The sequence below is a fragment of the Microbacterium sp. Root180 genome (assembly GCF_001428485.1).
Taxonomy (GTDB): Bacteria; Actinomycetota; Actinomycetes; order Actinomycetales; family Microbacteriaceae; genus Microbacterium.
Genome location: NZ_LMHS01000003.1, coordinates 1,156,175 through 1,382,242 on the forward strand (window position 1 = coordinate 1,156,175; position 226,068 = coordinate 1,382,242).

The 226,068-nt window shown below is 69.7% G+C and carries 224 protein-coding genes and 4 tRNA genes (1 of these 228 running past the window's edge); 98 read left to right on the forward strand and 130 right to left on the reverse strand.

What is annotated here, in order from left to right; translation table 11 throughout:
* On the reverse strand, window positions 1-379 hold the 5' portion of the coding sequence (locus ASD93_RS12880; RefSeq protein WP_056123230.1) for an ABC transporter ATP-binding protein. It extends 653 nt beyond the left edge of the window; the window shows 379 of its 1,032 coding nt (coding positions 1-379); the start codon lies at window positions 377-379; the stop codon falls past the left edge of the window.
* Between the two features lie 122 nt (window positions 380-501).
* On the opposite strand from ASD93_RS12880, the gene ASD93_RS12885 reads away from it, so the two are divergent.
* Together ASD93_RS12885 and ASD93_RS12890 are read left to right on the forward strand one after the other, a co-directional pair.
* Window positions 502-1,260 carry a FadR/GntR family transcriptional regulator gene (locus tag ASD93_RS12885; RefSeq protein ID WP_056123232.1) on the forward strand — a complete coding sequence of 253 codons (759 nt, stop codon included), beginning with the start codon at window positions 502-504 and terminating at the stop codon, window positions 1,258-1,260.
* Window positions 1,257-1,997 carry a hypothetical protein gene (locus ASD93_RS12890; protein ID WP_056123234.1) on the forward strand — a complete coding sequence of 247 codons (741 nt, stop codon included), beginning with the start codon at window positions 1,257-1,259 and terminating at the stop codon, window positions 1,995-1,997. Before ASD93_RS12885 ends, ASD93_RS12890 begins: the two co-directional genes overlap by 4 nt.
* Before the next feature lie 5 nt (window positions 1,998-2,002).
* Here the strand turns inward: ASD93_RS12890 and ASD93_RS12895 are convergent, their stop codons facing one another.
* Together ASD93_RS12895 and dcd are read right to left on the reverse strand one after the other, a co-directional pair.
* The gene (locus tag ASD93_RS12895; protein WP_157536955.1) at window positions 2,003-2,848 is read right to left on the reverse strand and encodes a hypothetical protein; all 846 of its coding nucleotides are present in this window, start codon (window positions 2,846-2,848) and stop codon (window positions 2,003-2,005) included.
* 321 nt (window positions 2,849-3,169) lie between these two features.
* Window positions 3,170-3,775, reverse strand: coding sequence for a dCTP deaminase (dcd, locus tag ASD93_RS12900; RefSeq protein ID WP_056123238.1), 606 nt, complete (start codon window positions 3,773-3,775; stop codon window positions 3,170-3,172).
* Between the two features lie 229 nt (window positions 3,776-4,004).
* Between dcd and ASD93_RS16265 the strand changes: the two genes are divergently transcribed.
* The 4 genes from ASD93_RS16265 (at window position 4,005) to ASD93_RS12920 (ending at window position 6,186) form a co-directional block, all read left to right on the forward strand.
* Complete coding sequence (locus ASD93_RS16265; protein ID WP_056123240.1) at window positions 4,005-4,658, forward strand: DUF222 domain-containing protein; 654 nt, start codon at window positions 4,005-4,007, stop codon at window positions 4,656-4,658.
* Entirely contained in the window at window positions 4,625-5,437 is an 813-nt protein-coding gene (locus tag ASD93_RS16270) for an HNH endonuclease signature motif containing protein (protein ID WP_056123244.1), read from the forward strand. The genes ASD93_RS16265 and ASD93_RS16270 overlap by 34 nt, the downstream gene beginning before the upstream one ends.
* Before the next feature lie 190 nt (window positions 5,438-5,627).
* Window positions 5,628-5,701, forward strand: a tRNA-Gly gene (locus ASD93_RS12915).
* Between the two features lie 116 nt (window positions 5,702-5,817).
* On the forward strand, window positions 5,818-6,186 hold the full coding sequence (locus ASD93_RS12920) for a YciI family protein (RefSeq protein WP_056123246.1): 369 nt from the start codon (window positions 5,818-5,820) through the stop codon (window positions 6,184-6,186).
* Window positions 6,187-6,221: 35 nt separating this feature from the next.
* Here ASD93_RS12920 and ASD93_RS12925 read toward each other — a convergent pair whose 3' ends face one another.
* From ASD93_RS12925 to ASD93_RS12935, 3 genes are all read right to left on the reverse strand, one after another.
* On the reverse strand, window positions 6,222-6,794 hold the full coding sequence (locus ASD93_RS12925) for a YdeI/OmpD-associated family protein (protein ID WP_056123248.1): 573 nt from the start codon (window positions 6,792-6,794) through the stop codon (window positions 6,222-6,224).
* A gap of 64 nt (window positions 6,795-6,858) precedes the next feature.
* Window positions 6,859-7,743, reverse strand: coding sequence for an EamA family transporter (locus ASD93_RS12930; protein WP_056123250.1), 885 nt, complete (start codon window positions 7,741-7,743; stop codon window positions 6,859-6,861).
* A complete protein-coding gene (locus ASD93_RS12935; RefSeq protein ID WP_235566957.1) occupies window positions 7,740-8,975 on the reverse strand; it encodes a serine hydrolase domain-containing protein in 1,236 nt (411 codons plus the stop codon). The genes ASD93_RS12930 and ASD93_RS12935 overlap by 4 nt, the downstream gene beginning before the upstream one ends.
* 110 nt (window positions 8,976-9,085) lie before the next feature.
* Here ASD93_RS12935 and ASD93_RS12940 point away from each other — a divergent pair, with 110 nt between their 5' ends.
* Both ASD93_RS12940 and ASD93_RS12945 read left to right on the forward strand, forming a co-directional pair.
* The gene (locus ASD93_RS12940) at window positions 9,086-9,394 is read left to right on the forward strand and encodes a DUF2470 domain-containing protein (protein ID WP_056123256.1); all 309 of its coding nucleotides are present in this window, start codon (window positions 9,086-9,088) and stop codon (window positions 9,392-9,394) included.
* Window positions 9,395-9,443: 49 nt separating this feature from the next.
* The gene (locus ASD93_RS12945) at window positions 9,444-10,097 is read left to right on the forward strand and encodes a heme oxygenase (biliverdin-producing) (protein WP_056123259.1); all 654 of its coding nucleotides are present in this window, start codon (window positions 9,444-9,446) and stop codon (window positions 10,095-10,097) included.
* 9 nt (window positions 10,098-10,106) lie between these two features.
* On the opposite strand, the gene ASD93_RS12950 is transcribed toward ASD93_RS12945, so the two are convergent.
* Window positions 10,107-11,474: an ATP-dependent DNA helicase gene (locus ASD93_RS12950; protein ID WP_056123261.1), complete on the reverse strand. Its 1,368-nt coding sequence runs from the start codon at window positions 11,472-11,474 to the stop codon at window positions 10,107-10,109.
* 109 nt (window positions 11,475-11,583) lie between these two features.
* Here ASD93_RS12950 and ASD93_RS12955 point away from each other — a divergent pair, with 109 nt between their 5' ends.
* Complete coding sequence (locus tag ASD93_RS12955; protein WP_056123263.1) at window positions 11,584-12,645, forward strand: hypothetical protein; 1,062 nt, start codon at window positions 11,584-11,586, stop codon at window positions 12,643-12,645.
* Window positions 12,646-12,648: 3 nt separating this feature from the next.
* On the opposite strand, the gene ASD93_RS12960 is transcribed toward ASD93_RS12955, so the two are convergent.
* From ASD93_RS12960 to ASD93_RS12970, 3 genes are all read right to left on the reverse strand, one after another.
* Window positions 12,649-14,628, reverse strand: a complete 1,980-nt coding sequence (locus tag ASD93_RS12960) for a cytochrome c oxidase assembly protein (protein ID WP_056123265.1) — start codon at window positions 14,626-14,628, stop codon at window positions 12,649-12,651.
* A gap of 131 nt (window positions 14,629-14,759) precedes the next feature.
* On the reverse strand, window positions 14,760-15,047 hold the full coding sequence (locus ASD93_RS12965; RefSeq protein ID WP_056123266.1) for an HU family DNA-binding protein: 288 nt from the start codon (window positions 15,045-15,047) through the stop codon (window positions 14,760-14,762).
* Window positions 15,048-15,283: 236 nt separating this feature from the next.
* A complete protein-coding gene (locus tag ASD93_RS12970) occupies window positions 15,284-15,874 on the reverse strand; it encodes a TetR/AcrR family transcriptional regulator (protein WP_056124514.1) in 591 nt (196 codons plus the stop codon).
* Between the two features lie 141 nt (window positions 15,875-16,015).
* On the opposite strand from ASD93_RS12970, the gene ASD93_RS12975 reads away from it, so the two are divergent.
* Entirely contained in the window at window positions 16,016-16,852 is an 837-nt protein-coding gene (locus ASD93_RS12975) for an alpha/beta hydrolase (RefSeq protein ID WP_056123267.1), read from the forward strand.
* A gap of 278 nt (window positions 16,853-17,130) precedes the next feature.
* Here ASD93_RS12975 and rpsN read toward each other — a convergent pair whose 3' ends face one another.
* From rpsN to ASD93_RS12995, 4 genes are all read right to left on the reverse strand, one after another.
* Entirely contained in the window at window positions 17,131-17,436 is a 306-nt protein-coding gene (gene rpsN, locus ASD93_RS12980; RefSeq protein WP_056123270.1) for a 30S ribosomal protein S14, read from the reverse strand.
* Between the two features lie 3 nt (window positions 17,437-17,439).
* Complete coding sequence (rpmG, locus tag ASD93_RS12985) at window positions 17,440-17,610, reverse strand: 50S ribosomal protein L33 (RefSeq protein ID WP_005051772.1); 171 nt, start codon at window positions 17,608-17,610, stop codon at window positions 17,440-17,442.
* Window positions 17,610-17,846 (reverse strand): 50S ribosomal protein L28, encoded by a 237-nt coding sequence (rpmB, locus tag ASD93_RS12990; protein WP_019180468.1) that lies wholly within the window; start codon window positions 17,844-17,846, stop codon window positions 17,610-17,612. Before rpmB ends, rpmG begins: the two co-directional genes overlap by 1 nt.
* A 155-nt stretch (window positions 17,847-18,001) precedes the next feature.
* Window positions 18,002-18,703: a DNA-3-methyladenine glycosylase gene (locus ASD93_RS12995; protein ID WP_056123272.1), complete on the reverse strand. Its 702-nt coding sequence runs from the start codon at window positions 18,701-18,703 to the stop codon at window positions 18,002-18,004.
* A gap of 76 nt (window positions 18,704-18,779) precedes the next feature.
* On the opposite strand from ASD93_RS12995, the gene ASD93_RS13000 reads away from it, so the two are divergent.
* Window positions 18,780-20,423: an MFS transporter gene (locus tag ASD93_RS13000; protein ID WP_056123275.1), complete on the forward strand. Its 1,644-nt coding sequence runs from the start codon at window positions 18,780-18,782 to the stop codon at window positions 20,421-20,423.
* Here ASD93_RS13000 and ASD93_RS13005 read toward each other — a convergent pair.
* Genes ASD93_RS13005 through ASD93_RS13045 form a run of 9 tightly spaced genes read right to left on the reverse strand, consistent with a single transcriptional unit; the run spans window position 20,405 to window position 28,761 of the window.
* The gene (locus tag ASD93_RS13005; protein WP_056123282.1) at window positions 20,405-21,817 is read right to left on the reverse strand and encodes a hypothetical protein; all 1,413 of its coding nucleotides are present in this window, start codon (window positions 21,815-21,817) and stop codon (window positions 20,405-20,407) included. The two genes, ASD93_RS13000 and ASD93_RS13005, sit on opposite strands and share 19 nt — an antisense overlap.
* Window positions 21,807-22,598, reverse strand: coding sequence for a TIGR03943 family putative permease subunit (locus tag ASD93_RS13010; RefSeq protein ID WP_082569320.1), 792 nt, complete (start codon window positions 22,596-22,598; stop codon window positions 21,807-21,809). Before ASD93_RS13010 ends, ASD93_RS13005 begins: the two co-directional genes overlap by 11 nt.
* A complete protein-coding gene (locus tag ASD93_RS13015) occupies window positions 22,591-23,613 on the reverse strand; it encodes a permease (RefSeq protein ID WP_056123284.1) in 1,023 nt (340 codons plus the stop codon). Before ASD93_RS13015 ends, ASD93_RS13010 begins: the two co-directional genes overlap by 8 nt.
* Window positions 23,600-24,010 carry a Fur family transcriptional regulator gene (locus ASD93_RS13020; RefSeq protein WP_056123285.1) on the reverse strand — a complete coding sequence of 137 codons (411 nt, stop codon included), beginning with the start codon at window positions 24,008-24,010 and terminating at the stop codon, window positions 23,600-23,602. Before ASD93_RS13020 ends, ASD93_RS13015 begins: the two co-directional genes overlap by 14 nt.
* Before the next feature lie 56 nt (window positions 24,011-24,066).
* A complete protein-coding gene (locus ASD93_RS13025; protein WP_056123292.1) occupies window positions 24,067-24,936 on the reverse strand; it encodes a metal ABC transporter permease in 870 nt (289 codons plus the stop codon).
* Entirely contained in the window at window positions 24,933-25,748 is an 816-nt protein-coding gene (locus ASD93_RS13030) for a metal ABC transporter ATP-binding protein (RefSeq protein ID WP_056123294.1), read from the reverse strand. Before ASD93_RS13030 ends, ASD93_RS13025 begins: the two co-directional genes overlap by 4 nt.
* Window positions 25,745-26,758, reverse strand: a complete 1,014-nt coding sequence (locus ASD93_RS13035) for a metal ABC transporter solute-binding protein, Zn/Mn family (protein WP_056123295.1) — start codon at window positions 26,756-26,758, stop codon at window positions 25,745-25,747. The genes ASD93_RS13030 and ASD93_RS13035 overlap by 4 nt, the downstream gene beginning before the upstream one ends.
* A 48-nt stretch (window positions 26,759-26,806) precedes the next feature.
* Window positions 26,807-27,304 carry a DUF427 domain-containing protein gene (locus tag ASD93_RS13040; protein ID WP_056123299.1) on the reverse strand — a complete coding sequence of 166 codons (498 nt, stop codon included), beginning with the start codon at window positions 27,302-27,304 and terminating at the stop codon, window positions 26,807-26,809.
* A gap of 38 nt (window positions 27,305-27,342) precedes the next feature.
* Window positions 27,343-28,761 carry a dihydrolipoyl dehydrogenase family protein gene (locus ASD93_RS13045; protein WP_056124522.1) on the reverse strand — a complete coding sequence of 473 codons (1,419 nt, stop codon included), beginning with the start codon at window positions 28,759-28,761 and terminating at the stop codon, window positions 27,343-27,345.
* A gap of 160 nt (window positions 28,762-28,921) precedes the next feature.
* Here ASD93_RS13045 and ASD93_RS13050 point away from each other — a divergent pair, with 160 nt between their 5' ends.
* From ASD93_RS13050 to ASD93_RS13065, 4 genes are read left to right on the forward strand one after another with little or no spacing between them, the layout of a single operon-like run.
* Complete coding sequence (locus tag ASD93_RS13050; protein ID WP_056123301.1) at window positions 28,922-29,746, forward strand: ABC transporter ATP-binding protein; 825 nt, start codon at window positions 28,922-28,924, stop codon at window positions 29,744-29,746.
* Window positions 29,743-30,417 (forward strand): ABC transporter permease, encoded by a 675-nt coding sequence (locus ASD93_RS13055; RefSeq protein ID WP_056123305.1) that lies wholly within the window; start codon window positions 29,743-29,745, stop codon window positions 30,415-30,417. Before ASD93_RS13050 ends, ASD93_RS13055 begins: the two co-directional genes overlap by 4 nt.
* Window positions 30,414-31,145 carry an ABC transporter permease gene (locus ASD93_RS13060; RefSeq protein ID WP_056123308.1) on the forward strand — a complete coding sequence of 244 codons (732 nt, stop codon included), beginning with the start codon at window positions 30,414-30,416 and terminating at the stop codon, window positions 31,143-31,145. The genes ASD93_RS13055 and ASD93_RS13060 overlap by 4 nt, the downstream gene beginning before the upstream one ends.
* Window positions 31,146-31,173: 28 nt before the next feature.
* Window positions 31,174-32,088, forward strand: coding sequence for an ABC transporter substrate-binding protein (locus ASD93_RS13065; RefSeq protein WP_056123313.1), 915 nt, complete (start codon window positions 31,174-31,176; stop codon window positions 32,086-32,088).
* Window positions 32,089-32,145: 57 nt separating this feature from the next.
* Here ASD93_RS13065 and ASD93_RS13070 read toward each other — a convergent pair whose 3' ends face one another.
* From ASD93_RS13070 to hisC, 5 genes are all read right to left on the reverse strand, one after another.
* A complete protein-coding gene (locus tag ASD93_RS13070; RefSeq protein WP_157536957.1) occupies window positions 32,146-33,384 on the reverse strand; it encodes an MFS transporter in 1,239 nt (412 codons plus the stop codon).
* 119 nt (window positions 33,385-33,503) lie between these two features.
* Entirely contained in the window at window positions 33,504-34,865 is a 1,362-nt protein-coding gene (locus ASD93_RS13075) for a dihydrolipoamide acetyltransferase family protein (protein ID WP_056123316.1), read from the reverse strand.
* 91 nt (window positions 34,866-34,956) lie between these two features.
* A complete protein-coding gene (locus ASD93_RS13080) occupies window positions 34,957-35,922 on the reverse strand; it encodes an alpha-ketoacid dehydrogenase subunit beta (protein ID WP_056124529.1) in 966 nt (321 codons plus the stop codon).
* A 56-nt stretch (window positions 35,923-35,978) separates the two neighbouring features.
* Entirely contained in the window at window positions 35,979-37,109 is a 1,131-nt protein-coding gene (locus ASD93_RS13085; protein WP_056123319.1) for a thiamine pyrophosphate-dependent enzyme, read from the reverse strand.
* On the reverse strand, window positions 37,106-38,227 hold the full coding sequence (gene hisC / locus ASD93_RS13090; protein ID WP_056123322.1) for a histidinol-phosphate transaminase: 1,122 nt from the start codon (window positions 38,225-38,227) through the stop codon (window positions 37,106-37,108). Before hisC ends, ASD93_RS13085 begins: the two co-directional genes overlap by 4 nt.
* Window positions 38,228-38,336: 109 nt before the next feature.
* Between hisC and ASD93_RS13095 the strand changes: the two genes are divergently transcribed.
* Window positions 38,337-38,729: a phage holin family protein gene (locus ASD93_RS13095; RefSeq protein WP_056123325.1), complete on the forward strand. Its 393-nt coding sequence runs from the start codon at window positions 38,337-38,339 to the stop codon at window positions 38,727-38,729.
* 4 nt (window positions 38,730-38,733) lie between these two features.
* On the opposite strand, the gene ASD93_RS13100 is transcribed toward ASD93_RS13095, so the two are convergent.
* The 3 genes from ASD93_RS13100 to ASD93_RS13110 form a co-directional block, all read right to left on the reverse strand.
* Window positions 38,734-40,074, reverse strand: a complete 1,341-nt coding sequence (locus ASD93_RS13100) for a hypothetical protein (protein WP_056123328.1) — start codon at window positions 40,072-40,074, stop codon at window positions 38,734-38,736.
* Entirely contained in the window at window positions 40,074-40,355 is a 282-nt protein-coding gene (locus ASD93_RS13105; protein ID WP_056123331.1) for a hypothetical protein, read from the reverse strand. The genes ASD93_RS13100 and ASD93_RS13105 overlap by 1 nt, the downstream gene beginning before the upstream one ends.
* Window positions 40,356-40,494: 139 nt before the next feature.
* Window positions 40,495-43,752 (reverse strand): ExeM/NucH family extracellular endonuclease, encoded by a 3,258-nt coding sequence (locus tag ASD93_RS13110; RefSeq protein WP_056123334.1) that lies wholly within the window; start codon window positions 43,750-43,752, stop codon window positions 40,495-40,497.
* 174 nt (window positions 43,753-43,926) lie between these two features.
* Between ASD93_RS13110 and ASD93_RS13115 the strand changes: the two genes are divergently transcribed.
* Together ASD93_RS13115 and purB are read left to right on the forward strand one after the other, a co-directional pair.
* The gene (locus ASD93_RS13115) at window positions 43,927-44,433 is read left to right on the forward strand and encodes a low molecular weight protein-tyrosine-phosphatase (protein WP_056123337.1); all 507 of its coding nucleotides are present in this window, start codon (window positions 43,927-43,929) and stop codon (window positions 44,431-44,433) included.
* Window positions 44,434-44,468: 35 nt separating this feature from the next.
* Window positions 44,469-45,866: an adenylosuccinate lyase gene (gene purB / locus ASD93_RS13120; protein ID WP_200950685.1), complete on the forward strand. Its 1,398-nt coding sequence runs from the start codon at window positions 44,469-44,471 to the stop codon at window positions 45,864-45,866.
* Between the two features lie 33 nt (window positions 45,867-45,899).
* Here the strand turns inward: purB and ASD93_RS13125 are convergent, their stop codons facing one another.
* From ASD93_RS13125 to ASD93_RS13135, 3 genes are all read right to left on the reverse strand, one after another.
* A complete protein-coding gene (locus ASD93_RS13125; RefSeq protein WP_056123344.1) occupies window positions 45,900-46,229 on the reverse strand; it encodes a hypothetical protein in 330 nt (109 codons plus the stop codon).
* The gene (locus ASD93_RS13130; protein WP_200950687.1) at window positions 46,226-46,939 is read right to left on the reverse strand and encodes an acyl-CoA synthetase; all 714 of its coding nucleotides are present in this window, start codon (window positions 46,937-46,939) and stop codon (window positions 46,226-46,228) included. The genes ASD93_RS13125 and ASD93_RS13130 overlap by 4 nt, the downstream gene beginning before the upstream one ends.
* A gap of 228 nt (window positions 46,940-47,167) precedes the next feature.
* Window positions 47,168-48,547: a pyridoxal phosphate-dependent decarboxylase family protein gene (locus ASD93_RS13135; protein ID WP_056123349.1), complete on the reverse strand. Its 1,380-nt coding sequence runs from the start codon at window positions 48,545-48,547 to the stop codon at window positions 47,168-47,170.
* Between the two features lie 353 nt (window positions 48,548-48,900).
* On the opposite strand from ASD93_RS13135, the gene ASD93_RS13145 reads away from it, so the two are divergent.
* Window positions 48,901-50,025 carry a sugar-transfer associated ATP-grasp domain-containing protein gene (locus tag ASD93_RS13145; protein WP_056123356.1) on the forward strand — a complete coding sequence of 375 codons (1,125 nt, stop codon included), beginning with the start codon at window positions 48,901-48,903 and terminating at the stop codon, window positions 50,023-50,025.
* A 22-nt stretch (window positions 50,026-50,047) separates the two neighbouring features.
* Window positions 50,048-51,064 (forward strand): sugar-transfer associated ATP-grasp domain-containing protein, encoded by a 1,017-nt coding sequence (locus ASD93_RS13150; RefSeq protein WP_056123361.1) that lies wholly within the window; start codon window positions 50,048-50,050, stop codon window positions 51,062-51,064.
* Window positions 51,065-51,128: 64 nt separating this feature from the next.
* Here the strand turns inward: ASD93_RS13150 and ASD93_RS13155 are convergent, their stop codons facing one another.
* Window positions 51,129-51,506 (reverse strand): PPOX class F420-dependent oxidoreductase, encoded by a 378-nt coding sequence (locus ASD93_RS13155; RefSeq protein ID WP_056123363.1) that lies wholly within the window; start codon window positions 51,504-51,506, stop codon window positions 51,129-51,131.
* Between the two features lie 133 nt (window positions 51,507-51,639).
* Between ASD93_RS13155 and ASD93_RS13160 the strand changes: the two genes are divergently transcribed.
* The 3 genes from ASD93_RS13160 to ASD93_RS13165 all read left to right on the forward strand — a co-directional run bounded on the left by ASD93_RS13160 (window position 51,640) and on the right by ASD93_RS13165 (window position 54,150).
* The gene (locus tag ASD93_RS13160; RefSeq protein ID WP_056123366.1) at window positions 51,640-52,080 is read left to right on the forward strand and encodes an iron chaperone; all 441 of its coding nucleotides are present in this window, start codon (window positions 51,640-51,642) and stop codon (window positions 52,078-52,080) included.
* Window positions 52,081-52,234: 154 nt separating this feature from the next.
* Entirely contained in the window at window positions 52,235-52,408 is a 174-nt protein-coding gene (locus tag ASD93_RS15770; RefSeq protein WP_082569322.1) for a CsbD family protein, read from the forward strand.
* Between the two features lie 182 nt (window positions 52,409-52,590).
* Entirely contained in the window at window positions 52,591-54,150 is a 1,560-nt protein-coding gene (locus tag ASD93_RS13165; RefSeq protein WP_056123369.1) for a LuxR C-terminal-related transcriptional regulator, read from the forward strand.
* Between the two features lie 47 nt (window positions 54,151-54,197).
* On the opposite strand, the gene ASD93_RS13170 is transcribed toward ASD93_RS13165, so the two are convergent.
* The 7 genes from ASD93_RS13170 to ASD93_RS13200 all read right to left on the reverse strand — a co-directional run bounded on the left by ASD93_RS13170 (window position 54,198) and on the right by ASD93_RS13200 (window position 62,917).
* On the reverse strand, window positions 54,198-54,686 hold the full coding sequence (locus ASD93_RS13170) for a helix-turn-helix domain-containing protein (protein WP_056123373.1): 489 nt from the start codon (window positions 54,684-54,686) through the stop codon (window positions 54,198-54,200).
* Between the two features lie 187 nt (window positions 54,687-54,873).
* A complete protein-coding gene (locus ASD93_RS13175; protein WP_056123376.1) occupies window positions 54,874-56,670 on the reverse strand; it encodes a sigma-70 family RNA polymerase sigma factor in 1,797 nt (598 codons plus the stop codon).
* A 535-nt stretch (window positions 56,671-57,205) separates the two neighbouring features.
* Window positions 57,206-58,687: a Rib/alpha-like domain-containing protein gene (locus tag ASD93_RS13180; RefSeq protein WP_157536958.1), complete on the reverse strand. Its 1,482-nt coding sequence runs from the start codon at window positions 58,685-58,687 to the stop codon at window positions 57,206-57,208.
* Window positions 58,688-58,846: 159 nt separating this feature from the next.
* Entirely contained in the window at window positions 58,847-59,449 is a 603-nt protein-coding gene (locus ASD93_RS13185) for an RNA polymerase sigma factor (RefSeq protein WP_056123382.1), read from the reverse strand.
* Window positions 59,450-59,927: 478 nt separating this feature from the next.
* Window positions 59,928-60,437, reverse strand: coding sequence for a septum formation family protein (locus ASD93_RS16005; RefSeq protein ID WP_056123384.1), 510 nt, complete (start codon window positions 60,435-60,437; stop codon window positions 59,928-59,930).
* 493 nt (window positions 60,438-60,930) lie between these two features.
* A complete protein-coding gene (locus ASD93_RS16190) occupies window positions 60,931-61,464 on the reverse strand; it encodes a collagen-like protein (RefSeq protein WP_235566958.1) in 534 nt (177 codons plus the stop codon).
* Between the two features lie 805 nt (window positions 61,465-62,269).
* Window positions 62,270-62,917, reverse strand: a complete 648-nt coding sequence (locus ASD93_RS13200; protein WP_056123390.1) for a 2OG-Fe(II) oxygenase — start codon at window positions 62,915-62,917, stop codon at window positions 62,270-62,272.
* A gap of 101 nt (window positions 62,918-63,018) precedes the next feature.
* On the opposite strand from ASD93_RS13200, the gene ASD93_RS13205 reads away from it, so the two are divergent.
* Both ASD93_RS13205 and ASD93_RS13210 read left to right on the forward strand, forming a co-directional pair.
* The gene (locus tag ASD93_RS13205; protein WP_056123394.1) at window positions 63,019-64,239 is read left to right on the forward strand and encodes a hypothetical protein; all 1,221 of its coding nucleotides are present in this window, start codon (window positions 63,019-63,021) and stop codon (window positions 64,237-64,239) included.
* A gap of 109 nt (window positions 64,240-64,348) precedes the next feature.
* Window positions 64,349-64,714 carry a hypothetical protein gene (locus ASD93_RS13210; RefSeq protein ID WP_056123398.1) on the forward strand — a complete coding sequence of 122 codons (366 nt, stop codon included), beginning with the start codon at window positions 64,349-64,351 and terminating at the stop codon, window positions 64,712-64,714.
* A gap of 414 nt (window positions 64,715-65,128) precedes the next feature.
* Here ASD93_RS13210 and ASD93_RS13220 read toward each other — a convergent pair whose 3' ends face one another.
* Both ASD93_RS13220 and ASD93_RS13225 read right to left on the reverse strand, forming a co-directional pair.
* A complete protein-coding gene (locus ASD93_RS13220) occupies window positions 65,129-65,824 on the reverse strand; it encodes an ABC transporter ATP-binding protein (protein WP_056123404.1) in 696 nt (231 codons plus the stop codon).
* On the reverse strand, window positions 65,821-66,891 hold the full coding sequence (locus tag ASD93_RS13225; RefSeq protein WP_056123407.1) for an FtsX-like permease family protein: 1,071 nt from the start codon (window positions 66,889-66,891) through the stop codon (window positions 65,821-65,823). The genes ASD93_RS13220 and ASD93_RS13225 overlap by 4 nt, the downstream gene beginning before the upstream one ends.
* A gap of 163 nt (window positions 66,892-67,054) precedes the next feature.
* Here ASD93_RS13225 and ASD93_RS13230 point away from each other — a divergent pair, with 163 nt between their 5' ends.
* Together ASD93_RS13230 and ASD93_RS13235 are read left to right on the forward strand one after the other, a co-directional pair.
* Window positions 67,055-68,242 (forward strand): sensor histidine kinase, encoded by a 1,188-nt coding sequence (locus tag ASD93_RS13230; protein WP_056123410.1) that lies wholly within the window; start codon window positions 67,055-67,057, stop codon window positions 68,240-68,242.
* Window positions 68,239-68,865 carry a response regulator gene (locus tag ASD93_RS13235; protein ID WP_056123414.1) on the forward strand — a complete coding sequence of 209 codons (627 nt, stop codon included), beginning with the start codon at window positions 68,239-68,241 and terminating at the stop codon, window positions 68,863-68,865. The genes ASD93_RS13230 and ASD93_RS13235 overlap by 4 nt, the downstream gene beginning before the upstream one ends.
* Before the next feature lie 44 nt (window positions 68,866-68,909).
* On the opposite strand, the gene dnaB is transcribed toward ASD93_RS13235, so the two are convergent.
* The gene (gene dnaB / locus ASD93_RS13240; RefSeq protein WP_056123417.1) at window positions 68,910-70,286 is read right to left on the reverse strand and encodes a replicative DNA helicase; all 1,377 of its coding nucleotides are present in this window, start codon (window positions 70,284-70,286) and stop codon (window positions 68,910-68,912) included.
* Between the two features lie 568 nt (window positions 70,287-70,854).
* Here dnaB and ASD93_RS13245 point away from each other — a divergent pair.
* Window positions 70,855-71,787 carry a hypothetical protein gene (locus tag ASD93_RS13245; RefSeq protein WP_235566959.1) on the forward strand — a complete coding sequence of 311 codons (933 nt, stop codon included), beginning with the start codon at window positions 70,855-70,857 and terminating at the stop codon, window positions 71,785-71,787.
* A 93-nt stretch (window positions 71,788-71,880) separates the two neighbouring features.
* Window positions 71,881-73,332 carry a chaplin family protein gene (locus tag ASD93_RS16275; protein ID WP_056123418.1) on the forward strand — a complete coding sequence of 484 codons (1,452 nt, stop codon included), beginning with the start codon at window positions 71,881-71,883 and terminating at the stop codon, window positions 73,330-73,332.
* Between the two features lie 208 nt (window positions 73,333-73,540).
* Here the strand turns inward: ASD93_RS16275 and rplI are convergent, their stop codons facing one another.
* From rplI to ASD93_RS13280, 6 genes are all read right to left on the reverse strand, one after another.
* Window positions 73,541-73,993, reverse strand: a complete 453-nt coding sequence (gene rplI, locus ASD93_RS13255) for a 50S ribosomal protein L9 (RefSeq protein WP_056123421.1) — start codon at window positions 73,991-73,993, stop codon at window positions 73,541-73,543.
* Window positions 73,994-74,003: 10 nt separating this feature from the next.
* Window positions 74,004-74,258: a 30S ribosomal protein S18 gene (gene rpsR, locus ASD93_RS13260; protein WP_045301896.1), complete on the reverse strand. Its 255-nt coding sequence runs from the start codon at window positions 74,256-74,258 to the stop codon at window positions 74,004-74,006.
* 56 nt (window positions 74,259-74,314) lie between these two features.
* Window positions 74,315-74,833 (reverse strand): single-stranded DNA-binding protein, encoded by a 519-nt coding sequence (locus ASD93_RS13265; protein ID WP_056123424.1) that lies wholly within the window; start codon window positions 74,831-74,833, stop codon window positions 74,315-74,317.
* A gap of 5 nt (window positions 74,834-74,838) precedes the next feature.
* The gene (gene rpsF, locus ASD93_RS13270) at window positions 74,839-75,222 is read right to left on the reverse strand and encodes a 30S ribosomal protein S6 (RefSeq protein WP_056123427.1); all 384 of its coding nucleotides are present in this window, start codon (window positions 75,220-75,222) and stop codon (window positions 74,839-74,841) included.
* Between the two features lie 234 nt (window positions 75,223-75,456).
* Window positions 75,457-76,611: a CaiB/BaiF CoA transferase family protein gene (locus ASD93_RS13275; RefSeq protein WP_200950689.1), complete on the reverse strand. Its 1,155-nt coding sequence runs from the start codon at window positions 76,609-76,611 to the stop codon at window positions 75,457-75,459.
* A complete protein-coding gene (locus tag ASD93_RS13280; RefSeq protein ID WP_056123430.1) occupies window positions 76,608-77,801 on the reverse strand; it encodes an acyl-CoA dehydrogenase family protein in 1,194 nt (397 codons plus the stop codon). Before ASD93_RS13280 ends, ASD93_RS13275 begins: the two co-directional genes overlap by 4 nt.
* Window positions 77,802-77,971: 170 nt before the next feature.
* Between ASD93_RS13280 and ASD93_RS13285 the strand changes: the two genes are divergently transcribed.
* Complete coding sequence (locus ASD93_RS13285) at window positions 77,972-79,177, forward strand: hypothetical protein (RefSeq protein WP_056123434.1); 1,206 nt, start codon at window positions 77,972-77,974, stop codon at window positions 79,175-79,177.
* 4 nt (window positions 79,178-79,181) lie between these two features.
* Here the strand turns inward: ASD93_RS13285 and ASD93_RS13290 are convergent, their stop codons facing one another.
* The 6 genes from ASD93_RS13290 to ASD93_RS13315 form a co-directional block, all read right to left on the reverse strand.
* Window positions 79,182-80,843 carry an ABC transporter ATP-binding protein gene (locus ASD93_RS13290; protein WP_056123438.1) on the reverse strand — a complete coding sequence of 554 codons (1,662 nt, stop codon included), beginning with the start codon at window positions 80,841-80,843 and terminating at the stop codon, window positions 79,182-79,184.
* On the reverse strand, window positions 80,843-81,838 hold the full coding sequence (locus ASD93_RS13295; protein ID WP_056123441.1) for an ABC transporter permease: 996 nt from the start codon (window positions 81,836-81,838) through the stop codon (window positions 80,843-80,845). Before ASD93_RS13295 ends, ASD93_RS13290 begins: the two co-directional genes overlap by 1 nt.
* 1 nt (window position 81,839) lies before the next feature.
* On the reverse strand, window positions 81,840-82,973 hold the full coding sequence (locus tag ASD93_RS13300; RefSeq protein ID WP_056123443.1) for an ABC transporter permease: 1,134 nt from the start codon (window positions 82,971-82,973) through the stop codon (window positions 81,840-81,842).
* A gap of 94 nt (window positions 82,974-83,067) precedes the next feature.
* The gene (locus ASD93_RS13305; protein ID WP_056123446.1) at window positions 83,068-84,702 is read right to left on the reverse strand and encodes an ABC transporter substrate-binding protein; all 1,635 of its coding nucleotides are present in this window, start codon (window positions 84,700-84,702) and stop codon (window positions 83,068-83,070) included.
* A 242-nt stretch (window positions 84,703-84,944) separates the two neighbouring features.
* Window positions 84,945-86,372, reverse strand: coding sequence for a CCA tRNA nucleotidyltransferase (locus tag ASD93_RS13310; protein WP_056123449.1), 1,428 nt, complete (start codon window positions 86,370-86,372; stop codon window positions 84,945-84,947).
* A 119-nt stretch (window positions 86,373-86,491) separates the two neighbouring features.
* On the reverse strand, window positions 86,492-88,009 hold the full coding sequence (locus tag ASD93_RS13315; RefSeq protein WP_056123454.1) for a methyltransferase: 1,518 nt from the start codon (window positions 88,007-88,009) through the stop codon (window positions 86,492-86,494).
* A gap of 118 nt (window positions 88,010-88,127) precedes the next feature.
* Here ASD93_RS13315 and ASD93_RS13320 point away from each other — a divergent pair, with 118 nt between their 5' ends.
* The 5 genes from ASD93_RS13320 (at window position 88,128) to ASD93_RS13340 (ending at window position 94,031) form a co-directional block, all read left to right on the forward strand.
* The gene (locus tag ASD93_RS13320; RefSeq protein WP_056123458.1) at window positions 88,128-90,299 is read left to right on the forward strand and encodes a DUF6049 family protein; all 2,172 of its coding nucleotides are present in this window, start codon (window positions 88,128-88,130) and stop codon (window positions 90,297-90,299) included.
* Window positions 90,296-91,912: a murein biosynthesis integral membrane protein MurJ gene (murJ, locus tag ASD93_RS13325; RefSeq protein WP_056123460.1), complete on the forward strand. Its 1,617-nt coding sequence runs from the start codon at window positions 90,296-90,298 to the stop codon at window positions 91,910-91,912. Before ASD93_RS13320 ends, murJ begins: the two co-directional genes overlap by 4 nt.
* A 112-nt stretch (window positions 91,913-92,024) precedes the next feature.
* The gene (gene trxB, locus ASD93_RS13330) at window positions 92,025-93,011 is read left to right on the forward strand and encodes a thioredoxin-disulfide reductase (protein WP_056123463.1); all 987 of its coding nucleotides are present in this window, start codon (window positions 92,025-92,027) and stop codon (window positions 93,009-93,011) included.
* A 77-nt stretch (window positions 93,012-93,088) separates the two neighbouring features.
* Window positions 93,089-93,412, forward strand: a complete 324-nt coding sequence (gene trxA, locus ASD93_RS13335; RefSeq protein ID WP_056123466.1) for a thioredoxin — start codon at window positions 93,089-93,091, stop codon at window positions 93,410-93,412.
* A 202-nt stretch (window positions 93,413-93,614) separates the two neighbouring features.
* Window positions 93,615-94,031, forward strand: coding sequence for a YciI family protein (locus ASD93_RS13340; protein WP_056123469.1), 417 nt, complete (start codon window positions 93,615-93,617; stop codon window positions 94,029-94,031).
* A gap of 13 nt (window positions 94,032-94,044) precedes the next feature.
* Here the strand turns inward: ASD93_RS13340 and ASD93_RS13345 are convergent, their stop codons facing one another.
* Entirely contained in the window at window positions 94,045-94,392 is a 348-nt protein-coding gene (locus tag ASD93_RS13345) for a hypothetical protein (RefSeq protein WP_056123472.1), read from the reverse strand.
* A 71-nt stretch (window positions 94,393-94,463) separates the two neighbouring features.
* Between ASD93_RS13345 and ASD93_RS13350 the strand changes: the two genes are divergently transcribed.
* Window positions 94,464-95,726: an RNA polymerase sigma factor gene (locus ASD93_RS13350; RefSeq protein WP_056123476.1), complete on the forward strand. Its 1,263-nt coding sequence runs from the start codon at window positions 94,464-94,466 to the stop codon at window positions 95,724-95,726.
* Here ASD93_RS13350 and ASD93_RS13355 read toward each other — a convergent pair.
* The 9 genes from ASD93_RS13355 to rpmH all read right to left on the reverse strand — a co-directional run bounded on the left by ASD93_RS13355 (window position 95,718) and on the right by rpmH (window position 102,534).
* Window positions 95,718-96,689 carry a ParB/RepB/Spo0J family partition protein gene (locus tag ASD93_RS13355; RefSeq protein WP_056123479.1) on the reverse strand — a complete coding sequence of 324 codons (972 nt, stop codon included), beginning with the start codon at window positions 96,687-96,689 and terminating at the stop codon, window positions 95,718-95,720. The genes ASD93_RS13350 and ASD93_RS13355 overlap by 9 nt on opposite strands.
* Window positions 96,689-97,642 (reverse strand): ParA family protein, encoded by a 954-nt coding sequence (locus ASD93_RS13360; protein WP_056123482.1) that lies wholly within the window; start codon window positions 97,640-97,642, stop codon window positions 96,689-96,691. Before ASD93_RS13360 ends, ASD93_RS13355 begins: the two co-directional genes overlap by 1 nt.
* 384 nt (window positions 97,643-98,026) lie before the next feature.
* Window positions 98,027-98,365, reverse strand: coding sequence for a GIY-YIG nuclease family protein (locus ASD93_RS13365; RefSeq protein WP_056123485.1), 339 nt, complete (start codon window positions 98,363-98,365; stop codon window positions 98,027-98,029).
* A 1,000-nt stretch (window positions 98,366-99,365) separates the two neighbouring features.
* Window positions 99,366-99,992: a 16S rRNA (guanine(527)-N(7))-methyltransferase RsmG gene (gene rsmG, locus ASD93_RS13370; protein WP_056123487.1), complete on the reverse strand. Its 627-nt coding sequence runs from the start codon at window positions 99,990-99,992 to the stop codon at window positions 99,366-99,368.
* Window positions 99,993-100,016: 24 nt separating this feature from the next.
* Entirely contained in the window at window positions 100,017-100,535 is a 519-nt protein-coding gene (locus ASD93_RS13375) for a protein jag (RefSeq protein ID WP_056123490.1), read from the reverse strand.
* A gap of 35 nt (window positions 100,536-100,570) precedes the next feature.
* On the reverse strand, window positions 100,571-101,689 hold the full coding sequence (gene yidC / locus ASD93_RS13380) for a membrane protein insertase YidC (protein WP_056123493.1): 1,119 nt from the start codon (window positions 101,687-101,689) through the stop codon (window positions 100,571-100,573).
* A gap of 8 nt (window positions 101,690-101,697) precedes the next feature.
* The gene (gene yidD, locus ASD93_RS13385) at window positions 101,698-102,054 is read right to left on the reverse strand and encodes a membrane protein insertion efficiency factor YidD (protein ID WP_056123497.1); all 357 of its coding nucleotides are present in this window, start codon (window positions 102,052-102,054) and stop codon (window positions 101,698-101,700) included.
* Window positions 102,051-102,386, reverse strand: coding sequence for a ribonuclease P protein component (rnpA, locus tag ASD93_RS13390; protein ID WP_056123499.1), 336 nt, complete (start codon window positions 102,384-102,386; stop codon window positions 102,051-102,053). The genes yidD and rnpA overlap by 4 nt, the downstream gene beginning before the upstream one ends.
* Before the next feature lie 10 nt (window positions 102,387-102,396).
* Window positions 102,397-102,534 carry a 50S ribosomal protein L34 gene (rpmH, locus tag ASD93_RS13395; RefSeq protein ID WP_056123502.1) on the reverse strand — a complete coding sequence of 46 codons (138 nt, stop codon included), beginning with the start codon at window positions 102,532-102,534 and terminating at the stop codon, window positions 102,397-102,399.
* Window positions 102,535-102,845: 311 nt separating this feature from the next.
* Here rpmH and dnaA point away from each other — a divergent pair, with 311 nt between their 5' ends.
* From dnaA to ASD93_RS13430, 7 genes are all read left to right on the forward strand, one after another.
* Window positions 102,846-104,282, forward strand: coding sequence for a chromosomal replication initiator protein DnaA (gene dnaA / locus ASD93_RS13400; RefSeq protein WP_056123507.1), 1,437 nt, complete (start codon window positions 102,846-102,848; stop codon window positions 104,280-104,282).
* A gap of 429 nt (window positions 104,283-104,711) precedes the next feature.
* Window positions 104,712-105,863: a DNA polymerase III subunit beta gene (gene dnaN, locus ASD93_RS13405; RefSeq protein ID WP_056123511.1), complete on the forward strand. Its 1,152-nt coding sequence runs from the start codon at window positions 104,712-104,714 to the stop codon at window positions 105,861-105,863.
* A 28-nt stretch (window positions 105,864-105,891) separates the two neighbouring features.
* The gene (recF, locus tag ASD93_RS13410) at window positions 105,892-107,082 is read left to right on the forward strand and encodes a DNA replication/repair protein RecF (protein WP_056123513.1); all 1,191 of its coding nucleotides are present in this window, start codon (window positions 105,892-105,894) and stop codon (window positions 107,080-107,082) included.
* Complete coding sequence (locus ASD93_RS13415) at window positions 107,075-107,608, forward strand: DUF721 domain-containing protein (protein WP_056123515.1); 534 nt, start codon at window positions 107,075-107,077, stop codon at window positions 107,606-107,608. Before recF ends, ASD93_RS13415 begins: the two co-directional genes overlap by 8 nt.
* Before the next feature lie 122 nt (window positions 107,609-107,730).
* Complete coding sequence (gene gyrB, locus ASD93_RS13420; protein ID WP_056123517.1) at window positions 107,731-109,767, forward strand: DNA topoisomerase (ATP-hydrolyzing) subunit B; 2,037 nt, start codon at window positions 107,731-107,733, stop codon at window positions 109,765-109,767.
* A gap of 31 nt (window positions 109,768-109,798) precedes the next feature.
* Window positions 109,799-112,396: a DNA gyrase subunit A gene (gyrA, locus tag ASD93_RS13425; RefSeq protein ID WP_056123520.1), complete on the forward strand. Its 2,598-nt coding sequence runs from the start codon at window positions 109,799-109,801 to the stop codon at window positions 112,394-112,396.
* A complete protein-coding gene (locus ASD93_RS13430) occupies window positions 112,393-112,797 on the forward strand; it encodes a DUF3566 domain-containing protein (RefSeq protein ID WP_056123523.1) in 405 nt (134 codons plus the stop codon). Before gyrA ends, ASD93_RS13430 begins: the two co-directional genes overlap by 4 nt.
* A gap of 28 nt (window positions 112,798-112,825) precedes the next feature.
* On the opposite strand, the gene ASD93_RS13435 is transcribed toward ASD93_RS13430, so the two are convergent.
* Window positions 112,826-113,539: a VIT family protein gene (locus tag ASD93_RS13435; RefSeq protein WP_056123526.1), complete on the reverse strand. Its 714-nt coding sequence runs from the start codon at window positions 113,537-113,539 to the stop codon at window positions 112,826-112,828.
* Window positions 113,540-113,691: 152 nt separating this feature from the next.
* Here ASD93_RS13435 and ASD93_RS13440 point away from each other — a divergent pair.
* The 4 genes from ASD93_RS13440 (at window position 113,692) to ASD93_RS13455 (ending at window position 115,612) form a co-directional block, all read left to right on the forward strand.
* Window positions 113,692-113,765 (forward strand) — tRNA-Ile (locus ASD93_RS13440).
* A gap of 14 nt (window positions 113,766-113,779) precedes the next feature.
* Window positions 113,780-113,852 (forward strand) — tRNA-Ala (locus ASD93_RS13445).
* A gap of 509 nt (window positions 113,853-114,361) precedes the next feature.
* Complete coding sequence (locus ASD93_RS13450) at window positions 114,362-115,081, forward strand: Pr6Pr family membrane protein (RefSeq protein ID WP_157536959.1); 720 nt, start codon at window positions 114,362-114,364, stop codon at window positions 115,079-115,081.
* 105 nt (window positions 115,082-115,186) lie between these two features.
* Window positions 115,187-115,612: an NUDIX hydrolase gene (locus ASD93_RS13455; RefSeq protein ID WP_056123532.1), complete on the forward strand. Its 426-nt coding sequence runs from the start codon at window positions 115,187-115,189 to the stop codon at window positions 115,610-115,612.
* An 11-nt stretch (window positions 115,613-115,623) separates the two neighbouring features.
* Here ASD93_RS13455 and ASD93_RS13460 read toward each other — a convergent pair whose 3' ends face one another.
* Complete coding sequence (locus tag ASD93_RS13460) at window positions 115,624-116,106, reverse strand: aminoacyl-tRNA deacylase (protein ID WP_414843705.1); 483 nt, start codon at window positions 116,104-116,106, stop codon at window positions 115,624-115,626.
* 2 nt (window positions 116,107-116,108) lie between these two features.
* Window positions 116,109-116,624, reverse strand: a complete 516-nt coding sequence (locus tag ASD93_RS13465; RefSeq protein ID WP_056123534.1) for a hypothetical protein — start codon at window positions 116,622-116,624, stop codon at window positions 116,109-116,111.
* 99 nt (window positions 116,625-116,723) lie between these two features.
* Between ASD93_RS13465 and ASD93_RS13470 the strand changes: the two genes are divergently transcribed.
* Window positions 116,724-117,296: a peptidylprolyl isomerase gene (locus ASD93_RS13470; RefSeq protein WP_056123536.1), complete on the forward strand. Its 573-nt coding sequence runs from the start codon at window positions 116,724-116,726 to the stop codon at window positions 117,294-117,296.
* A gap of 14 nt (window positions 117,297-117,310) precedes the next feature.
* Window positions 117,311-118,201, forward strand: coding sequence for a rhomboid family intramembrane serine protease (locus ASD93_RS13475; RefSeq protein WP_056123540.1), 891 nt, complete (start codon window positions 117,311-117,313; stop codon window positions 118,199-118,201).
* A gap of 138 nt (window positions 118,202-118,339) precedes the next feature.
* Here the strand turns inward: ASD93_RS13475 and ASD93_RS13480 are convergent, their stop codons facing one another.
* On the reverse strand, window positions 118,340-118,579 hold the full coding sequence (locus ASD93_RS13480; protein ID WP_056123543.1) for a cell division protein CrgA: 240 nt from the start codon (window positions 118,577-118,579) through the stop codon (window positions 118,340-118,342).
* Window positions 118,580-118,633: 54 nt separating this feature from the next.
* On the opposite strand from ASD93_RS13480, the gene ASD93_RS13485 reads away from it, so the two are divergent.
* From ASD93_RS13485 to ASD93_RS13490, 3 genes are read left to right on the forward strand one after another with little or no spacing between them, the layout of a single operon-like run.
* Complete coding sequence (locus ASD93_RS13485; RefSeq protein WP_082569330.1) at window positions 118,634-119,407, forward strand: class E sortase; 774 nt, start codon at window positions 118,634-118,636, stop codon at window positions 119,405-119,407.
* On the forward strand, window positions 119,407-119,562 hold the full coding sequence (locus ASD93_RS16045; RefSeq protein ID WP_200950691.1) for a hypothetical protein: 156 nt from the start codon (window positions 119,407-119,409) through the stop codon (window positions 119,560-119,562). Before ASD93_RS13485 ends, ASD93_RS16045 begins: the two co-directional genes overlap by 1 nt.
* A gap of 10 nt (window positions 119,563-119,572) precedes the next feature.
* Window positions 119,573-120,202 carry an anthranilate synthase component II gene (locus ASD93_RS13490; RefSeq protein WP_056123549.1) on the forward strand — a complete coding sequence of 210 codons (630 nt, stop codon included), beginning with the start codon at window positions 119,573-119,575 and terminating at the stop codon, window positions 120,200-120,202.
* A 9-nt stretch (window positions 120,203-120,211) separates the two neighbouring features.
* On the opposite strand, the gene pknB is transcribed toward ASD93_RS13490, so the two are convergent.
* From pknB to ASD93_RS13525, 7 genes are all read right to left on the reverse strand, one after another.
* Window positions 120,212-121,906, reverse strand: a complete 1,695-nt coding sequence (gene pknB / locus ASD93_RS13495; protein ID WP_082569331.1) for a Stk1 family PASTA domain-containing Ser/Thr kinase — start codon at window positions 121,904-121,906, stop codon at window positions 120,212-120,214.
* A 110-nt stretch (window positions 121,907-122,016) separates the two neighbouring features.
* On the reverse strand, window positions 122,017-123,702 hold the full coding sequence (locus tag ASD93_RS13500) for a serine/threonine-protein kinase (protein ID WP_056123552.1): 1,686 nt from the start codon (window positions 123,700-123,702) through the stop codon (window positions 122,017-122,019).
* Entirely contained in the window at window positions 123,699-125,162 is a 1,464-nt protein-coding gene (locus ASD93_RS13505; RefSeq protein ID WP_056123555.1) for a peptidoglycan D,D-transpeptidase FtsI family protein, read from the reverse strand. Before ASD93_RS13505 ends, ASD93_RS13500 begins: the two co-directional genes overlap by 4 nt.
* Window positions 125,159-126,559 carry an FtsW/RodA/SpoVE family cell cycle protein gene (locus ASD93_RS13510; protein ID WP_056123558.1) on the reverse strand — a complete coding sequence of 467 codons (1,401 nt, stop codon included), beginning with the start codon at window positions 126,557-126,559 and terminating at the stop codon, window positions 125,159-125,161. Before ASD93_RS13510 ends, ASD93_RS13505 begins: the two co-directional genes overlap by 4 nt.
* Window positions 126,556-127,794: a PP2C family protein-serine/threonine phosphatase gene (locus ASD93_RS13515; protein ID WP_056123562.1), complete on the reverse strand. Its 1,239-nt coding sequence runs from the start codon at window positions 127,792-127,794 to the stop codon at window positions 126,556-126,558. The genes ASD93_RS13510 and ASD93_RS13515 overlap by 4 nt, the downstream gene beginning before the upstream one ends.
* Window positions 127,795-127,812: 18 nt before the next feature.
* Window positions 127,813-128,355 carry an FHA domain-containing protein gene (locus tag ASD93_RS13520; RefSeq protein WP_056123565.1) on the reverse strand — a complete coding sequence of 181 codons (543 nt, stop codon included), beginning with the start codon at window positions 128,353-128,355 and terminating at the stop codon, window positions 127,813-127,815.
* Window positions 128,352-129,098 carry an FhaA domain-containing protein gene (locus ASD93_RS13525; protein ID WP_056123569.1) on the reverse strand — a complete coding sequence of 249 codons (747 nt, stop codon included), beginning with the start codon at window positions 129,096-129,098 and terminating at the stop codon, window positions 128,352-128,354. Before ASD93_RS13525 ends, ASD93_RS13520 begins: the two co-directional genes overlap by 4 nt.
* Before the next feature lie 242 nt (window positions 129,099-129,340).
* On the opposite strand from ASD93_RS13525, the gene ASD93_RS13530 reads away from it, so the two are divergent.
* Window positions 129,341-129,424, forward strand: a tRNA-Leu gene (locus ASD93_RS13530).
* A 292-nt stretch (window positions 129,425-129,716) separates the two neighbouring features.
* Window positions 129,717-130,169 carry a hypothetical protein gene (locus ASD93_RS13535; RefSeq protein ID WP_157536960.1) on the forward strand — a complete coding sequence of 151 codons (453 nt, stop codon included), beginning with the start codon at window positions 129,717-129,719 and terminating at the stop codon, window positions 130,167-130,169.
* A 37-nt stretch (window positions 130,170-130,206) separates the two neighbouring features.
* On the opposite strand, the gene ASD93_RS13540 is transcribed toward ASD93_RS13535, so the two are convergent.
* From ASD93_RS13540 to ASD93_RS16280, 3 genes are read right to left on the reverse strand one after another with little or no spacing between them, the layout of a single operon-like run.
* Window positions 130,207-130,764 carry a dihydrofolate reductase family protein gene (locus ASD93_RS13540; RefSeq protein ID WP_056123574.1) on the reverse strand — a complete coding sequence of 186 codons (558 nt, stop codon included), beginning with the start codon at window positions 130,762-130,764 and terminating at the stop codon, window positions 130,207-130,209.
* A gap of 15 nt (window positions 130,765-130,779) precedes the next feature.
* Window positions 130,780-131,271 (reverse strand): GNAT family N-acetyltransferase, encoded by a 492-nt coding sequence (locus ASD93_RS13545; protein WP_082569332.1) that lies wholly within the window; start codon window positions 131,269-131,271, stop codon window positions 130,780-130,782.
* A 49-nt stretch (window positions 131,272-131,320) separates the two neighbouring features.
* A complete protein-coding gene (locus ASD93_RS16280; RefSeq protein WP_056123577.1) occupies window positions 131,321-131,959 on the reverse strand; it encodes a GntR family transcriptional regulator in 639 nt (212 codons plus the stop codon).
* Between the two features lie 365 nt (window positions 131,960-132,324).
* Between ASD93_RS16280 and ASD93_RS13555 the strand changes: the two genes are divergently transcribed.
* On the forward strand, window positions 132,325-132,531 hold the full coding sequence (locus tag ASD93_RS13555; RefSeq protein WP_056123580.1) for a cold-shock protein: 207 nt from the start codon (window positions 132,325-132,327) through the stop codon (window positions 132,529-132,531).
* A 127-nt stretch (window positions 132,532-132,658) separates the two neighbouring features.
* Here the strand turns inward: ASD93_RS13555 and ASD93_RS13560 are convergent, their stop codons facing one another.
* The 5 genes from ASD93_RS13560 to ASD93_RS13580 form a co-directional block, all read right to left on the reverse strand.
* Window positions 132,659-134,734, reverse strand: coding sequence for a bifunctional lysylphosphatidylglycerol flippase/synthetase MprF (locus ASD93_RS13560; protein WP_056123583.1), 2,076 nt, complete (start codon window positions 134,732-134,734; stop codon window positions 132,659-132,661).
* A gap of 26 nt (window positions 134,735-134,760) precedes the next feature.
* Window positions 134,761-136,026, reverse strand: a complete 1,266-nt coding sequence (locus tag ASD93_RS13565) for a hypothetical protein (RefSeq protein WP_056123585.1) — start codon at window positions 136,024-136,026, stop codon at window positions 134,761-134,763.
* The gene (locus tag ASD93_RS13570; protein WP_056123587.1) at window positions 136,019-136,702 is read right to left on the reverse strand and encodes an HAD hydrolase-like protein; all 684 of its coding nucleotides are present in this window, start codon (window positions 136,700-136,702) and stop codon (window positions 136,019-136,021) included. Before ASD93_RS13570 ends, ASD93_RS13565 begins: the two co-directional genes overlap by 8 nt.
* Window positions 136,703-136,982: 280 nt before the next feature.
* Entirely contained in the window at window positions 136,983-137,678 is a 696-nt protein-coding gene (gene nucS, locus ASD93_RS13575) for an endonuclease NucS (protein ID WP_056123591.1), read from the reverse strand.
* 20 nt (window positions 137,679-137,698) lie between these two features.
* Complete coding sequence (locus ASD93_RS13580) at window positions 137,699-138,928, reverse strand: MFS transporter (protein ID WP_200950694.1); 1,230 nt, start codon at window positions 138,926-138,928, stop codon at window positions 137,699-137,701.
* Window positions 138,929-139,007: 79 nt separating this feature from the next.
* Between ASD93_RS13580 and ASD93_RS13585 the strand changes: the two genes are divergently transcribed.
* Window positions 139,008-140,063, forward strand: coding sequence for a LacI family DNA-binding transcriptional regulator (locus ASD93_RS13585; RefSeq protein ID WP_056123595.1), 1,056 nt, complete (start codon window positions 139,008-139,010; stop codon window positions 140,061-140,063).
* Here ASD93_RS13585 and ASD93_RS13590 read toward each other — a convergent pair.
* A complete protein-coding gene (locus tag ASD93_RS13590) occupies window positions 140,060-141,652 on the reverse strand; it encodes a hypothetical protein (protein ID WP_235566960.1) in 1,593 nt (530 codons plus the stop codon). The two genes, ASD93_RS13585 and ASD93_RS13590, sit on opposite strands and share 4 nt — an antisense overlap.
* 121 nt (window positions 141,653-141,773) lie before the next feature.
* Here ASD93_RS13590 and ASD93_RS13595 point away from each other — a divergent pair, with 121 nt between their 5' ends.
* Genes ASD93_RS13595 through mnhG form a run of 6 tightly spaced genes read left to right on the forward strand, consistent with a single transcriptional unit; the run spans window position 141,774 to window position 148,068 of the window.
* A complete protein-coding gene (locus tag ASD93_RS13595) occupies window positions 141,774-144,701 on the forward strand; it encodes a Na+/H+ antiporter subunit A (protein WP_056123598.1) in 2,928 nt (975 codons plus the stop codon).
* A complete protein-coding gene (locus ASD93_RS13600; protein ID WP_056123601.1) occupies window positions 144,698-145,246 on the forward strand; it encodes a Na(+)/H(+) antiporter subunit C in 549 nt (182 codons plus the stop codon). The genes ASD93_RS13595 and ASD93_RS13600 overlap by 4 nt, the downstream gene beginning before the upstream one ends.
* The gene (locus ASD93_RS13605; protein WP_056123603.1) at window positions 145,243-146,838 is read left to right on the forward strand and encodes a Na+/H+ antiporter subunit D; all 1,596 of its coding nucleotides are present in this window, start codon (window positions 145,243-145,245) and stop codon (window positions 146,836-146,838) included. The genes ASD93_RS13600 and ASD93_RS13605 overlap by 4 nt, the downstream gene beginning before the upstream one ends.
* Window positions 146,835-147,443 carry a Na+/H+ antiporter subunit E gene (locus ASD93_RS13610; RefSeq protein ID WP_056123607.1) on the forward strand — a complete coding sequence of 203 codons (609 nt, stop codon included), beginning with the start codon at window positions 146,835-146,837 and terminating at the stop codon, window positions 147,441-147,443. Before ASD93_RS13605 ends, ASD93_RS13610 begins: the two co-directional genes overlap by 4 nt.
* On the forward strand, window positions 147,440-147,709 hold the full coding sequence (locus ASD93_RS13615) for a monovalent cation/H+ antiporter complex subunit F (RefSeq protein WP_056123610.1): 270 nt from the start codon (window positions 147,440-147,442) through the stop codon (window positions 147,707-147,709). Before ASD93_RS13610 ends, ASD93_RS13615 begins: the two co-directional genes overlap by 4 nt.
* A complete protein-coding gene (gene mnhG / locus ASD93_RS13620) occupies window positions 147,706-148,068 on the forward strand; it encodes a monovalent cation/H(+) antiporter subunit G (protein ID WP_056123613.1) in 363 nt (120 codons plus the stop codon). Before ASD93_RS13615 ends, mnhG begins: the two co-directional genes overlap by 4 nt.
* A gap of 41 nt (window positions 148,069-148,109) precedes the next feature.
* Here mnhG and ASD93_RS13625 read toward each other — a convergent pair whose 3' ends face one another.
* Window positions 148,110-150,734 carry a penicillin acylase family protein gene (locus tag ASD93_RS13625; protein ID WP_082569333.1) on the reverse strand — a complete coding sequence of 875 codons (2,625 nt, stop codon included), beginning with the start codon at window positions 150,732-150,734 and terminating at the stop codon, window positions 148,110-148,112.
* Window positions 150,735-151,150: 416 nt separating this feature from the next.
* On the opposite strand from ASD93_RS13625, the gene ASD93_RS13630 reads away from it, so the two are divergent.
* Window positions 151,151-151,342 carry a hypothetical protein gene (locus ASD93_RS13630; RefSeq protein ID WP_056123616.1) on the forward strand — a complete coding sequence of 64 codons (192 nt, stop codon included), beginning with the start codon at window positions 151,151-151,153 and terminating at the stop codon, window positions 151,340-151,342.
* A gap of 38 nt (window positions 151,343-151,380) precedes the next feature.
* Here ASD93_RS13630 and argG read toward each other — a convergent pair whose 3' ends face one another.
* Window positions 151,381-152,823 (reverse strand): argininosuccinate synthase, encoded by a 1,443-nt coding sequence (gene argG / locus ASD93_RS13635; protein WP_056123618.1) that lies wholly within the window; start codon window positions 152,821-152,823, stop codon window positions 151,381-151,383.
* Between the two features lie 150 nt (window positions 152,824-152,973).
* On the opposite strand from argG, the gene ASD93_RS13640 reads away from it, so the two are divergent.
* Window positions 152,974-154,272 (forward strand): DUF1214 domain-containing protein, encoded by a 1,299-nt coding sequence (locus tag ASD93_RS13640; protein WP_082569334.1) that lies wholly within the window; start codon window positions 152,974-152,976, stop codon window positions 154,270-154,272.
* A 41-nt stretch (window positions 154,273-154,313) separates the two neighbouring features.
* Here ASD93_RS13640 and ASD93_RS13645 read toward each other — a convergent pair whose 3' ends face one another.
* On the reverse strand, window positions 154,314-155,084 hold the full coding sequence (locus ASD93_RS13645) for a Pr6Pr family membrane protein (RefSeq protein WP_235566961.1): 771 nt from the start codon (window positions 155,082-155,084) through the stop codon (window positions 154,314-154,316).
* 59 nt (window positions 155,085-155,143) lie between these two features.
* The gene (locus ASD93_RS13650) at window positions 155,144-155,419 is read right to left on the reverse strand and encodes a hypothetical protein (protein WP_056123621.1); all 276 of its coding nucleotides are present in this window, start codon (window positions 155,417-155,419) and stop codon (window positions 155,144-155,146) included.
* A gap of 84 nt (window positions 155,420-155,503) precedes the next feature.
* On the opposite strand from ASD93_RS13650, the gene ASD93_RS13655 reads away from it, so the two are divergent.
* Both ASD93_RS13655 and ASD93_RS13660 read left to right on the forward strand, forming a co-directional pair.
* Window positions 155,504-156,790, forward strand: a complete 1,287-nt coding sequence (locus tag ASD93_RS13655; RefSeq protein WP_056123625.1) for an adenylosuccinate synthase — start codon at window positions 155,504-155,506, stop codon at window positions 156,788-156,790.
* A 3-nt stretch (window positions 156,791-156,793) separates the two neighbouring features.
* On the forward strand, window positions 156,794-157,954 hold the full coding sequence (locus ASD93_RS13660; protein ID WP_056123627.1) for a lactonase family protein: 1,161 nt from the start codon (window positions 156,794-156,796) through the stop codon (window positions 157,952-157,954).
* A 164-nt stretch (window positions 157,955-158,118) separates the two neighbouring features.
* On the opposite strand, the gene ASD93_RS13665 is transcribed toward ASD93_RS13660, so the two are convergent.
* Window positions 158,119-159,327 carry an AI-2E family transporter gene (locus ASD93_RS13665; protein ID WP_056123630.1) on the reverse strand — a complete coding sequence of 403 codons (1,209 nt, stop codon included), beginning with the start codon at window positions 159,325-159,327 and terminating at the stop codon, window positions 158,119-158,121.
* A gap of 131 nt (window positions 159,328-159,458) precedes the next feature.
* On the opposite strand from ASD93_RS13665, the gene ASD93_RS13670 reads away from it, so the two are divergent.
* Window positions 159,459-159,752: a chorismate mutase gene (locus ASD93_RS13670; protein WP_056123633.1), complete on the forward strand. Its 294-nt coding sequence runs from the start codon at window positions 159,459-159,461 to the stop codon at window positions 159,750-159,752.
* Window positions 159,753-159,812: 60 nt separating this feature from the next.
* Here the strand turns inward: ASD93_RS13670 and ASD93_RS13675 are convergent, their stop codons facing one another.
* The 3 genes from ASD93_RS13675 to ASD93_RS13685 are packed head-to-tail and all read right to left on the reverse strand — an operon-like array spanning window position 159,813 to window position 161,799.
* Complete coding sequence (locus ASD93_RS13675; RefSeq protein WP_056123637.1) at window positions 159,813-160,499, reverse strand: hypothetical protein; 687 nt, start codon at window positions 160,497-160,499, stop codon at window positions 159,813-159,815.
* Entirely contained in the window at window positions 160,496-161,410 is a 915-nt protein-coding gene (locus ASD93_RS13680) for an ABC transporter ATP-binding protein (protein WP_056123640.1), read from the reverse strand. Before ASD93_RS13680 ends, ASD93_RS13675 begins: the two co-directional genes overlap by 4 nt.
* Complete coding sequence (locus ASD93_RS13685; protein ID WP_056123643.1) at window positions 161,407-161,799, reverse strand: GntR family transcriptional regulator; 393 nt, start codon at window positions 161,797-161,799, stop codon at window positions 161,407-161,409. The genes ASD93_RS13680 and ASD93_RS13685 overlap by 4 nt, the downstream gene beginning before the upstream one ends.
* Window positions 161,800-161,854: 55 nt before the next feature.
* Between ASD93_RS13685 and ASD93_RS13690 the strand changes: the two genes are divergently transcribed.
* Window positions 161,855-162,772, forward strand: coding sequence for a patatin-like phospholipase family protein (locus ASD93_RS13690; protein WP_082569335.1), 918 nt, complete (start codon window positions 161,855-161,857; stop codon window positions 162,770-162,772).
* Window positions 162,769-163,824 (forward strand): 1-acyl-sn-glycerol-3-phosphate acyltransferase, encoded by a 1,056-nt coding sequence (locus tag ASD93_RS13695; RefSeq protein ID WP_056123649.1) that lies wholly within the window; start codon window positions 162,769-162,771, stop codon window positions 163,822-163,824. Before ASD93_RS13690 ends, ASD93_RS13695 begins: the two co-directional genes overlap by 4 nt.
* A gap of 10 nt (window positions 163,825-163,834) precedes the next feature.
* Here ASD93_RS13695 and ASD93_RS13700 read toward each other — a convergent pair whose 3' ends face one another.
* The 5 genes from ASD93_RS13700 to ASD93_RS13715 all read right to left on the reverse strand — a co-directional run bounded on the left by ASD93_RS13700 (window position 163,835) and on the right by ASD93_RS13715 (window position 169,190).
* A complete protein-coding gene (locus ASD93_RS13700) occupies window positions 163,835-164,734 on the reverse strand; it encodes a hypothetical protein (RefSeq protein WP_056123651.1) in 900 nt (299 codons plus the stop codon).
* 66 nt (window positions 164,735-164,800) lie between these two features.
* Window positions 164,801-165,604, reverse strand: a complete 804-nt coding sequence (locus ASD93_RS13705; protein WP_056123654.1) for a hypothetical protein — start codon at window positions 165,602-165,604, stop codon at window positions 164,801-164,803.
* A gap of 154 nt (window positions 165,605-165,758) precedes the next feature.
* Complete coding sequence (locus ASD93_RS16050) at window positions 165,759-165,896, reverse strand: hypothetical protein (protein WP_200950697.1); 138 nt, start codon at window positions 165,894-165,896, stop codon at window positions 165,759-165,761.
* Window positions 165,897-165,989: 93 nt separating this feature from the next.
* Window positions 165,990-168,323: a phosphoribosylformylglycinamidine synthase subunit PurL gene (gene purL / locus ASD93_RS13710; RefSeq protein WP_056123656.1), complete on the reverse strand. Its 2,334-nt coding sequence runs from the start codon at window positions 168,321-168,323 to the stop codon at window positions 165,990-165,992.
* Window positions 168,324-168,491: 168 nt separating this feature from the next.
* Window positions 168,492-169,190, reverse strand: a complete 699-nt coding sequence (locus ASD93_RS13715) for an alpha/beta fold hydrolase (protein WP_056123658.1) — start codon at window positions 169,188-169,190, stop codon at window positions 168,492-168,494.
* 135 nt (window positions 169,191-169,325) lie between these two features.
* On the opposite strand from ASD93_RS13715, the gene ASD93_RS13720 reads away from it, so the two are divergent.
* The 3 genes from ASD93_RS13720 to ASD93_RS13730 are packed head-to-tail and all read left to right on the forward strand — an operon-like array spanning window position 169,326 to window position 171,575.
* The gene (locus ASD93_RS13720; protein ID WP_056123660.1) at window positions 169,326-169,718 is read left to right on the forward strand and encodes an ArsR/SmtB family transcription factor; all 393 of its coding nucleotides are present in this window, start codon (window positions 169,326-169,328) and stop codon (window positions 169,716-169,718) included.
* A 1-nt stretch (window position 169,719) separates the two neighbouring features.
* Window positions 169,720-170,700: an SRPBCC family protein gene (locus tag ASD93_RS13725; RefSeq protein WP_056123663.1), complete on the forward strand. Its 981-nt coding sequence runs from the start codon at window positions 169,720-169,722 to the stop codon at window positions 170,698-170,700.
* Entirely contained in the window at window positions 170,697-171,575 is an 879-nt protein-coding gene (locus ASD93_RS13730) for an alpha/beta fold hydrolase (RefSeq protein WP_056123665.1), read from the forward strand. Before ASD93_RS13725 ends, ASD93_RS13730 begins: the two co-directional genes overlap by 4 nt.
* A gap of 18 nt (window positions 171,576-171,593) precedes the next feature.
* On the opposite strand, the gene ASD93_RS13735 is transcribed toward ASD93_RS13730, so the two are convergent.
* Both ASD93_RS13735 and ASD93_RS13740 read right to left on the reverse strand, forming a co-directional pair.
* Window positions 171,594-172,664, reverse strand: coding sequence for a fatty acid desaturase family protein (locus ASD93_RS13735; RefSeq protein WP_157536961.1), 1,071 nt, complete (start codon window positions 172,662-172,664; stop codon window positions 171,594-171,596).
* Window positions 172,665-172,880: 216 nt separating this feature from the next.
* On the reverse strand, window positions 172,881-173,552 hold the full coding sequence (locus ASD93_RS13740; protein ID WP_056123668.1) for a GAP family protein: 672 nt from the start codon (window positions 173,550-173,552) through the stop codon (window positions 172,881-172,883).
* 141 nt (window positions 173,553-173,693) lie between these two features.
* Here ASD93_RS13740 and ASD93_RS13745 point away from each other — a divergent pair, with 141 nt between their 5' ends.
* Both ASD93_RS13745 and ASD93_RS13750 read left to right on the forward strand, forming a co-directional pair.
* The gene (locus tag ASD93_RS13745) at window positions 173,694-174,593 is read left to right on the forward strand and encodes a TerC family protein (protein ID WP_056124557.1); all 900 of its coding nucleotides are present in this window, start codon (window positions 173,694-173,696) and stop codon (window positions 174,591-174,593) included.
* Window positions 174,594-174,639: 46 nt separating this feature from the next.
* Entirely contained in the window at window positions 174,640-175,200 is a 561-nt protein-coding gene (locus ASD93_RS13750) for a hypothetical protein (RefSeq protein ID WP_056123671.1), read from the forward strand.
* A 29-nt stretch (window positions 175,201-175,229) separates the two neighbouring features.
* Here the strand turns inward: ASD93_RS13750 and ASD93_RS13755 are convergent, their stop codons facing one another.
* The 14 genes from ASD93_RS13755 to ASD93_RS13810 form a co-directional block, all read right to left on the reverse strand.
* Window positions 175,230-175,910, reverse strand: a complete 681-nt coding sequence (locus ASD93_RS13755; protein WP_056123673.1) for a response regulator — start codon at window positions 175,908-175,910, stop codon at window positions 175,230-175,232.
* The gene (locus ASD93_RS13760) at window positions 175,907-178,426 is read right to left on the reverse strand and encodes a DUF4118 domain-containing protein (RefSeq protein ID WP_056123676.1); all 2,520 of its coding nucleotides are present in this window, start codon (window positions 178,424-178,426) and stop codon (window positions 175,907-175,909) included. Before ASD93_RS13760 ends, ASD93_RS13755 begins: the two co-directional genes overlap by 4 nt.
* Window positions 178,427-178,485: 59 nt before the next feature.
* Entirely contained in the window at window positions 178,486-179,100 is a 615-nt protein-coding gene (gene kdpC, locus ASD93_RS13765) for a potassium-transporting ATPase subunit KdpC (protein WP_056123679.1), read from the reverse strand.
* 18 nt (window positions 179,101-179,118) lie between these two features.
* Window positions 179,119-181,287, reverse strand: coding sequence for a potassium-transporting ATPase subunit KdpB (gene kdpB, locus ASD93_RS13770; protein WP_056123682.1), 2,169 nt, complete (start codon window positions 181,285-181,287; stop codon window positions 179,119-179,121).
* Window position 181,288: 1 nt separating this feature from the next.
* The gene (gene kdpA, locus ASD93_RS13775; protein WP_056123685.1) at window positions 181,289-182,971 is read right to left on the reverse strand and encodes a potassium-transporting ATPase subunit KdpA; all 1,683 of its coding nucleotides are present in this window, start codon (window positions 182,969-182,971) and stop codon (window positions 181,289-181,291) included.
* The gene (locus tag ASD93_RS15960) at window positions 182,971-183,060 is read right to left on the reverse strand and encodes a potassium-transporting ATPase subunit F (protein ID WP_157536962.1); all 90 of its coding nucleotides are present in this window, start codon (window positions 183,058-183,060) and stop codon (window positions 182,971-182,973) included. Before ASD93_RS15960 ends, kdpA begins: the two co-directional genes overlap by 1 nt.
* A complete protein-coding gene (locus tag ASD93_RS16285) occupies window positions 183,057-183,185 on the reverse strand; it encodes a hypothetical protein (protein WP_268777963.1) in 129 nt (42 codons plus the stop codon). Before ASD93_RS16285 ends, ASD93_RS15960 begins: the two co-directional genes overlap by 4 nt.
* Before the next feature lie 166 nt (window positions 183,186-183,351).
* Complete coding sequence (locus ASD93_RS13780) at window positions 183,352-183,537, reverse strand: hypothetical protein (protein WP_235566962.1); 186 nt, start codon at window positions 183,535-183,537, stop codon at window positions 183,352-183,354.
* 77 nt (window positions 183,538-183,614) lie between these two features.
* Window positions 183,615-184,058: a Fe-S cluster assembly sulfur transfer protein SufU gene (sufU, locus tag ASD93_RS13785; protein WP_056123691.1), complete on the reverse strand. Its 444-nt coding sequence runs from the start codon at window positions 184,056-184,058 to the stop codon at window positions 183,615-183,617.
* Entirely contained in the window at window positions 184,055-185,338 is a 1,284-nt protein-coding gene (locus ASD93_RS13790; RefSeq protein ID WP_056123694.1) for a SufS family cysteine desulfurase, read from the reverse strand. Before ASD93_RS13790 ends, sufU begins: the two co-directional genes overlap by 4 nt.
* Before the next feature lie 60 nt (window positions 185,339-185,398).
* Window positions 185,399-187,534 carry an APC family permease gene (locus ASD93_RS13795; protein ID WP_056123698.1) on the reverse strand — a complete coding sequence of 712 codons (2,136 nt, stop codon included), beginning with the start codon at window positions 187,532-187,534 and terminating at the stop codon, window positions 185,399-185,401.
* A 125-nt stretch (window positions 187,535-187,659) separates the two neighbouring features.
* Window positions 187,660-188,880, reverse strand: a complete 1,221-nt coding sequence (locus tag ASD93_RS13800) for an amidohydrolase (RefSeq protein WP_056123701.1) — start codon at window positions 188,878-188,880, stop codon at window positions 187,660-187,662.
* 134 nt (window positions 188,881-189,014) lie between these two features.
* Window positions 189,015-190,034 (reverse strand): LacI family DNA-binding transcriptional regulator, encoded by a 1,020-nt coding sequence (locus ASD93_RS13805; protein ID WP_056123704.1) that lies wholly within the window; start codon window positions 190,032-190,034, stop codon window positions 189,015-189,017.
* 41 nt (window positions 190,035-190,075) lie between these two features.
* A complete protein-coding gene (locus ASD93_RS13810; RefSeq protein WP_056123706.1) occupies window positions 190,076-191,758 on the reverse strand; it encodes a glycoside hydrolase family 13 protein in 1,683 nt (560 codons plus the stop codon).
* Window positions 191,759-191,956: 198 nt separating this feature from the next.
* Here ASD93_RS13810 and ASD93_RS13815 point away from each other — a divergent pair, with 198 nt between their 5' ends.
* From ASD93_RS13815 to ASD93_RS13825, 3 genes are all read left to right on the forward strand, one after another.
* Window positions 191,957-192,418 carry a hypothetical protein gene (locus ASD93_RS13815; RefSeq protein ID WP_200950699.1) on the forward strand — a complete coding sequence of 154 codons (462 nt, stop codon included), beginning with the start codon at window positions 191,957-191,959 and terminating at the stop codon, window positions 192,416-192,418.
* Window positions 192,415-194,328: a M64 family metallopeptidase gene (locus ASD93_RS13820; RefSeq protein ID WP_056123713.1), complete on the forward strand. Its 1,914-nt coding sequence runs from the start codon at window positions 192,415-192,417 to the stop codon at window positions 194,326-194,328. Before ASD93_RS13815 ends, ASD93_RS13820 begins: the two co-directional genes overlap by 4 nt.
* A gap of 80 nt (window positions 194,329-194,408) precedes the next feature.
* Window positions 194,409-194,927 (forward strand): adenine phosphoribosyltransferase, encoded by a 519-nt coding sequence (locus tag ASD93_RS13825; RefSeq protein WP_056124559.1) that lies wholly within the window; start codon window positions 194,409-194,411, stop codon window positions 194,925-194,927.
* Between the two features lie 97 nt (window positions 194,928-195,024).
* On the opposite strand, the gene ASD93_RS13830 is transcribed toward ASD93_RS13825, so the two are convergent.
* A complete protein-coding gene (locus ASD93_RS13830; RefSeq protein WP_200950701.1) occupies window positions 195,025-195,981 on the reverse strand; it encodes a 2-hydroxyacid dehydrogenase in 957 nt (318 codons plus the stop codon).
* Between the two features lie 103 nt (window positions 195,982-196,084).
* Between ASD93_RS13830 and ASD93_RS13835 the strand changes: the two genes are divergently transcribed.
* Window positions 196,085-196,513 (forward strand): DUF1761 domain-containing protein, encoded by a 429-nt coding sequence (locus ASD93_RS13835; RefSeq protein WP_056123716.1) that lies wholly within the window; start codon window positions 196,085-196,087, stop codon window positions 196,511-196,513.
* A 21-nt stretch (window positions 196,514-196,534) separates the two neighbouring features.
* On the opposite strand, the gene purQ is transcribed toward ASD93_RS13835, so the two are convergent.
* Window positions 196,535-197,242 (reverse strand): phosphoribosylformylglycinamidine synthase subunit PurQ, encoded by a 708-nt coding sequence (purQ, locus tag ASD93_RS13840; protein WP_056123719.1) that lies wholly within the window; start codon window positions 197,240-197,242, stop codon window positions 196,535-196,537.
* Window positions 197,239-197,487, reverse strand: a complete 249-nt coding sequence (gene purS / locus ASD93_RS13845) for a phosphoribosylformylglycinamidine synthase subunit PurS (protein WP_056123722.1) — start codon at window positions 197,485-197,487, stop codon at window positions 197,239-197,241. Before purS ends, purQ begins: the two co-directional genes overlap by 4 nt.
* A 330-nt stretch (window positions 197,488-197,817) precedes the next feature.
* On the opposite strand from purS, the gene ASD93_RS13850 reads away from it, so the two are divergent.
* From ASD93_RS13850 to ASD93_RS13870, 5 genes are all read left to right on the forward strand, one after another.
* A complete protein-coding gene (locus ASD93_RS13850; protein WP_056123725.1) occupies window positions 197,818-199,092 on the forward strand; it encodes an ABC transporter substrate-binding protein in 1,275 nt (424 codons plus the stop codon).
* 127 nt (window positions 199,093-199,219) lie between these two features.
* Window positions 199,220-200,242, forward strand: a complete 1,023-nt coding sequence (locus ASD93_RS13855) for a carbohydrate ABC transporter permease (protein ID WP_056124566.1) — start codon at window positions 199,220-199,222, stop codon at window positions 200,240-200,242.
* Window positions 200,239-201,156, forward strand: coding sequence for a carbohydrate ABC transporter permease (locus ASD93_RS13860; protein WP_056123728.1), 918 nt, complete (start codon window positions 200,239-200,241; stop codon window positions 201,154-201,156). Before ASD93_RS13855 ends, ASD93_RS13860 begins: the two co-directional genes overlap by 4 nt.
* Before the next feature lie 54 nt (window positions 201,157-201,210).
* Entirely contained in the window at window positions 201,211-202,680 is a 1,470-nt protein-coding gene (locus ASD93_RS13865; RefSeq protein WP_056123731.1) for a glycoside hydrolase family 1 protein, read from the forward strand.
* Between the two features lie 40 nt (window positions 202,681-202,720).
* Window positions 202,721-203,734, forward strand: coding sequence for a LacI family DNA-binding transcriptional regulator (locus tag ASD93_RS13870; protein ID WP_056123733.1), 1,014 nt, complete (start codon window positions 202,721-202,723; stop codon window positions 203,732-203,734).
* 28 nt (window positions 203,735-203,762) lie between these two features.
* On the opposite strand, the gene ASD93_RS13875 is transcribed toward ASD93_RS13870, so the two are convergent.
* Window positions 203,763-204,632, reverse strand: a complete 870-nt coding sequence (locus ASD93_RS13875) for a VOC family protein (RefSeq protein WP_056123736.1) — start codon at window positions 204,630-204,632, stop codon at window positions 203,763-203,765.
* 134 nt (window positions 204,633-204,766) lie between these two features.
* On the opposite strand from ASD93_RS13875, the gene ASD93_RS13880 reads away from it, so the two are divergent.
* Entirely contained in the window at window positions 204,767-205,576 is an 810-nt protein-coding gene (locus ASD93_RS13880) for an ABC transporter ATP-binding protein (RefSeq protein ID WP_414843706.1), read from the forward strand.
* Window positions 205,558-207,132: a hypothetical protein gene (locus ASD93_RS13885; protein WP_056123739.1), complete on the forward strand. Its 1,575-nt coding sequence runs from the start codon at window positions 205,558-205,560 to the stop codon at window positions 207,130-207,132. The genes ASD93_RS13880 and ASD93_RS13885 overlap by 19 nt, the downstream gene beginning before the upstream one ends.
* Window positions 207,133-207,152: 20 nt before the next feature.
* Here ASD93_RS13885 and ASD93_RS13890 read toward each other — a convergent pair whose 3' ends face one another.
* The 4 genes from ASD93_RS13890 to ASD93_RS13905 all read right to left on the reverse strand — a co-directional run bounded on the left by ASD93_RS13890 (window position 207,153) and on the right by ASD93_RS13905 (window position 209,750).
* Complete coding sequence (locus ASD93_RS13890; protein ID WP_056123742.1) at window positions 207,153-208,106, reverse strand: phosphoribosylaminoimidazolesuccinocarboxamide synthase; 954 nt, start codon at window positions 208,104-208,106, stop codon at window positions 207,153-207,155.
* A 20-nt stretch (window positions 208,107-208,126) separates the two neighbouring features.
* On the reverse strand, window positions 208,127-208,465 hold the full coding sequence (locus ASD93_RS13895) for a hypothetical protein (RefSeq protein WP_056123743.1): 339 nt from the start codon (window positions 208,463-208,465) through the stop codon (window positions 208,127-208,129).
* Between the two features lie 62 nt (window positions 208,466-208,527).
* Window positions 208,528-209,172 (reverse strand): RNA polymerase sigma factor, encoded by a 645-nt coding sequence (locus ASD93_RS13900; protein ID WP_056123747.1) that lies wholly within the window; start codon window positions 209,170-209,172, stop codon window positions 208,528-208,530.
* Window positions 209,172-209,750, reverse strand: coding sequence for a hypothetical protein (locus ASD93_RS13905; RefSeq protein ID WP_157536963.1), 579 nt, complete (start codon window positions 209,748-209,750; stop codon window positions 209,172-209,174). Before ASD93_RS13905 ends, ASD93_RS13900 begins: the two co-directional genes overlap by 1 nt.
* A 145-nt stretch (window positions 209,751-209,895) precedes the next feature.
* Here ASD93_RS13905 and ASD93_RS13910 point away from each other — a divergent pair, with 145 nt between their 5' ends.
* Both ASD93_RS13910 and ASD93_RS13915 read left to right on the forward strand, forming a co-directional pair.
* Entirely contained in the window at window positions 209,896-210,516 is a 621-nt protein-coding gene (locus tag ASD93_RS13910) for a PadR family transcriptional regulator (protein ID WP_056123751.1), read from the forward strand.
* A gap of 137 nt (window positions 210,517-210,653) precedes the next feature.
* Window positions 210,654-212,084: a DHA2 family efflux MFS transporter permease subunit gene (locus tag ASD93_RS13915; RefSeq protein WP_414843717.1), complete on the forward strand. Its 1,431-nt coding sequence runs from the start codon at window positions 210,654-210,656 to the stop codon at window positions 212,082-212,084.
* Window positions 212,085-212,161: 77 nt separating this feature from the next.
* Here the strand turns inward: ASD93_RS13915 and purD are convergent, their stop codons facing one another.
* Window positions 212,162-213,433, reverse strand: a complete 1,272-nt coding sequence (gene purD, locus ASD93_RS13920; protein ID WP_056123754.1) for a phosphoribosylamine--glycine ligase — start codon at window positions 213,431-213,433, stop codon at window positions 212,162-212,164.
* A 242-nt stretch (window positions 213,434-213,675) separates the two neighbouring features.
* Between purD and ASD93_RS13925 the strand changes: the two genes are divergently transcribed.
* Together ASD93_RS13925 and ASD93_RS13930 are read left to right on the forward strand one after the other, a co-directional pair.
* The gene (locus ASD93_RS13925; protein ID WP_056123756.1) at window positions 213,676-214,041 is read left to right on the forward strand and encodes a sterol carrier family protein; all 366 of its coding nucleotides are present in this window, start codon (window positions 213,676-213,678) and stop codon (window positions 214,039-214,041) included.
* A 68-nt stretch (window positions 214,042-214,109) separates the two neighbouring features.
* On the forward strand, window positions 214,110-214,436 hold the full coding sequence (locus tag ASD93_RS13930) for a hypothetical protein (protein WP_056123759.1): 327 nt from the start codon (window positions 214,110-214,112) through the stop codon (window positions 214,434-214,436).
* Between the two features lie 2 nt (window positions 214,437-214,438).
* On the opposite strand, the gene ASD93_RS13935 is transcribed toward ASD93_RS13930, so the two are convergent.
* Complete coding sequence (locus tag ASD93_RS13935) at window positions 214,439-215,050, reverse strand: hypothetical protein (RefSeq protein WP_056123762.1); 612 nt, start codon at window positions 215,048-215,050, stop codon at window positions 214,439-214,441.
* Between the two features lie 95 nt (window positions 215,051-215,145).
* On the opposite strand from ASD93_RS13935, the gene purM reads away from it, so the two are divergent.
* The 3 genes from purM to ASD93_RS13950 are packed head-to-tail and all read left to right on the forward strand — an operon-like array spanning window position 215,146 to window position 218,987.
* Window positions 215,146-216,294, forward strand: coding sequence for a phosphoribosylformylglycinamidine cyclo-ligase (gene purM, locus ASD93_RS13940; protein WP_056123765.1), 1,149 nt, complete (start codon window positions 215,146-215,148; stop codon window positions 216,292-216,294).
* A 6-nt stretch (window positions 216,295-216,300) separates the two neighbouring features.
* Window positions 216,301-217,761: an amidophosphoribosyltransferase gene (gene purF / locus ASD93_RS13945; protein ID WP_056123768.1), complete on the forward strand. Its 1,461-nt coding sequence runs from the start codon at window positions 216,301-216,303 to the stop codon at window positions 217,759-217,761.
* A complete protein-coding gene (locus tag ASD93_RS13950) occupies window positions 217,758-218,987 on the forward strand; it encodes a CynX/NimT family MFS transporter (RefSeq protein WP_056123770.1) in 1,230 nt (409 codons plus the stop codon). Before purF ends, ASD93_RS13950 begins: the two co-directional genes overlap by 4 nt.
* Before the next feature lie 38 nt (window positions 218,988-219,025).
* Here ASD93_RS13950 and ASD93_RS15790 read toward each other — a convergent pair whose 3' ends face one another.
* Entirely contained in the window at window positions 219,026-219,202 is a 177-nt protein-coding gene (locus ASD93_RS15790) for a DUF3073 family protein (RefSeq protein WP_082569340.1), read from the reverse strand.
* Between the two features lie 158 nt (window positions 219,203-219,360).
* Here ASD93_RS15790 and ASD93_RS13955 point away from each other — a divergent pair, with 158 nt between their 5' ends.
* Window positions 219,361-219,900: a universal stress protein gene (locus ASD93_RS13955; protein WP_082569341.1), complete on the forward strand. Its 540-nt coding sequence runs from the start codon at window positions 219,361-219,363 to the stop codon at window positions 219,898-219,900.
* A 99-nt stretch (window positions 219,901-219,999) separates the two neighbouring features.
* On the opposite strand, the gene ASD93_RS13960 is transcribed toward ASD93_RS13955, so the two are convergent.
* Both ASD93_RS13960 and ASD93_RS13965 read right to left on the reverse strand, forming a co-directional pair.
* Window positions 220,000-220,608: a PadR family transcriptional regulator gene (locus ASD93_RS13960; RefSeq protein ID WP_056123773.1), complete on the reverse strand. Its 609-nt coding sequence runs from the start codon at window positions 220,606-220,608 to the stop codon at window positions 220,000-220,002.
* A complete protein-coding gene (locus ASD93_RS13965) occupies window positions 220,605-221,498 on the reverse strand; it encodes a DUF4097 family beta strand repeat-containing protein (protein ID WP_056123776.1) in 894 nt (297 codons plus the stop codon). The genes ASD93_RS13960 and ASD93_RS13965 overlap by 4 nt, the downstream gene beginning before the upstream one ends.
* A gap of 136 nt (window positions 221,499-221,634) precedes the next feature.
* On the opposite strand from ASD93_RS13965, the gene ASD93_RS13970 reads away from it, so the two are divergent.
* Complete coding sequence (locus ASD93_RS13970) at window positions 221,635-222,414, forward strand: MerR family transcriptional regulator (RefSeq protein WP_056123782.1); 780 nt, start codon at window positions 221,635-221,637, stop codon at window positions 222,412-222,414.
* Between the two features lie 78 nt (window positions 222,415-222,492).
* Here the strand turns inward: ASD93_RS13970 and ASD93_RS16055 are convergent, their stop codons facing one another.
* On the reverse strand, window positions 222,493-222,657 hold the full coding sequence (locus ASD93_RS16055; protein ID WP_200950703.1) for a hypothetical protein: 165 nt from the start codon (window positions 222,655-222,657) through the stop codon (window positions 222,493-222,495).
* 255 nt (window positions 222,658-222,912) lie between these two features.
* Between ASD93_RS16055 and ASD93_RS13975 the strand changes: the two genes are divergently transcribed.
* The 4 genes from ASD93_RS13975 (at window position 222,913) to ASD93_RS15965 (ending at window position 226,060) form a co-directional block, all read left to right on the forward strand.
* The gene (locus ASD93_RS13975) at window positions 222,913-223,182 is read left to right on the forward strand and encodes a Rho termination factor N-terminal domain-containing protein (RefSeq protein WP_056123785.1); all 270 of its coding nucleotides are present in this window, start codon (window positions 222,913-222,915) and stop codon (window positions 223,180-223,182) included.
* Between the two features lie 22 nt (window positions 223,183-223,204).
* A complete protein-coding gene (locus tag ASD93_RS13980) occupies window positions 223,205-224,176 on the forward strand; it encodes a DNA topoisomerase IB (RefSeq protein WP_056123788.1) in 972 nt (323 codons plus the stop codon).
* A gap of 389 nt (window positions 224,177-224,565) precedes the next feature.
* The gene (locus ASD93_RS13985; protein WP_157536964.1) at window positions 224,566-225,537 is read left to right on the forward strand and encodes a DUF2599 domain-containing protein; all 972 of its coding nucleotides are present in this window, start codon (window positions 224,566-224,568) and stop codon (window positions 225,535-225,537) included.
* 199 nt (window positions 225,538-225,736) lie between these two features.
* Entirely contained in the window at window positions 225,737-226,060 is a 324-nt protein-coding gene (locus ASD93_RS15965; RefSeq protein WP_157536965.1) for a hypothetical protein, read from the forward strand.
* Window positions 226,061-226,068 lie beyond the last annotated feature (8 nt).

The following is a 226,068-nucleotide window of genomic DNA, read 5'->3' on the forward strand; positions in this document are numbered from 1 at the left end:
GGTGCACCGCCTCGAGCGCCGCCATCGCGCGCCTCCGCCGCTCGGTGCGTCCGACGCCGCGGACGCGCAGTCCGTAGGCGACGTTCTCGAGCACTGACATGTGCGGGAAGAGCGCGTAGTCCTGGAAGACCGTGTTGACGTCCCGGTCGAAGGGCGCCTTGTTCGTGACGTCCTGGCCGAAGAGCTCGATCGTGCCGTTCGTCGGCTGCTCGAACCCGGCGATGAGCCGCAGCACCGTGGTCTTGCCCGAACCCGACGGGCCGAGCATGGAGAAGAACTCACCCGCGCCGATCTCGAGGTCGACGTGATCGACCGCCGTGACGGCGCCGAACTCCTTCGTGAGTCCGGTCAGCCGGATGGCGGGCTGCAGCTCGGTCATTGACCTCTCCTTCGATGTCGATGCAACTAAATCATATGGATCCATATGTCAAAAGATCACCCCGCGTGTTACGGTCATGTCACGGTTGGAGAGGACGGGCTTTTCGCACCGGGAAGGACCTGATGCCGCACGCCACAGGACGCGTCGACGCGGCGCGCGCGGTCGTCTTCTCGCCGCTGGACGGCACGGGCCGCGCGGAGCTCGTCGAGCAGCGACTGACCGACGCGATCGTGAGCGGAGTCCTCCACGACGGCGAGCGCCTGCCGAACGAATCCGACCTGTCCAAGAGCCTGGGCGTCGCCCTCGTGACGGCGCGGGAAGCGCTCGAGGGCCTGCGCGACAAGGGCTTCGTCCTCACGCGCCGCGGCCGCGATGGCGGCAGCTTCGTCACCTACGACCGTGAGACGGCGGCGCGGATGGTGTCGCTGCGCCTGCGTGACACGAGCCGCATCGAGTTGCGCGACCTCGCCCTGCACGTGTCCGCGATCGCCGGCGCCGCCGCGGAGACGGCCGCGAGCCGGGCGAGCGAGGACGATGTCGAGAGCCTCACGCGGCTGGCCGCCGGTGCCGACCTCGCGACCGCAGGAGGCGCGCGGCGTGCCGTCAGCCGGTTCCAGCTCGAGGTCGCCGCCGTCAGCCAGTCGCCCCGCCTCGTGCACGAGGAGATGCGCCTGCAGAGCGAGGCCGCTCCGCTGCTCTGGATGTGCCTGCGTGAACAGGAGTACCGTGACCGCAGCGCTTTCGCGCGCACCCGGGTCATCGCCGCCATCCAGGACGTTGCACCGGAGGCTGCCCGCGCAGCGACGATCGCGCACATCGACGGCGCGTTCGAGTGGCTGATCGACGAACGAGCACGTATCGACGCGGGAGGCTCACCATGACCACGACCACGACCCGGTCGCACGTCGACGTCGTCGCACACGTCGCCGCGACGATCGACGGCATCTTCGCCATGATCGACGCCTGGCGGGACCGACTCGAAGCAGAGCTGACGGATGCCGCGCTCACGGCCGCCCAGATCGATCCGCTCGTCGAGACTTTCGCGGTACCGGCCGTGTCGGGAGAGACCCTGCTCACGGGTGCCGGGTTCGTGGCGACACCCGGCGTGCTGGACGACGCGGAGTGGCACCTTGCCTGGTGGCTGGGCGGGACCGGCAGGGAGCTGCGCCGCCTGGCGACGATCGACGACCCGTCGCACGAGCAGTTCCGCGACTACACCACGCTGGAATGGTGGCGAGTGCCCACGGCGACGGGCGGCAGGCACCTCACCGGTCCGTACGTGGACTACCTGTGCACCGACGACTACACCGTCACCGTCACGACGCCGGTGCGAGTCGGCGGCCGGATCATCGGGGTGGTGGGCGCCGACGCTCTGGTGGACCGGCTGGAGCGGGAGCTGCTGCCCGCGATGCGCGCCGGCGCGACACCCGCGACGCTGGTGAACACGTCGGGCCGGGTCGTGACGTCGACGGATGCCCGCCGCGAACCGGGCTCCATCCTGCGCACCGAGGGACTCGTCGACGCCATCCGGCGTGCTGCCGTGGATCCGGTCCCCATCGCCGGTGGCGCCGTGCTCGCCTGCGGAGACACGTCGCTGGCGCTGCTCGTCGGAGTCTGAGCGGGCTACGGCGACCGCGTGAAGACGCGGACCTCGTCGCCCTCGACCGTGACGCGCACACCGGTGCCGATGGGGAAGCGGTCGCGGAGCGCGGCGGGCGATCGCTCGGTGACGGTGAAGGACGCCGTCGGCGCAAAGGCGCTGGCCCCGCACCCCGTGGTGAGGATCTCGTTCGCCGCCGCGGAGCCGTCCTCGCTCTCGCCACGCACCACGAACACGCAGACGATCTCGGAGTCGGGGCTTCCCCACGCGTTGGGCACCACCAGCACCCGCGTGCCCTCGAACACCTCGAAGACGCGTGCGCCCTCCTGCGGGTCCCCGAACATGTTCGTCGGCCATTCGGTGATCTCGACCTCGGGAAGCACCGCCACCGGAATGCCGCCGAACGATGACGTCGCCATCGTGATCCCTGCGCCCACCACGAGGGCGAGAGCGACGGATGCCGCCCACACCCAGATCGTGCGGCGCGACAGGGTCCCACGGGCGACCGTGGTGTCCGCGAGCGGCTCCGCGTCGTCCGGCGGCCGTGCACCGTCCGGCGGCCGTGCACCGTCCGGCTCCTGTGCACCGTCCGTCCCCGCGTGCCGACCAGCCTCCGCCAGAGGTGGGGACGTCGGGAACGGCGCCTGGTCGCGCGGCTCCACATTCCACGTTTCGTCGGCCCGGACGGGGGGATGCTCGTCCTCGGGCGTCGAGGCAGTCGGGGGCGCGGCATCCGGTATCGGCGGCACCGTCTCGAGCTCGCGCAGCCGCGCCTGCGCGACGGGATCGAGGTGGATATCGGCGTCGGGTCCGTACGCGCGCTCGCGCAGAGCGCGGAGCTCATCGTTGCCGCGGACGTCCATCTTCACACCCCCACGTGTGGTGCCGACAGCCCCCGAGCGAGCTGGGCGGTCATCGTCAACTCACCGTCTGGTACAGCATCCTCCGTCGAAAAAAACGATAGTCGACGTGGGGCGCGCAGATCCCTATACTGCGAAATGCAGTAGCCATCGGGTTGATCGCGGCCGCATCGTGTGGGGACACGGGCCGCGGACTGGGGTAAGCGCGACCGGTGGTCGCCTTGCGCCTGATGATGCTGGGGCAGCCATCGGGGTGGCTCCGCCACCTCGGCGGAGCCGCCCCGATCGCCTCCCCGCCGTATTCCGCCGCGCAGCGCTCACCCGCCGAGCTCACCCGCCGAGCGAACCGGCTTCGGTGGATCCCACGTCGGTGCGGTGGAAGTTCTGGAACGAGCGGGATGCCGTCGGCCCGCGCTGCCCTTGGTAGCGGTTCCCGTACGGCCCGCTGCCGTAGGGATTCTCGGCGGGCGACGTGAGCCGGAAGTAGCAGACCTGGCCGATCTTCATGCCCGGCCACAGCTTGATCGGCAGCGTCGCGACGTTGGACAGCTCCAGCGTCACGTGGCCCGAGAAGCCCGGGTCGATGAAGCCGGCGGTGGAGTGGGTCAGCAGGCCCAGGCGACCGAGCGACGACTTGCCCTCGAGACGCGCGGCGACGTCATCGGGCAGGGTGATCTGCTCGAACGTCGACCCGAGCGCGAACTCCCCCGGGTGCAGAATGAACGGCTCCGTCGGGTCGACCTCGATGAGGCGTGTCAGCTCGGGCTGGTCCTCTGCCGGATCGATGAACGGGTACTTGTGGTTGTCGAACAGCCGGAAGTAGCGGTCGAGCCGCACGTCGACGCTCGACGGCTGCACCATCGCGGGGTCCCAGGGATCGAGTCCGATGCGGCCCGCGTCGATTTCGAGCCGGATGTCGCGGTCACTGAGCAGCACGGGGCCAGCCTACTGGGGGGGCGCGGGCGTTCCGGGCGGATGACGGAAGCCGTGTGGGACCGGAACACGACTCCCGCCGTTCCGGAGTCACTTTCTCCGCGATCCGGCGACGCTTCCTCCCCAGGTCGATGTTTCCGCCTCCTCCACAGGAGTGCCGGTAGCGTGACTTTTGACAGGTGACCTGGGCTTTTCTGTCGCCGATGTCGGTGGCTCTCGGCAAGCTGGAGTCATGTCCACCGCAGCCACGATCGACGAACGCGAGCTCGCTGTGCTCGACTCGCTGGTCACGAGCATCGCCGAGACGCGCACCGCGATCGCGGCGCTGCACGCGCTGGAGCTGACGTTCCTCGCGGCGGCCGAGGCGCTGGCCGAGGAGCAGACCGCGCGGCTCACCTCGGGCGACAGCCGGGCACGTGAGATGCCACGCCGCTCGATCGCCGCCGAGATCGGCACCGCCACCCGCACCAGCGACCGCACCGTGCAACGGCGCATGGGGGAAGCATCGGTGCTGACCGGCGACTTCCCCCTCACCGTCCGGGCGCTGGGCGCCGGGCGCATCGACCGGGCCCACGTGGGCGTGATCCTCGAGACCGGCGCGATGATGACCGATGCCGCGGCCCGCGCCGACTTCGAAGCGGCCGCCGTCGCGCTGGCCGAGCGGGAAACCCCCGGCAGGCTGCGACCGCTGCTGCGCACCCTCGCCGCCCGACTCCACCCCACCTCCATCGACGTGCGCCACGCCGCCGCCAGCACCCGGCGCGGGGTATGGGTGGTCGATCTCGACGACGGCATGGCGCAACTGATCGCCACCCTCCCCGCCGCGACGCCAGCACCCGGCGCGGGGTATGGGTGGTCGATCTCGACGACGGCATGGCGCAACTGATCGCCACCCTCCCCGCCGCGATCGCCCACGCCATCCGCGATCGACTCACCCGGTTCGCGCACACCGTGGTCGACGCGCGCCCGGCGCCCGGGAATCCCGGCGCGGCAACGAGCGGGGACGATCACCGCACCGTCGAAGCCGATCACCGCACGATCGAACAGGTCCGCGCCGATGTGCTCGCCGATCTGCTGCTCGCGGCCGATCCGACCGCCGTGCCGCGCTCCCCCGATCCCATCACCGGCACTGTGCAGGTCGTCGTCCCAGTACTGACACTGCTCGGCGACCGCGACGGGACCGCCCGCCCCGTCGAGCGCGCTGGCCCCGCCGGCCACGCCGGTCCCGCCGAGCTCGTCGGCAAGGCACCGATCGACACGGCAACGGCACGACACCTCGCCGGCACCGCAGCAGGCTGGGACCGCATCCTCACCCACCCCGTCACCGGCACCGTCCTCGCCGTCGACCGCTACCGGCCCAACGAACAGCAGCGCCGCCACCTGCGCGCCCGCGACAAACGATGCCGATTCCCCGGCTGCCGGATGCCAGTGCACCGCTGCGACATCGATCACACCACCGATGCGGCGCTCGGCGGCGCCACCTCGACGTGCAACCTCGCCCACCTCTGCCGCCGGCACCACTCCCTCAAGCACGCCACCGACTGGACAGTCACGCAACGGTCTGACGGGACCCTCGAATGGACCAGCCCCACTGGCCGAGTCCATCTCGACGAACCGCCCAGCAGCGTTCGCTTCCGCGCCAGCACCGACCCACCACCGTTCTAGCCGAGGGCGATGAACCTCGACGACGGACCGGTCGGGAGCCTCTCCGACCGACCCTCGCGCCCGCGGCGCCCGCTTCCGCACCCGCGCCACCAGCACCGACCCAACGCCCTCCTCGCGGGAGCAGGCGAGCGTCGGGCGGATGAGCGCGGCATCCGCTCTGTTATCCTTGCCGGACGCCGAAAGGCCTGCCGGGGATGTAGTTCAATGGCAGAACTTCAGCTTCCCAAGCTGATAGCGCGGGTTCGATTCCCGTCATCCCCTCCACACCGCGTGAGCATGCATGCATTGATCGGACTCGGCCGGATGTCGATCTGAGCGTCGCCCGTTCGACGTCCTGATTGAGCGGACGCACACAGCGCCCACGACGGAAGGATCAACCGATGACGAAGTACTTCCTCACCGTGCCCCACGACTCCGTCGAGGAGCCGACGATGGCAACGATGGACCCTGCCGAGCTCGAGGCCGCGCTTGCCGCTGTCGCCGAGTTCAATGCCGCCCTCGAGGAATCGGGGGCGCTGCTGTTCGCGGGCGGCCTGTATCCGCCGTCGACTGCGAAGACAGTCGACGTCTCGTCGGGCGCGCCCCGGGTGCTCGACGAGCCTTTCGTCGAGGCACCGGCCTACGTCGGCGGCTTCTGGTTGATCGAGGCTGCCGACGAAGCAGCGGCGATCGAGTGGACGGTCAGGGCGGCGACAGCGCTGCAGGGTCGCATCGAGGTGCGCGCGCTGCAGGAGGTGCCGGGTGCTTGACGATCCGGTGCCGGGCGACCTGCGACCGGTCGGCGTCAGTGAAGCGTCTCGCCCCGCTTGAGCATCTCGACGTAAAGGGCTGCTCGTGAGGCTCGCGAGTCCGGCCGTTTGAGATTGGCCACGCGGAAAGCCATCGCGAATCGGTTCTGCGCGGATTGCGCTGCGAAGGCCTGGGCTGCCTCCGGATCTGCGTTCAAGGCGTCCTGCAACTCGACGGGGATGTCGCCATCGCGCTGCCGATACGCGCTGTCCCATCGCCCGTCCGCCTTCGCCCGGTCGATCTCATGCTGGCCCTGGGGACGCATCCGGCCCTCTTCGATCAGCCGAGCGACATGGGCGATGTTCACCTTCGACCACATGCTTCGCGGACGGCGTGGGGTGAAGTTCTGCAGGAAGTAGTCGGCGTCGAGGGCGTGGGTCTGCCCATCGATCCACCCGAAGCACAGCGCCACATCGAGCGCCTCGGCATACGTGATCCCGGGCCGGGTCGTCGCCTTCTTTCGCAGCCTCAGGCGAACCCCACCCGGATCGGGGTCCGACTGCAACCAGGCTTCCCACTCCGCGACCGTGTCCACGTGCAGCTCGGGCTTCACTTCGCCTTTGGCCATGACGGGAGGATAGCTGCGGCCCCGGACGGTGGCCGGCCCGAAGCACCGTGGAGCGAGCGCGTGCTCAGGCGAGCGGCTCCGCTGTCTCGCGGGCAGCGCGCGCAGAGGAGCGGATCGCACCGATGCTCGCGACGATCACCAGCGCGATGCCGACCAGCTCGAGCCACGACAGGTGCTGCCCGAGGAAGAGGAACCCGGCGAGCGCGGCCGTCGCCGGCGCGAGGCTCATGAGGATCGCGAACGCCGCCGCGGGCAGGCGACGCAGCGCGATGAGCTCGAATGCGTACGGGATCGTCGAGGACAGCACGGCCACGGCCGCCCCGAGAGCGATGATCTCCCAGCGCAGGAGCGCGGATCCGGCGTCGGCGATGCCGAAGGGCAGCGCGATCACCGCGCCGACGGCCATCGCGAGCGCGAGGCCGTCGAGCTTGGGGAACTCCCGCCCGACGCGGGCCGAGGCGAGGATGTAGAACGCCCAGCTCGCCGCGGCCCCGAGGGCGAACAGAACTCCGAGCGGGTCGAGGCGGTCCCACCCGCCGCCGCCGAGAGCCACGACGCCGGCGAACGCCACGACCGCCCAGAGCCACGCCGATGCGCGACGGGCGGCGACGATCGACAGGACGAGCGGCCCGAGGACCTCGATCGTCACGGTGACGCCGAGCGGCAGTCGTTCGAGCGCGAGGTAGAACAGCCCGTTCATGGTCGCCAGGACGAGGCCGAACAGCGCGACGCCCGTCCAGGCCGAGCGCGAGTGCCCGCGGAGGGCAGGACGCGCGATGAGGAGCAGCACGACAGCCGAGAACACGAGACGCAGCATCACCATGCCGAGGGGGCCGACGCTCGGGAAGAGCAGGACCGCGATCGCGGCACCCACCTCCTGGCACGCGAGACCCGCGACGACCAGGAGGATCGCCGGAGTGCTGATGCCGGTGGAGGCCCGAGCGCTCACGCCGCCGGGGCGCAGATCGCGCGCTTGACGATCTCCGCGTGGTACTGCTCGGCCGTCCAGGGCAGTCCGGCCTCGGGCGCGGCCTCGCCGGCTGCAGCCGGAGCCTTCGACGCGATCGCTGCGAGCTCCCAGGCCAGGTAGGCGCCGAAACCGGCACCGCCCGCCGAGTTGTTGAGCACCACAGCGATGGTGAGCCCGGATTCGGGGTCGGAGAAGGCAGCGGTCGTATACCCAGGGACCGAGCCGTACTGACCGATCAGCGAGCCCGCCTGCATGGCGCCTCCGGCGACCGTGTTCCACGAAGGAGCGTTCGCGCCCGCAGGCACCGGGTCGGCGAACCGATCGTCCGCATCGGGCAGGAGGGCACCGGTCGCAAGCGCCTGGGCGTAGCGACCGAGATCCTCGATATCGCTCACGACACCGCTGTCGGTGTACGCGCTCGAGGGCGAGACGTCCGTGACATCCAGCGGTGCGATGCAGTCGCGCTTGCCGCCCTCGACGGGCTGCGAGAAGAGCCCCTCCAGCACGCGGTCGCTCGTGAGAGCGCCGAGGTGCGTCTGGTCGAGGTTGAGCGGCTGCACGACGTACTCGTCGATGAGCTCCGCCGCCGGCGCGCCGAGAGCATGTTCGAGGGCGAGACCGAGGAGCACGTAACCCGCGTCGGAATCGCGGTAGGCGGCCCCGGGCTCCGTCGTGCGCTTCTCGCCGAGTCCGAAGCTCGCGAGCTCACGCGGACTCCAGGTTCGTTCGGGGTTCGAGAGCCACAGCGGCTGCAGATGGGGTGCGTACGCGCCGATGCCCGACGTGCTGTCGCACAGCTGCTCCAGGGTCACGTTGTCGAGGACGGGAACGCTCGCCACCCATTCCGACACCGGATCGTCGAGACTCACCTTGCCCTCGGCTGCCGCGCCGTAGAGAACGTCGCAGATCATCGGCCGAGTGATGCGGCCGGCGCGGAACTGCATGTCGGCGGTGACCTCGGCGGCTCCGTCGGCCGGTCCCTGCGTGCCCATCCCGGCTACCCAGCTGCCGCTCCATGGGGCCCACACCCCGACGATGGCACCGGATGCCCCGGCCGACGTCATCGCGTTGGTGACGGCATCCTGAAGCTGCTCGACCGTGGCCTCGGGAAGCGCGACCTCGGCCTGCGGCGGAAGCTCGAGCTCGACATCCGGCTCGGGGGAGCAGGCGGTGAGAGCCAACGCCGCCGCGAGCACAGCAGAGATCGCCATGACGGCACGTCGCGTCCTGGGTTGGGCCCGCATGCTCACCCCCCGATGATCTGCATAGATTCAAACACACGCGCGCCGTACCGACCGCACTGCGCTCCTAGGCTGGAGCGATGACCCATCATTTCGACGAGGCGGTGCGCGCCGGCGTGCTCGGACACATGAACGGCGACCACGCCGACGACAACCTCCTCATCGCGCGCGCGTTCGGCCGCGACGACATCGTCGCCGCGGAGATGACGGGATTCGACGGCGACGGCGGCACGTGGCTCGCGACCGTGCCCGACGGCGGGCGGGTCGAGGTTCGTGCGGCGTGGCCGGGCGGGGCGATCTCCGAGCGTCCCCAGGTGCGCCGCGAGATCGTCGCGCTGTACGACGAGGCGTGCCGACTTCTGGGGGTCGAGCCGCGGCCGCATGCGTGATCCGAAATCCGCATGGGTTAGGACACCCTAAACCTCCTACAATGGGCGCATGAGCGACCCGATCCCGTTCTCGACCGCACTGCGTGAGCGTTCCAGCCGTGCCCACTCGTCGAGCGAGCACGCGGGCTTCATGGCCGACCTCATGAAGGGCGAGGGCACCCGCGACGACTACGTGGCCCTCGTCGCCCAGCACTGGTTCGTCTACGAGGCGCTCGAGCGCACGGCGGACCAGATGCGCAACGATCCCGTCGCCGCGGTGTTCATCAGCGACAAGCTCACTCGCCTCCCCGCCCTCGAGGCGGACCTCGAGTTCCTCGTCGGGCCGGACTGGCGCGCGTCGATCACCGCGCTCCCGACGACGCGGCGCTACGTCGACCGCATCAACGAGGTGGGCGCGACGTGGGCCGGCGGTTTCGTCGCACACCACTACACGCGCTACCTCGGCGATCTGTCGGGCGGCCAGTTCATCGGCCGGCTGATGGCACGGCGCTTCGGCTTCGAGACCAACGGGATCGGGTTCTACCTCTTCGACGACATCGCCGACCCGAGGGCGTTCAAGGAGGTCTACCGCGACCAGCTGGATGCGGCGCCCTGGGATGCCGCGGAGCAGGAGCGCGTGATCGACGAGGTGCTCCTCGCCTACCGGTTCAACACCGAGCTGTTCGACGATCTCGCCGCGGCGAAGGCCTCCCAGGTCGCCTGACGCACGCAGTCACGCCTGCGCGGCCTGCCCGGCTCGCACGCCGGCCATGAAGCGCTGCACGTCGGGGTCGACGCGGATGTCGGACGGCCGGAGCGGGCGCGAGAGATAGAGTCCGTCGAGCGAGGTGAGACGCGACAGTGCGACGTACGTCTGCCCGGGCGCGAAGGCGCCGGACCCGAGATCGACGATGGCGCGATCGTAGGTCTTGCCCTGCGACTTGTGGATGGTGACGGCCCACGCGAGGCGCAGCGGGAACTGCGTGAACTCCGCCACGATCTCGCGGGAGAGCGACTTCGATCCGGCGTCGTAGGCGTACCGGAACCTCTCCCACACCGCCGGCTCGACGTCGAACTCCTGCTCCTCGACCTCGACGCGCACGCTGCCGCCCGCGATGCGGGTGACCGTCCCGATGGTGCCGTTCACCCACCGCGGCGGCTCGCCATAGGACTGCGTGTCGTTGCGCAGGAACATCACCTGCGCCCCGACCTTGAGCTTCAGCTCGACGTCGGCCGGGTACGCGGCATCCCCCCGCCCGAAGTCGCCGCTGATGTCGGCGACCGCGGTCTGCTCGCGTCCGACGAGCTCGGTGAGGTGGCGGCGGTTGATGCTGTTGACGATGTCGTTGCGCGTCGCGAGCGTGATGATCGGATGCTCGCCGTCGTTCGGGTCGGGAGGCGTGCGCGCGCCCGTGTCGTTGAGGATCTGGGCGATGTCGGCGGTCACGCGCCCGTAGCGCACCGCGTTGAGCATCGCCTTGAATGCGGGGTCGGACTGCCGGTGGATGTCGACCAGTTCGCGAATGTGGAGATCGGCACCGTACGAGCCGATGTCGATGATGCCGTCGCCGGCCGACTCTCCGACCCAGACCTTCGCGTCGAAGAACCAGAACGAGCGGTAGTGGTCGCGGATGTAGCGCAGCTCGTCGCCGCGAGGCGGCACCGGCGCCAGCTGATACGGATCGCCGAACATGACGATCTGCACGCCGCCGAAGGGCTCCGCCCGGCGCCCGCGCGCCTGCCGGAGGGAGCGATCGATCGCGTCCATCAGATCGGCGTTGACCATCGAGATCTCGTCGATGACGAGCGTGTCGATCGCGTTGAGGATCTTGCGCGCCGCGTCGGACTGATCGATCTCACCCTGCGCGATGAGGCCGATCGGCAGGCGGAACAGCGAGTGGATCGTCTGCCCCTCGACGTTGAGAGCGGCGACCCCGGTCGGTGCGCACACCGCGATCTGCTTCGACGTGTGCCACGCCAGGTGCTGCAGGAGCGTGGACTTGCCCGTGCCCGCCCGGCCGGTCACGAACACGTGCTCGTGCGTGTCTTCGATGAGCCGGAACAGCGCCTCCTGCTCGGCGGACAACGGGGGCGTGTTCACCGATTCATGGTAGCCAGCGGATGCCGCCTCCCGGCCCGGAAGCGCGGATCCGTGGACGATCCGTGACAGGCGGGTTCGCCTTGGGACGGGGAGTTCCTAGACTGGAGGCGTGGACCAAGAGGCGGGGGTGCGCGATGGCCGTCGCGGCCTCGCCTTCGATCTCACGATGCTGGCCGTCGTCGGCGTGCTGCTGATCGCTGCGGTGATCGCGGCTGTCGGTGCGATGCAGCAGCAGTTCTACAGTCCTTCCGCGTTCGTGGAGCGCTATCTCTCGGCGCTTTCGGCGGGGCGCGCCGTCGAGGCGCTCGCCCTGCCGGGTGTCGCGGTGGACTCGGCGGAGCTCGAAGCGGCCGGGCTGCCGGCGACCGCGTCCGAGGCGCTGCTGCGCTCGGCCGCGCTCGCTCCGCTCGAGGACGCCCGCGTCGTGTCGCAGCAGCCCGACGGCGATGTCACCCATGTCACGGTCGAGTACGAGGCCGCGGGACACGGCGGCACCACCACATTCGACGTCGAGCGCGACGGCTCGATCGGCATCGCTCCGACGTGGCGCTTCGCCACGAGCCCGCTCGCCGTGATGGACCTCGAGGTCCGCGGGTCGATGCAGTTCGCGGTGAACGGGTTCGAGGTCGACAAACGGCAGGTCTCCGCCGACGGAGTGGAGGTCGACCCGCTCGCGCCGCTGCCGATGCTCGTCTTCTCACCCGGGCTGTACGCCGTCTCGGTCGATACCGCGATCTCGGCGACGCCGGGGGTCGCGGTGCTGTCGGACAGTCCGTTCCACCGCTTTCCCGTCGCCGTCCAGGCCGAAGCCACCGACGAGTTCGTCGCCGTCGTGCAGGACAAGGTGGAGGAGTTCCTGACGTCGTGCGCGACCCAGGAGGTGCTGCAGCCCACCGCGTGCCCGTTCGGCTACTACGTCCAGGACCGCATCGACTCCCTGCCGGCCTGGTCGATCGCGCGGCAGCCGACGGTACAGGTGGAGCCCGACGGCGCGGGATGGAAGATCGTCCCGAGCGAGGCCGTGGCGCACATCGAGGTCGACATCCGCTCGCTCTTCGACGGATCGATCACCCAGGTCAGCGAGGACGTGCCGTTCCTCGTCGGCGGCGAGATCGATGTCCAGCCCGACGGGACCGCGTCGATCATGGTCAGCGGACCCGACGGACCCTGATCCTCAGCGGGGACTGCGCGCGTCGCGCTCGGCGAGTTCGGCCAGGTGCGCGTTGTACGCCTCGAGCTCGGCGTCGCCGGTGCGGTCGGCATGGCGGTCCCGGCGCTTCTGGTCGCGCGCGTCGGTGCGGCTCCATTGGATCGCCACGACGATCGCGAGGACGAGCGTCGGGATCTCGCCGATCGACCACGCGACGCCGCCGCCGAAGTACTGGTCTTCGAGGGGCAGCATCCCCCAGGTCCGTCCCATCGAGCCGAACCACTCGGCGATCATCAGGCCGCTCTGCATCATGATCGCGATGCCGAAGAAGGCGTGCATCGCCATGATCCCGATGAGCAGCACCAGTCTGCCGGGGTACGGCAGCCGGTACGGCACCGGGTCGATGCCGATCAGCGTGAGTGCGAAGAGGTAGCCGGTCACCAGGAAGTGGGCCACCATCCATTCGTGGCCGAGGTGATCGTAGAGCGACCACCGGAACAGGTCGGTGTAGTAGAACACCCACAGCGAGCCGATGAACAGTCCGGCCGCGACGAACGGGTTCGTGAGCACCCGGGACACCGGAGAGTGGACCGCCCAGAGGACCCATTCGCGGCCGCCGCGGGTGCCGTCCTCGCGCTTGCGGATCGCGCGGGCGGCCAGGGTCACGGGGGCGCCCGCCACCAGGAGCACGGGGATGGCCATCGTCAGCAGCATGTGCCCGACCATGTGCACGCTGAAGAGGTAGTCCTGGTAGACGTTGATCACACCGCCGGTCACCCACACCAGCAGCGCCATGCCGGCGACCCACATGATCGTGCGGTACAGCGGCCAGTCGTCACCGCGCCGGCGCATTCGCCACACGCCGGCCAGGTAGAAGAACACCGCGAACCCGGCCAGCACCGCCCACAGCAGGTCGGCGTTCCACGCGGTCAGCCAGCGATCCGGCGTCAGTTCCGGCGGGAGCGGGGCGCCCGTGAGCACTTCGGCGGGCGTGCGCGCGGCGGGCGGCGCCGACGGAACGGGCGGGGGAGTCCGGGCGAGGGCTGCCGCCGCACCGCTGGCTGCGCCCATGAGGACGAGTTCGCCCACCACGAGCGTCCAGAAGATGCGGGATGCCGCGTCCTCGCGCAGTCGCCCGATGAGCCGGAGGCGGTACCAGGCTCCGAGGAAGCCGAGCAGCACGAGCGCGACGATCTTCACCATCAGGATGACGCCGTACGGCGAGAGCAGGGCGGACCAGTCGCGCAGACCGATCACCGCGCGCACCGTCCCCGAGACGGCGACGACGATGAAGGCGGCCAGGGCGATGCTCGAGTACCGGGCGAGCACGGTGGCGAGCCGGTCGCGGCCGAGCAGCGGGCGCACGAGAACCATCAGCAGGAGGCCCCCCAGCCAGACGGCGGCGCCGATGATGTGGAGGATCAGGGCCGTCATGGCCTCGTGGTGGTTGGCCTCCTCGCCCGAGTGGCCCTGCGTGCCCATCGGGACGAGAGCCGCCAGCGCGAGGATCGCGACGAAGAAGGTCGCCGTCCACGACCGCACCGCGAAGGTCAGCACGGTCAGTGCGGCACCGGCGACCGTGGTGATGAGCCACGTGCGGCCGACCTCGGTCTCCACCAGGAAGCGCCCGAGCTGCGCGCCGAACTCCGGGCCGGCATCGATGGCCGGGTTGAACGCGTCGATGAAGGTGAGGAAGCCGGTCGCGGCCGCCGAGACGGTGAAGACGGCGGCGGACACCGATGCCGTGTCCAGCGCGACGTCGAACTCGCGCTCGCCCGATCTCAGGGCGAAGAGGGCGACGACGAGCGCACCGGCCATCCCCGCCGCGGAGAGGTTGACGAAGAGCTTGGCGACGGGGAGTCCCCATCGGGCGATCGGCCCGGGGTCGCCGATCGCGAGGGGGGCGGCCCCACCGCCGAAGGCGAGAGCCCACACGAGCACCACGAGCGCCGAGACGACGAGGATGACAGGCCCCGCAGCGCGCAGGACGCGGGGTGCGGCCACGCTCCCGGAGGCTCCGCGCGGCGCGTCAGCCCCGCGTGGAGCGGGAGAGGGGATCACCCTGCAAGCCTACGTGGACACGCAGGAGGGGGATGCCGCTCGCGCGGCATCCCCCTCCTTATGTGGTCGTCGACTTACTTGACGGCGGCCTTCAGCTTGGAGCCGGCGGTGACCTTGACGCGCTGGCCGGCCGGGATCTTGATCTCGGCGCCGGTCTGGGGGTTGCGGCCGGTGCGAGCGGACGTCTCGACGCGCTCGAACGAGATCCAGCCGGGGATCGAGACCTTGCTGCCCTTGGCGACCGCCTCGGAGACGGTGGAGAAGAGGGAGTCGAGCACGCCCGACACGGCGGACTGGCTCTGTCCGGTCGCGCTGGCGATGCTCGCGACGAGTTCGGTCTTGGTGATGGACTTGTCGGCCATGTGGATTGTCCTCCGAGAGCGGCGGAGTCGCCGCTCGTTCATTGCTCGGACCGGCTGGCGTTGCGCCCCCCGGCTGGTCGGTTCGACCGCCTCGAATGTACCCGACATCGCGAACGGATCCGCGGATTTCCGGGGTTTTCGGACGTTCTCGACGGCGTGTCGGGTGCGAATGTGGCGGATGTGACGCCTGTGACAGCCGTTCGGCGCGGATTCGCGACGCGTCCGCGACGCCGCGGTCACGCCCGGTGCGAGGCGATCACGCCGCGCGCGGTGCGTGCGAAAGCGGGTCCGACGCGGTCCTGTCCGTCGAGGTAGCCGCCCACGAGCGCGGCGTCGCGCAGCAGCACGAGCGACGCCGCCACATCGGCCGGATCGGTCAGTCCGGCCGCCCGGGCGAGATGCTCGAGCGTGGCGCGGAACCATTCGCGATGGTCGGCGATGAGCTCGCGCACCGGGCCTTCGGCGGGGTATTCGGCCGCGGCGTTGATGAACGGACAGCCGCGCGTATGGCGCTCGCGGATGTCCTGCTCGATCCCGGCGATCACCAGATCGAGCAGCACGTCGGGGTCGTCCGAGACGGTGCCGGCCTCGGCGAACAGCTCTCGGAGGCGGTGGTCCTCGCCCTGCAGATAGGCGAGGACGAGCCCTTCCTTGCCCTCGAACTGCTTGTACATCGTCGCGCGGGTCACCCCGGACTCTTCGATGATCCTGTCGACGCCGACGGAGTGGATGCCCTCGCGGTAGAAGAGGTCGGTCGCGGCATCCAGCAGTCGCTGACGCGCGGGGGAGGGGCGGCTGTTCGCGGCCGGCGCGGGCGTGGTGCTCATGTTCTCCTCCGGGTCCATCGTGCCATCTCGCGGCATCCAGAAACTTTCTTTGGGAATAGTCTTGCGTAGATAGAACGTTCGGTCTACTATCGGTTCTATCACCGCAACACCCACCGCAACACCACCACCCAGGAGATCGAAATGAACACCACCGCCAAGACCCCCATCGTCCTCATCCACGGCCTGTGGATGACGCCCAAGAGCTGGGACACGTGGGCCGACCGCTTCCGCGCCGCCGGCCACCAGGTCATCGTCCCCGGCTGGCCCGGCATCGACGACCGCACCGTCGAGGACATCCGCAACAACCCCGCCGCCCTCAAGGGGATCGGCCTGAAGCAGATCGCCGACCACTACGAGCGCATCATCCGCGAGCTCCCCGTGAAGCCGATCATCATCGGCCACTCGTTCGGCGGCGTGCTCACGCAGATGCTCGCCGACCGCGGCCTCGGCGTCGCCTACGTCGGAGTCGCCCCGGGCCAGACCGCCGGCGTCACCTCCCTCCCTCTCTCCACCCTGTGGACCGGCACGCCGATCCTCGCGAACCCCTTCGGCAAGAACGGGGCCAAGCCGCTGTCCAAGCGCCACTTCCACTTCACGTTCGGCAACGACCTGCCCCGCGGCGAGTCCGACGCACTGTGGGAGGAGTACGCCGTCAACTCCTACAACCGCGTCTTCTTTGAGGGCGTCACCTCGGTGCTCAACGAGAAGGGCGGAGTCACGCACGTCGACTACACCCGCGCCGATCGCGCACCGCTCCTCGTGATCACGGGCGAGATCGACCACGTCGTGCCGCCGGCCATCGGCAAGGCCATCGTGAAGAAGTACACGCAGACCGGCAGCCCGGCCGTCGTGGAGTACAAGGAGTACGCCGGACGCACCCACCGCCTGGTGAGCCAGGACGACTGGGAGGAGATCGCGGACTACGCCCTCGAGTGGGCGACCTCCCACCAGGTGCGCGAGACCGAGGCGGCGAAGTAATCGGATGCCCCGCCCCGGCGCCGCCGGGGAACCACTCCGCCGTCGGGGCACCAGCTCGCCTGGTGCTCCGACGGTCGGGTGGTCTCCCGGCCGGTGTCCGCGGTGGGACACGAGGCCCGGGGTTCGACAGAGCCCCGGGCCTCACCCGTGCCTGGGCTTGCCGAGAACGCGTGAATGTCCGTCGAGCGCGCCGAGAATCGGTCATTCGTGCGTTCTCGGCGAGATGGCAGAAGGCCCGGAGTTCCGCAGAACTCCGGGCCTTCTGGAAAAGCGGTTGCTTACCAGCTCGACTTGGTCACGCCGGGCAGCTCGCCACGGTGCGCCATGTCACGGAAGCGGACACGCGAGATGCCGAACTTCGTGAGGACACCGCGGGGGCGGCCGTCGATGACGTCGCGCGAACGCACACGCACAGGCGAGGCGTTCTTCGGCAGCTTCTGCAGGCCGATACGGGCGGCTTCGCGCTGCTCGTCGGTCGAGTCCGGCGACACGAGCGCCTTCTTCAGCTCCGCACGCTTGGCTGCGTAGCGATCGACGATCACCTGACGCTGCTCGTTGCGCGCGATCTTGCTCTTCTTAGCCATGGATCAGCGCTCCTCTCGGAATTCGACGTGCTTGCGGATGACCGGGTCGTACTTCTTGAGCACGATGCGGTCGGGGTTGTTGCGGCGGTTCTTGCGCGTCACGTAGGTGTACCCCGTGCCGGCGGTCGAGCGCAGCTTGATGATCGGACGGACGTCCTGAGCCTTCTTCGCCATTAGAGCTTCACACCCTTCGCGAGGAGGTCCTTGACGACGGACTCGATGCCGCGTGCGTCAATCACCTTGATGCCCTTCGCCGAAACGTTGAGCTTGATGTTGCGACCCAGCGACGGAACGAAGTAGGTCTTCTTCTGCACGTTCGGGTCGAAGCGGCGCTTCGTCCGGCGGTGCGAGTGCGAGATGTTGTGACCGAAGCCGGGAACTGCTCCAGTCACCTGGCACACTGCTGCCATAGTGATGTCTCCTTAGTACCGTGAGGCCGGACGGCCCCACCCAAGATCCCTTGTCTGCATTTCGACGCGCGCTGCCACCGCCCGGAAGTTCCGGTCGTTGCAAGCGGAGCGAGACGAAACGCGAACTGCGTGCTGGAGTGCGCGCAGACAAAGAGTCAGTCTAGCACGGGAGGCATCCCGTCCTGGACGACGGCGGCCTCCGCAGCGCCCCTTCCCCAGCGGAACGACGACACCGTCGGGTCGCCCGGAATCCAGAACCGCCACGGGAACAGCGCGGTGCCGGCCTCGCCCGCCACGCCGACGCGGGGCCCGGCCGCGATGCCCGCCACGGGTGCGACGCGCAGGTCGAGGCGTGCGACGGCGCCGTGACGTGCGTGGCCGCCGATCGCGTCGATCCCGTCGTGGAGCGGATGCCGCAGCCCCACCGCGTCGCCCAGGCGACCGGGGCCGCGCGCCAGATCGCGGACGGTTCTGGCCGCCGGTCGGCGGGCGGCCGCGGCATCCGCTCCCTCCACGATCTCGGCGCCGCGCAGCAGGATCCCGCCCGCGACCCCCTCCGGGCCGCACACGACGTTCACGCACGAATGGATGCCGTGGCTGAGATAGACGTAGAGGTGGCCGGGCTCGCCCCACATGGTGGCGTTGCGCGCCGTCCGCCCCATGCGGGCGTGCGATCCGAGATCCGCGACGGAACCCGTCCCCTGGCCGTGATAGGCCTCGACCTCGGTGAGGCGGGCGACGACGACGCGGTCGTCGACGATGGTCGTCAGGTGAGCGCCGAGCAGGCGCGGCGCGACGTCGGCGGGAAGTCCCATCAGGTCCTCGCGGCGAGCGGGACGCAGCGCGGGATCGGACATGCGGGGAGTCTACGCACGGGCGACTCACCCCTGCGAGGCGATCCGCGCCGCACCGTCGCCCCGATAGCATTCGCGCATGAAGCGATGGTTCGTGCTCATCATCCTGGGCGTCTCACAGTTCGTCATGGTGCTCGACAGCACCGTCATGAACGTCTCGATCTCGACCGTGGCAGCGGACCTCGGCACCGACATCGGCGGCATGCAGGCGGCGATCACGTTCTACGCGCTCACGATGGCCGCGTTCATGCTCACCGGCGGCAAGCTCGGCGACAAGTGGGGACGCAGCACGGCGTTCCGCATCGGGTCGATCGTGTACGGGCTCGGCTCGCTGACGACCGCCCTCGCCCCCAATCTGGGAGTGCTGCTGCTGGGCTGGTCACTCGTCGAGGGGCTCGGGGCCGTGCTCGTGATCCCCGCGATCGCCGCCCTCGCCGCCGTCAACTACTCCGGACGGGACCGCGTGATCGCCTTCTCCGCGCTCGGCGCGATCACCGGATTCGCGGCCGCGGCGGGACCGCTCATCGGCGGGCTCATGACCACGTACGCCTCGTGGCGGTACGTCTTCGTCGGCGAGGTGATCGTCATGGTCCTGGTGCTGATCGTCTCGGGGCGGATCAAGGACACCCCCGGGGACCGCACGCTGCGCATCGACCTCCTCAGCGTCGTGCTGTCGGCCGCCGGCATGGCGATCCTCGTGCTCGCGGTGCTGCAGAGCAAGACCTGGGGCTGGCTCGTGCCGCTGGACCCGCCCGAGATCGGCGGCGTGACGATCGCCCCGTTCGGCATCTCGCCCGTCGCCTACCTGATCGTGATCGCCTTCCTCATCCTGTGGTGGTTCGTTCGCCGCCAGCAGAAGCTTGAGCGTGAGGGCCGGGTGCCGTTGCTCAAGGTGAGCATGCTCCGCATCCCGGCGCTGCGCAGCGGCCTCACGATGTTCCTCGCGCAGTATTTCGCGATCGCCGCGCTCTTCTTCGTGGTCCCCGTCTACCTGCAGACGATCCTCGGCTACGACGCGCTCGAGACCGGTCTGAAGATCCTGCCGCTGTCGATCGGCCTCATCATCTTCTCCGTCATCGGCTCCAGACTGTCCACGGTCCGCTCGGCGAGGAACATCGCCCGGATCGGGCAGTTCACGCTCGGCCTCGGGCTCTTCTTCGTGTTCGTCGCCGTGCAGCCCGACCTCACCGATCTCCTGTTCGCGATCGGCATGTTCGTCGTGGGCGCCGGCTTCGGCCTGCTCGCATCCCAGCTGGGCAACGTGAACATGTCGGCCGTCTCCAAAGAGGACACCTCCGAGGTCGGCGGACTGCAGGGCACGTTCCAGAACCTGGGCTCGTCGTTCGGCACCGCCATCGTCGGGTCGGTGTTCATCTTGCTGCTCACCGGTGGATTCGGCGCGGCCATCGATGCCAGCCCCACGCTCAGCGACGACGTCAAGCAGCAGGTCGCCGAGGGCACTTCCAGCGGGGCGCCGATCATCTCGCAGGAACAGGCGGAGCAGGCGGTGCTCGATGCGGGCGGCAGCCAGGAGGCGGCCACCGAGATCGCCCAGACCTACGCCGATACGCAGGTGCAGTCGCTGCGTCAGGCGCTGTTCCTGGTCTTCGCGCTGACACTCATCGGCATCGTCCTCGCCCGCGGCCTGCCCGCGACGATCCCCGTACCCGCGGCGGCCGGCGAGCGGGACGACGAAGAGGTCGATCAGCCCGGCGGCACCTGACACCACGAGATCGCCGCCCCGCTGAGCGCCACGACCTCAGCGCCGTCCGCGATCTCGAGCACGCGCGTCTCGGAGCGCTCCGGCAGGGGCAGCTGGTACGTGTCGTAGGGGTTCGACACGGCGTCGGGCGCGACCAGCACCGCGGCGTAGCGCGCGCTGGGCGATACGCACACCTGGAGCACGGCATCGGTCTCCGGGACCTCTGCGAGCAGGCGGGTCGCACCGTCGGGGGCGACGAGCGCGATGGCGGTGCGCCCGGTGGGCGTGCCGTCGGAATCGAGCACTGCGGCCGCGCGGATCGTCGAGCCGTCGGGGAGTGGGGTGACGGTGGTCACCGGACCGATGTCGTCCGCCGGCGCGACGAGCGGCGTCTCGCTCGCGTCCGTGAGGTCGATGGAGGCCATGCCGTCGACACGCTCCACGACGGCCTCGGACGACCCACGGGCGACACCCTCGATCGTGATCGCGGTCCCGATCGGCGTCGCCCCCTCGCCCGCAGGCCCCGTCAGCAGCAGTGAACCGTCGAACGGGAGGAGCAGGATGCTGTCGGTGTCGGGCACGAACCGCCAGTCGGCGATGCGGGAATCGGCGCCGTCGACGACGACCGGCTGCGGGGCGCCATCCGGATCCTTCAGCGACGACGTGAACAGCCGGCTCTCGCGGCCACCTTCGGCGCCGAGGCCGGTGTCGGTGAACGTGTAGCCCACGACGTCTCCGCGGTCGGCGCTCTGCAGGTTCGACACGTACCCGTCGCCGGGCAGCGGCAGGTCGCGCGGATCCGAGCCGTCGAGATCGGTCATGATGAGCCCCGCGCGGTCGTCCTCCGTGCGGACGGACACCACGAGGTGGGTGGCGGTGGCCCGGAAGTCCTCGATATGGGGATGCGTGTAGACGGCGACGGCGTTCTCGCCCGTCAGGTCGGTGCGGAAGATCGTGTCGCCGTCGGGGCCGCGCTGCAGCAGCTCGACCTGCACCGGCGGTGTGCGGAACGTCTCGGTGAGCGTCGCCGTGGGGCCGCCGCCGAGTCCCTCGAGGTCCGAGAGGACGACGGTGTACTCGGTGTCGTCCCACAGCGGCAGCGCGAAGCGCACGCCCACACTGCGGCCGGCGGTGTCCACCGCGAACGGCGTCGCGGGCGTGACGGTCACCTGCGCGGGGTCGACCTCGGCGAGCGACTGCGTCGTGGTCACGATCAGACGGGAGCCGGATGCCGCGACGGCCGCCTCCGGATCGACCTGCACGTCCGTCACGCGCGGGCCCTGGGCCACGCTGGCCGCCGCACCGGCCAGTCCCAGCACCACGAGCACGCCGACCACGAGGACGAAGGCGCCCGCGAAGGCGCGGCCACGCCGGCGGCGACCCCGGGCACGGCGGGTCGCCGGCTCAGTACTCATACGGATCCTCGGGCTCGTCGATGAGCTCGACGCTGTCGGCGTCGATCTCGAGCCGCCCGTCCGAGGTGGAGCGCACGGTGCCCGTCACGGTGACCCACTGTCCCGTGTCGGGAATCTCCTGGTCGCTCACCGGGATGGTCGCCGGCTGCGCGTCGATCACGCAGTGCGTGACGACCAGACGCGTCAGGTCGAACGCATCGCCCTCGCTGGGTGTGACGAAGCCGGTGAGCTCGATCGGATCGCCGTCGAACGCATCGGGATTCGTCGCCGTCGCGAACACCGTCGCCCACTCACCGACCCCGAAGGACGACGTGTCACCGGTCGCGGCGAGGGTGACCGCATCCGCTCCCGCGAACAGCGGCGTCCCGCCGACGTCGCGCGACATCGCGAGTTCGGCGGACAGCGACGCGGGAGGAAGCACGAGCGTGAGGACGACGACGCCGGATGCCGCCACCCCGCCCACGACGGTCGCTGCGACCCCCCACGGGTTGCGCGGATGCCCCACCTCGTCGTGGTCGTGGTCGTGGTCGTGAGTGTCCACACTCAACGCGACAGGGCCGTGGTCGTGGCCGTGATCGGCCTCGGCGCCCAGCGGGAGCGCGAAGGACGCGACGGCGCCGACGAGGGCCACGACCGACATCGACACGGCGAACCACGTCGAGTCGGGGTTGATGTAGAGCGCGAGTCGCCCCGTCACCGCGAGGGTGATCGTGACGACCGCGAGTACCGCCGTCAGCCCGACCCCGAGCCACCGCGTGCCGATCCACTCCGCCCTACGCAAGGAGGTTCACCACCGTCCCGATGAAGAACGACGAGACAATCACGACGACCACGATCCCCGCGATCGTGCGCGTGGTGAACGTCGTGCGCATGAGCGCGAGCATCTTGACGTCGACGAGCGGACCCACGAGGAGGAACGCCACGATCGCGCCGGGGGTGAAGGTCGACGCGAACGACAGGGCGAAGAACGCGTCGACGTTCGAGCAGATCGCGACGACCATCGCCAGCGCCATCATCGCCACGATGGAGAGCGCCGGGTTGGAGCCGATCGCGACCAGCGCCTCGCGCGGGATCAGCACCTGCACCGCGCCGGCGAGCGCCGAGCCGATCACGAGCGCCGGCATCACCGCGCGCAGCTCGATGACGAACTGCGCGAGCGTGCGCCGGCCCCTGCCGCCGGGCTCGTGCACGACGAGCTCGCAGGTGTCGCGGAACCGATCGGTCAGCAGGGCGTCGGGCGAGGGATGGCGGCTGTAGAGCCAGCCGATGAGGTTGGCGATGAGGTATCCGCCGACGAGGCGGGCGATCAGGATGCCGTCGCTGAAGCCGAACGCCTGGTGCGTCGTGATGATGACGATCGGGTTCACGATGGGCGCTGCGATGAGGAACGTCATCGTCTCGGGCACCGAGAACCCGCGCATCAGCAGACCCCGCGCGAACGGGACGTTGCCGCACTCGCACACCGGCACGACCATGCCCAGCAGCGACAGGACGGCACGGCGGGCCCACGCCCGGCGCGGCATCCATCGTTCGATCACCCCGGGCGGAACCCAGACCTGCACGACGATCGAGAGCACGACGCCCAGGATCACGAACGGCAGGGACTCGATGAGCACGCTGATCGCGAGCGTCAGTCCGTCCTGCGCACGCGTGGGGAGCGAGGCGGGGAACAGCGTCGGAGCGAACGCGTCGATCAGGAACAGCGCCGCGACGACCGCCGCGCCGAGGGCGAGCGCGACGAGAGGCCGCGCCGTCCGTGGCGGAGCCGCAGCGGAGCGGGTGTCAGTTCGCGTCACGCTCGTCCCGGGCTCGGGCGCACGACGCGCACAGCCCGAAGATGTCGACGATGTGCTCGGCGTCGCGGAAGCCGTGGTTCTCGGCCGTCCGACGCGCCCACTGCTCGACGTCCGTCGCCTCGATCTCGACGGTCAGTCCGCAGCTGCGGCAGATGAGGTGGTGGTGGTGCCCGGTGCTCGTGCAGGCGCGGTAGAGGGCTTCGCCCTCGGGGCTCTGCAGGGAGTCGGCGTCGCCCTGGGCGGCCAGGCCCGCCAGCGCGCGGTACACGGTCGCGAGGCCGATGCCCGTGTTCTCGTCCCGCAGCGTCGCGTGGAGGGACTGCGCGCTCACGAAGCCGGAGGCGTCGGCGAGCGCCTCGCGCACGCGATCGCGCTGCCACGTGTTGCGCTGGGCCATGCCCGGAAGTCTACCGGCGGCCCCTGGACGTCGCCCCGGCGCGGGCCTGGCGACCGTCATGCGTGAGCGGGCTCCGGCGTCACCCGGTTGCGACGCGAGCCGATGCCGCGGCACACGAGGTAGATCACGAACGAGATCGTGGTGATGTACGGGCTCACGGGCAGCGTGCCCATGATCGCGAGCAGGATGCCGCCCACGGCCGACACGAACCCGAAGACGGCTGCGAGCACCGGCACCGAGAGCGGTCCGGTCGCGATCCGCATGGCCGCCGCGGCCGGGGTGACGAGCAGCGCCATCACCAGCAGCGCGCCGATGATGTGCACGGCGACCGCGACGATGAGTCCGAGCAGGAGCATGAAGGCGAGCGACACCGCCGTCGTCGGCACGCCGCGGGCGGCGGCGGACTGCGGATCGAGCGAGTCGAAGCGCAGCGGCCGCCAGATCGAGAGCAGTCCGAGCAGCACGACACCGCTGATCAGGACGAGCCAGCCCAGCTGATCGGACTGCACCGACACGATCTGACCGGTGAGGAGGCTGAAGCGGTTCGCGCTGCGGCCGTCGTAGAGCGAGAGGAACAGGATGCCCAGTCCCAGGCCGAACGGCATGAGCACGCCGATGATCGAGTTGCGGTCGCGCGCGCGTGCACCCAGCCACCCGATGATCGCGGCGGCGATGAGGGACCCCACGATCGATCCGGTGACGACGTCCCACCCGATCAGCAGCGCCGCGGCAGCGCCCGCGAACGAGAGCTCGCTGATGCCGTGCACCGCGAAGGCCATGTCGCGCTGCATCACGAGGACGCCGATGAGGCCTCCGACGAGCCCGAGCACGGCCCCCGCCCAGACCGAGTTGGAGACCAGCGCGAGGATGTCGCCGTAGACGGGCAGGCCGCCGAACATGGCATCCGCGACGTCGTCCCAGTTCATGCGTGGTCCTCGTCGTGGTGATGGTGGTGGGATGCCTCGGCATCCGGTGCTCCCACGACCACCAGCCGGTCGCCGGCGCGCAGCACGAAGACCGGGGCGCCGTACAGGTCCGTCAGCGTCTTCGAGGTGAGCACCTCGTCGGGGGTTCCGAGCGTGAACCGGCCGCCTGCGAGATAGAGGATGCGGTCGACCTTGCCGAGCACCGGGTTGATGTCGTGGGTCACGAGCAGGACCGCGGCATCCTTCTCCCGTCGATGGCGGTCGATGAGCCCGATCAGGGCCTGCTGGTTGGCGAGATCGAGGCTGGTCAGCGGCTCGTCGCACAGCAGCAGGCCGGGTTCGTCGGCGAGTGCCTGTCCGGCGCGCAGCCGCTGCTGCTCCCCGCCCGACAGCTCGCCCACGGGCCGGTCGGCGAAGGCACGCGCGCCGACCGCGTCGATGAGGGCGTCGACGTGCGCGGCGTCGCCCTTGCGCGGGACCGGCAGTCCGAAGCGATGCCCCGAGACCCCGAGGGTCACCAGGTCGCGGCCGCGCAGCGCCGTGTCGGGCGGCAGCGGACGGGACTGCGGAAGGTAGCCGACCCGCCGGTTGCCGCGGGCGCGGACGGGCTCGCCGAGGACAGCGATGGATCCGCCGCTCAACGGCTCGAGCCCGAGGATCGCCCGCAGCAGGGTGGTCTTGCCCGAGCCACTCGGGCCGAGCACCGCGACGAGCTCGCCGGGGCTCACGGTGAGGTCGAGCCCCGACCACAGCTCGAGATCGCCGCGACGCAGCGAGGCGTCGCGGATCTCGAGGGCCGGTGCCGCACTCATGCGTCCAGTGCGTCCTTCAACGCGTCGACGTTCGCCTGCATCCACGAGAGGTAAGTCTGGCCCTTCGGAAGCGTCTCCGAGAACGCGACGGTCGGGATGCCGCGCCCGTCGGCTTCGCCCACGATCTGGGCGGTCTCGGCGCCGGCGGTCTGCGCATTGGTGGCGACGACGGCCACCTCGCCGCTGTCGAGGACCTTCAGCGACTCGAGGAGCGTCGCGGGCGGCACGTCCTGGCCCTCCTCGACGGCCTCGCTGAACGCCTCGGGGGTCACGTCCTCGAGGCCGGCGGCGGCGAGAAGATACCCCGGGACGGGCTCCGTCGCGAACGCCTGGGCACCGCTGTGAGCCGCGTCGATCTCGGCGAGGCCGGCCTCGACGCTCTCGATCCCGGCGGCGAAGGCCTCGGCGTTGGCCGCGTACGTCGCGGCGTTGGTGGGATCGAGCTCCGACAGCTCGGCGGCGATGGCGTCTGCGACGTGCGCGATCGTGTGCGGGTCGTACCAGACGTGCTCGTTGAACCCCTCGACGTGGTCGTGGTCGTGGTCGTCGGCGTGGTCGTCCTCGTGTGAGTCGTCGTCCTGGAGGTCGTCGTCGTGGGCGTCGCCGTCCGCCGACTCCTCTTCGTGACCGTCGTTCTCCGGCCAGTCATGGGAGTGCTCGACCGCCGTGATGACGGGCGCTTCGCTGCCGCTCGCCTCGATCAGCGCGTCGACGAACGCGTCGTAGCCCCCGCCGTTCTCGATGACGAGGTCGGCCTTCGCCATCGTCAGCTGATCCCGTGCCGACGCCTCGAACGAGTGCGGGTCCTGCGACTCGTTCGTCACGATCGAGGTGACCTCGACGAGGTCGCCGCCGATCTCCTCGGCGACCTGCCCGTAGACGTTGGTCGACGCGACGACCGACAGGGTCCCGTCGTCGCCCGCGGCGGTTCCGCTCGCGCATCCCGCGAGGACGAGGGCGGATGCCGCGGCCAGGCCGAGCAGCGGGAGGGAGCGGCGGAGCGGCGTCATGCCTCCACCGTAACGCTATTGATAATCGTTCTCAAATCGGCCGGAGTGCTACCAGCCGAACGAGCCCGGGATGCCCTTGAAGGGACCGGCCACCCCCGACGTGATCCAGCCGCCGTAGAACTCTCCGGGCTGCGGCGTGACCGCCTCGCCGCCCAGCTCGCAGACATCCATCGGCCGCGCGTACACGGCCACGCGTCCGGTCAGCACCTCGAATCCGGCGGACGGGCTCGGGTAGTGCCACGCCGCCCTTCGTGCGGTGACCCCGCCGCCGCGCACGTCGAAGTAGCGGGCCGACCCCTTGAACTCGCAGAACGAACTGCCCGCCGCGCCGAGAAGTGCTCCCTCGGCGAACGCCGCGATCGGCAGGTAGTAGACCGGTGGATGACTCGTCTCGAGCACGCGCACGATGTCATCGGTGTCGACCACGACCTCGCCTCCGAGGCGGATCACGGCGCGCTGGGTGATGCGCTCGACGCGCGGCGGTCGCGGATAGTCCCACACGGACTCCTGGCCGGGAGCGGTGGGATCTGGGGCAGGAGGTCTCACCCTTTCAGCGTAGGTCGCCGCCGCACGGCCGGGGCCGGCTAGCGGCCGAGCTCCTCGAGCCAGCGGAGCCACACCTCGCTGACGGTGGGATAGGCGGGGACGGCGTGCCACAGGCGGTCGATCGGCACCTCGCCGACGATCGAGATCGTCGCCGAATGCAGGAGCTCGGCGACGTCGGGACCGACGAACGTGGCCCCGACCAGCACCCGCCTGCGCTCGTCGAAGATCGCACGAGCCCGGCCCTGGTAGTGATCGGCGTGGGTGCTCGCGCCCGAGACCCACGACAGGTCGTAGTCGACGACCCGGATGCCGAGCCCGGCCGCCGTCGCGGACGCCTCGGTGTGCCCGACCGACGCCACCTCGGGATCGGTGAACGTCACCTGGGGCACGGCGGAGTGGTCGGCGGTGGCGACGTGACGGCCCCACGGGGCATCGTCCACGTCGCCTCCGCGCGCTCGCGCGGCGATGACGTCGCCGGCGGCACGTGCCTGGTACTTGCCCTGATGCGTGAGGAGTGCGCGATGGGTGACGTCGCCGACGGCGTACAGCCAGTCGAAGCCGCGCACGCGGAGGGTGTCGTCGACGTCGAGCCATGAGCCCGGCGCGAGTCCGACGCTCTCGAGCCCCACGTCGCCTGTCCGCGGCACGCGTCCGGTGGCGACGAGCACCTCGGCCGCCCGCACCTGCGACCCATCGGACAGGGTAAGCACGACGTCGCCGTCCGGTTCACGCGACGCCGTCTCGACGTCGACGCCGGTCCGCACCTCGGCTCCGGCATTCCGCAGCGCCTCGACGACGGCCTCGCCCGCGAACGGCTCCATCGACCCGAGCAGACCCGACCGTGCGATGAGCGTGACCGCGCATCCGAATGACGCGAAGAGGGTGGCCATCTCGCACCCCACGACTCCGCCTCCGAGGATCGCGAGGGACGAAGGCACATCTCGCACGCCCGTGGCGTCGCGGCTCGTCCAGGGTGCGGCATCCTTCAGTCCCTCGATGTCGGGAAGGAGCGCCGCCGATCCCGTCGACACGACGACCGCGTGACGAGCGGCCAGGACGACCTCCTCGCCGCCGGGGTCGGTGACGGTGACCTCCCGCTCGGCGGTCAGGCGACCGTGCCCGCGCACGAGATCGATGCCGGCACCGCGGAGCCAGTCGACCTGCGACGTGTCGTCCCAGTCGTGCACGATCGCATCGCGACGCCGCAGCGCGGCCGCCACGTCGACGGATCCGGTGACCGCCTGCCGCGCGCCGTCCACATCACGCGCCGCCCGCAGCGCCGCACCGCTGCGCAGCAGCGTCTTCGACGGCATGCAGGCCCAGTAGGAGCACTCGCCGCCGACGAGCTCGCTCTCCACGACGGCGACGGAGAGGCCGCCCTGCTTCGCCCTGTCGGCGACGTTCTCACCCACCGGACCGGCACCGATCACCACGAGGTCGTACTCCCGAGCTGCCATGCGTTCCACGGTATCGGCGCATCCCGACGTCGGGGCCGGCAATCCGTTCATTCGTCCGCGCCGAAGAATGCACACCTTCCGGACGCGGTCAATACTTCGCGCGCGGGGCCCCCGATGTCCCCGGGCTGTGGAAGGCTGGGAGACCCGCCGAAAGGACACAATGGCGATCGAGTTCCGATCCGTCAGCAAGCGCTTCGCCGACGGCACGCTGGCGGTGGACGAGTTCAGTCTGGTCATCCCGGCGCACCGGGTCACCGTCCTCGTCGGCTCGTCCGGCTGCGGCAAGACCACGCTCCTGCGCATGATCAATCGCCTCGTCGAGCCGACCGGCGGCGAGATCGCCATCGACGACGAGCCGATCGCGGGTCGCGATCCGGTGGCGCTCCGCCGCGGCATCGGCTACGTGCTGCAGAACGCGGGGCTGCTCCCGCACTTCAGCGTCGTCGACAACATCGCGACCGTCCCGGTCCTCTCCGGGGTCGCGCGCAAGGTCGCCCGCAAGCGGGCGCTCGAGCTCATGGACGTGGTCGGCCTCGACCGCGCGCTCGCCGAGCGCTACCCGGCTCAGCTCTCCGGGGGCCAGCAGCAGCGCGTGGGGGTCGCCCGGGCGCTGGCCGTCGATCCGAACATCCTGCTGATGGACGAGCCCTTCGGCGCGGTCGACCCGATCGTCCGCAAAGAGCTGCAGGCCGAGATCCTCCGCCTGCAGCGGGAGCTCGACAAGACCATCGTGTTCGTGACGCACGACATCGACGAGGCGTTCCTGCTCGGCGACCAGGTCGTGATCCTCGAGAAGGGCGCGAAGATCGCTCAAGTCGGCACCCCCGACGAGATCACCGAGCACCCTGCGAGCGAATTCGTCGCCAGCTTCATCGGGGCCGACAGGGGCGCGCGGTCGCTGCGTCGCAAGGAGACCCCGAACGGCGTCGTGGTCGTCGACTCCGCCGGTCGCACGCAGGGGGTGCTCATGGAGGACGCCCCGTGAGCTGGGTGCTCGACAACCTCGACCTGATCTGGGCGTTGTCTATCGACCACCTCCGGCAGAGCCTGATCGCGATCGTGCTCGGCTTCCTCATCGCGATCCCCATCGGCTGGGCCGCGTTCCGGTACACCGGCCTGCGCGGACCGACGCTGGCCACCGTCGGTCTGCTCTACACGATCCCCTCCCTCGGCCTCTTCGCAGTGCTCGCGGCCGCGTTCGGCATTCCCCTCCTCTCCGAGACGAACCTCGTCGTCGCCCTCACCATCTACGCGGTCGCGATCATGACCCGATCGGTCACGGACGGCCTGGCGTCGGTCGACCCCGTCACCCGCTCCGCCGCGGTCGCCGTCGGATTCGGGTCGTGGCGGCGCTTCTGGGCCGTCGACTTCCCGCTGGCCGGTCCCGTCCTGCTCGCCGGCCTGCGGGTCACCGCCTCGTCGACCATCTCGCTCGCGACCGTCGGCATCCTCATCGGCGTCCAGAACCTCGGCTACCTCTTCACGAACGGGTTCCAGCGCCGCATCATCCCCGAGGTCCTGGCGGGCGTCGTGGCGGTGGTCGTGATCGCCGTGCTGATCGACCTGCTCCTCGTCGTGGCAGGTCGCGTCCTCATGCCCTGGAACCGGCGGCGGCCGTCTCGCCGCGAGCGCGCCCTGCGGGCGGTGACGGTATGAACTACTTCCTCGAGGCGTTCGCCTGGATCTTCTCGCCCGAGAGACTGACGGGTACCCTGCCGCTGCCCACGGCCATCGCACAGCATCTCGCGTTCACATTCGGATCGGTGCTGATCGCGGCACTGATCGCGATCCCCGCCGGCTGGGCCATCGGGCACACCGGGCGCGGCCGCGAGTTCGCGGTGTCGCTGTCCGGTGCCGCACGCGCCCTGCCCTCGCTCGGGCTGATCGTGCTGCTCTATCTCCTGCTCGGCGTGTCGCTCAAGACCGAGGCGGCGGTGACCGCGTTCGTCATCCTCGCGATCCCCTCGATCCTCGCAGGCGCCTACGCGGGGTTCGAGGCGATCGACCGGACCGTCGTCGACGCAGGCCGGGCGATGGGGATGACCCCCTGGCAGGTGCTGTGGAAGATCGAGGTGCCCCTCGGCCTCCCTCTCCTGATCGGCGGGCTGCGGCAGGCCACGCTGCAGGTGGTGGCCACCGTCACGATCGCCGCGTTCGTCGGCCTCGGCGGCCTCGGCTACTACATCATCCAGGGCATCCCGCTGCGGGACTTCCCGCAGATCCTGGGCGCCTCGATCGTCGTCATCGCCCTCGCACTGCTCCTCGATGCGATGTTCGCGCTGCTGCAGCGCGTCGTCGTGCCGCGCGGCGTGACCGCGAGGACGGACTCCCCGCAGCGTTCCCCCGGGGTGCGCACGCGCGCCGTCGCGAGCACACCCGCCTGACCCACCACCACAACCGGAGGTTCCCCACATGTCCACAGCACGCACCCGCCTCGCGCTGGCTCTCAGCGCGACCACCATCGCCGCACTCGCCCTCGCGGGCTGCGCCTCGAGCGACCCGATCACGGGCGGCGACGGCGCGAGCGAAGCGCCCGGCGGCTCGTCGACGATCGTCATCGGCTCGCAGGCGTACTACTCGAACGAGATCATCGCGGAGATCTACGCCCAGGCCCTCGAGGGCGCGGGCTTCGAGGTCAAGCGAAACTTCAGCATCGGGCAGCGCGACGCCTACATGCCGTCCATCGAGGACGGGTCGATCGACCTGTTCCCCGAGTACACCGGCAATCTGCTGCAGTTCTTCGACCCCGAAGCGACGGCGACCACCGCGGACGACGTCTACGCAGCCCTGCAGGAAGCGCTGCCGGAGGGCCTCGCCGTGCTCGACCAGTCGCCGGCGACCGACCAGGACTCGTACAACGTCACGGCCGACTTCGCGGCGGAGAACGACCTGGTGTCGATCGGCGACCTCGCCGGCATCGACGGCCTGACGCTGGGCGGCGCCCCCGAGCTCGAGAAGCGCCCGTACGGGCCGACCGGGCTGAAGGACATCTACGGCGTCGACGTCAAGTTCAAGGGCACCGGCGACACGACCGTCGACGAGCTCGTGGCGGGCAACATCCAGGTCGCCAACGTCTACAGCGCCGACCCCCTGATCAAGACGAAGGACCTCGTCACCCTCGAGGATCCGGAGGGCCTGTTCCTCGCGTCGAACGTCGTCCCGGTCGTCAGCGCCGACATCGCCGACGAGATCGCGGACGTCATCAACGCCGTGAGTGCCGCGCTGACCCCCGAGGGTCTCGTCGCGCTGAACGTGCAGTCGACCGTGGACCAGATGTCGTCGGACGACATCGCGGCCGCGTGGCTCGCCGAGAACGGCCTGGACTGATCCGAGGCATCCTGCCGGGCCGGCGGTCGCACCGGCCGTCGCCCCGGCAGGTTGCTCTCAGGCGGGAGACTCCGCCGTGACCTCGCGCGCCGTGTCGGCCGGCGGGCGCTGTCCCCGGCTCAGCAGGACGAACGGGATGGCGGCCGCGGAGATCACCCCGCTCCAGACCAGCGAGGCTCCGTAGCCTCCGACATCCGCGACCCGTCCCAGTGCCGGCTGGAAGACGACGCCGCCGCCCGACCCCATCAGGGAGTCGAACGAGAGCACGGTCGCCCGCTGCTTGGACGGGATCATGTCGTTGAGGTAGGCCCGGTGCACCGGGTCGTCGATCGCCGAGGCGACGCCCCACAGCGCCACGAGGAAGACCGCGAACCAGAAGTTCTGGACGAGTCCCAGTCCGATCAGCACCAGCACGCTGACGACCGCCGACAGCAGGAGCGTCGACGTCCGCCGGCGGAAGAGTCGGCGCACCCAGGGGGCGAGGAGCCCTCCGACGATCGATGCACCCGACACCAGGGCGGCCGCGAGTCCCGCCACGGTGTACGCCTGGTCGTCACCCCACAGCTCCAGCAGGTAGGGCTGCAGTGCGTAGAAGACGTAGATGCCGACCCCGGCGATGAACGGGCTCGCGAGCATCAGCCAGCGCACCGGAGGATTGCCGAGGCCGTAGCGCACCGAGGCGCGGAAGACGGTGCGCGTCGCCTGGAGCGGGCCCTCGCTGCGGTCCGGGGTGAAGCCGAGGTCGCGCATCAGCAGCCCGGCGACGACGAACATCGCGAGCAGGATGGCGCCCCTCACCAGGAACGGCACGCCGAGGTTCGTCATCTGGGCGAGCACGCCGCCGAGCACGGAGCCCGAGAGCATCGCGACGCCGCCGACGATCTGCGCCCGCCCGAACACGGTCTCGAGGCTGCCTTCGTACCGGGTGGCCTGCAGCGCGTCGACGAGCCAGGCGTCCACCGCGCCGGAGAAGAAGGTGAAGCCGAGTCCGAGCAGCACCGACACGATCGCCCAGGCCCAGAACGGCGACTGCCAGACCCACAGCATCCAGTACATGACGGTCGTGACGGCCAAGGTGAGGGTCCCGAGGAGGTAGGACGCCCGTCGGCCGAGGGTGTCGGCCACGACGCCGGTCGGGATCTCGAAGATCAGCATCCCGGCGGTGAAGAAGGCGTTCGCCGAGAACGCCTCGAAGTTCGTCAGCCCGGCGTCGAGCAGGAACAGCGTGTTGATGCCCCAGATGAACGAGGCGGCGAGCGTGTTGCCCAGCGTGAGCGCATAGTACGTCCCCTGCACACGGCGGGGCGTGGGCAGCGAGGCAGGGGTCCTGGAGATGACGGCTCCGCTTCTTTCCACTGATCCGGTCGACGACGGCGCGACACCGGAATGCTACGCCGGTCCAGCCCGGTCCAGGCTCAGTCGAGCAGGAGTGCGGGCTCCTCGAGGATCGAGGCGACGTCGGCGATGAAGCGCGACATCCCATCGCCGTCCACGACCCGGTGATCGAACGAGCCGGCGACGGTGGTCACCCAGCGCGGCCGCACCTCGCCGTCCACGACCCACGGCTTCTGGCGGATCGTGCCGAGCGCCACGATCCCGGCCTCGCCCGGGTTGATGATCGGGGTGCCGGCATCCATCCCGAACACCCCGATGTTGGTGATCGTGATCGTGCCCTGCTGCTGGTCGGCCGGAGTCGTCCTGCCCTCGCGCGCGGTGAGCGTGAGCTTCTCGAGCGCGCGGGCGAGCTCGCGCATCGACAGGTCCTGCGCGTCCTTGATGTTCGGCACCAGCAGGCCGCGCGGGGTCGCCGCGGCGATCCCGAGGTTCACGTAGCGGCGCACCCGGATCTCGGCGCCGCCCTCGGCGTCGACCCACGCGGCGTTCACCATCGGCGTGCGGCGGGCAGCCCAGATGACGGCGCGGGCCATGATCAGCAGAGGCGAGATCTTGACGTCGGCGAAGTCCGGCGAGGCCTTCAGCCGCTTGACGAGCTCCATCGTGCGGCTCGCGTCGACATCGGTCCAGACCGTCACGTGCGGTGCGCTGTAGGCCGACTGCACCATCGCGGACGAGGTCGCCTTGCGCACGCCCTTGACCGCGATGGTCTCCTCACGCGCGTCCTCGGGCACGGGCGTGGCCGAGGGGACGGATGCCGCTGCCCCGGCGACCGGGATCGTCTCCTCGCGCACATCGCCCCACTCGGGCGTCTCGATGTTGCGGAAGACGCTCGCCTGCGAGGCGTGCCTCACGACGTCGTCGCGGGTGACCTCCCCGGCGGGACCGCTCGGCGCGACGCTGGCGAGATCGACCCCGAGGTCACGCGCGAGCTTGCGGATCGGGGGCTTGGCGACCACACCGACGGAGGCCTCCACGCGCTCCTGCGAGGTGACCGCGGGCTTGCGCCGACGCGACTTCACCTCGCCGCCGGTGCCGTAGCCGACGAGTACTGCTCCGTCGCCCTCAGCGGATGCGGGCGCGGCTTCGGCGGGCTCGCCGTGCTCGGACTGCCCGACGGTCGCGGGGCCTGCGGCAGCCGCGTCCGACGCGATGGTGATGATCGGGGCACCGACGTTCACGGTCTCGCCCTCACCGACGAGCAGGTCGCCCACCGTGCCGGCGAACGGCGAGGGCAGCTCGACGAGCGACTTGGCGGTCTCGATCTCGACGAGGACGTCGTTGACGGCCACGGTGTCGCCCGGGGCGACGTGCCACGACACGATCTCGGCCTCGGTGAGACCTTCGCCCACGTCGGGCAGGACGAACGTCTGCGTGGTCATTCGGTCTCCTTGGGTCGTCCGGTCGTGGAGCGAGGAGCGCAGCGACGAGACGAAACGCGTCGCTCGCACGTGTCACTCAACGCTCGGTACATCAGTAAGCGAGGGCGCGGTCGACGGCCTCGAGGATGCGGTCGGCGTCGGGGAGGAATGCTCCCTCGAGCTTCGCCGGGGGGAAGGGCATGTCGAATCCGGATACCCGCAGCACGGGCGCCTCGAGGGCGTAGAACGCCTTCTCCATGACGGTGGCGGCGACCTCGCTGCCGACGCTCGTGAAGCCGGGGGCTTCCTGCGCGTAGACCATGCGGCCGGTGCGGCGGACGGAGTCGAGGATCGGCCCGTAGTCGATCGGCGACAGCGAGCGCACGTCGACGACCTCGCAGCTGGTGCCCTCGGACTCGGCGAGCGCGGCGGCCTGCAGCAGCGTCGTCACCATCGCGCCGTGCCCGACGAGGGTGACGTCGGTGCCGCGTCGCACGATGCGGCTCGCGTGCAGCGGCAGAGCGCGGGCGACGGTGTCGACCTCGCCCTTCTGCCAGTACTTGCTCTTGGGCTCGAGGAAGATCACGGGGTCGGCCGAGGCGATCGCGTCCTGGATCATCCAGTACGCGTCGTTCGCGGTCGACGGGCTCACCACCCGGAGCCCCGGCGTGTGGGCGAAGTAGGCCTCGGGGCTCTCCTGGTGATGCTCGACCGCGCCGATGTGCCCGCCGTACGGGATGCGGATCACGATCGGCATCTGCAGGGCGCCCTCGTGGCGGTTCGTGATCTTCGCCAGCTGGGACGTGATCTGGTCGAACGCGGGAAAGACGAACCCGTCGAACTGGATCTCGATGACGGGGCGGAATCCGGCCATCGCGAGGCCGATGGCGGTGCCGACGATGCCCGACTCGGCGAGCGGGGTGTCGAGCACGCGGCGTTCGCCGAACTCGGCCTGCAGGCCCTCGGTCACCCGGAACACCCCGCCGAGCCTGCCGATGTCCTCGCCCATCAGCAGCACGTGGTCGTCCGCGGCGAGCGCGGCGCGCAGGCCGGCGTTGAGCGCGCGGCTGATCGGCATGGTGATGGGGGCGACCCGATCGCCTGCCGATGCCGGAGCGGTGCTGGTCGTGGTGCTCACGCGCCACCCCCTTCGAAGGATGCCTCGTAGTCGGCGAGCCAGCGGCGCTGCTCGTCGACGAGCGGATGCTGTTCGGAGTACACGTGCTCGAAGATGAGGCCGGCCTCGATCCCGCCGAGCTCGTTCGTGCGGGTGCGCACGTCATCGGCCACGGCGCGGGACTCGGCCTCGACGTCGGCGAAGAACGCGTCCGACGCGCCCTTGGCGCGCAGGAACGCCTCCATCCGCGCGATCGGGTCGCGGCGTCGCCAGGACTCCTCCTCGTCGGCGGTGCGGTACTTCGTGGGGTCGTCGCTGGTCGTGTGCGCGCCCATGCGGTACGTCATCGCCTCGATGGCACGCGGTCCGAGGCCGGAGCGTGCCTCATCGAGCGCGGCCCGGGTGACCGCCCAGCTCGCCACCACGTCGTTCCCGTCGACTGCGATGCTGGGCATCCCGTAGCCCTCGCCCCGCTTGTACAGCGGCGCGCGCGACTGCGTGGCGACGGGGACCGAGATCGCCCACTGGTTGTTCTGCAGGAAGAACACCTCGGGGGTGAGGTAGCTCGCCGCGAACACCATCGCCTCGTGCACGTCGCCCTGGCTCGACGCACCGTCGCCGTAGTAGACGATGACCGCCTCATCGCGCTCGGGGTCGCCGGTGCCGCACCGCCCGTCGAAGACGAGGCCCATGCCGAAGCCGGTCGCGTGCAGGGTCTGGGCGCCGAGCACGAGCGTGTAGAGGTGCGTGTTGCCGTTCTTGGGGTCGAAGGGGTTCCAGCCGCCGTGCGTGAGGCCGCGCATGAGGCGGATGATGTCGACCGGATCGACGCCGCGGATCCGCGTGACGACGTGCTCGCGATACGAGGGGAACAGGTGATCCTGCGCCCGCGCGGCGCGGGCCGATCCGACCTGCGCGGCCTCCTGACCGAAGCTCGGCGGCCAGAGCGCGAGCTGTCCCTGCCGCTGCAGGTTGGTGGCCTGCACGTCGAACGCGCGGATCACGGCCATGTCGCGGTAGAAGCCCTCGAGCGCCTCGTCGGTGAGGCTGTCGACGAGCTCCCGGTACGGCTCGGCCGCGGCGGACGGGGCGAACGTCCCGTCCGCGGCGAGGAAGCGGACGGTGGTGTCGTCCTCAGGCGTGGTCATGCGTCACCGCCGCCCGCAACGCCGCGATGCCCGGCGGGGAGGCCGCGAGCGACGGATGCCGCGATCTCCAGCACCTTCTCGACCGATTCCTCTTCGCCGATGGAGATGCGGATGCCGTCGCCGGCGAACGGTCGCACGATCAAGCCGGCCGCATCGAACGCCTCGGCGATCGCGACCGTCTCGTCGTGGGCGGGGAGCCACACGAAGTTGCCCTGCGCGTCGGGCACGCGCCATCCGGCTCCGCGGAGTCCGTCGGCGACGCGGTCGCGGCGCTCGGCGATGGCCCGCACGCGTTCGAGGAGCTCCTCCTCGGCGTCGAGGCTCGCGAGTGCGGCCTCTTCGGCCTGCGCGGTGACCGAGAGCGGGATCGTCGTGCTGCGCGCGGCGTCGAGGATGCGCGAGTGCCCGATCGCGTAGCCGACCCGGAGCCCCGCGAGACCGAACGCCTTCGAGAAGGTGCGCAGCACGACGACGTTCGGGTGGCGTGCCGCCGAGAGCACGCGCGTGCCGTCGACCGCAGCCGGGTCGGTGACGAACTCCGAGTACGCCTCGTCGAGCACGATGAGCACGTCGGCGGGAACGGTCAGCGCGAAGGCGTCGAACTCCTCCTGAGTGACCGCCGGCCCCGTGGGGTTGTTCGGGCTGCACACGATCACCACGCGCGTGCGGTCGGTGATCGCCGCGGCCATCGCCGGGAGGTCGTGGCGGAAGTCGGCGGTCAGCGGCACGTGCACGGCGGTCGCGCCGGCCACGACCGCCAGCCACGGGTAGGCCTCGAACGACCGCCACGCGTAGATCACCTCGTCACCCGGCGCGCAGGTGGCCTGGACGAGCTGGGCGAGGATCGAGACGCTGCCCGCTCCGACGTGGACGTCGTCGACGGCGACGGCGTAGCGCTCGGCCAGGCGCGCCCGCAGACGTGATGCCGAGGCGTCCGGATACCGGTTCACGGCGGTCGCGGCCTGCACGGCCTCGAGGACTCCGGGCAGCGGATCGAACGGGTTCTCGTTGCTCGACAGCTTGTAGGACTCGGCCCCCGCCTGGCGGCCCTGCTTGTAGGGGGGCAGCGCGGCGATCTCGGGGCGGACGCGGATGGGGATGTCGGAGGCGTCGGTCACCCTGCCGAGTCTACGAGCGGCGCGGCTGCGCGCGGGAGGATGCGTGGACGTCCGAACACACGCCCCGTCGTCCTCGCACCGGTCGCGAGGCCGTGCCAGACTGCGGACCATGGGATTCCTCATCCGCGTCGTCGTCAACGCGTTCGCGATCTGGGTCGTCACCCTGATCACGGCGTTGCAGGTCTCGATCGTCCCGTTCCCCCCGGGCGAAACGCTCCAGCTCGTGCTCACCCTGCTGATCGTCGCGGCGATCTTCGCACTCGTGAACACGCTCATCGGCACCATCATCAAGGTGCTCGCGTTCCCCCTGTACATCCTCACGCTGGGGCTGATCGGCCTGCTCATCAATGCGTTCCTGCTGTGGTTCACTGCGTGGATCACGAGCTTCTGGAGCTGGGGCCTGAGGGTCGAGGACTTCTGGCTCGGGCTCGTCGCCGCGATCATCATTTCGCTGATCAACTGGGTGTTCGGCATCATCCTGCGGCCGAAGACCAAGGACTGACAGCTCACCCGTCGTCGCCTCGCGCGGCGGCGTACTCGAGGACCTCGATCTCGACGGCGCCCGACAGGTCGGCGAACACGGCCTGCACACTCTCCACGCGCGGGTCGCCCGACGCGTCGACCAAGCCCGCGGTCTCGGCGTAGGACGTCATCCGATGCGGAGCGACCGCCACGTCGTGGACTCCGGACTCGGGATCGAACTCGCGCTCCACCACGAAGCTGCCCGCGGACCCGACCGGCGCGATGTGCCCACCCCCGGCGAGCGCGACCACGGGGTCGTCGGTGTGACGCACGGCGACGCTCAGGGTGCCGGAGCCGACGTCGGCTTCGACCGGCGATCCGAACGACACGAGCGTGCGGGTGTCGTAGCCGCCCTCGAGCGCCAGGTGCGCCGTGACCATCGCGCCCTGGGAGTGGCCGAACGCGTGCACCACGTCACCGGGGCGTGCGCCCGCGGCAGCGAGCGCGGCCTCCGTCGCCTCATAGGACGCGGAAGCCCGCCCGGCGTAGAGCTCTGCGTTGGAGCGGTTGTCCCATGCTTCGTCACCGCCGACCGCGAGCGTCTGGGTGCCGGCGACGTACACCGCGAACTGGCGCGACCCGTCGGGCATCGTGTATCGCTCGACGCGCACCCGTGATTCCCCGGCTCCGGGCATCCGCTGCGCAACCGACCGCAGCCCGGTCGGAGCCGCGGTCGACGACGCGGCCGGCGTGACCGGCGTGAGGACCACCGACTGCCCGCGACCGGTGAGCCGAGAACCCGCCGGCAGCGTGCCCTGACCACTGAACCCGGCGAGCGCGCCCGCGCCGAGGGTGAGCCCGCCGAGCGCGACGCCGCCGACGACGGCTGCCGGGAACCCGAAGAGGTCGCCGACGGCGTAGCCGAGCTCGGTCGCCTGCCGCTGAAGGTCGGACGGCCACATCACGTCTCGTTCCAGCTCGGCCCCGACCGCGGCTGCGAACGCGTCAGGGTGGCGGGCCATGAGCGTGTCGCGGGCGACATCGAGCCGGGCGACGGCGTCACGGTCTCCCGCGAGCACCGCGGCACGGTGCTCTGCGTTGAGCTCGACGAGTTCGTAGATCGCTGCGGCCTCGCGCAGGGCGCTCGCGATGCGGTTCGCGCCTTCGAGCGTCTCGGCGAGACGCCTGCTGAGGACGGATGCCGTGCTCGCGGCCTCCTCCGCGAGCACGCGCTCGCCGAGCAGCATGTTCTGCAGCGCGCCGAGCCGGTGGCGGATGTCTTGGAGCTCGTTGCCCGCCGCGAGGAAGCGGCCGGCCATCTCACGCAGCGTCACCGTATCGACGGCGACCGCGCCCCCGCCGATGATCTCGAGATCCGAACCCATCAGAACCCCTTCTCGATCGGCCAGAGCGCCGCATCCCTCGCCCGCGCGGCGCTCAGCCGCGCCGTCTCTGCCAGACACACGAGGCTCGACACCTCACCCGCCCACTGGGTGGCCAGGCGATGGAAGGCCTCGGCGGCGCGTGCTCGCCAGTCGGTGGCCGCGGCGAGCCCGCGCGCCCCGGTCGCTGCGACCGTGAGCCGTTCGGACAGCGCCGCGAGCTCGCGGGCGACGATGTCGAGCTGCGACGCCGCAGTGGCCGGGTCGAGAGTGGAGTGCGCCATCGGGCCATGCTGTCCGCTCACGACGGTCCGGCCCGCGACGCCGCAGCGAACTGTGCGCGCGCCCGCCGCCGCCCCGCCTGTGAAGGAACGAGCGGACGCCGCCTCCGAGAAGGGAGACGGCGTCCGAGTCAGCTGCGGATCAGAGGAACTCGATCAGCCCCCGGATGCCGACCACCACGAAGGCCGTGTCGGTCTCGGTGTTGCCGGCGGCATCCGTCGCGGTATAGGTGAACCGGTAGACCGCGCCGTTGACCGCCGTGACCGAGAAGGTGCGGTCGTCGATCTGCGTGACCTTCGCGCGCGGCTTGCCGTTGGTGCTGACGTCCGTGAGCTCGACCGTCACCTCGCCGCGATCGTCGTCGGCGTCGACGTACACCCGCACGGTGCGCTCCTTGTTGTTCGGCACCAGGATGAACGAGGGCAGCGCGACCGCCTCGATCGTCGGAGCCGTCGTGTCCGGCGGCGTCAGTTCGAGCCCGACGAGCACCGGGTCGTGGTCGCTCGACCGGTAAGGGTCGGGGGCGAACAGCGCGTCCTGGGCCGGAAGCTTGAACGACATGTCGTAGTCGATCAGGCTGGGCTCGTCCGCGTTGATGTTCCACGGCGAGGCGCCGCGCACGTCCGCGACGAGACCGGGCCCGGCCAGCGCGTGGTCGAGGTAGCCCTGCTGGCCGTCGAACACGTAGCTGTAGGCATCCTCGCCCTGGTACTTGAGGTTGAGGTCGGTGTACCCCTTCGCCGTCAGCGCGGTGATCGGGTCCTCCTTGTCGTACGCGTTGAGGTCGCCGATGATCAGCTCGCGACCGACCGTGCTCTGACCCGTCGGGTCGGTGGCGAGCCAGTCCGCGAGTGCGTTGGCGGCATTCGTGCGCACGAGGTTGCAATTGCCCTGCAGGGGGTCTTCCGCCTCACCGGTGCACGCCGATCCCTTCGACTTCAGGTGATCCACGACGACCGTGAACGTGCCGCCGTCGGCGTCCTCGAAGGTCTGGGTGAGACCCGGACGGTTGCGGCTGTCGAGCCAGCGCGGATCCTTCGCCTGGTCCATGAGCTGGAAGTCACCCACGGGCGTCACCTCCGCGGGCTTGTACATCAGCGCGGTCGTGATGACGTCGGTGCCGATCTTGCCGGTCTCGATGTAGTCGTACACGTCGCTGCCGAGCCGATCGTTGAGCGCCGCCGTCAGCGTGGCCAGGGCCTGGCTGTCGGCGTTGTTCTCGATCTCGATGAGACCGAACACGTCGGCGTCGATCTCGGCGAGAGCCGAGACGATCTTGGCCTCCTGACGCTCGAACTCCTCGGCCGTGTTGGCGCCGCGGGCGATGTCGTCGTCGGCGCTCGTGGTCGGGTCGTCGAGCGTCGTGAAGTAGTTCAGGACGTTGAAGCTCGACACGACGAGGTCGCCGCCGACCTCGGGCACCTCGGGCCGCGGGTTGGCGGCCGTGTACGTCGCGCCCGTGGTGGGCTGGATCGCATACGTGCCGAACCGCTCGTCGAAGACGCCCGTCACATCGGTGACCAGGTCGCCGCCGCGGAAGGTGTTGGCGAGCGTGAACTCCTGCCCGTTCGGGTGGATCGCCGGGTCGGGGTTCTGACTGCTGCGCCCGTCGTCGATCGTGATGCGCTCGGCGAGGTTCGCCGCCGCGAGTGCCGTCGCCGCCGGGTCGGTGGGCAGGTACCTCGCTGTCGGAGTCGACTGGCGGGTCACCCCGACGTCGATCGTGCCGAACCGGGCGAACTCGAAGTACTCGAGGATCGCGAGGTCCTGCGGGAGGGTGACGTACATGCCCTCGAGCGCCTCGCGCTGCGCGGGCGTCGCCGGCAGCTGGAACTCCGTCGGCGCCGGCAGGGCGGCACCCGTCGCGCAGATCTCGATGTCGGCCGCCTCGATCTCGGTGAGGTTCTCAAACTCCTTGACCTCACCGGCGACACTCACGACGTCTCCTGCCGAGACGGCGGCGCCTCCCGGCGCATACACGAAGACGCCGTCGGAGGTGGCGGGGTCGCCGTCACCGGCATCCTGCACGAAATAGCCGTTGAAGCCGCCGACCTGGAAGTCGCCGACCACGGCGCCTTCGATCAGGACGATCTCGCCGACCCTCGGCGACGCGGTGCCCGACCCCTGCACGGAGCTGATCGACACGTTCTCCAGATCGCAGCCGGCCTCGCCGGGCGGCGGTTCCACCGGCGGCACGGTCAGCGAGTTCGCCGCCCCGGGCGTGTTCGCCGCCTCGCCCGCCGCGAGCGTGCCGGGGAAACCGGGGATGCCCGCCAGGTCGAAGTCGTTGCGCACCCAGTCGGCCGTCGCATCGGTGTCGGTGCCGTCGGGGATGCGGGATGCTCCGCCCGGCGCGAACGAGAGTCCGTCGTAGGCAACGCCCAGCCCGGTGCCGCCGTAGGTGCGGTCGGATGCTCCGCCGTCGTGCACGGCGATCGCGTCGACGACCTCGAACCCGAGGCCGTCGTCGATGACGCTGTCGTCGTTCGCGTCGATGTCGCTGCCGAGCGCCGGGATCGTGCCCGTGACGAGCAGCAAGCTGAGCGAGCCGTTCTCGAGGGCGCCGTTCGCGAGGTTCGCCAGCGCACGTCCCGTCGCGTCGGCGGACGGGAACGAAACGACCTCGTCGACCGTGCCGAACGCGGGGGTCGTGGTCGCATCGCCCTCGATCTCGAGGACGCGGTAGCCCGCGAGGTCGGTGCCCGGGGTCGACAGCAGCTCGACGTACTCCACGTCGTCGCCGGCGGTGCTCGCCGAGAATTCGTTGATCACTGCCGTCGGCGTCGGCGGCTCCGCGCCGCACTCGGCCGTATGGGCTCCGAGGCCGTCGAAGGCGTCGACGGGGAAGCCGTCCCACTGGGTCGCGGGGTCGAAGGCGTCGGCGCCGTCGGTGTCGCCCACGCACACGTCGGCGTGGCGGCGCAGGGTCGCGTCGGCGCCGCCGGTCGCGCCCGAGCCCCACTCGGTGCCCGGGTCGACAGCGACCTGGCCGAAGAAGTCGACGGGGGTGTCGCCCTTGTACAGCGCGATGACGTCGTCGCCGTTGAACCAGTTGCCGGAGGTGATCTGGTCGCCGAAGGCCTTGAGGGTGTCGCCGGCGGCACCGTTCACGAGCACGAACGCGTCCTGGGCGGCGACGGTGCCGGCGAGCGGGACGGTGAGGGTCGAGGCGGCCGCCCCGTTGAAGTAAAGCCGGATCGAGTAGCCGCTGAGGTCGACGGCCGAGGCCGTGGGATTGAAGACCTCGACGGCCTTGTTGTTGCCCGAACCCTCGACGACTTCGCTGATCAGCAGCTCAGTCGGGGTTTCGACCGCCATCGCCGAGGGTGCGATCAGCCCGGTCAGGGCGATGGCACCGGAAGCGATGACGGCGACGGTTGCACGATGTGAACGACGCACGGAACCTCCTGGACATGAAGAAAGGCCGGGTAGGCCTTCCGCGCCAGGCTAGGCGAGCGCTTCCCGCGGCGCGAGGCTCCTTCGAGGAGAGTTCGTTAATGTTCGGTGGCAGCCGATGGACATCGCGTGAATCGCCACTTGGGCGGTGCGACCGCCCGGGCCAGAATGGAGCGCATGGCTGCGAGCACGGGCGATCCCTTTCGCGTCGTCTTCGTGTGCACCGGCAACATCTGCCGTTCGCCCATGGCAGACGTCGTGTTCCGTGGTTTCGCGGATGCCGCCGGCCTCGGGGGCCGCGTCGCGTCGACGAGCGCCGGCACGGGCGACTGGCACGTGGGTGAGCGCGCGGACCAGCGCACGTTGGACGCCCTCGAGCGCGCGGGCTACGACGGCACGCGCCACCGCGCCCGCCAGTTCACCCACTCGGACTTCGCGCACTCCGACCTCGTGGTCGCCCTCGACCGCAGCCATGAGCGCATCCTGCGCGGGTGGGCACGCGCGGAGGCGGACTCCGACAAGATCGCGCTGCTCCTGTCGTTCGATCCGGTCGCGCGATCGCTCGACGTGCCGGATCCGTACTATGCCGGCCCCGGAATGTTCGACGAGGTGCTCGGTATGATCGAGAGTGCGAGCCGGGCGCTCTTCCGGCAGCTCGAACCCGCGATCCGCCCGGCGAACTGACGCCGGGTCCGCCCTTGCGTTCCGACGGGAGCACCGTGACCTCTCTTGCCTCCTCCGCCCTTCCGTGGCAGCCGCTGAGTCCCCTCGACGGCCGCTACCGCACGGCGGTCGCGGGTCTGGGCGATTACCTCTCCGAGGCGGGCCTGAACCGTGCGCGCGTGGAGGTCGAGGTGGAGTGGCTCATCGCCCTCACCGATCGCTCGCTGTTCGGCACCTCGCCGCTCGCCGACGACGACAAGGCCCGGTTGCGCGCCCTCTACCGCGAGTTCGGCCAGGCCGAGATCGACTGGCTCGCCGAGAAGGAGGCGGTCACGCGCCACGACGTGAAGGCCGTCGAGTATCTCGTGCGCGACCGTCTCTCGACGCTCGGTCTCGAGTCCATCGCCGAGCTCACCCACTTCGCGTGCACGAGTGAGGACATCAATTCGACGTCCTACGCCCTCACCGTGCGCCGAGCGGTCGAGCGCGTGTGGCTGCCGAAGCTGCGGTCCGTGATCTCGGCCCTCACCGAGCTGGCCGTCGCGCACCGGGGCGCCGCGATGCTCTCGCGCACGCACGGACAGCCGGCCACGCCCACGACGATGGGCAAGGAGCTCGGCGTCTTCGCCTGGCGCCTGTCGCGCGTCGCCGACCAGATCGAGGCGGGCGACTACCTCGCCAAGTTCTCCGGGGCGACCGGCACGTGGTCGGCCCACCTCGCCGCGGATCCCGACGTCGACTGGCCCGAGCTCAGTCGCAGCTTCGTCGAGGGTCTCGGCCTCGACTTCAACGTGCTGACCACCCAGATCGAGTCCCACGACTGGCAGGTCGAGCTGTACGACCGCGTCCGGCATGCCGGCGGCATCCTGCACAACCTCGCGACGGACGTGTGGACCTACATCTCCATCGGCTACTTCACGCAGATCCCGGTCGCGGGCGCCACGGGGTCCTCGACGATGCCGCACAAGATCAACCCGATCCGCTTCGAGAACGCCGAGGCGAACTTCGAGATCTCGGCGGGCCTGCTCGCGACCCTTTCGCAGACGCTCGTGACCAGCCGCCTGCAGCGCGACCTCACCGACTCCACCACGCAGCGCAACATCGGCGTCGCATTCGGCCACTCGCTGCTCGCGCTGGACAACCTGCAGCGCGGGCTCGGCGAGATCTCGCTCGCCGAGGACGTGCTCCTGGCCGACCTCGACGGCAATTGGGAGGTCCTCGCCGAGGCGATCCAGACCGTCGTGCGTGCCGAGATCGCCGCAGGCCGCTCGCAGATCAGCGATCCCTACGCCCTGCTCAAGGACCTCACGCGCGGCCGGCGCGTCGGCGCGGCCGAGCTGGCCGAGTTCGTGCGCGGCCTCGACATCGGCGACGCCGCGAAGGAGCGACTGCTCGCGCTCACGCCGGCGACCTACGACGGACTGGCCTCGCAGCTCGTCGACGAGCTCGGCTGAGCCGCACCGGCGCGGACCCCTCGGTGCGCTGCGTCAGGCCTTCGGGTCGTCGCCGGGCGCGGCATCCGGCCCGTCCTGCTCCTCTTCGGGCAGCAGCACGGGCTTGTCGACCTGCTTCGTGACCTGCGCGGGATCGACCGCGAGCAGCAGCAGCGACACGATCAGCAGCACGGCGATGAACGTCACGCCGGCGATGATCAGCGCGAGCACGATCGCCGACTGCGCCTTGCCGTCGCCGCCCTGCTGGAAGAAGCCCATCGAGACGAGGGTCACGATGCCCGCGAACAGCGCGGCGCCGAACGCGAGCCCGAGCAGCTGCACGGGCTTCATCAGGTCGCGGCGGGTGGGGCGGTCGTCGCTCACGCGGGATCCTTCGGTTCGGCGGGAACGGATGCCGCGGCCTCGGCCGTGACCGGAGCGTCCTTGCGCGGCGAGAAGCCGGCGATCCCGAGATAGACGGCGACGATCGCGGCGTACGCGCCGAAGAGGCCGACGCCGATCGTGATGCCGGTGAGCGTGAGGGTCTGCTGCGCCTCTTCGATCGTGTACTGCAGCGAGTAGCCCGCCGGCACGAGCGCGAGCCCGATTCCGAGCAGGATCCCCACGGCGCCGACGACGACGGCGTCACGGCTGTCGGAGCGCGGTCCCGGGTCGACGACGGGTCGTGCGTCGGCGATTCCGGGTGCGATCTCACGGCGGGCGCGGATGCCGCGCAGCCCCCGTGCTCCCGCGAGCAGCTCCATGAGGCCGCTCACCAGCGCCCATGCGATCACCACGGCGAAGAAGCCGCCGACGGTGCGGACCGGGTTGAGCCCGCTCACCATGCCGGCCGCGATCGTCACGCCGCCCAGCGCGGCGGCCGGCCAGCGGCGGCCGGCGGGGTACACGATCCAGACCGCGAGCAGCAGCACGAGGCCGGTGGCGATCGCGAACCCGCTGAAGACCGCCATGCCCACGAGGGCCGAGTGGTCGGGGGAGAACGTGATCATGATCGCCGCGAGCGCCGCGAACGCCGCGCGTGCGAGCTGCACGTGGCGCACGTCGAACGTGCGGGCGGAAGAAGCTGAGGTCACGACGGATTCCTGGCGGAGCGGGAGGGACCTCATCAGTCTAGTTCGGCGCACCGAGCGCGGCCGCCGGGCGCCGGGGGCAGCGCGCGCGCACGGCGCATAACTCCTGCAGATTGACACCGCGGGCCGGGCCGCCCTGCGCCGTTCCGGGGATCCGCGGGAAGCGCCGAGCCGAAGTGCAGGAGTTATGCGCCCGGGAGCCGCGCCGAGGACCGGCACGCCCCGCGCGGGTCAGCCCAGCGAGTCCAGGATCTCGACCAGCAGCTCGTACGTGGTGAGCGGGCTGATGATCGCGAACCGCAGCACGGGCCGGCCGGCGTGCGAGCTGGGCACGACGAACGCGCGCTGCTCCTCGAGCAGCCGGTCCGACCAGGCCTGGTACTCGGCGGCCGTCCACCCCTCGCGCTCGAACACCACGACCGACAGCTGCGGCTCGCGCACGAGCGAGACGCCGTCGCGGCGCTCGATCTCGTCGGCGATCCGCCGCGCCAGGTCGACGCCGTACCTGATCGTGGCGCGGTACTGCTCCGTGCCGTGCGTCGCGAGCGAGAACCACAGCGGCAGGCCGCGCGAACGGCGAGTGAGCTGCACGGCGAGGTCGGAGGGGTTCCAGTCGGGAGAGTCGGTCAGCGTGTCCAGGTACTCGGCCTTCTGAGTGTGCGCCTGCAGCGCCAGAGACGGCTCGCGGTAGATCAGTGCGCACGCGTCGAACGGCGCGAACAGCCACTTGTGCGGATCGACGATCACCGAGTCGGCCAGCTCCACTCCGGCGAACGCGGGACGCATCTCGGGCACGAGCATCGCGGCGAGCCCGTAGGCGCCGTCGATGTGGAGCCAGACGTCGCGCTCCTTCGTGGCGGCCGCGACGCCGGCGATGTCGTCGACGATGCCGAAGTTGGTGGTGCCGCCGGTCGCGACCACCGCGAACACCGCGTCGCCGTGCTCGTCGAGCACGTGCGCGACGGCGTCGCCGTGCAGTCGACCCTGCGCGTCGGGCGCGGCGGTGATCACATCCACGTCCATCACCGCGGCGGCGGAGGCGATCGACGAGTGCGCTTCGGCGCTGCACACGACCGACCAGCGCGCGGGGTCCGGGCGCCCGGCCTCGCGGTTGCGGCGGCGGGCGGCATCCCGTGCCGTCACGAGCGCCGAGAGGTTGCCGATCGTGCCGCCCTGCACGAACACGCCGCCGGCCGTCGCGGGCAGACCGAACTCGCGCGCGAGCCAGTGCAGCACCTCGTTCTCGGCGAAGACGGCTCCGGCGCCTTCCATCCACGAGCCTCCGTAGATGGCGGATGCCGAGACCACGACGTCGAACGCGAGGGAGGCCTTGCTCGGCGCGGACGGGATGAAGGAGAGGTACCCGGGGTGGTCCGTCGAGATGCAGGCGGGAGCGAGCACGTTCTCGAACAGGGCGATGGCACGGCGCGCGCCGATGCCCTCGTCGGTGATCGAGCCCGACGCCAGACGCGCCAGGTCGCCCGGGCGCATGGGCTTGTCGAGGGGGATGTCCTCGTACAGCGCGCGGCGTCGCGCGTACCCGAGGACGTCATCCACGGTGTGACGGGTGTCCTCCGAGATGGCGTGCATCTGATCGGGCTGCGAGGTCATGTGTGCTCCACGGGGTCGGGTCGACAACTCACGGTAGGCCGCGCGGCCGGTGACGACAAGCCGAGCGGATGCCGCGTCCGGCCGCCCCGGGAGCGCGAGGACCCAGCATCTAGGATGGGTGGATGCCCTCCCCGGTCGATCGACTCTTCCGCCGCGCGCGCTTCTTCGTGCGCCGCGTGGTCTCGTTCGACTTCGATCGCGTGAACCAGTTCGCGGCCCAATCGGCAAAGCTCTCCCGTGCTCCGCGGTGGTGGCAGATCAGCCTCACTGACACACTCTGCCCGGCGTGGGACCAACGGGGATCGTCCGCCTGCACCCCGGATGCCGCTGAACCCCCCCCATAGGATGGGTGGATGCCCTCCCCGGTCGATCGATTCTTCCGCCGTGCGCGCTTCTTCGTGCGCCGCGTGGTCTCGTTCGACTTCGATCGCGTGAACCAGTTCGCGGCCCAATCGGCAAAGCTCTCCCGTGCTCCGCGGTGGTGGGTCATGCTCGACATGGCGTGGTGCGCGGTGCGGTACGAGACGACGTTCGAGAACTATTCGGAATGGGACTTCCGCATCCTGAAGGCCCGCGAGCGCAAGACCTACATGACCGATCCCCGGTCCTTCCACCTGTCACGGCGCCTYAACGACGACAGCCAGCGGGGCATCTTCGACGACAAGCTCCAGTTCGCGAGCCGCTTCGGTGACGAGCTGGGGCGTGAGTGGCTCGACGTCGAAGCGGTCGACGCCGCGGCGATCGGAGCCTTCCTGAAGCGTCACGATCGCGTCATCACGAAGAACCCGCGCGGCGTCGGMGGCAACGGCATCACCGTGCGCGAGACCGCGGGCATCTCCGACCCTGCCGCCCTGCGCGATGAGCTGATCGCTTCGGGCGAGACGCTCATCGAGGAGCTCCTGTCGCAGCATCCCGAGATGGCCCGCCTGTACCCCGGCAGCGTGAACTCGCTGCGCGTCGTGACCTATCTCGATCCCGACGGCGAGGTCCACGTCCTGGCCTCGGTGCTGAAGATCGGCAACGGCGGAGTCATCGACAACTTCTCCAGCGGCGGCATGTACACGATGCTCGGCGACGACGGCCGYGCGCTCCACGCCGCCGCCGACGAGGAGGCCCACGCCTACGCGACGCATCCGATCACGGGCGTCGAGATCACCGGCTTCCAGGTACCGCTGTACGACGAGGTGCTCGCTCTCGTCGATCGTCTCTCCCGCCGCGTTCCCGCCCTCCCCTACATCGGGTGGGACATCGCGACCGGCTTCCAGGTACCGCTGTACGACGAGGTGCTCGCTCTCGTCGATCGTCTCTCCCGCCGCGTTCCCGCCCTCCCCTACATCGGGTGGGACATCGCCATCACGCCCGACAGCCCCGTCGTGATCGAGGGCAACCACAACAGCGGCGTGTTCCAGTCCAAGCCCACCGTGTCAGGCATCCGCCGGGGTCTGCTCCCGCGCTATCGTGCCGCGATGCGGTTCTGACCGCCGCAGAAAGGTTCGCGACATGAGTCAACGCCGCGCCAAGCTGGGGTATCTGCTCAATCGCGCCCGCCGGCTGCGTCCGGGAAACCTCATCGAGTTCGCCTCTCAGGTGCAGCGGGTGTCGAAGGCGCCGAAGTTCGTCATCATCGCCGACATGCTGTGGTGCTCGGTGCGCTACGACATGGGGTTCCGCGACTACGCGGTGTGGGACATCCGGCTTCTCAACGCGCGTGAGCGCAAGACGTGGATGACCCACCCGAAGTCGAACAGCATCACGAAGCTCTACAACGACCCGGCCGCCTATCACCGGTTCGAGGACAAGATCAGCTTCTACGGCGAGTTCGCCGACGTGATCCACCGCGAGTGGATCGACGCACGCACCGCCACCGACGACGAGGTCGGCGCGTTTATCGCGAAGCACGGTCGCGTGATCGCCAAGCCCGCGGCCTCCGAAGGGGGCTCGGGCATCTCGGTCTACCCGGCCAGTGAGGCGACGGATGCCTCGGCCTTCCGCGCCCGCCTCATCGCCGCCGACCAGACCCTCGTCGAGGAGCTGCTCGTGCAGCACGAGGCGATGTCGTCGCTGTACCCCGACAGCGTGAACACGCTGCGCATGATCACGTACTACGACCCGGATGCCGACACCCTGCATCTGCTCGCTGCGGTGCTGCGCATCGGCAACGGCGCCTCCATCGACAACTTCGCGTCGGGCGGCATGTTCACGCTGCTCGACGAGCACGGCGTCGCGCTCTACCCCGGCGTCGACAAGAACAGCAACGTCTACGTGGAGCACCCGAAGACGGGCACGTCGATCGTCGGGTTCGCGGTGCCGAAGTACGACGAGGTGCTCGTGCTGCTCGAGGACATCGTGCGCCGCATCCCCGAGATCCGCTACGTCGGCTGGGACATCGCGATCACGCCCGAGGGTCCGGCGGTCATCGAGGGCAACCACAACTCGAGCGTGTTCCAGCCCAAGCCGTCGGCATCGGGCGTGCGCACCGGCCTGCTGCCCATCTACAAGGCCGCCATCGGGTTCTGACCCGAGTCGCCAAGACACGCCGGTCCGCGTGCCGGCCAACGGCGTGTCTTGGCGACTCGAGTGGTCAGGTCCGCAACTGCGACGAGCCGAGGACGCGCTCGACCGTCAGCTCCAGCACGACGCGTTGCGGGTTCACCCGCGGCTGGCGGTAGCGGCCGGCGTAGAGCGCGACGGCGTGGGCGACGGCATCCGGATCGTCCGTCACGACGACGGGACCCTCGAAGCTGATCCATCGCGCGCGATCGACCGAGCACACGGCAGCGCGCCCGCTGCGCTCGGCGTTGAGGAACTTCTGCGATCCGCCCGTGCCGATCACCCGCACGATGCCGTCCTCGAAGGTGAAGCCCACCGGCACCGCGTGAACGCGATCGTGGCGACCGAGGGTCGACAGGGTCGCGAGGTGGTACTCGGCGAGGAACTCGAGGGCGGCGTCCGTCAGCACCCCTCCAGCCTCTCAGACCGCGCGGCGGTCGAGGCGATCGGTCAGGATCGGAGAAGCGCGGCGTGCGCACCCCCGCGTAGCGTGACGAATACGGGTCGCCGAAGCGACCGGGATTGGTGAAGGAGACCACATCATGGCCGAGAAGACCACGTCCGAGGGACTGTCCGCCGACGAGCGCGCCGCCGTCAAGGAGCGCGCGAAGGAGCTGCGCGCGCAGGAGAAGGCGGGCAAGAGCCGCGAGGCCGGCCTGAAATCCGTGCTCGACGCGATCGCGAAGCTCGAGCCCGAGGACAAGCCGCTCGCCGAGGGCCTGCACCAGGTCGTCACGGAGGTCGCACCCGACCTCGTGCCCAAGACCTACTACGGGATGCCGGGCTACGCGAACGCCGAGGGCAAGATCGTCGTCTTCCTCCAGCCCGCGAAAAAGTTCAAGACGCGCTACGCCACCATCGGCTTCGAGGACCGTGCGAATCTCGACGACGGCGACTTCTGGCCCATCGGGTTCGCCGTCCGAGCGTGGACGCCGTCAGTCGAGAAGAAGGTCACCGAACTGGTGCGGGCCGCCGTCGCATAGCCGTCGCGCGGCGGCGGAGGCTACGCCCCCCATCCGCGAAAAGCAACCGTCTGCGAACGGCCCGGGTGCCGCCGTACCGTCGAAGCACGAGCCGACAGCGTCGGCCCGGCTACCGGCCACCGGACCACGAGTCCGCAACGGAAAGGGGATCGCCATGGGTATGGGCGACGACATCAAGCACAACATGGAAGACATGAAGGGCAAGGCCAAGGAGGCCGTCGGCGACGCGACCGACAACGAGCGCCTCCAGGCTGAGGGTCAGGCCGACCAGACCAAGGCCAACCTGAAGAAGGCCGGCGACGACGTCAAGGACGCCTTCAGCAGCTGAGTCCCCCAGGAGCGATGCCCCCGGTCCCTGCCGACCGGGGGCATCATTCGTGTGAGGCGTGTGCGGGAACGGATGCCGCGCACTCAGGGCTCCGCGGAATTCACCCTCGTCTCACCCTCATCTCACCCTCGGGCGGCGCGGCGTACTGCGCCCACGGTGCGGCGGTGGTTGTCTCTCGGTCAATGGACCGCTCAGCCCCCGAGCACGCAGACGACGACGTCATCACTCGCCTCGCCGACGCACTGGCGCGCGACGACACCGCCGCCGCCGCCGTCATCGTCCGCGACCACATGTACGAGATCTGGGTCACGCGCGCCGAGCTGCTCGGGATGGCACTGATGCGGTTCACCGCCGATGACTACGCCGCGCATCCTGCGCTCACGCTCGCCCGCGATTCGGCGGGCCTTCAGGCCGGCGGCGGCGCCGCACCCGAGCGTCTCGACATCGAGGCGGTCCTCCCGACGCTGTCTCATCCGCTGCAGACCCAGGTGATCTATCTGGAGATGTCGCTCGCGCGCTACCGACGCGAGGCCGAGCATTCGCTCGCGCTGGGGGCGGAGCTGCGGCGCCGGCTGGTGGGCACGACGCGCGCACTCCACTCCGCGCAGCCGTACGACCCCGAGCCCGTCTGGATCAACCAGCTCTCGATGACCGAGACGCTGTTGGGAGACACGTCGGCGGCCATTGCCGACCTGCGCGAGGCCGACCGACTGAGCACGCTCGATGAGCGCGACCCGATCCGGGCCGACAATCACGCCAAGCTGGCTATCCTCCTCGCGCTGCGCGGGAACGTCGCCGAGGCGCGGACCGCACTGGCTCAGAGCCATGCTGTGGCGTCGTGGGCGCCCGCCCCGCGCGAGTTCGTCGGACGGTTCGCAGAGATCGCGGCAGCGCTCATCGCGACCGAGTCCATGGCACCGGACGCCGAAGACGCCCTCGCCGCCGCGCATCATCCGGTGAACAAGGCTGCCGACGAATACTGGCCCCTACTCCTCCTGGCGCAGAGCCGGTACGCGCTGGCACATCAGCGGGCAGCGCTCGTGCTCGAACTCACTTCGACGGCAGCGGCCACGGGGCCGTACCCCGAATCCGGGCTCACCCACGATGTCCTCTCCTCGCTCACGGCGAGCGCCTACATCGAACTCGGCGATCTGACCGCTGCACAACACGCGCTCACGGGTGAGCGACCAGGATGGCTCGTCCGGGTGGCACGATTGCGCCTGCTCGTCGCGAGGGGCGCCCACCGGCAGCTTCAGGCCGACGCCCGCCGGCTGCTCACCGCGCCCCGCGCGCCGCTCGCGCAGCGGGTCGAGGCGATGCTGCTCATCTCGTGGGGGGACTGGCTGCACCGGGGCCGACCCGAGCCGAGCTCAGCGATCCAGATCGCGGAGCTCGTCGAGCACAACGATCTCATCCGCCCGCTGACAACCGTTCCGCGAGACCTGCTCACCGCGCTGGCCGAGGCCTTGCCGGCCGCGCGTCGGGCGTCGTTCGAAGCCGCCTTCGCGCCGCTTCCCGCTCACTCCCCTGCGACGGCGCTCTCACCCCTCACGGAGCGCGAGCTGAGTGTGCTGCGCGCCCTGGCCGACCACTCCAGCGTCACCGAGCTCGGTAAGCAGCTGTTCCTGTCGCCGAACACGGTGAAGACGCATCTGCGCACGGTGTACCGCAAGCTCGGAGTCCGCTCGCGCGACGAGGCGCTCGACGAGGCAGTCCGGCTCGGCATCCTGCCTTCCCCGTAGCGTCCGCGTTCCGCGCATCGGTCCGTCTCACGATCGTTGCGAACAGCTCAGTCGTGACCGGCGTTGCGTCCGATGTGGGCACAGTGCAGCGGCGCGCTGTCGTTGCGTCCCTGGATGAGCATCGCGACGAGGACGGCACGGGTCATCACGTGTCCTGACGGGATCATGGAGAGACCGGGCACCCCGACGGCCCGGGAGACGTACGGGCGTCGGATGCCGAGGTAGCTCTCGAGGTCCTCGAGGTCCAGCAGCTGCGGGAGCGAGGAGGTGAGCGCGCGGACGGCTTCGTCGACGGGAACCCGGCGCGTGGGGCCGGCGGGGCACCCGAGCACGCTCAGGCGAAGCTCTTCCGCCGGGATGAACCATGACGCACCGAGCCTGTACCCGGGGTGCGTCCCGACGCGGAGGCGTCGAAGCACCGTCGGGTGTGCGACGCCGGTGAGCTGTGCGGCGGCGCTCACGGTCAGGAACGGGGTGTCCGCGCGGGACGTCACCGTGTCAGGTGCGGGGGCGATCGCAACGGTGAGGTCGAGCATGCAGGGTCCTGTTTCGGTCGGTGGGGCACGTGGCGACGACGGATCTGCGTGCGCGGGTGGCTTCGTCACCACCTGCGAGGGCGCGGGACGCCGAGACGGCGATCACTCCGCGTTGCCGCGCAAGTGGTTCCGCCAATAGGAAAGAGCACGTGGGAGCGCGTTCATGACGCGGCTCCCGGTCCCAGGTCTACGGGTCGACCGCCGGCGGTGCTGACACGGTAAAAGCGAAGGGGACGGCAATTCCCGTGCGACCGGATTCCGGGTCGACGTAGCGGATCGTGATGATGTGGTCGCCGGCCGAGATGTCGCGCACGTAGCGGGTGAGGGTCTCCTCCTCGAAGGTGTGCACGCGGTCCGTGGGTTCGCCGTCCACGGAGACGATCATGCTGGCCCCGATGACGCCCGTCGCTTCGAGGAACGCGTCGTCGAGTTCGCCGTCCTCATCCGCGTCGACGAGCACCGCCGTCGGGGCACCACCCACGGGTGCGATCTGCGGGGCGACGAACACGAGAGGGCCGACGGCGGCGGTGGGCCGTGAGGCGGTCTTGCCGGGGGTGGTCTGGGTGGCGGAGATCAGCATCCCCTGACGGAGCAGGTCTCCGGGAAGGACGGCTGTGAACCGGCCGTCGTCGTCCACATTCGCCTCGATGAGGAGGGTTCCGAGTTCGTCGCGGATCGAGATGACCGAGCCCGGTGTTCCGGTTCCGCCGAGGATGTCGGGGACGCAGATGTCGCCCGGGGTCAGCGGGGTCAGCGCGGGCGTCTGGGAGCGGGTGTCGACGGGGGTCGGAGGCTTGGTCGGGGTGGGTGTGGGCTGTGGTGGCGCGGGGGCGGGTTCCGCCGGTGCGGGAGGCGCGGCGGGGGGTGCGGGAGGTGCGGGAAGCGGTGCCGGCGGCGGGGGAGGCGGCGTCGAGGGTGACGGTGACGGCGTGACCGACGGGGTGGCGGTCGGTGCGGGTGAGCTGGATGGTTCGGCGGCGAGCGGGGAGTGGCTCGGTGCGGGGGTGGGCGGGTTCCACAGCGCCCACACCACGCCGCCGGTGATCGTGGCGGCGACGGCCAGCGCGACGACGGCGACGGCGGCGGCCGACCAGGTCGGGGTCCGGCGGGCCACCGGCCGTGCGACGAGCGCGGTCGGCTCGACGGTGCCCGGGTCGTCGATGGTGGATGCGGACGCGGCAGTGGGGATGTCCGTGAGATACGCCGCGGCGGCGAGCGATCCGACGGCGATCGGAAGGAGGATGAGTCGCAGCTTGTCCGAGACGTGCTCGATGTCGGCGGCCACGATCCGGCAGGCGCGGCACGTGCTGAGGTGCTCGGCGACGCGCTCGCGCTCTTCTTCCGGGAGTCGGTGATCGGTGATGAGTCGCTCGCAGACCCACCGGCACTCTTCGGGCACGTTCGGGTTGCCGATGTGCGCGTCGAGCCAGGCTTTGCGGAACCCGGATCGCGCCCGGTAGGCGAGGGCGGAGACCGCGTTGGCGCTCATGCCCATCAAGGGTGCGATCTCGCGAGGCTTCATCCCTTCGACCTCGAGGTACCACAGCAGCGACCTCCACCGAGGCGGCAGGGTGCGGAACGCCTGGGCGAGCATGGACCGATCCGCGGCGAGTGCGCCGGGGTCATCGGCGGAGGGGTGCGCGACGTCGTCGAGGTCGTCGAGGGAGATGTCGCGTCCCTTCTTGGCCCAGGTCGCTGCGAGGTTGCGGATCGTCGCGAACATGTAGGGGCGGAAGGCGTCTCTGGGGCCGTTTCCGGCACGGATCGCGCTGAGGATGGACGCGAACGCCTCCGATACCAGGTCGTCGGGATCGAACGTCGAGCTGATCGCCCGCGCCGCCCGAGTGCCGACGGCCGCGTGCCGTGTCCACAGCAGCCCGTAGGCGTCCAGGTCGCCGGCGCGAGTGGCGTCGATCAGGTCCTCGTCCGAGACCTCTGGGACGTCGTCATCGCCGCCATCGGGCGGCCCCGGCTCAACAGACACAGTTCCCCATTTCCGGGAAACCCAGACGTCCCCATCACTCGGCGTGACACTCGGGGCGACGGATCGTGACGGCGACTCGGCGAACTCTCAGCTTTGAAACGTCGTTCACTCCCCTCGCGAGACGCGTCACGGAGGTTTTTCGGACAGGCGCGTCATAGTTTCGCGATGACACTGTCTTGCCTGGTGTGTGCAGCGGATCTCGCTGGTACACGAGGAGCAGGAAGGCCCTCCCAGGGGCCCTGCTCTCGGTCCACCGAGCGTGTGCCGTCCTATCGCAGCGGGCCCGCTGCGCGTGGGCTCGGACCGGGCGCCCCCCAAGGCACCGGTCCGGGCCCACCTTCTTCGTCGGCGCGCGGCGGTCGGCCTGTGGCTGTGTCGTCCGGCACCCCGGGCGGGCCGCCCTCGTACGCCTGCTGCCTGCGAGGGACCGAATCGGGCGCCACCGGCGTCGAAGGCCGAGAGGGGTCCCCGCGCTCAGCGGGAACCCCTCTCGGTGTCGGCAGGGCTCAGCGGTGATCGCTGACCGAGCCGTTCGCTACACGCGGCGTCGCCGCAGATGCGACCAGCCGAGGATGGCTCCGCCGGCTGCGAGTGCAACGACACCTGTGAGAAGCGCGGGCCCAGGGGCCGTACCTCCGGTGTTCGCAAGGACGGGCGCGGTCGGGGAGGTCGTCGGTTCCGGCGTCGGCTGCGTGGGCGACGGCGTGGGAGTCGGGGTCGGGGTGACCGCCGTGACGGTGATCGTGAAGTCCGCGCTGATGAGCGTCTCGCCGCCGGCGTCGAGGCCGGTCACCGTCACGGGGAACACTCCGGAAGCGGTCGGCGTCCCCGAGATGCGCCCGGTTGCCGCGTCGAAGGTGACGCCGTCGGGCAGCCCCGTCACCGAGAGGCTGGAGCCATCGCCGTACGGCTGTCCGAGGTGATCGCGCAGCACGGGGTCGACGTGCTCGATCGAGTCGCCCAGGGTGATGGTCTGGTCATCGAACGGACCGAGGCGCGGCTCCTTGCCGACGCGCACCATCGCCGCGGTGGTGTCGACCGACCCATCCGGATAGGTGACGGTCACCGGTACGGAGACATCGCCCACGGGCTGCGAGCCCGGAATCGTCCACGAGATCTCGCCGTCTACCGGGTCGATCGTGGCGCCGGCGGGGGCGCCGGCGGCAAGTGCGTATGTCGTGCCGCTCGGCGCCGCTGTGACATCGCCGTTCACCGCGGTGACCGCCACCGGAAGCTGCACCACGTCTCCGGTGAGCGCGGTGGCCTCGTCGTAGCTCGGGTTCAGGCAGGTGGCGAGAGGCTGGGTGCCGTCCAGGACGAACTTCGCTCCGTACGATGTCCCGCCGAGCACGCCGGCAGGTCCGTCAGCGGGCACGCCGGTGAATGCCAGCACGGTGGACGTGCTGGCCTGCAGATCCCCCAGGTCGAAGGTGAGGGTGGTGTGCCCGGCGCCGTCATCGCCCCATTGGAAGGGCGTGACCTGTGTGTCGTCGTGCGCGGTGTAACCGCTGATACCCGTGAAGCGCTGGAATGAACTCGGGAAACCCGGCCAGGTGCTGAACTGCTGGAAGCTGCTCTGGTTCGGGCTCCAGTCCGGGTCGTCGAACACCATGGTCACCGTGGCGTCGAGGAGCGGCCGGTCGACGGCCACGGGGATGCGCCAGTTGAGGACCTGTCCGTCCGGTGTGTGCCAGTGCTGGATCTGCGCCCACCCCGAGCCGGGAAGGCTGGTGTCGGCGAGTGGTGCGACTCCTTCGAGGAACCCGTTCACGGAGTAGTTCGGCAGGTCGGTGTCGATGACCGACTGCGCACTCCACGAGAACCCGCACTGAGTGGCGTCGAGCCCGCTGGTGTTGCCGTTGTCCTGCTGGATCTGGCCGTTGCCCGCCGAGTAGTCCTGGAGGTAGGCGTCGCCGGCGACGGCGTTGGCCGATGCGACTCCCGTTGCGGCCAAGACGACCGCGACCGCGACCGCCGCTGCCCCGCGGATTGATCTGCCCATTCTGGTTCGCGTCATGACTTCGCCTGTCTTCGTTTCGATGTGCGGACGGCGCCGGTCTGCGCATGCCAAGCGGCATGACAGACAAAGCGCCCATCGAGATAGACGCCGAATCGCCGCTTTCGTGACGCCGCATGTCGAAGCGAATCCGCCACCAGCCGACTCGGCGGGCGCAGTTCAGTGCGTCGCTCGCCCCGAGGCGTTCGCTGTGGGTTCCTTGGCTGCGGAGGTCAGCCACGCACGCCGCAGCCCGAGGCGGGCCCGGTAGAGGAGCGCGGCAACGGCGTTGGGGGACATTCCCAGGAGCGGGGCGACGTCACGGGGCTTCATCCCTTCGACCTCGATGTACCACAACAGGGTCCGCCACCGGGGTGGGAGAGTCTGGAGGGCGTCGGCGAGCAGGGTCGTGTCGGCGATGGCCTCGCTCGGGTCCGCGGCGGTCGGGTGCGCGAAGTCGTTGATGTCGTCGAGCTGCACATCGCGTGGCCGGCTTCCGCTGGTCGCCGCGATGTTCCGGATCGCCGCGTACATGTAGGGGCGGAACGTTCCGCGTGGTCCGCCGCCTGAGCGGATCGCGCTGAGAATCCCGGCAAATGCCTCCGAGACGATGTCGTCGGGGTCGAGGGTGTTGCTGATTCCGCGGACTGCGCCGCGCGCGGACGCCTCGTGGCGAACCCACAGCTGCGCGTAGGCGTCCATGTCGCCGTCACGGGTGCGGTCGATCAGCAGCTCGTCGGGCAGTGTCGTCGGTTCGTCGAGTTCCAGCGTGATTTCGGGCATCACAATGGCACCTATCTCCAGGAGTTCAGGCAGCCGATCAGACGTGAGGATCGGATGCCGCAGCGATGACGCAGGCCCAGGGCGAGTTCGCCGGCTGGGAGCGGGGCATGCGGGATGCGGCGTCAGCACGCCGCGTGGGAGTGGGGCGGGCGGTCAGTCGGCCTGACTCGCGTCGCTGCGCCCCATCGTTTTCGGCGCGCCACCGCGCCCGCGTTGAACAGCCATGTACTCACTCCCCCTGAGTCGCCGGCCCAGCGCCGGCAGTGCACATGAGGCGCCGACGTGGCGCCCATCTGCTGCCACGACAGTGTCAGGACCGCGCGCCGCCCGCATTGATTCGCGGGACTCTTCGCCCGTGAAACACCTTGCCCTCACCCTGACCTCACCCCGCGAGACTCGTGAGGTGTCTTGCACCTCCGCGTGGTGGCCGGGGCCGGTCCATCGGCTGGCGCGAGTCGCTGCCCGGGGACCTCGCGGGCTACCGGGCGACGCCCGCGAGGGTGCCGGTGACCAGCGCTGCGGGGTCGAAGACGGCACAGACGATCTCGCGGTCGCCGAGCTCGTCCCAGCCGCTCGCGGTCGGGGTCAGCGGGAACCACTCCAGTTCCGAGGAGTCGTAGGCCACCCCGACGAACGCCTCGAAGGTAGGCAGGCATCCTGCCTCGGCGGCAGCCATGACCGCGTCCTCGCCGGGATATTCCCCGTCGGGCATGTCGAAGAGGAAGTAGATCTCGTTGTCGTGCGCCTCCGCACAAGGGACTGCGAGAACCTCGGAGATCTCCGAAGCGGACTCGTCGTTGAAGCAGTCGCCGAGTTGCAGTGAGAAGACGTCGGCGTCGCCCGCCTCTGTCACTTCCTGCGTGTCGGAGTCGCGTGTCACGTTCTGACCGGCGAGGAGGTCGGTGATCGCTGAGCAGCCCCCGAGGACCAGAGCGAGGAGAGCGGCGATCGGGACGACCGCGAATCGGATGCTGCGTGCGGTGGTCATGTCGTTCCTTCCGGGCCGCGGTGCGGCGGTCGAACCCGACCTCCCGGTCGGTTCTGAGTCGCGGGGGAGGTTCCGGCGCGTCGCGGTGCACGCGCGTTCCGAACCGAAGTCCCGTCCGGGCGAACGAACAAGCCCCCTGGGAAGGAGAGTGCGGGGGGCGGAAGTCATGACGCGACCGCGCCGAATGGCCGATCGGAACGTGAGCGCGGGCGGATCCTCAGGAAAGTCGGAGCTGCGCGTCATCAATTGCGCTGAGACGGGTCCTGTGGGTTGAGTGCGCATTTCGGGTCCACATCAGCTGCGAGAGCGGATGAGGTCGGGCACTCGTGTTCGTCGGATTCCAGAGACGGCGAACTGATTCCGCCGGGCGTTGCTTCACCCGGCACACAGGCTGATCCAGGCAGCGGCTCTCCCCATTCCAGCCGTTGCCCGTCAGCTAGGCGGGTCTTCCTGAGGGATCGGGGAGACCCGCCGCTTCTCGTGAACGGGTGACTCAGGGTTGCGCGGTGGTTCGCCTGCGTCCTGCATGGAGAAGCGCGCCCCCGGCGACGACGAGTCCGAGACCGGCCGCGCCGTAGATCCAGCTCGACTGCTCCGGTGTGTTGCTGCCTGTGTCGCTCAGCGCAACGATCTCGCAGGTGATCCCCTGCGCTTGCAGCGCGGGGGCCGCGATCATCCCGACGAGCCCGGCGTCTGCGGCGTGCACGACCCGACCGGGCCCGGGTGCGACACCATCCGGTCCGTCGGGGCCGGTGGGTCCGGTCGGGCCGGTGGGGCCGGTTGGTCCGGTCGGGCCCGTGGGTCCGGTCTGCCCGTCGGGGCCGGTGGGGCCGGTCGGCCCGTCAGGTCCCGTCTCGCCTGCGGGGCCAGGCTGCCCGACTTCGCCCGGCGTGCCGGGGAGCCCAGCGGGGCCGGTCTCCCCCTTTTCGCCGACAGGGCCTTGAGGACCCTTGTAGACGACGGGCTCGCAGGGCGGGGGGCAGTCGTCGGCGTCCACGAGGGCCCACGTCGTGGTCTGCGGATCCATGAGTCCGACGATTCCGGCGGCGGCGTGCACCGTCCTGCGGGGTCCGTCGACAGCGGGTTGCCCAGGGTTGCCGGAGGGGCCGGTAGGACCGGTGGGACCCGTGGGACCGGTCGGACCCGTCGGACCGGTGGGTCCGGGGGCCCCGGGAAGTCCTTGACCTCCTGGTTGCCCGGCAGCGCCGTCGGGGCCGGGGGGTCCTTCGATGCCGGGAGCGCCGTCCTGTCCGTCGGGTCCCTGATCGCCCGTGGGGCCGGCGGGACCGGGGTCGCCGACGAGGCAGACCGGTGGGCAGTCCTCGAGAGCCATATTGCGGACGGGAACAGCCGTGATGGCCCCGTCCGAAGCGGAGTGCACGATACGCCCGGGTCCTCCGGGTTCTCCGGGTGGACCTTCGGGGCCTGTGGGACCGGTCGGGCCGGTCGGGCCCGTGGGGCCGGTCGGTCCGGGTGCGCCCGGGGCCCCGGCTGGGCCACTGGGGCCTTGGGGACCGGGCGCTCCGGAAGGACCCTGCGCGCCCGGCGCGCCGGGAGCTCCCGGCGTGCCTGCTGCCCCCGGCGCACCGGGCATCCCGCGCGGCCCGGGGGCGCAGTTCAGGGAGATGGGGACCTCGTCGGCCGCGTAGCTGGGCATCGCGGCGCCGGGGCTCAGCGCGTTGAGCGCGAGGACACCGGCGGTCGTCACGATGTAACCAGCGCTGCGGGCCCGTTTCATGTGCGCCTCCTGGCGTTACTCGCCGATGGAGCTCGTCGGTTGACGCTGAGGCTAACAGAGCCGCCTGCCGGTGGCGACGGTCCAGACGGTGGTCCTATCGCAGCGGCGGGCCGACCATCCACCCGACGAGTGCGTAGCGCACCCCGCGGGTGACGGGCGTGACGCGGTGCCCGACGGTCGAGGGGAAGACGATGACACTTCCGCGCTCCCGCTGGTTCGGGAGGGTCAGCACGTTCCCGGTGCCGTCGACGAACTGGAGTTCGCCGCCGTCGTAGTCGTCGGGGTCGGAGAGGTTCACGGTGACGCTGACCTTCCGCTCGAGTCCGGAGCCGAGCTGGGGGTAGACGAGCTGCTCCTTGGCCAGGACGTCGACATGCCAGGTGAAGTGACCGGATTCTTCGTACTTCAGCATCGTGACCGTGCCGAGTCCGGTCAGATCGAGCCGCCACAGGAGGTTGGCCTGGTGGGAGAAGTGGCTTACCAGTGACCCGATCCAGTGGTTCGGGTCGACGAAGACGTCACGGGTGCGGCGCGTCAGCGGTTCCACACCCGAGGTGCCGTCCGCCCGGGAGATGAACGCGTCCCCGAAGTCGTCGTCGGTGAACTCATCGATCGCCGCCTGGCAGACCGATTCGGGAAACGCTCCGTCCCACATCCGGAACAGCACGTGCCGGGGGGAGGTCGCGGGGGCGGCGGCATCGTGTGCGGTGTCGTCCTGCGCGATCGAGTCCGTCTGTTCCACGTCGATTCCTCGTCTCTCGGGCCGGTCTGTGCGACCGCACCCAGAGTGCCTGACCGCGGGTCCCTTGTCACCCTTCCCGCGCCGATCCCTAGACTCACCCCATGGACGCGGACCGGGGTCGCCCAGCGGCCCGGATGCGGCTCGGGTTCCTCCTGACGGGAGTGGTTCTCCTGGTCGTGGGCTGCAGCGCGGTCGCGCCGCCGGCATCCGTCGACCCCGCCCAGGTGGGCGATGCCGCCCAGGTGGCGGTATTGGCGGGGTTCCTCGACGCGGCGCGGGAGCATCCCGCCGTCGGTGCCGACGTCTACGAGGTATGGGTGTGCGACGTCCCGGTGGATACCGCGGACTCCACCTACTACCCGTCGAGCCTGCGGCTCGAGCTGCACCCGGATGCTCTCGCAGCCCTCCTCGAGGGGGTCGTTCCGGAGTACTGGGACACGCTGTCCGACGGCAGGTACGCACCGTCCTTCGTGGCGGGCTCGACGATCGTGATGGGTCCCGGTGACGGTCCGGCGCAATGCCTCGATGCGGCGCTCGGCCGCGCGAACGAGGCCTCCGACGCCGTCCTCGCTGTGGCGACCGCCGAGCACCGCCCCGATGTCGCCGGGGGTTTCAGCCGAACGGGCCTGCCGTGCGGACATCCGGTCGGGGAGTGCCCCGTGACGGAGTCCGGCCGGGCTGTGTACCTCGGCGCCAGCGACTTCCACCCGGATTGGGGGGAGGTGCCCGCGGTGGATCTCCTCGAGCATGAGATGGGCCACCTCCTGGGCTGGCCGCATTCGGGCTCCGCCGAGGCCGGGTCGTACGACAGCGCACTGGACGTGATGAGCAACAGCGCGGCACCGCGCTCCGTCGACCCGACCCGCCGGCACGCCCAGGGCACGCTGGGCATCAACCGGCTCGCGGCCGGCTGGCTCGACGCATCCGCGGTCGCCGTGCTGGACCCCGAGACGACGACCACCGCCGGGCAGCTCAGTCTGGCGCCGGCGGGCGCGGGCCGCGGCTATGAACTGCTGGTGCTGCCCGTCGGCCCCGGGCAGTTGCTGACCGTGGAGTACCTCGATCGCGCCGGCCTGTACGACTTCCTGCCCGAGCGCGGAGTGGCGGTGACTCTCGTCGACGCCGACGCTGCGGAGTGCGGCACGGATGCCGGGCAGCCGTGCACGTCGGCCGATGGCCTGCACCGCCCGCTGAACGGCGCCGCCCCCTCTACCGATCTCCTCACCCCGGATGACCCTCCCTGGAACGGCCGCGGGTGGATTGTCGAGGTCGTCGAGGTCGACGGCGACGCCACCCTGCAGATCACCGCCGATCGCCGCTAACCCCTCCGCGGCACCCCGGTCCACGGGAAGGGGTCGGTCGCGTCAGAACTGCGCCCGGAACGGCTCTTGCAGGTGAGGCTCGCACGAGCCACGCGAAACCGGAGACAGCATGATCTTCCCCGTCACCCGATTCCTTGACGAGTTCAGCATCACCATGGGACTGACCGGGATGGCCGTGGCGCTGCTCGCCGCGCTGTGCGCGTCGGTCGGCTTCCTCTTCTGGCGTGCGGACGGGCTGGGCATCCCCGTCGCGGGATGGTTTGCGGGCTGCCTGCTCGCGACGGTCGCCGGTGGCGCGGGTGAATGGTGGCCCGCGGTCGTCGCCGTGGCGGCCCTGCCTGCCGCACTCGTCATTGCGATGCCGTTCACGCGCGCGGTGGCGCCACGCGAGCACCGGGCGCCGATCGCGGATCGACACGAGACGAGCATCCTGCCCCGTCAGCAAGATCCGGCAAAAGGCGGCGCTACCGGGTGAGGACGAGCACGAGCCCGAGAAGCACGGTGATCATGACGATGGCGGTCACCAAGGCGGGCCACGTGCGGCGCCACATGTCCCTGCGCCGCGCGACCCGCAAGTCACGCGAGAGTGACGCGACTTCGGTTCGATGACTCCCGCGGGTCGCCAACGCCGGAGAGATGGAGAGAGTGACCGAGCGGCGCCTCAGCGCGGTGGACGAGTGTGCCGACCTCATGACCCTCCGTAGGTGAGCAGGGCCGTACCCCCGCAACCCGCGCAGGAATTCGGTACCTGCGCGCTCCTTCTCGAGCGGACCGAGACGCGCCAACGCTGACACGTACGGACTCTCACCCAGAGAGACGCGGGCGGGCACGTTTCCTTACGTGGGGGTCGCCGCGGGGAGGCAGGGTCACGTCACCCGGGGACGGCGGGTCACGCCGCGGCAGAGACGGCGTCGACGATCTTGCCGTCGACGAGGCTGACGACGCCGTGCATCCGGGGCAGGTGGACGAGGTCATGGGTGACGAGCATCGTCGAGGTGTTCAACTCGTCGGTCAGGCGCAGGATCAGTTCGATGATGCTGGCGCCTCGTTCCCGGTCGAGGGCACTGGTGGGTTCGTCGACGAGGAGCACGCTGGGGTCGTTCATCAGGGCGCGGGCGATGTTCACTCGCTGGCGCTGGCCTCCGGAGAGTTGGTGGGGTCGTTTGCCTTGGTGGTCGGCGAGTCCGACGGCATCCAGAAGCTGGTCGGCGCGTCTGGTCGCATTGGCGCGGCTTCGGCGGGACTGACGTGCGCCGAGCTCGTTCATGACGGACAGCTGCTCGAGCGCGGTCAGGGAGGGGATGAGGTTGGACTGCTGGAAAACGATCCCGATCATGTTTCGGCGGGTCTCGGTCGCTTCGCCGGGGGTGAGACGGGTGACGTCGACGTCGTCGATGATGACGTGCCCGGAGTCGGGTCGGATGAGGGTCGCGGCGACGGCGAGGAGGCTGGATTTCCCGGAGCCGCTGGGGCCGGTGATGCCGGTGACGGTTCCTGGGTGAGCGGTGAGGCTGACCCGGTTGACGGCCGTGACTCGATTGTCGCCGTCCGGGAAGGTGAGGGTGATGTCGTCGAGCCGGATCATCGGTTGCTCCCGAGGGCGGTAAGGGGGTCGGCGGAGGTCACAGAGCGGAGCGCGAACGCGGCTCCAGCGAGGCCGAGCGTGATCATGATCGCGCCGGGCAGCAGTGTCGTGAGGGGGCTGAGGAGGAACGGAAGGGCAGTGCCGGCGAGGGTGCCGAAGAGAGTGACCAGACCGAGTCCGATGCCGATTCCCAGGAGGAGCACGAACAGCGCCTGCCCGAGAGCATCCCGGACCAGGGAGGAGGTGCTGGCGCCGAGTGCTTTGAGCACGGCGATGTCGCCCTTGCGCTGCATCGTCCAGACCGTGAAGAACGCGCCGATGACGAGGCCGGAGATCCCGAACAGCATGGTGACCATCAGCAGGAGAGACCCGATCTCCGAACGGAACGCGCTGAGCGCGGACAACGACCCGATGACGGTATGGGAGATGGTGGAGTTCGCGGTGTCCACGGTCTCCCAGTCCGGCGACCCGGAGACCGCGAGGACCGTCGCGTAGGCGTCGGGGTTGCCGGTGGCTGCGGAGTAGGTCTGCCAGTCGGCCAGAGTCATCTCCACCACGGGGGTATGGCTGTACCAGGCATCACCCGCGATCGTTTCCACGGTGTAGGTGGTCCCGGCGATCGTCACGTCGTCGCCGGTGGCAACGCCGAGGTCGTCGGCGGCGGGAGCGGAAAGGCTCACCCGGCCGTCCTGGGAGGGCGCGGTGGTGGTGAAACCGGGCCTCACTCCGAAGACGGCGATCGCGATGCGGGCATCTCCGGCCTCTGCCCGGGTCTGGCTGATCCCGATCGGCTCCGCCGAGGTGACGCCGTCCGCGGTGTCCCACGCAGTGGTCTGCTGTTCGATGATGGTGGAGTCGGAGAAGCTTGCCGCCGCGCCGTCCGTGGTGGGTGCAGAGAAGACGAGTCGATCTGCCGGGATCGACAGGACGGCGGAGATGTTCTGGGTGGCGAGGCCACCGGTGAGGCCGCTGAGGAACCCCGCGAGAACGGTGATGAGGGCGACGACCGACCCGATCAAGACGAATCGGCCGCGTGCGAAGCGCAGGTCACGGAGCGCGACGAACATGAGAGTCCTTTCCTGTCGCCCGAGTCGGGGACCCGTACCACTTTTCCCTTTTCGAATCGCCATCTCATCGGCCGCCCGCACAGGCTTCGCCGACCGAACGATGAGTGGACAAGTCGTCCTTTCGGAGGATGCCGCCGACTTGTCGATGCGTAGGATTCGGTCCATGCCCCACGCTGCGCTCACCCCGGTATTCGTGGGTCTGCGCACCGGTTTGCACGTTCTCTTCGCCGCTCTCGCCGTTCTCGTCATCGTCCGCGCGGTGATCTCGCCCACGGAGAGCAGCATCGCGATCGTCGCTCTCACCCTGGTGATGATGGCCACATACGGGATCGGGGCGGCGAACCCCCGGACCGCACGTCGGCGTGGCCGCGTGCTGCGCCTGCTGTGGTTGGCGGCGCTCACGCTCGAATGGGTGGTCCTCCTCTGGCTGACACCCGAAGCCGCCTACCTCGTCTTCCCGCTGTTCTTCCTCTACCTCCATCTCCTCGGCCCCTGGTGGGGCGCTGCCGCGATCGTCGTCGCCACCGCCACGACCATCTGCGCACTCGGCATCCACAGCGGATGGAGTCTCGGCGGAGTCATCGGGCCACTGGTCGGCGCGGGGGTCGCCCTTCTGATCGGGCTCGGCTACCAAGCTCTGGCCCGCGAGGCGGAGCAACGCGAGGCCCTCATGCGCGAACTCATCGCCACGCGAGACCAGCTCGCAGCGACCGAACACGAAGCGGGAGTCCTCGCCGAACGCGCCCGGCTGGCCCGCGAAATCCACGACACACTCGCCCAGGGCCTGTCCAGCATCCAGATGCTGCTCTATGCCGCTGAGAAGGCCGACCCTGAACGCCCTGGCGCCGAACACATCCGGCTGGCCCGAGAGACGGCCGCCGGAAGCCTTGCCGATGCACGGCGGTTCATCCGTGAACTCACGCCACCCGACCTCGACGACCGCGGTCTCGGCGGAGCGCTGCGCAGGCTCGCCGACTCTCAATGGGCTGCGCAGGGACTTCACGTCAACGTGCGGGTATCCGACGCACTCGATCTGCCGATGCACGTGCAGACGGCGCTGCTGCGTATCGCGCAGGGCGCCATCGCCAACGTCATCCAGCACGCACACGCCACCACCGCGACCATCACTCTCGCCGCCGATCACGATCGGCTGCAGTTCACCATCGCCGACGACGGCGAAGGGTTCGACCCCGACCAGGCCGCCATCGAATCGCTCGGTCGCTCGGATTCGTTCGGACTCCAGGCGACCCGCGAACGAGCAGAGCAACTCGGTGGCAGCCTCACCATCGACACCCGCCCCGGCGAAGGAACGCGGCTGACCATCGACCTCACGGCGGAGCAGACCACATGATCCGGCTTCTGATCGCCGACGACCACCCCATCGTCCGCGCGGGCCTGGTGGCCCTCTTCGCCCTCGAGGAGGACATCGACGTCATCGCGGAAGCCGCCACACCCGACGAAGCAGTCTCCGCCGCAGAGCACAGCAACCCCGACGTCGTCCTGATGGATCTCCAGTTCGGCGCGCAAGCCGCAACGACCGGAGCCGACGCCACACGGCGCATCCGGGCCCTCGACGCGGCCCCCTACGTCCTCATCCTCACCAACTACGACTCCGATGCCGACATCCTCGGAGCCGTCGAAGCCGGCGCCAGCGGCTACCTCCTCAAAGATGCCCCACCGCACGAGCTTGCAGCGGCCGTCCGCGCCGCCGCCGCAGGGGAGAGCGCCCTCGCGCCCGTGATCGCCTCGAGACTCCTCAAACGAATGCGAGCACCCCAGGCGAACCTCAGCAGTCGCGAGATGCAGGTGCTCGAGCTCGTCGCAGCCGGCCACTCCAACACCGACATCGCCACCGCTCTCTTCGTCAGCGAGACCACGGTCAAGTCCCACCTGGCCCACATCTTCACGAAACTCGCCGTCACCTCACGAACCGCAGCCGTAGCCGCAGCGAGAGAGCGTGGCATCCTGCGCTGAACCCGCGGCTCACCGGCCGGCTGACATCGCCGGATTCCCGTGGACTACTGGAAGTCGCCGCCGGGGGCCATGTCGGTGAAGCGCGAGAAGTGACCCTGGAACGCGACCGTGATCGTGTCGGTGGGACCGTTGCGGTGCTTGGCGACGATGAGGTCGGCCTCGCCCGCCCGCGGGCTGTCCTTCTCGTACGCGGCCTCGCGGTGCAGCAGCACCACCATGTCGGCGTCCTGCTCGATCGAGCCCGACTCGCGGAGGTCGGACAGCGCGGGCTTCTTGTCGGAGCGCTGCTCGGCGCCACGGTTCAGCTGCGACAGGGCGACGACGGGCACTCCGAGCTCCTTCGCAAGGAGCTTGAGCGCGCGGGAGAACTCCGAGACCTCCTGCTGGCGCGACTCGACCCGCTTGCCGCTCGTCATGAGCTGCAGGTAGTCGATGACGACCATCTTGAGGCCGGCCTTCTGCTTGAGGCGACGGCACTTCGCGCGGATCTCCACGAGCGTCATGTTCGGGCTGTCGTCGATGTACAGCGGAGCATCGTTGATGCGTCCGCGCGTGGCGGCGATCGTCGTCCAGTCGCGGGAGTCGAGTGTGCCCTTGCGCATCGCCTGGAGGGGGATCGATCCTTCGGCGCTCATGAGTCGCATCGCGATCTCGCTGCGCCCCATCTCGAGCGAGAAGAAGATCGTCGGCATGTCGTGCTTGATCGCGGCGACGCGCGCGAAGTCGAGCGCGAGCGTGGACTTACCCATGGCCGGTCGCGCCGCGATGATGATCATCTGTCCGGGGTGCAGGCCGTTGGTGAGCTGGTCGAGACCCGAGAACCCGGTGGGGATGCCGGTCATCTGACCATCGCGCCCACGAGCGGCCTCGATCTCCTCGACGGCGGCATCGACGGCGACCGTGAGGGGCACGTAGTCCTCGGCGGCCTCGGCGCCCGTGACGGAGTAGATCTCGGCCTGCGCCGTGTTGACGAGGTCGAGTGCCTCACCTTGACCGGAGTACCCCATCTGCACGATGCGCGTGCCGGCGTCGACGAGGCGACGCAGCAGCGCACGCTCCGACACGATCGACGCGTAGTAGCCCGCGTTCGCGGCCGTGGGCACGATCGAGGTGAGCGTGTGAAGGTAGTCGGCGCCGCCGGCGCGCTGCAGCTCGCCAGTCTTGATGAGCTCGTCGGTGACCGCGACGACGTCCGTCGGCTCACCGTGGGAGTACAGAGTGAGGATCGCCTCGAAGATCAGCTCGTGCTTCGGGATGTAGAAGTCGACGCCGCGGAGCGTCTCGATGACGTCGGCCACGGCATCCTTCGACAGCAGCATTCCCCCGAGGGCGCTCTGCTCGGCGAGAAGATCGTGCGGGGGAGTGCGTTCGAACTCGCGCGGTCCGCCCATGCGCTCTTCGGAGATGTCGGCGATCGACATAAGTGCAGGATCCTCCAGAGTGCATTCGGGTGGCGCGGTGGTCGGGGCAGGGTGCGGGCACGCTCGGGACTCGATGGCGGATGCCTCGAAGGAAGCACCGCCGTTTCGTCAAGCGGATCACGAACTACCGACATCGCCTCGCTGCGATACCGGTCACACCTCGCCCCTATGGGCCGCACCCCACGGTAAGGACGCCACTTCACGTTCGCAACAGCACCTGTGGATAACTGTGTGGAGAGTCTGCGTGAAACGCCGTAAGACCTGTGAACAACGGGTGTGGAGAACTCCGGGTATTGGAGATCTCATCGATGTAAAAATAGCTCTTGACCTGCAGTTCTCGGATCCACATCCTGTGGAGAGGGATGTGGTTGAAGTATGCCTTGAAGGTTCGGTCGGGAAGCCGGCCGGTTGTGCACAATTCCGGGGTCTCGGGCCCCGACGTCCAGGTTGCGAAGAATTCAGAACACCCCTGGACACCGCCCGCGGTGCGGGTCTAGCCTGTGGAGTCCAGGCACCCTCAGCACGCTCCGCTCGGATCGTGTGGCGTTACTCGTCGTGGGAGGTGAACGTGGAAATCGCAGCTTCGCAGTCGCCGTCGCCGCTCTGGCGACCGGCCCTGGTCGGGGTCGTGACCGCGTTCGCCTGGCTTCTCCTCTCGCTGGCGCTCGGGCTCGGCTCGGGCGACGCGCGGGCGGAGGAGACCGACGATGACAGCCTGTTGGGTGCCGTCACCTCTCTCGTCGACAGCACGGCGACGACCGTCACCCAGACGGTTTCGACCGCGACCAAGAGCGTCACGAAGGTCGTGAACAAGGTCGTCGACGTCGCACCGGCTCCCGTTCAGCAGCCGGTCCGCGAGGTCGTCACGGTGGTCGGCTCCGCCGTCAAGACGGTGACCAAGCCCGTCTCCGGCGGTGCGGTGAGCTCCGTCGCGCAACCCGTCGTCGATGCCGTGACGGAGGTGCCTCTGGTCGGCGACATCGTGTCTGGTCTCGGCCTGGCCGATGCCGTGAGCGACCTCGGACAGACGGTCGACCACACGCTGGGCGACCTGGTCGGCACCGTCACCGACACCGGAGCCGGCCTCGGACTGCCCGCGGGCGTGATCCCGGGCCTCCCGGCGTCCCCCGACGCTCCGTCGATTCCCGTCGGGGGCCACCCGCTGCCCGCCCTCGGCGTGGTTCTTCCTGCCGGAATCCCCTCTGCGGCCACGTGGGGTGCGGCATCCGCTCTTTCTGCCTCCCCGGCCGCATCTGCGCCGGGCTCCGGGGCGGCTGCGGCCGTGGCGTCTTCCGACGCGCGCGGGCCTCTGACTCCGGCGGGATCACTCTGCCCGCCGTCGACATCCTCCTCGGGACCCGGTGGTGCGGGTTCCGGCGCCTGGGCGCTCGTCGCCCTCGGTCCGCTCGTCGCTCTCCGTGCCTGGGTGCGTCGCGCTGGACCCGAGGACGAGCACGCGCCGCCGGCGCCTGCAGCATCCACCGACGTCTCCCCCGACTGATCGGCTCACCGCCGCCTTCTCTCTCAGGCGGCTGAGCATCGGCGCGCTCTCCCGCGCCTCGACACCCATCAGTCAGATCAAAGGGGAACCATCATGCGTACATTCGTCACGCGCGCCCTCCTGGGCACGCTCATCGCCGGCGGCATCACGCTGCTCGGCGCAACGGTCGCCCACGCGGCCGAGACGACAGGGGACGACGGGCTGCTCTCGGGCACCCAGGCCGTCCTCGACGTCACACTTCCCGTGACCGTCAGCGGCACCTCGCTCTCGGTCCTCGGCGACTCCCACAGCGGGCAGGCTTCGACCGCCGCTCCGGCCCCGGCGCCGGCTCCCGCCGCCTCCACCGGCGGTGCGGGCGGCGCAGCCTCCGGCACGCAGGCGCTCGTCACGGTGTCCGTTCCGGTCACCGTCTCGGGCAACTCCGTCTCGGTCGTCGGCGACAGTTCTTCGACGGATGCCTCGACCGCGGCGCCCGCCCCGGCGAGCGGCTCGTCGGGCTCCGCGTCGACCTCCGGCACCGACGGGCTCCTCTCGGGCACTCAGGGCCTCGTCTCGGTGGCCGTCCCGATCACGGTGAGCGGCAACGCCATCTCGGTCGTCGGCGACACGGAGAGCTCGGACGCGCAGACGTCATCCGGCACGAGCGGCGGAGTGACCGCCGCCGCAGGCGAGACGAGCGGCACGGACTCCGTCGCCGGCGGCACGCAGGTCGTCGCGCCGGTGCAGGCCCCGATCGCCGTCGGCGGCAACGCCATCTCGGTGCTCGGCGACTCCACCACTGAAGGCGCCACCACCGGCGCCGACGGCACCGGCACGGGCACCACGACCGACGGCGCGACCGACGGCACGGACTCCATCGCCGGTGGCACGCAGGTCATCGCGCCGGTGCAGGCCCCGATCGCCGTCGGCGGCAACGCCATCTCGGTCGTCGGCGACTCCACCACTGAAGGCGCCACCACCGGCGCCGACGGCGCCGGCACGGGCTCCACGGCCGACGGCGCGACCGACGGCACGGACTCCATCGCCGGCGGCACGCAGGTCGTCGCGCCCGTCACGGCGCCGATCACCGCATCCGGCAACGCCATCTCGGTGCTCGGCGACAGCTCGTCGACGGGCTCGATGACGACGACGCCTGCCACCGGAGGTTCCGGCCCCGCCGGCTCGACCTCCGGCTCCGAGGCGATCCTCGGCGGCACGCAGGTGCTGGCCCCGATCGCCGTGCCGGTCACCGTCGGCGGCAACGCCGTCTCGGTCATCGGTGACACCACGTCGGAGTCGCCGGTCGTCCCCACCGATCCGACCGATCCGACCGATCCGACCGACCCCACCGACCCCACCGACCCCACGGGTCCTGCGGACCCGCAGGGTCCGGGTTCGGTCACGGGCTCGGCCGGCGACGTCACCGGCTCGGTCGCCGGCGATACGGCCGGAGCCACCGCACTCGCCGCGACGGGAGGGATGAGCGCACTTCCCGTGCTGCTGCTGAGCATGGTGCTGCTCGCAGTGGGCGCGATGACGCTCATGTCGCGGCGGCGCTCCGCGTAGCGCACCCCGGAGGCATCCCCAGAGTGTCTCCACCGGTACGCCGAGCGCGGCGGGAGGGTCGCTCCCCAGAGGCCCTCCCGCCACATTCCTCGCCCAGCGTTCGCGGGGCGGCCGCCATGCCTGGATCGGTCGCCCCGTGACGGTGGGTCGTGAGAAGACGGATGCCGCGGACCCGAGGGTCCGCGGCATCCGTTCTGTGCATCGCGCCTTACTTGGCAGCGACCACCTGCAGGGTGATCACGGCGGTGAGGTCGTCGCGAAGACGGACCGTCGCCTCGTGCTCGCCCACCGACTTGATCGGCGAGGTGATGTGGATCTTGCGCTTGTCGAGCTCGCCCAGGCCTGCGGCCTTGACGGCGTCGGCCACGGCCTCGGTCTTCACCGAGCCGAACAGACGGCCTTCGGCGCCGGCCTTGACGGTCAGGCGCACCTTGTTGGACTCGAGAGAGTTCTTGAGCGCCACAGCCTCTTCGTGGTCGTGGATCGCGCGAGCGGCGCGGGCGGCGCGGATCGACGCCACCTGCTTCTCGCCGCCACGGGTCCACGTGACCGCGAAGCCCTGCGGGATGAGGTAGTTGCGGGCGAACCCGTTCTTGACCTCGACAACGTCACCGGCGCTTCCGAGCCCGGCGACCTCATTCGTGAGAATCAGCTTTGCCATCGGGTGCTCCTTAGCGGCCAGCGCCGGCGTAGGGCAGGAGCGCCATTTCGCGCGCGTTCTTGATCGCCTTGGCGATCAGACGCTGCTCCTGCACCGAGACACCGGTGATACGACGGGCGCGGATCTTCCCGCGCTCCGAGATGAACTTGCGAAGCGTCGCGACGTCCTTGTAGTCGATGAGACCGACACGGATCGCCTTCGCGGGAGCGGCGTTCTTCGCGCCCTTCCGCGGCTTCCGGCGATCGCCGGTTGCCTTTCCAGCCATGGGTGTTTCCTTACTGAGAGATGAGATTCAACGGATGCCGAGGCATCCGGATGTCGTTAGAACGGAGTGTCGTCGCCGTAGGCGCCGGGAGCGGCCCACGCGTCTCCACCACCGGCGTTGCCGGCGTTGCCGCCCGCGTTCGCCGATCCGGGAGTCGACCACGGCTCGTCGGCGACCTGCGCCTGACCGCCACGAGACTGGCCTCCGCCGCCGGCGGCACGCGTGACCTGAGCGGTCGCGTACCGGAGCGAGGGACCGATCTCGTCGATCTCGAGCTCGATCGACGTGCGCTTCTCGCCTTCCTTCGTCTCGTAGGAACGCTGCTTGAGGCGACCCGTCGCGATGACGCGCGAGCCCTTCGTGAGCGAACCAGCGACGTGCTCGGCGAACTCGCGCCAGACGCTCGCGCGGAGGAACAGCGCTTCGCCGTCCTTCCACTCGCTCGTGGCACGGTCGAAGTTGCGCGGCGTCGACGCGATCGTGAAGTTCGCGACGGGGAGTCCGTTCTGCGTGTAGCGCAGCTCGGGATCAGCCGTGAGGTTGCCCACGACGGTGATGATCGTCTCGCCGGCCATCGTCGTTACGCGTCCTGCTTGACGGGCTTGGCGGGGCGGGCGGCCTTGCGGGCTGCCTTCTCCTCGGCACGCTGCTTCTCGGAGGCGATCATCGCGATCGCCTCTTCGGCGCGGAGCACCTTGGTGCGCATGACCAGCTCGCTGAGGTTCAGCTGGCGGTCGAGCTCCTGCGTGGTCGCGCTGGTCGCCGTGAAGTTGACGACGGCGTAGATGCCCTCGGTCTTCTTCTGGATCTCGTAGGACAGGCGACGGCGACCCCAGATGTCGATGTTCTCAATCGAGCCACCATCGTTGGTGATGACCTTGAGGAACTTATCGAGGTTCGGGGCGACCTGGCGCTCATCGATCTCGGGGCTCAGGATGACCATGAGTTCGTACTGGTGCGTCACTAACCCACCTCCTTCGGACTTGAACGGCTGTCGGGCATTTCCCGGCAGCAGGAGGGTGTGTTGCATGTCATCCGACTGAATGCGCATCGAGCGCGTGCGGACAACCCTCCTATGGTACCGGATGCCGCGGCCACGGCCGAATCAAGCCAGACACGGCGCATAACTCCTGCACTTTCTTGCGCACCGCAGACCGCCCGCCGCGTGTCGCGGCCGGGGCTTACGGTTCTGCAGGAGTTATGCGCCGAGGAAGCCGAGCACCCATGCGCGGTCGGCATCGGGAGACGGCGGCGCGAGCGGGTATGCGACGGGGGTGCGGTCGAGCGAGATCGGATGCCGCACGCCGGCCGTGCCCTCCGGTCCGGCGTGGATGAGGGGGTCGAGGCCGAGAGCCTGCGCCCGCTCGAACGCCGCACCGATGTCGAGGACCGGTCCGCACGGCACGCCCGCCTCGCCGAGGAGACGCTCCCACTCCTCGGCGGATCGGCCTGCCAGCGCCGCCTCCAGCACGGGACGGAGCTCGTCCCTGGTCCTGCTGCGATCGGCGGCGCGGGCGAATCGGGCGTCGGCCGCGGCATCCGCCACCCCGAGCACCGTGCAGAGCCGGCCGAACTGCGCGTCGTTCCCGATCGCCAGGACCAGGTCGCCGTCACCGGTCGGGAGGGGCCCGTAGGGGTAGATGCTCGGATGGTCGTTGCCGAGGCGCTCGGGCACGACGCCGGCGAGCGCGTGCGCACCCGACTGGTTCACGAGAGCGGAGAGCGCCGAGGACAGCAGGTTCACCTCGACGCGCTGGCCCTCGCCGGTGGCATCGCGGTGCCGCAGGGCGGCGAGCGCGCCGATCCCGGCATGCAGTCCCGTGACGACGTCGACGATCGCGACGCCCGCCTTGGTCGGCGGTCCGTCCGGCGCGCCGGTGATGCTCATGAGTCCGGACAGCGCCTGGGCGAGCACGTCGTAGCCGGGGAGCGCGGCGTCGGGTCCGAAACCGCTGATCGAGACGTAGACGACTCCGGGATTCGCCTGGTGCACGCTGTCGTAGCCGAGCCCGAATCGATCGAGCCCGTGCGGCTTGAAGTTCTCGATGACGACGTCGGCACGGGCGGCGAGCGCGCGAGCGATGGCGAGGTCCTCGGCGTCGGCGAAGTCGAGCGTGATCGCGCGCTTGCCTCGGTTCACCGAGAGGTAGTACGTCGCCTCGCCCTCATGGGTCGGCGGCATCCAGTGGCGCGTCTCGTCGCCCGCGGGACCCTCGACCTTGATGACCGTCGCGCCGAGGTCGGCCAGCAGCATCGTGCAGTACGGGCCCGCGAGCACCCTCGAGAAGTCGGCGACCACCAGGCCGGCGAGCGGGCCGTGCGCGGCATCCGCGTCCGTCTCGGGCTCGATCAACGGAAGGCCCCGATGCCCGTCAGATGCTGACCGAGGATGAGCGTGTGCACCTCGTCGGTGCCCTCATAGGTGCGCACCGATTCGAGATTGGCGGCGTGACGGATCGGGGAGTTCTCGAGCAGGACGCCGTCCCCGCCGAGGATCGTGCGCGCCTCACGCGCGATCGCGATCGCCTCCCGCACGTTGTTGAGCTTGCCCAGCGACACCTGCTCGGGGCGCAGGGTTCCGGCATCCTTCGCCCGGCCGATCTGGAGGGCGACCAGCGCGCCCTTCTGCAGCTCGACCACCATGTCGACGAGCTTCTGCTGCGTCAGCTGGAATCCGGCGATGGGCCGGCCGAACTGCTCGCGCCGCAGCGCGTGCCGCAGGGCGGCCTCGTAGCTGTCCCGTCCCGCGCCGAGCGCGCCCCACACGATGCCGTAGCGCGCCTCGTTGAGCGCCGCGAACGGACCGCGCAGTCCGCGGGCGCCCTCCAGGAGCGCGTCCGCGGGGAGGCGGACCTCGTCGAAGGCCAGCTCGGTCTGGATCGACGCCCGCATCGACCCCTTCGGCTCGAGCACGCGCACCTCGAACCCGGGGGTCCCGGTGGGCACGAGGAACCCGCGCACGCCGTCGTCGGTCTTCGCCCACACGACCACGAGCTGCGCGATCGAGGCGAGGCCGATCCACCGCTTCGCACCCGAGAGCACCCAGTCCGAGCCGTCGCGCCGCGCGAACGTCTTCATGCTCGACGGGTCGGATCCCGCGGTCGGCTCGGTGAGGCCGAACGCGCCGATGACCTCGCCGGCCGCCATCCGCGGAAGCCAGTGCTGCTTCTGCTCCTCCGATCCCCAGCGATGGATCGACCCCATCGCGAGGGAGCCCTGCACCGACACGAACGTGCGGATGCCGGAATCCCCGGCCTCGAGCTCGAGCGCGGCCAGCCCGTACTCGACGGCGCTCCGGCCCGGGCATCCGTACCCCTCCAGCGTCATGCCGAGAACGCCCAGCTTCCCGAACGCCGGCGCGAGCTCGGCCGGGAAGTGCGCGCGATCGAACCAGTCCGCGATGTGCGGCCGGATCTCGGCATCGACGAAGGCCCGCACCCGGTCGCGGGTGGCGCGCTCCTCCGGGCTGAGCAGGGCGTCGATGCCCAGGACGTCGGATGCCGCGCGCAGCGCCTCGAGGTCGTCGGGGTTCCTGGGCTCCATCGCCGCCTCCTCAGGGTGGTCGTCCTGCCATTGTGCCCGGGAGCGCGCGCGCACAGTGTCGGCGATCCGGCCCGGATCCGGAGGGAAGGTCCGGATTCGGCCCTTCGAGCCGCCGAGGTGCCGACGTTGTGCACGCCGGTCGTGCGGACCGGCCCCGGTAGCGTGGGGCCATGGTCGCCCCGTCGCTCTCGTTCGATGCCCGGCCCCTGGTCGAACCGCTCGAGCCCGGCGCCGCCCGTGCCTTCGCGCAGGAACTCCGGCAGCGCGGGCGGCTGCCGGGGCTGTTCACGGGAACGAACGTCATCGTCGCGGTCGTCGTCGGCGTGGTCGTGGTCGCCTTCGGATCGGTGTTCCTGGTGATGTTCGTCTCGATTTTCGTGGCGATCGCGGGCTCGATCGCCGGCACCGGCGGCGGGATCGCCGGCACGCTGGTCGCCGTCGTCCCCTTCCTGATCTTCGGGATCGTGCTCGCGGTCGGCGTCATCGGGTTCATCGCCGCTCAGCGCTCGAGTGCCGAGCGGATGCTGCGCCTGGACCGCTTCGCCCGCGCGAACGGCTTGTCGTACCTCCCCGCGCTCGGCACGCCTGGGCTCGGGACCCCCGGGCTCCCCGGGATGATCTTCTCGGTCGGCGACTCGCGCATGGCCACCGACCTCGTCCGCGGGGAGAGTCCCCGCTTCGTGGAGTTCGCGAACTACCGCTACACGACCGGTTCCGGCAAGAACAAGTCGACGCACACCTGGGGCTATGTCGCGGTCAAGCTCGATGTGCCGCTGCCCCACATCGTGCTCGACGCCACCGGTAACAACGCGCTCTTCGGATCGAACCTGCCCGCCACCTTCGACCGCGATCAGCGACTGAGCCTCGAGGGCGACTTCGACCGCTACTTCTCGCTCTACTGCCCCGCGGGCTATGAGCGCGACGCGCTCTACCTCTTCACGCCCGACATCATGGCGCGGTTCATCGACAACGCGGCCGCGCTCGACGTCGAGATCGTCGACGACTGGCTCTTCCTCTACGCCAAGCGCGATTTCTCGACGGTCGACCCCGCGACGTGGTCGTGGCTGTTCTCCGTCGTCGGGGCGCTGCTCGACAAGTTCGCGCAATGGTCGCGGTGGCGCGACGAGCGCCTGGCGGAGGTCGCGATGACGGATGCTGCCGGCGCAGCGGCGTCGGGGGCGGCATCCGCTCTCCCGGCGGGCACGGCGGTCCCGTTCGCCGCGCCGGCCGCCATGCTGCGACCGCCGCCGGGCGTCGCGCCGCAGGGACGGCGCCTGACCCGGCGGTTCTCGTGGGTGTCGGTGGCCGTGATGATCGCGGTCGTCGTGTTCTGGCTCGCGACGCAGACCGGGGTGCTCGGCCTCTTCTTCCGCTGAGCGCTCAGCTCTCCTGCTCGGCCTCCCACGCCGCCCGGCGCGCCGCCTGCTCGACGGGGTCCGGCACCGGCAGCGACGCGATGAGACGCCGGGTGTACGCGTCGGTCGGGTTGCCCAGCACCTCGGCCGTCCGGCCCGCCTCGGCCACCTCGCCGCGATGCAGCACGACGACCCGGTGCGCGAGCAGGTCCACCACGGCGAGATCGTGCGTGATGAAGAGCGTCGCGAATCCGAAGCGCTCCTGCAGTTCGGCGAAGAGCTCGAGCACGCGTGCCTGCACCGACACGTCGAGCGCGCTGGTCGGCTCGTCGGCGATGAGCAGCTTCGGGTCGAGCGCGATCGCCCGGGCCAGCGACGCGCGCTGGCGCTGACCGCCCGAAAGCTCGTGCGGGAACCTGTCGCCGAACTCCTTCGGCAGCTGGACCGCCTCGAGCAGCTCGTCCACCTTGTCCCTGGCGTCGGACGCGTCGTGCTTGCCCCCGTGCACGATGAGCGGCTCGGCGACGTTGTCGGCGATCGTCAGGAGCGGGTTGAAGCTCGTCGCGGGGTCCTGGAAGACGAAGCCGAGCTCGTGGCGGCGCTTGCGGAACTCACGCTCCTTGACGCCGAGCATCTCGGTGCCGAGCACCCTCAGCGAGCCCCCCGCGACCGGAGTGAGGCCCGCGATCGCACGCCCGATGGTCGTCTTGCCGGAACCGCTCTCGCCCACGAGACCCAGCACTTCGCCGGGCGCGATCGAGAAGCTCACGCGGTCCACCGCCCGGAACGCCGCGCGCCGGAATCGTCCGGGGTACTCGATCACGAGGTCCACCGCCTCGACCACCGGTGCCACGGGGGTCTCGGGCACGGCGAGCTGCCTGTCGGTGATCACGAGGCGGGGAACCGCGGCGAGGAGCTTGCGCGTGTACTCGTGCTGCGGGTCGGCGAACAGGTCGAGGGCCGTCGCGGTCTCGACGATCTCGCCGTTGTACATCACGGCGACCCGATCGGCGAGATCGGCGACGACGCCCATGTTGTGGGTGATCAGCACGATCGCGGTGCCGTCCTCGTCGCGCAGGCGACGCAGCAGCTCGAGGATCTCCGCCTGCACCGTGACGTCGAGCGCCGTCGTCGGCTCGTCGGCCACGATCACCGTCGGCTCCAAGGCGAGGGCCATCGCGATGACGACGCGCTGCTTCTGCCCTCCCGAGAACTGGTGGGGGTAGTCGTTGACACGGGTCTCAGGCTCCGGAATGCCGACGCGACCGAGCATCTCGATCGCGCGTGCCCTCGCCTCGGACTTGGAGTACTTGCCGTGGGCGCGCAGGCCCTCGGCCAGCTGCCAGCCCACCGTGTACACGGGGTTCAGCGCCGTGGAGGGCTCCTGGAAGATCATCGCGGCCTTCGTGCCGCGCACCTTTCGGAGCTGCTTCTTGTCGAGGCCCACGATGTCATCGCCGTCGAGGACCACGGCGCCGCCGATGTGCGCGGACTCCGGCAAGAGCCCGAGGATCGTGCGTGCGGTCACCGTCTTGCCGCTGCCGGATTCGCCCACGATCGCGAGGACCTCGCCGCGACGCACGTCGAGCGTGACGCCGCGGACGGCGTGCACGTCGCCGCCATCGGTGGCGAAGGTGACGTTGAGGTCTTCGATGTCGACGGCGACGGTATCGGTCGGGTCGGCCATCACTCCACCTCTCCCATGAACTCGCGCGATATCGGCTGACTCGCGGCCACCGCGTCGGCCGGAGTCTGGCTGTTGCCCGCCCGGCGCCGTGCGCGCAGGCGTGGGTCGGCGAGGTCGTTCAGGCTCTCGCCGATGAGCGTGATGCCGAGGATCGTCAGCAGGATCGCGACGCCCGGAGGGATCGCCGTCCACCAGATCCCCGCCGACACGTCGCCGATGGAGGCGTTGAGGTCGTAGCCCCACTCTGCGGCCGCGGTCGGCTCGATGCCGAACCCGAGGAAGCCGAGTGCCGCCAACGTCGCGATGGCCTCGGACGCGTTCAGCGTCACGATGATCGGGAGCGAGCGCGTCGCGTTGCGCAGAACGTGACGGAAGAGGATGCGGCGCGTGGGGACGCCGATCACCTTCGCCGACTCGATGAAGGGCTCGGACTTCACGCGGACGACCTCGGCGCGGACCACGCGGAAGTACTGCGGGATGAAGACGACCGTGATCGAGATCGCCGCCGCCATGATGCCCGGCCAGAGGCCCGACTGACCTCCGCTGATCGCGATGGCCGCGACGATCGCCAGCAGCAGCGACGGGAAGGCGTAGATCGCGTCGGCGATCACCACGAGCACACGGTCGACCCAGCCACCGAGGTAGCCCGAGATGAGACCGATGAGGATGCCGAGGAACACCGAGAGCAGGATCGCCACCACGATCACGAGGAGGGCCGTCTGCGCCCCCCAGATCACCCGCGAGAGGACGTCGTAGCCACCGACGGTCGTGCCGAGCAGGTTGACGGGGTTCGGCGGCACCTGCGAGCCGAAGAGGCCGTCGGGCCCACGGAGCTGGCTGAAGCCGTACGGCGCGACCCACGGGGCGAGGATCGCGAGGACGAGGAAGAGCGTCGTGATGACGAGACCGCCGACGAGCATGCCGCGCTGGAGCCCGACGCTCTGGCGGAGCTGGTGGACGACGGGAAGGCGGTCGAGGATGCTGCGCTTGGCCATGTCAGTACCTCACCCTCGGGTCGAGGAAGGCCGCGATGATGTCGACGACGAAGTTGGTGAGCGCGACGATGATCGCGACCACCGCCACGATCCCCTGCACGGCCACGAAGTCGCGCGCGGCCAGATATTTCGTGATCTGGAAGCCCAGGCCCTGCCATTCGAACGTGGTCTCGGTCAGCACGGCGCCGCCGAGCAGCACCGCGATCTGCAGGCCGATGACCGTGATGATCGGGATGAGGGCGGGCTTGTAGGCGTGGCGGCGGACGAGGCGGTACTCGCTGACACCTCGCGACCTGGCCGCATCGATGTAGGGCATGTTGTGCGTCGCGATGACGTTCGTGCGCACGAGGCGCAGGAAGACCCCGGCCGTGACCAGGCCCAGCACCATCGCCGGGAGGAACGCGTGCTGCAGGACGTCCTGCACGTAGGCCGGATTGCCTGACCGGATGGCGTCGATCAGATAAATGCCGGTGGCGCCGTCCTCCCGCGTGAGGGCGAGCTCGGTGCGGACACTCGCCCGCCCGCTGACGGGAAACCAGCCGAGCCACACCGAGAAGATGAGCTTGGCGACGAGGCCCGCGAAGAACACCGGCGTCGCGTAGAAGAGGATGGCGCTGACGCGGAGCGCGGCATCCGGCGCGCGGTCGCGCATCGCGGCGGCCACGAGACCCAGTGGGATGCCGACGATGAACGCGACGATCAGCGCGTAGAAGACCAGCTCGAACGTGGCGAGGCCGTAATTGAGGAGCACCTCGGCGATGGTCCGGTTGTCCGTGAGAGTCGTGCCGAAGTTTCCGGTGAAGATCTGGCCGAGGTACTCGATGTACTGCACGATGATGGGGCGGTCGTAGCCCGCCTCGTGGATGCGCTCCTGCAGCTGATCGGCCGGCAGGCGACCGCCGAGGGCCGCGGTGATCGGGTCGCCCGTCAGGCGGATGAGGAAGAAGACCACCGTCACCAGAATGAAGACGGTCGGAATGATCAGGAGGAGCCGGATCAGGATGTAGCGGCCGAGCGTGCCGCCGCTTCTGGGGCGCCGCTTCGCAAGGAAGGGTGGCGGTTCATCTATCGCCGCGGGACTGCCCGGAACTGCGGGAGTGCTCGCGCCGTACCCCACGGAAGGGTCGATCGACATAGGGGGAGCCTAACTGCGGGGATCTGTGCGCGACAGCGGATCGTGCCGATGGGGCGGCCCGGTGTGCGGACCGCCCCATCGACAGCTCGATCGGCTACTTCGTCAGCGGCGCGAAGCGGAACTTGAACGACGCGTCGAGGATGACCCCGTCGACGGCCGTTCCGGCCACTGCGACCTGCGCGCCCTGGAGGAGCGGCACGGTCGACAGATCGCCGGCCACGAGCTCCTGGATCTTCTCGATGTCCGCGGTGCGGGTCGCGGCATCCGGCTCCACGGCCTGCTTCAGGATGAGGTCGTTGACCTCCGCGTTGACGTAGTGGTTCCCGAGGAAGTTGTTCTCGAGGAAGAACGGCGTCAGGTAGTTGTCGGCGTCGGAGTAGTCCGGGAACCAGCCCAGCTGGTACGCGGGGTACACGTCGGACGTGCGGTCCTCGGAGTACTGGACCCACTCGGTCGACTTGAGGTCGACGGTGAACAGGCCGCTCTCCTCGAGCTGCGACTTGACCAGCGCGTACTCGTCACCCGACGAGGGGCCGTAGTGGTCGGGGCTGTACTGCAGGCTCAGCGCGACCGGGGTCTCGACACCGGCGGCCTCGAGCGTCGCGGCTGCCTTGTCGGCATCCGGTCCGCCGTCACCGTCGCCGTAGAGGCCCTTGAGCGCCTCGGTGGCACCGGCGAAGCCCTCGGGAACGTAGGAGTACAGCGGGGTGTAGGTGCCCTTGTAGACCTGCTCCGAGATCTCGTCGCGGTCGACGAGGTCGGCCACGGCCTGACGGACGGCGAGCGCCTTGGCCTCGTCGGCCTCCGGCGTGGTCGCACCGTACGGCTGCGTGTTGAAGTTGAACACGATGTAGCGGATCTCGCCGCCGGGGCCGTCGATGACCTGGACCTTGTCGTTGCCGCTCAGGTCGTCGACATCGGTCGCCGACAGGCTGCGGTACGCCACGTCGACGTCACCCTCCTGCACGGCGAGCTTCAGGTTCGAGGACTCGGCGAAGTACGAAAGGATCACTGCCGAGTTGACCGGGGCGTCGAGCAGACCCTGGTAGTTCTCGTTCGGGGTGAACTCGACCGTCTTGTTGAAGTCCCACGAGGTCACCGAGTACGGGCCGCCGAAGGCGTTGGCGTCGACGATCTCGTCGTCCGGGGTCAGCGCGTCCGCGGCGAAGACCTCGTCATCGACGATGGCTCCGGGGAAGCTCGTGAGGATGAACGGGAAGACCTGGTCGTTCGCGGTCTTCATGTTGAAGACGACCGTGGTGTCGTCGGGCGTGTCGACGCTCTCGAGGTTGTAGAGCAGGCTCGACGCGCCGTTGGGGTCCGCGATCGCGATGTTGCGGTCGAACGAGAACTTGACGTCAGCCGACGTGAGGTCGTTGCCGTTGGCCCACTTCAGGCCCGCAGGAAGCGTGACCGTGTACTCGGTGGGCGAAGTGAACTCGGCCGACTCGGCGAGGTCCGGAACGACCTCGTTGCTGTTGTAGTCGGTGTTGACCAGGTAGGGGAACACCTGCGTCTGGACCGCGAGCGACCCGTTGTCGTACGAGCCCGCGGGGTCGAGGGTCGTGACCTTGTCGGTGGTGCCGACGATGATCGGCTCGCCGGAGTCGCCGCCGTCGGTCGAACCGCCACCGCCGCCGCCGGCGCAGCCGGCGAGAAGGAGGGCTGAGGCGCCGAAGGCCCCGATCGCGAGGCCGATCCGGCCGCGCTTGCTGTGGTGCAGTGACATGTAGTGCTACCTCTGCTGAGTGAAGTCGGCCCCGCCAGGGTAGGCACGGCCCGGAGGCTATCTTCACCCCGAAGTCCGTCGACGGCAATCGAGTGAACGATTCGTAACCAGACCGAAACCCGCCCGCGACAGAGCCGGATGCCGCATCCCGGCCCCTTCGCCTGGGCGATCTGCCCTCCGAATCCGCTGGTCCGAGGCCGAAATGCGAGAGTTCGGCGTCCGTCCGCTGCACGCCACCGGGCTCAGCCGCGGGCGGCCCACCACTCGCGCAGGCGCTGCTCGGCCTCGTCCTCGCTCACGATCCCCTCGTCAAGGCGCAGGTCGAGAAGGAACCGGTAGGCCTCGCCGACCTCACGTCCCGGCCCGATGCCGAGCACCTCCTGGATGCGGTTCCCGTCGAGCGCAGGACGCATCGCATCGAGCTGCTCTTGGGCGGCGAGCTCGGAGATGCGGCGCTCGATGTCGTCGTACGCCTTGGCCAGCCGCCCGGCCTTCCTCGCGTTGCGCGTGGTGACGTCGGCACGAGTGAGGATGTGCAGCCGCTCGAGCTCGTCGCCCGCGTCACGCACGTAGCGGCGCACGGCGGAGTCGGTCCATGCCCCTTCGGAGTAGCCGAAGAAGCGGAGGTGCAGTTCGATCAGGCGGGTCACCACGGTCGTGGTGTCGGCGTCGAACCGCAGCGCCTGGAGCCGCTTGCGGGCCAGACGCGCACCCTTGATGTCGTGGTGGTAGAACGTCACCCCGCCGTTCGGCTCCAGCCGGCGGGTCGCGGGCTTGCCGATGTCGTGCAGCAGTGCGGCCAGCCGCAGGGGCACGTCGGGAGCGGCATCCGGATGACGCGCGTGCTCCAGGTCGATCGCCTGCCGGAGCACGGTGAGCGAGTGCTCGTACACGTCCTTGTGGTGGTGGTGCTCGTCGACCTCGAGGCGCAGTGCAGGGACCTCGGGAAGGAATTCGCCGATGAGCTCTGTCTCGACGAGGAGACGGATGCCGCGCACCGGGTCGTCGGTCTGGAGCAGGCGTACGAGCTCGCCCTGGATGCGCTCGGGGCTGACGATCGACAGCGTCGCGCGCAGCTCCGCCATGGCCGCCACCGTCGCAGGATCGGGGTCGAATCCGAGCTGGGATGAGAAGCGGGCGGCGCGCAGCATCCGCAGGGGGTCGTCTCCGAAGCTGACCGCGGGTTCGGCCGGAGTGCGCAGGCGGCGGGCGACGAGGTCCTCGACCCCGCCGGTCGGGTCGACGAGAGTGCGGCCGGGGATGCGCAGCGCCATCGCGTTGACGGTGAAGTCACGGCGCACGAGGTCGGCCTCGAGCGTGTCGCCGAACTCGACGGTCGGCTTGCGGGTGACGCCGTCGTAGCTGTCGGCGCGGTACGTCGTGATCTCGACCTGCTCGCCGGCGACCTTCGCCCCGATGGTGCCGAAAGCACGGCCGATGTCCCACTGGGCGGTGCTGATGGGCTTCACGATCCGCAGGATGTCGTCGGGGCGCGCATCGGTCGTGAAGTCGAGGTCGTTCGTCGTCCGATCGAGGAGGGCGTCGCGGACCGGACCGCCCACGATCGCGAGGTCGAAGCCGGCGTCGGCGAACGCGCGCGCGAGCGTGTCGACGACGGGGGACTCGGCGAGCGCGCCGAGGCGCGCAATGCCCTCGGCCATGTTGAGCATGCTCCGAGCCTACCGAGCGGGCATCACACGAACCGCCGGGCCGCTCGGTGAAAGCAGCGGGAGAAGACGCCGGCTCAGGGCCCCTCAGGCGCCCGTCGCCCCCGAATCTCCCCTCGGATTCACGCGAACCGGAGGAACCCGGTGAAGGCCAGCTCGCGCACGCGGGGCAGCAGGTCTGCGCGCAGGCGCGCGGCATCCACCTCCATCAGCTGGGCGATGGCGTCGATGAGCGTCCCGGCGGGCAGGTCGCCGTCGCACGCGCCGACGAGTGCGGCAAGACCGGGGTCGACGCCCAGCGCGCGACCGAAGCCGCCGCCCTGACGCAGCTCGATGACCGTCGGATCCTCCTGGCCGGGAACGTGATGGCGGGCCTCGGTCACGTCGGGCGCGACGACGAAGACGGATGCCGCGACCCCGGCGTCGTCGAGGCGCACGAGCCTGTCATGAGCGGCGAGCGCGTCGGCGAGGTGCGCGCCGAGGCTGTCGCCGGAGAGCGACTGATGCAGCTTCTCGAAGCGGGAGAGCGTGGGCGCGCCGGCGGCAGGGCGCCGCAGAAGCAGATACCCGAAGCCGACCTCCGTCACCGTGCGGGACCCGAAGTCGTCGAGCCAGGCGTCGACCAGGCGCGCAAATCCCGGCGTTCCCGGAAGCGTGCCGCCGTCGCGCACCCACAATTCGGCGTACGACAGCGGGTCGAGGCTCTCGCGCTCGACGACCCACGCGTCCAGCGGCACCGGCGACTCCGCCACCCACGCACGCACGCGGGCGAGACCGTCGATCCCTCCGCGGGTCTCCCAGTTGCCCAGCAGTTGCGCGACGCCGCCGGGCGCGAGGTGCGCGCCCACTCCCCGCACGAAGGCCGCCACGACGTCGTCGCCCTCCATGCCGCCGTCGCGGTACTCGTAGGCGGGCACGTCCCCCACTCGCGGCGTGATGACGAACGGCGGGTTCGACACGATGCGATCGAACTCCTCGCCGGCGACGGGTGCGAACAGGCTGCCGAGCCGCACGTCGATCCCGTCGACTCCGTTGAGCAGCGCGTTCAGGCGGGTGAAGGAGAGCGCCCGCGCCGAGATGTCGGTCGCCGTCACACGCGTCACGCTGCGGCGAGCGCGCAGTGCCTGGATGCCGCACCCCGCGCCGATATCGAGTCCCCGCGCCGCGGGGGTCGGCAGCTGCAGGGAGGCGAGGGTGAGCGATGCGCCGCCCACGCCGAGCACGTGGTCCTCGGGGAGAGGCCCGCCCAGCGCGGCCTCGTCGAGATCGCTGGCGATCCACCACTGCCCCGCGCCGTCCGCGTCGGCGTACGACTGCGGGCGCACGACCGCGAGCGGACGCACCTCGTCGCCGATCGATGCGAGCCCCAGCGCGGCGAGGCCGGCCGCGCCGGTGCGCGGAAGGGCGCGCGTGACGGATGCCTCGGCCTGCGGCATCCCGAGCACGAGCAGCCTCCCCAGCACGGCGAGCGCGTCGGACCGTGCGCCGAGTGCGCGATCGGCCGGTGCGCGCAGGCCCCGGGCGATCGCGTCGTCCGCGGCATCTCCGAAGGCGGACCGCAGGGCCTCGGCGCTGAATCCGGCGTTGCGCAGGTCATCGGCGAGCGCGCGGCACAGGGAGGGATCGGGTTCGGGGAGCACGCGTCCATTCAATCGTGCGCCGCCGCGCGGCGTCCCGTGCCGGAACCTCCGAGGGTCGAACCGTAGAATCACAGACGATCGTGCGGTCCGGACATCGCACAGGAGCGAACCACACAGCATGACCCTGATCCCCGCGGGAACGCCCGCCCGTCGCCGCGCTTCGCGCGCCGTCGCGGTCGTGCTGGCGATCCTGACGGCTCTGGCCACTCCCGGCATCCCGGCGTTCGCCGGCACGCCCTCCCCGATCCCGACGCCCACGCCGCCGATCCCCGCCGGAACGACGGCCTTCACCCTCGCGCCGATCTCGAACGGCATCGTCTCACCGGGTGAGGCTCTCGCGGTCTCGCTGACGCTGCAGAACGAGACGGATGCCGCGACCGCCGCCGCCGTCGCGACCGTATCGCTCGGCCGCACCCCGCTGCCGGACCGGGAATCGCTCTCGGCGTGGCTCGAAGGCACGACGAGCGGCGTGCGCACCGAGGAGGTGGCGACCGCCTCGATGGAGTCGGTGCCGGCGCGTTCGCAGGCGGTGACGGCCGCGCGCGTCGAGGCGGACGATCCGTCGCTGGCCGGGCTCGCTCCCGGGGTCTATCCGCTGCTCGCCGCCTACGATTCGCCGACCGGGACCGTCACGTCGACCAGCGCCGTGATCGTTCCCGAGGCCGACCCCGGCGAGATCGGGCTCGGAGTGCTCGTGCCGATCACCGCCGGGCCGCTGTCCGCGGGCCTGCTCACCGCGGACGAGCTCGGGGAGCTCACCGCCCCGGACGGCGCGCTCACGGCGCAGCTCGACGGGGTCGAGGGAACCGCCGCCATCCTCGCGATCGATCCCGCGATCCCCGCCGCCGTGCGCGTGCTCGGCTCGTCGGCGCCGGAGTCCGCGACGGCATGGCTCGCGCGCCTCGAGGCGCTCCCGAACTCCCGTTTCGCGCTGCAGTTCGGCGACGCCGACATCGCCGCCCAGCTCGAGACCGGCCTCACCGCGCCGCTGCGGCCGACCTCGCTCACGGCGTACATGGTGCCCGAGAACTTCGTGCCCGACTCCGACACCGAGCCGACCCCCACCCCGACGCCCACGCCGGGCGCGGACCCGGACGCCCCTGTCCTGCCGACCCTCGCCGAACTGCTCGAGGTCGGACCGAACACCCGGGAGGGCGTGTACTGGCCGACCGCCGGCAGCGCCGGCCCCGCCGCGGTGGAGCAGCTGGGCGGACTCACCGTCGACGACCAGGGCTCTCTGACGGTGATCCCGTCCGCCACGACCACGGCGGGCGCCGGCGGCCAGACCGTCCGCGCGCACGGCGTCGCCGGCGATGCCTCGGTCCTGGTGTACGACTCGGACATCTCCGCCGCACTCGAGAAGGCGTCCGCACTCGATGACAACTCGCTGCGCGGGGCCGCTCTCACGCAGGCGACCGCGTACCTCGCGTTCGCCACCGCGCAGACCGACGGCGCGCCGCTGCTCGTCACGCTCGGACGCAACCCCGACCGCTCGCGCCTCGGACTCGCAGCCACCATCGGCGCCGCGCTCGACGCCCCCGGTGTCACCCCGTTCACGATCGGCGGACTCGCCAACTCCGCGACAGCCGATGTCGAGATCGAGGACGCTCCCGAGCAGTCCGCGCGGTCGGCCGCGGCATCGGCTCTCCTCGTCGAGGAGGCGGAGCTCGCCCGGTTCTCGACGATCCTCGACGACACGAGCCTTCTCACCGGTCCCGAACGCGCCGAGGTCCTGCAGCTGCTCGGCAACGCCTGGCTGGTCGACGACGTCGCATGGACGGAGGCCGTGTCGGCGCATCGCGACCAGACGGCGACGACGCTCGACTCCGTAGGACTCGTTCCGACCGCGCCCATCAGCCTGTTCGGCTCGAACGTCGGCCTGCGCTTCTGGGTGCGCAATGACCTGCCCTACCCGGTCAACCTGGTGCTGTACGTCACCCCCGACGATCTGCGGCTCGATGTGCAGCGCGCCAATCCCCTGATCGCGCAGCCGAGCAGCAACACGCGCGTCGAGGTCCCCGTGCAGGCGCGCGTCGGAAACGGCGACGTCACCCTCGACCTCCAGCTGCGCAGCCGTGCGAGCGTCGCCATCGGCGATCCCGAGTCCGTCGAGGTGAGCGTGCGCGCCGAGTGGGAGACCTTCGGCCTCGCCGCTCTCGGGATCGTGGTCGGCGCTCTGCTGCTCTTCGGCGTCGTGCGGACGGTGCGACGTATCCGTGCGCGGCGACGGGGGAAGGATGCCGCCCCCGGCGACGCGGACGCCGGGACCGAGTCGGAGGACGCGACGTGAGCATCGGACGCGCCAGCGTGCTGATCGGGGCGGGCACGATCGTCTCGCGCCTGACCGGTTTCGTGCGCACGGTCGTCCTGGTCACCGCGATCGGCTCGGTGAACAGCCGGGCCGCCGACGCGTTCGCCGTCGCGAATCAGCTGCCGAACAACATCTACGCGATCATCTCCACGGGCATCCTCACCGCCGTCATCGTTCCGCAGATCGTCAAGGCGAGCGCCGATCCGGACGGCGGCCGCCGCTTCATCTCGAAGCTCTTCACGCTGGGCACCGTGGTCATGGTGGTGACGACGGCGATCGCCGTCGTCGCGGCACCCTGGCTGGTGCAGCTCTACGCGAAGGGCTTCACGACCGAGCAGCTCGCGCTGGCGACCGCCTTCGCGTACTGGTGTCTTCCGCAGCTGTTCTTCTACGGCCTGTACGCGCTCGTGGGCGAGACGCAGAACGCGCGCCGCATCTTCGGGCCGTACACGTGGGCGCCGATCGTGAACAACGTGATCTCGATCGCCGGGTTCCTGATCTTCATCGCCCTGTTCGGCGGAGACATCACCGGGGTCGAGGAGTGGACGCCGCAGATGGTGGCGGTACTGGCCGGCACGGCCACCGTGGGGATCATCGTGCAGGCGGGCGTGCTCCTCGCGTTCTGGCGGCGCACCGGCATCCGGCTGCGACCCGACTTCCACTGGCGCGGCATCGGGCTCCGTCACATCGGCCGTCTCGCGGGGTGGACCTTCCTGATGGTGCTCGCCGGTCAGCTCGCCGGCCTGGTGCAGACGCAGATCGTCTCGGCCGCATCGGGCGACGGCGCGTCGATCGCCGTGATCGCCAATGCGTGGCTGATCTTCATGCTCCCGTACTCGATCATCGTCCTGTCCATCGGAACCCCCTATTACACCGAGCTGAGCGCGCACGCCCACGCGGGTCGCGACGATGACGTCCGCACCGACATCGGCCGGAGCATCCGCACCCTGGGGCTGTTCATCATCGTGGCCACCGCCGCCCTCGCCGTCGCCGCGGTACCCGCATCGCGCATCTTCACCAACTCGGCCGAGGATGCCGTCGCCGCCGCGGGCGTCCTGCTGTGCTTCCTGGTCAGCCTCATCCCGCTGGCCCTCCTCTTCGTGATCCAGCGCACCTTCTACGCGTACAACGACGTCGTGCGGCCGTTCATCTTCACGCTGATCCAGTGCGTGCTCGTCGTCATCACCGCGCTGGCAGCTTCGTGGGCGGTGGGAGCCGATCTGCTGCCGCTCTCGCAGCTCGCGGCCGCCGTCGCCCTCGGCCAGTCGCTGGCGGGCGTCATCCAGGTCGTCGTGGCGGCATGGCTGCTGCAGCGGCGCCTCGGCGGACTGGCGTTCGGATCGTGGATGCTGTCGCTCGGCCGATTCGCCCTGGCGGCGATCCCCTCCGCCGGCGTCGGCTGGCTCACGTTCCAGCTGCTGGGCGGGGTCGACGGGTGGACCGTCTCGGACAAGTTCCTCGGCGCCCTCGGCGCCGCGATCATCGGCATCGTCGTGCTGGTCGTCTACGCAGGCCTCCTCGCGCTCCTGCGTACTCCGGAGCTCGACACGGCGATGCGGATCGTGCGGCGCTTCCTCCCGGGCCGAGGCTGATCTGCGGCGAGGTCGCGGCGAGCCCGACACCCACCCGCTCGGAGGAATGCTCCGCGGCTACCATGTGTTGAGATATCCGGGGTCTTCGATCCCGAAACAGAAGGGGGCGCAGGTGCGTCACGTCATCATCATCGGTTCGGGTCCTGCGGGGTACACGGCGGCGATCTACGCCGCGCGTGCCAACCTGGAGCCACTCGTCGTCGCCAGTTCGGTCGAGGCCGGCGGCGATCTGATGACAACCACCGATGTCGAGAACTTCCCCGGCTTCCCCGACGGCATCCAGGGTCCCGACCTCATGACCAAGATGCAGGAGCAGGCCGAGCGCTTCGGCACCGAGGTGCTCTACGACGACGTCGTGTCGCTCGAGCTCGAGGGCGATGTCAAGAAGATCACGCTCGGCAGCGGCAAGGAGTACGAGGCCCGCTCGATCGTGTACGCGACGGGATCGGCGCACCGCAAGATCGGCATCGAGGGCGAGGAGCGCCTGTCGGGTCGCGGTGTCTCGTACTGCGCGACGTGCGACGGGTTCTTCTTCCGCGACCGCGTGATCGCGGTCGTCGGCGGCGGCGACTCCGCGATGGAGGAGGCCACCTTCCTCACCAAGTTCGCCTCGAAGGTGTACGTCATCCACCGTCGCGGCGAGCTGCGCGCCTCCAAGATCATGCAGGAGCGCGCCTTCGCCAACGAGAAGATCGAGTTCGTGTGGAACAGCGAGGTCGTCGACGTCCTCGGTGACGACGCCGTGACCGGCCTCGTGCTCGAGAACACCGTCGACGGCACCCGCAGCGACCTGGCGATCGACGGACTGTTCGTGGCGATCGGCAACGACCCCCGCACCCACCTGGTGCACGGCAAGCTCGACCTCACCCCCGAGGGCACGATCTGGGTCGACGGGCGCTCGTCGCGCACTTCGATCCCCGGTGTCTTCGCCGCGGGCGACGTCATCGATCCCACCTACCGCCAGGCCGTGACGGCCGCCGGCAGCGGCACGGTCGCTGCGCTGGACGTCGAGCACTTCCTCGCGTCCTTCGCCGAGGCGGGCGCGCCCGACGCCACGGGCGACCAGATCGAGGGTCTGCCCGAGGCCGACGCGGCCTGAGCATCGGCTGTGCGGTGGAATGATTCCGCGTAGAGCCGCGTTCGATACCACGACAGCTTCCAGCTAAGGAGAAGATGATGACCGCCAAGGCGACGACGTCCGCCACGTGGGAGCAGGATGTGCTCCAGGCCGAGGGCCCCGTGCTCGTGGACTTCTGGGCAGCGTGGTGCGGACCGTGCCGCATGGTCGCCCCCGTGCTCGATGAGATCCAGTCGGAGCACCCCGGCAAGATCACGATTCTCAAGCTCAACGTCGACGAGAATCCCGACCTGGCGATGAAGTACCAGATCACGTCGATCCCGGCGATGAAGGTCTTCCACAAGGGTGAGGTCGAGACGACGATCATCGGCGCGAAGCCGAAGTTCGCCCTCGAGAAGGATCTCGCCGCCTACATCGGCTGATTCCACGCACGTCTTCTGCCCCCTGATCCGGCTTGATGCCTGGTCAGGGGGCATTTCTCTTGCATGCCACCAGCGACATGCGATCGAAGTCTGAAGAGATTTCGGAGAGGATGTCGATCTCGGCCCTTCTCGTTCGACGCACGAAGTTGAAGGCGGCCGAGCGGCCCCGCGGGCCCCAGGCTCGTCACGAGAGGAGAACGACATGCGGTACATGCTCATCATGCAGGTGGAGCCCGAGGCGGCGGCGCGTGCCGCGCAGGAGCTCGACATGGTCGCCGTCATCGCGGCCATGGGCGCCTACAACGAGGAACTGCAGAAGGCCGGTGTGTTCCTTTCGGCGGAGGGACTCTCCGATGCGAGTGAAGGCTTCCGCGTCGATTTCGCGTCGACGCCCCCGGTGGTGACCGACGGCCCCTACGCCGAGGCGCGGGAGGTGTTCACCGGGTATTGGATCCTCGAGGTGGCCAGCCGCGAAGAGGCGGAGCACTGGGCCCGCAAGTGCCCCCTCGGACCGGGAACCGCGCTCGAGGTGCGCCGCGTCAACGAACTGTCCGACTTCGAGATGCCCGACAACGAGTGGATCTCGAAGGAGCAGGAGTGGCGCGCGGCCAACTCATAGGTCGCACAGGACCTCACGACGCGTCTGCACGCACCGTCGCATCCCAGCGACGGTGCGTGTCGGCGTCTCCGAGCAAACGCCACACCGCGCGGGTGAGCTGCGGGTAGTCGAGGGAGATCTGACGGAGAACGCGATAGTGCCGCGCCGCATTCGGTCGCGCGCCGCCGTTGGCGGCGATGTTCTCGGCCCGGAGGGTGAGGACGACGAGCTCGTCGACCGTCGGGAGGTCTTCCATGAACTCCCACGGATCTTCGCCGCCGCGCAGGCGTTCGGCGATGACGACCGCGAGTTCATCGGTCGCCTCGGCACGCAAGAGCTCGAGACTGGCCCGTCGTCGCGGGGTCTGGTGTTCCTCCGGCACTCATCCAGGGTACGACGGGTCGCGGACTTCCGGCCGCTGTTCGGGCGGGTTCGGACGCCTACGCTGGCCTCATGAGCGACGTCGACATCCACTCCCGCCGGGCCGTGGAGGCCGTGTGGCGCGAGGAGTCCGCGCGTATCGTCGCGGCACTCACGCGCCACACGGGCGACTTCGGCTGGGCAGAGGATCTCGCCCAGGACGCCCTGCTCGAGGCGATCGCGAAGTGGCCTGCCACCGGCATCCCCGACAACCCGGGCGCCTGGCTGCTCGCCGTCGCCAAGCGGCGCGCGATCGACGGGTGGCGCCGGCGCGAGCGTCTTGCGGCGCGGGAGCCTCTCTTCGGGACGGACGTGCTCGAGGCGGAGCGCAGCGATGACGTGCCGGCACTCGGCGATCCCGACCGCATCGACGACGACGTGCTGCGGCTCGTCTTCGTCGCGTGCCATCCCATCCTCACGCCGCAAGCCCGTCTCGCTCTGACCCTGCGCACGGTGGCAGGGCTCACGACCGAGCAGATCGGCCGTGCGCTGCTCATGACCGTGCCCACGGTGCAGCAGCGGATCGTCCGCGCGAAGAAGTCGCTCGCCGAGGCATCCGTGCCGTTCGAGGTTCCCGGGCGCGCAGAACGCCCCGCGCGGCTCGCGAGCGTGCTGCAGGTGATCTACCTGCTGTTCACCGAGGGGTACGCCGCCGCCGCCGGGGATCAGCCGATTCGGCCGGAAGTGGCCCGTGAGGCGGTCCGGCTCGCGCGTCAGCTGCGGGCGCTCATGCCCAGGGAGACCGAGATCGATGCGCTCATCGCCCTCATGGAGTTCCAGTCGTCGCGCTTCGCCACCCGCGCGGGAGCCGACGGACTGCCGCTGACGCTCGCCGAGCAGGATCGTCGTCGGTGGGATCGATCCGCCATCGCACGGGGGCGGGCGGCCATGGGGAGAGCGGCTGCCGCGCCCCGCGGCCTCGGGTACTACGGCCTGCAGGCGGCGATCGCGGAGTGCCACGCAGTCGCACCCGCCTTCGAGGAGACCGACTGGAACCGCATCGTGCGCCTCTACGACGCGCTGGACGAGCTCGCGCCTTCCCCCGTCGTCCGGCTCAACCGCGCCGTTGCCGTCTCGATGGCGGAGGGCCCTGGGGCCGCTCTGGCCGACGTCGATGCACTCGCGCCCGAGCTCGCCGACTTCCGGCCGTTCCACGCGGTGCGCGCCGAGCTGCTCGAACGCCTGGGAGACACGGATGCCGCCGCCGACGCCTTCGTCACGGCTGCCGCCCTCCCGGGAAATGAACCCGAGGCGGCGTTGCTGCGAAGAAGGGCGGCCGCACTCGGGTCAGGCTGAGCCGTAGCCGGTCTCGCCGATCTCCTCGAGGATGCGATTCAGATCCTGAATGCTGGCGAAATCGATGCTGACCTGGCCTTTTCGTGCCGTCAGTGAGATGCGCACCCGCGTGTTCAGTCGATCACCGAGACGCTCGGCCACCTCGTCGAGGTGTGCACGCCGTGCGCCGGCCTGAGGCTTCGAGGGTCGAGCGGATGCGGCATCCGGTCCCTTTGCCGCCGCCTCGGCGGCGCGGACGGACAGATCCTCGTTCACGATCTTGTCGGCGAGGCGCTGCATCGCCTCGGGGGTGTCGAGCGACAGGATGGCGCGCGCGTGGCCGGCGGTGAGGACGCCCGCGGCAACGCGCTGCTGCACCGGAACGGGCAGCTTGAGGAGACGGATGGTGTTGCTGATCTGCGGACGCGAACGGCCGATGCGGCTTGCGAGCTCCTCCTGCGTGATGCCGAAGTCTTCGAGGAGCTGCTGGTACGCGGATGCCTCTTCGAGCGGGTTCAGCTCGGAGCGGTGAAGGTTCTCCAGAAGGGCGTCGCGGAGCAGATGCTCGTCCGCCGTCTCGCGGATGACGGCCGGAATCGAGGTGAGGCCCGCCTCGCGCGCCGCGCGCGTGCGTCGCTCACCCATGATGAGCTCGTACTGCCCGTCCTCGTTGGCGCGGACGACGACCGGCTGGAGCACCCCGAACTCGCGGACGCTGTGGACGAGCTCCGCGAGATCCTCGGCATTGAAGTGCGTCCGCGGCTGCCGGGGATTCGGAACGATCGAGTGCGGATCGACGTGCGCGAGGCGAGCGCCGGGAACCTGGACCAGCGCCTCGACCGCTTCCGCGTCGCCGTCGTCCTCAGGAACGTCGGCCGTCGTGACGGCACGGGGGAAGAACACGTCGGACGGGCGGTCCTCCGCGGCTTCTGCCGTGGGGATCAATGCCCCAATACCGCGTCCGAGGCCTGTGCGCTTGGCCATCAGGCGCTCCCTTCGATGTTCGAGTCGACATGTGCGGCGGCGACGGTGCCGTCGCGGCGGATGAGTTCGACCGCGGCTTCGCGGTAGGCGACGGCGCCGGCGGAGTGTCCGTCGTAGGCGATGACGGTCTGTCCGAAGCTGGGCGCCTCGGACACGCGCACCGAACGAGGGATGACAGTGTCGAGGACCTCGCGCGCGAAGTGCTCGCGGACCTCGTCTGCCACCTGCTGCGCCAGGCGGGTGCGCCCGTCGTACATGGTCAGCAGGATGCTCGACAGTGTCAGACCGGGGTTGAGATGCTTCTGGATCATGCGGACGGTTCCGAGCAGCTGACTCAGGCCCTCCAGCGCGTAGTACTCGCACTGGATGGGGATGAGCAGCTCGCTGGCCGCGGTGAACGCATTGATCGTGAGCAGGCCGAGTGACGGCGGGCAGTCGATCAGGACGAAGTCGAGCCGGTGATCGGGGTTCGCGAGGTACTCGTCGAGCGCTGTCTTCAGGCGGTGCTCGCGAGCGACCTGCGAGACGAGCTCGATCTCGGCGCCGGCCAGGTGGATCGTGCTCGGCGCGCAGAGGAGATTGGGCGATTCCGGACTGGTCTGGACGATGTCCGCGATGGGGAAGTCGTCGATGAGAACGTCGTAGATGCTGGGGATGTCGGCGGTGTGAGGCACGCCGAGTGCGGTCGAGGCGTTCCCCTGAGGGTCGAGGTCGATGACCAGGACGCGGGCGCCGACGGCAGCGAGGGCGGCGGCGATGTTCACCGTCGTGGTGGTCTTTCCCACCCCGCCCTTCTGGTTCGACACCGTCAAAACGCGGGTACGGCCGGAAAGCTGGACGTCAGCGCTCTCGAGGGCGCGGCGTCGAGCGGAAAGATCCGCGAGTTCGCGTGCGAGAGGGGTGTCGTCGAACGAGAAGGATGCCGCGGCGCCGGTCTCGTCGGGCTGTTTCACGTGAAACACTCTCCCTCTCGCGAGCCGATCAACAACGTCCCCTACTCTATCCCGCCCCCACCCCGCGCCCTTCCCGCTTCCAACGATGCCCGAACCTCGATCTGCGCCACGCCCGCYGGTCGAGTAGGCCGCGAAGCGGCCATATCGAGACCCCCACCGCACCCGCACACCCATCCCGCCGGTCGAGTAGGCCGCGAAGCGGCCGTATCGAGACCCYGCACCCCGACACCGCTCCGCMAGCMCCGCATTCGCGGAATGTTTCACGTGAAACGGCCCACCCCATCCACCGCCACCACCCCACCGGTCRAGCCCGAACCACCACCCCGCCGGTCGAGTAGGCCGCGAAGCGGCCATATCGAGACCCTCGATCTTCCAGTGAATTGGCTACTCGCCCGCGGGCAGTGTTTCGCTCACAGCCTCCCTCCGCGCGCACTTCCCGGCGCCACGGAACTTCTTCCGGCTCAACGCTGGGAGCATCTCAAGCTGCCCCTTCACCAACGCCAGTCGTTTCGCGCGACCCCACCCTTGCACCTGCTTCTCTCTGCGGTACGCCTCGTCCACGCGGTCGAACGTCTCGAAGTACAACAGACGCACGGGCAGACGGGTGCGTGTGTATGCGGAGCCTTCACCATCACCGTGCTGGGCGAGTCGATGCTCCAGGTTTCGCGTGCTTCCGACGTAGAGGGACCGATCCGAGCACTCGAGGATGTACATGTACGGCATCCGGCAAGAGTGGCGTTCGACGTAGCGCGTATCGGCAACCGCGGACGCTCTGGGGATCAGACGGCGTACACGGGTGGGGGGGAGGATCCGAGGACCTCGCCGGCACGGGATCTCGATACACCCTCCGGGCTACTCGAACGGCGGGCCGGCGGGCACTCACACGGCGACATGTTTCACGTGAAACATCCACCCGAACCCGCCCGGTGGACGGGGAGGCAGCGANCCCTCCGGGCTACTCGAACGGCGGGCCGGCGGGCACTCACACGGCGACATGTTTCACGTGAAACATCCACCCGAACCCGCCCGGTGGACGGGGAGGCAGCGAAGTTGCCGTRKCGAGACCACACACCCGGGATCTCGATACACCCTCCGGGCTACTCGAACGGCGGGCCGGCGGGCACTCACACGGCGACATGTTTCCCGTGAAACATCCACCCGAACCCGCCCGGTGGACGGGGAGGCAGCGAAGTTGCCGTAGCGAGACCACACACCCGGGATCTCGATACGCCCTCCGGGCTACTCGATCGGCGGGCCGGCGAGTACTCACACGGCGACATGTTTCCCGTGAAACATCCACGCGAACCCACCCGGGGATGGGGAGGCAGCGAGGGTGCCGCATCCAGACCACGCAGCGGATCTCGATACGCCCCCGGGCTACTCGAACGGCGGGCCGGCGGGCACTCACACGGCGACATGTTTCACGTGAAACATCCACCCGAACCCGCCCGGTGGACGGGGAGGCAGCGACGAACGGCGGGCCGGCGGGCACTCACACGGCGACATGTTTCACGTGAAACATCCACCCGAACCCGCCCGGTGGACGGGGAGGCAGCGAAGCTGCCGTAGCGAGACCACACACCCGGGATCTCGATACGCCCTCCGGGCTACTCGAACCGAGGGAGTGGGTGGACGCCCGGGATCGTAATCGGGCGCGACACTGGGGCAGGCGGGACGCGCCGGGCACCGGGAGGGGCGGGAACGCGCCGGGGAACCCCTGGAGTCAGCGGACCGTCGCGCGAATCACGCGGGACGGCTCGGTGAGAACGCCCTCGCCCACCACTTCGACACGAGCGTCCCTCACACGGAACTTGCGGAGCTGCTTCTCTGCCGCGTCGATCTCGTTCGCGGCACTCGCGCCCTTGAGCAGGATCAGCTCGCCACCGTCCCGTACCAGGGGAGCGGTGATCGGCACCAGGGTGCGCAGGGCGCTCACCGCTCGGGCAGTCACGGCGTCGAGGACCGGCCCACCCTTCCATTCCTCGGCGCGAGCCCTGACGACCTCCACGTTGTCGAGTGAGAGGGCGTTGACCTGCTCGTCGAGCCATGCGACGCGACGCTCCATCGGTTCGATGAGCACCCACTGAATGTCAGGCCGCGCGATCGCCAGCACGAGACCGGGCAAACCCGCGCCCGAACCGATGTCGCCGACACGGCCGGGGGAGAACAGCGGAGCAATGATCGCGCTGTTGAGAATATGCCGCGACCACAGCCGCGGCGGCTCCAGTGGCCCGATGAGGCCGCGCTCTTCGCCGTGCTCGCCCAGCGCCGCCGTGAACTGGCGCGCGACGTCGATACGGTCGCCGAACACGAGGGCTGCGGCAGCCGGCTCCGACTCGATTTCGATCATGGATGTTTCACGTGAAACGTCGCGTCACGCGCGACGGATCACCGTGTGCCGATCGGCACCTTCGCCGTATGACTCCGACACGAAGCCGCGATCCGAGACGATGTCGTGCACGAGCTTGCGCTCGTAGCTCGACATCGCGGGCAGCGAAGCCTGCGACGCACCGCCTTCGAGCCGCTCGATCGCGCGATCCACGAGCGTCGCCAGCTGCTGCTGACGTGTGTCGCGGGACCCGCCGACGTCGAGGATGAGACGCGAGAAGCGTCCGGTGCCGTTCTGCACCGCAATCCGGGTCAGCTCCTGCAGCGCCTGCACCGTGTCGGGGTCCGCGATCAGTGACACCGACCCACCCTCCGGCGCCTCGACGGAGACATAGGCGCGACCGCCCTTGACGTCGAGGTCGAGGTCGCCGTCGATGTCGGCGATGTCGAGCAGACCCTCGAGGAAGTCGGCCGCGATGTCGCCTTCCTGCTCGAGCTGCTCGACGGTCGCCGGCTCGCGCTCGGCGCGCACGTCGGTAGGGGCGTACTCAGGGGTGCTGGTCATGATGTCCTCGGGTCGATCGAAGCTGAGTAGGGGGATCAGGATGCCGGGCCGCTGCCGGCACCGGACTGATCGGCGCCGCCCGGCTTGGGGTTCGGCTTCTGACCCTGCTTCTTGGCGCGCTGCTTGCTCACCGGCTGCTGACGCTTCGGTGCGGCCGCGCGGGCCTGCTCAGCCTCTTCGTACAGGCGCTGCTGCTCGGCGACGTACTTCTCCATGGGCACGACCTTGCCGGTCGCATCGAGGGCCTTGCCCTTGCGGGCCAGGCGCTCTTCACGCTCCTTGGCGGCCTCCGAACCGGGGGTGGGCATCTCGCGGATGACCAGGAACTGCTGACCCATGGTCCAGAGGTTCGAGACGAACCAGTAGATGACGACGCCGAGCGGGAAGAAGACACCCGAGAAGACGAACGCGAAGGGGAGCACCCAGAGCATGATCTTCTGCATCTGGTACGCCTGGCCGGTCTTGGCCTCGGGGGAGAGGTTCTTCGAAATGATCTGCAGCTGGGTGAAGAACTGCGACGCGATCATCAGCACGACCAGGGTCGCCAGGATGGCGATCGCCGCGGTGTTGCCGGTGTTGACAGCGTCGATGAGCGTCTCGTGCAGCGACGCCACTCCGAAGAGCTTGGCGTTGTAGAACTCCGCCGTGAGCTCCGCGTTCAGCAGGCCGACACCGCCGATGCCAGCGTTGTAGTGCTTGGTCACGTCGTTGAGCACACTGAACAGGGCGAAGAAGATCGGCATCTGCACGAGCAGCGGAAGGCAGCTCGACACCGGGGTCGTGCCGTGCTTCTTGTACAGCGCCATGGTCTCGCGGCTCATCGCCTCGCGGGAGAGCTGATCGCGCTTGCCCTTGTACTTCTCCTGAACTTTTCGCAGTTCAGGGGCGATTTCCATCATCTTGCGCTGGCTCTTGATCTGCCGCACGAAGAGCGGAATCAGAGCCGATCGCACGACGACCACGAGGCCGACGATGGAGAGCACCCAGGTGATGCCGTCGGCGGGCGGAAGCCCGATCGCGGTGAAGAGCCAGTGCCATGCGACGAGCACGGCCTCGACGGCCCACTTGAGCGGCCACAGGATGATCCCGATGAGATCGAAGCCACCGCCCGTGGCTGCCGCGGGTGTGGGGGTGGAGGCCAGCAGAAGATCCATGCGGAGGATCAGTCCTTTCCGGTGGGGGCGGGCACGACGAAACCGTGAGGGGTCAGTGCGTGCCGGAAGTGCGAGTGCGGCGGAACGTCGTCGACGCCGCCGACGGCCCAGGGGTGGCAGCGAGCCAGGCGGGCGGCGGTGAGCGCCGCGCCCTTGACGGCACCATGCTGCTGAACCGCGCCGACGGCGTAGGCCGAGCACGACGGGTAGTACTTGCAGACGTCGCCGTACGTGTGAGAGATCGTGGCGCGGTATCCGTGCAGGAACGCGAGCACCGCGTTGCGCGGGAGCAGCGGCAGACTGCGCGGCAGATCTGATGCCTCGAGGCCGGCGTCGCCGATCGCATAGGCGGGCAGGACGCTCATGCGGCCCTCCGAGCCAAGCACTGCACGACCTCGTCGCGCAGTTCGCCGAACGGCACGGATGCTGCGCTCGGCAGGGCGCGGATCACGATGTCGTTGCCCGCGGCGACGCTCGGCAGCGCCTCGGCGCACAGGGCCTTGAGCCGGCGCCGGACGGTATTGCGCACGACAGCGCCCCCGACCTGGCGGCTGACGATGAAACCGAAACGCGCCGGGCCCTCGGCCACGGCGGGTTTCACATAGGTGACGGTGTGCGCACCGGCGCAACGACGACCCCGACGGACGACGGCCTTGTATTCCGCCCCGCGGGTGAGTCGGTTCGGCCTCGCCAGCACCGCTCGGAGGTCAGGCCGAGAGCTCGGTGCGGCCCTTGCCGCGACGAGCCGAGAGGATGGCGCGACCGGCGCGGGTGCGCATGCGGGCACGGAAACCGTGCTTCTTCGCGCGACGGCGGTTGTTGGGCTGGAAGGTGCGCTTGGTCATGGGATCACTTCCGGATCAGGTGTCACCGGGAAGATGAGACCGGAGACGTACGTACAAGGGGACTGCCACATGGGCATAAGTCAACCGATTTAGCGTACGCCGAGCGGCCTGAGAACTCAAACCGAGAACACTGTGAACGGCATTATGCCGGGGAGGTGGCATCCGGCCTGGCAACGACACACCCGCTCGATCTACAGTGGAGTTTGCTCAGGAGGCGCCCGCTGACCTAGCGTGTCCCCGGCACTTATCCACAGGCTCCGGCGTGTACTTTCCGCGGGTTCCGATGGAATCATCAACAACCCGGGGGACCCATGTCACCGCACGAAATTCCAGATGTCCCGGTCTGGTCCAGCGTGCTCGACGAGCTCTCGCGCGACGAGCGCATCACGCCGCAGCTGCAGGGGTTCCTGAGTCTGGCCGTGCCGCAGGGGGTGATGGGCGGAACGCTCTACCTCGACGTTCCCAACGATCTCACCGCCGCGCAGTTCACCAAGCGCATGCGCACACCGATCATGGAGGCCCTCGCCCGCGTCGAGCAGGACTCCCCTCAGCCGACGAGCACGTTCCGGGTCGTGGTCAATCCCGAGCTCGCCGACGCCCACTTGACCGCGCCGATCTCCGTGCACGTCGATTCGCCCTCGGCTCCCGCGTCGGCCCCGGCCGGACGATCGCCCATGGACGAAACAGCGGATGCTGCGCCCCCCGTCTCACGCAGCGACACACGACTGAACCCGAAGTACACCTTCGACAACTTCGTCATCGGCCAGTCCAACCGATTCGCCCATGCCGCCGCGGTCGCCGTGGCCGAGGCGCCCGCGAAGGCATACAACCCGCTGTTCATCTACGGGGACTCGGGTCTGGGCAAGACGCACCTTCTCCACGCCATCGGCGACTACGCGATGAGCCTGTATTCCGGCATCCGCGTCCGTTACGTCTCGAGCGAGGAGTTCACCAACGACTTCATCAACTCGATCGCCAACAACCGCGGGTCCGCGTTCCAGGCGCGCTATCGCGATGTCGACATCCTCCTGATCGACGACATCCAGTTCCTCCAGGGTCGCGCGGAGACGCAGGAGGCGTTCTTCCACACCTTCAACACGCTGCACGACCACGACAAGCAGGTCGTTATCACGAGCGATGTGCCGCCGAAGCATCTGACGGGCTTCGAGGACCGCATGCGCAGCCGGTTCGAGTGGGGACTCATCACCGATGTGCAGGCTCCCGACCTCGAGACGCGCATCGCGATTCTCCGCAAGAAGGCGCAGTCCGAGCGGCTCCACATCCCCGACGAGGTGCTGGAGTACATCGCGACGGTCGTCTCCAGCAACATCCGCGAGCTCGAAGGCGCGCTCATCCGTGTGTCGGCGTTCGCGAGCCTCAACCGCTCGACGCTCGACATGTCCCTCGCTCAGACCGTCCTGCGCGACATCGTCGATCAGGACGACGCGAACGTCATCTCGCCGACCGACATCATCACGGCCACCGCCGCCTACTTCAAGCTCACGGTCGACGACCTCTACGGCTCGAGCCGGTCGCAGTCCGTCGCGACCGCACGGCAGATCGCCATGTACCTGTGTCGTGAACGCACCAGCCTCTCGCTGCCGAAGATCGGCCAGCTGTTCGGAAACCGCGATCACACGACCGTGATGTACGCATACAAGAAGATCAGCGACCTCATGAAAGAGCGCCGCTCGATCTACAACCAGGTGACCGAGATCACCACGCAGCTCGGCCGCAACGGCCGCTGAGATCACCCGCGGTGATATACCGCGAAAAGTTCTTGACACCGGAAGATGAGAGCGCCATCATTTGCGTTCTTCACAGTGTGGAAAACCTGTGGATAACTCGCCGGCTCTGCGGAGAATCTGTCGGCGGCGCGTCACAGCCTGTGGATGAATCGGAATGCGGGGTCGCCCGCGGAATCTCCGTCCGGAGAGCCCTCCGCAGCCGATCCACATCTCACACGCGTGTGGTTCCCATGTCCCGCGTGGGATCGGCCGAGTTATCCACAGTTTCCACAGCGGTTAACACCATGACAAGAAGTATTTGATGAAGAAGGATCCGATCACCTCAACGGTGGAAAGAGTGGCAGGCGGATGCCGCGTCCCCCGGGCACTAGCATCGGTACGGCCTGGCACTAGCATGAGAACCCCCAGCCAGCACTCGAGGGAGCATTCGTGAAGTTCCACGTCAACCGCGATGTGTTCAGCGAAGCCGTGTCGTTCGTCGTCAAGCTCCTGCCGCAGCGCAACCCGCAGCCGATCCTCGCGGGTGTGCTGATCGAAGCATCCGACGCCGGCCTGTCGCTCGCCGCGTTCGACTACGAGGCATCCGCTCGCACGACGATCGAGGCGACGGTCGACGACCCGGGCACGATCCTCGTGCACGGTCGACTCCTGTCCGAGATCGCGAGCCGCCTGCCCAACGCCCCGATCCAGGTCGAGGTCGACGAGGACGGCGGCATCCTGCTCACCTGCGGCTCCGCGCGGTTCACCCTCGCCTCCATGCCGGTGCAGGAGTACCCCGCCATTCCCGAGGTCACCGGTGACTCGGGTCTCGTGCCGTCAGAGGATTTCGCCACCGCGATCGCGCAGGTCGCGTTCGCCGCCTCCCGTGACGACGTCACCCCGGTGCTCACCGGTGTGCAGCTGGAGGTCACCGGCAACGCGCTCAGTCTCGTCGCCACCGACCGCTACCGCGTCGCGCTCCGCGAGATCCCGTGGGACGGCGGCGGTGTCGCGTCCGAGGACTCGACGACAGCACTCGTGCCCGCGCGCACCCTCACCGAGGTCGGCAAGACGTTCGCCCACGGCGGCGACATCTCCATCGCCTTCTCGGGGTCGGGAGATCGCGAGATCATCGCCTTCACGGCCGGCAACAAGACCGTGACGTCGCTGCTCATCAAAGGCAACTTCCCGCCCGTGCGTCGCCTCTTCCCCGAGGCGACCGAGCACCACGCCGTCGTCAACACGGCCGATCTCGTCGAAGCCGTGCGCCGCGTGTCGCTCGTGCTCGACCGCTCCGCTCCGCTGCGGTTCACGTTCACCACCGACAGCGTCTCGATGGATGCCTCCGGCACAGAGCAGGCACGGGCGACCGAGTCCGTCGACGCGAACCTCGTCGGCGAGGACGTCACTCTCGGTCTCAACCCGCAGTACCTGCTGGAATCCCTCAGTGCGGTCAAGAGCGAGTTCGTACGGATCACGTTCACGTCGAGCGAGAACGCCAACAAGCTCAGCCCCGTGCTGATCACGCCCCAGACGTCGGTCGACAAGGCCGGCGCCGACTCGTTCCGCTACCTGCTGCAGCCGAACCTCCTGCTCCGTTGACGTCCGACGCGATCATTAGGCTTGTCCGGTGATCGTGGAGCAGCTGAGTCTCGTGGACTTCCGCAACTACGCGGTCGCCGACGTCACCCTCAGTCCCGGTCCGAACGTCTTCGTCGGCCGAAACGGCCAGGGGAAGACGAACCTCGCCGAGGCGATCGGGTTCTTCGCGACCCTCGGCTCGCATCGGGTGTCCAACGATGCGCCGATGGTGCGCGATGGGGCGGATGCCGCCATCATCCGGGCACGGCTCGCCCACGGCGAACGTCACGTCCTGCTCGAAGCGCAGCTGAATCGCCAGGGTTCCAACAAAGCGCGCGTCAACGGCGCACCGGTCAAGCCCTCTGAGCTGCCGCGCTACGCCCAGGTCGTGCTGTTCGCTCCCGAAGACCTGCAGATCGTCCGCGGCGACCCGTCGGCCCGCCGCCGATTCGCGGATCAGCTTCTCGTCCAGCGCGCGCCGCGCCTGGCCGGCGTGCTCGCCGACTACGAGCGCGTGCTCAAGCAGCGCACGGCATTGCTCAAGTCCGCCAAGGCGCGGGGCATCCGCGGCGATGCCCTCACCACGCTCGATGTATGGGACGACAAGCTCGTCGCACTCGGCACTGAGGTGATCGAGGCGAGGCTCGCGCTCGCGGCCGACCTCGCGACCCCGCTCTCGGCGGCGTATTCCGCGATCGCCGGCGCCGACCACCATCCCGAAGCGGAGTGGGTCCTGTCCGTGTCCGGCGCGGATCCCGATCTCGAGACGCCCGCATCACCCGACGCGACACGAGTCCTCGATGGCGCGGCGCCGGCAGGAGCATCCGGCTCCCGCATCGCGGACCTGTTCCGTCAGGCGCTCGCCGAGCGGAGGACCGCCGAGCTCGATCGTGGTCTCACCCTGGTCGGCCCGCACCGCGACGACCTTCTGCTGCGGGTGCGCGGCCTCCCGGTGAAGGGGTACGCCTCCCACGGGGAATCGTGGTCGGTCGCCCTCGCGCTGCGCCTCGCATCCGCCGAACTCCTGCGTGCCGAGTCCCGGCTCGGCGACCCGGTGCTGATCCTCGATGACGTCTTCGCCGAGCTCGACACCGACCGCCGGGCGCGCCTCGCGCTCCTGGCCGGCGACTACGAACAGGTGGTGGTGACCGCGGCTGTGGAGGAGGATGTCCCCGCCGCCCTGCGGGCACGCGTCGTGCGCGTCGAGGCCGGCACGATCCTGGAGGCGACGGATGCCTGAGCGCGGCCCGCAGGCGGAGGGTGCGGCATCCGATCCGCCCCCCTCGCCGTCGGCACTTCCCGAGACCGTCGCGACCTATCTCCGACTGCGCGGACTGGAGCCGTCGGCGCGGTCGTTCCGCAAGCGGCGCAAGCGCACCGCGGACGACGAGAACGCGCCCTTCACCCCGGGTCGCGACCCCCGCGGCATGGGCGACGTGCTGGCTCAGCTCACGCGAGAGGCCGGGTGGGACAAGGAACTCGCGCGCGAGGACGTGGTGCGGGCATGGTCCGATGTCGCCGGCGAGGACACCGCAGGGCACACCCGGCCCGTGGCCTTCTCACAGGGCACGCTCACGGTCCAGGCCGACTCGACGGCGTGGGCGAAGCAGCTTCAGCTCATGCGTGCGCACATTCTCTCGGAGATCGTCCGGCGGTTCCCCGACGCGGGTGTCGACGCGATCCGTTTCATCGGCCCGGACGTTCCCTCTTGGAAATGGGGTCCCAGAACGATTCCAGGGCGTGGTCCGCGCGATACCTACGGCTGATCCACGTCAGATAACGTCCGGAACGATTTCCGTCCTCCACAGGGCCGTATAAGCCCGCGGAGCATGGGCATACTTGGTAGACTGTCAGGGCCCCCACCGAACGATCTGGAGCGCCCTGACTTATGACGTCCGTGAACCCCGACAGCGTTCCTGAGGAACCCGAAGCCCGATCTGCTGAGACCGTTCCGAACGAGTACGGGGCCGACGAAATCCAGGTGCTCGAAGGCCTCGAGGCGGTGCGCAAGCGCCCCGGCATGTACATCGGCTCCACCGGCGCCCGCGGCCTCCACCACCTCGTGCAGGAGATCGTCGACAACTCCGTCGACGAGGCCCTCGCCGGCTACTGCGACACCATCGACGTCACGATCCTCGCGGACGGCGCGGTGCGCGTCATCGACAACGGTCGCGGCATCCCGGTCGACATGCACAAGACCGAGGGCAAGTCCACGGTGGAAGTCGTGCTCACAGTGCTGCACGCCGGAGGAAAGTTCGGCGGCGGCGGCTACGCGGTGTCGGGCGGCCTGCACGGCGTCGGCTCGTCGGTGGTGAACGCGCTCTCGACGCGTCTCGAGGTCGAGGTCAGGCGTCAGGGCCACGTGTGGCGGCAGTCGTACCGCGACGGCGGTCAGCCGGTCGCTCCGCTCGCTCAGGGCGAGGAGAGCAGCGAGACCGGCACGATCATCACCTTCTGGCCGGATGACTCGATCTTCGACTCGATCGATTTCGACTACGACACCCTCCGCACTCGCTTCCAGCAGATGGCGTTCCTCAACAAGGGCCTGCGGATCAGCCTGCGCGACGAGCGACCCGAGGGTCTGGTCGAGCCCGGTGAGCCGGGCGAGGACGACCTGAAGCCCCGGCACGACAGCTTCCTCTACGAGCGCGGACTCGTCGACTACGTCGAGCACCTCAACAAGGTGCGCCACGCGGATGTCGTCAATGACGAGATCATCGACTTCGAGTCCGAGGACACCGAGCGCAAGATCGCGCTCGAGCTCGCGATGCAGTGGACGACGAGCTACACCGAGAACGTGTTCACCTACGCGAACACGATCAACACCCACGAAGGCGGAACGCACGAAGAGGGCTTCCGTGCAGCGCTGACGACGCTCGTCAACCGCTATGCCCGCGCGAACAACCTGCTCAAGGAGAAGGACGACAACCTCACCGGCGAAGACATCCGCGAGGGTCTCACCGCGGTCATCTCCGTCAAGCTCTCCGAACCGCAGTTCGAGGGTCAGACCAAGACCAAGCTCGGCAACACCGAGGCGAAGGCGTTCGTGCAGAAGGTCGTGGGCGACCAGCTCGGAGACTGGTTCGATCGCAACCCGGTCCAGGCGAAGAACGTGATCCGCAAGGCGATCGACGCCGCCACCGCTCGACTTGCCGCACGCAAGGCGCGCGAGACCGCTCGGCGCAAGAGCGTCTTCGAGTCCGCGGCGATGCCCGACAAGCTCAAGGACTGCACCAGCAAGGATCCCTCGATCAGCGAGATCTTCCTCGTCGAGGGCGACTCGGCCGGCGGATCTGCGGTGCAGGGTCGCGACCCGCACACCCAGGCGATCCTGGCGCTGCGCGGAAAGATCCTCAACGTCGAGCGCGCACGCCTCGACCGCGCGCTGGGCAACAAAGAGGTCCAGGCGATGATCCAGGCCTTCGGCACGGGCATCGGCGAGGACTTCGACATCGAGAAGGCGCGGTACCACAAGATCGTCCTGATGGCCGATGCCGACGTCGACGGCCAGCACATCACGACCCTGCTGCTCACTCTGCTCTTCCGCTACATGCGCGGGCTCATCGAGGCCGGCTTCGTCTACCTCGCGCAGCCCCCGCTGTACCGCCTGAAGTGGTCGAACTCCCCGCACGAGTACGTGTACAGCGACCGCGAGCGCGACGCCCTGCTCACCGACGGCGTCGCCGGCGGCAAGCGCATCCCGAAGGACAACGGCATCCAGCGCTACAAGGGCCTGGGCGAGATGAACGACAAGGAGCTCTGGGAGACGACGATGGATCCCGAGACCCGCACGCTCAAGCAGGTGACGATCGACGACGCCGCCTCGGCCGACGAGATCTTCACGATCCTCATGGGCGAAGACGTCGAATCCCGCCGCGGCTTCATCCAGCGCAACGCCAAGGACGTCCGCTTCCTCGACATCTGATCGACGAAGCGAACCGAGATTACGGAAACACATGACTGACGAAGAACGCCCCGAGGCTCCCGCGCACAACCACGGTCACATCGACCAGGTCGACCTGCAGGCGGAGATGCAGCGCAGCTACCTCGACTACGCGATGAGCGTGATCGTCGGCCGCGCGCTCCCGCGGGTCGAGGATGGCCTCAAGCCCGTGCACCGCCGCGTGATCTACGGCATGTACGACGGCGGGTTCCGTCCCGACAAGTCGTTCTCGAAGTGCGCCCGCGTCGTCGGCGAGGTGATGGGCCACTACCACCCGCACGGCGATGCGCCGATCTACGACGCCCTCGTGCGTCTGGTGCAGCCGTGGTCGCTGCGCTATCCGCTGGCCCAGGGCCAGGGGAACTTCGGTTCGCCCGGCAACCAGGGCGCCGCAGCCCCGCGCTACACCGAGACGAAGATGGCCCAGCTCGCGCTCGAAATGGTGCGCGACATCGAAGAAGACACCGTTGACTTCCAGGACAACTACGACGGTCAGACGCAGGAGCCCGTCGTCCTGCCGGCGCGCTTCCCGAACCTGCTGGTGAACGGCTCCGTCGGCATCGCCGTCGGCATGGCGACCAACATCCCGCCGCACAACCTGCGTGAGGTGTCCGACGGCGCGCTGTGGGCGCTGGAGAATCCGGATGCCACACGCGACGAGCTGCTCGAGGCGCTCATGGAGCGCATCCCCGGCCCCGACTTCCCGACCCGCGCCCAGATCCTCGGCACCAAGGGGATCAAGGAGGCGTATCGCACCGGCCGCGGGTCGATCACGATGCGCGCCGTCGTCAACGTCGAGGAGATCCAGGGCCGCACGTGCCTCGTGATCACCGAACTGCCGTACCAGGTCAACCCCGACAACGTCGCGGTGAAGATCAGCGACCTCGCACGCGAGGGCAAGATCACCGGTATCGCCGACATCCGCGACGAGTCCTCGGGCCGCACCGGTCAGCGCCTGGTCATCGTGCTCAAGCGGGATGCCGTCGCCAAGGTCGTGCTGAACAACCTGTACAAGCACACGCAGCTGCAGGAGAACTTCGGCGCGAACATGCTCGCGATCGTCGACGGCGTGCCGCGCACGCTGCCGCTGGACGGGTTCATCTCGCACTGGATCGAGCACCAGGTCGAGGTCATCGTCCGCCGCACGCGGTTCCGCCTGGCCAAGGCCGAGCGTCGCATGCACATCCTGCGGGGTTACCTGAAGGCGCTCGACGCGCTGGACGAGGTCATCGCGCTCATCCGCCGCTCGCCGACCGTCGACGAAGCGCGCGAGGGCCTCAAGGGCCTGCTCGACATCGACGACGACCAGGCACAGGCGATCCTCGACATGCAGCTGCGTCGCCTGGCGGCGCTCGAGCGGCAGAAGATCATCGACGAGGCGGCCGAGCTCGAGACGCAGATCGCCGACTACAACGACATCCTCGCGAAGCCGGCCCGCCAGCGCACGATCATCCGCGACGAGCTCACCGAGATCGTCGCGAAATTCGGCGACGAGCGCCGCACGGAGATCCTCCACGGATACGAAGGCGGGATGACCAACGAAGACCTGATCCCCGAGGAGGAGATGGTCATCACCGTCACGCGCGACGGCTACATCAAGCGCACGCGCAGCGACAACTACCGCTCGCAGCATCGCGGTGGCAAGGGCGTCAAGGGTGCGCAGCTGCGCGCCGACGACGTGGTCGAGCACTTCTTCGTCACGACCACGCATCACTGGCTGCTGTTCTTCACCACGAAGGGCCGCGTCTACCGCGCCAAGGCCTATGAGGTCCCCGAGGCCGGCCGCGACGCGAAGGGCCAGCACGTCGCGAACCTGCTCGCACTTCAGCCCGGCGAGGAGATCGCCCAGATCCTCGACATCCGCGACTACGGCGTCGCCACCTACCTGGTGCTCGCCACCCGTGCCGGTCTGGTGAAGAAGAGCCGCCTCACGGAGTACGACACGAACCGTCAAGGCGGGATCATCGCGATCAAGCTGCGCGGTCAGGTCCCCGAAGAGGGTGACGACGCGGATGCCGAGGGCGACGACGAGCTCGTCAGCGCACTGCTCGTCGATGAGGGCGACGACATCCTGCTCATCAGCCGCCACGGCATGTCGCTGCGCTTCTCAGCGACCGACGGGGCGCTGCGACCGATGGGCCGTTCGACGTCGGGCGTGAAGGGAATGGACTTCCGCAGCGGCGACAGCCTGCTGTCTGCGTCGGTCGCCCAGGACGACGAGTACGTCTTCGTGGTCACCGACGGCGGGTACGCCAAGCGCACCGCGGTCGACCAGTACCGGGTGCAGAATCGCGGCGGTCTGGGCATCAAGGTGGCCAAGTTGAACGTGGATCGGGGCGTTCTCGCGGGCGGTCTCATCGTCTCCGAGGACGACGAGGTCCTGGTGGTTCTTGCCAGCGGCAAGGTGGTACGCTCTGCCGTGGCCGAGGTCCCAGCCAAGGGCCGCGACACCATGGGTGTCGTGTTCGCCCGCGCGGCGGATGAAGATCGCATCATTGCGATCGCGCGCAACGGAGAGCGGGGCCTGGCCGAGAACGCAGAAGCCGTCGACCCCGAGTCGGCCACCCCCCAGGCTTCTCCCGAGACCCCCGAAGAGAGTGTTGACGCATGAGCACGGTAGCCGACAAGCTCGCCAAGAAGTCCAGCCACAAGACGTCCGCCAAGCAGGTTCGCCTGCGCCTCGTCTACGTCGACTTCTGGTCGGCCGTGAAGCTGTCGTTCCTCGCAGCCATCGCGCTCGCGGTGGTCACGGTGGTGTCGTTCGTCCTCGTCTTCCTGGTCGTCCAGACCACGGGCCTCATCGCCCGCGCGGACGAGTTCTTCGGCAACTTCACCGACGGCACCATTCTGCTGTCGCAGTTCGTGAGCCTGCCGCAGGTGCTCGCGTTCTCGGCGGTCGTCGCGATCCTCAACCTCGTGGTCGTGACGGTGCTGGGCGCGGTGCTGGCCGGAATCTACAACCTCGCCGTCAAGGTCACCGGCGGCCTGCTCGTCGGCTTCACCTCCAACTGACGCGGATGCCGGCCTCCGGCCGGTCCCGTCACACCAGGGTGGTGCCCAGCAGGGTGCCGATGAGCCAGGTCACGCCGAGCGCGAGCGCACCTCCGATGACGAGACGTGCGATCGCGCGACCTCGCTTCGCGCCGCCGAGCCGTGCCGAGATGCTCCCGGTGATCGCCAGCGCGACCAGCACGGCCGCGAAGGTGACGGGCACGCGCCACTCCGGGGGTGGCAGCAGGATCGCGAGCAGCGGGAGCAGTGCGCCGGCCGTGAAGGCGATCGCCGACGAGATCGCGGCGTGCCACGGATTGACGAGGTCGTCCTGGTCGATGTGGAGCTCGACTTCGAGGTGGGCGGACAGCGCGTCGTGCGCCGTCAGCTCGGCGGCGACCCGGCGCGCGGTCTCGTCGGAGAGGCCACGGTCCCGATAGAGCTGGGTGAGCTCCGCGAGCTCCTCCGCCGGCATGTCGCGCAGTTCGCGGGTCTCCTTCGCGATGAGTGCTCGCTCGCTGTCGCGCTGACTGCTCACCGACACGTACTCCCCGAGCGCCATCGAGATCGCGCCGCCGACGAGCCCGGCGATACCGGCGAGGAAGAGCGCGGGCGTGTCGGTCGTCGCTCCAGCGATCCCGACGACGAGCGCGGCGACCGAGACGATGCCGTCGTTCGCACCGAGAACCCCGGCGCGCAGCCAGTTCAGCCGCTGACCCAGCCCGGTTCCGTGCGGTTCGCCCGGATGCGCAGTTCCCGCCATGCGGCCAGTCAACCGCGCGGGAAGCGCTCCCGCCGGGAGGCGCGTCGGCGCACGAGAGGGCCGACGGATGCCGCGTCCTCTCGGATTCGTGAAAACGGCGGGCGTCCGGTAAAGTCTTGCAGGTTGATCGCCGCGAAAGCGCCGGTCCAGACGGGGCTATAGCTCAGGCGGTTAGAGCGCTTCACTGATAATGAAGAGGTCCCAGGTTCAAGTCCTGGTAGCCCCACCGTCATCTCAAGAGGGGCCTTAGCTCAGTTGGTAGAGCGCCTGCTTTGCAAGCAGGATGTCAGGAGTTCGAATCTCCTAGGCTCCACAACCGCGAAGCGCCGTCCCGAAGGGGCGGCGCTTCGCGGTTATCCGGCGCTGCGATTCGAGGAGGAGCCGAGCGAAGCGAGGCGACGGAGTCTCCTAGGCTCCACAACGCGGAAGAGGACCGGCCCGAAGGGTCGGTCCTCTTCCACGTTATTCGGGCGCTGCGATTCGAGGAGAATCCGGAGCGAAGCGAGGCTCCCGGCCCGTCGTCGCCGGTTCTCCGGAGATCGGCCGATCTGAGGGCGATCCGACCCGTTTCCGTCCTCAATACTGCCGATCTCCGGAGATAGGCAGCCCACGTCGTCGCCTCGATGCAAGCGTTTGTATATTTCGTCCCCCAAGTGGGGGACAGTGTGTAGACCCCACACAAAGGACCGCGTTTGCCGGGTCGATTTCCTCTGGCAGCGGCGACAGGAATCAGGCCTCGGAGGTACGTGCGGCGATAGACCTTCCTCATCAACGCAAACGTCGTTGATCGAACTGGGGAGGGACATCATGCACTGGTCATGGATGCGACTCGCAGCTGCCGGCATGGGGGTGTCGGCGGTTGCGGCGGGCTACATCGTGAATGTGGACCGCGCAACACGGCAGGGGCAGAGCCTGGCGCTCGTGCTCGCGAACTACTTCAGCATGTTCACGATCGTGTCGACGCTGCTCAGCGCCGGCGCGCTCGTGGCCGCAGCCACCTGGGCGCGGATGCACCCCGAGCGGACGCGGGAGCCGCTCGGAATCGCCGTGGCGCTCGCCGCTACGACGGGACCGGTCCTGCTGCTGGGGGTCGTCTACAACGTGCTCCTGCGCGGCGTGCCCTCCGAGGTCGCGGCCGCGGACTCGGCGGGGATCGCGATGCTCGACACGTACGCGGTCGAGGTGCTGCACGTCATCATCCCGCTGTACCTCCTGGCGGACCTGCTCTTCGCCGGGCGGCGGCGGGGGCTGCCGTGGTGGAGCCTGCCGGTGCTGACCGTGTATCCGCTGTCGTGGCTGCTCTACACGATGGTGCGCGGGGAGCTGGTCGTCGACCCGTCGGGTGCCGCGGCATGGTGGTACCCGTATCCGTTCCTGGACCCGCACGGCGCCGGAGGCTGGGGCTCGGTGCTGATCTACATGGCGGGCATCTTCGCCGCGTTCGTCGCGATCGGGGCCGGGATCATCGCGATCGGACGCTTTCGGGAGCGTCGCGCGATGCGTCACGAGACGGTCGTCGAAGCAGGGGTGCTTCACGGCTGAGCTCCTGACGTGCGACGGCCCGTCCCTTCATCGGGGCGGGCCGTCGTGCTGTGTGTCGGTCGGCGCAGGCGTCCGTCCCCCGACCTCACGCGGTTAGGGTGAAGCATGGATCTGCGCGTCGCGGCCTACGCCGTCGTCATCGACGCCGATGATCGTCTGCTGCTCGCGCACTGGAACGAGGGCCGTCGCGCGGCATGGACGATGCCCGGCGGCGGACTCGAGCCCGGTGAAGACCCCGAGCGGGCCGCTGTTCGCGAAGTGCGGGAGGAGACAGGCTACAAAGTCGCGATCGATGAGCTGCTCGGCATCCATTCCCGCGTCATCCCGCCGGGTCGCCGCCTGACACCGGGGGTCGAGGAGCCGCTCCACACCTTGCGCATCGTCTACCGCGCCCACATCGTCAGCGGAAGACTGCGCAACGAGAAGGACGGATCGACCGATCGTGCCGAATGGTTCCCGCTCGCGGAGGTCGGTTCTCTCCAGCGCGTGAAGCTCGTCGACATCGCACTGGAGATGGCGACGAAGACGTAGGGCGGATGCCGCTATCCGGCCGGCTGCGAGATGTCGGCCACCGTCGCGCCGTACGCGGCGATGAGGTCGTCCGCCTCGACGAACAGGCTGTACCCGTGTGCGCCGGCCCCCATCGCGATGCGCTGACCGACGATCTGCTCGTCTGCGTAGATCGGCCAGTCGTGGCTGCTGCCGATCGGGACGATGGTGCCCCGCTCGTACCCCGTCGCCTCGAGCGCGCGCTGCGGATCGGGCAGCTGCAGCTTGTTCACCCCGACGACGGCGCGCAGCTTCGGCCACGAGATCGCGCGATCGCCCGGAATGAGGGCGAACAGGAAGGTGTCGTCACTGCGCTTGACGACGAGCGTCTTCACGATGCCGGCCGGCGCGATGCCGAGGAGCTCGGCGGCTTCGACCAGGCTGTTCGCGACGGGTCGCTCACGGATCTCGATCGCCAGGGATCGAGCGGATGCCGCGTCCCTGACTCGATCGAGTCCGGTGACGGCCTCTGCCACGGTCAGGCGTCCGGCGCGCGCAGCGGGTCGTCGGCCACCCAGAGCTCGTCGTCGGCGCGAAGTGTCTGCCACGCGGCGTAGAGCACGCCGATCGCGGCGGCGACGCCGAGGATGATCGCGATGACGCCACCGGCGCCGATACCCGACTTCACGGGCGCGGGCGGTGCCTTGCGCCAGCTGGCAGGCAGATCGATGCCGCGACCCGACGCGAGACGTGCCCGGGTGTCGTTGGCAGCATCCCACACCGAGAGAGCGGAACCCATGACGGCGCCCGCCGCGGGGATGACGGTGTCGTTGACGACGCGCTTGCCCTTGTCGACGTATGGGGCCGCGTAGGCCTCGTAGCCCGCCGCGACGCGGGGGCGGACCTCTTCACGGTGCAGGTGGCCCAACTGGCGCCCTGCCTCACGCGCGACGCTCGCGGCCTCGCCCACGAGGACCTGCTGCGTCTCCCACAGGCTGTTCGCCTGGGTCTGGAGCTTGCGGAGTTCCTTCTTGCGCTTGCGGCTGAGGCTCACGATGTGCCCTCCTGATCGAACCGGGATCTGGTTCGACCCATCTTGCCAGACCTGCGCGAAGGCGGGAGGGCTTGCACAGAACTCTGGAAGAATGTAGCAATGCCCATTCCCACCGCTGTCGCCACTTTCCACACCAACTACGGCGACATCGTCGTCAACCTCTTCGGGGACCACGCTCCCCGCACGGTCCAGAACTTCACCGGTCTCGCCGACGGAACCGGGTCGTGGACCCACCCCGCCACCGGCAAGCCGGGCGAGGGACCGCTGTACACGGACATCGTCTTCCACCGCATCATCTCGGGATTCATGATCCAGGGCGGCGACCCGCTCGGTCAGGGTGTGGGCGGTCCGGGCTACACCTTCAACGACGAGATCAGCCCCGAGCTCACCTTCACCGAGCCCTACAAGCTCGCGATGGCCAACGCCGGTCTCCGCCGCAACGCGATCACCGGTCAGGCCGAGGGCACCAACGGCTCGCAGTTCTTCATCACGGTTCCCGGCCAGGGCGGCCGCGGACCGGAGTGGCTGCAGGGCAAGCACACGATCTTCGGCGAGGTCGCCGACGACGCCTCCAAGGCCGTCGTCGACACGATCAGCGAGGTTCCGACCGCAGCAGGCGACCGTCCGCTCGAGCCGGTCGTGCTGCAGTCGATCGACATCGTCGCAGCCTAGGGGCTCCGCCCGCCGTGACCGCCGACGACCTCGCGCGCAATCGCGACAACTTCTGCTACCGGCATCCGGACCGGCAGAGCTTCGTGCTCTGTCAGCGATGCCTGCGCACGATCTGTCCCGAGTGTCAGACACCTGCCGCCGTCGGCGTGATCTGCCCCGAGTGCCTGCGCGACCAGCAGAAGGCGGCGTCGCCCGCTCAGCTCAAGGCCGAGCGTCGGTGGTCACGGCCCCGGGCGATGTCGGCCGCCGATTCTCGGCCGATCGTCACGTACGCGATCATCGGGATCACGGTCTTCGTGTACCTGCTCACCCTCATCCCCGGTGTCGGGCCCGCGATCCAGGACTCACTCAAGTTCTTCGCGCCGTGGCTGTACCCCGGACTGACGGGTCACTTCGAGCCGTGGCGGCTGTTCACCGCGGCGCTCGTCCACGGGGGCTTCGTGCACGTCGCCCTCAACATGCTCGCGCTGTGGATGATCGGGCGCAGTCTCGAGCCCCTGCTCGGGCGGTGGCGCTTCCTCACCCTCTATGTGCTGAGCGCACTGGGTGGGTCGGTCGCGGTCGCGCTGCTCTCGTTCCTGACGCCGGTGGTCGGAGCATCCGGAGCGATCTTCGGGCTCTTCGGCGCGCTGCTCGTGATCGGACGCCACATCGGCGCGAACATCAGCGGCATCGCCATCGTGCTCGGCATCAACCTCGTGATCGGGTTCATCCCCGGCTTCAACGTGTCGTGGCAGGCGCACGTCGGCGGACTGGTCGTCGGTCTGGTGGTGGGCTTCATCTTCACGCGCACGCGCTCGGCGCGTCAGCGCGGCCTGCAGATCGCCCTGCTCGTCGCGGTGGCGGCGGTGCTCATCGGCTTGCTCTTCGTGCCGGCGCTGGTGCCCGCACTCGTCCTTCCCTGAAGTTATCCACAGGTTCATCCACACCTGGGGATGAATCACACGCGTGTAATTCACACCTGTTAACAGCCCTGTTAACAACTCCGAGAACGCGAAAGCCCCGGTTAGACCGGGGCTTTCGGGAAGAGTCGGATGCTGCGACTAGCGCCAGCGTGTGGTCATGAGGAAGCCGAGGAAGGCGATGCCGAAGCCGATCACCAGGTTCCAGCCCTCGATACCGGGAATGGGGTACTGCATGCCGCTGAGGTAGAACACCAGCACCCAGACGAGCCCGATCAGCATGAGGCCGATCATGATCGGCTTGAACCACACCGGGTTGGGTGCGGCTTCGCCTTCTGCGCGCTCGATGAGCGGGTCGTCTTCTTTGCCGGGTCGTGCCATGCACAGAGTCTAACTGCCAGCCGCCCCACAGCGTGCTGAGACTACAATTCCGCTGTGGATGAAGCGCTTGCCGGCCCCGACGGGGGTCCCCCTGCCGGCGGCGCGGCGCCCGTCACCCGCCCACGAACCTCCGTGGTCGGCGTCCTCGGCGAGATCCTGATCACCGCCGGCGTGATCGTCCTGCTGTACGTCGCCTGGCAGCTGTACCTCGGCGACATGATCTACGGCGCCGAGCGCAACTCCCAGGGCCAGGAGCTCTCACAGGAGTGGGCGGGCGCCTACCCGAGCACGAACGAGGCCGGCGCGGCCCCGGTCACCGCCGAGCCGGTCGTCCGCGACGAGCCGGCCGACGGCGAGCGTTTCGGCGTGATGCACATCCCGCGATTCGGCGCCGACTACGCGATGCCGATGGCCGGAGGCGTGACCCGCGAGCGCACCCTCAACCCCATCGGCATCGGCCATTACATGGGAACGCAGATGCCCGGTGAGGTGGGCAACTTCGCCCTGGCGGCTCATCGCACGTCCTGGGGCGAGCCCTTCCGCAAGATCGCGGATCTTCGCATCGGCGACCCCATCATCGTCGAGACCGAGGACGGCTGGTACACCTACCGTTTCCGTACGCTCCAATACGTCGAGCCCTCGCAGGTCGACGTGCTGCTGCCCGTTCCGCAGGCGCCCGATGTGCCTCCGGGCACGCGGTACATCACCCTCACGAGCTGCAGCCCGATCCACTGGATGTGGGAGCGCATCATCGCCTACGGCGTGTTCGAGTCGTTCACCCCGCGCGGGGCGGAGCCGCCGGCATCCCTCACCGAGGGAGTCGCCTGATGTACGGCGCCCTCTGGCGTGTCCTCCCCGGTCCGTGGTGGGTCCGCACGCTCATTCTCGTGATCCTGGCCGCGGCGGTGGTCTACGGGCTCATCTTCTACGTGTTCCCCTGGGTCAGCGAGATCATCAACCCGCTCGACGGCACCGTCGAGTGACCTCGCGACGATGAGCGCGGCATCCGTCCTGGTCGTCGACAACCACGACAGCTTCGTCCATACGCTCGTCGGCTATCTCCATGAGCTCGGCGTGACGACCGAACTCGTCGAGGCCGATGCCATCGAAGACCCGCGCGGTCTGCTCGCGCTCCACCGTGCCGTTCTCGTGTCGCCGGGCCCGGGTGCACCGGGCGATGCCGGGGCATCCGTCGCCGTGGTGCGCGCTGCGGCAGCGGAGCGGATGCCGCTGCTCGGCGTCTGTCTCGGACACCAGGCGATCGGCGAGGCGTTCGGTGCGACCGTCGCGACCGCTCCGGAACTCATGCACGGCATGACCTCGCTCGTGCATCACGACGGCAGCGACCTCTACGACGGTCTGCCCGACCCGTTCACGGCGACGCGCTATCACTCGCTGGCGATCGTCGCCGAGACCCTCCCGACGGAGCTCGTCGTCACCAGTCGCACCGCCGAGGGCGTGATCATGGGCGTCGCCCACCGTCGACTGCCGATCCGAGGCGTGCAGTTCCATCCCGAGAGCGTGCTCACCGAGGGCGGGCATCGCCTGCTGGGCAACTGGCTCACGACGGCGGGATTCACGGATGCCGCGTCCCTCGGCGCAGGACTCGGACCGCGCCGCTGATCCGGACGATCAGGTTCCCGAGCAGTACCCGAGCACGATCGGGGAGTGGATCGGCACGTCGCCCGGGGCGAGCGACTGCGTCGACACCGTGGGGGGCGCCGATCCGACGCACGACGGGTCCTCCTGGGTGGACACCTCGAGGCCGACGTCTTCGAGCTCGCGCTGCGCCGCCTCCACGGTGTAGCCGCGCACGTCGTTGATCGTGACCTTGCCCGATGCGACGACCAGATTGACGACGGTGCCGGCGGGGACGCTGGCACCCTCCGTCTGATCCGCCGAGATCACGGTTCCGGCCGCGAGCGCCGAGTCGTTGCGCTGCGTCACCGTGCCGAGCGCGAGGCCGGCGGCATCCAGTGCGGCGGCCGCGGCATCCCGCCCCAGTCCTTCGAGCGGGGGGACCGTGGACATCTCCTGACCGAGCGAGACGTAGACGCGGATCTCCTGGTTGACGTTCACCGACTCCCCGGAGGCGGGATCGGTGCGGATGACGATGCCCTCGGCGACGTCGGGATTCTCCTCCTCCACCTGGATGGCGATGAGGTCGGTGTCGAGGAGCTCCTGGTTCGCGCGGTCGTAGGTCATGCCCGAGACGTCGGGCACGATGCGGGCGCTGGAGGGCACGTTGTCTTCGGGGTTGATCGAGAGCACCCAGAACAGCACCGAGATGAGGAGCACGGCGAGCACGCCGACGCCTGCCCAGATCCACGCGACGGGAGGACCCGACTGCGTGCGCTTCATGGTGGTGTCGGTGCTGAGCTGCCGAAGCGAGCGAGCCGTCTCGGCGGCCTGCTTGGGGTTGGGACCGTAGAGCTCGCTCGTGAGCGCGCCGACCTGTCGCTTGGACGGCGAGCGGCCGTCGATCGTTGCGTCGAGGGACTCACGGAAGCTCGCGGCATCCTGATAGCGCTGGAACGGGTCCTTCGCCAGGGCGCGGAGCGCGACGGCGTCGAGGGAGCGCGGGACCGTCTCGTTGATCTCGGACGGAGCGAGCGGGGCCTCGCTCACGTGCTGGTACGCCACGGCGACGGGCGACTCGCCGCGGAACGGCGGCCGTCCCGCGAGGAGCTCGTACAGGACGACGCCGGCCGAGTAGAGGTCGGCGCGGGCATCGACGGGCTCGCCCTTGGCCTGCTCGGGCGAGAAGTACGCCGCGGTGCCCAGGATCGCGGTCGTCTCGGCCACCGTCGACGAGCTGTCGGAGACCGCGCGCGCGATGCCGAAATCCATCACCTTCACCTGGCCGGCCTCGGTGACCATCACGTTGCCCGGCTTGATGTCGCGGTGGACGACGCCGGCGCGATGCGAGTACTCCAAGGCCTCGAGGATCCCGTCGACGTAGCGCACGGCGTCGGTCACCGGGACGGGGCCCTCCGCGATGATGTCCTTGAGCAGCGCGCCCGTGACCAGCTCCATGACGATGAACGGAACCGGGCGGACACGGCCGTCGGGATCGGTCGAGGTGTCCTCGCCGGCGTCGTACACCCGGACGATCGTGGGGTGCGCCATGCGCGACGCCGCCTGGGCCTCGAGCCGGAATCTCGTGCGGAACGCGTTGTCGCCGGCGAGTTCACGATCGAGGATCTTGATCGCCACGGCGCGACCGAGGGTGAGATCGTAGCCGCGATAGACGCTGGCCATACCGCCGCGGCCGATGGGCTCGTCGATGCGATAGCGCCCCGAAAGCACGCGCGGCTCAGCTGTCACAGTCTCTCCTGGAATGGAACAACTGCCAGACTAGCCGAGCGGGGACGAGCAGCCGACATCGGCCGACTCGTCCCCGCTCGCGCTGTCGGAAGCGCTCTCCGTCTGTCGGCCTACTGGATCGGGACGGTCGCCTCGGGCGATGCGCCGGAGGTGCGATCACCGGAGGGCCCGCCGGTGCAGGTCACGGTGTAGCTCACCGTGACGTTGCCGGTGGCGGTGGACGGAACGGTGACCTGCGCCGCTCGATCCCCCTGACCGAAGGCCGAGGTGGACTGACCGTTCGCGAACGTGCCGTTGGTGGCCGTGAGGTTGTAGGCGCTCACCGAGCCCTCCCCCGCCGGGCAGCCGTACTGGCCCCAGTTGACCTGGATCGTTCCGCCCGGCGCCACCGACGGGTCGGTGAAGGTCGGTGCCGTCGGCGCGGGCATGGCGGTCTGCGGACCGTAATAGGTCAGGTTGATCGTGGTGCCGACGGGAACACGGCCCGTCGGGTTCACGTCGTACACGAGGTCCTGGTCGCCCGCGGTCGGCGCCGCGTTGCCGGCGACGCAGTTCGCGACGAGATCGGCACCCTCGACGAGCGCGCGGGCGTCGGCGCAGGTCTTCCCGGTCAGGCCGAGAGCACCGACGTCGACCCGCTCGTCGGTGGTCTGGGTCGGCGTCGGAGTCGGCGTGTCCGACGGCGTGGGAGATGCGGAGCTGGAGCTGGTCGACGGCTCGGGTTCGCCACCGTCCTGGTTCGCGAGAAGCGCCCAGATCGTGCCTCCGAGCACGAGCAGGAGCAGCACGATGAGCGCGATGAGCGGCCACGTCCACGGGCTGCGCTTCTTCTTCTCCTCGCCGTCGAGGGCCTCATCGCCCGCGGCCGGCATCAGCTGGGTCGCGGTCGAGGTATCGGCATCAGCGGCGAGCAGCTGCGTCGCGTCGTCGCCGGCAGCGGCGGCGATCGCCGGGACGGCAGCGGCGGCGGCCGCGACATCGCCGCGGCGCAGCGCGGTCGCTGCCCGCGCGACGGCGGCGGCCGAGGCCGGGCGCTCCTCGGGCTTCTTCGCGATCATCGCCATGACGAGGTTCTGCACGGGCACGGCGACGGTGGGCGGCAGCGGCGGCGGCTGCTCGTTGATCTGCGCCATGGCGATCGCGACCTGCGACTCACCGGTGAACGGGCGCTTGCCCGCGAGGGACTCGTACGCGACGATGCCCAGCGAGTACGTGTCGGTCGCCGGGGATGCCGGATGCCCGGACGCCTGCTCGGGCGACAGGTACTGCACGGTGCCCATGACCTGTCCGGTCGCCGTGAGCGGCACCTGATCGGCGATGCGCGCGATGCCGAAGTCGGTGATCTTCACGCGGCCGTCGGGAGTGATCAGGAGATTCCCGGGCTTGATGTCGCGGTGCACGAGCCCTGCCGCGTGCGCCGCCTGAAGGGCGGCGGAGGTCTGGGCGACGATGTCGAGCGTCTTGTCGGTCGACAGCGCGCCGTCGCGCTCGAGGATCGTCGAGAGCGCCTCGCCGGGCACGAGCTCCATGACGAGGAACGCGCTGCCGTTCTCCTCGCCGTAGTCGAAGACGCTCGCGATGCCCTCGTGGTTCACGAGTGCTGCGTGCCGGGCCTCTGCGCGGAAGCGCTCGAGGAAACCCGGGTCTCCCATGTACTCGTCTTTGAGGATCTTGATGGCGACGGTCCGTCCGATGACGTGATCGGTCGCTTCCCACACCTCGCCCATGCCGCCGATCGCGATCCGCGAATCCAGCTCGTAGCGGCCGCCGAAAGTCACACCCTGCGTCGGTCTCATCTTCCCAGCACCGCCTCCATGACCTTCTTTGCGATGGGAGCCGCAATGACATTGCTGCTACCCGACTGCCCTTGCCCGCCACCGTCCTCGATGACGACGGCGACGGCGACCTGTGGGTTGTCCGCGGGCGCGAACCCGGTGAACCACAGCGTGTACGGCTGGTTGGGACCGTTCTCCGCGGTACCGGTCTTCCCGGCCACGTCGACGCCGTCTATTCTTGCACCCGTCGCGATGCCCTCACTGACATTGGCGACCATCATCGCCACCATCTCGTCGGCGAGTTCCTGGTCGAGGGCCCGTCCGAATTCGACATCCTCGAAGACCTCCTGCACGGACAGGTCCGGACCGATCACGCGGTCGACCATCCGCGGGCTCATGACGACCCCGTCGTTCGCGATCCCCGCCGACACCATGGCCATCTGCAGCGGCGTCGCGATCACCTGTCCCTGACCGAACCCCGTCAGCGCGGTCTGCGCGTCGTCGAGTGCGCGCGGGTAGCTCGACGGCGTCGAGATGAGCGGCATCTCGAAGGAGGTGTTGAAGCCGTACTTCTCCGCCTCCTCGCGGATGGCGGTGTCGCCCAGCTCGACGGCGAGCTGCGCCATCGGGATGTTGCAGCTCAGGCGCAGGGCGTCGGCGATCGTGACCGTCGCGCCCGGGCCGCACGTGCCTCTCGTGTCGTTGTAGATCACGGCGCTGGAGCCGGGCAGGGTGTAGCTCGACGGGTTCGGGATCGTCGACTCGGGGGTGTAGTCACCCGATGCGAGCGCAGCCGAGGCGACCACGAGCTTGAAGGTGGATCCGGGCGGGTTCAGGTCGCCGGCGATGGCGCGGTTCGAGAGCGGCTTGCCGGGGTCGGCGACGAGCGTGTCGTACGCGGCGTTGACCTCGCTCGTGTTGTGCGAGGCGAGCAGGTTGGTGTCGTAGCTGGGACTGGTCACCATGGCGAGCACGCGCCCGGTGGACGGCTCGATCGCGAGCACTGCGCCCTGGAGGTCGCCCAGCGCCTCGTACGCGGCGCGCTGCACCGCGGCGTCCAGGGTCAGCACGACGTTGGAGCCGCGCGGAGGCTGGCCGGTGAAGATGCGCTCGATCCGGGACAGGAACTGCGACCCGGCGAAGCCGCTGAGGTACGAGTTCATCGCCTGCTCGATGCCGGTTCCCGCTTCCCGGCCGAGCGCCGGGTTGATGTAGCCGGTCACCGGAGCCCACATGTCGGGCTCGGTGTAGACCCGCTGCCAGCTGTATACATCGTTGGACGGCACGGACGAGGCGATGGCGGTGCCGCTCGCGATGATCGAGCCGCGCTGCACCTCGAACGAGTCGTAGAGCGCACGCGTGTTGCGCGGGTTCGCCCCGAGCTCCTCGGCGTTGACCACCTGGATCCAGCTCGTCGAGCCGAAGAGCGCGAGGAACATGATCAGCATCAGGATGCTGAGACGCCGTAGTTCCTTGGTCATCCGATCACCACCCGGGGGCGGCTGCGCACGGCATCCGAGATCCCCAGCAGGAGCGCGACGATGATCCAGTTCGCGACCAGCGACGATCCGCCCGCAGCGAGGAACGGAGTCGTGAGGCCGGTCAGGGGGATGATGCGCGTGACTCCGCCGACCATGATGAACACCTGCAGCGCGATCGTGAACGAGAGGCCGGTCGCGAGGAGCTTGCCGAAGTCGTCCTGGCCGGCGAGGCCGATGCGGATGCCCCGGCTGGTGAAGACCATGTACAGGCAGAGGATCGCGAAGACGCCGATGAGACCGAGCTCCTCGCCGAGCGCGGGGAGGATGTAGTCGCTCTCCGAGACGGGCGTGAGGTACGGGCGCCCCTGGCCGAGGCCGGTGCCGATCAGCCCGCCCTGGGCGAGACCGAAGATGCCCTGCACGAGCTGATAGCTGCCGCCGGGAGCTTCGATGACGGCCGGATTGAAGGCATCCAGCCAGTTCGTGAAGCGGCCGTTGACGTACGACAGCACCTGTGACGCGATGAGAGCGCCCGCCGCTGCCAGGGTCACGCCGATGAGCACCCAGCTCGTCTTGCCCGTGGCGACGTAGAGCATCGCCACGAACATGCCGAAGATGAGGAGGCCCGTGCCGAGGTCGCGCTGCATCACGATGATGCCGAGCGAGACGAGCCAGATCACGAGCAGCGGGCCGAGCTCGCGGGCGCGTGGCCACGTGACGCCGAGGAACCGCGTGCCCACCGACGAGAGACTCTCGCGGGTGCGCACCAGGTAGCCGGCGAAGAAGATCGCGAGGGCGATCTTCGCCAGCTCGCCCGGCTGGAAGCTGAAGAAGCCGAGCGACACCCACACGTCGGCGTTCGCGTCGGTTCCCAGCCCCGGGATGATCGGGAGCACGAGGAGTGCGATGCCGACGAAGCCGAAGATGTAGGTGTAGCGGAACAGCACCCGATAGTTGCGCAGCAGGAGCACGACGGCGATCGCCAGGACCAGCGCGATCGCGGCCCACGCGAGCTGCCGTGTCGAGAAGGCCTCCCAACCGTGCCGCTCGCGCGCGATGTCGATGCGGTAGATCATCGCGAGGCCCAGACCGGTCAGCAGCGTCGCGATCGGCACGACGAAGGGGTCGGCGTCGCGCGCCCGCAGGCGCAGGACGATGTGCAGGGCGACCACCAGCGCGGTCAGCCCGCCGCAGTAGACGAGGAACGTCCAGTCGATCGCGCCGAGTGCGCCGAGCTGGACCAGCGCCACCGCCGAACCGTTGATCGCGAACGCGAAGACCAGCAGTCCGAGCTCGCGATTGCGCTGCGTCTGCGGCACGCGGATGCGCCGCAGCGCGCGCACCACCGCGGTGTCGGTGGAGACAGCCTCGGTGACCGTGCTCGAGGGGCCGCTCATCCGCCTCCTCCCGAGGTCTCGACGATGGTCGCGACGATACGCCGGGCGTCTGAGAGAGAGCTTGCCGAGATGGTGCCTTCGACCGTCGCGCGCGCGAACTCGGGCAGCGAGTCGAGCGGGATCTCCGTGTCCTCGTACGGCGTCGAGAGCGAGATCGGCCCGATGTTCTGCTGCACGCCCTGATAGATCACGACGGTGTCTTCGTCGGCGCCCACGAAGTAGCGCGTCTGGGTCCACTGGTAGCCGATCCACAGCGCACCTGCGATGAGGGCGAGCACCAGCACGACGCCCGCGATCCAGCCGATGCGGCGCCGTCGCACGCGGCGGCGGTCCTCCTCGATGAGCTCCTCGAGGAATTCGGCGGCGGGTTCGAAGTGCGTCGGCTCGTTCGCGGCCTGGCGATTGGGGTGCAGCCAGCTCGTGCGTCCCGAGCGCGCCGCCGGGACGTCGACGCCGATCGGGTTGGAGGCCGAGCCGACGACGGTGGGCGTGCCCGAGAAGAGTGGATGCTGCCCCCCGACGTCGACGAGGACGATGGTGACGTTGTCGGGGGCGCCGCCGTCCAGCGCCTGCTTGAGCAGGTTGTCGGCGGTGCGCCCCGGGGCGAGCCCGAGCGCGAGCGCCTTCGACGTGTGCGGGTCGTCGACGACGCCCGAGAGCCCGTCCGAGCACAGCAGCCACCGGTCGCCCGGCTGCGTCGGCATGATGAACGTGTCGAGCTCGGGATCCGGATCCATGTCGCCGAGCACGCGCATGAGCACGGACCGCCGCGGGTGGTACCTGGCCTCCTCGGGCGTGATCCGGCCGGAGTCGACCAGGCGCTGCACGAACGTGTGGTCCGTGGTGATCTGGGTGAGGGCGCCGTCGCGGAAGAGGTAGATGCGCGAATCGCCGATGTGGGCGATGACCGCGTAGTCGTCGACCATGATGAGCGCGCTCACGGTCGTGCCCATGCCCGCCAGCTCCGGACGGTCATCGACCGTGTCGATCAGCTGGGTGGCGGCATCCGCTATCGCATCGCGAAGCTCGCGCTCGGCCGCCGCCGTCGACTCGTACGGGCGGTCGAGGCTCTGCAGACGGGCGATCGCCAGGCTGGACGCGACGTCGCCGCCGGCGTGGCCGCCCATGCCGTCGGCCACGACGAACAGGTTCGACCCGGCGTACCCGGAGTCCTGGTTGTTGGAGCGCACCTTGCCGGTGTGCGAGATGGCGACGCTCGAGCCCTGGAAGACCATAGGTGGTGGGTCCGCCCGCTACTTCCGAAGCTCGAAGGTCGTGGCGCCGACCTTGATCGGCGCGCCGATCGTCACGGGAGCGGGCGCTGTCACGCGGGAGCCGTCGTGCCAGGTGCCGTTGGTCGAGTCGAGGTCCTGGATCATCCACTGATCGCCCCACAGCACGAGGCGGGCGTGGTGGCTCGAGGTGTAGTCGTCGCGGACGACGAGCGCGGACTCGCTCGAGCGGCCGATGGTGAGGGGCTCCTTGCCGAGCGGCAGCTCGATGCCGGCCTTCGGGCCGCTCGTGATGACGATGCGCGAGACCGCGTCCGCGGTCGCTGGTCCGCCCTTCGGTCCTGCTTTGGGAGCGGGGGCGGGGGCCGGGGCGACAGGTGCGGTGGCCCCGGAACGGGATGCCGCGGCCGCCGGTGCCGGTGCCGCTGCGGCACCGGTATCCGGCATCCGCCTCACCTTGACGCCGAACAGGTCCGCCCGCAGCGAGTACACGACCGCGAACACGAACGCCCACATCAGGACCAGGAAGCCGATGCGCAGGAGGAGCAGGGTGAGTTCGCTCATGCCAGGGGGCCTCCGTCGCGCAGGTCGTAGGCGCGCGTGGCGTCTTGGGCCGACATCGTCGGGCGCGGCGGAGTCGCCGCCTGGGCGACGACGTGGAACACGATGTCGGTGCGGCCGATGGTCACGGTCGAGTCGGGCGGAAGCGCCGCCTCCCCCACCTTGCGGCCGTCGAGCGTCGTGCCGTTCGTCGACTTCAGGTCGCGGACCATCGCGCGCTCGCCGTCCCACAGGATCTCGACGTGCCGGCGACTGGTGCCGGCGTCGGAGATCGTGATGTCGGCGTCGCTCCCACGGCCGATGACCGTGCGGCCCTTGACGAGCGGATGCCGCTTCCCCTCGATGTCGACGACTCCCCGCCACGACACGCGGCCGCCCTGGGCGGTCGCGGAATCGACCCGCAGCGTGCCGGTCGAGACCTGCTCGTCCCGCTGCAACGTGATCGTGACCGGCCCCGCGAACGAGTAGCCCTGCTTCTTGGCGTGCTTGTGCACCAGCGTGTCGAGCTCATCGACGAGTGCGTCGCCGATCGCGGCCATCTTCTCGTCGTCGGCAGGCGAGAGGCGCACGACGAACGTGTTGGGCGTGAGGATGCGGTCGCGGCTCACCACGGCAGCCTTCTTGTCGAGCTCGCTGCGCAGGGCGGAGGCGATCTCGACGGGTTGGATGCCGCTGCGGAAGGTCTTCGCGAACGCGCTGTTCACTGCGCGCTCGAGACCTTTCTCGAAGCTGTCAAGTAGTCCCACTGGGCTCCTCGGACGGGGGGTGCCGGTTGGTACATGCTAATTGCACACCATGGGATGCCGGTGAACCCCCTCTCCCGAGTCCCTGGCCCGGCACCCCGTTGCACAGGAGTTCCGGCGTTGTGCAGGAGATTCTGGCCAGGTCTCGTCCTGTGGAAGCCGCGATCTCCTGGGTTCGGGGGCCGGCGCGGTGCGTGATATCCTCGGCAAGTTGAGTTTCGTGGTGTCTTCGGATGCCGCGGCTCGCGCGAGTGGCGGAATAGGCAGACGCGCTGGCTTCAGGTGCCAGTGCCCGAAAGGGCGTGGGGGTTCAACTCCCCCCTCGCGCACAGCGAAGAAGAAGGCCCCCGGAAGGGGGCCTTCTTCTTTTCCGCGCGACATCCGGGCATCGAACTGGCCGGGCGGCGGTCGCGAGCCCGGGATGCCCGCGGCCGTAGCCGGATTCCGCACCGGAGCGTCATTCTGGGTGCCTGTCGCAAGTCCTTCGATACAGGGGCTCCGCGGTCAGCACGTCGCGCTGAGGAGATCGAGATGAATGAGATTCAACGCACCATTGCCGCCGCCGCCGTTGCCGCTTCGATAGCGTGCCTCGGGGCATGTTCCGCGACTCAGACAGTGCACATGGAAGGCTCGAGAGTCGAGCTTTACGACTCAGTCAAGGGGATAGTCGCGGACAGCTCTGTTGTGGCGGTGGTCGATGTGCATCACCAAGAGGTTGTGAAAGACGACATCGAGTACACGCTCTCCACGGCGACGATCATCGAGAAGTTCTCCCCAGCCGGTCTCGGCGTCGAGGTGCCCGCGGATACGCCTCACCTTGCGGGCGAGACGGTGGTTGTCCGACAGATGGGAGTTGAAGGGATGGAACTGCCGTACGCAATTCTCAGGTCCGGCGAAAAGTACTTGCTGTTCCTCTCGCCCACCGTGCTCAAGAAGGACGGACTCGCTCAGTACTACATCACCGGAGGCTCCGCAGGTCTCTACTCCGTCGACGGGGATCGCTTCGTGCATGGGCCGTTCGAGGAAGGCGATCAGCTTCCGAACGCTCTCACAGCCGCAGACCTCAAGGGCTGACGCCAGATCGTCACGTTCGCGGGCGCGTCACGCCGTTTCAGGCGGGGCGGAAGCGCAGGGCGATCGCCCCCGACCGGAACTCGCGCCGCTCCACCAGCTCGAGCGGGATGCGCTCGCGCAGACCGGCGAGCAGCGTCGGGCCGTGCCCGGCGAGCACCGGCTGCACGAGGAACTCGTACTCGTCGATCAGCCCGGCATCGGCCAGTGCCCGGGGCAGCGTGACGCCTCCCACCCACAGCCCGTCGCCGGGCTGCTGCTTGAGCTGCCGGACCGCACTCACCACGTCGCCGTGCAGCAGCTCGGCATTCCAGTCGACGCTCTCGAGCGAACTCGACACCACGTACTTCTTCGTCCGGTCGATGGCCTCGCCGAACGGGATCTCCCACTCGCGCATCCAGTCCGGCCACGCGCCCGTGGCGGGCCGCCGCCACGCGGACTCCATCATCCCGTACGTCACCCGGCCGAAGACCAGGGCGTCGGCCCTCTCCATCTCCGCCGTCCAGTAGGCCATCGACTCCTCATCCGGCGGCAGCCCCGCCTCGTGATGGCAGCATCCGTCGAGAGTGACGTTGATCGAGTATCTGAGCGGTCTCATCGCGCTGCTCCAGGTTCATGCCCCGTCGAGGGCGGGCAGAAGGGCGAAGACGATCTCCTCGGTCTCACGGCCGAGCCCCGGTGCGTAGGCGACGTTGCGCGACACCTCGGTGAACCCGGAGTGCTGCAGCACGGCGAGCGACCCGGCGTTGTGCGCGGCGGCCCGCGCGAACAGCGGCCGCACGGGCTCGCGCGACACGAGCAGCCGCAGCGCGGCGGTCGCGACGCCTCGGTTCCACGCGTGGCGGGCGATCCAGAAGCTGACCTCCCGGTCGCCGTCGATCGTGAAGACCGCAGCGGTCCCCGCGAAGCCGCCGTTCTCCGTCACCACCTGATACAGCACGCCGCCGTCTCCGCGCTGACGCGCGATCCACGCATCGAACGCGTCACGGTCGCTCGGGTCCTCCGCGGTGAACGCGGCCATCGCGACACCCTCTGGGTCGCGCATCATCTCGAAGATCGCGTCGAGATCGTCGTCGTCCAGATCGCGCAGCTCGATGTGGTTCACACCCCCACCGTAGCGACCGGAAGGCCCGCCGATCGAGGGGCTCCCGCCGTCAGGCGAGGCCGTGGAGCTCGCGCAGCAGCGCTTCGGCGCGCACGCCGTCGCGCTCGCGCATCGCATCGCGGAATCCCTCGTACGCGGTGGTCCGGCCGATCGGGCACTCGATGATCGGGCGCCACGTGGAGATGTTGCGGCGGATCGCGAGCTCCGCCTCACGCATGAAGCGGAGGATCGCGACGTTCCCGGTCGCCCGCGTGAGCCTGGCGAAGAAGATGTGGCTCGTGCGCATGAGCTCCGCATAGTCGTCGAAGCGGGATGCCGCGATCACGGCGTCGAGCTCGAGGAGGGCGTCCTCGAGCTCGTCGTCCGAGGCGTTCGCGATGGCCATGCGCGCGGCATTGCCCATGAGATACGCGACGAACTCGAGCGTGTCGGCCTGCGCCTTGTCGTTCGGCGTGGACACGCGCGTGTAGCGGTGCGGCGAGACCTCGACGAGACCGACGCGCTCGAGGCGCTGCAGAGCTTCGCGGACGGGAGTGCGCGAGACGCCCAGCCAGTCGGCGAGTTCGTGATCGCGCAGGCGGGCGCCCGGTGCGAGGGTGCCGTCGAGGATCGCCTCGCCCACACGGGCGTAGACCTCGTCGCCGAGCACCGCACCGCTGGGGACGAGGGGAGCGAGGGGGGTCGTCATGAGTGCGACCAGTGTACGTCGGCCGATTCAGCCGCATACACCTTTCTCATCTTCGCCGGACATTCATGTCCGGTTAGCGCTCACGCGGACCTCGGACCCGGCGGAACGTCCTTCTCGCCGCGTCGCTGATATATCGGTAGCATGAGCCTGTCACGCTTACGCGTGGCCTATCCGGGGGGATCCGTCGACGCCCGGGCTTCGAGCACTGCTCAGCCCGGGCGTCCGATGGTTTCGGGGGGCGGCATCCGAGCACAATGCAACGTTTCTGTCACCATCCGAAACGACTCTCGCCGTACGGCGCACATACCGTTACCTTGGACTGGACTCGTGGCATGAGCGCGGGCACCCAGAAAGAACGGCAAGTAATGAGCACGCAGGGCACCGTCAAGTGGTTCAACTCGGAGAAGGGCTTCGGCTTCATCGCTCCCGATGAGGGCGGCGCAGACGTCTTCGCGCACTACACCGCGATCACCGCAAGCGGATACCGCTCCCTCGAGGAGAACCAGCGGGTCGAGTTCGAGATCGCCCAGGGCCCCAAGGGCCTGCAGGCGGAGAACATCCGCCCCATCTAAGCCATGCGGGCCTTCGGGTCCCATCAAGCGAAAGCTGCGCCGCGGTACTCCTGCTTCCGCCGACAGAGTCGGAGGCGGATGCCGCGGCCCAGTCGCGCCCGATGTTGCACATCGGGCGCTTTTCTTTTCAGTCGCCGGATCCTCGCACGAGCTCGAGTCCGGCGCCCGCGAACTGGCGCAGCGTCGCGTCCGGCAGGAACGCCCGGGTGAGCCCCGCGCCGATGCGGGTGAGGTCGCTCTCGTCGCGGAACAGCAGGTACATCGTCTCGTAGCGCGGGTGGAATTTCTCCTTGAAGCGATGCAGCGACTGGAAGCCGTAGACCGGCTCGAGCATGCCGGCGAGCCAGTCCGACAGTGCGGCGATGGCGCCGGCATCCGGCGGGTACTCGTGGGCCAGCGGCGCACCCGACAGCGAGAGGATCTCGGCGCCCTCGTCGGAGAAGTGCCGGGCCGACGACCCGATCAGGAACTCCATCACCGGTCCGAAGCCGCCGTCGCGGCGGCGCATGAGGTCGAGGGTCCAGCCGCGCACCTTCCCGTCGCCGGCGTAGACCGGAAGCCACGACAGGAAGCCGTCGACATCACCGGAGGGCGAGACCGCCAGCGCCATCCTCACCTCGGGGTCCTCGGCCTGGTCGAGCGTGCCGAGGGTGAAGCCCATCTCGGGGAGGCCCTTGTCGCCCACCCACATCTCGGAGATCGCGCGAAGCTGCTGCCTGATGCCCCACGGCTCGTCGGCGAGCCGTGTCATGCGGAAGCTCATCTCCTCGCGGCCGGCGCGATTCATCGACGTGCGCACGGCGTTCCACCTCTTGCCGGTGAACTCCAGGCCGGCGAGGTCCACGATGGTGTCGTCGGCGACGACGATGCTGCGCCATCCGGCCGGAACGGCGTCGCGGGTCGCCTGGCTCGAGCTGAAGAAACAGGGGATCAGGCCGGCGTGCTCCGCCGAGGCGATGAACTCCGCGACGGAACGCGCACGGGATGCCTCGGGCCCCAGCGGATCCGCAAGGGCGATGGCCACGCCTGCCCGTCGCTGATACGCGATGATGCCGCCCGCCTCCGTGCGGGCGTAGTCGTTGCCGTCCCATGTGGTCATCCACGAGAGCGTCCCGCCCCCGTATGCGCGGAGGGCGGCCTTGACGTCATCGATCGAGGGTGCGGGGCTGACGCCGACCGTCGACTTGCGCCGCGCCTGGAACGCGCGACGCACCCAGACGAGGTAGATGAGCAGCAGAAGCCACATCGCCGACTGCGCGAGGGCGACGTTGTAGTCGCCGACCTGGGCTGAGAGCGAGCTCGGCCCGATGATCTGCGCGAGCGTCACCAGGAGCACACCCGTGAGCACGTTGATCGTCGCGAGCACGATGGTCCAGATCCAGGCCCAGCGCCGGCCCCGCCGGAGCCCGGTCGCCAGGCCCGCGATCACGATGACGTCGATCGCGACGTCGAGGAACGAGCCGTCCGCGGCATCGGTGTGTCCGAAGGGACCGTCGGTGGGAACGAGGAGGGTCAGCAGCTCGACGGCCAGGATCACGAGGACGACGACGAAGGCGATGAGGCGCTGCTCGCGCACGGTCGTGCGTTGCACGCGCAGCGACCGGTCCGCGAACAGAACGAGCAGCACGGCGAAGGCGTGCTCGAGGTCGGCGAGAGATCCCCAGAAGAAGAGCGTCACGAACGAGAATCCCAGAACGATCAGCCATGCGCGCACGCGCCACGGTGACGCGAGCAGTCCGACGGCGGCGGCGATGCCGGCCATCGTCCCGCCGGAGGGTCCGACGTCGAGCATCGTCGCCTCGACCTGCGCCCAGGGCCAGGGAAGCATCGCCGCGAGCCACAGGAACAGCGCGCTGGCGAAGATCGCGAACAGCTGACCGATGCCGAAGTACGCCAGCGCGACCACGGAACCGCGCCGATGCTCGAGGAAGGCGAGACCGGCGAAGCTCGCGATCACGAACGGGTAGACGATCGGGTGGTCGACGAAGAAGGTGCCCGTCACCGGCGTCCACCACCGGCCTTCGGCGAGCGCCGGGAGCCCGTAGGCGACCGACTCGAAGAGCGGGTTCTCGGCGAAGGGACTCCACAGCCCGCCCCAGATCACGCCGATCGCCAGCAGTGCGGCGATGAGCGCGAGCGTGGCGGGGATCCGCGCGAGGGCGGACAGAAAGGGATGGCGCGAGCGCGGCACGGCGTCGGTCATGGGCTTCACCCTACCGACGCGCCCGGTCACGTTCCGCTGGTGCGGGCGTAGTCGGCGAGGGCCTTGGCGTCCTCGGCGTCGCGCAGCGCGCGTCGCGCGGCGTCGAGCGCCGCGACCGGGTCCGGCGCCTGACGCGCGGCGGCGAGCTCGTGCTGGGACGAGATGAGGCGCGCCCGCGCATCGGCGCCTGCGCGGGCGTGGACGACGGATGCCTCGGCCTGCGCGATCGCCGAGCGGGCGGCGGCGAGCGTTCCGGGGAGGGCGGTGCGGGCTCCGCGGATGCGCTGCTGCGCGGTGCGCGCGTCGCCGAGCGCGAGGTCGAGGCGATCACGCAGCCGGGCGATCCGGTCGACCGTGCGGGACGGCCGGCGCGCGGCATCCGCTTCGATGCTCTCCAGCTCCGCGTGGAAGGCGTGGAGCTCTGCGCCGAGGCGTGCGGCGTCGGGGGCGTCGAGATGCTCGCGGGTCACACCGGCCTGCCGCAGCGCGGTGCGGGCGGCGTCGATCTCGCCGGGAACGGCCTGCGCGGCCTGCAGGACGAGGCGGTGCGATTCTTCGAGGATGCGCGCGTCGGCTTCGGCCTGGCGGAGCGCGCGCTCGGCGGCGCCGAGCTCCGCCAGCGCGCTGCGCGACGGATCGGCCGCCTGCGCCTGTGCCGCGTCGAGGTGGCGCCGCGCCTCGGCCTCTTCGGCGAGGGCGGCGTGCGCGGCGCGCGAGGCATCCGCCCACTCGTCCTCGGCGAACCGCGCGGACAGTTCAGCGACGAGGGCGGCGGGATCCCCCATTCCCTCGCGCAGCTGGTCGAGCCGGCGCTGCGCGGCCGAGATCTGGCTCGCCGCCGAGACGTTCGCGAGCACCCAGGCCGAGTGCTCGGATCTTGCCGAGGCGATCGCCTTCAGGGCCTCGCTCGCGCGCCGCTCGATGCGGCTCGACGAGCGCCGGATGTCGTCGGGCAGGACCTCGGATGCGCTGAGGCGGCGGTACTCGTCGAACGACTCGTCGCGTACGTGCTGCGCGGTCAGCCGCGCGCGCCGCAGCGACGTGGGGGCGCCTCCGCCGTAGAGGGCGCCGGACAGCCCGACCTCGAGGTCGAGTTCGGCGACCTCGTCGTCGAGCCGCACGAGCACGGCCCCGGCGCGCACGCGATCCTGGTCGGCCGCCGCGCGGGCCCGGGGTGATCGTCGTGCGCGCCGGACCGTCCACGCGACGACGGCCAGGGCGATCCCCGCCACGCCGAACACGATCACCGCGGGGACGAGCCACGCGAGGATCGAGCCGACGATCTCAGGCATCGGTCTCCTCGACCAGCAGGAGACGGCGGAGCTGGTCGACGTCGTCGACGGCTGCCTGTGCGCCGTCCGCCTCGTGCGGCCAGCTGAAGCCCCAGCGCACGAAGATCACCGGCACGCCGTGCACGGCGCCGCCTTCGACGTCGTGGTGGCGGTCGCCGACGAGGACGGGTCTGCTGGTGTCCGCGCCCGCGGCCTGCAGGCGGCGCAGCGCCTCGGCGACGATGTCGGCCTTGGCGCTGAGCGTCTTCTCGTCGGGCGTCGCGCCGACGACGGCGGTGAGCGAGGGCGAGAGGTCGAAGTGGTCCATGAGCGCGGCGACCTGGATCTCGGGTTTGGAGCTCGCCGTCGCCTCCGGGATCCCGGCGGCCGCGACATCCCGGATCAGTTCGCCGACCCCGTCGAAGAGCTTCGCGCCCGTGGTGTAGCCGTCCTTCTTGCCGAGCACGCGGTAGAAGGCCACGGCTTCGGATGCCTCGTCCGGCGTCATGCCGACGTTGACCTGGAAGGACTCGTACATGGGCGGACCGATCCAGTGCACGAGCTCCGCGCGGGTCGGCGGACGCCTGCCGAAGTGCTCGAGCGTGACGGTGAGCCGTCGCAGGATGCCGTCGGACGCGTCGACGATCGTGCCGTCCACGTCCCACAGCACGCACGTCCAGGGCGATCGTCTCGGCATGGGATCCACCCTACGGGGAGGGGGTGAGGGCGGCGTCTCCTGCGGCGTCACGCATCGCGTGCGAGCGAAACGTTCGCACCCGCTCGTTTCGGCATGTGAGTTCGGGTTCACACAGGCTCCGGTCGTGGGCGGTCGGATCTTGGGTGCTCGGGCTGTGTGAGTTCGCGTTCACACAATGTCCGTCGCGGCGCCGACGAGGTGTGTGAGCATGAACTCACATGCGTTACCGGAGGGGACGACGACCCCGACGCAGACGCCACGGCCGCGTCTCCGGCTTGCGTCAGAACAGCCGGGGAGCGCCGGAGTCGATGCCCTTCATGCCCTCGTAGTCGAGGGTGACGCAGCGGATGCCGCGATCCGCCGCCAGCACCCTCGCCTGAGGCTTGATCTCCTGGGCGGCGAACACGCCGGTCACCGGTGCGAGGTGCGGATCGCGACCGAGCAGCTCGAGGTAGCGCGTCAGCTGCTCGACACCGTCGATGTCGCCGCGGCGCTTGACCTCGACCGCGATGGTGCCGCCGGCGGGGTCCCGCAGGAGCAGATCCACCGGTCCGATCGCCGTGGGGAACTCGCGCCGCACCAGGGTCAGCCCGTCGCCGATGACGTCGACCTGCTCCGCGAGGAGCCGCTGCAGATCGGCCTCCACGCCGTCCTTCTGGAGCCCCGGGTCGATCCCGAGCTCGTGCGACGAGTCGTGGAGCACCTCGTAGATGCGCACGAGGAGGGCGTCGCCCGTCTTCGCGTGCGTCACACGCCAGTACTCGAGCACTCCCGCGGCGGCGGATTCGGCATCCGGCTCCTCGACGTCCAGTCGGCACGGCGGGCTCATCCAGTTCAGCGGCTTGTAGGAGCCGCCGTCGGAGTGCACGAGCAGCGAACCGTCGCCCTTGTGGACGAGCAGACGGGTGGCCAGCGGAAGGTGCGCGGTGAGCCGTCCGGTGTAATCGACGGAGCAGCGGGCGATGACGAGACGCACCCGAGAAGCCTAGCCGCGCATCAGTGGTGGGCGTGCCCCGCGCCGACCTTCGACCCGGCGATCGGCTTGGCCGCTCCCGAGGCGAAGCCCGACAGGGCGATGAGGCCGACGATGATCCACAGCGTCGGGAGGATGCCGATCTCGTGGCTGATCCAGCCGAGGATCGGAGGCCCGCACAGGAACGCCAGGTAGCCGATGGTCGCGGCGGCGGAGACGGATGCCGCGGCCTTCGCGGGGTCGTCGGCGGCGGCCGACATGCCCAGCGGGAACCCGAGCGAGGCGCCGGCGCCCCACAGCGCGATGCCGACGAAGGCGATCGGCAGGTTCGGCGCGAGGATGAACACGATGAGCCCGACCCCTGCGGCGACCGCGAGCACCCGGAGTGTCCAGACGCGGCCGAGGCGGTCCACGATCGGGCCGCCCAGGATGCGGAAGACCGTCATCGAGACCGAGAACACGGTGAGCGCGATGGCGCCGACGGCCTCGGTCTGGCCGTGGCCGTCGACCATCGCGATCGTGAGCCAGTCGTTCGCGCTGCCCTCGGCGAAGGCCATGCCGAGCATGATCGCGCCGATCGCGTAGGTGCGCGGATCGCGCCACACCGCGAGGGTCTCGGCGAGGCGCTGGCGGCGGTCCGAGGGGGTCGCCGGGTCGTCGTGCATGGTCTCGCGCACCGGCACGGCGCGCAGGGCGAAGAGCCCGGCGGCGAGGACCAGCAGCCCGACCACCCACAGGTGCCAGGAGACCGGGATGCTCCAGATCGCCATGAGCACGCCGAGGCCCGCGCCGGCGACGGTGCCGATGCTGAAGAACGCGTGGAACAGGGGCATGAGCGTCTTCTCGAACGCCTGCTCGACGGCCGCGGCCTCGACGTTCATCATGACGTCGGTCGCGCTCATGCCCATCCCCATCAGGGCCAGACCGATCGCGGTGACCGCATAGGACTGGAGGACGGAGACGCCGAGCCCGACGACCGCGACTCCGACGGAGAAGGTGATGATCGTCGCGACCATGCCCCGGCGCGCACCCCAGCGCACGACGAGCACGTTCGCGATCGAGAGGCCGACGATGGCGGCGGCCCCCGAGATGAACAACAGGATGCCGATCTCCCGGTCGTTGATCCCGAGATCGCGCTTGACGGCGGGCAGGCGGGCCGCCCACGACGCGAAGCCGAGGCCGGTGACGAAGAAGATCGTGAAGACCGCGGTGCGCCAGCTGACGAGCTGAGAACGGGTGAGAGGCGTATCCACCCGACCACGGTAGCCCGTCGCGGCCAAGCTGTCGAATCGATTCGACGCCCGTGCTTGCGCCGGGGTAGCATCAATGCAAATGAGCACGCGCAGGGCAACCATCGCCGACGTCGCGCGCGAGGCAGGGGTCTCGCCGTCGACGGCCTCCGTCGTGTTCAGCGGCAAGACCCCGGTCTCCGACGCCACTCGCCGGCGCGTGCTCGACGCCGCCTCGGCCCTGGGCTACACCGGACCCGACCCGCGCGCGGCGTCGCTGCGCCGCGGCCGATCGGGAATCGTCGGCGTGGTGTTCGAAGAGCATCTCGGGACGGCATTCCTCGACCCGGTCAAGACCCTCATGATGGACGGGCTCACGGACGGGGTCGCACCGCTCGGCGCCGGGCTCCTCCTTCTGCGCGACCACGATCCGACCGAGAGCGGGACCGCCGCGTCGCTCATGACCGCTCCGCTGGACGCCGCCGTGCTCGTCGGCTGCAGCGGGCACCTGCGCGAGTCGCTCGATGCCGTCAAGGCGCGGGGAATCCCCGTGGTCGTCATCGAAGGCGACGCCGGAGAGGACGTGCCTCGCATCGGTCTCGACAACCGCGAGGCGCAGCGGCAGGCTGCGAGCCACCTGCGCGCCCTCGGCCATCGGCGCGTGGCCGTGGTCACCCTGCCCGCCCGCGGCGGGTGGGAGGCGGGCTGGCTCCTCGACGGGACCGCGATCACGATCGACGTCACGCGCGAGCGTCTCGCGGGTGCGCTCGAGGTGTATCCGGATGCCGCGGTCTACGCCGCCGCGGGGAGCTTCATCGACGAGGGGCTCGCGGCCGGCCGCGTGATCCTGGCCGACCCGTCGATGCGGCCGACGGCCGTCATCGCCCAGAGCGACCTTCTCGCGGCCGGCGTGATCCGCGCAGCCGAAGAGGCGGGGCTGCGGGTGCCCGAAGACCTCAGTGTCACCGGTTTCGACGGGATCGTCGTCGACGGCCTCGCGCCGTACGAGCTCACCACGCTCGTCCAGCCCGCGACCGAGAAGGGACGCGCCGCCGGCCACGCCGTCGCGGCGATGCTCGACGGCGGCGAGGCCGCGTCGATCCGCTTCACGTGCGAGTTCCGCGAGGGCAACACGACGGCCCCGCCGCCAGCCGACTAGGACCGCTGCGGTCCGAGCGGCAGCGTGCGATCGCCGAAGTCGACGATCGTGTACCGGCCGCAATCGACCAGGGACGCGGCATCCGCTTCCGTGACGCCGCCGGGCAGGGCGAACGGCACGCTCTCGTCGTCCCGCACGAGGAACGTCACGTCGCCCACAGCGAAGTCGTCGCGGTTGACGAGCCACGCGTAGCCGCGCACTTCGTGATCCACCTGCACGAGCGCGCGCGGATCCGCCGCATGCGCCTTGGGCAGCCGGACCGTCCAGAACTGTCCCGCGCCGGTGCGGCCCGAGGCATCCGTCCACGCGACGACGCATGCGAGGTCGGGATCGGGCGCGCTCGCCGCCGTGACGAGGCGCGGGATGCCGAGCCCGGCCGCGAGCACGAGCGCGCCGGCGGTGCTGGCGGCGAGCACGATCCGGCCGAGCCGTAGGCGCTGCGGGGCGAGGTCGGGAAGCACCGCGAGTCCGAGGAGCGGAGCGAAGGCCACGGGCTGCAGGTACCGTGCGGCGTGGGTGCCGAGCACGATCGCGCCGACGACGACGAGCAGCGGCACGAGCCAGCCGCACGCGGCGGCGACGGCGGCTCCGACGTGCGCGCGCCGGGCGAGCATCACCGACGCGACCGCGCACCACGCCCACAAGACCGCGCCGAGGACTCCCGCGGCCGCGCCCGCGGGCTCGGCGAGCCGGTCCGCCGCGAGGCCCGCGTAGTACGCCAGCGACTGCGCCCACTGGGACGGGTCGGCGTATCCGGCGCCGGTGTTGGCGATGAGGGGCGACAGCGGCACGCGCGCGACGAATCCCGCGGCCGATCCGGCGACCAGTGCGGCGAGCAGCATCCATGCCGCGGAGCCGACCCGCGTGGGGGTCGCGAAAGGAGGAGATGTGGCGGAAGGAGGATCCTCCCTTCGCCGCGCGCGAAGGCCGACGACGACGAGCACGACCGAGAGGGGCACCGTCGCCCACGCGGTGAACAGCGGATTGGTGAGGACGGATGCCGCGGCCACCCCCGCGAGCACCCAGACGTGCGCACGCCGCTGCGGCGCATCGAGACCGCGGCGGGCGAGGCCGAAGGCGACGACCGCGGCGATCACGGTGGCGCTGTAGTACGTCGTGGTGAGCAGGAGCGAGGCGGGCTCGAGCGCGTCGCGATCGGCCGATGCCTCGGTGACGGCGAGCAGCGCGAAGGCGGCGAGGGCCAGCAGTGATCCCGCGACGGGCGCACTGCCGGGCCGGCGTGCTCCGGCCACGAGGCGCAGCGCGCCGTACAGCGCGACGAGGTTCGCGACGCCGGCGACGAGAAGCGTGCCCTCGCTGCCGAGCCCCCAGAGCGAGAGGATGCCGAGCACGGCCGTCTCGGGGACGAACAGCACCGATGACATCGCCCAGTCCTGCGGCTGGCCGGCGGCGAGCGACCGCACCACGAGCGTCGTCACGAGTGAGTCGCCGTCGCGCAGCAGAAGCTCGGAGCGCGGCGTCGAGGCGACGACCGCGACCGTCGCGATCGCGATCGCGAGAGCGACCACCGCACCCATCGCCTCGCGCGCCCAGGGCGGCGTGCGGAGATCGGCGGGATCGGCGGCCACGGGCTCCACTCTGGCACGCGCGGGGCCAGAGGGCCGGGCGTCCCGGTAGACTCGACCCGACACCCTGATCGCCCGAGCCGCGCGCGTGAGCCCCCGGCCGACGACCACGAGGAGGCCGCCCATGCTCCTCCTCCTCGGCGCGTTCGCACTCGTTCCGCTGGTGCTCCCGTGGCTTGTCCGGCGCATCGGCGCACGCGCGTTCTTCGTCGCGGCGCTGCTGCCCATCGCGGCGTTCGCGCAGGCGGTCGCCGCCACCCCTGCTGTGCTCGCCGGCGATGACCCCTTCGAGTCGTACGACTGGATCCCCCCGCTCGGCATCGAGCTCTCGATGCGCATGACCACCCTGTCGTGGCTCATGACGCTGATCGTGACCGGGGTCGGCGCACTCGTCATGATCTACTGCCGCTGGTACTTCCGCGGCAAGGACGAGGGACTCGGCCAGTTCTCCGCCGTTCTGCTCGCGTTCGCCGGGGCGATGTACGGCCTCGTCCTCACCGACGACCTCGTCGTGCTCGTGATGTTCTGGGAGATCACGAGCGTGCTGTCGTACCTCCTCATCGGGTACTACAACCGCCGTGCGGCGAGTCGTCGCGCCGCACTTCAGGCGCTGCTGGTGACGACCCTCGGCGGACTCGTCATGCTGATCGGCGTCGTGCTCATCGTCGTCGACGCCGGAACGTCGAGCATCTCGACGATCCTCGCCGAGGCTCCGACCGGCCCGGTCGTCGACGCGGCGCTCGTGCTGCTGCTCGTCGGCGCGCTCAGCAAGTCCGCCATCTTCCCGTTCCACTTCTGGCTGCCCGGCGCCATGGCGGCGCCGACCCCGGTGAGTGCGTATCTGCACGCCGCGGCGATGGTCAAGGCCGGCATCTACCTCATCGCTCTCCTCGCGCCCGTGTTCGCTGCGGCGCCGACCTGGCGTCCGATCGTCGTGAGCCTCGGGGTGTTCACGATGCTGCTCGGCGGCTACCAAGCTCTGCGCGAGACCGACCTCAAGCGCATCCTGGCCTTCGGCACCGTGAGCCAGCTCGGCCTGCTGGCGGTCGTGCTCGGCTACGGCACCCGCGACGCCGCGCTCGCCGGGGCCGCGCTGCTGCTGAGCCACGCGTTGTTCAAGTCCGCCCTGTTCCTCGTGGTGGGCGTCATCGACCGCCAGCTGTCCACCCGCGACATCGCCGAGCTGAGCGGCGTCGGCCGCCAGGCCCCGGTCATGGCGACGTTCTCGTTCATCGCCGTCGCCTCGATGGTCGGCATCTTCCCGACGATCGGCTTCGTCGCGAAGGAAGGGGCGCTGACCGCGCTCCTCGACGAGGCGGCCGCCGGTGCCCCGTGGGGCATGGTCGCGTTCGGCGGCGTCGTGCTCGGATCCGTGCTCACCGCCGCGTACGGCATCCGATTCCTGTGGGGAGCCTTCTGGACGAAGCGGGATGCCGCGCGCCGGCCGCTACCGGCGACCGAGTGGCCGGACCCTCCCATCGGATTCCTCGCCGCACCTGTCCTCCTGTCGGGGCTCACCGTCGTGGCCGGCTTCGCGGCTCCGGCGCTCGATGTGGCGCTGGCGGGCTATGCCGACGAGGCGCCGCCCGGTGCTTCGGAGCATCCCGCCCACCTCGCCCTGTGGCACGGGCTCGAGCCCGCGTTGTGGATCTCGCTCGGAACGATCGCCGTCGGGGCCGTCGTGTTTTGGCTCACCGCCCGCGCGGGCTGGTCGAAGCGGCTGCTCCCGTTCACCGCGGCCGGGGCGTACAACGGCACACTGCGCGCCATCGCACGCCTGTCGGTGGTCACGACGAGCTTCACCCAGCGCGGCTCCCTGCCCGTGTACGTCGGCACGATCTTCGTCGTGTTCGTCGCCGCCGAGGGCACGGCGCTGCTGGCCGCCCCCGAGTGGCAGGCGCAGCTGGATGCCTTCCAGACGCCCATGCAGCTCGTCGTCGCGCCGATCATGATCGTGGCCGGGCTCATCGCGGTGCGCGCACGCAAGCGCTACACCGGCGTTGTGCTCGTCTCGGTGACCGGCCTCGGCATGGTGCTGCTGTTCGCCACGAGCGGTGCGCCGGATCTCGCCCTCACCCAGATCCTGGTCGAGACGGTGACCCTCGTCGCGTTCGCCCTGGTGCTGCGGCGCATCCCGTCGCGGATGGGCGAGCACAACGAGTCCGTCTGGCCGGTTGCACGGGCCGTCCTGGGAGCGGCGGTCGGCGCGACCATGGCCGCTGTCGTCCTCGTCGCCACGTCCGCCCGCAGCACGCAGCCGATCTCCGACCGCTTCCCCGACCTCGCCTACCACCTCGGACACGGCAAGAACGTGGTCAATGTGGCGCTGGTCGACCTGCGCGGCTGGGACACGATGGGTGAGCTGTCGGTGCTCATCCTCGCGGCGACGGGCGTGGCATCCCTCGTCTTCGTCACCCACCGCGCCGACACGCTCTCACGCCTCATCGCCCCCCTGCCCGCCGGAGCGACCCGCACCGGCAAACCGCTCGTGGAGACCTCGGACGGACTCAAGCAGCGCGGCGATGCGCGCGGAAGCGGTCGCACGGCCTGGCTGGTCGGCGGTCAGCGCGTGCGTCCGGAGGACCGCTCGATCATGCTCGAGGTGATCGTGCGGATCCTCTTCCACACGATCATCATCGTGTCGCTGTATCTGCTGTTCGCCGGACACAACCTCCCCGGCGGCGGATTCGCCGGCGGCCTCGTCGCCGGCATGGCGCTGGTCATGCGCTACGTCGCGGGCGGGCGCTTCGAGCTGGGGGCCGCGGCGCCCACCGACGCCGGGCGCCTGCTGGGCATCGGCATGTCGATCGCCGTCGCCTGCGCCATCGTGCCGATCTTCTTCGGTGCACCGCCGCTCACGAGCGCGTGGTTCGAGGCGGATCTGCCGGTGATCGGCCACGTCGAGTTCGTGACGTCGACCCTCTTCGACGTCGGCGTCTACCTCGTGGTGATCGGCCTCGTGCTGGACGTGCTGCGCAGTCTCGGCGCCGAGGTCGACCGCCAGGCGCACGAGGCTCGCGAAAGCCGGATGGCGGGGGTGAGCGCGCCGTGACCGTCTCGACCGTGCTCATCATCGTCATGGCAGTGCTCTTCGCGTGCGGTGTCTACGCCATGCTCGAGCGCAGCCTCACCCGGGTGCTGATCGGGTTCCTGCTGCTGGGGAATGCGACCAACCTTCTGCTGCTCATCGTCATGGGTCAGCCGGGGGTCGCACCGTTCTTCGGCGCAGCGGCATCCCCCGACGAGATGTCCGACCCATTGCCGCAGGCGCTGACGCTCACCGCGATCGTCATCACGTTCGCGGTGTCGGCCTTCCTGCTCGCGCTCATCTACCGCTCGTGGCAGCTCGGCCAGGCCGACACGGTCGAGGACGACGAGGCCGACCGCGCCGTGCGCGAGGGCACCGCCGACGTCGACGAGACGATGGACGACGAGATCGAGATCGAAGACGAGGACGACGACGCGACCACCGACTTCGTCGGGCTCGACACGTCGCCGATCACCGTGCTGCGCAGCACGGACGTGGCGGGCCTGCGCGACGACGCCCCGACGGACCGCCCGACGGAACGCCCGACGAGGGGCGGTGACGACGAATGACGACCTTCGCCCCCGCGCTGGTTCCGCTGCTGGTGACGCTGCCGCTGCTCGGCGCGGCGATCGCGCTCATCGCCGGCCGCCACCGCCGCACGCAGGTGGTCGTGTCGGTGAGCACCCTTTCGGTCGTGCTCGTCATCTCGGCGATCCTGCTGTACGTGGTCGACACGGGCGACCAGGCGATCGCGGTGTCCGTCGGCGGGTGGCCGATCCCGTTCGGCATCGTGCTCTACGTCGACCGACTGGCGGCACTGCTCGTGCTGGTGTCGAGCATCGTCCTGCTCGCGGTCCTGCTGTTCTCGGTGGGACAGGGCGCCGCGGACGGCGACGATGACACACCGGTCACGATCTTCCACCCGTCGTACCTGATCCTCGCCGCCGGCATCTTCAACGCCTTCATCGCCGGCGACCTGTTCAACCTCTACGTCGGCTTCGAGATCCTCCTCGTCGCGTCGTACGTGCTGATCACGCTCGGATCGACGGAGTCCCGCATCCGCACCGGCGTCGTCTACATCGTGGTCTCGCTGGTGTCCTCGATCCTGTTCCTCGCCGCCATCGCAATGATCTACGGGGCCCTGGGCACCGTGAACATGGTGCAGATCTCGCAACGGATGGGCGAACTGCCGCAGGAGACGCAGCTCGTGCTCCACCTCATGCTGCTGCTGGCTTTCAGCATCAAGGCCGCCGTCTTCCCGCTGTCGTTCTGGCTTCCCGACTCCTACCCGACAGCGCCCGCACCGGTGACGGCGGTGTTCGCGGGCCTGCTGACCAAGGTCGGCGTCTACGCGATCATCCGCACCGAGACCGAGATGTTCCTCGAGAACGACGTCAACTTCCTGCTGATGCTCGTCGCCCTGGCGACGATGATCGTGGGCGTGCTGGGCGCGCTCGCACAGGCCGAACTCAAGCGCATCCTGTCGTTCACACTGGTGAGCCATATCGGCTACATGATCTTCGGGCTCGCGATCGCCACTCCCGCCGCGATCGGCGCGACGATCTACTACATGGTCCACCACATCGTCGTGCAGACCACGCTGTTCCTCGCCGTCGGACTCGTCGAGCGTCGTGCCGGCAGCACGTCGATCCTCCGAGTGAAGGGCCTCATGCGCGCGGCACCCGTGATCGCACTGCTGTACTTCATCCCCGCCGTGAACCTCGGCGGACTGCCGCCGTTCTCAGGGTTCATCGGAAAGTTCGCCCTCTTCGATGCCGCCGCCGAGGTCGGCACGCCGATCATGATGGTGCTCATCGTCGGCGGCATCGTGACGAGTCTGCTGACCCTCTACGCGCTGATGCGCGCGTGGAACCTGGCGTTCTGGCGCGAGGAGGACGATTCGGCCGAGACGGAGGCACGCATCTCCTACCTCGGCGCCGCACCGGGAGGGGTCGAGACCGAGCGCCGCGTCATCCCGAAGATCATGACGGCCTCGACCGCCGGCATGGTCGCGCTGACCGTCGCGCTGACGATCTTCGCCGGACCGCTCTACGACGTGTGCACCCGGATCGGCGCCGCTTTGCTCGAACCGGTCACCCTCGTTCAGCTCGAGCAGGATCTCGGCTCGAGCGTCGTCAAGGGCGAGGAGGTGCAGCCATGACCACCGCCCCGCACACCGCGGCCAGCCCTGTCGTCGGGAAGAAGACCGTCCTCACGCAGCTGTGGCGTCAGCTCCCCTTTCTGCTGTGGCTGATCGCACTCTGGATGATGCTGTGGGGCCAGCTCACCTGGACGTCCTTCCTCACCGGGTTCATCGCCGCACTGTTCGTGACCCGGGTCTTCCGTCTCCCCCCGGTCGAGCTCTCGGGCCGCGTCAACGTGTGGTTCGGCGCGGGGTTCGTCGTCGAGTTCCTCGCGGCGCTCGTCTGGGGCTCGCTCACCGTCGCCGCTCAAGTGCTCGACTTCCGACGGCAGCCCGGCACGGCGATCATCGCGGTGCAGCTCGTCACTGACGACGACCTGATCATGACGCACACGGCGGTGACGGCATCCCTGATCCCGGGATCACTCATCGTGGACGTCGACCGGGACCGCCGCATCCTCTACCTCCACGTCATCGGCGTGAGGTCCGAGGCCGACGTCGATCGCCAGCGCGAGAGCGTGCAGCGGTGGGAGCGCCGCATCGTGATGGCGGTCGGCTCACGGGGGCAGGTGGCTGCAGTGCGAGCGGATGCCGCGGCCCGCCGCCCGGGAGGCGCCTCGTGAACGCACTGCTCATCGCGATCTACGTCGTGTTCGGCGCGGCGGCGCTCATCACGCTGTTCCGCATCGTCCGTGGCCCCTCGATCCTCGACCGTGCCGTGGCATCCGATGTCCTTCTCACCGAGGTCATGTGCGTGCTCGGGGCCGAGATGGCGATCAACCACCACACGCGATCGCTGCCGGTGCTGCTGATCATCGCCGCCGTCGGGGTGTTCGGGTCGATCTCGATCGCCCGGTTCGTCGCGCGAAGGGACAACACGGACCAATGACCCTCGACGACTGGCTGGACCTCGCGGCGCTGATCCTCATCCTGGTCGGCGCGCTGCTGTGCCTCACGGCCGCGATCGGCCTGCTGCGCTTCCGCGACGTGCCCTCGCGCCTGCACGCCGCGACCAAGCCACAGGTGCTCGGCGTGATCCTGATCTGCCTGGCCGTGGCGCTGTCGCTGCGGTCGTGGCCGGTCGTCGCGTTCCTCGTGCCGATCGTGCTGATCCAGCTCGCGACGGCGCCGCTCTCGGCGCACGTGGTGGGCCGTCAGGCCTACCGCAACGGCACCATCGACGAGACCGGCCTGTTCGTCGACGACCTCGCCGAGTCCCGTCGCACCCCGCCCGCCTCCGGCGGCTGACCCGACGCCTCGGCACGGCGACGGCCAGAGGAGTCCGCGGCTCAGTCGGCCGGGACGAGGGTCAGGGTGTCGGTCGTCGCATCGTCGACCGCGCCGCGTGAGTAGGCCCACGGCGTCAGCCCGACCGCCTGCCAGGTCGCCGTCTGGTCGATGTAGTTCGGGTGGAACGCGTGTCCGCTGGCGCCGGTCAGGTGGTTCCAGCCGCTCGCGTCGAAGTCGGAGAGGTCCACGACCATGCGCATCGAGGGCACCGTCACCGTGGAGAAGCCCTCGCCCATCACCCATCCGGTCGCGTTCACGACGGATGAGCCGCCGCCGGTCGGGAACGGCCCGCGGTTGAACAGCCACTCGATCGGGGCGATGCCCGATGCGCCGAACGTGTCGCTCATGAGCGGGAGGGCGTGCAGCGACCCCCAGTTCCATTTGGACTGGTTCTCGCCCTGCAGCTTCACGAGCCGTTCGTAGGCGTCGGTCGCGGAGCGCGCGAGCATCTCCTCCTGGCCCGAGACGCCGAGGGCCTCGTTGGTCCACCACGGCGAGCCCGGGTCTGCGAGCAGCTCGTCGACCACGAGGAAGAGCCGGGCCTGGTCCGACAGCGGGACCGGATGCTCGCGCCCGTCGACGAAGAGATTGTCGGCGAGCTCGTCCCAAAGCACGTTGGCGTACGCGGCCGCCGGCGAGCTCGCGGAGTTCTGCGCGTCCCACGTGCGGAGCCGGTCGAGCGCGGCATCCGTGCCCTCGTGGCCCGTCTGCAGCTCCATGTACGCGGCGGACAGGCGCATGCCGAGGAAGAACCCGTTGTCCCCCTGGATCGCGAGCATGTCGGCCGCCGTGAGGGGACCGTTGGCGGACTTGCGCTCGATGAGGTCGACGATGCGCGCCGCGCGCCAGCCGTAGTCCCAGTCGCGCGTGAGGAAGTAGGGGTAGTCCTCGTCGACGATGGCGTTGTTCGCCGTGACGATGTAGCCCTCGTCGGGGTTGTAGACGACGGGGAGCTCTTCGAAGGGGATGAAGCCCTGCCAGTCGTACGCGGAGTCCCACCCCGGCTGCGGCATCGAGCCGTCGCCCGCGCCGCGGATCGGCAGGACTCCGGGGGTCTGATACCCGATGTTGCCGTCGACGTCGGCGTAGATGAGGTTCTGCGCAGGCACCGCGAACTGCTGCGCGGCCGCGCGGAAGTCGTCGAAGTCGCGCGCCAGATTGAGGGTGAAGATCGCGGTCGCCGTCGTCGCGGGGGCCAGGGCGGTCCACTGCAGGCTCACGGCGGTCTCGCCCTCGGGGGCGTCTGCGGGCTGCTCGACCGTGCCGCCCGAACCGATCCACGGGTCCTCCGCGATCGCGGTGTAGTCGTCGGTCAGTCCCGAGATGATCGGGCCGTGGACGGTCGAGCGGATGACGAGCTCCTCGTCGTCGCCCCCCGCGACCTTCAGCGTCTCGGTGCGCACATCGAGTGGCTCGAGCTCGCCGTCACGCCAGTAGCTGTCGCCGTCGACCTTCTCCACGTACAGGTCGGTCACGTCGGTCGTGAGGTTCGTGAAACCCCACGCGACGCGGTCGTTGTGGCCGATGATGACGCCGGGCACGCCCGAGAAGCCGAAGCCCGCGACGTCGAACGCGCACGCCTCGGAGACCACCCGGCACTTCAGGCCGACCTGGTGCCACACGCTGGGCAGCGAGGCCCCCAGGTGGGGATCGTTGGCCAGCAGCGGCATCCCCGTCTCGGTGAGGTCGCCCGACACGACCCAGGAGTTCGACCCGATTCCCTCGCCGACGCCGCCGACCAGAGCGCTGACCGCCTCGACGACACCGTCGACCTCGGACCACTCGATCGATGCGGTCGCCGCGCTCGCCTTCTCGTCGGCCGTGAGGTCGGCGGCGGTGCCGACGGCCGGCACTGTCGAGATCGACGGCACGATGACCGGATTGCGGTCGTAGGGGTACTCCGGGTAGAGCTCGCGCATCTGCGCCTGCGTGAAGTCCGCGGCGATCACCGCGCGCTCGGTCTCCTCCTCGATGTTGGATCGGAGGTCCCAGGCCATCGCCTTGAGCCAGGCCACCGAGTCGGCCGGGCTCCACGGCTCGATCTCGTAGTCGCTGTTCTGCAGGCCGAGCACTGCGTACTCGAGCGATACGTCGGCACCCTGGTGGTCGGCCAGATACGCGTTGACCCCGTCGGCGTAGGCCTCGTAGTAGGACAGTGTCGCCTCGTCGAGCGCCTCGACCTCCTGCTCCGCGATCGCGCGCCAGCCGAGAGTGCGCAGGAACCGATCCGTCGGCAGCTGAGACTCCCCGAAGAGCTCGGACAGGCGCCCGCTGGTCACGTGCCGGCGGAAGTCCATCTCCCAGAAGCGGTCCTGTGCGTGCACGTATCCCTGCGCGAAGAAGAGATCGTCGGTCGTGGCAGCCGTGATCGTCGGGATGCCGAGCGCATCGCGCTGCACCGTGACCTCCTCGCTCAGTCCGGCGACGGAGATCGCGCCGTCGAGCTGAGGGAACGAGCGCTGCACGGTGTAGGCGACGAAGGCGACCGCGATGAGCGCGAGGACGACGATGCCGGTGAGGATGCTGAACAACGCGATGCCGATCCTGCGGCGGAGGGATCGGCGGCGCGGCGGAGCGTCGACGGGATCGCCGGGATCGACGGGATCGGGGGAGGTCTTCAGCATCGAAGGTCTTTCAGCTCAGACGAGGGGTGGAACGCCGTGTCGTGCACGGCGAGACCCCGGTTCCGCGCGTTTCGGGTCGCGCGCACCGTCTGGAATCGTAACCCGGGTCGGGCGGGGCGGCGAATGCCGCGCAGGGATCCGGGGAGGGCGGGACACCCGGTGCCGGCGGATGGGGCGCCACTTCTCCGGATTTCGCCACTTCTCCGGAGGAATCCGGATGCTGCGCTCCGGCGAACCGCCGAACTCCGGAGAACTGGCGCACGCGATTGCCGGGCCGGTTATCCACAAGAGGAAAGAAGCCGCGTGTTTTGCCGGTGCGAGTGCTATCGTCTGACGGGTCGGGCCGTGCTTTCCTCAGCGGAGTCGAGCATCCTCGTCCGCCCCGTCGGCGAAGAACGATCGGAGACTCTCCAGGCATGAAACGCGAACGGCTCCGCAAGCGCGCAACCCGTGTCGTGCTTCTGCTCCTCGTCGCGGGTGTCGTCGCGGCCGTGTTCCTCCTGCAGGGGAACCCGTTGCAACCCACGGTCCTGCTCGGCATGTTCGCGGGCTGCGCGATTGCGCTCTACCTGATCGAGGTGTGGGCTCGCACCGGCAGGATCACATAGGCCGCACAGACGTGCCGACTGAGCCGGGCCCGTGCGGCTCAGTCGGTGCCGGCGTCGTACATCGCCGATTCGGATGCCGCTTCGATGGCCTCGTCGAGGGCCTCGGTCGCGGCATCCGGCGTGACGGCACGCTCGGTGATCTCGTCGGACTCGCCTGCGGTCACGCGGCCGACGAGCTCGCCCGCGGCTCCGCCGATGATGCCCGCTGCGGCGTAGTGCTCGAGGCGGGCGCGCGAGTCGGCGATGTCGAGGTTGCGCATCGTGAGCTGGCCGATGCGATCGGTGGGCCCGAACGCGGCGTCGCCGACGCGCTCCATCGACAGCTTCTCGGGGTGGTACGACAGGCCGGGGCCGGACGTGTCGAGGATCGTGTAGTCCTCGCCGCGGCGAAGCCGCAGGGTGACCGAGCCGGTGATGGTCGAACCCACCCACTTCTGGATCGACTCGCGCAGCATGAGCGACTGCGGCTCCAGCCAGCGGCCCTCGTACATGAGGCGCCCGAGGCGGCGGCCCTGCTCGTGGTACGTCGCGAGCGTGTCTTCGTTCAGGATGCCGTTGACGAGGCGCTCGTAGGCGGTGAAGAGCAGCGCCAGTCCCGGCGCCTCGTAGATGCCGCGCGACTTGGCCTCGATGATGCGGTTCTCGATCTGGTCGCTCATGCCCAGGCCGTGGCGGCCGCCGATGCGGTTCGCCTCGAAGACGAGCTCGACCGGGTCGGAGTATTCGACGCCGTTGAGCGCGACCGGACGACCGGCCTCGAAGGTCACCGTCACGTCTTCGGGCTCGATCGCGACCGACGCATCCCAGAATCGCACGCCCATGATCGGCTCGACGGTCTCCAGTGACACGTTCAGGTGCTCGAGGGTCTTCGCCTCGTGCGTCGCGCCCCAGATGTTCGCGTCGGTCGAGTACGCCTTCTCGACGGAGTCGCGGTACGGGAAGCCGTGTTCGACGAGCCACTCGCTCATCTCCTTGCGGCCGCCGAGCTCGGTGACGAAGTCGGCGTCGAGCCACGGCTTGTAGATGCGCAGGGCGGGGTTGGCCAGCAGACCGTAGCGGTAGAACCGCTCGATGTCGTTGCCCTTGTAGGTGGAGCCGTCGCCCCAGATGTCGACGCCGTCCTCCTTCATGGCACGCACGAGGAGCGTGCCCGTGACCGCGCGCCCGAGCGGCGTGGTGTTGAAGTAGGTGCGGCCGCCGGAGCGGATGTGGAACGCGCCGCAGGCGAGGGCGCCGAAGCCCTCTTCGACGAGGGCGGGCTTGCAGTCGACGATCCGCGCGAGTTCGGCGCCGTACTGCAGCGCGCGGTCGGGGATCGCGTCGATGTCGTCTTCGTCGGGCTGTCCGAGGTCACCGGTGTAGGTGCAGGGGACGGCGCCCTTGTCGCGCATCCACGCCACGGCGACCGATGTGTCCAGTCCTCCGGAGAAGGCGATGCCGACGCGCTCGCCGATGGGCAGGGACTGAAGGACCTTCGACATGGGCCCAGTCTATTCGGGGCCTCCGCCGAGCGTTCCGCTGTGACGGCGCGCGGCCGCCGGGTCACCGTCGGCAGGGACACCGGGCGAAGGCGGTGTCCGGTATGACCGCGTCGAATGGCGCGGGAGCGGGGCGTGGGCCAGAGTGTACGCATGAGCATTCACGTGAACGCCGACAACTTCGTGCGCGCGGAAACGGACCGCATGTTCGCGGACATCCAGCGCGACGCGGGCGGCGTGAACACCTTCCGCCACAATCGCGAGCCCGCGGCGATCGAGGCGCAGACGGTGATCCGGCTCAACCGGGACACCCTGTACAGCTTCGCGGTGGTGGATCTGTCGGAGGGCGCGACCCTCGTCGTTCCCGAGGCGGGCGAGCGCTATCTCTCCGTCATGCTCCTCGACCAGGGGCATTTCGTCCGCGCCGTGCTCCACGGTGGCGGCACCCACGACCTCTCGGAGCTGGCACCCGGCGCCGACTACCTCCTCGTCGCCGTCCGGACGCTCGTGGACCCGTCCGACCCGTCCGACATCGCCGAAGTCGCTCGGCTCCAGGACGCGATCGAGCTCGACGCAGCATCCGCCCGTCCGTACGAGATGCCCGACTACGACATCGCCTCGCTCGATGCCACCCGGACGGCCCTGCTCGGCCTCGCCGCCGGACTGCGCGGCTTCGACCGCACGTTCGGAGCGCCGGACGAGGTCGACGAGGTGCGCCACCTCATCGGCACCGCCGCCGGGTGGGGCGGGCTTCCCATCTCCGAGGCGTCGTACGTCGGCGTCGACCCGCAGCAGCCGGTCGGCTTCTACGACCTCACGATGCAGGACGTCCCGGTGGACGCCTTCTGGTCCGTCTCGGTCTACAACGCGGCCGGATACTTCGAGCCCAACGCCGAGAACCGCTACACCGTCAACAGCGTGACCGGCGTGCGCGACGAGGACGGCACGATCACCGTCCACTTCACTCCGGCGGGCGAGGCGACGCTGCCCAACAGCATCCCCGTCCCCGAGGGCTGGAACTACCTCGTGCGCCTCTATCGCCCGCGCCCCGAGTTCCTCGACGGCTCGTGGCAGGTGCCCGACCTCATCCGCCGCACCGATCTGCGCGCCGCGGACGATGTCGCCGAGCCGGTGGAGGCGACGCCGGATGCTGGGTCCGGCGTGCCCCGGGAGGCGGAGACTCCCGTGGAGGACGCGTCCGGCACGGTGTCCGACGCAGCCGCACCGGCGGAGCGCGACGAGCCCGCACCCGACGAAGAGCCCGCACCCGACGAAGAGCCCGCAGCGGACGACGAGCCCGCTGGGATCGCGGCGCCGGAGCCGATCGAGGCGCCGGCGGACGAAGAGGCACAGGCGGAGGCATCCGCTCCCGCTTCCGGTGAATGGGCGGCGCCCGCGACCGAGGACGGGTCCGGCGAGCGCGACCTCGACGACCTCAGCAAACTTCCCTAGGCGGCACGACGGCGCAAAGCCGCGCCGCGCCGCGCTGAGCGTCAGCGGTCGTCGGCCTCGGCCTCGCGCGCCTCTTCCCACTCCGCTTCGACGTGGTCGCCCGTCATGTGATCGAGCTCGCGTTCGGCGCCGACCCGACGTCCCCACCACACCACCAGCGAGGCGACGACGAGGAAGGTGAGTGCGATGACGACGATCCAGAACACGACCGATCCCCAACCGCCCTCGTTGTTCGGGTTGAGGAACGGGTAGGGGTACCAGAACTGCTCGCCCGAGACCGGGTTCGTCACGAACGGTCCGCGCAACATCGTATAGAGGACCCACAGGATCGGGAAGGCGATGACCGCCCACACCGCACGCCACGGGAGCGCCCGCCGGAGCGGACCGACGAAGAGGTCGGCGAGCAGGAAGAGCGGCCCGATCAGATGCAGAATCTCGTTCGACCACGGGATCGGCTCGCTGCCCTGCGGCAGCTCGATTCCGCGCAGCAGCGCGTTGTAGACGATGCCCGTGATGACCATGTACGTCGTGATGCACGCCAGCGACAGGGCGAGCGCGGGCGGCTCGGCGACCGCGTGCCGGCCGCGGGTGAAGAACCACAGCGCCGCCCACGTGAGCACGATCGCCGACAGCGCGTTGGAGAGGATCGTGAAGAAGCTGAAGAAGTTGACGAACGTGGTTCCCACGTCGCGGCCGAGATCGGCCGCGGTCGTGAGCGATGCCGCGAGCTGCGCCACGATCGCGGCGACGATGAGCGCCGCCATCGCGAGGCGCATGATCGACCAGGTACGGGCCCATGCCTTCGTCTGCATGCGGCCACCCTATCGGCGGCGAGGGATGTCGCGGCGAGGAAATGTCGTCTCGCGAAAAGTCAGGCCTGGGGGTACGTGCCACCCGAGTAGCCGCGCGGTGGCTTGTACTTCTTCGGCATCCGCGCCGGCATGCCGGCGTGCTGCCAGCGCGTGACGTCCATGCCGGCGTGACGCACTGCGAGCCGGATGAGCCAATAGACGCCGACGACCACGACGACCGTGACCGCGGCGTACATGACGACGCCGAATCCGGCGAGCACGGCCAGCGCGATGAAGGAGTCCGGGTCCGGTGAGGTGTACGACCCAGCCGGGATCACCGCGTGCATCAGGTCCATTCCGCCACAGTAGTGGCGGCATCACCGCGCGACGGGACCCCCGATAGGATGGGGTGTAACCGTCCGATAACGGGGGAGTAGCCCATGCCAGGCATCGTGATCGTCGGAGTCCAATGGGGAGACGAGGGCAAGGGCAAGGCCACCGATCTCCTGGGTGAGCGCACCGATTGGGTCGTCAAGTTCAACGGCGGCAACAACGCGGGTCACACGGTCGTGATCGGCGACGAGAAGTACGCGCTGCACCTGCTGCCCTCCGGCATCCTGTCCCCCGGCGTCAACGCGGTCATCGGCAACGGCGTGGTCGTCGATCTCGAGGTGCTCTTCTACGAGCTCGAGGCTCTCCACGCCCGCGGCGTCGACACCTCGCGCCTCAAGATCAGCGCCAACGCGCACATCATCACGCAGTACCACCGCACGCTGGACAAGGTCACCGAGCGCTTCCTCGGCAAGCGCCAGATCGGAACAACCGGTCGCGGCATCGGCCCGGCCTACGCGGACAAGATCAACCGCGTCGGCATCCGCGTGCAGGATCTCTTCGACGAGAACATCCTCCGCCAGAAGGTCGAGGGCGCACTCGACCAGAAGAACCACCTCCTCGTGAAGGTGTTCAACCGCCGCGCGATCACGTGCGACGAGGTCGTCGAGGATCTCCTGTCGTACGCCGACCGGCTGCGTCCCATGGTGGCCGACACCGGCCTGATGCTCAACGAGGCGCTCGACGCGGGAGAGGTCGTCGTCTTCGAGGGCGGCCAGGCGACGATGCTCGACGTCGATCACGGCACCTACCCGTTCGTGACGTCGTCGTCGGCAACGGCCGGCGGCGCCGCGACCGGCGCCGGTGTGGGACCGAACCGCCTCGATCGCATCGTCGGCATCGTGAAGGCGTACACGACGCGCGTCGGATCGGGGCCGTTCCCGACGGAGCTCTTCGACGAGAACGGCGAGTTCCTCCGCTCCCGCGGCTTCGAGTTCGGCACGACCACGGGGCGGCCGCGCCGCGTCGGCTGGTACGACGCGCCCATCACGCGCTACGCCACGCGCATCAACGGCATCACCGACCTCGTGCTGACCAAGCTCGACATCCTCACCGGTCTCGACGAGATCCCGGTGTGCGTCGCGTACGACGTCGACGGCGAGCGGTTCGACGAGGTGCCGGTGAACCAGTCGGACTTCCACCACGCCCGGCCGATCCTCGAGTACTTCCCCGGCTGGAAGCAGGACATCTCGACGGCGCGCACCTTCGATGAGCTCCCGATCGAGGCGCAGGACTACGTGCTGGCGCTCGAGGCGATGAGCGGAACGCGCATCTCGGTCATCGGCGTGGGTGCGTCCCGCGATGCCGTGATCGTGCGGCACGACCTCGTCGACTGACCGGTGAGGCTCCTGCTGGGCGGGTACACCGCCGATATGGAGGGCTCCGCGAGCGGGATCGGGATGCTGCTCGCCGGCGCCGCCGATGAGGGTTCGGCCGGCGGCGCGCTCGCGTTCGCCGGGGCGGTCGCCGCCGCGGATTCGCCGTCGTGGATCGCGCAGCATCCGACGCTCGACGTCGTCTACGCGACGCTCGAGCATCGCGGCGCCGTGCAGGCGTTCGCACGGACCGGCGAGGCGTCCTTCGTCCGGCTCGGCGATGCCGTCGATGCCGGTGAGGCGGTCTGCCACGTGGCGGTGGCGCCCGACGGCGGGTCGCTGATCGCCGCGTGCTGGGGCGACGGCCGCGTGGTGCGGATGAGCCTCGACGCGACCGGCCGCCCGCACTCTCCGGTGATCGCCCCGGTGTCGATCGATCCGTACGGGCCGGGCGCCGAGGCCCCGGTGGCCGGCGATCTCGACCTCGCTGCCGCCGCGCGTGCCCTGCGCGCCGCGGCCGGAGAGGAGTACGCGCACCTCGTGCCCGACCTCGACCCGGTGGCCGAGAGACCGGGCGAGGCATCCGCTCGTCCGTCGCGTGCGCACCAGACGCAGTTCCTGCCCGGCGGCGTCGTCGCGACCACCGATCTGGGCCATGACCTCGTGCGGTTCTGGCACGCGGGGCCGAACGGGCTTCGAGCAGCCCAGCAGGTCACCCTGCCGCGGGGAAGCGGCCCGCGGCACATGGTCCATCACCCGAGCGGCCACCTCTTCGTCGTGACCGAGTACTCGTGCGAAGTCTTCGTGCTCGGCGCCGCAGCCGACGGATCGTGGCGGATCGTCGGCGGGGTCCCGCTCGGACCGGGGACGCTGCCCGGCGACTCCGCTGCCGAGCTCGCGGCCTCACGCGACGGCGAGTTCCTCTACGCCGGGGTGCGCGGCAGCAACACGATCGCGACCCTTCGCGTGCGAGGAGCGGGGGACGCGCTCGCCCCGGTGGCCCTCGTGGACTCCGGCGTGGACTGGCCGCGGCATCACCTGGTGGTGCGCGACACGCTCCTCGTCGCCGGCCAGCGCTCCGACGACGTCGTCTCGCTCACGCTCGACCTGCGCACCGGCGTTCCCGGTCGTGTGCGGCACCGCACCGCGGCGCCGTCGCCGACCTGCGTGATGCCGCTCGCCTGATCCGGCGCGCGGTTCCCGTCCCGTCCGGCCCCCATCCCGTCCGGCTCCCATCTCGTCCGGTCCTGTTCGGTTGTGCGGGCGTATGCATGCGGCACGCCCCGCGGACGCGTGCTTCTTCCCGCACAATCGGCCGGGTGCGGGGGCGGGGGGCCGGGCTTGCGGGGCTAGACCTTGGCGTCCTGCTTCTTGAAGAAGACCTGTTTGATGATCAGCAGGATCGAGGCCGTCACCGGGATGGCGACCAGTGCGCCGATGAAGCCGAGCAGCGTGCCACCGATCAGCGCGCCGATCACCACGAGCGATCCGGGGATCTCGATCGCCCGGTTCATCACCTTCGGGGTCAGCACGTACGCCTCGATCTGGATGTAGATCAGGTAGCAGATCGAGAAGATCAGGGCAGCGATCGGGTTGGTGAAGAGGGCGATCACCGTGGCCGTGATCCAGTACAGCACGGGACCGATCAACGGGATGATCGTGATGCAGAAAGCGAGGACACCCATCAGCAGCGGATACGGCAGCTGGAGCACCGCGTGCAGGATCGTCGCGATGACGGAGTTGAAGAACGCCAGGATGACCATGCCCATCAGGTAGCCGCCGACCGAGTCGGTGATCTGGTCGGTCATCGCGCGCACCGACACGCGCTTGCGCGCCGGCGCGAACTGCATCATGGAGTCCTTGATGCCGGGGAGCGAGGCCACGAAGTACAGGGTGAGGACGACGATGATCAGTCCGCCGGAGATGGCGGTGGCGATCCCCGCGCCGACCTTCAGCAGGCCGCCGGAGATGGCCGCGATGTTCGACGGGTTGGTGATGAACTTCTCGATCTCGTCGACCAGGGTCGTGAGCCCGGTCCCGAAGATCCCCTCGAGCCAGTGGTAGAAGTCCGACTTCTCGAAGTTGGAGATGGTGTCGGGGATGCCGGTGATGAACTGACTGATCTGCTGGATGAGCGTCGGAACGACCAGCCACAAGAGGCCCGCGGCGATGATGGCGCCCGTGAGGAAGATGATGGCGATCGCCCAGCCGCGCTTGACACCGTGCTTGCCGAGCCACTTGATCACCGGGTCCAGCCCGAGCGCGGCGAAGGCCGCCAGTCCGATGTAGATGAGGATCGTCGAGATGTTGGTCAGGGCGATGCCCAGCAGCAGCGCGACCAGTCCGCCGAGCGTCAGCAGCAGGCCGACGGTGAACGGATGGTTGAGGTTCGTCCAGAACGTCTTCGACGCCGGCGCCTCGCCGGAGAGGACGGCGACCTCATCGGGCACGGCGGTCCGAGGGGCGGGCGCAGCATCCGTTCCCGCAACCGGATCGACTGCCCGCGAGGCGAGCGCCTCGGAGTCGGTGGGACCCTGCGGAGTGGTGGCGTCGGTCATGCGTCACACTCTAGAACCGCGCCCGCGACGGCGACGAGCGCACGCGGCCGAATTCACCCACTGCGGGCGATAGCTCGCGCGACGGGCGTCATGCGGCCGCTCGGGTATCGTCGGAGGCCGAGGAGGTTGCCATGACCGAGGACCCGACCACGACGCTGACCCGTCTTCGCAGCAGCATCGACAACATCGACGCGTCCCTCGTCTACCTTCTCGCCGAGCGCTTCAAGGCCACCAAGCAGGTCGGGCACCTCAAAGCAGAGCACGGGATGCCCGCCTCCGACCCCGCTCGCGAGGAGCAGCAGGTCGCGCGGCTGCGCCGCCTCGCGGAAGAGGCCGATCTCGATCCGGCGTTCGCCGAGAAGTGGTTCAACTTCGTCGTCGGCGAAGTCATCCGCCACCACACCGAGGCGGCCGACAGCCGCTGACTGACGGATGCCCCGGCCCGGCACAGTGAGGCGCCGGGACGAGGCATCCGCCGCGCCTTCTCAGGGCGTGGTGCGCCGCAGCGTGAGGTACGAGATGACGGTGAGCACCGCAGCGACCCCGACTCCGCACAGGGTGATTCCGAGGACCCCGTTGACCCCGATCCACTCCCCGACCGCTCCCCACGCATCGAGGCGCCCCACGAGCCACATCGCACCGACCAGCAGCACGCCGATCCCGACGAGGAGGGTGACGAGCACGACCGTGCCGAACCGCTTGTACAGGATCGCGCACCACATGCCGAGGATGAAGAGCAGCATCGCGAGCACGAAGTAGCTCAGCCCGGCGACGGCGGCGCCCTGATCCCACACCCACGGGAGGTAGAAGAACAGCCCGTTGATCCCCCACCCGTCGGTCGCGAGCTCGATCAGTCCGCCGACGACGAAGATCGCCGCCAGGATGCCGCTCGTGAGCGCCGCTGTGAGCAGCGTGCCGAGGAAGTACTCGCGCCGGGTGACGCTCATCGCCTGCGAGAACGGGAACGTGTACGCGAAGGCCATGACGCCGACGGCGACGAAGTACCACAGCGGCCCCTGCGATCCGCCGCTGTACTTGGTCGCCCCCGGTGGCAGCATCGCCCAGATCAGCAGCGTGACGAGGAATGCGCCGCCCAGGATGATGAGCGGGATCCAGATGAAGGTCTGCCGGTTCACCAGCTGCATGCGAACGACGTTGAGCGTGCGGCTCATCGCAGGACTCCTTCCTCGAGCGGGGACGCATCGGATGCCCCCCCGGCGTGCTGGGTGGTGCGGACGATGAGCTGCTGCAGGGACACGGGCCCGGCCTCGAGTCCGGCCGCCGTCAGCTGCTCGCGGTCTGCGGACGTGAGCGTCCCGACGACCGTGACGGACGACACGCGACCCAGGCTCTCGCGATGGATGACCTCGCGGCCCTTCACGAACGCTTCGACGGCGGCCGAGTCGCCGATGATGTTCGCGGCGCGGTCGCGGACAGCATCCGTCTCCTCGTCCATGATGATGCGGCCGCGGTCGATCACGAGCACCCGCTCGATGAGGTTCGAGACCTCGTCGATCAGGTGGCTCGAGAGGATCACAGTGCGCGGGTGCGCGGTGTAGTCCTCGAGCATCCGGTCGTAGAAGATCTGCCGCGCGACCGCGTCCAGGCCGAGGTAGGGCTCGTCGAAGAACGTGATCTCGGCGCGGGATGCCAGACCGATGACCACGCCGACGGCGGAGAGCTGACCGCGGGAGAGCTTCTTGATGCGCCGGTTCATCGGCAACTGGAAGTCCTGGATCAACCGGTCGGCGAGTTCCTGGCTCCAGTTCGGGAAGAAGAGGCTCGCGATCTTGAACGCGTGCCGCGGCTTCGCGTCGTCGGGATACTTCTGGCTCTCGCGCACGAAGCACATGCGCGCGAGCACCTTGGCGTTCTCGTAGGGGTTCTCTCCGAACACGCGCACGTCCCCGCGGGTGGCGAAGTTCTGCGCGGTCAGGATCGACATGACGGTCGTCTTGCCGGCGCCGTTGCGGCCGAGCAGGCCGTAGATGGTGTCCTTCTCGATCGTGAAGCTCACGTCGTCCACGGCGAGGGTCTCGCGGTAGCGCTTGGTGAGGCCTTCGACCTCGATCACGGCGGTCATCGGGCGTCTCCTTCGGTGGTGGGCGCGACGGCGGAGAGAGCGCGGTCGCGGATGAGGGCGGACAGGTCCTCCGCGCCGAGGCCGAGCGTGCGGGCCTCGGCCAGGAGAGGGTCGATGTATCGGTCGGCGAAGGCGGCGCGGCGCTCGTCGAGCAGTCGCCGGCGCGCACCCGGCGCGACGAACATGCCGATTCCGCGCCGCTTGTACAGCACGTCCTTGTCCACGAGCATGGCGACCCCCTTCGCAGCGGTGGCGGGGTTGATGCGGTAGAAGGCGGCGAGCTCGTTGGTGGACGGCGCCTGGCTCTCCTCGGCGAGGCTTCCGTCGACGATAGAGTCCTCCACGCTCTCGGCGATCTGGAGGAACAGCGCCCTGCCTTCTTCGATCACACCGACCCGCTTCCTTGGTTAGTTACTCGACTAAGTAACCATAGAACCGGATGCCATGCAATACCCACCCGGATCGGACTGGCGCGCGGAGCGCCGGCCCCGCGAAGATGAGTCGACGGAGGAGGTGCGGGTGGAGCATCCGGTCGCATTCGTGCTCGGCGGCGGCGGCGTGCGCGGAGCCGTCGAGATCGGCATGCTGCAGGCGCTGCTGGAGCGCGGCATCCGTCCGGATCTCGTGGTCGGCACGTCGATCGGCGCCATCAACGGCGCCCTCGTCGCCCACGACCCGACGCCCCGCGTGGTCGTCGCGCTCGAAGAGGCGTGGATGTCGCCCGAGGCGGGCGCCGTCTACGGCGACTCGATCGCCGCGCAGCTGACGCGCCTCGTGAAGACGAAGACGCACCTCAACTCCCCGGCCCCGCTGCGCCGGCTGCTGGAGCGCGCGCTCGGCGCCGACACCCGCTTCGAGGACCTCGCCGTGCCGCTGCGCGTGGTCGCGGCGAGCATCGAGCGCGCTGCCGAGCGCGTGTTCGACTCCGGTCCGCTCATCCCCGCCATCCTCGCGTCGGCTTCGGTGCCCGGACTGCTGCCGCCGACCCGCATCGACGGCGAGCACTACATCGACGGCGGCATCGTGAACTCCATCCCGATCGAGCAGGCGATCGCCGTCGGCGCCCGCACGGTGTTCGTGCTGCAGGTCGGCCGCGTCGAGTCGCCGCTGGTCGCACCGCGCACGGCAGTCGAGACGGCCCGCGTCGCGTTCGAAGTCGCCCGGCGTCATCGCTTCGCTCGGGACCTCGAGACGCTTCCGGAGGGTGTCGCGCTGCATGTGCTGCCCAGCGGGGGAGCGCTCGCCGGAGACGACTCCCTGCGGTCCTATCGCCGCATGGACACCGTGCGCACGCGCGTCGCGCAGGCGCGCGAGGCGAGCGCCGTGTTCCTCGCCGACCGCGGGATCGGAGACGCCGCATGAGGGTCCCGCCGACCTGGGTGCGCCGGATCCTGCTGGCGCCGCTCGTGATCGTGGCCGCGCTGGTCATGCTCGTCCTCACGCCGGTGTGGCTCCTGGTCGCCATCGCGCTCACGTCGCTCGTTCCCGGTCGGTTCCGGCTGCCGCGCGTGCTGTGGCTGGTCACGGTCTACCTGCTGTGGGATGCCGCGCTCGTCATCGTCCTGTTCGTGCTCTGGATCGCCTCGGGCTTCGGCTGGGCACTGCGATCGCCGGCGTTCGTGCGCGCGCACTATCGTGTCGGCGCCGCCGCGCTGCGCCTGCTCTTCCGGGTGTTCGGCGGAGTCCTGCGCCTCGAGATCGTCACCACGGCGGGCGAGGGCGAGTCTTTCGAGCAGATGCTGGAGCCCGGGGTTCCGCTCGTGGTGGCCTCGCGCCACGGAGGCCCGGGCGATTCGTTCATCCTCATCCACACCCTGCTCAACAGTGCGCATCGCGAACCGCGCATCGTGCTGAAGGACACGCTGCAATGGGATCCGGCCATCGATGTGCTGCTGAGCCGCATCCCCGCCAGTTTCATCACTCCGACGGGCTTCGGGAAGCAGGTCGCGGGAGGCGGGTCACGCGTCGAGCAGTCCATCGCCGCCCTCGCAGAGGGGCTCGACCCAGACGACGCGCTCGTGATCTTCCCCGAGGGCGGTCAGGTGTCGGCCCGCCGGCGCCAGTCGCGCATCGAGCGGTTCCGGGCGACAGGACGCGCGGACCTCGCCGAGCGCGCGGAGGGGCTGCGCCATGTCATGCCCCCGCAGCCCGGCGGTGTGCACGCCGCTCTGGCGACGGCCGCCGGCGCCGACATGGTCTTCATCGGGCACACCGGACTCGACCAGCTGATCACGATCGGCGACATCTGGCGCGAGCTGCCGATGGACAAGCGCATCACGATGCGGGCATGGCGGGTGGCCGCCGCCGAGATCCCCGAGGACCGCGACGCGCAGGCCGAATGGCTGTTCTCGTGGTTCGAGCGCATCGACGCGTGGATCGACGCCGAGCGGGCGGCGTCCGCCGCCGAGAGCTGAGTGCGACGCGTCAGGGGTGCGACTTCGGGCGGATGACGCGCCCCGGCGCGGGGTCGGCCTGCGGGCGTGCGGGGATCGGCCAGGGGGCGGGCGTCGGCGCAGCGGCGTTCGGCGCGGCCGGCGGTGTCGTCGATACCGGCCGGGGTGCGGCATCCGGAGCAGTCGCGGTGGATGCGCTCGGCGGAAGCTCCAGGGCGACCTTCGTCTCTAGGACTTCGATGGCTTCGTCGGAGAGCGAGATGAGGCCGTCGAGCTCCTGACGCACGCGGCGGTACGCGAGCTGTCGCTCGGCGGGCGTCGCCGCCTGGTCGATCGCCACGGAGAGGAGCTGCTTCGCGGTGTCGAGGCGCTTGCGCTCCACCTCCGAGAACGAGGAGTCCTTGATGCGGCGCGCATCGCGCTCGGCCACGTCGAAGGCGACCTCGAAGTCGGCGACCGCGTTGCGGTACTCGGCGAGCTGGTCCTTCGACAGGCGTGCCTTCGCCGAGGCGGGCCGCAGCCCGTCGGCGATGCGCTTCGCGCGCAGGAAGGCGGCGGTCAGCGGCTGCCGACCGTCGCTCATGGCCGGGAACGCGATGATCTTGGCGACGTCGAGCTCGTAGTCGAGCCAGCGGGCCGTGACGGCGTCGTGGGCGGCGAACAGGCGCTCGAGCTGGGTGCCCGTGGGCACCGGAGCCGTCTTCGGGGCGACGATCGGCTGCTGTCCGGTGGCGGGGCTGCCGGCGATCGGAACCGGCGCCGTGCCGCGCGAAGCCGCCTTTAGCTCCGCCTTGGCGTGCAGCACTTCGAGCCGACGCTTGTGGCGTCGGCGTGCGCCGCGCTCCCAGGCACCACCGGCGGCGCTCGTCACCGCGAGGGCGGGGAAGATCAGCCACCAGTACTGGCCCAGGAACGTGAAGATCTGGTCCACCCTGTCATGCTAACCGTCGCGCGGCGGCCGATGTCGGGCTCGCGGCGGGCTGACAGGGTGCGGCTGTCAGCGGGCGGCGGAATCCGGCGGCTTCGGAGTGAACCGGCGGGGCAGGACCACCGCCGACCTCAGTCCTTCGAGCACCGGGATCGCCGCGTCGATCACATCGGCCACCGAACCCAACACGCCGGCCACACCGCCCTGCGGCGTACGCGGCGCACCCGGCACGCCCGCCTGGTGCTCCGCCTCCACGAGAGCGGCGTCGAGGTCGGCCACCGCCGTGCGGTAGGCGACGAACTGGGCGGGCGCCACGCGCCGCCCCGCCGTCGGCCGCACGAACTGCGCCTCGCGCTGAGCGCGCAGGAAGGCGACGGTCGCCGGATGCCGCGAGTCGGTCACCGCGGGATAGGCCAGCGCCTTGTCGATGTCGGTCTCATACGACAGCCAGCGTGCGTTCACGGCGTCATGCATGGCGTAAAGGCGCTCGATCGGCAGAGGCTCGGCCGTCGACTGTGCGCGGTACTGGGCGTACGACGACTTCACGCGTGCGCGACTCGCTCGGAGCGCGAACGACGCCGACTTCTCGGCCTCCCGGGCCGAACTCAGCGCGCGCTTGGTCTGAATGGGCGACGCCGAGACGCCCGACCGTGCCCGCGCGGCGAGCACGTCCGCCTGCGCGGTGCGCACCTGCGCCTTCGCCGCGACGAGCGCACGGTAGGCCTGGCTCTCCTCGTGGCGGGCAGCGTCGAGCTCGAGCCGTCGCGCGCGGCGACGGCCGGTGGTCAGTGCGCCGTATGCGCCGGCCCCCGCCGCGACGGTGGCCGGAGCGACCCACCACCAGCCCGCGATGATCAGGAGAATCGGCTCCACCCTGTCATGGTAGCCGCGGTGCCCGGGGCGGGCACGGGTCTGAGGCGAACGCTCAGCCGGATCGAGTGCGACGACGAGCGCAGCCCGCCGCCGTGTATCGAGATCCGCCGGATCGAGTGCGACGACGAGCGCAGCCCGCCGCCGTGTATCGAGATCAGCCGAAGATGAGGGCGAAGACGGTGGCTCCGCCGCCGACGAGGATGAGGGAGACGATCGTCACCCAGGCGACCACCTTGATGCGCTTCTGCCGCGTATCGTTCATCCCGCTGTATTCGTCGTCTTCGGCTGCCATGGTTCACATCCTAGCTCGCGGGTTCGGGGCGCTCCCGGTCCGTTGGGGCGTGCGAATCGCGCCCCGACGGACGACGCGCGCCCCGAACCCAGGTCAGGCGGTGCGCTCGGCGACGATGGGGCCGAACGCGGCGGGCAGGGTCGCGGTCGACAGGTCGCGCAGCTCCGCGAGCGGCAGGGTGAACAGGCCCTGCACCTCGAGCGCGGGGTCGTCGCCGTCGGCGGCTCCGTCGGTGACGCCGATGCGCAGCACGGGGTAGCCCCGTCCCTCGCACAGACCGCGGAACTTCACGTCGTCCTCGCGCGGGACCGAGACGATCACGCGGCCGGTGGACTCCGAGAACAGGGCGGTGGCGGCATCCACCCCATCGCGCTCCTGGATCTCGTTCAGCCACACACGCGCGCCGACGCCGAACCGCATCACGCCCTCGGCGAGAGCCTGAGCGAGCCCGCCCGACGACAGGTCGTGCGCCGACGAGACGAGCGACTGCTGCGACGCGGCGTGGATGAGCTCGGCGAGCTTGCGCTCCTGGCCGAGGTCGACGGCCGGCGGGCGTCCGCCGAGGTGGCCGTGGATGGTTCCCGCCCACTGCGAGCCGCTGAGCTCGGTGGAGGTGACACCGAGCAGGTAGATGTTCTCGCCCGCGTCCTGCCATCCCGAGGGGATGCGGCGTGCGACATCGTCGATGATCCCGAGCACGCCGACCACCGGCGTCGGGAAGATCGGCTGGTCACCGGTCTGGTTGTAGAACGAGACGTTGCCGCCGGTGACGGGAACGCCGAGCTCGAGGCATCCGTCCGACAGTCCGTCCACGGTCTGCGAGAACTGCCACATCACCTCGGGGTTCTCCGGCGACCCGAAGTTGAGGCAGTCGGTGACCGCCGTCGGCACCGCGCCGGTCACGGCGACGTTGCGGTATGCCTCGGCGAGGGCGAGTTTGGCTCCCTGGTAGGGGTCGAGCTGGCAGTAGCGGCCGTTGCAGTCGGTCGCGATCGCGAAGCCGAGCCCCGACTGCTCGTCGACGCGGATCATGCCGGCATCGTCGGGGAAGGACAGGGCGGTGTTGCCCATGACGTAGTAGTCGTACTGATTGGTGACCCACGACGTGTCGGCGAGGTTCGGGCTCGCGACGAGCTGCATGAACTGGCGGCGGAGCGTGTCGGGGTCGACATCGCGCGGCAGGGCCGACGCCGAGTCGTCGCGGAGCGCGTCGATCCAGGTCGGGTAGGCGACGGGTCGCTCGTACACCGGGCCGTCCACGGCGACCGTCGACGGGTCGACGTTCACGATCTCCTCGCCGTGCCAGAAGATCTGCAGACGGCCGTCGCCGGTGACCTCGCCGAGGACGCTGGTCTCGACATCCCACTTGCCCACCACGGCGAGGAAGGCGTCGAGCTTCTCGGGCGCGACGATCGCCATCATGCGCTCCTGGCTCTCGCTCATGAGGATCTCCTCCGGCGTGAGCGTGGGGTCGCGCAGCAGCACGTTCTCGAGGTCGACGCGCATGCCCGAGCCCCCGTTCGCGGCCAGCTCGGAGGTCGCGCACGAGATGCCCGCGGCGCCGAGGTCCTGGATCGCCTCGACGAGCTCGTCCTTGTAGAGCTCGAGGCAGCACTCGATGAGCACCTTCTCGGCGAACGGGTCGCCGACCTGGACGGCGGGTCGCTTGGTCGGGCCCCCATCGGCGAAGGTGTCGGAGGCGAGGATGGATGCTCCGCCGATGCCGTCGCCGCCGGTGCGGGCGCCGAACAGCACGACCTTGTTGCCCGCGCCGGTGGCGTTGGCGAGCTTGAGGTCCTCGTGACGCAGGACGCCGACCGCGAGGGCGTTGACGAGCGGGTTGCCCTGGTAGACCGCGTCGAACACGGTCTCGCCGCCGATGTTGGGCAGGCCGAGGCAGTTGCCGTAGAACGAGATGCCGCTCACGACGCCGTGCACCACGCGGGCGGTGTCGGGGTTGTCGATGGCGCCGAAGCGCAGCTGGTCCATGACGGCGACTGGCCGGGCGCCCATCGAGATGATGTCGCGCACGATGCCGCCGACGCCGGTCGCGGCGCCCTGGAACGGCTCGATGTAGCTGGGGTGGTTGTGCGACTCGACCTTGAACGTGACGGCCCAGCCCTCGCCGATGTCGACGACGCCGGCGTTCTGGCCCATGCCGACCATGAGCCGTTCCTTCATCTCGTCGGAGACCTTCTCACCGAACTTGCGGAGGTAGATCTTGCTCGACTTGTAGGAGCAGTGCTCCGACCACATGACGGAGTACATCGCCAGCTCGCCCGACGTGGGGCGGCGGCCGAGGATCTCGCGGATCTTCTCGTACTCGTCGGGCTTGAGTCCGAGCGCCGCGTACGGCTGCTCCTTCTCGGGCGTGGCCTCGGCGTTCGCGACGGTGTCGGCCAGGGCCTTCGGGGAGGGGGTGGTCACGCGGCTCAGCTCCAGGATTTCGAGGGACGCCGGACCGTCCCAGTCTAGTTGTGCCGCGCGTGCCGGAACGGCAGTGAGGTGACGCGCTCGGGTCACCCCTTCGCGCGTGCGGGGGCGAGGGTCGGCTCGCATCTGCGCGGCGAGCCGACCCCGGCCGGCAGTGCGGGCTCAGCGGCTGCTGTTGAGGGATGCCTTCACGATCACGTCGGCGACCGTGTCGGCTTGCGTGATGAACAGGGCGTGGCTGCCGGGCACGTTGGTGATGTCGGCTCCGATGCGGCTGGCCATGTGCTGCAGCATCGCCTGGTCGAACGCCTTGTCCTCGGTGGCGATGACGGCCCAGCTCGGCTTGTCGCGCCACGCGGCCGCGCCGACGACGGTGCCGAAGACGGCCATGTCGACGGGGACCTGGCTGTCCGCCAGGAAGGCGGCATCCGCCTCGCTGACGTCGGCGGCGAACCCGGCGTGGAACGCGTCGTGGTTGAGGTAGCCGTATCCGTCGGCTCCGATGTCGATGACGAACTCGGGGGTCGGTGCGAATCCCTCGTACTGCTGCGCGGTCGTCTCGCCGGCGTCGGGCGCGAGAGCCGACACGTAGACGAGGCCGGCGACCCGCGGGTGCACGCCCGCTTCGGTGATGACGGTGCCGCCCCACGAGTGGCCGACGAGGATGGCAGGACCGTCCTGGAGGTCGAGGACCCGGGTGGTCGCGGCGACGTCGGCCTCGAGCGAGGTGAGCGGGTTCTGCACGATCGAGACGCGGTACCCGCGCGCCGTCAGCAGGTCGTGGACCCGGCGCCACCCGGACCCGTCTGCGAATGCCCCGTGCACGAGGACGACGTTCTTGATCGGTTCGGTGGTTGTCATGACTCTTCCTTTCCAGATCCGCTCGGTGGAGCCGGGCGGTTGTTGAGAGGTCCAACGCCTGCGATACGCAATATATTGCATGCGGACCGAAGAAGGGGTTGACGGATGCTGTGGCACGTCGTAACGTACAACCAAATGGTTGTACGAAACGAGCTGAGCGATGACGAGATCGACCGCGTGTTCCACGCACTGGCGGCAGCCACGCGGCGCGACATCCTGCGCCGCGCCATCGAGACGGAGCACTCCGTGTCGGCACTGGCCCGCGACTACGACATGTCGTTCGCCGCGGTCCAGAAGCACGTCGCCGTGCTCGAGGCGGCCGGACTCATCGTCAAGCGGGCCGAAGGCCGCGAGCGGCTCGTCCGAGCGGATCCGGCGATGATCGCCCGGGCCCGCGCCCTGCTCGCGCGCTACGAGGAACTGTGGCGAGCGCGCATCGACCGCCTCGACGCGCTGCTGGCCGAGCCCGCCGGCGGCACCCCCGACATCCCCCACGACAACGACAACACCGATACCCAAGGAGCATGAGATGCCCGTCACCGATGTCACGACCGACCCCGAAGCCCTCACCTTCACGCTGACGGCGGAGTTCGCCGCTTCGGTGGAGCGCCTGTGGCAGGCCTTCACCGAGCCGCGACAGCTGGAGCGATTCTGGGGACCTCCCGGGTATCCCGCGACCTTCACCGAGTTCGACCTGACAGCCGGCGGTCGGGCGAGGTACCACATGACCGGCCCGAAGGGCGAGGAGTTCCACGGAGTGTGGGAGTTCCTCGAGATCGACGATCCGCGCAGTTTCAGCGCGCTCGACTCCTTCGCCGATCAGGACGGCGCCGTGGTCGCAGACCTGCCCACCTCGCGCATGGTGTTCGCGTTCGATGAGACTCCGACCGGTTCGCGTCTGGTCAACACGACGTACTTCGAGACGGCCGAGGCTCTCGAGAAGGTCGTGGCGATGGGCATGGTCGAGGGCTCGACGATGGCGATCAACCAGCTGGACCGCGTGCTCGCCGGGCTTCGCGAGTACGCCGCCGGCAAGGGCACGCAGACCGAGATCCTCGACGACACCCACGTGCGCATCACGCGGCTTGTCGAGGGACCGATCGAGCTCGTCTGGCGCGCCCACCAGGAGCCCGAGCTGCTCAAGAAGTGGATGCTCGGCCCCGACGGGTGGCGGCTCGCCGTGGCCGAGGTCGACCCGGCGGTCGGCGGTCGCTACCGCTACGAGTGGGAACCGGTCGGCGGTGCGGACGGTCAGGCCTTCGGATTCGATGGCGAGACGCTGCTGTCGGAGGCGCCTCACCGGGCCGTGACGACGGAGCACATGACGGGCACCGACTTCCCGTCGACGCTGAACGATCTGAACCTCGAGGAGGAGGACGGCGCCACCCTCATCACGCTCCTGATCGAGTATCCCGACAAGGAGACGCGCGACATGGTGCTCGCCACCGGCATGACAGACGGCATGGAGGCCAGCTATGCCCGGCTCGAGCGGACGCTGGTGTCGGCATGACGGGGAACATCACCGAGCGCACCCGCACCACCCACGTCGTGGGCGAAGGCGACGACGCGATCACCTACGACGTCCACGGCGACCTCGCCACGGCGACCGCCCAGAGGCCGGCGCTGTTCCTCTTCGCCGCGCCCATGGACGCGTCGGGGCTCGAGACACTGGCCGGCTTCTTCGGCGATCGTCCCGTCGTGACCTACGACCCGCGTGGAGCCGGTCGCAACCCTCTCGGGACGAGAGACATCACGGTCGAGCAGCACGCCGATGATCTGCACCGAGTGATCCAGGCGCTCGGCGCCGGGCCGGTGGACGCCTTCGGGTCCAGCGGCGGGGCGGTCAACCTGCTCGGCCTGCTCGCCGCCCATCCGGACGACGTGCGGATCGCCGTCGTGCACGAGCCGCCGCTCGCCGCCGGCCTCCCCGATCGCGACGCGGTGCTCGCCGTGGTCGCCGACATGAAACGCACGTACGCGGACCAGGGCGATGGCGCGGCGATGGCGAAGTTCATCCCGTTCGTGATGCTCGACGGGCCCGTGCCCGACGACTACCTCGAGCAGCCCGCCCCGGACCCGGCCATGTTCGGGATGTCGGCTGCCGACGACGGCACGCGGACGAATCCGCTGCTGCGCAACATGCCCGCGACCATCGAGTACGCCATCGACGTCGAGTCCCTGCGCCGTTTGGGCGATCGCCTCGTCGTCGCGGCGGGTGTCGAGTCCGGCGACACGTTCGCGGCGCGCGGCGCACGCTCGGTCGCCGCGGAGCTGGGAGTCCCGGTGACCGACTTCCCGAGCCATCACGGCGGCTTCACGGAGCAGCCTGGCTACCCCAGCGATCCGGCGGGATTCGCCGCCCGCCTGCGCGAAGTCCTCGGCTGATCGCCGAGGCCCCGAGGGTCAGGCCTGACGGAAGCGGTTCACCATCGGGCAGTCGAACGGGTCGCGCGCGGCGAGGCCGACGCGGTTGAGGTAGGCGATGACGATCGCGTACGACTCGATCAGGCTGGTCTCGGTGTAGGGCACGCCGCGCGTGCGGCACTGCTCCATCACGATCTCGCGCGTCTTGGCGAGGTACGGGCGCGCCATGCTCGGGAAGAGGTGGTGCTCCACCTGGTAGTTCAGGCCGCCCATGAGCGTGGTCGCCCACCACCCGCCGCGGATGTTGCGGGAGGTGCGCACCTGCTTCGAGAAGAAGTCGAGCTTCGCATCGGCGGCGATGATCGGCATCCCCTTGTGGTTCGGGGCGAAGGACGCGCCCATGTACACGCCGAAGACCGCCAGCTGCACGCCGAGGAACGCGAACGCCATGCCGACGGGAAGGAACAGGAAGATCGGCGTGAGGTAGAGCGAGAACCGCATCGCGATGAGGCCGAGCTCGATCCAGCGGCCCTTCACCTCGCCGCGTGAGAAGAGGTGCTTCAGGCCGAGGGCGTGGAGGTTGGCGCCTTCGAGGGTGAGGAGCGGGAAGAACAGCCACCCCTGCTTGCGGGTGATCAGCGCGCCGAGGCGGCTCACCTTCGCGGCATCCTCCTCGAGGAAGCGGATGGTGTCGACCTCGATGTCGGGGTCCTTGCCCACCCGGTTCGGGTTCGCGTGGTGGCGGTTGTGCTTGTTGTTCCACCAGGAGAGGCTGATGCCCACGACGCCGGCGGCGAGGAATCGACCCAGCCGGTCGTTCGCGGGGCCGGACACGAGGATCTGCCGGTGGGCGGCCTCGTGCGCGAGGAACGCGACCTGCGTGAAGATGATGCCGAGAGCGCCGGCGATGAGGAGCTGGTACCAGGTGTCGCCCAGCAGGATGAATCCGGTGACCGCTCCGCCGAAGGCGAGAACGAGAGCGACGCCGACGATCGCGTAGAACCAGCGCGCACGCTGCAGCAGCCCCGTCTCGCGCACGACCTGCGAGACCTCCGTGTACGCGCGTGCGACGGGAGGGAAGGTCTCCGCACTGGCATACGTCTGGCGCACGGCGCCGAGACGAGCTTCGGTCGGTGCGACTGCTGTGATTGTGGCGATGATGCACCTGCTCTGGTTCGGATGCCGACCGCCTGGTCGACGCGGAGCCACTGGCGGATGCCGTCGCTGAGGCTCACACTACGCCTGTGCGTATGGCCCGATCGGAATGCACGGGTGGTTCACCGAGCTCTCGGAGGCGGCACACATCACGGAGTCGCCGGAGACCCGTCAGCTGCTCACCAGCTGGACGGTCCCGATCACGACGAGCAGGGCGCCGATCAGCGCGGCCAGGATGCGCAGCACGGTGGAGGCGTGCTCGACGAGATAGCGGCGGAGGCGCTCCAGCCCCGGTCGCACGTTGCTCTTGCCGACGGCGTACACGAGCACCAGTCCGGCCACCGTCGAGGCGCCGACAACCGTGACCACCACGACGATCGTCACGCTCGCGGCGAGATCGAGAGACGCGGCCCCGATCGCCAGCCCCGCCGCGATCGTCAGGACGATGTTCTTCGGCCGGACGTTCATCATGAGGCCGAACGCGAACGCGCGGGGTCCCGACATCGAGGTGAGGCCGGAGAGGCTGCTGCGGCCGGACGACACGGACCGTTCGCCGCGCCGACCGGCGAAGAGCGCGGTGCCGAGGAGGATGACGCCGATCGCGATCTCCGCCACATGCGCCCACGGCGGGAATGGGACGCGTGCCTCGTGCGGTGTGAGTTTGGCGCTGACGGTGAACACCGCGACGAGGAGTAGCAGGCCGACCGCCCACCCGCTGGTGAACGCCACGCTGCGCCTCATCGGGTCAGGAGCGAGGAGCAGCACCAGCACCGCGACGATCGGGAACACGCTCAGCGCGATCGCCACCGCGATCGGCAGCGTGTACCAGAGCACCGTGCTCATCCCCGGCCAGACTCCTGTCTCCCTCGCAGTGTGCGGGGGCGCGTGATCATCCTGCCGTACTGGGGTGCACTGCGCCCGCCGCAGCGGCGATCTGCCGCCGGCGATCGCGGAGTGCCGACTCCTCCCGCGTACGATGGCTCCGTGGACTTCTCCCTCGAATTCACCCCCGACCTGATCGCCGTCTTCGTGACGCTCTTCGTCCTCGAGATCGTTCTCGGCGTCGACAACGTCATCTTCATCTCGATCCTCGCGTCGAAGCTTCCCAAGGAGCAGCAGGCGAAGGCCCGCAACCTCGGTCTGACGCTGGCGATGGTGATGCGCGTGATCCTGGTGCTCTTCGCCGGATGGATCATCACGCTGAAGGAGGACGTCTTCTTCATCGGCGAGATGGGCTTCTCGTGGAAGGACCTCATCCTCATCGCGGGCGGACTCTTCCTGGTGTACAAGGCCGTCACCGAGATCCACCACAAGCTCGAGGGCGCCGAGGATGAGCACGGCGGCGTCGGGCGCAAGACGGTCACGTTCGGCTCCGTGCTGATCCAGATCCTGCTGCTCGACCTGGTGTTCTCGCTCGACTCGGTCATCACCGCCGTCGGCATGACCGAGAGCCTCGTTGTGATCATCACCGTCGTGGTGCTGTCGTTCGGGATCATGCTGTTCGCGTCGCGGTACATCTTCACCTTCGTGAACAAGCACCCCACCGTGAAGATGCTGGCCCTGTCGTTCCTGCTGCTCATCGGCGTGTTCCTGGTGGCCGAGGGCTTCGAGATCAAGATCGACAAGGCCTTCATCTACGGGCCGATGGCATTCGCGATCTTCGTCGAGGCGCTCAACCTGGCCTCCTCGGCCCGCAAGGCCAAGCGCGAGCAGAAGCGCCACCACGCCGTGCAGCTGCGCCCGCAGTACCCCGACGTCGACGAGTCGGTCGCGGTGCACGCCGCCCTCTCCGGTGCGGCGTCGGGCGGATCGGTCGGACTGTCGAACAAGCCGGTGGCCGGGGATGCCCCCTCCCCCGACGAGGAGCGCCAGGGCCTCGGCTGACGCCCATCATCGGGTGACGGGATGCCGCTAGCCTGAGCGTCGGGAGGTGATCCCCATCCTGAACCTCGACTACGGACGCGATCTCGTGATGATCGCCGTCATCTTCAGCGGTGCCGCGTTCGTATGGGCGGGGTGGGCGCAGGAGCGGCCCCCGAGGGGCGCCCTCTGGCGGATCGTCCTCGTGCTGCTGCAGCTGATCGCCTTGGCGATCCTCGCGTTCGGGATCCCGATCGCCGTCCAGCACTGGGAGACCCCCACTGCCCTCGCCTCCGCGAGCAACGCTCTCGTCTGGTACATCGTGGTGTTCTGGCTCGAGGTGATCGCGATCGTCGGCTTCTCGATCTACTTCGTGAGGACCGGCCGCGGCGCTCTCATCGCTCCGCTGGTGCTGACCGTCGTCGGGCTCCACTTCGTCCCACTCGCGTTCGTCTTCGCGCAGTGGATCCTGCTGATCGCGGCCGTCCTGCTGACGGCGGCCGGGGTGGGTGCGGTCTTCCTGCCGCAGCGCACCGCGGCACCCAGCTTCTGGTCGGGCATCCTCGCGGCGCCGATCCTGCTCGCACTCGCAGCCGTGTGCCTGTCGGCAGGCGTCGGCGCGCTGGCCTGACGAGGCCGCCGGCGCCCGCGCCCGTCGACTCAGGCGGGGTCGAGTACCAACCGGTAGCCCATGCCGGACTCGGTCAGCAGGTGCCGCGGATGGGCGGGGTCTGCCTCGAGCTTCTTGCGCAGTTGCGACAGGTACAGCCGCAGATAGCCGGTGTCGGTGACCTGCTCCGTGCCCCAGATGTCCTTGAGCAGAGCCTGCCGCGTCACCAGGGCGCCCGCGTTGCGAGCGAGGAACTCCAGGATGCGCCACTCCGTCGGCGTCAGGTGGACCGGCGCCCCGTCGCGGGTGACGAGCTTCGCCGCGAGGTCCACGCTGACGTCGCCGAACGACACCACGGGCTCGTTCGCGCTCGCCGCGGTGCGTCGTGACAGGGCGCGCAGCCGCGCGAGCAGCTCGTCGATCTGGAACGGCTTGGTGACGTAGTCGTCAGCTCCGGCATCCAGCGCCTCCACCTTATCGGCGGAGCCGGTGCGACCCGACACGACGATGATCGGCACGGCGGTCCACCCGCGCAGTGCCTCGATCACGCGCAGGCCGTCGAGTCGCGGCATCCCGAGGTCCACCATCACGATGTCGGGATGCTCCTTCGCGGCGAGGGCGATCGCGGCCTGCCCGTCCGGGGCGGCCACGACGGCGTAGCCGTGCGCGGCCAGGGTGATCCGCAGCGCGCGCACGAGCTGCGGATCGTCATCGGCGATGAGGATCTTCACCGGTCTCCTCCGGAATCGGATGCGGCCACCGGGAGCGCGATCACCATCGTGAGTCCCCCACCCGGGGTGTCTTCGGGCGTGAGCGTACCGCCCATGCCCTCGGTGAACCCCTTCGACAGGGCCAGGCCGAGGCCGAGACCCGTGGTGTTGTCGACGTCGCCCAGGCGCTGGAAGGGGGCGAACATGTCCTCGCGTCGCTCCGGAGAGATCCCCGGGCCCCGGTCGACGACACGGATCTCCGCCGTTCCGCCCAGCTGGCTGGTCCCGACCCGCACCCGGGCACCCACGGGGGAATGGCGCAGGGCGTTGGCGAGCACGTTCACCAGCACGCGCTGCAGCAGAACCGCGTCGGCGAGCACGGCGGGGAGGCCGGGATCCAGCGCGAGCTCGACCGCCTCGGGCCCGGCGCCGAGCTCATCGAGCGCCGCGGTGACGACGCCGGCGGAGTCCACCTCGCCGACCGAGACTGCGAGCACGCCCGCCTGGACCCGGCTGACGTCGAGCAGGTCCGTCACGAGGGCGGAGAGCGTGCCCAGCGATTCGTCCGCTGTCTCGAGCAGCTCGGCGCGATCCGACGCCGACAGCCCAGGACCGGCGGCCCGGATCCCGCCGATCGCCGCCACGGCGGCGGCGAGCGGGCGGCGCAGATCGTGGCTGACGGCCGACAGGAGCGCCGAGCGCACCTGGTCGGTCTCGGCCAGCGCACCCGCCTCACGCGCGGTCTCGGCCAGGTCGGTGTGCTCGAGGGCCGCCGCGAGCTGCGCGACGATCGCATCGAGGAGCCGACGCTCGGACGCGTCGAGCGTGTGTCCGTGCAGCTCGAGCGTCGCGCGTGGTCCGCCGCCGGACATCCAGCCCACGGACACGGGCTCGTACCGGCCGTCGCGCACCGGTTCGCCGTCGGTCGCGAGCACACGCCCGTCGGCGGCGACCAGTCGCACCCCGGCGAGGCCGAGCGACTCGCGCGTGCGGCTGACCATCGCCGGGATGGCGCTCTGGCCGCGCAGCACGCTGCCCGCCACGGTCGCCAGGAGCTCGGACTCCGCCGCCGAGCGGCGGGCGGCGCGCGCCGCCCGCGCTGCCCGGTCGACGATGAAGCTCACCAGCACGGCGATCACGACGTACAGCGCGATGGCCCACGCGTTGCGGGGGTCGGCGATGGTGATGGTGTGGAACGGCTCGACGAAGAAGTAGTTCAGGGTGAGCCCCGACATCACGGCGGCGAAGACCGCCGGCCAGATCCCTCCGACGAGCGCCACCACGACCACGAGCAGCTGGTAGGCGAGAACGTCGCTGGTGATCGTCTCCTCGGTGCGCGTGGCCACGAGCAGCCACGTCAGCAGGGGACCGCCGATCAGCGCGACCGCGAACCCCAGCGCCCGCCTCTTGACACTCAGTGCGCCGCCGGTGAGGCGGGGCAGCAGGTGCCGGCCGCCGGCCGCGGAGTGCGTCACCATGTGCACGTCGATGTCGCCGGACTCGCGGATCACGGTGGCGCCGATGCCGGGCCCGGTGAGGGCGGTGGCGAGGCGGCCGCGGCGGCTCGCGCCCATCACGAGCTGCGTCGCGTCGACCGATCGTGCGAACTCAACGAGGGTGCGCGGGATGTCGTCCCCGACCACCTGGTGGTACGTGCCGCCGAGCGACTCGACGAGGGCCCGCTGCTCGGCGAGCGCACCGGGGTCGCCCTCGCGCAGACCGTCCTGGCCCGAGACGTGCACGGCGAGGAGCCGTCCCCCCGCCGAGCGCGCGGCGATGCGGGCGCCGCGACGGAGAAGCGTCGCACCCTCGTCGCCCCCGGTGAGGGCGACCACGACCCGCTCCCGCGCCTGCCAGCTGCCGTCGATGCCGTGTTCGGCGCGGTAGCTGCGCAGGGCGCTGTCGACCTCGTCGGCGAGCCACAGCAGGGCGAGCTCGCGCAGGGCGGTCAGGTTGCCCAGGCGGAAGTAATTCGACAGCGCCGCATCGATGCGGTCCGCCGGGTAGACGAGCCCACCGGACAGCCGGTCGCGCAGGGACTGCGGGGCCAGGTCGACGAGTTCGATCTGGTCGGCGGCCCGGACGACGGCATCCGGAATCGTCTCGCGCTGGGTGACGCCCGTGATCTGCTCGACCACCCCGTTGAGGGACTCGATGTGCTGCACGTTGACGGTCGTGATGACGTCGATGCCTTCGTCGAGGATCAGCTCGACGTCCTGCCAGCGCTTCGCGTTCGGCGAGCCGGGCGCGTTGGTGTGGGCGAGTTCGTCGATGAGGGCGATGTCGGGATGACGCGCGAGCACCGCATCGACGTCGAGCTCGGGCAGCTCGACTCCGCGATACGACACGAGAGCGCGCGGCACGAGTTCGAGCCCGTCGGTCTTGCGGGCCGTGGCGGCGCGGCCGTGGGTCTCGACGAAGCCGATGACCACGTCGCGGCCCTCGGCCGAGAGCCGGCTGCCCTCCTCGAGCATCTCGAAGGTCTTGCCGACTCCGGGCGCGCCGCCGAGCAGGACTCTGAGCTTCCCGCGCTTCACGTGCTCACCCTACGACTTCCGGTGAGACGTGCGCGGACGGATGCCGCGGCCACCGCGTCTCATCGTTCGAGCTCGTCGAGGGCGAGGTTGAGCGACAGCACGTTCACCCGCGGCTCGCCGAGGAACCCGAGGTCGCGCCCTTCGGTGTGCTGCGCGACGAGTGCACCCACCTCGGCTTCCGTGAGCCCGCGCTCGGCTGCGATCCGCGGGATCTGCAGCTCGGCGTAGGCGGGGCTGATGTGGGGATCGAGTCCCGACCCGGACGCCGTGACGGCGTCCGCGGGGATGGCGCCGACGGGGACGTGCTCAGTCGCCTCGATCGCCGCCTGGCGATCCTCGATCGCAGCGATGAGGTCGGCGTTCTCGGGGCCGAGATTGGACCCGCTCGACGCGCCTCCGTCATATCCGTCCCCCGCCGCGGACGGACGGGACTGGAAATAGCCCGGGAGCGGGGCACCCGCGGCATCCGTGAAGTCCTGGCCGATGAGCGCGGACCCGACGGTCTCGCCGCGCGCGTCCTGCACGAGCGAGCCGTTCGACTGCCAGGGCAGGGCGAGCTGCCCGACGGCGGTGATGAGCAGCGTGTAGCCGACGCCGAGCACGAGGGTGAAGACGAGCATCGCGCGGAGGGCGACGCCGGTGGTGCGCGCGGTGGCGCGGGTGTCTGTGGACATTCCGATGTCTCCTTGGGGTCAGAAGCCGGGGATGAGGCTCACGACGAGGTCGATGAGCTTGATGCCGACGAACGGGGCGATGATGCCGCCGAGTCCGTAGATCAGGAGGTTGCGACTGAGCGTCGCCGACGCGCTCTGCGCGCGATACGCCACGCCGCGCAGGGCGAGGGGGATGAGGAACACGATGACGAGGGCGTTGAAGATGATGGCGCTCATCACCGCCGAGGCCGGGGAGCTGAGGTGCATCACGTTGAGCGCCGCCAGGCCCGGGAAGATCCCCATGAACATCGCGGGGATGATCGCGAAGTACTTCGCGATGTCGTTGGCCAGCGAGAACGTGGTCAGTGCGCCCCGCGTGATCAGCAGCTGCTTGCCGATGCGGACGATGTCGATCAGCTTGGTGGGGTCGCTGTCGAGGTCGACCATGTTGCCGGCCTCCTTCGCGGCCGACGTGCCCGTGTTCATCGCGACGCCGACGTCGGCCTGCGCGAGCGCGGGCGCGTCGTTGGTGCCGTCGCCGGTCATCGCGACGAGGTTGCCGCCCTCCTGCTCGCGTCGGATGAGCGCGAGCTTGTCCTCCGGCGTCGCTTCGGCGAGGTAGTCGTCGACGCCGGCCTCCTTCGCGATCGCCGCGGCCGTGAGCGGGTTGTCGCCGGTGATCATGACCGTGCGGATCCCCATGGCCCGCAGCTCGTCGAAGCGGTCCCTCAGCCCCTCCTTCACGATGTCCTTGAGGTGGATCACGCCGAGAACGGCGGCGGTGCCCGCCGACAGCGTGGCGACGGCGAGCGGCGTCCCGCCCGACTGGGCGATCCCGTCGGCCTCGGCGGCGAGATCGGCGCGGGTGCGGGCGGGGACGTCGGCCCCGGATGCCTCCAGCCAGGCCAGCACGGCGCTGGCGGCACCTTTTCGCACCTGCGTGCCGTCGGCGAGGTCGATTCCGCTCATGCGCGTCTGCGCGGTGAACGCGACGGCGGCCGACCCCGCAGGGGCGGAGACGCGGATGTCGCGCAGCGCCGCCAGCTCGACGACGGAGACGCCCTCGGGGGTGGGGTCGGCGAGCGACGACAGCGCGGCCGCGCGCGCGAGCTCCGCCGGGTCGACGCCGGGAAGGCCCACGAAGTCGGAGGCGCGCCGGTTGCCGTAGGTGATCGTGCCGGTCTTGTCGAGCAGCAGGGTCGTCACGTCGCCGGCCGCCTCGACGGCGCGGCCCGACATCGCGAGGACGTTGCGCTGCACGAGCCGGTCCATCCCGGCGATGCCGATCGCCGAGAGCAGGGCGCCGATCGTCGTCGGGATGAGGCACACCAGCAGCGCGACGAGCACGACGATGCTGACCGGTGACGCGGCGTACGACGCGATCGGATTGAGCGTGAGGACGACGATCACGAACACGATCGAGAGGCTCGCCAACAGGATGCCGAGCGCGATCTCGTTGGGAGTCTTCTGCCGGCTCGCCCCCTCCACCAGCCGGATCATGCGGTCGACGAACGTCTCGCCGGGCTTCGACGTGATGCGCACGACGATCCGGTCGGACAGCACCCGTGTGCCTCCGGTCACCGCCGACCGGTCACCGCCGGACTCGCGGACGACCGGTGCTGACTCGCCCGTGATCGCCGACTCGTCGACCGTCGCGATTCCGGCGATGATGTCGCCGTCGCCGGGAATGAGCTCCCCGGCCTCGACGACCACCACGTCGCCGAGACCCAGCTCGGACGACGCGACCTCGACGGACTCCGCCTGCCGTGCCGAGGCATCCGCTCCGGCGTCGTAGTGGACCACCCGGCGGGCGGCCGTGCTCGTGCGCGTCTTGCGCAGCGTCGCGGCCTGCGCCTTGCCGCGGCCCTCGGCGACGGACTCGGCCAGGTTGGCGAAGAGCACGGTGAGCCACAGCCACGCGGCGATGCCCCACGTGAACCCGGGGGGCACCGGGGCGCCCCCGGAGTCCTCGGGGCCGCCGAGGAACGGCTCGGCGATCGCGATGACGGTGGTCAGCGCCGCCCCGACCCACACGAGGAACATGACGGGATTGCGCCACAGCGCCGCCGGGCCGAGCTTGCGAAGCGCGCCCGGCAGGGCCTGCACGAGCTGTGCGGCGCTGAATGCCCGCAACCGGCGGGAAGAGGGCGGGGGCACCGATCCGGCGACGGGGGCCGAGGGAGTGGGGGCGGACAGAGACGTGTGCATGTCAGACGAGACCTTCCGCCAGGGGACCCAGCGTGAGAACGGGGAAGTAGGTGAGTGCGGTGATGACGACGGCGACGACCGCCAGCAGGCCGACGAACTGCGGCCGGTAGGTCGGCAGCGTGCCGGCGGTGACGGGCACCGGGCGCTGCGTCGCGAGCGATCCCGCGAGGGCGAGCACGAGCACGATCGGGATGAACCGCCCGAGCAGCATGGCGACGCCGAGCGCGGTGTTGAACCACGGCGTGTTGGCGGTGAGTCCCGCGAACGCCGAGCCGTTGTTGTTCGCCGCCGAGGTGAAGGCGTAGAGGACCTCGCCGAGTCCGTGCACGCCCGGGTTCCAGATCGACGTCGCCTCGACGTCGGAGCGGATGGCGGGGATGCCGAAGCTCAGCGCGGTTCCCGCGAGCACCAGCGCGGGCGTCACGAGGATGTAGAGGCTCGCGAGCTTGATCTGGGTCGGTCCGATCTTCTTGCCGAGGTACTCGGGTGTACGGCCGACCAGGAGGCCGCCCACGAAGACCGCGATCACGGCGAGCACGAGCATGCCGTACAGCCCCGATCCCACACCGCCGGGCGCGATCTCGCCGAGCATCATGTTGATCATCGGGATCATGCCGCCGAGGGCCGTGTAGGAGTCGTGCATGGAGTTGACGGCACCGGTGCTGGTGAGCGTGGTCGCGCCCGCGAAGAGCGTGGAGCCCCAGATGCCGAACCGCACCTCCTTGCCCTCCATCGCCGAGCCTGCGAGCTGGGGGGCGGAGCCGAGCCCGAGCGACTCGAGCCAGGTGATGGCGGCGATCGACACGATCGCGATCGACGACATCACGGCGAGGATCGCGTAGCCCTGGCGGTCGTCCCCGACCATGCGGCCGAACGCGCGCGGCATCGCCACGGGGATGGCCAGCAGCAGGAGGATCTCGAGCACGCCCGACCACGGGGTCGGATTCTCGAACGGGTGCGCCGAGTTGGCGTTGAAGAAGCCGCCGCCGTTCGTGCCGAGCAGCTTGATCGCCTCCTGCGAGGCGACGGGTCCGCCGGGGAGGGACTGCGTGGCGCCGCCGATCGTGGCGACCTCGGTGAAGCCGGTGAAGTTCTGCACGACACCGGCGACGATGAGCGCGACCGCCGCGACGATCGACAGCGGGAGGAGCAGCCGCGTGATGCCGCGCGTGAGGTCCACCCAGAAGTTGCCGATCGTGCCGGAGCCGCGGCGGACGAATCCTCGCACGAGGGCGACGGCGACGGCGATGCCGACCGCGGCCGAGACGAAGTTCTGCACCGCGAGACCGGCCAGCTGCACGGTGTAGCCCATGGTGAGCTCCGGCGAGTACGACTGCCAGTTGGTGTTCGTGACGAACGAGACGGCCGTGTTGAAGGCGAGCCCTTCGGGGACGGCGGGCAGGCCCAGCGAGGCGGGGAGCACCGCCTGGAAGCGCTGGAGAGCGTAGACGAACAGCACGCCCACGGCCGAGAACGCGAGCACGGCGCGCGCGTACGACTGCCACGTCTGCTCCGATCGCGGGTCCACCCCGACCAGCCGGTAGAGGCCGCGCTCTGCGCGCCAGTCCTTCTCGGCGGTGTAGGTGCGCGCGATCCAGTCGCCGAGAGGCCGGTAGAGGAGGGCGAGCACGAGCAGGACAGTCGCGAGCTGCAGGATGCCGGTCCACACCGTCGCCGCGGTCATCAGAACCGCTCCGGGTCGACGAGTGCGACGACGAGGTAGACGATCGCGCCGAGACCGAGGGCGGCCGCGAGGAGGGAGAGGACGATCACGACCGCTCCTCCCCTCGTGGGGCGGAGCTGCCGGCGCGGGCGACCAGCCTCTCGGCTCCCTTCGCGATCAGCCCGACGAGCGCGAAGAGCGCGAGCGTCGTGACGAGGTAGATGACATCGAGCACGGGGACTCCAGGGGATCCGGATCCGCGCCCGGCAGGGGCGCGGGCGGCCGCCGGATCGACGGCCGCAGCTCCCGATGCAACACCGCTCGCAGGCGCCGCCGTCGCGCCCTCACGAGATCCATGCGCCGTAAGCGCCGGCCCTCACGCTGCGTCTACGCCGGCGGCGTCACAGCGCCTCTGCGAGACCTCCGCCGAAGACGAGCACCGCGGCACCGGCCACGATCACCGCGGCCACGCCGAGGATCACCAGGACCAGCACGTTCCCGGCGATCGCGAGAAGCGCCGCACCGAGCGACGACACGCGCCGCGCCGGACCGTTCGGGAGAGTCGTGGTCGCCGTCGAGTGCATCATCCTTCGACGCTACGAAGACGCGCGGGACGCGGCATCCGTCCCGGGGCCCATCTTCGTACGACCGGAGGATGATCCGCTCAGGCGCGGGCGAGGTCGTCTTCGAGCGCGACCCACGCGAGCATCGCGCATTTCACGCGTGCGACGTACTTGGAGACACCGGAGAGCGCGGCGGCGTCGAGGTACAGGTCCTCGTCGAGCTCGATCGTCCCGCGCGAGCGCAGCGCCTCGCGGAAGCCGTCGATGAGAGCGGATGCCTCGCCGCGCGGCATCCCCTCGACCAGCTCCGTCATCATCGAGGCGGACGCCTGCGAGATCGAGCAGCCGTTGCCCTCCCACGTGACGTCGCGCACGGTCTCTCCGTCGGGATCCAGCCGCAGCCGGAGCGTGATCTCGTCACCGCACAGCGGGTTGTGCTGATGCGAGGTCGCCGAGCGCCCCTCCTCATCGGCCAGGCCGAAGCCGACGCGGCGCTTGGAGTGGTCGAGGATGAGCTCCTGGTAGAGCGACTCGAGCCCGCTCATGAGCCGGCTCCGAAGAATGCGCGTACGCCCGAGACGGCCTCGAGGAAGACGTCGACCTCGTCGGCGGTGTTGTACAGCGCGGCCGACGCGCGCACCGACGCCGTCAGGCCGAAGCGGCGGTGCAGCGGCTGCGCGCAATGGTGCCCGACGCGCACCGCGATGCCGCGCGAGTCGAGGAACTGGCCCACGTCGTGCGCGTGCACGCCGTCGACGTCGAATGCCCACAGCCCCACGCGCTCGACGCCCTCGGCGTCGCCGAGCAGGCGGATGCCCGGAATGCTGCGCAGGCCCTCGCCCATGCGCGCCTCGAGCGCGCGCTCGTGCGCGTGCACGGCGGCCATGTCGACGTCCGCGAGATAGCGGACGGCCGCGGCCAGGCCGATGGCCTGCGACACCGGCTGGGTGCCCGCCTCGAACCGCTGCGGCGGCGGCAGGTACGACGCCTCGTCGAGGGTCACCGTCGTGATCATCGATCCGCCGGTGAGGAACGGAGGCAGCGCTTCGAGCACCTCCGAGCGGCCGTAGAGCCCGCCGATCGCGTAGGGCCCGAGCATCTTGTGGCCGGAGAACACCGCGAGATCGACATCGAGCGCCGGCAGGTCCAGTGGCAGGTGCGGGGCGGACTGGCAGGCGTCGAGCACGGTGAGCGCGCCGGCCTCGCGGGCGAGCGCGACGAGCTGCGCCACCGGGTTGACGATGCCCAGCACGTTCGACACATGCGGGAAGGCGACGACACGGGTGCGGTTCGAGATGACGGATGCCGCAGCATCCGTGTCGATCGTCCCGTCGTCGCGGACCGGGATGTGGCGCAGCACCGCGCCGGTGCGCGCGGCGAGCTCCTGCCAGGGGATGAGATTGGCGTGGTGCTCGCTCTCGGTGACGACGAGCTCGTCGCCGGGGTGCAGGGCGAACCGGCGGCTCGCGGGGGCGCCGCGGCCCACGGTCGCGTTGCCGATCGCGTACGCGACGAGATTCAATCCCGCCGTGGCCCCGCTCGTCCAGACCAGCTGCTCGGGCGCGGCGCCGACGAAACCCGCAACGGCGGTCCGGGCGTCCTCGAACAGCTCGGTCGCCTCCGCAGCGAGGGTGTGCGCACCACGGTGCACGGCGGCGTTCGATCGCGTCAGGAACGACACCTCGGCATCGATGACGGCCTGCGGCTTCTGGCTCGTGGCCGCGGAGTCGAGGTAGACGAGAGGGGAGTCGCCGACGCGCTCGCCGAGGAGCGGGAAGTCGGCGCGGATGGCCGCGAGGTCGAGCACGGGCGCGGGAGATGTCACCCTTCCAGGCTACGCCGTGCCGCCCGTGTGCGGGCTGGCCGCTCGAGTCGCCGCGTGGGGTCAGGCGACCGGCGTCGACTCCTTCTCGGGCTGCGGCGGACCCGCCGGCCGTGTCGCGCGCCGGCCGGCGCGCTGGATCTCGGGGGTCGAGGGCCGACCCGCGCGATCCTCCCCGGGGAGGGGGCGCGAGCGGCGGCCGTAGATGAGCTCGGACGAGTCGAGCAGCCACGGAACCAGCGTGATTGAGACGCCGTGGACGAGCATCAGCTGCTGCGCGATGCGGCGTGAACGGCGGTTGTGCAGCAGCGACTCCCACCAGTGCCCGACGATGTACTGCGGCAGGTAGACGGTGACCACGGACGAGCCGTAGGACTCGCGGTATTTCTTGATGAACTTCGCGATCGGCGCGGCATACGAGCGGTACGGCGACTCGATGATGACCAGCTTCACCGGGATGCTGTGCTCCTCCCATTGCCGCTGCAGCGCGGCCGACTCCTCGGCGCTCACGGCGACGTGGATGGCGAAGGTGTTCTCGTGCTTGGCCGCGAGCGCGTAGTCGATGGCCTTGATGACCGGCTTCTGGAGCCGGTTGACGAGGATGAGCGCGACGTCGCCCTCGGCACCGAAGTGCGTCGTGTCGTCGACCTCGATCTCGTGCTCGACGTCGCGGTAGTACCGGTGGACGCCGACCATGAGGATCGCGAGGATCGGGATCGCGATGAACACCAGCCAGGCACCGTGCGTGAACTTGGTGATCGTCACGATGAGCAGCACGGAGATCGTCATCGCCGCGCCGACGGAGTTGATCACCAGACCCGTGTACGCGGAGCGCCGGGTGAGGGCCGCGGACTCCTGGGAGGCGGCATCCGGCGGCAGAGCCGCGATCTCGCGCAGCGATCTGCGCCAGTGCCGCACCATGCCGATCTGCCCGAGTGAGAACGACACGAAGACGCCGATGATGTACAGCTGGATGAGCGTGGTGAGGTTGGCCTGGTAGATCACGAGGACCGCGATCGCCGCGATGCCGAGGATGATCATCCCGTTGGAGTAGACGAGGCGGTCGCCGCGGGTGTTGAGCGCCTTCGGCGCGTAGCCGTCGCGGGCGAGCACCGAACCCAGGAGGGGGAAGCCGTTGAAGGCGGTGTTCGCGGCGAGGAGCAGCACGCACGCTGTGGCCGCCTGGATGACGTAGAACGGGATCGATCCCATGCCGAAGGTTCCGGCGGCGATCTGCGCCATGAGGCTCGGCTGCACCTGTGTCGCGCAGTCGAACCCGATGAGATTGCAGGGGTTCTCCGCGTAGTGCACGCCCGAGATGAGCCCGAGAGCGGTGAGGCCCGCGAACAGCACGATCGCGATGCTGCCCATGAGCACGAGCGTCATCTGTGCGTTGCCCACCTTGGGGCGGCGGAAGGCAGGCACGCCGTTCGAGACCGCCTCGACGCCGGTCAGGGCGGAGCACCCCGACGAGAACGCACGCAGGATCAGCAGGATCATCGCGGCCTGGGTCAGTTCCTCGCCCTGAACGGCGAACTCCGCGCTGGAGGCCACCGGCGGGTCGCCGAGCGCGGTGCGCGCCAGCCCCACGACGATCATCACCGCGACGGAGCCGATGAACACGTAGGTGGGGATCGCGAAGGCGAACGACGCCTCGCGCACTCCTCGCAGGTTCACGATGATGATGAGGATGACGAAGCCGACGGCGAGCTCGATGCGCCCAGGGTTGAGTTCGGGAATCGCCGAGATGATGTTGTCCACGCCGGACGCGACCGAGACCGCGACGGTGAGCACGTAGTCCACGAGCAGGGCGGCGGCGACCACCACGCCCGACTTCTCCCCGAGATTCTTCCGGGCGACCTCGTAGTCGCCGCCACCGGACGGGTAGGCCTTGATGAGCTGCCGGTAGCTCAGCACGACGACGATGAGGAGGACGACGACCGCGGTCGCGACCCACGGGGCGAACGCGAGGAACGCCGTCCCGCCGATCAGCAGGATCATGAGCAGCTCCTGCGGCGCGTAGGCGACCGAGCTCAGCGCGTCGGACGCGAAGATCGGCAGTGCGCGGCGCTTGGGCAGCAGCTGGTCATCGAGTTTCTCGGAGGTGAGGGGGTCGCCGAGGATCAGGCGTTTCGCGCGCGGCGACTCCTCGACCGGCTCACGGTTTTCACTCGTCACGGCGGGCGATGTTACTCGCATGGATTCCGTGAGGATTCATCCAGAGGGCCATCCTCACGGAATCCATGCACCCGGCGCCCGCGCGAACGTCGACGCTCGATGCCGGGCGCCCGATGCCTACGCGCGGCTCCGACGGCGGCCCGCAGTCAGGGGCGGTCGAGGAACTCCCGCGCGGCCACGACGATGTTCCGCACGCCGTTGTCGAGTGTCGGCTGGAGCACGGGTGCGAAGAACGGCGAGTGATTGGTGGGGATGTCGCGCTCGACCGTTCCGGCCGCCGTGGCCGCCTGGAACGCGGCCGGGTCGACGCCACCCCAGAACCAGAAGACGAGCGGTGCGCCGGCCTCGCGCGCGAACCACGACACGTCCTCGCTCCCGGTGAACATGCCGGGGTCGATCACGGTGCCCTCGCCGAAGGCCGCGTCGAAGGCGAGGCGCAGGCGCGCGGTCGCATCGACGTCGTTGATCGTCGGCGGCAGGGAGTGGTCGATCGCGATGACCGGCGGCTCCTCGGCGCCGGATGCCTGCGCCTCGGCGCGCACGACGCGCTCCACCTTCTCGAGGATGCGGGCGCGTGCTTCGTCGTCGGGGTAGCGCAGGCTCAGCTCGAGCCGGGCCTCCGCCGGGATGATGTTGTTCTTGAGGCCCGCGTGGATCGAGCCGACCGTGACCACGGCCACGTCGCGCGGATCGACCTCGCGGGACACGACCGTCTGCAGCCGCATGACCGTGGCCGCCGCCATCACCACCGGGTCGATGGTCGAGTGGGGGCGCGAACCGTGGCCGCCGCGCCCCAGGAGCGTCACGGTGAGCCCGTCGGATGCCGCCATCTGGGTGCCGCTGCGCACGCCGATCGTGCCCGCGGGAAGCGGGGTCACGTGCTGGCCGAGCACGATGTCGGGCTTCGGGAAACGGTCGAGCACGCCATCGGCGATCATCGCCTGGGACCCGGCGCCGTACTCCTCGGCGGGCTGGAAGACGGCGACGATCGTGCCGCTCCACTCCTCCTTCGTCGCCACGAGCTGCTCGAGCGCGCCGAGGAGCGCCGTCACGTGCATGTCGTGGCCGCACGCGTGCATGACCGGGACGTCAGTGCCCGCCGGGTCGGTGCCGCGCGCCGTGCTCGCGTACTCCAGGCCGGTCTGCTCGGGCACGGGGAGCGCGTCCATGTCGGCACGCAGCCACACCACGGGGCCTTCGCCGTTGCGGATCACGCCCGCCACGCCCGTCTTGCCGATGCCCTCCTCGAACTCGAGGCCGAGTTCCTCGAGGTGCTTCGCGACGACCCCCGCCGTGCGGGTCTCCTGGAACGAGAGCTCCGGATGCCGGTGCAGGTCGATGTAGAGGGCCTCGAGGTCGATCGTCATGCGTCCGAGCCTAACCGGGCGGTTCATGCGGGCCGTTTGTGCGGGCGAATGCACGCCTCCGCCGGCAATGTCTCATGCATTTGTCCGCACAACCGACCCGGGGGAGGGGGAGGGGGAGAGGGAGGGGGAGGGGGTCAGCCGGACAGGCGCGCGGTCGAGCCCCGCACGATCAGCTCGTACGGCAGCTCGCCCGGCTCGTGCACGGGGGGAGCGGCGTCCTTCGTCTCGAGCTCCGCGAGGATCGCGTCGGCGGCCCGCTCACCCTGGCCGAGCGGGAACTGGTCCACGGTGGTGAGGCGGAAGAACTCGCCGAGCTCGTGACCGTCGATGCCGACGACCGAGAGGTCCTCGGGCACGCGGTAGCCCAGCTCGCGCGCGGCCAGCAGCGCTCCGATCGCCATTTCGTCGGATGCCGCGAAGATCGCCGTCGGACGGCCGCCCGGCTTGCCGAGCAGCTGCTTCGCGGCGCGGAAGCCGCCCTCGATCGTGAAGTCGGCGGGCTCGAACAGCGACGGCTTCACCGGGATGCCGGCATCCGCCAGCGCCTGCTCGAAACCCTGCCGCCGATGCGTGGGGATGTGGAAGTCGATATCGAACTCGGGGCTCGCGCCGATGTGCGCGATCTCGCGATGGCCCAGCGCGAGCAGGTGCTCGGTCGCCAGCCGCGCGACCGCGACGTCGTCGACGGTCAGCGTCGTGAGCCGCGGGTTGGGTCCGCCGATCGCGATCACCGGGAGGTCGAGTTCGATCAGCTGGCCGGTCTCCTCCTCGCCGAGCTCGATCGAGATCGCGATCACGCCGTCCACGCGCTGCCGGCGCAGGAACGTGTCGAACACGTCGCGGCGCTCGCCGCGGTCGGCGGTGAGGGCGTAGAGCGTGATGTCGTACCCGCGTCTCATGAGCGCGGACGCGATGCCCGAGAGCACGGTCGAGAAGAACCAGCGGTCGAGGAAGGGCACCAGCACGCCGATGTTGCGGGTGCGGCCGGAGGCCAGGCTCGAGGCCGATGCCGACACGACGTAGCCGAGGGTCTTCGCCGCCGCCTCGACGCGCGCCTTCGTCGCATCGGAGACGTGGCCGCGACCGCTCAGGGCGCGCGAGACGGTCGCCGTCGAGACGCCGGCATAGCGCGCCACCTCGTCGATGCTGACCACGTCGCCCTCACCCCTCGCGCCGGCCCTGCGGCCGTCGCTTCTCAGTCGTTCGTGAGCCAGACCGTCGTGTCGGCCGGCAGCTCGCCGTCGCCCAGCGGACCGCTCGCCGCGATCACGATACCGTCCGGCAGCGGGATCGGTGTGGAGCCGGTGTTGCCGACGACGATGACGTTCCCGTTGCGGAAGGCCACGGCATCCGTCCCGAAGCCCGCGAGCCATTCGAGTGTGCCGCCGCCCAGGCCGCGTGCGCGGCGCACAGCGATGAGCGAACGGTACAGCGACAGCGTCGAGCCGGGATCGCCGGCCTGCGCGTCGCGGGCGAACGTCGCCCATTCCGCGGGCTGCGGAAGCCACGCGGCGCCGGTCGGGCTGAAGCCGTAGGCGGGCGCGTCGGCGGCCCACGGGATCGGCACGCGGCAGCCGTCGCGCCCGTAGCGCTCGCCGTTCGTGCGGAACCAGGTCGGGTCCTGGCGGGCGTCGCCCGGGATGTCGATGACCTCGGGCAGGCCGAGCTCCTCGCCCTGGTAGAGGTAGGCGGAGCCGGGCAGCGCGAGCATGAGCGCCGTCGCGGCGCGGGCGCGGCGCAGGCCGACCTCGGGGATCGGCTTGCCGGGGGAGTCCGGGCCGATGCCGTGACCCTGCGGGTTCTCGGCCGTGAGGGCGAGGCGCGAGGCGTGGCGCACGACGTCGTGGTTCGACAGCACCCACGTGCTCGGCGCGCCGACGGCCGCGTAGGCGGCGATCGACTCGGCGATCACGGCGCGGAGGGAGGGGGCCTCCCACGCCGTCTCGAGATAGGCGAAGTTGAACGCCTGGTGCATCTCGTCGGGGCGCACCCACAGGGCGGTCTTCTCGGGAGTGGGGAGCCACGCCTCGGCGCACAGGGCGCGGTCGCCGTCGTACTCGGCGACCAGTCGGTGCCAGTCGCGGTACACCTCGTGCACACCGTCCTGGCCCCAGTACGGCACGTCCGCCTCTTCGCCGCCCATCGAGCCGGCGTCGGGATCGGGGCTGTAGTCGGGGAGACCTTCGGCCTTCACGAGGCCGTGCGCGACATCCACGCGGAAGCCGTCGACACCCCGGTCGAGCCAGAAGCGCAGCACGCGGCGGAACTCCTCGCGCACCTCCTCGTTCGACCAGTCGAAGTCGGGCTGCGACGAATCGAACAGGTGCAGGTACCACTGGCCGGCGGTGCCGTCGGCCTCGACGACGCGCGTCCAGGCGGGGCCGCCGAACACGGACTCCCAGTTGTTCGGGGGAAGCTCACCCTCGACGCCCCGACCATCGCGGAACATGTAGCGCGCGCGCTCGAGGCTCCCCGGTGCTGCGGCGAGCGCCTCCTGGAACCACACGTGCTGGTCGGACGAGTGGTTCGGGACCAGATCGACGATGAGACGGATGCCGCGGGCGTGCGCCCGCGTGAGCATCTCGTCGAAGTCGGCCAGCGTGCCGAAGAGCGGATCGACGTCGCAGTAGTCGGAGACGTCGTAGCCGGCATCCTTCTGCGGGGAGCGCTGGAACGGACTCAGCCACAGGGCGTCGATGCCGAGGTCGCGCAGGTCGTCGAGACGCGAGGTGATCCCGGGCAGGTCGCCGACGCCGTCGCCCGTGCTGTCGGAGAACGAGCGCGGGTAGATCTGGTAGATCACGGCGGTGCGCCACCACTCGCGGCCGGCTGCGGTGGTCGGCGCGTCGGCGCGTTCGGCGGTCTGCGGGGAATTCATCGGGCCAGTGTACTGCAAGCGCTTACATCAGCCGGCGCGCGCTGACGATCGGGGCCCTGGACGCCGCGCGCCGGGTATCACGCGCGCCCCCACACCCCTCTCACCCTTCATCGGGGTCTGTCGGCCCGTCGGATCGGCAGGCTGCGTACGGATCATCGATCCGCTCGACCATCCATCCATCGATCCGAAGGTGCAGCTATGAGCTCTCCTGAAGTGCCGGGTGCTCCCGGCGACAATGACGACGAGCAGGGCTCGGCCCTCCGTCTCATCTACGAGTACGAAGACGGCGAGGTGCGCCTCGTCAGCCAGCAGCGCGTCGACGTCGCCGTGCCGGGGTTCGATCTCGACGAAGCGCCGAGTGTCGACCACGTCGAGGTGCGCGACGCCGATGGCGTCCCTCTCTCCCGCGTCCGTGTGCGAGATGCGCTCCCCGACTCCGTCGAGGTCTTCGGCGAACCGGGCGAGGCGATCTCGCGCGTGCCCGATCCGGTCCGCCGGGGCGCGTTCACCGTGGTGGTGCCCGCGCCGCGGGCGGCGGCTCGCGTGGTGCTGCAGCGTCCACCGTCACCGGAGGCCGCACCCCCACCCGGAGACCGGGCATTCCGAGCACCACGGCCAGTCGTCCTCTCGGATGACGCGATCGAGGGGGCTCCGTCATGACCACCGCGGACGGTGCCGTCATCGGCACGACCCAGATCCACGGGAACGCGCCGCGCAGCAAGGCGTTCAACATCGTGCTGCTCGGCGACGGGTTCACCGCCGCGCAGCAGGGGGCGTTCGACACCGCGGCGGCGAGCTTCGTCACCGCGCTGCTCGCCACGGATCCCTTCGGGCAGCTCCAGTCGGTGATCAACGTCTTCCGGGTGAACGTGAGCTCCACCGACAGCGGCGCCGACGATCCGGTGGGGCCGGGCGGGACAGGGGCGACCGCACGCACGTACTTCGATGCGACCTTCGGCGGCGCCGGCATCCGTCGCCTTCTCCTCGCGAACAGCACCACCGTGCTCACGGCCGCGGCCGCACAGGTCCCCGAGTTCACGCTCGCGCTCCTTGTGGTCAACTCCACCGTCTACGGCGGCGCGGGAGGCGCGATCGGCACCTACTCGCTGGCGGGCGGCGCGACCGAGATCGCCATCCACGAGGCCGGTCACACGGCGTTCGGCCTGGCGGACGAGTATCCCTACTGGGCCGGTGGCAACGAGGCGGATCGGCAGCACCATCCCGCCGTCGAGCCGGGCGAGCCGAACGTGACGGTCAACACGGACCGCAACACGCTCAAATGGCGGTGGGCGGTCGCGGCGAACACGCCGATCCCCACCCAGACCAACCCGAATCCGGCCGTCGAGGACTACTCGGCGAGCCCCGTGCCCGCCGGCACGGTCGGAACGTTCGAGGGCGCGCACTACTACCACGCGGGGGCCTACCGCCCGGAGTGGGACTGCAAGATGCGCAACCTCGGCGTCGAGTTCTGCGCCATCTGCAAGGCCGTGATCTGGAACCGGTTCCGACCGCTCATGACCCAGCCCGTGCGCGCGAGCGCGGTCATGTCGGTCGTCGCCCGCTATCCCGAGCATCTGGACGTGTTCGCGGTGGCGCCGGACGGTCGCTGCGTCTCTGACTGGTGGGACGCGGGGTCGGGCTGGGCGGGATGGTTCTCGCTCATGGGCGGCGTCGCCGCTCCCGGTGGGGCGGGCTCGCCGATCACAGCGATCTCGCGATACGACCGCCATCTCGATCTGTTCACGGTCGGCACCGACAACCGGGTCTACTCGGCGTGGTGGGATGCCTCGTCCGGGTGGTCGAACTGGTTCCCGCTCGGCAGCATCCGTTGTCGCCCCGGCTCGGTCGTCACCGCCCTCGCCCGCTACACCGATCAGATCGACCTCTTCACGACCGACCAGAGCGGCCGCACGATGACGATGTGGTGGAACGGCGGAGGCGGATGGGCCCGCGACTGGGTGCACATCGGCGGCGGGATCGCTGCCAGCGGGGCGCCGGTGACGGCCGTCGCCCGGCGCCCGCATCACCTCGACATCTTCACCGTCGGCACCGACAACCGGGTCTACTCGGCGTGGTGGGACCAGCGGTCGGGTTGGTCGGGGTGGTTCCCCATCAACGGCATCACGTGCCGGCCCGACTCGACCGTGACGGTCGTGGCGCGGCATCCCGATCAGCTCGATCTGTTCACGACCGACAGCAACGGGCGCATCATGTCGACCTGGTGGAACTCCACCGGAGGCTGGGCGCAGGGCTGGTTCCAGGTGTCGGGCGGGGTCGCCTCGCCGGGGTCGGACGTCACGGCGATCGCTCGATACACAGGCCACCTCGACCTGTTCGTCATCGGCACCGACAACCGCGTGTACTCGACGTGGTGGCATGAGGGCGGCAACTGGGCCGCCTGGTTCAACGTGTCGGGCGGCGTCGGCAAACCCGGCGGACAGGTGGCTGCCATCAGCCGGGTCGCCGAGCAGATCGACGTGTTCGTCACCGGCACCGACGATCTCGCCTACAGCACCTGGTGGAACGGCGCCGGCGGCTGGGCCGGATGGTTCCAGCTCGGGATCACCTGAGCGCTGCGCGCAGGCGTCGTCGACGGGAGTCGACGGCGTCTCCGCGCGTGGGCACCGGTGGCGCGGACTATCGTGGGCGCGTGCCGTCCGAAGCCCTGATCCGTGCCGAGTCCCTCATCCGCACCATCCCGGACTACCCGGAGCCGGGAGTGATGTTCCGCGACATCACCCCGCTGCTGGCGGATGCTTCGGCCCTCCGCGCCGTGATCCACGCCATGATCGCCCCGTTCGAGGGTGACTTCGACGTCGTGGCCGGCGTGGAGGCACGGGGGTTCCTGCTCGCGGGCGCCGCGGCGATGGAGTCGGGCGCCGGTCTCGTGCCGATCCGCAAGGCGGGCAAGCTCCCCCGGCCCGCGGCATCCGTCGACTACGCGCTGGAATACGGCACGGCGACGATCGAAGCGCACGACGACATCACCGAGGGCACCCGCGTGCTGCTCGTGGACGACGTGCTCGCCACCGGTGGCACGCTCGCCGCCGCCCGCAGCCTCGTCGAGTCGCTGGGCGGATCGGTGGTCGGCACCGCCGTGCTGATGGAGCTCGAGGCGCTCGGCGGCCGCGCCGTCGTCGGCGACGTGCACACGGTCTTCCTCGCCTGAGTCAGCGTCTTCCTCGCCTGAGTCAGCCCCGCCCCCGGCCGAGCTTGCCGAGCTTGCCGAGAGCGCACGAATGACCGATTGGGGGGGCGAAAACCGGTCATTCTTGCGTTCTCGGCGAGCTGGCGCCGCCGAGGACGACGTTGAGAGGTGCCTCGCCGCGCGCCATGCGCTCGATCTGCGTGCGCACGAGCTTCGCGATGCGCGGCGCCATGGCGCTCGAGTCGCCGCCGACGTGTGGCGTCACGAGCACGCCGGGATGCTCCCACAGCGGGTGTCCGGCGGGCAGCGGCTCGGGCTCGGTCACATCGAGCGCCGCGCGGATGCGCCCGCCCTGCACATGTGAGACGAGTGCGTCGGTGTCGACGAGGGACCCGCGTCCGACGTTCACCAGGAGCGCGCCGTCGGGCAGCGCCGACAGGAACGCGTCGTCGACGATATGCCGCGTCTCGGCGCCGCCCGGAAGGGTCACGATGACGATCTCGGCCTCGCCCAGGAGCTCCGGCAGCTCGTCGACGCCGTGAACGGGCATCCCTTCCTCGACGCGAGCGCTGCGGGCGACCGCCGTGAGGTGCACCTCGAACGGAGCCAGGCGCGCGGCGACCGCCTTGCCGACGCCACCGTACCCGAGCAGTAGCACCCGGCGGTCGGCGAGGCTCTGGGTGGAGTGCGGCGCCCACCGGCCTTCGGCGGTGTCGCGGGCGAAGACGTCGAGGTGCCGCTGCGACCCGATGACGAGTCCCACGGCCAGTTCGGCGGTCGAGGTCTCGTGCACGCTCGCAGCGTTGGCGAACACCAGGCCGTCGGGAAGGATGCCGGCCACGCCGTCGTACCCGATCGACTGACCCTGGACGAGCGCGACCTCGACGCCGTCGAGCCGATCGAGCACCCGTGCCATCGACATGTACGGCGGCACGACGATGTCGAACCGCTCTCGCGGCGCGGGTCCGTCCATCGGCCACACGACCAGCTCGACGCCGTCGGGGAGAGGCCCCACGTCGGCGGCGAGATCCTCGGTCGGCACGCTCACGATCAGATTCCGGATGCCTCGGCTCACCCTTCTACGCTATCGGCGCGGTGCGGGCGGGGCGTCGGCGCCCGGCGATACGCTCGCGACGAGCGGCGATGTGCCCGTGCCGCCGCGATGGAGGAGGTGCGGGATGGTTCCCGAGATCAACTACTGGGCGGTGCTGATCGCGACGCTGTCGAGCATGGCCGTCGGCGCGATCTGGTACTCCATGAAGGTCTTCGGCACGCGCTGGGCGAAGCTCGCGAAGGTCGATATGGACCGCGGCGGGAGCGCGGTGGTGCCGATCCTCGTCACGCTGCTCGTGAGCTTCATCACCGCGTGGGTGCTCGCCGGGGCGACCAGCATCGCGTGGCACTTCTACGGCGGGGGCTACCTGCTCGCCGCGCTCGGCACCGGCGTGATCCTGTGGGCGGGGTTCACCGCGGCGCGGTTCATCACCCACGACGCCTTCGAGGGCCGGCCGTCCTCTCTCACGGTGCTCAACATCGCCCACGAACTGGTGACGATCGTGATCATGGCGATCATCATCGGCGTGTGGCCGCCCGCCGGCACCGTCTGAGCGGTTCCCGGATGCCGCGGCTCAGGCTGCGGCGCCGACCACCGCGGCGATCGCCGAGGTGAAGAACGGCAGGCCGTCCACTCCCGACCGCATGGCCGCGGCGGTGTCGGGACCGAAGCCGGCCTCGACGGCGTGCTCGGGATGCGGCATGAGGCCCACGACATTGCCGCGCTCGTTGGTGAGGCCGGCGATGTCGCGCAGCGAGCCGTTCGGGTTCACGCCGACGTAGCGGAACGCCACGAGGCCCTCGCCCTCGAGCCGGTCCAGCTCGGACTCGGAGGCGACGTAGCCGCCGTCGGCGTTCTTCAGCGGGATGACGATCTCCTGGCCGGAGGAGAAATCGCTCGTCCACGCGGTGTCGTTGTTCTCGACGCGCAGGCGCTGGTCGCGGCGGATGAACTGCTGGTGGGCATTGCGGATCAAGCCGCCCGGGAGCAGGTGCGCCTCGACGAGCATCTGGAACCCGTTGCAGATGCCGAGGATCGGCATCCCCTGTGCCGCGGCATCCTTGACCTCCGCCATGATCGGCGCGAGAGCGGCGATCGCTCCGGCCCGCAGGTAGTCGCCGTAGCTGAAGCCACCGGGCAGCACGAGGGCGTCGACGCCCTCGAGGTCGTGGGAGCCGTGCCAGAGCGCGACGGGCTCGGCGCCCGCGACGGCGATGGCGCGCTGCGCGTCGCGGTCGTCGAGCGACCCGGGGAAGGTGATGACTCCGATGCGGGTGGTCACTGCACCACCTCGACGGCCACGACGTCTTCGATCACCGAGTTGGAGAGGATCTCGTCGGCCACCTGACGGGCCGTGGCGAGCACCTCGTCGGTGACCTCACCCTCGACCGTGAGCTCGAAGCGCTTGCCGATGCGGACGGACGTGAAGGCCTCCTGGCCGAGACGCGCGAGGGCGCCGGACACGGCCTTCCCCTGCGGGTCCAGCAGCTCAGCCTTGGGCATGACGTCGACGACGATGGTGGGCATTGGATCCTCCAGGCGGCCGCCGGCGGCCAGCTACCGGTCGTTGAGCGACGAGCGCAGCGAGGAGTCGAAACGCCGGATGTCGCGGGCAGGGGTCTGCTCCAGTCTACGGGCCCCGCGTGGTGAGCGAAGTCGCGAGTCTGGACGCGGCATCCCGGAGTCGTGACACAACCGTGACCCGTCCATGGGAGCGCTCCCTTGACTTCGTGGGAGCGATCCCATAGCGTCGGGTTTCGTCCGGTGGGAACGCTCCCACGGCACCGTGGCCCGGAACCCGTCCCGGGGCGCAACCCCCTGCAACACACATTGATCTGACAACACAAAGGAGTGACAGTGAACTCACGTGCCTTCCGCCGAAGCGCCGTAGCGGTCGCCGCATTCTCGGCCACCGCCATCGTTCTCGCCGGCTGCGCCGGTGGAGGCGGCGGTGAGCCTTCGGCCGACCCCGACGAGCCCATCACGCTCACCATCGCCACGTTCAACGACTTCGGCTACACCGATGAACTCCTCCAGGAGTACATGGACGAGAACCCGAACGTGACCATCGTCCACAACCGCGCCGCCGAGTCCGGCGACGCACGTGCGAACTACTTCCAGAAGCTCGGCAAGGAGGGTCTCGCCGACATCGAAGCCGTCGAGATCGACTGGTTCGCCGAGGCGATGCAGTACTCCGACCTCCTCGCCGAGGCGCCCGACAGCGTCAAGGGCCGCTGGCTCGACTGGAAGGAAGCCGCCGCGACCGACGGCGACGGCCGACTGGTCGGCTTCGGCACCGACATCGGACCGCAGGGCATCTGCTACCGCGCCGACCTCTTCGAGGCCGCGGGGCTCCCCAGCGACCGTGAAGCCGTCGCCGAGCTCTTCAACGGCGACTGGGAGAACTACCTCGACGTCGCCGACCAGTACAAGGCAGCCACGGGCAAGCCGATGATCGACTCGGCGAACTCGGTGCTCCAGGGCATCGTCAACCAGATGGAGTTCACGTACACCGAGCCCGACGGCACGATCATCGCGACCGAGAACCCTGACATCGAGGCCGCGTACGACCTCGTGACCGAGCGCGCCGTGCCCAACTCGGCGTACCCCGGACAGTGGTCGGACGACTGGTTCGCCTCGATGGCCAACGGCGAGTTCGCCACCATGCTGTGCCCGGGCTGGATGCTCGGTGTCATCTCGGGCAACGCGCCCGACGTGACCGGGTGGGACATCGCCGATGTCTTCCCGAACGGCGGCGGCAACTGGGGCGGCTCGTACCTGACCGTTCCGGCCAACGGCGCCAACGTCGACGCTGCGCTGCAGCTCGCCGACTGGCTCACTGCTCCCGAGCAGCAGGTCAAGGCGTTCACCAACGCCGGCACCTTCCCGAGCCAGATCGAGGCGTACGAGGACCCGGCGCTCACCGACGCGACGAACGAGTACTTCAACGACGCTCCCACCGGTCAGATCCTCAGCCAGCGCGCTGAGGCTGTGACGGTCGCCCCCTACAAGGACGCGAGCTACTTCAAGTACCACGACGCACTCCAGAACGCCGTCACGCGTGTCTTCGACGGTGTCGAGGACCAGCAGACGTCGTGGGACACCTGGGTGGCCGAGGTCGAGGCCTTCTGATAGGCCAGCACTGACAGCTTCGACCGCTCGCCCGGTCGAGGCCTGAGAGGAGGAGTGTGTGCGGGCCTTCCGCCCGCGCACACTCCTCCCACCCCCCTCGAACCTCGACACCGAATCGGAGCAGCCGGTGACCTCGACCGCAACCCGCCCCGCGGCATCCGGGCCGACAGGTCGGCCCTCTCCCGAACGCCAGCCCCGGGTGATCTCCTTCTCCCACCGCCTGAGCAAGTGGGATCTGAAGTTCTCGCCCTTCCTCTACATCTCGCCGTTCTTCATCGTGTTCGCGATCGTGGGTCTCTTCCCCATCGCCTACACCGCGGTGATCTCGTTCCAGGATTGGGACCTGGTCCGCAACTCCGGTGAGTTCGTGGGCTTCGAGCAGTACATCTGGATCCTCCAGAACCCGCAGTTCTGGACGGCTCTGCGCAACACCTTCAGCATCTTCCTGCTGTCCACGGTGCCGCAGCTGGTCCTCGCGGTGTTCATCGCCGCGATGCTCGACCGCAACATCCGCTCCAAGACCTTCTGGCGCATGGGCGTCCTGCTCCCCTACGTCATGGCCCCTGTCGCCGTCGCGCTGATCTTCAGCAACATGTTCGGCGACAACCACGGCCTGGTGAACAACATCCTCACCGACATCGGCCTGCAGCCGATCCCGTGGCACAAGGACCCGTTCTGGAGCCACGTCGCCATCGCGACGATGGTGAACTTCCGCTGGACCGGCTACAACGCGCTGATCCTGCTCGCCGCGATGCAGGCGATCCCGCGGGACTACTACGAGGCCGCGACCGTGGACGGAGCCGGAGCGTTCCGCCAGTTCACCGCGATCACCGTGCCGTCGCTGCGACCCACACTCATCTTCGTGATCATCACCTCGACGATCGGCGGTCTGCAGATCTTCGACGAGCCGCGCATGTACGACAACACCGGCGAGGGCGGCGCCGCGCAGCAGTGGCTCACGATCACGCTGTTCCTCTACAACATCGGCTGGCGCGAGTGGAACTTCGGCCGGGCCGCAGCGCTCGCGTGGATCCTGTTCCTCATCATCCTCGTGATCGGCTTGATCAACCTCGCGGTCACGCGCCGGCTCGTCCGGGACGAGGGCGGCCGAGGCGTGACGGCACCGCGCAGAAAGGGCTTCCGCCGATGAGTACGACTCCTCCGATCGCGATGGTCGAGCAGACCGTCGCCACCGCCGGCATCGCCGAAGGCGGGCGCCGCAATCGCACCACCAAGATCCGCGGCTACCGCGCAGGGTTCTGGGTGTACGTCGGACTCGGCGTGGTGCTGCTCTCGGCAGTCTTCCCCTACTACTGGTCGTTCCTCATCGGCTCGGGCGACTCGTCGACGATCAACGACCCGAACATGTCGTGGATCCCCGGCGGCAACTTCATCGCCAACGCCGCATCGGTCGTGAACGACCCGGCCGTCAACTTCTGGCCGGCGCTGTGGAACTCCATCTACAGTTCGACGCTCATCGCGGCCGCCGTCGTCATCACCTCGACGCTCGCCGGCTGGGCGTTCGCGAAGCTCCGCTTCCGCGGCAGCAAGGCGCTGCTCATCTTCGTCGTCGCGACGATGGCCATTCCGATGCAGCTCGGCGTGGTGCCGCTCTACATCCTGTTCGCCGACCTCGGCTGGACCGGGCAGATCGGCGCGATCATCATCCCGGCGCTGACGAGTGCCTTCGGCGTCTTCTGGATGACGCAGTATCTGCAGCAGTCCGTGCCCGACGAGCTGATCGAAGCAGCGCGCGTGGACGGCGCCTCGATGATCCGCACGTTCTGGGTGATCGGCGTGACCGCCGCTCGCCCGGCAGCGGCGATGCTGTTCCTGTTCACCTTCGTGGGTGCGTGGAACAACTTCTTCTGGCCCTTCATCGTGCTGGACCGCCAGAACCCCACCCTCCCGGTGGCGCTCTCGCTGCTGCAGTCGAACTACTTCGTGGACTACTCCATCGTGCTGGCGGGCGTGCTGCTGTCGACCATTCCGCTGCTGATCCTGTTCGCCGTGGCGGGCAAGCAGCTCGTGAGCGGCATCATGGCGGGCGCCGTCAAGGGCTGAGCCCGGCATCCCTCCGCCTGTGAACATCACCATCCCAGAGAGGACGCCGTCCGCATGACCGCGACCACCGCGCGCGCCTTCCCGTCGAACTTCCTGTTCGGCGCGGCCACCGCCGCCTTCCAGATCGAGGGCGCCGCACACGAGGACGGCCGCCGCGACTCGATCTGGGACGCGTTCTGCCGCGTTCCGGGAGCCGTCATCAACGCCGACAACGGCGACGTGGCGTGCGATCACTACCACCGGTACGGCGACGACGTGGCGCTGATGAAGTCGATGGGCCTGCAGACCTACCGCTTCTCCACCTCGTGGTCGCGTGTGCGCCCCGACGGCGGCGCACTCAACCTCCAGGGCATCGACTTCTACAAGCGCCTGGTCGACGAGCTGCTGGATGCCGACATCCTGCCCTGGCTCACGCTGTACCACTGGGACCTGCCGCAGGCGCTCCAGGACAAGGGCGGCTGGGCGAACCGCGACACCGCCGATCTGTTCACCGAGTACGCGCTCGACATGTACGACGCCCTCGGCGACCGCGTCAACGTGTGGACGACGCTGAACGAGCCGTGGTGCTCGTCGTTCCTCAGCTACACCGCCGGTCTCCACGCGCCGGGTCACTACAGCGTCACGGAGGGCGTGCTCGCCGCGCACCACCTCCTGCTCGGTCACGGCCAGGCGGTGCGCGAGCTGCGCGCGCGCGACGCGTCGCTCAACCTCGGGATCACGCTGAACCTGACCGTCGCAGACCCGGTCGACGTCGACGACGCCGCGGACCTGGATGCTGCCCGCCGCATCGACGGGCAGTTCAACCGGTGGTTCCTCGACCCGATCTTCCGGGGCCAGTACCCCGCGGACGTCGTCGAAGACATCCGCGCGGTCGACGCGGGCGCGATCGAGGCGCTGCAGGCAGCCGTGCGCCCGGGCGACCTCGAAGCCATCTCGACGTCCATCGACACGCTCGGGGTGAACTACTACCACGGCGAGTTCGTCGGAGGTCATGCGCCGGCGGTCCCCCCGACCGGGGGCGACGCGCCCACGGACCGGCCCGGCCGCTCTCCCTTCCCCTCGCATGAGGGCATCTACTGGCACGAGCGCGGGCTGCCGCGCACCCCGATGCACTGGGAGGTGCAGCCCGAGGGGCTCACCCGGCTGCTGAAGCGCGTGTGGGACGAGTATGCCCAGCCGGCAGGCACGACGCTCTTCGTCACCGAGAACGGCGCTGCCTACGACGACGAGCGTGTGGTGGAAGGCGGCGAGGTGCGGGTGCACGACGCCGATCGCGCGGACTTCGTGACCTCCCATCTCGGTGCGATCCTCGATGCGGTGGAAGCCGGCGTGGATGTGCGGGGATACTTCTACTGGTCGCTGCTCGATAACTTCGAGTGGGCGTGGGGCTACGAGAAGCGCTTCGGCATCGTGCGGGTGGACTACGACACGCAGCTGCGGACCGTCAAGGACAGCGGCCGTGAGTACAGCCGGATCATCGCCGCGCGGGCGCTCGACCGGAATGAGGCGGCCGTTCGGTCGTAGCATCCACAGGGGTCGAAGCATCCGGAAGGGAAGCAGGGACATGACGACGGACGCGCTGCGCGGGACGGTCACGATCGAGGAGGTCGCCGCGGCCGCGGGGGTCTCGCGGTCGACGGTCTCGCGCGTCGTGAACGGCTCCACCGCCGTCAGTCCCGAGGCGCTGGAGGCGGTCACGAAGGCGATCGCCGATCTCAACTACGTGCCCAACCGGGCGGCGCGCTCGCTGGCGAGCCGCCAGACCCACGCGATCGCCCTCGTCGTGCCCGAGGACACCACCCGGTTCTTCGGCGACCCCTTCTTCGCCGCGATCGTGTCGGGCATCAACGCGCGGCTGAGCCGTTCGGACTACGTGCTCAACCTCTTCATCGCCAACGACGATCCGGGCGACAAGACGACCAGCTACGTGCGCAGCGGCGCCGTCGACGGGGCGATCATCGTGTCGCACCACACGAGCGACCTCTTCATCGACCGCATCGCGAACGCCGTGCCCGTGGTCTACGGCGGCCGTCCGGTGCGCGAGCGCGAGCGCGACTACTACGTCGACGTCGACAATGTGCGCGGCGGCCACGACGCGACCACGTACCTGATCGAGCGCGGTCACCGGAATATCGCCAGCATCACCGGCCCGCTGACGATGCCCGCCGGTGTCGACCGCCTGCAGGGCTACCGCGACGCCCTGCGCGCCTGGGATCTGCCCGAAGGGGCGATCGCCGACGGCAACTTCACCGCTGACGGCGGGGCCGATGCGATGCGGCGCATCCTCGAGGCCGGGGAGCGGCCCGACGCCGTGTTCGTCGCGAGCGACCTCATGGCACGGGGCGCGCTCACCGTGATCGCAGCCGCCGGCCTGCGCGTGCCCGAGGACATCGCGATCATGGGCTTCGACGACTCGCCGGTCGCGACCTCGGTCGAGCCGCTGCTGACGACGATGCGTCAGCCCTCGTTCGCCCAGGGGGAGCGCATGGCGACCGTGCTCCTCGACCTCCTCGCAGGGCGGCATCCGCGCCACGTCACGATCCTCGAGACCGAGCTCGTCGTCCGCGAATCCGTCTGACGGGTCCTCCTCCTGAGGGTGGGCCCGTTCAGCCGCGGCCGGGCGCGGTCGCCTGCAGCAGATTCGCCCACGGGTCGTCGAATCGCACGGTGCGACCGTCGTCTCTCACGTCGATCCCGTGGTGCCGCAGCCGCTCGGTGAGCGAGTTCAGCGCGTCGTCGTCGGGCAGCGCCAGGTCGACGCGGCCGAGGCCGAGTGCCGGCATCCGCGGCCCAGCCCCGCGCGAGTTCCACACGTTCATCGCCATGTGGTGGTGGTAGCCGCCCGCGCTCATGAACACTGCCTGGTCGCCGAGCGCCGCCGTCTCGTCGAATCCGAGGGCGTCGACGTAGAAGGATCGGGCGTTGGCGACATCCCCCACCGATAGGTGGACGTGGCCGACGGATGCCGCGTCCCCGGCGGTCGCGCCGAGTGACGCCTCTTCGGTCAGGTGCTCGCCGAGGAAGCCGTTCGGGTCGAGGAACAGCGTGCCCATCTCGATGCTGCCGTGAGTCCAGGACCATTCGGTGCGGGCGCGGTCCCAGTACAGCTCGATGCCGTTGCCCTCCGGGTCGGTGAAGTAGAACGCCTGGCTGACGAGGTGATCGGCCGAACCGGTGAACGTGCCGGGAGCGTGCCGGGCGACGCTGTAGAGCGCGGCCGCGAGGGCGGCCTGCGTCTCGAACAGGATCGCGGTGTGGAAGAGTCCCGCCGAACCCGACGTCGCGTGCCGCAGCGCGGGCTCGTGGCGCAGCACCACGATCGGCCGGCCCGCACGACCGAGCGTGAAGGTGTCGCCGTCGGCCGTGAGCACCTGGAGAGTGACGACGTCGCGGTAGTAAGCCGTCATGGCATCCAGATCGCCGACGAGCAGCGTCACGGGTCCCATGCCGGTGTCGGCCGCGAGCTTCTCATTCATGTGAATGGACAACGCCGTGCACCGGCCCCTCATTCCCGGGAGGACATTGCCCTCGCCGCCTCCCTTCCGAGAAGCTGGAGCCGCGCTCTCGGGTCTCGATGGGCGACGGACGTGATCGAGCCGACGGAGCCTGCGTGACAGAACCACCCCCTTCGGCGGGAGCCTCTCCTTCCTCCGCGGCGCCGTCCGAGCCCGCCGCACTCGAGCTGCGGCAGCTGTACAAGCGGTTCGGTGACAAGATCGCGGTGGACGGCATCAGCCTGACCGTTCCGGCCGGGTCGTTCTACGGGCTCGTCGGGCCCAACGGCGCGGGCAAGACGACGACGCTCTCGATGGCGACCGGTCTGCTCACCCCTGACGCGGGGAGCGCGTTCGTCCACGGCACCGACGTGTGGCGGAACCCCGTCGCCGCGAAGGCGATGGTGGGCAACCTCGCTGACGGCGTCAAGCTCTTCGACCGGCTGACGGGTGAGCAGCTCGTCACCTACACCGGCCTGCTGTTCGGCCTCCGCCACGGCGAGATCGCCCAGCGGACGGCCGACCTGCTCGCCATGATGGACATGACGGATGCCGCGGGCACGCTGGTCATCGACTACTCGGCCGGCATGACCAAGAAGATCGCGCTCGCCTGCGCCCTGGTCCACGCACCGCGCCTGCTCATCCTCGACGAGCCGTTCGAATCCGTCGACCCGGTGTCGTCGGCGAACATCCAGGACATCCTCGCGGGGTACGTCGCCGGCGGCGGCACCGTCATCGTGTCGAGCCACTCCATGGACCTCGTGCAGCGCATGTGCGACCACGTCGCCATCGTGTCGGCGGGCAGGCTCCTCGTGGCCGGTCCGGTCGACGAAGTGCGCGGCGGGCAGTCGTTGCAGGACCGCTTCGTCGACCTGGTCGGAGGCCGCCATCATACGGAGGGACCGGCGTGGTTGCGACGCTCCTGAGACTGCGCTTCCGCGTCCTCGGCAACCAGCTGGCCCGCCATCCCGCACAGCTCGTCGGCTTCATCATCGGCGCGCTGTACGGGGTGGGCCTGCTGGTCGGCGTCGTCATCGGTCTGGTGTTCCTCGGGTTCGGCGACCTGCCGACGGCGGCCGTCGTGATCACGGGGGTCGGCTGCCTCATCACCCTGGGCTGGGTGGTCGGGCCGCTGCTCCTGTTCGGCGTGGACGCCACGCTCGACCCCGACCGTCTCGTCGCCTTTCCCATGACGCTCCGGCACATGATGATCGCACTGGCCCTCGCGGGAGTCACCGGGGTCCCCGGCATCATCACCTCTCTCGCGGCGCTGGCCACCGTGGCCACGTGGGCGCACTGGCCGGCCGCGCTCCCGGCGTGGCTCGTCTGCGCACCGCTGGCTGCCGCGACCGCGATCGTCGCATCGCGAGCCACCGCCGCGCTCGCCGCGGGGATGAGCGGCCGGCGGCGGCTGCGCGAGGCATCCGGAATCCTCGTCTTCATCCCGCTGATCCTCGCCGGCCCCATCCTCGCCGGGATGACGGCCGGTTTCGCGCTGAACATCGACTCGCTGCGCGACGTCGTCCGCGTACTGGGCTGGACGCCCCTGGGGGCGGCCTGGGCGGTGCCGTCCGATGCCGCAGCGGGCGATTGGCCCGCTGCGGCCGGAAAGCTCGTGGTCGCCGTCGGCACGCTCACGGCGCTGTGGGCGCTGTGGCGGTGGTCACTCGGTCGAGCGCTGGCGAGCCCGAGGCAGCGTACCGGGGGCAGCCTCGCGGCGGGGCGCATCGGCTGGTTCGGGCGGGTGCCGGCCAACGCCACCGGGGCGATCTTCGCGCGGACGCTCACGTACTGGATCCGCGATCCCCGCTACCTCCGCCAGCTCGTCGTCGTGCCCCTGGTCGCCGCGATGCTCTGGCTGTATGTGCGGGACGGCGACGTCGTCCCGCTCGGTTTCGCGGCACCACTGATCGCCCTCTTCCTCGGCATGGTCTCGTATGCCGACATCTCGTACGACGGCACGGCGTTCGGTCTGCAGCTCGCCGCGGGCACGTCGGGGCGCGCGGACCGCGCCGGGCGGGCGCTGGCGGCCGGGGCCGTGGCCCTCCCCGCCCTCATCGTCGGCACGGCGATCCCTGCCGTGCTCTCTGGAGACGCGGCGCAGGCGCCCGGGATCCTCGGGATGTCCGTCGGAATCCTGCTGACCGGCTACGGCGTCTGCGCCTTCACCTCTGCGGTGCTGGTCGTTCCGGTGCCGGGGTCCGACGACAACCCGTTCAAACGCGTCCCCGGCACGACGCTCCTGCAGAGCCTCGTCTTCCTGGGCGTCTCGCTCGGCGCGCTCGTCCTGGCGTCGCCGACGATCATCGCCGGCTCGATCGCGATCCTCACTGAGGACGCGGCCCTCGGCGCTGTCGCCGGGCTCGTCGGCATCGTGATGGGGACCGGCATCCTCGCCGCCGGCATCATCGTCGGCGGTCGCACCCTCGATCGCACCGGGCCGATGCTCCTCTCACGCCTGCGCGCGATGAAGAACGCCTGACGAGACTTGCGAGACCGGGATCAGGCGGCGGAGAGGCGCTCCAGCAGCTCGCGGTAGCGCGCGGCGGTGCGCTCGACGATCTCTGCGGGGAGGGCGGGCGGCTCGCCCTGCTTGTCCCAGTTCGCCGAGAGCCAGTCCCGCACGATCTGCTTGTCGAAGCTGGCCATGCGCTCCTCCGGCGTCCGTCCCGACGCCCAGGCCGCGGCATCCCAGTAGCGTGACGAGTCGCTCGTGAGCACCTCGTCCGCCAGCGTCATCACACCGTCGTCGTCCAGGCCGAACTCGAACTTCGTATCGGCGAGGATCACACCGTGCTTCTCGGCCGTGCGCGCGGCCCGCGCGTAGATCTCGAGGGACAGGTCGCGCAGTTCGGCCGCGCGCTCCTCGCCCACGAGCTCGACGGTGCGCTCGTACGAGATGTTCTCGTCGTGCTCGCCCATCGGCGCCTTCCATGCGGGCGTGTAGATCGGCTCGGGCAGGCGGTCGCCGTCGGACAGGCCTGCGGGGAGAGGGATGCCGCACACCGTCCCGCTCTCGCGGTACTCGGCCCATCCCGACCCGGCGAGGTAGCCGCGCACGACGCATTCGATCGGCTGCATCTGGAGGCCTTTGACGACCATCGCCCGGCCGGTCACGGCATCCGGGATCAACGACCGCAGGTCGTCCGCGGTATTCGCCTCGCCGTCGTCGCCGACGGTGAGCACGTGCGAAGCGGCCAAGTGATTCGGGATGCTGCGCCCGCCGTCCGCGCCGGCGAGCCGGTCGAACCACCACAGGCTGAGCGTCGTCAGGAGCACGCCCTTGTCGGTGATGCCGGGCTCGAGCACGTGGTCGAAGGCGCTGACCCGGTCGCTGGCGACGACCAGCATGCGCGCGGGGCGACCGCCGTCGGAAGTGTCGGCGGGCACGTACAGGTCGCGCACCTTGCCGGAGTAGACATGGCGCCAGCCGGGAAGATCGAGGGGGGTCGTCACCCGCCCATTATCCAGGCCGATCAGGGTGTGATCGAGTCGACGAAGGCGAACGCCTCCGCGAGGAGGGGATCCCACCGGTCGCCGGCGGACGCCGGAACCAGCATCCACTCCCTCATCGCCCGCTCGCGCATGACCATGCGCTCCATGCCGGCGGTGCCGTCGAGCGCGTCGACGCGCTCGGCCGGGAGCTTCACCACCAGCGCTCCTCGGTACCCGACGAAGGCGAAGACCTTGCCGCGGATGCGCAGACCCTCGCTCCCGAACATCGGCCCGATGTCGACGCCGTCGCGTTCGAGGTAGGACGCGGCGAGCGGGTCGAAGATCTCGTGGGCGAGCTCGACGGCCGCGGCATCGGTCATGCGCACACGCTACGCCCCCGTGCCGACACCGGCGCACTCCCGGGTTTTGGACCCGTCAGTTATCAGTCGATGACGCCGTGACCATGTATCGAGACGTTGTGCAGCGTCATCAGCAGTGGTGAAGGTCCGGGCTGATCCCGGCGACCTGTTGACGGCGTATCCTCCGGATCGAGTGCGCCGCGTCCGAGTTGCTTTTCGAGCCGCTTCAGCGCCCGCGCGTGCCGCGTCCGTGCGGTGGATTCATTCATCGACAAGATCCGCGCACTCTCAGCGATGCTGAAGCCGTCCCAGTGGATCAGCATGATCAACTCCCGCGAGCGATCATCGAGCGCTCCCACGGCGTGCCGGACCGCTTCGGACCTGATGTTCGCTTCGGCGGTCGTGTCAGCCCCGTCGTACGCTGACGCGGACGCGCGGAGATGATCGCGGAGTCCCTCTGCCAGTGCGAGTTGTTTCGCTGCGTGGCGGTAGTGCTCACGGAGGATGTTTCTCGCGACGCCGAAACACCACATTCTCGCGTCCTGATCTGTCGTCGGGAGCCGGGAGGAACTTTCCCAGATCGCCAGCAGGACGCGGCCCAGGAGGTCGGCGGCGTCTTCCGGCTGCGCGACTCGTCGTCGAAGGTAGCGGAGGAGGTCGTCGGCGTTGTCCTCCACGACGAGCTCGACCCAGTCACGCAGCGCCGACGGGATGGGACGGTTGCGCATCAGTGGAGCTGTCCCTGGCAGTCGGTGACGGCGGAGGGCATGAGCTCGCCTCGCTCATCCCGAAGATGAAGCGGGATCGCCATCGCGATGTGATGGTCGATCGCGATGCTCAAGGACATCTCATCGCGAGCCTGCTGCGTATCGACCTGCAGGCCGCCATCACGACCCGGAACGAACGGGTGCGCGATCGCATACTCGTACATGTCCTGGCCGATCCCCGTCCAGTCGTGGTCCGCCACGAATGCGGCGATCTGCCGGTCGGATTGCGTACGGTCCGCGGGGTCGCCGAAGTAGAAGGCCTTTCGGCAGCTCACGTCCACGCCGGTGTCGGTCGTGTACTTGATCGGGATGATCGCATCGGCATCGACCAGCATGCCGCCGATCCCGAACTGGGTGAGCGGGAGAACCAGGGCTGCGCCGGTCAAGGCCACGACGCCGGCGATGCCCAGCGGGATCATCGTCCGTCGACGCTTCCACCGCGGCGTCGTCGACGGTGCCTCGGCGATCGCTCGGGCTTCGGCGGCGAGAGCTGTGCGGCGCACCAGCGCGTGAAGGCGCGCGTCGTCGACGCCAGCCATCGGATCAGCAGCCGCGAGCTCCGAATGAAGTGATTCCCTCATCATCTGTGCTCCTCTTCTCGGTCCTCACACAGAACATGACAGGAGTGCCAGAACCGTCTCACGACGATGTATAGTCCATGTGGACTATTCGACACGGAGGATCATGAAGGACGCCGTCGACTCCCTCACGCCCCTCGGGCTGATGGTGCTCGCGCTTCTCGGCGAGGGCGACATGCACCCGTACGAGATGATCCGCCTGATGCGCATGCGCCGGGACGATCGCCTCGTCGCGATCACCAACGGCACGGTCTACCACACGGTCGGCCGACTCGAGCGGGCCGGCCTCGTCGCCGAAGTCGGTGTGGACCGCGAGGGCAATCGCCCGGAGCGCACGACCTACACCGTGACGGATGCCGGAGCCCGCACCGTCGGCGAATGGGTCCGCCGCGAGCTTCCCCGCATCGATCGTCCGGCCGAGTTCCGCGTGGCACTCGCCGAGGCGCACAACCTGGAGCGCGACGAGGTCGTCGCCCTGCTCATGACACGTCGTGAGGGCATGGCGCAGGCTCAGGCGGCACTCGCCGACGGGCACCGCTTCGCGCAGCACAAAGGCGTCCCCGAGCAGTACCTGCTCGAGGTCGACCGCGACGAGGCGATGCTCGCCGCAGACCTCGCCTGGCTCGACGGGCTGCTCGCCCGCCTCGCTTCACCCGAATTCCCGTGGGGGCTCGACCCCGAGCCCTCGGAAAGATATCTCGCACAGAGGAAGGCCGCACGGCTATGACCGAACCGAAGACGCAGGCGGAGGCATCCGGTCCTGCCGCCCGCGCATCCGCGCACCCGATCACCGGCGCCTATGCCGTCGGGCACAAGCCCCGCAGCCCGTGGCCCGCCCTGTGGGCGCTGGTCATCGGGTTCTTCATGATCCTGGTCGACACGACCATCGTCTCGGTGGCGAACCCCGCCATCAAGGCCGCCCTCGACCCCGAGACGAACAACCTCGACAACGTCGTGTGGGTCACCTCGGCCTACCTGCTGGCGTACGCGGTGCCGCTGCTCATCACCGGCCGTCTCGGTGACCGGTTCGGACCGAAGAACATCTACCTGATCGGCCTCGCCGTCTTCACGCTCGCCTCGCTCGCGTGCGGCCTGTCGCCGACGCTGGGGGCGCTCATCGCCTTCCGCGCGGTGCAGGGACTCGGCGCCGCGCTGATGACGCCGCAGACGATGGCCGTCATCACGCGCACGTTCCCGCCGAACCAGCGCGGAGCGGCCATGGGCCTGTGGGGAGCGACGTCGGGTGTCGCGATGCTCGTCGGCCCGCTGCTGGGCGGCCTCCTCGTCGACGGCTTCGGCTGGGAGTGGATCTTCTTCATCAACCTCCCCGTGGGCGTCGTCGGCTTCGTGCTCGCGTGGATCCTCGTGCCCAAGCTCGAGACGCACCCGCACCGGTTCGACCTCGTCGGCATGTTCCTCAGCGCCATCGCCCTGTTCCTCATCGTGTTCGGCCTGCAGGAGGGCGAGACGTACGACTGGGGTGTCATCTGGGGCCCGATCACCGTGTGGGGCCTGATCATTTCGGGAGTCGTCGTCCTCGGCCTGTTCATCTGGCAGCAGGCGAAGACGAAGAGCGAGGCGCTCGTGCCGCTCGAGCTGTTCCGCGACCGCAACTTCTCGATCGCGAACCTCGGCATCGCCACCGTCGGCTTCACCGTCACGAGCATGTCGCTGCCGCTGATGTTCTTCATCCAGCTCGGGCGCGGACTGACCCCGACCGAGTCGGCGCTGCTGCTCGTGCCGATGGCGATCGCCGCGGGCGTGCTGTCGCCGCTCGCCGGCCGGTGGCTGGATCGCACCGACCCGCGCGTGCTGCTCGTTCCCGGCCTGCTGCTGGTGACGATCTCGCTGGTGCTCTACTCCTTCCTCATGAACCTCGACACACCGATCTGGATGTTCCTGATCCCGTCGTTCATCATGGGCGTCGGCAACGCCGGCATGTGGGGGCCCCTCGCCACGACGGCGACGCGCAACCTGGCACCGCGCCAGGCGGGCGCCGGCGCCGGCATCTACAACACGACGCGCACGATCGGCTCGGTGCTGGGCTCGGCCGCGATCGCCGTGTTCATGCAGTCACGGCTCGAGGCGAACATCCCCGGCGCGTCCGAGGCATCCGGCGGGTTCGCGGGCGGGGCGCTGCCGCCGCAGATCGCCGAACCGTTCTCGGTGGCGATGTCGCAGGCGATCCTGCTGCCCGCGGCCGTCATGCTCATCGGCGTCGTGGCGGTGCTGTTCCTCCGCCGGCCCGTGCCGACCCCGACCGCCGAGTGGCAGGCCGCCGAGGACGCGGTCTAGCAACGACTCGCCAAGACACGCCGGTCCGCGCACCGCGGGGCGGCGTGTCTTGGCGAGTCTGCGCTGGGGGGCGGCCGTCAGGATCCGACGACGCGCTCCGCGATGTCGGTGCGGTGCTGGCTGCTTTCGAGGCCGATCTCGGCGACGGCGCGGTACACGCGGTCGCGGGCTTCGGCGAAGGTGCTGCCCAGTCCGACGACGCTGAGCACGCGGCCGCCGGTGGCGATCAGCCCGTCGGCGGATTCGGCCGTGGCAGCGTGGGCGAGGTGCACGCCCTCGACGGCGGCCGCGGCATCCGTCCCCGTCAGCGCGCGCCCCGTCACCGGCGCCTGCGGGTAGCCCTCGCTGGCCACCACGACGGTCACGGCGGCGGCCTCGGCGAACGCCGGACGCGGACGGGACTCGAGATTGCCGGATGCCGCGGCCAGCAGCAGCTCGGAGAGAGGGTCGATCAGCCGGGGCAGCACGACCTGCGTCTCGGGATCGCCGAAGCGCGCGTTGAACTCGATCACCTTGATGCCCGTGTCCGTGAGGATGAGCCCGGCGTAGAGGAGCCCGATGAAAGGCGTGCCCTCAGCGTCGAGGCGACGGATCACCGGCTCGGCGACCTCGCGCGTGACGAGGTCGACGAACTCGTCCTCGCCGCCGAAGCGGTCGGCCAGCCAGGGGAGCGGCGAGTAGGCGCCCATCCCGCCCGTGTTCGGACCGGCGTCCCCGTCGAGCAGCCGCTTGTAGTCCTGGGCGGGGCTGAGGGGCGCGACGTGATCCCCGTCGCTGAGGAAGAACAGCGACACCTCGGGACCGGCGAGGAACTCCTCGACGAGCACGGGCCCCGCGGACAGATAGGCGGCGGCATGGGCGATCGCCTCGGCACGGTCCTCGGTGACGATCACGCCCTTGCCGGCGGCGAGTCCGTCCGCCTTCACGACGTACGGGGAGCCGAGCTCGTCCAGCGCGGCCTCGAGCTCGGCGGGCGAGGCAGCCCGCACGGCCCGCCCCGTCGGAACTCCGGCGGCATCCATGATGCGCTTGGCGAACGCCTTGGATCCCTCGAGCTGGGCGGCGGCCCTGCCGGGGCCGAACACCGGGATGCCGCGCTCGCGCAACGCGTCGGCGACACCCGCGACGAGCGGGGCCTCGGGGCCGATCACGACCAGGTCCACGGCCTTCTCGTTCGCGAAGCGGGTGACCGCGGAGGGGTCGTTCGCGTCGAGCTCGACCAGCGATGCATCCTGACCGATGCCGGCGTTGCCGGGGGCCGCGAAGATCTCGTGGGCGGCGTCTTCGGATCGCAGCGCGAGGATGATGGCGTGCTCGCGCGCGCCGGAGCCGAGAACGAGGATCTTCACCCGACCAGCCTACCGAGGGTGCCCCGGCGCATTTCGGGGCCTGCGGCCGCCCGGCGTGGCCGAGTCCCGCTCGCCTTCCCGTCGCATAACTCCTGCACCTTGAGGGATCTCCCGGGGTTTCCGGGCCCGTGGGCGCAGGTTTGGGCGAAGCTGCAGGAGTTATGCGCCGGTGCCGGACGGGCGAATGCCGCCGCGCCGGAGCGGACGGATCCGGCCGGGCCCGCGCGGCGTAGCGTTGAGCCATGCCCCGGAGGATCAGCACGGACGAGGGCCGCGCGGCCCTCGAGGCGGTGCGGGCCGCGGGCGACGTATCCCTCCCCTCCCGCACCGATCTCGCGACGGCGGTGCGGTACCTGCTCCAGCTGCTGTCGGAGAAGGCACCGGGCAACTCCGTCGAGGTGCGCGTGCCGCCCTTCGGCGCGGTACAGGTGATCGAAGGCCCCCGGCACACACGCGGCACGCCCCCGAACGTGGTCGAGACCGACGCCGCGACGTGGGTCGCACTCGCGACCGGCGCGGAGAGCTGGACGGATGCCGCCGCCCAGGGCCGGATCGCAGCATCCGGCACCCGCGCCGATATCTCCGACCTGCTCCCGCTGCGGCCCTGACGCGGTCGGCTTCGCGGGGCGCCGTCCCTTCTGTGTCCCGGTGCGCCGGGGAGTGGGACAATGGAGGTATGACCGAGCACGTCGAGGACCACATCGAGACCGTGCGCGTGCGACGCGCTCCGAAGTTCTCGGTCTTCCTGCTGGTCGGCGCCGCGCTCGGGGTCATCGTCGCGATGATCCTGACGTTCGCGTTCGACGGCTCCCAGGACGTCAGCCCGAACACGGGTCTCGTGTACTCGCAGGGTCAGGTCTTCGGGTTCCTGGTGCTCGTCTGCGTCCCGGTGGGCCTGGCGCTCGCCGCGGTCGTCGCCCTGCTGCTCGACCGTCGTTCGCGCAATCACACGCACAGCGTGACGGTCGACCGCGAGTCGGTGCAGGTCGACGAGACGCCGTAGCGCTACGCCAGTTCGGCGATGATCGGATGGATCGCGGCATCGAAGGCCGCGACATCCCCCCGAAGTCCGTCCGTGACGGCGATCGTGAGTGATCCGATCCACCACACACCGCGCTGTGCGAGTGGCAGCACCTGCACGTTCAGCTCGAACGAGTGCGCCCGGCGGCCCACCTGACGCTCGTGCTCGGCGATCGCGCTCGCATACGCGCGGTAGGCCGTTCCGGTGCCCGGGTTGGCGTCGCGGCGATAGCGGGCGTGGGCGGACTGGGCGAAGGCGAGCGCCTCGGCCGCGTGGGGCGTCGCGGCCGCCCGCAGCACGTCGGCGCCCTGCGACGGCAGCGCCAGCATCGTGTCGAACCCGTCGACGAGGTCCAGCGGCACGGGCGACGGATGGGCCTGCGGCTCGACCGTCATCGCCCAGTACTCCCGCCACTGCCGCTCCAGCAGCGCCTGCGACTCTTCGTCACGGTCGTTGACGCGGGCAGGGATGCCGCGCAGCGGCGGAAGCTCGTCCGGCGAGCGGATGCCGAGCACCTGTCGCAGATAGAGCGCGAGCAGCACCGGCTGACCCGCGTCCTCGCGGATCAGCCACTCCGGAGCACCGGTGCCTCCCATGCCGACATTGTAGGTCCGGCCTACCCCACCCGGACGGCACAGCAGCACCCGTCACGCGGCATCCGTGTGGGCGCGCCGCCGGTAGGCTGGGGGTCGTGGCCTCCACTTCGCCCGATGCCCCCGATGCCGTCAACCCGTATACCGCAGCGGGAGTCGACACGGCCGCCGGTGATCTCGCCGTCGAGCTGATGAAGTCGGCCGTGCGCCGCACCCACGGACCCGAGGTCCTGGGCGGGGTCGGCGGGTTCGCCGGCCTCTTCGACGCGAGCGCGCTGCGCGCCTACGCGAAGCCGCTCCTCGCGTCGAGCACCGACGGGGTGGGCACCAAGGTCGCGATCGCGCAGGCCATCGACAAGCACGACACGATCGGCATCGACCTGGTGGGCATGGTCGTCGACGACATCGTCGTGGTGGGTGCGAAGCCCCTCTTCATGACCGACTACATCGCGTGCGGCAAGGTCTTCCCCGAGCGCATCGCCGACATCGTCCGCGGCATCGCGCGGGGTGCCGCCGAGACGGGCACCGCGCTCGTCGGCGGCGAGACCGCGGAGCACCCGGGCCTGCTCGGCATCAACGACTACGACGTCGCGGGCGCCGCCACCGGCGTCGTCGAAGCCGACCGGCTCCTCGGGGCCGAGCGCGTGCGCGACGGTGACGTGGTGCTCGCGCTCGCGAGCTCGGGCCTTCACTCCAACGGCTACTCGCTCGTGCGCCACATCGTGGCGGGCGCGGGCATCCAGTACGGCGACCGGGCAGCCGACCTCGGCGCGCACGGCACCACCTGGGGCGAGGCGCTCCTCGAGCCCACGCGCCTGTACACCCGGCCGCTCCTGCGCCTCATCGCCGAGACCGGCGACGCCGTTCACGCCCTCAGTCACGTCACCGGCGGCGGCATCGCGGCGAATCTCGCGCGCGTGCTCCCGCTGGGCACCTGGGTGGAGGTCGACCGCTCGACGTGGTCGCCGCCGCCGGTGTTCCGCGTCCTCGCCGACCTCGGCGACCTCGACCTCCAGGCGACCGAGGGCACCTGGAATCTGGGCATCGGCTTCCTGGCGGTCGTGGCCGCCGACAAGGCGGAGGCTGCGGCATCCGCCCTCACCGCCGAAGGCTTCGCGACCTGGCAGGTCGGCGTCGTCCGCGCGGGGCAGCACCCCGCGGGCGACTTCGAGCAGGGCGCGAAGGGCGTCGACGGCGGCGCGGTGCGCCTGGTCGGCGCATACAGCGAGAACAACGGAGCGAAGTAACACCCCATGTGCGGAATCGTCGGGATGGTCGGCCGCGGAGCGGTGAACCAGGAGATCTACGACTCACTCCTCCTGCTGCAGCATCGCGGTCAGGACTCGACGGGCATCGCGACCGCCGAGACGAACGGCGTCTTCCACGTGCACAAAGAGAAGGGGCAGGTGCGCGAGGCGTTCCGCACGCGCGACATGCGCGCCCTCCTCGGGAATCTCGGTCTCGGGCACGTGCGCTACGCGACCAAGGGCACGGCCTCGAGCGAGGAGGAGGCGCAGCCGTTCTACGTGAACGCGCCCTACGGCATCGTCCTGGTGCACAACGGCAACCTCACCAACACGCGTGAGCTCACCGACGAGCTCTTCCACAAGGATCGCCGCCACCTCAACACGTCCAGCGACACCGAACTGCTCGTCAACGTCCTCGCCAACGAGCTGCAGGCATCGATCTCGGGCGTCGATCTCGAGCCCGAGGAGATCTTCCAGGCCGTGAGCCGCGTGCACGAGCGCGTCCAGGGCTCGTACGCGGCGATCGCCCTCATCGCCGGGCACGGCCTCCTGGCGTTCCGTGATCCGTACGGCATCCGTCCGCTCATCCTCGGCACGCGCAAGAACTCCGACGGCAGCTACGAGTGGGTCGTCACGAGCGAGTCGCTCGTGCTCGAGAACGGCGAGTTCGAGGTCGTGCGAGACGTCGACCCCGGCGAGGCCGTGTTCGTCGATCTCGACGGGCACCTTCACACGCACCAGTGCGCCGTCGACCCCAAGCTCGTGCCCTGCTCGTTCGAGTACGTCTACCTCGCGCGGCCGGACTCGGTCATGAACGGCATCGCGGTCTACGAGGCCCGCCTGCGCATGGGCGAGCGTCTCGCCGACACGATCGCGAAGTACACCCCCTCCGGAACGATCGACGTGGTCATGCCCATCCCCGACTCGTCGCGTCCCGCCGCGATGCAGGTCGCGCGAAAGCTCGGCATCGAGTACCGCGAGGGCTTCTACAAGAACCGCTACGTCGGCCGGACGTTCATCATGCCCGGCCAGGCCGCCCGCAAGAAGAGCGTGCGCCAGAAGCTCAACGCGATGTCGAGCGAGTTCAAGGGCAAGAACGTGCTGCTCATCGACGACTCGATCGTGCGGGGCACGACGTCGAAGCAGATCATCCAGATGGCGCGGGATGCCGGTGCCAAGACCGTGACGTTCGCCTCGGCCGCTCCCCCCGTGCGCTTCCCGCACGTCTACGGGATCAACATGCCCTCCCGACACGAGCTCGTCGCGCACGGCCGCACGATCCCCGAGATCGCCCAGGAGCTCGGTGCCGACTACATGGTCTACCAGGAGGTCGAAGACCTGAAGGCGGCGATCCTCGAGGGCTCCGACGTGGAGGACCTCGACATGAGCTGCTTCGACGGCCGCTACGTCACCGGAACGGTGACCGAGGAGTACCTGGCCTGGGTCGAGGGGTCCCAGGAGTCTTGACCGCGCTTCCTGCGCGCCCGCTCTGGCAGGGGCGTGCCCTCGCCGTCGTCGGCATCGTGCTGTTCGCGTTCTCGCTGCGGACGGCCGTCGCCTCGCTCTCGCCGGTGCTCGCCTTCATCGGCGCCGACTTCGCGGTGACGCCGGCGGTCGTCGGTCTCATCGGCACGGCGCCACCCGTCTGCTATGCCGTGTTCGGCATCCTCACGCCCCAGCTGGAGCGCCGGTTCGGTCTGGAGCGTCTCGCCGTGGCCGCGATGGTGGTCGCCGTCGTCGGCATGACGTGGCGTGCCCTCGCCGTCGATGCGGTGACGCTGCTCAGCTCGACCGCGCTGATCTTCGCCGCCGTCGGGGTGGGGAACATCCTCCTGCCGCCCCTCGTCAAGAAGTACTTCCCCGATCGCATCGGGCTCATGACGACGATCTACTCGACCACGATGGCGGTGGCGACCTTCACCCCGCCGCTGGTGGCGGTGCCGATAGCGGATGCCGCGGACTGGCGCGTCTCGCTGGGGCTGTGGGCGGTGTTCGCCCTCGTGGCGACCATTCCGTGGATCGCGCTGTCGATCCGTGCGAGGTCGCAGGAGGCCGACGTCGATATCGAGGCGGCGAGCCCGCAGGCGTTCCGCCGCATGTGGCGTCTGCCGCTCGCGTGGGCGCTCGTCGTCGGGTTCACGGTGTCGGGCGTCCTCGCCTATACGTCGTTCGCGTGGCTGCCGACCATGCTCCAGGATGTGGCCGGCGTGACGCCTGCCGCCGCGGGCGCCCTGCTCTCGCTGTTCGCGGCGATGGGGCTGCCGTGCTCGCTGCTCGTGCCCGTGCTCGTCGTGCGGTTCAACGCGACGCGAACCCTGTTCGGGGTGGCGGTCGCCGCGGGGCTGGCCGGCATCGCGGGGCTCCTGTTCGCCCCGCAGGCTGCGCCGTGGCTGTGGGTGGTGCTGCTCGGGATCGCCCCCCTGCTCTTCCCGCTCACCCTGGTGCTGCTCGGACTTCGTACGCGTACGCACGAGACGGCGGTCGCGCTCAGCGCGTTCGTTCAGAGCATCGGCTACGCGATCGTCGCGCTGTTCCCCTTCGGGATCGGTCTCATCCACGGGTGGACCGATTCCTGGACGGGTCCGCTGCTGATCCTCGCCGTCGTGGTCGCCGCTGCGATTCCCGCGGGAGCGGTGGCGGCGCGCAGGCACACGGTCGAGGACGACTGGGAACGGCGCCACGGCGCCTGGTGAGGCGACCGCTCAGGCGGCACCGGAGGAGTGCGGAGAGACTACGCCTTCTCGTCCTCGTACTCGCCCGAGTACTGATCTGCCCACTTGTCGACGTATGCGTCCTCAGTCGGGTGCCCGAGCTCGCGTTCGAGCGCCCCGTAGTTGACGCTGTGAACGTCGTACTTGAGTTCGCGGGCGATCTTGGTGTGCTTCGCCTTTTGACGGCCACGCCCCATGCGAGACCCCCTCATATGTGAGTCGCGGGCTTCTGGATGCCCGCCGCAACGACGCCGGCTCGAGGCCGGTAAGAGTAGCATTCAGGATAACACGGAGCCTCCGCACCCCGGCCGGCTCCTCCTTGGGTGTGGCATCGACGCAAGAGGAGTGAGAACGCATGACGGACGAGGCATCCGACCCGGCTGACGCCCTGACGAAGGCGGCGGACGTGCGCGGCGCGGTGATCGTCGGGGTGATCCCCGACCAGTCCACGCGCGTTCTCGCCGAGGGCGCACGGTACGCGAAGCTCCTCGGTGCGCCGCTGGTCGTCGTCCACGTCGATGTGACGCGGTTCGTCACCTACGAAGACCCCGACGGCTACGTGCACTCGGCGCCGATCGACATGAACATCGCGGCGGGCGAGGGTGACCTCGAACGGGTCAAGGCCACAGCGTCCGCGTTTCTCAGCGGACACGACGTGCGCTGGAGCGTGCAGCAGCTCGTCGGCGATCCGGCCATGGCGATCAAGCACCTCGCCGAGCAGATCGACGCGAGGCTGCTGGTGGTCGGCACGCGCAAGCGCGGAATCGGCGAGTCGATCCGGGAGTTCTTCACGGGCTCGGTCGCCGCGCGTCTCGCGCACCGCCAGCACCGTTCGCTGCTCGTGGTCCCGCTCGGGGAGCCGGTCCCCGACGACGAGGAGATCTGGCCGGCCTGACACCGCGCCCGGTTCCTGTCAGACGGCGACCGGTTCCTGCCGCGCGGGCCGCGCGAAGGCCGGTCCAGGTTTCCCCCGGACCGGCCTTGAACGCTCGGCTCAGCCCCGCAGCGTGCGCGTGACCTCGCGCGCGATGCGGTCCAAGTCGGCGGTGATCTCGTCGATCAGCGTCGCGGCGAGCTCGCCGCCGCTGGCGACGTGGGTGCGCAGGTCGGTGCGAAGTCGCACGCGGAAGTCGTTGATCGCGGCATCCGCTCGGTGCAGCTGCATGCGGCTGAGGATGCGAGGGTCGTCCGTCTCTCCCTGCGCCGTCGCCGTCTCGCGCTCCTGCGAGCGAGCGGCGGCGAGGTCGGCGCGGAGGCTCCGCATCGCTTCGCGCACACTGCCGCGGACCTCATCCGCGATCAAGCGGACCGAGTCGGCGAGGCCCGCCTCGATGCCCTCGAGCTCGCCGGAACGTGCCTGTACCTCGGCGTGGCCGGCCTCGGTGATGGCGTAGACGGTCTTGCGGCCGTCGACGGACTTGGTCACGAGACCCTCCTCTTCGAGCTTGGCCAGGCGCGGGTAGATGGTTCCGGCGCTGGGGGTGTAGGTGCCGCCGGTGCGGTCGGAGAGCGCCTGCATGATGTCGTAGCCGTGCCGCGGTCCCTCGTCGAGGAGGTTGAGCAGGTAGAGGCGCAGGTCGCCGTGGGAGAAGACGGGAGTCATCGCCCCTGCTCCTCGCCGGCGGCGGAAGCGCCCTCGGCTGCGGGAGTGGCCTCGGCCGGGACATCCGTCGCGGGCGCCGGTCGGCGCAGCACGGTCACGTCGCCCGACACGCTGTTGGCGCGCACATCGGCGAAGCTGCCGCTGAGCTCGCCCGCGGAGCCGGTGAAGTTCGTGGTGGGGCCGGTTCCGTTGCCGGAGCGCATGACGCCGTCGACCTGCACCTTGCCGCTCACGCTGCGCACGACGTAGTTCGCGGGGTGGCCCTCGTCGACGCGGACGGTGACGCCGCCGCTGACGGTGTTGACGTTGACGGTGTGGAGGTCGCCCGCCGAGTCGATGAGCGCGGAGCCCGACACCGTGTCGATGGTCGCCTTCGCGATCGCCCCGGTGGCCGTCACGTCGCCCGACACGCTGTTGGCGTTGAGCGAGCCCACCAGGTCGCGCACCTGCACGTCGCCGGAGACGGCGTTGACGGTGAGGTCTCCGGTCAGTCCGTCGACCATGAGGTCACCAGACACGGTGTTGAGCTTGGCGTCGTACTGCAGGCCGGCGACGAGGGCGCTGGCGCTGACGACTCCGAGGTTGAGCGCGACCGCGCGGGGGACGGCCACGCTGATCTCGGCCTTCGGTCCGCTGGCGGTGAAGTTGCGGAACACCTCGAGGAAGTTGTCCCAGCGCAGCTGCGGGTGGTCGATCTCGACCGTGTCGCCGACGACCTCGATGCGGAGGTCCTTGACGGTGACGCCGTGGACCTCGATGCGGGCACCGGGCTCGTCGTGGGCGATGACGTCGATCTGACCTCCGATGAGGCCGACCTTCAGCGAGCGCACCGTCTCGATGTCGATGACGCGCGTCTCGCCCGGGTGGATGATCCACTTCTCCAGGGTCATGGTGTTCTCCAGGGGTTGAGGGTTGCTCGCGATATATCGCGTGTGTCGATGGTAACACGATATATCGCGTTCAGGTCAAGCGGATGCCGCAACCGGCCTTGACATTGACGCAGCGTCAACCTCTACCGTCGTATTCATGACCGAGAACGAGTGGTCGATCCAGCAGATCGGCAAGATCGCCGGCACCACGAGCCGCACCCTGCGTCACTACGACGACGTCGGACTGCTCGCGCCCTCGCGCATCGGCCATAACGGGTACCGGTACTACGACCAGACCGCCCTCGTGCGGCTGCAGCGCATTCTGCTGCTGCGCGAGCTCGGACTGGGACTGCCGCAGATCGCGGACGTGCTCGAGCGCGAGGCATCCGAGATCCCCGCGCTGGAGAGCCACCTCGCGTGGCTGCGGCAGGAGCAGGAACGGCTGATGCGTCAGGTCGCATCGGTTGAGAACACGATCACGGCACTGAAAGGAGGTGAACGACTGATGGCAGAGAACATGTTCGACGGCTTCGACCACACGCAGTACAAGGACGAGGTCGAGGAGCGCTGGGGGAAGAAGGCCTACGCCGACAGCGACCGCTGGTGGCGCTCGATGAGCGCCGACGAGAAGGCGGCCTGGCAGCAGCAGGTCTCCGACCTCGGCCGGGACTGGATCGCGGCCGCCGAGAGCGGAGCATCGCCGGAGTCCGGCGAAGCCCAGGCCCTGGCGAAGCGCCATGTCGCGTGGCTGACCGGGATTCCCGGAACCCCCGCCGCGGCACCCGGCGGCGACGTGAAGGCGTACGTCATCGGACTCGGCGAGATGTACGTCGCCGATCCGCGATTCGGCGCGAACTACGCGACGAGCGCGGGCGGAACGGCCGGCGCGGAGTTCGTCCGGGACGCACTGCGTCTCTACGCCGAGGGCAACCTCTGAGCGCGGACGCACGGATGCCGCGACCCGAATCGGGTCGCGGCATCCGTCCTCTCGGTTATCCCCGAGGGCTCTCGTGCGTCAGGCGCGTCGGCTTCCGCTGATGACGCGGAAGAGGAACGCGATCAACGCGATGACACCGACGATGAGGGCTACCCACAGCAGCCAGCTCAGCGCGGAGTTGAGACCGCCGACGATGGCGAGCACGACGGCCACGACGATGATGATGATCAGGGCGAGGTTCATGGAGGTTCTCCTTCTCCTTCGTCGGTACGCGGGGTGACATACCGGGTGTCTCGTGGACACGCACCAACGCTGTCATCCGTGCACGCCCGTGGGGAGGGGCTTGACGACCGCGGATTTCGGGGTGTAGTCATGCCCGGCGCACCCCTTCCTCCCGGGCGAGGCGGCCGCGGACGGTCGTGTGGGTCGCTGTCAAGCCCCCCATTTCGCCGCATGCCGCCACCTAGCGTGAAGGCACCGAACGACCGAGGAGGGACCATGCCCCAGGGACGCGGTTCGAACAGCCTCAACGACCCGGAACTCTACGAGAAGCTCCGCGACGACGGGGCGTCCAAGGAGAAGGCGGCGCGGATCTCGAACGCGGCCGCGCGAGACGGCCGGAAGAAGGTCGGCGAGCGTGGTGGCGCATCGGGCTCGTACGACGACTGGACCGTCGACGACCTGCGCCGCCGCGCCAAGGAGCTCGGTCTGACGGGATACTCGGGCAAGAAGAAGTCCGAGCTCATCGACATGCTCCGCAATCACTGACACGACCGCGAGGGGAGGACGGATGCCGAAGCTCGCACGCGTCCGCCCGTTCGACGATCCCGGTCACCGCCGTGTGCGCGCAGGGTCGGGCTTCCGATACGTCGACCCGAAAGGCGCGTCCGTCCCCGAGAGCGAGATCGACCGCATTCGCGCCCTCGTGATTCCCCCGGCATGGGAGGACGTCTGGATCAGCGTCCGCGCCGACGGTCACATCCAGGCCGTGGGCACCGACGAGGCAGGTCGCAAGCAGTACCTGTACCACCCGGACTGGTCGGCCGGGCGCGATCGACGCAAGTACGCGCGCGCGCTTCGCCTCGCCGAGACCCTGCCCCGCGCCCGCGGACGGGTCACCACGTCGCTGCGTCGCAGCGATCTCGATCGCGAACGGGTGCTGGCCACGGCGTTCCGGCTGCTCGACCAGGCGGCACCGCGCATCGGCTCGGAGCGCTACCTGGCAGCGCACGGCAGCCGCGGGCTGACGACGCTGCAGCGACGGGATGCCACGGTGGCGGCATCCGTCGTCACGCTCTCGTTCCCCGGGAAGAGCGGCAAGCGCCAGCTTCTCGAGGTCGACGACTCCGATCTGGCGGGTGTCGTCGAGCTGCTCGCGGCGGGGCGCCCGCGGTCGGCGCTGCTGGCATGGGACCGCGGTCGCCGACGGGTGGCGCTCACCCCGGCCGAGGTCAACGCGTACGTGCGCTCGCTGACCGGTGAGAAGTTCACCGCGAAGGACTTCCGCACGCTGCGCGGCACGATCCTCGCCGCGGAGGCCCTCGCACGCATCGGCACCGTCGACACCGTCAAGGACCGCAAGCGTGCCGAGCTGCTCGCGGTGCGGGCGACGGCCGAGGCCCTCGGCAACACTCCGGCGGTCGCGCGCGGCTCCTACATCGACCCCCGCGTGTTCGCCAGGTACCGGGGCGGCGAGACGCTCGACCTCTCCATCTCGCCGGAGTCCGCGATCCTCGGCCTGATCCGGCCGAAGCGGCGCTGACCTCGCGCGGTTCGGGTCGTGCGGGGTTCGCGCGGCCCGGATGTGCGGGGGTTTGCACGCCAGATCGCGCGGGGATCGATGCATTCGCCCGCACAACCGAACGGGACCGGGGCGGGTCGGGTGGGGGGATGCCCCAGCCGGTCGACCTGCGAACCTCGGTCTCGTGGTCGCCGGCGGCGCCCTGGGCGTCCTCGCCCGGGCCGCGCTACTCGCACCGGTGACCGATCCCGGAACTGCCACACGAGGATCTCTTCCCGCAGATGCCAGCCTGTGACGGCGTCATAGACGCGCCCTGGGCGGTGTCTTGAGGGTGAGGGTCCAAGTTCCAATGATGGCCGCGTCCGAATTGACTGCCCACCGTGCCGGCGCACGAGGGCAGGCATGGATCCGTGAGCGAAAACGGGCAAGGAATGCGAGCACGAAGCCGACCTGCCGTTGGAGTGATCGTGGCGCTAGCTGTTGGGGTGGCGCTCGCGGGTCCAGCGCATGCGGACGATGGATCGGATGCGATCGAGAACGCCCTTGAGCGTCTCCCGTCCGAGTACGGTGTCTTGCGCGATGAGGCGCACGCGACTCGTACGGTCAAGTTCAATATTCCGAACGACCCATCGGTCGGCGTGACCTTGGTCACGCGACATGGGGAGCTCCAGGTGGCGCTTCCGTTCGCTTCCCGTGCTGCCGACGGGGTGGAAGTTCAATCGAGCGCTCTCGCATACGACAACCGCAATGGGTCCGTGACGGTTCCAGTCGGCAAGAAGGACGGCTCGGTCCAGATCACGACCGTCCTCGAGACCCCTTCGGCGCCAACCTCATTTCCGTACGAGATCAGCGTTGAGGGGCTACACCGCATTGAGGTCACCGATGACGGCGCAGCGATGTTCATCGCGGGGGACGGGTCATTCCTGGGTGGAGCGAGCGCCCCTTGGGCCGTGGATGCCGCAGGGAACGCTGTGCCGACCCGCTACGAGGTATCCGGCGCGACCCTCACCCAGGTTGTCGACCACGCAGCCGATGGTTATATCTATCCGATCGTCGCGGACCCATGGCTCGGGGCAGCGCTCTACTACAACGCCTACGTGACGTGGGAAAGCAAGGGCCACAAGGTAAACACGCAACCCACTCCGTGGGGTGTCAACAACGCTTTACCGCAGCAATGGTGGGCGCACATTAGTGAGGTCAAATCTAGGCTGGGCGCGAACGCCTCCAAGTACAACGCGTCGATCCTGCAACAGCACTATTGTCATTTGGTTGGTCTGCCGTACAGCCTCCCCGTATTCAACTTGGAGTCGTGGCGACCGGTGATGTCCTACCCGAGTCAGGCGCCCTATCGGTGCAACTATCCGGAGGGTTACTACCACTAGCGCCGGGGGCGCCGCCTTTGCGCTCCCCTCACATCCAGCTTGAATGGTGATGAGGTCCGAAACGAAACGAGACGCCATGGGTCGATGCAGAGCACGGGTGCTTCGGAGCGCGTCCCTCTCTGGAACCGCGGCCACGACACTGGCGGTGTCGTTGTTGCTGTCCGGATGCGGCGCACAGCCTGCAGATCGAGTCGATGAGGTGACCTTGGCGTCAGGAGTCACGTGCACGGTCGAGTGGCGACTGAAACCACAATCCGGTGCGGGCACTGCGACGAAGGTCGCGTCGGACGCGTTGGCAGGTGCGACGATCACCGAAGAGGAGATCCGTATGTGGGAGGCGCAGCTGCGTGAGGAGTACGTGGCTGAGTTCGGTGAGCCGGATGCTGAGAAGGAAGCGGAGTTCGAACGACTAGCGCCGGTCGAAGTGGTGAGAGAACAGGTTCGTGAGGCACTGGCTGCCGCGGGGTTCCCGGACAGCCCTTCCAGGCTCGTGGAAGTGGAAGGATCTGCTGACTGCGACTGAGCGCCGCC

Coding starts and splice junctions, on each gene's coding strand:
- ASD93_RS12885 (WP_056123232.1), top strand. CDS start 502: ATGCCGCACGCCACAGGACGCGTCGACGCGGCGCGCGCGGTCGTCTTC.
- ASD93_RS12890 (WP_056123234.1), top strand. CDS start 1,257: ATGACCACGACCACGACCCGGTCGCACGTCGACGTCGTCGCACACGTC.
- ASD93_RS16265 (WP_056123240.1), top strand. CDS start 4,005: ATGTCCACCGCAGCCACGATCGACGAACGCGAGCTCGCTGTGCTCGAC.
- ASD93_RS12920 (WP_056123246.1), top strand. CDS start 5,818: ATGACGAAGTACTTCCTCACCGTGCCCCACGACTCCGTCGAGGAGCCG.
- ASD93_RS12925 (WP_056123248.1), bottom strand. CDS start 6,794: ATGGCCAAAGGCGAAGTGAAGCCCGAGCTGCACGTGGACACGGTCGCG.
- ASD93_RS12935 (WP_235566957.1), bottom strand. CDS start 8,975: ATGGCGATCTCTGCTGTGCTCGCGGCGGCGTTGGCTCTCACCGCCTGC.
- ASD93_RS12940 (WP_056123256.1), top strand. CDS start 9,086: ATGACCCATCATTTCGACGAGGCGGTGCGCGCCGGCGTGCTCGGACAC.
- ASD93_RS12945 (WP_056123259.1), top strand. CDS start 9,444: ATGAGCGACCCGATCCCGTTCTCGACCGCACTGCGTGAGCGTTCCAGC.
- ASD93_RS12965 (WP_056123266.1), bottom strand. CDS start 15,047: ATGGCCGACAAGTCCATCACCAAGACCGAACTCGTCGCGAGCATCGCC.
- ASD93_RS12970 (WP_056124514.1), bottom strand. CDS start 15,874: ATGAGCACCACGCCCGCGCCGGCCGCGAACAGCCGCCCCTCCCCCGCG.
- ASD93_RS12975 (WP_056123267.1), top strand. CDS start 16,016: ATGAACACCACCGCCAAGACCCCCATCGTCCTCATCCACGGCCTGTGG.
- rpsN (WP_056123270.1), bottom strand. CDS start 17,436: ATGGCTAAGAAGAGCAAGATCGCGCGCAACGAGCAGCGTCAGGTGATC.
- rpmG (WP_005051772.1), bottom strand. CDS start 17,610: ATGGCGAAGAAGGCTCAGGACGTCCGTCCGATCATCAAGCTGCGCTCG.
- rpmB (WP_019180468.1), bottom strand. CDS start 17,846: ATGGCAGCAGTGTGCCAGGTGACTGGAGCAGTTCCCGGCTTCGGTCAC.
- ASD93_RS12995 (WP_056123272.1), bottom strand. CDS start 18,703: ATGTCCGATCCCGCGCTGCGTCCCGCTCGCCGCGAGGACCTGATGGGA.
- ASD93_RS13000 (WP_056123275.1), top strand. CDS start 18,780: ATGAAGCGATGGTTCGTGCTCATCATCCTGGGCGTCTCACAGTTCGTC.
- ASD93_RS13005 (WP_056123282.1), bottom strand. CDS start 21,817: ATGAGTACTGAGCCGGCGACCCGCCGTGCCCGGGGTCGCCGCCGGCGT.
- ASD93_RS13020 (WP_056123285.1), bottom strand. CDS start 24,010: ATGGCCCAGCGCAACACGTGGCAGCGCGATCGCGTGCGCGAGGCGCTC.
- ASD93_RS13025 (WP_056123292.1), bottom strand. CDS start 24,936: ATGAACTGGGACGACGTCGCGGATGCCATGTTCGGCGGCCTGCCCGTC.
- ASD93_RS13030 (WP_056123294.1), bottom strand. CDS start 25,748: ATGAGTGCGGCACCGGCCCTCGAGATCCGCGACGCCTCGCTGCGTCGC.
- ASD93_RS13035 (WP_056123295.1), bottom strand. CDS start 26,758: ATGACGCCGCTCCGCCGCTCCCTCCCGCTGCTCGGCCTGGCCGCGGCA.
- ASD93_RS13045 (WP_056124522.1), bottom strand. CDS start 28,761: ATGGCAGCTCGGGAGTACGACCTCGTGGTGATCGGTGCCGGTCCGGTG.
- ASD93_RS13050 (WP_056123301.1), top strand. CDS start 28,922: ATGGCGATCGAGTTCCGATCCGTCAGCAAGCGCTTCGCCGACGGCACG.
- ASD93_RS13060 (WP_056123308.1), top strand. CDS start 30,414: ATGAACTACTTCCTCGAGGCGTTCGCCTGGATCTTCTCGCCCGAGAGA.
- ASD93_RS13065 (WP_056123313.1), top strand. CDS start 31,174: ATGTCCACAGCACGCACCCGCCTCGCGCTGGCTCTCAGCGCGACCACC.
- ASD93_RS13075 (WP_056123316.1), bottom strand. CDS start 34,865: ATGACCACGCAGACGTTCGTCCTGCCCGACGTGGGCGAAGGTCTCACC.
- ASD93_RS13080 (WP_056124529.1), bottom strand. CDS start 35,922: ATGCCGATCAGCCGCGCGCTCAACGCCGGCCTGCGCGCCGCGCTCGCC.
- ASD93_RS13085 (WP_056123319.1), bottom strand. CDS start 37,109: ATGACCACGCCTGAGGACGACACCACCGTCCGCTTCCTCGCCGCGGAC.
- ASD93_RS13095 (WP_056123325.1), top strand. CDS start 38,337: ATGGGATTCCTCATCCGCGTCGTCGTCAACGCGTTCGCGATCTGGGTC.
- ASD93_RS13100 (WP_056123328.1), bottom strand. CDS start 40,074: ATGGGTTCGGATCTCGAGATCATCGGCGGGGGCGCGGTCGCCGTCGAT.
- ASD93_RS13105 (WP_056123331.1), bottom strand. CDS start 40,355: ATGGCGCACTCCACTCTCGACCCGGCCACTGCGGCGTCGCAGCTCGAC.
- ASD93_RS13115 (WP_056123337.1), top strand. CDS start 43,927: ATGGCTGCGAGCACGGGCGATCCCTTTCGCGTCGTCTTCGTGTGCACC.
- ASD93_RS13135 (WP_056123349.1), bottom strand. CDS start 48,547: ATGACCTCGCAGCCCGATCAGATGCACGCCATCTCGGAGGACACCCGT.
- ASD93_RS13150 (WP_056123361.1), top strand. CDS start 50,048: ATGAGTCAACGCCGCGCCAAGCTGGGGTATCTGCTCAATCGCGCCCGC.
- ASD93_RS13160 (WP_056123366.1), top strand. CDS start 51,640: ATGGCCGAGAAGACCACGTCCGAGGGACTGTCCGCCGACGAGCGCGCC.
- ASD93_RS15770 (WP_082569322.1), top strand. CDS start 52,235: ATGGGTATGGGCGACGACATCAAGCACAACATGGAAGACATGAAGGGC.
- ASD93_RS13165 (WP_056123369.1), top strand. CDS start 52,591: ATGGACCGCTCAGCCCCCGAGCACGCAGACGACGACGTCATCACTCGC.
- ASD93_RS13170 (WP_056123373.1), bottom strand. CDS start 54,686: ATGCTCGACCTCACCGTTGCGATCGCCCCCGCACCTGACACGGTGACG.
- ASD93_RS13180 (WP_157536958.1), bottom strand. CDS start 58,687: ATGACGCGAACCAGAATGGGCAGATCAATCCGCGGGGCAGCGGCGGTC.
- ASD93_RS13185 (WP_056123382.1), bottom strand. CDS start 59,449: ATGCCCGAAATCACGCTGGAACTCGACGAACCGACGACACTGCCCGAC.
- ASD93_RS16005 (WP_056123384.1), bottom strand. CDS start 60,437: ATGACCACCGCACGCAGCATCCGATTCGCGGTCGTCCCGATCGCCGCT.
- ASD93_RS16190 (WP_235566958.1), bottom strand. CDS start 61,464: ATGGATCCGCAGACCACGACGTGGGCCCTCGTGGACGCCGACGACTGC.
- ASD93_RS13205 (WP_056123394.1), top strand. CDS start 63,019: ATGGACGCGGACCGGGGTCGCCCAGCGGCCCGGATGCGGCTCGGGTTC.
- ASD93_RS13210 (WP_056123398.1), top strand. CDS start 64,349: ATGATCTTCCCCGTCACCCGATTCCTTGACGAGTTCAGCATCACCATG.
- ASD93_RS13220 (WP_056123404.1), bottom strand. CDS start 65,824: ATGATCCGGCTCGACGACATCACCCTCACCTTCCCGGACGGCGACAAT.
- ASD93_RS13225 (WP_056123407.1), bottom strand. CDS start 66,891: ATGTTCGTCGCGCTCCGTGACCTGCGCTTCGCACGCGGCCGATTCGTC.
- ASD93_RS13230 (WP_056123410.1), top strand. CDS start 67,055: ATGCCCCACGCTGCGCTCACCCCGGTATTCGTGGGTCTGCGCACCGGT.
- ASD93_RS13235 (WP_056123414.1), top strand. CDS start 68,239: ATGATCCGGCTTCTGATCGCCGACGACCACCCCATCGTCCGCGCGGGC.
- dnaB (WP_056123417.1), bottom strand. CDS start 70,286: ATGTCGATCGCCGACATCTCCGAAGAGCGCATGGGCGGACCGCGCGAG.
- ASD93_RS16275 (WP_056123418.1), top strand. CDS start 71,881: ATGCGTACATTCGTCACGCGCGCCCTCCTGGGCACGCTCATCGCCGGC.
- rplI (WP_056123421.1), bottom strand. CDS start 73,993: ATGGCAAAGCTGATTCTCACGAATGAGGTCGCCGGGCTCGGAAGCGCC.
- rpsR (WP_045301896.1), bottom strand. CDS start 74,258: ATGGCTGGAAAGGCAACCGGCGATCGCCGGAAGCCGCGGAAGGGCGCG.
- ASD93_RS13265 (WP_056123424.1), bottom strand. CDS start 74,833: ATGGCCGGCGAGACGATCATCACCGTCGTGGGCAACCTCACGGCTGAT.
- ASD93_RS13280 (WP_056123430.1), bottom strand. CDS start 77,801: ATGGAGCCCAGGAACCCCGACGACCTCGAGGCGCTGCGCGCGGCATCC.
- ASD93_RS13285 (WP_056123434.1), top strand. CDS start 77,972: ATGGTCGCCCCGTCGCTCTCGTTCGATGCCCGGCCCCTGGTCGAACCG.
- ASD93_RS13290 (WP_056123438.1), bottom strand. CDS start 80,843: ATGGCCGACCCGACCGATACCGTCGCCGTCGACATCGAAGACCTCAAC.
- ASD93_RS13295 (WP_056123441.1), bottom strand. CDS start 81,838: ATGGCCAAGCGCAGCATCCTCGACCGCCTTCCCGTCGTCCACCAGCTC.
- ASD93_RS13300 (WP_056123443.1), bottom strand. CDS start 82,973: ATGTCGATCGACCCTTCCGTGGGGTACGGCGCGAGCACTCCCGCAGTT.
- ASD93_RS13305 (WP_056123446.1), bottom strand. CDS start 84,702: ATGTCACTGCACCACAGCAAGCGCGGCCGGATCGGCCTCGCGATCGGG.
- ASD93_RS13310 (WP_056123449.1), bottom strand. CDS start 86,372: ATGCTCAACATGGCCGAGGGCATTGCGCGCCTCGGCGCGCTCGCCGAG.
- ASD93_RS13320 (WP_056123458.1), top strand. CDS start 88,128: ATGACCCTGATCCCCGCGGGAACGCCCGCCCGTCGCCGCGCTTCGCGC.
- trxA (WP_056123466.1), top strand. CDS start 93,089: ATGACCGCCAAGGCGACGACGTCCGCCACGTGGGAGCAGGATGTGCTC.
- ASD93_RS13340 (WP_056123469.1), top strand. CDS start 93,615: ATGCGGTACATGCTCATCATGCAGGTGGAGCCCGAGGCGGCGGCGCGT.
- ASD93_RS13350 (WP_056123476.1), top strand. CDS start 94,464: ATGAGCGACGTCGACATCCACTCCCGCCGGGCCGTGGAGGCCGTGTGG.
- ASD93_RS13355 (WP_056123479.1), bottom strand. CDS start 96,689: ATGGCCAAGCGCACAGGCCTCGGACGCGGTATTGGGGCATTGATCCCC.
- ASD93_RS13365 (WP_056123485.1), bottom strand. CDS start 98,365: ATGCCGTACATGTACATCCTCGAGTGCTCGGATCGGTCCCTCTACGTC.
- rsmG (WP_056123487.1), bottom strand. CDS start 99,992: ATGATCGAAATCGAGTCGGAGCCGGCTGCCGCAGCCCTCGTGTTCGGC.
- ASD93_RS13375 (WP_056123490.1), bottom strand. CDS start 100,535: ATGACCAGCACCCCTGAGTACGCCCCTACCGACGTGCGCGCCGAGCGC.
- yidC (WP_056123493.1), bottom strand. CDS start 101,689: ATGGATCTTCTGCTGGCCTCCACCCCCACACCCGCGGCAGCCACGGGC.
- yidD (WP_056123497.1), bottom strand. CDS start 102,054: ATGAGCGTCCTGCCCGCCTATGCGATCGGCGACGCCGGCCTCGAGGCA.
- rpmH (WP_056123502.1), bottom strand. CDS start 102,534: ATGACCAAGCGCACCTTCCAGCCCAACAACCGCCGTCGCGCGAAGAAG.
- dnaA (WP_056123507.1), top strand. CDS start 102,846: ATGTCACCGCACGAAATTCCAGATGTCCCGGTCTGGTCCAGCGTGCTC.
- ASD93_RS13415 (WP_056123515.1), top strand. CDS start 107,075: ATGCCTGAGCGCGGCCCGCAGGCGGAGGGTGCGGCATCCGATCCGCCC.
- gyrB (WP_056123517.1), top strand. CDS start 107,731: ATGACGTCCGTGAACCCCGACAGCGTTCCTGAGGAACCCGAAGCCCGA.
- gyrA (WP_056123520.1), top strand. CDS start 109,799: ATGACTGACGAAGAACGCCCCGAGGCTCCCGCGCACAACCACGGTCAC.
- ASD93_RS13430 (WP_056123523.1), top strand. CDS start 112,393: ATGAGCACGGTAGCCGACAAGCTCGCCAAGAAGTCCAGCCACAAGACG.
- ASD93_RS13435 (WP_056123526.1), bottom strand. CDS start 113,539: ATGGCGGGAACTGCGCATCCGGGCGAACCGCACGGAACCGGGCTGGGT.
- ASD93_RS13450 (WP_157536959.1), top strand. CDS start 114,362: ATGCGACTCGCAGCTGCCGGCATGGGGGTGTCGGCGGTTGCGGCGGGC.
- ASD93_RS13455 (WP_056123532.1), top strand. CDS start 115,187: ATGGATCTGCGCGTCGCGGCCTACGCCGTCGTCATCGACGCCGATGAT.
- ASD93_RS13470 (WP_056123536.1), top strand. CDS start 116,724: ATGCCCATTCCCACCGCTGTCGCCACTTTCCACACCAACTACGGCGAC.
- ASD93_RS13480 (WP_056123543.1), bottom strand. CDS start 118,579: ATGGCACGACCCGGCAAAGAAGACGACCCGCTCATCGAGCGCGCAGAA.
- ASD93_RS16045 (WP_200950691.1), top strand. CDS start 119,407: ATGTACGGCGCCCTCTGGCGTGTCCTCCCCGGTCCGTGGTGGGTCCGC.
- ASD93_RS13490 (WP_056123549.1), top strand. CDS start 119,573: ATGAGCGCGGCATCCGTCCTGGTCGTCGACAACCACGACAGCTTCGTC.
- ASD93_RS13500 (WP_056123552.1), bottom strand. CDS start 123,702: ATGAGACCGACGCAGGGTGTGACTTTCGGCGGCCGCTACGAGCTGGAT.
- ASD93_RS13505 (WP_056123555.1), bottom strand. CDS start 125,162: ATGACCAAGGAACTACGGCGTCTCAGCATCCTGATGCTGATCATGTTC.
- ASD93_RS13510 (WP_056123558.1), bottom strand. CDS start 126,559: ATGAGCGGCCCCTCGAGCACGGTCACCGAGGCTGTCTCCACCGACACC.
- ASD93_RS13515 (WP_056123562.1), bottom strand. CDS start 127,794: ATGGTCTTCCAGGGCTCGAGCGTCGCCATCTCGCACACCGGCAAGGTG.
- ASD93_RS13520 (WP_056123565.1), bottom strand. CDS start 128,355: ATGAGCGAACTCACCCTGCTCCTCCTGCGCATCGGCTTCCTGGTCCTG.
- ASD93_RS13535 (WP_157536960.1), top strand. CDS start 129,717: ATGGAAGGCTCGAGAGTCGAGCTTTACGACTCAGTCAAGGGGATAGTC.
- ASD93_RS13540 (WP_056123574.1), bottom strand. CDS start 130,764: ATGAGACCGCTCAGATACTCGATCAACGTCACTCTCGACGGATGCTGC.
- ASD93_RS16280 (WP_056123577.1), bottom strand. CDS start 131,959: ATGACGACCCCCCTCGCTCCCCTCGTCCCCAGCGGTGCGGTGCTCGGC.
- ASD93_RS13555 (WP_056123580.1), top strand. CDS start 132,325: ATGAGCACGCAGGGCACCGTCAAGTGGTTCAACTCGGAGAAGGGCTTC.
- ASD93_RS13560 (WP_056123583.1), bottom strand. CDS start 134,734: ATGACCGACGCCGTGCCGCGCTCGCGCCATCCCTTTCTGTCCGCCCTC.
- ASD93_RS13565 (WP_056123585.1), bottom strand. CDS start 136,026: ATGCCTGAGATCGTCGGCTCGATCCTCGCGTGGCTCGTCCCCGCGGTG.
- ASD93_RS13570 (WP_056123587.1), bottom strand. CDS start 136,702: ATGCCGAGACGATCGCCCTGGACGTGCGTGCTGTGGGACGTGGACGGC.
- ASD93_RS13585 (WP_056123595.1), top strand. CDS start 139,008: ATGAGCACGCGCAGGGCAACCATCGCCGACGTCGCGCGCGAGGCAGGG.
- ASD93_RS13595 (WP_056123598.1), top strand. CDS start 141,774: ATGCTCCTCCTCCTCGGCGCGTTCGCACTCGTTCCGCTGGTGCTCCCG.
- ASD93_RS13605 (WP_056123603.1), top strand. CDS start 145,243: ATGACGACCTTCGCCCCCGCGCTGGTTCCGCTGCTGGTGACGCTGCCG.
- ASD93_RS13610 (WP_056123607.1), top strand. CDS start 146,835: ATGACCACCGCCCCGCACACCGCGGCCAGCCCTGTCGTCGGGAAGAAG.
- mnhG (WP_056123613.1), top strand. CDS start 147,706: ATGACCCTCGACGACTGGCTGGACCTCGCGGCGCTGATCCTCATCCTG.
- ASD93_RS13625 (WP_082569333.1), bottom strand. CDS start 150,734: ATGCTGAAGACCTCCCCCGATCCCGTCGATCCCGGCGATCCCGTCGAC.
- ASD93_RS13630 (WP_056123616.1), top strand. CDS start 151,151: ATGAAACGCGAACGGCTCCGCAAGCGCGCAACCCGTGTCGTGCTTCTG.
- argG (WP_056123618.1), bottom strand. CDS start 152,823: ATGTCGAAGGTCCTTCAGTCCCTGCCCATCGGCGAGCGCGTCGGCATC.
- ASD93_RS13640 (WP_082569334.1), top strand. CDS start 152,974: ATGAGCATTCACGTGAACGCCGACAACTTCGTGCGCGCGGAAACGGAC.
- ASD93_RS13645 (WP_235566961.1), bottom strand. CDS start 155,084: ATGCAGACGAAGGCATGGGCCCGTACCTGGTCGATCATGCGCCTCGCG.
- ASD93_RS13650 (WP_056123621.1), bottom strand. CDS start 155,419: ATGGACCTGATGCACGCGGTGATCCCGGCTGGGTCGTACACCTCACCG.
- ASD93_RS13655 (WP_056123625.1), top strand. CDS start 155,504: ATGCCAGGCATCGTGATCGTCGGAGTCCAATGGGGAGACGAGGGCAAG.
- ASD93_RS13665 (WP_056123630.1), bottom strand. CDS start 159,327: ATGACCGACGCCACCACTCCGCAGGGTCCCACCGACTCCGAGGCGCTC.
- ASD93_RS13670 (WP_056123633.1), top strand. CDS start 159,459: ATGACCGAGGACCCGACCACGACGCTGACCCGTCTTCGCAGCAGCATC.
- ASD93_RS13675 (WP_056123637.1), bottom strand. CDS start 160,499: ATGAGCCGCACGCTCAACGTCGTTCGCATGCAGCTGGTGAACCGGCAG.
- ASD93_RS13680 (WP_056123640.1), bottom strand. CDS start 161,410: ATGACCGCCGTGATCGAGGTCGAAGGCCTCACCAAGCGCTACCGCGAG.
- ASD93_RS13690 (WP_082569335.1), top strand. CDS start 161,855: ATGCAATACCCACCCGGATCGGACTGGCGCGCGGAGCGCCGGCCCCGC.
- ASD93_RS13695 (WP_056123649.1), top strand. CDS start 162,769: ATGAGGGTCCCGCCGACCTGGGTGCGCCGGATCCTGCTGGCGCCGCTC.
- ASD93_RS16050 (WP_200950697.1), bottom strand. CDS start 165,896: ATGGCAGCCGAAGACGACGAATACAGCGGGATGAACGATACGCGGCAG.
- ASD93_RS13715 (WP_056123658.1), bottom strand. CDS start 169,190: ATGACAACCACCGAACCGATCAAGAACGTCGTCCTCGTGCACGGGGCA.
- ASD93_RS13720 (WP_056123660.1), top strand. CDS start 169,326: ATGGTTGTACGAAACGAGCTGAGCGATGACGAGATCGACCGCGTGTTC.
- ASD93_RS13725 (WP_056123663.1), top strand. CDS start 169,720: ATGCCCGTCACCGATGTCACGACCGACCCCGAAGCCCTCACCTTCACG.
- ASD93_RS13730 (WP_056123665.1), top strand. CDS start 170,697: ATGACGGGGAACATCACCGAGCGCACCCGCACCACCCACGTCGTGGGC.
- ASD93_RS13740 (WP_056123668.1), bottom strand. CDS start 173,552: ATGAGCACGGTGCTCTGGTACACGCTGCCGATCGCGGTGGCGATCGCG.
- kdpC (WP_056123679.1), bottom strand. CDS start 179,100: ATGTCCACAGACACCCGCGCCACCGCGCGCACCACCGGCGTCGCCCTC.
- kdpB (WP_056123682.1), bottom strand. CDS start 181,287: ATGCACACGTCTCTGTCCGCCCCCACTCCCTCGGCCCCCGTCGCCGGA.
- kdpA (WP_056123685.1), bottom strand. CDS start 182,971: ATGACCGCGGCGACGGTGTGGACCGGCATCCTGCAGCTCGCGACTGTC.
- ASD93_RS13780 (WP_235566962.1), bottom strand. CDS start 183,537: ATGATGCACTCGACGGCGACCACGACTCTCCCGAACGGTCCGGCGCGG.
- sufU (WP_056123691.1), bottom strand. CDS start 184,058: ATGAGCGGGCTCGAGTCGCTCTACCAGGAGCTCATCCTCGACCACTCC.
- ASD93_RS13795 (WP_056123698.1), bottom strand. CDS start 187,534: ATGCGAGTAACATCGCCCGCCGTGACGAGTGAAAACCGTGAGCCGGTC.
- ASD93_RS13800 (WP_056123701.1), bottom strand. CDS start 188,880: ATGACGATCGACCTCGAGGCCCTCTACATCGACCTGCACCGGCATCCG.
- ASD93_RS13810 (WP_056123706.1), bottom strand. CDS start 191,758: ATGAATTCCCCGCAGACCGCCGAACGCGCCGACGCGCCGACCACCGCA.
- ASD93_RS13815 (WP_200950699.1), top strand. CDS start 191,957: ATGAGCTCTCCTGAAGTGCCGGGTGCTCCCGGCGACAATGACGACGAG.
- ASD93_RS13820 (WP_056123713.1), top strand. CDS start 192,415: ATGACCACCGCGGACGGTGCCGTCATCGGCACGACCCAGATCCACGGG.
- ASD93_RS13835 (WP_056123716.1), top strand. CDS start 196,085: ATGGTTCCCGAGATCAACTACTGGGCGGTGCTGATCGCGACGCTGTCG.
- purS (WP_056123722.1), bottom strand. CDS start 197,487: ATGCCCACCATCGTCGTCGACGTCATGCCCAAGGCTGAGCTGCTGGAC.
- ASD93_RS13860 (WP_056123728.1), top strand. CDS start 200,239: ATGAGTACGACTCCTCCGATCGCGATGGTCGAGCAGACCGTCGCCACC.
- ASD93_RS13865 (WP_056123731.1), top strand. CDS start 201,211: ATGACCGCGACCACCGCGCGCGCCTTCCCGTCGAACTTCCTGTTCGGC.
- ASD93_RS13870 (WP_056123733.1), top strand. CDS start 202,721: ATGACGACGGACGCGCTGCGCGGGACGGTCACGATCGAGGAGGTCGCC.
- ASD93_RS13875 (WP_056123736.1), bottom strand. CDS start 204,632: ATGAATGAGAAGCTCGCGGCCGACACCGGCATGGGACCCGTGACGCTG.
- ASD93_RS13895 (WP_056123743.1), bottom strand. CDS start 208,465: ATGACCGATGCCGCGGCCGTCGAGCTCGCCCACGAGATCTTCGACCCG.
- ASD93_RS13900 (WP_056123747.1), bottom strand. CDS start 209,172: ATGCGCAACCGTCCCATCCCGTCGGCGCTGCGTGACTGGGTCGAGCTC.
- ASD93_RS13905 (WP_157536963.1), bottom strand. CDS start 209,750: ATGGCTGGCGTCGACGACGCGCGCCTTCACGCGCTGGTGCGCCGCACA.
- ASD93_RS13910 (WP_056123751.1), top strand. CDS start 209,896: ATGAAGGACGCCGTCGACTCCCTCACGCCCCTCGGGCTGATGGTGCTC.
- ASD93_RS13915 (WP_414843717.1), top strand. CDS start 210,654: ATGATCCTGGTCGACACGACCATCGTCTCGGTGGCGAACCCCGCCATC.
- ASD93_RS13925 (WP_056123756.1), top strand. CDS start 213,676: ATGCCCCGGAGGATCAGCACGGACGAGGGCCGCGCGGCCCTCGAGGCG.
- ASD93_RS13930 (WP_056123759.1), top strand. CDS start 214,110: ATGACCGAGCACGTCGAGGACCACATCGAGACCGTGCGCGTGCGACGC.
- ASD93_RS13935 (WP_056123762.1), bottom strand. CDS start 215,050: ATGGGAGGCACCGGTGCTCCGGAGTGGCTGATCCGCGAGGACGCGGGT.
- purF (WP_056123768.1), top strand. CDS start 216,301: ATGTGCGGAATCGTCGGGATGGTCGGCCGCGGAGCGGTGAACCAGGAG.
- ASD93_RS15790 (WP_082569340.1), bottom strand. CDS start 219,202: ATGGGGCGTGGCCGTCAAAAGGCGAAGCACACCAAGATCGCCCGCGAA.
- ASD93_RS13955 (WP_082569341.1), top strand. CDS start 219,361: ATGACGGACGAGGCATCCGACCCGGCTGACGCCCTGACGAAGGCGGCG.
- ASD93_RS13960 (WP_056123773.1), bottom strand. CDS start 220,608: ATGACTCCCGTCTTCTCCCACGGCGACCTGCGCCTCTACCTGCTCAAC.
- ASD93_RS13965 (WP_056123776.1), bottom strand. CDS start 221,498: ATGACCCTGGAGAAGTGGATCATCCACCCGGGCGAGACGCGCGTCATC.
- ASD93_RS13970 (WP_056123782.1), top strand. CDS start 221,635: ATGACCGAGAACGAGTGGTCGATCCAGCAGATCGGCAAGATCGCCGGC.
- ASD93_RS16055 (WP_200950703.1), bottom strand. CDS start 222,657: ATGAACCTCGCCCTGATCATCATCATCGTCGTGGCCGTCGTGCTCGCC.
- ASD93_RS13975 (WP_056123785.1), top strand. CDS start 222,913: ATGCCCCAGGGACGCGGTTCGAACAGCCTCAACGACCCGGAACTCTAC.
- ASD93_RS13980 (WP_056123788.1), top strand. CDS start 223,205: ATGCCGAAGCTCGCACGCGTCCGCCCGTTCGACGATCCCGGTCACCGC.